This is a genomic window from Prevotella sp. P5-50 (assembly GCF_002251295.1).
In the GTDB taxonomy this organism is placed as follows: domain Bacteria; phylum Bacteroidota; class Bacteroidia; order Bacteroidales; family Bacteroidaceae; genus Prevotella.
Window position 1 is genome coordinate 115344 of the sequence record NZ_NPJA01000033.1, and the last position, 183945, is coordinate 299288.

The window sequence follows — 183945 nt, forward strand, 5'->3', positions numbered from 1 at the left end:
GTTCATCGAGTGGTTGGAAGTCGTAATACGCTTTCTGCCGATTCAGATACTCGGTATATTTCATCAGATCATTATAGCGAAAGTCGTAGTGACTGTCAAAATAGGCAATCATACGCTTAATCTCCGAAAGCGGATTTTCCGTTGCATCATCGACTTTCACAGGCGATGGCATATCCAACATATCAGATTGACAATCTACCTCATAGCGATTCACGCAAAGCGGTATCGCCTGAGGATTGTAATATGGATGGGCATCGAGAGTGTTGAGGAAATTATCATACAAAGTAGATACTTCCTTCGTCCCTTTTCCTTCAATCAGCGTGAGATAGAGCGGTCGGATGCGTGCTGCTGCCTGACGGTAGAGGTGTTTTGCCACTTCTTCATCAGTAGGCAACATGCCATTTTCATCGGCATAGCGCACCAACACCACGATGCCCTTAGCATCGGCAGCGGTCACCACAAGGTAGGTAGAGGGCAGAAAAGCGGCATTTGTCTTGGCTTTTTCGAGTGATTCTTTCCCTATAATGTCATCAAAATACAACATAAGAATACCATTGTTACGGGTCATCATAAGGTTGCCGTTGCTGTCTTTTGTAAATTCAGCAGCAGGGAACACATGGCGCCAAGTGGGGATGGCATGATGAAAGTCGTAGCCCAAAATACTGTCGGCAACCTCTTCTCGAAATTTTCCCACAGTCTGTTGCGCATCATCATGTGCAATTTGCTCCATCCATTTCACGATGTCAACGGTTCTCAAGGTCTGTCTGTTTTTTGTGTTTCGTCTTGTAATTGTGAATTTCATAGTGTTTATATTTATTTGTTGTTCAATAACTTATGTTTATTTCCCCATACAGGTGCCCGTATCTTTCATGGCTATCCAACATTTTCAGCCCATTGCCACATACCTGACAAAAGTATTATCAAACGTTGGATAAAGGTATTATCAAACGTTAGATAAAAGTATTGTCAAACGTTGGATAAAGGTATTGTCAAACGTTGGATAAAAGTATTGTCAAACGTTAGAAAGATGTTCTTTCAACGTTGGAAAGATGTTTTTTCAACGTTGGAAACGACTCATATCAAACGTTGGGCAAAGACTTATACGCCTGCATGGTTGACACTTATTCAATAGGCTGATCTGTCAGCATGTATTCATCTTCATAATGGTCGAATGTCACATAAGTACACCCATTGTCTTTAAGCATACCAGCAATCGCTTGCTGTTGTTCGGAAGACAAATGTTTTTCTCCTCGGTTATAACGATAGAAGGTGGTAATACTGCCCAAATAATTGATCAACTGTTGACGCACTTCGCCAATTTTGCCATACTCCACTTGCTTCAACATATTGTTCATTCCCCATGCTGTTTTCACCATTTTCAATTGCACGAAATAATGACAATCTCCATTATTGATGGCATCGGGATAGATGGCAAGTCCTTGGTGGAGATCAGCATCTTTGTACTGCATAGAGATTTGTCGAAAACATTGTGAGGCAAGCGGGCATTGGGTATTGAAACAAAAAGCCCATTGGTCAGTAATCAATCGTTTGACAGTCTGTGTTTCGATAGGTTGTGTTTTCATAAGCTGTTAATTATTAAGTTATTAAATTTAAAAATGTGTTTCTCTTTATCTGGTTCATGCCCGTTATGCTGATAGGGCGTGGTGTGTTTTTCCGCCTACAAAGATAATAAATTTGATAAGCGAATGCAAGAGTTTTCCAATATTTTTTTTCGGCTTTGTTTTTTCGCCATCGTCCGAATCCATCATTTTTTTCAAACAAAACAGGACGTCGAGGATCTCTCCCTAAATCTGATTTTGGTGGTCGATGTGTGGTCGAAAATCACAGTTTCCGCCATTCGACCACACAGGGCATTTCATTCTCCTTCAATGTTTTAGCCCTGTCTGGTGGTCGAGTGGTAACAAAAGTGCGACATCGCGTGTGCGCATGCACGCGATGTCTCCTATTTCATAGAAAACGCATCCTTTGCTTTTTTTCTCCAAATATATAGCTTTTGCAGCATACTAAGAAAACAAGCAGCTATTACGCATCAGGCTGTATGGCAGAAACATGCCGAATAGCATGTTGTCAACGCTTAGGAATTTTGTGATTTTACAGTCTAAAAACTATGGAATTTTGTGACTTTACAGCCTAAAAGCCAAGGAATTTTGTGATTTTATAGCCTAAAAACCATGGAATTTTGTGAGAAATAAACCAAAAAACTATGGAATTTTGTGATTTTATAGCCAAAACGCTTGGGAATTTTGTGAAAAACAAGTATCTTTGCAAACAAAATAGAACCAAAAAGTATTGATTATGAAGCTTTTGCAAAGAAAGATTGACAGCATTCTAAAAGAATGGAAGAAAAACGAGAACAGACTTCCTCTTATCGTCAAAGGTGCACGACAAGTGGGAAAGACAGCTTCTATCTTGCAATTTGCCCATAGCAACTACAAAAATGTGGTAGCCATCAACTTCGTATTGCAACCCAAATACAAAGCAATATTCGAAGAAGGTTACGAGGTGGATGACATCATCAGAAATCTAACACTTATCGATCCTTCTCTGAAGATTGAACCTACAAACACTCTTATCTTCTTTGATGAAATGCAAGACTGCCCAGCCTGCGCCACCAGTCTGAAAGCCTTTAAGATAGACGGCAGATATGATGTTATCTGCTCTGGCTCGCTGATGGGCATCAACTATCAGGAAATAGAATCAAATAGTGTAGGATATAAAGAAGATTACACCATGCATTCCATGGATTTCGAAGAGTTTTTGTGGGCAAAAGGTTATGACTCCTCTTTTATAAATAGTCTATACGACAAAATGACTACCGTCACTCCACTTACTCGTATAGAGATGGATATTCTGGAGAAGATATTCCGTGAATACATGACCATTGGCGGCATGCCTGCTGTGGTCAACCAGTTTGTCTCTAACAAAAACTTCAGTGGTACACTCAAAATGCAGCAACAACTTCTGCTCGACTACGAAGAAGACATTACCAAATATGCACACGGACTCGACAAAGGCAGAATCAAGAATGTCTATGACCACATCACCGTATTCCTTGGACAAGACAATAAGAAATTCCAAATAAGTAAAATTGCCCGTGGAGCGAGAAACAGAGAATATGTGGGAACCATTGAATGGTTGCGCAATGCCGGTATCATCAACGTATGCTATTGTTTGTCACAACTTACCCTTCCACTAAAAGGCAATTATGATCCCAAAACCTATAAACTCTATTATAAAGACACAGGATTGTTGGTTGCCTCACTCGACGAAGAATCACAAGAAGACCTAAGGACAAACAAAAACTATGGCACATACAAAGGTGCTATTTATGAAAACATCGTGAGCGATATGCTTGTCAAACAAGGATACAACCTGTATTTCTATCGCAATGAGAAATCCACTATTGAGATGGACTTCTTTATCCGCGATGCCAAATCACTCATCCCCGTAGAGGTTAAAGCCACTGACAATGCTACTAAATCACTGTCAAAACTAACAGCGCAAGATGGAAAATATCCCGACATCCGTTACGGCATCAAGCTCTGCAACAAGAACATAGGATTCAATGGGAAATTCTATACGTTTCCATACTTTCTCACCTTCTTGCTCAAAAGATTGCTGAGCACGAACTCCCTCACACGCTGAGTATATTCCTGATGATGGTCACGATAGGCGTGCGCATGGTCTGACCCTGTTGCCACATAGATGGCTTTGCGACCGTGTGTCTTTGCCTCGTAAAGGGGTTTCAGCATGCGATAAGGCACGAAGTCATCGCAGTCGCCATGGATAAAGAGCATCGGTTTCACACTCTTGCTCACCTGGTCGATCTGTCGGGCTTCGTCAAACGACCAGCCATAACGTGCCTCGCAGAGCCACGACGTGGTAGTCATCAACGGAAAGGCGGGCAGTCCAAACTGGTCTTTCAGCTGTGCAGCAAACTCATCCTTCACCGAGCTGTAGCCACAGTCTTCCACGAAACACTCCACTCTATCGGGTGTTTGCTCTCCAGATAGCGCCATCACCGTGGCGGCACCCATCGAAATGCCATGAATCACCTGACGCGTTGACTGCCCGTCAGCAAAGATGCCATCAGCCACTTCCGACCATCGCAACACATCCCAACGGTCGTTCCACCCCATCTGTATATGGTCGCCCTCACTTTCGCCGTGGGCATAGAGGTCGGGCAATAGCACATTGAATCCCAGATCGTGATTGTAGAGATAGGCAATATGGAGCATACCCTCTGCCCTCACCTTATAGCCATGCACCACCACCGCCGTGCGGTTGGTGCGTTTCGGCGCATAGAGGTAGATGGCATGGGCACGATAGCCCGATGGCATCGTGACAAAGGTATCTTTCACACAGTGGTTCTGATAGACAGAGTCCATCCAGTGTGTCGTCCACGGACATTCGTCTTTGATGCGGTCTTGCCAATGTTCGGCACTGTTACGCTCTTGTTGTGGATAGCCCAACGAATAGTCGATCATATAACTGCTGGCTCCTGCCAGTATCAATGCCACCAGTATCAAAACAATGGCAACCGAGGCTTGGAAGCGTCTTTTCTTTCTCTTTATCATTGCGTTACAATCTTTATTATCTTTGCTTTTTCATTGGCGAAGATACAACATTTCATGCAAACCTGTATCATCCTCACTCATATTTTATAATATCTTCACAACCGCAAGAGTCTTTCCACCATCTCTTGTCATCGGAATTATTCGTTTCTTATCATCAATAACCAAAAACACCTAAACGATAAAGAAACAAACACGAATGCTTGGTATTCACAGACAAATAGTGTAACTTTGCATAAGACTATTACTATTCCCAACAATAACATACCACACTAACATGAAAAAAGTATTATTCCTATTGTTTCTAATTGGAACAACTTTCACTGTATCTATATCAGCTTCTGTCAATATACCATTAAACGATGGATGGCTTTTCAACCGTGGCTTTCAAGCTTCTTCTGGAATGACAAAAGTAAACCTGCCACATACATGGAATGCAGAGGACGGAATGTTTGGCAACACCGATTACTATCGCGGACTGTGTAACTACACCCGTAAACTGCAACTTCCTATCCAATACCAAGGGAAACGCATATTTCTGAAAGTCGGTGCTGCACAAACAGTGGCTGATGTCTTTGTGGATCATCATTTTGTAACACAACACAAAGGCGGATATACGGCATTTGTGGCTGAGTTGACCGACTTGATCAAACCAGGAAAGGAGAGTACATTGGAGATTCGTGTCAATAATGCGCCAACTATGGATATTGCACCTATATGTGGTGACTTCAATATCTTTGGCGGTCTATACCGTGGTGTAGAACTGATAGTGACCGATGATGTTTGTATTGCACCTGACTATTATGCAAGTTCTGGTGTGTTTTTCACTCAAACAGAGGTAACAGAAAAGAAAGCCGCATTGAAGATAGAAACGCTACTTTCTTCAAAAGAAACATCACTGGATGGTTGCGAAGTGGAATTTCAGTTATACGACAGGGGGAAACAACTTCGTCGCTTGGTCTGCAACGAAATATCGGAAGGGAACAAGGTGGTAATGACCACTACAATAGACAATCCTCACTTGTGGAATGGAGTGAAAGATCCGTTTCTGTATCAGGCTGTTGTCATATTGCGAAAGAATGGACGAGAAATAGACAGGAGGCAGGAGGCAATAGGATTCCGCTATTATCACGCAGATGCAGATAAAGGATTCTTTCTGAATGGAAAGCCATATCGACTCAATGGGGTTAACATGCATCAAGACAGGGCAGAAATTGCCACAGCACTCCGTCAGTACAACCATGACGAGGACTTGGATATCGTTCAGGAGATGGGATGCAATGCTATCAGACTCAGTCATTACCCCCAATCCAAATACCTACACCAACAAATGGATCGTCGCGGACTGGTAGCATGGGCTGAAATTCCTTTCGTCAATGTATATGTCACAAACCCCAACTATGACGAGAACCTACGTCAGCAGTTAAAAGAACTGATACTACAAAACTACAATCACCCCTGTATCTTGTTTTGGGGACTCTTCAACGAAATCAACTCTGGATGGTTAGACCGCCCTTCTAAAATGGCAAAAGACCTCCATGACTTGGCACATCAATTAGACCCTTCACGCCCAACAATGGGGGCAAGCAATCAAGATGATGATTTCAACGGCACACCCGATTTGATTGCATTCAACAAATATTTCGGATGGTATGACGACAAAATGGGAGAAATTGGCAACTGGGCTGACAACGAGCACCGCAAACACCCAGAAAGGAAAATGGGTATCAGCGAATATGGAGCAGGCGCATGCGTATTCCAACAAACAGATTCATTAATTCACCCAGACCCATTAGGACAATGGCATCCTGAAAACTGGCAAACCTATTACCACATCAGGAATTGGACTGAACTACAGAAACGCCCATACCTCTGGTGCAACTTTATTTGGTGTATGTTCGACTTTGCTTCTGCTGGTCGTAGAGAAGGCACCATTCCTGGTCGCAACGACAAGGGACTGGTAACTTACGACAGGCGCACAAAGAAGGACGCTTATTATTTCTACAAAGCCAACTGGAACAAAGACGATCAATTTGTGTACATTGCAGGAAAGAGAAATACACTAAGAAGCTGTAAAACCACTATTATACTGGCATTTAGCAATAGCGGCCCTGCCAGCTTGTATATCAATGGAAAGTCTTACGGACAGGCATTTCCTGACAACGTTAATGTGTTACAATGGAAGAATGTTACACTGGACACTGGTGTAAACACTATCGAAGTTAAAAACAAACACAGTAAAGACACATGTACATGGGTATTGTCTGACACCATTGACTAATATCACTTCACAACGAAAACGATGAAACACCTACTGATTACTACAGTGGCACTGATGACATTGGGAACTAACGCAATGGCACAAACTGAAAACGAATGCCTTGACTTCCTCTATCAGCACATGCCCACACCCGACAGCGTGGATTACCCCAAATCTTATTGGCGCAACCAAGTGCGACTCGCACTGAAAGCCAGAAAGACCATGCCATGGGGACACACCGTACCCCTATGGGAATTTCAAAACTTCGTACTGCCCGTGCGTGTCAACAACGAAGCACTCGATGAAGCACGTGCCACCATTTATAAAGAACTGATGCCACGACTGAAAGGAATGACTATGGAGGAGGCGGCACTCGAAGTCAACCACTGGTGTCACGAGAAAGTAAGCTACCGACCAAGCGACGGCAGAACCGCTGCACCACTGGCTACCATGCGCAACAGCATAGGGCGCTGTGGCGAAGAGAGCACCTTCACTGTGTCTGCCATGCGTAGCGTGGGCATCCCTGCACGACAAGTATATTGCCCACGATGGGCACACACCGACGACAACCATGCATGGGTTGAGGTGTGGATTGACGGTAAATGGCGATTCTTGGGAGCATGCGAACCTGAAGCCACGCTCGACAAAGGATGGTTCAACTGGGCTGCAAGTCGGGCCATGCTGGTAAGGGCATTCGACTATGAAGGCAACAGCATCTCTACCACCACGACATACGCTCCAGTCAAGACTCTCAACGTGAAAGTGGTGGACGAGAACGGAACGCCCATCAAGAATGCCACCGTAGATTTCAGACTCTACAACTATTCGGAGTTTTATCCCTTGCATACTGCAAAAACAGATGCAGAAGGATGCGCTGCGTTTCTAACCGGATACGGCGATCTGCAGGTATGGGTGAGCACTGGCGATAGATACGGAGCTATGAAGGCTGATGCCTACACCACAACCATGACCATCACCCCCAATCGCAAAACAGGATGCGAATGGACTGAGCAATACGACTGGCATGTGCCGACAACTGTACTTCAAGAACCTGACCGCAGCATTGTAGATACAGTCAGCGCAAATGGAAGACGACTGATGCGCGAAGACAGCATACGCGCTGCCTATCAGCAACATACTTTCTACAAAGGACAAGACGAGACGCTTCGCAAAGCGCGTAGCAACTGGAAGGTAATAGAACGATTCATCAAGGAGAACCACCCCCATACGGCTCTCGTGCTGAAAGGCCTCAACGAGAAAGATCTAAGCGACGTGACGATTGATGTGTTGCACGATGCCTGCCTCATGAACGAAGAGGCTCTAAAATGTGGCGGTGTGCGCATCTCTACCGAACACCTCCGTCCCTTTGTGGCTTTCCTGCAAAAACAACTGCCGAAGATGACCGCTAAGGAATGGATCAACTGGGTGGAACAAAACATTGCTGTAGATAACAGCAAAAATCCAAAACAGCTCTATACCTCAGTGGTGGGTATCTATAACAGCAGACGATGCAACGACCGAAGCCGCGAACTCTTTACCGTTGCAGGCGCTCGGGCATTGGGCATGAAAGCGGAACTCGACCCACTGGGCAAAGCAATGGTGGCTGACAACAACGCTACAGCAACAAGCGGATGGCTCAGACTTGCTAACAAAGAAGAGAAAGTGGAACAGGTTGCAATGGGCACACTTCAACTGGATGTGCCGAAAGACATCATGTACTACCATGGCTACACCATTTCGAAAATGGTCAACGGACGACCCACACCACTCGACTATGCAGACGATGACCCTACCGTAACAGGCAAATTCCACGAAGGATTGATGTTGCCTGAAGGCGACTATCTACTCACCACGGGCACTCGACTGAAAGGCGGCGATGTGCTTACCCATAGCACCATGTTCTCGTTGAAGGCAGGAGAGACCAAGAAGGTGAACGTACTCTTCCGCACCAGTCAACACAGTGTGAAGGGCGACTTACAACTCGACGACAGCGAAATCAACTCAAATGCCACTTCCCATCAGAGTGCACAATAACGCTGGGGTCTATTCATGAGCATTCACTATTCATTCAATAAAAATATGATATTAGAACTTTGCTGTGAAAACATCGAGAGCGTAGAGGCTGCTGTCCTTGGCGGTGGCAATCGTATAGAACTGTGTCGCAATTTGGAAGTAGGCGGACTGACTCCCGATCGCGAACTGACCCGTCAGGCAGTAAAATGCTGTCATGAAGGCGGTTTGAGTGTGCAGGTATTGATTCGTTCACGTGGCGGTGATTTCGTCTATACCGATGACGAAGTGGAACAGATGGCAGAAGACATACGCATGGCTATCATCGACGAAAAGGCTGACGGTATCGTGATTGGAGCACTCACCAAAGAGGGTGACATCGACTTGGAGGCTTGTCGCAAATGGATGGACATGGTGCGCCAACCAGACGGCACCTTCTCTTGCGAAGTGACCTTCCATCGTGCTTTCGACAGATGCCGTAACCCGATGGAGGCTATCGAACAGATTGCTGCCATGGGATGCGTTCGTATGCTCACATCGGGTCAGCAACCCACAGCGGAAGAAGGTATTCCCCTACTCCGTCAACTCGTAGAGAAAGCCAAAGAACTGTCTGTGAAATATGGTCATCCGTTCAACATCCTATGTGGTTCAGGTGTTACAGAAGTGAGTGCACCCATCATCCTGCAAGCCACAGGAGCTACAGAGATTCATGGTTCACTGCGCACTGGACGTGCCACAGATGTGGAAAAGGTTAAAAAGGTGATGGCATATATGGCTGAGCAAGGCTAACCGCTCATCACTACCCATCATTCTGATAATAAATAGGAGGGAATCTCACATACCGAATTTATCATGACTTTATGGTTGTTTGTCAAATATATACACTATATTTGCAACATCTCTGTGGGTTCTGCATGGTAACCACAATCCTTCATTATCATACTATTATAGTGGCAGACCAACAGGGTCTGCCACTATTTGTCTAATCCTAATCGGTCAATAGAGTTTGGTACGCGTAATGGCGAAACATCATTCGACTTTACGCTATTCTTGTTCTAAAAGGATGTTTTTAGAAAAGAAAAGCAGAGGATTGTGACAGATATGAAAAGAAAACGCTATATTTGCAGTCAGCTTTCTGCCGATTGCACAAAGGATCTGCAATACGGCAAAATGATATAAGACATACTGATGAAAAGAACAAAAAGACATAGTTTCCAACAGCTATTTGTTTTCCTGTTGACGCTCTGCATGGCGATGACTACAATGCAAACGACAGCACAAAACACAGATACTGACGCTGCCACCGTCCTACAAAACGACAGCAACACAATACGGAAGAAAGGACTGGTGGACAAACTGATGCAATATCTGGCAGAGAGCGACAAACCAGACCCTAACAAGAAGATTGACTTCGGCATCATCGGCGGACCACACTACAATAACGAGACAGGACTGGGACTTGGCATTGTAGCTTCTGCCACCTATAGTGCCGACCGCAGCGACTCGCTGTTGGAACGGTCCAACGCTTCACTCTACGGCGACATCACTACCAAAGCCTTTATGATGGTGGGACTTTCCGGCAACCACTTCTTCCCCAAACGCCACTTCCGACTGGACTATACCTTATATGCCTATACCTTCCCGTCGTATCTCTGGGGATTGAGTTATCCACAGAGCGACAACGATGACAACAAAAGCAAATACAATCACGACAAACTGGAAGTGATGACACGACTGTTGGCACGCCTGAACCGATATTCGTATGTAGGTCCTATCGTGCGCTACCAATTGGTGCATGCCTATAAACTGAAAGACCGCGCACCACAACTGCTTGAAGGTCAACCCATGACGGTCAACGACATCGGTGTGGGATTGAGTTATACTTTAGACTCTCGAGACTTTATCCTCAACGCCTCCAAAGGTTGGTTCTTACAACTCGACCTCATGACATCGCCCACTATGTTGGGCAATAAGCACACCTACTATTCGGCAGAACTGCAACTTGCCACCTACCGCAAAGCATGGCGTGGCGCCATCATAGCAGCAGAAATACACACCCGACAGACAACAGGTGAGGTGCCTTGGTCATCGCTCTCTAAAGTAGGATCAAGCAGTAGAATGCGTGGCTACTACGAAGGACGCTACCGCGACAAAAACGTGATAGATGCACAGATAGAACTGCGACAACATGTATGGCATCGCAACGGCATCGTCGTATGGTTGGGTGCCGCAGAGGTATTCCCTCGTTACAGTGAGATGCGCCTGAACCGCATCTTACCCAATGCAGGTATAGGCTACCGCTGGCAGTTCAAGAAGGGAGTCAACGTGCGACTGGACTATGGCTTCAGTCGTAACGGCACAGGATTCATATTCAATATCAACGAGGCATTCTGATGATGAAACAAAAGACTATCAACAAACTGTTTTACTTCTTCCTCACAGTACTCATCCTGCCCAACATCATACAGATCTATACCGAAGGACTTGGACTGTGGGGCAACATGGTGAATATCATCGCACCAATAGCCTTCTATATACTGGCACTAACCGTGGGACGACGTATAGGTCGCACGGTCATACTCCTCTTTCCCATCCTATTCCTGGGTGCCTTCCAACTGGTACTGACCTATCTTTATGGTCGTGGTCCTATTGCTGTGGATATGTGGCTCAACCTCGTCACTACCAATGGAGACGAGGTGGGCGAACTTCTCTCACAACTTTTGCCTGCCATCGGTTGGGTGGTCATCATCTATGTACCTACCATCATCCTCGCCATCACGCTATGGACGAAGAAAAGGGATTTAGACCATACATTCGTGAAACACTGGAGAAAGAGTGGATTCATCATGGCTGTGGCGGCTATTCTACTGACCACAACGGTGACAATCTCCACAGACTTTATACCTACCAACAGCATTTTCCCACTGAATGCCTGCTACAATTGCACCTTAGCATTCGGTCGAGAGAAGGCATCGGCAGAATACCATAAGACTTCTGACCATTTCACTTTCAATGCCAAGAGTACGATAGACCCGACAGATACTACACGCCAAACGATTGTCTGTGTGGTGGGTGAAACAAGCAGATCCGACAACTGGCAACTCTATGGCTACCACCGCCCCACCAACCCATTGCTGACAAAACAGCAAGGACTGACGGTGTTTTCCAACTATATGAGTCAAAGCAACACGACCCATAAGAGTGTGCCGATACTGCTGTCGTTGGCATCGGCAGAGGATTTCAATATCCTGTTTCGTACCAAAGGCATCATGCAGGCTTTCCGAGAAGCAGGATGGCACACCGCATACATCTCCAACCAACAGCGCAACCACTCGTTTATTGACTTCCTCGGCGAACAGGCAGACGACTGCATCTTCCTGCACGATACAGCCAATGGAGGCAGTAAAGCCATGACAACAGATAGCGATGTGCTGACTCCACTCCGAAAACAACTGGCAAAAGACTATCACAAACTCTTTGTCGTGGTACATACTTATGGTTCACACTTCGACTATACCGACCGCTATCCGAAGTTGATGGCACACTTTCTGCCCGATTCTTACAATGGAGCAAAACCACAATACCGACAGATGATGGTAAACGCCTACGACAATTCCATACGTTTCACCGACTGGCTATTACACCGTATCATCAGATTGGCTCAACAGCGAGGAGGCGCTACTGCCATGCTCTTTACCTCAGACCACGGAGAAGACATCTTCGACGATAGCCGCAAACTATTTCTCCATGCCTCACCCTATCCGTCATTCTACCAACTGCATGTGCCGATGGTGATATGGACTTCTGAGGTTTACACCAAACAGTTTCCCGACGAGGCTGATGCGCTGCATCGCAACAGCCAGTTGCCAGCATCCAGCAACTGTGTGTTTCACACGCTGCTGACCTTGGGCCACGTGGCAACAACCTACCGCAACGATACGCTGTCGCTGGCAAGTCGGCGGTTTATGCCCCAACAGAAACGCTTCTTCCTCGACGACCACAACACGCCAAGAACCTACGAGGAATGTATGCAGGAAACGGATATAAGACTCTTGAAACTTAAACACATCATAAAATGACAAAGGCCATACTCATAAAAGCGGGCGCCATATTGGCGCTGACTTTGACCGCTACGACAGATGCTAACGGCCAGAACATTCAACCTATTAAATATGGTGATATGAACCAATGGGTGACACGCCATGTGAAAGAGAGTGCTATCATTGGTGGAAACACCAAAACCCTCTACGAGATAGCGCCTGCCAAAACGTGGAAACAGAATGCACCATACACCAACTGGGGCGGTTCGCCTTGGGGTACGTCAAACGTGATGGCGAAGGTGTCGGGCATTACCAAAACCAATGTATCGGTCTATAGAGACAGTCATCCGGGACATGGCTTTTGTGCCAAACTGGTGACACACATCGAGACGTGTAAGGTGTTGGGCATAGTCAACATCAAAGTATTAGCTGCTGGAAGCATCTTCCTCGGCGAAACTCTTGAGCCCATAACTTCGACCTCAAACCCTATGGCAAAACTCGATGCGGGTATGAAATTCACCGGAAAACCCAAAGCACTGGTGTTCGACTATCGGGTGCAACTATCGGGACACCCCAACCGCATCAAGGAAACGGGATTCAGCAAAGTGAAAACCGTGGCAGGCATCGACATGGCAGACTGCGTCTGTTTGCTACAAAAGCGATGGGAGGATGCCAAAGGCAACATCTGGGCTAAACGTGTAGGCACTATGGTGGTGCGCTTTGCCAAAACTACCAACGGATGGGTGGAGAATGCATCTTTTCCCATCCACTACGGTGACATCACCCGACAGCATTTCTACAAACCCTATATGGGACTATTGTCAGGAAATGACATAAAATGGGCAAAAAACTCAAAAGGCAAGATGATGCCTGTGAAGGAAATAGGATGGGCTACTGCCAACGAAGCACCTACCCACATGATTCTGCAGTTTGACTCCAGCCACGGTGGTGCCTATATCGGTTCGGTGGGCAATACCCTTTGGGTGGACAACGTAAGAGTGGAGTATTAAGAATACAGAAAGAAAACTTAATTTTCTTTTTGTATTCTGCTCACTTAATCGTACCTTTGACCTGTCGGTCTTAGGTACTCGCGTTCGATAATACAAAAAGAAAAAACAATTTTCTTTTTGTATTCTGCTCACTTAATCGTACCTTTGCAATAGAAAATAACTACTAAAAAGATTCAAGTTTCGCAACTGATGGAATTGATTGAAGTTAAAGAACGTTTTCGTTAAGCCAAATGAGCAGAATAAAGCTCGCTTTAATTCTGTCATGGCGAGAAAAGGTGCCATAAAATGGAAGTGATCACTCCCTACGGTCGTTCGGGAAGTTAAGAGACAATAGCCTTTTGCCGTAAGACGTAGGACATTTGTCCCTTAACTTCTCTCTAACTTCCCTAACTTCCCTTAACTTCCCCACATGCGAAAGTTCAGTAAAAAGACAAATCAACAACATGAAACAACAACTGACAAGGGTGGCAGTCTGCATCATCGCCATCCTCTTGGGATGCAACATTCAGGCTGCCAAGAAAGTATTCACACTGGGCGATTCCACTATGGCCCCCTACGACGTCAACACGACAAAAATGCGTGGATGGGGTATGTATTTCGGCAATTTCCTTACCCATGGATGGGTGAGCCTCAACTATGCAAAAGGCGGAAGAGACTCGCGTGTCGGATATAACGAGCTATGGCAGAATGCCAAGGATAGCGTGGGCTCTGGCGACTATGTGCTCATACAGTTTGGACACAACGATGAGAAGTTCAACGGCATGGACAACCAAGAACTTCAGACCTTCTATGCTGCACAGGGAAACGAGGCACAGTTGGCTACTGTAAGAAAGGACAAACGAGGCACCATCCCCCACTCCACCTATAAAGAATGGTTGAGAAAAATCATCAGAGAGGTAAAGGCAAAAGGTGCAACTCCTGTGCTTATCTCACCCGTATGCAGATGTTATTTCGGTGCTGACCACAAGATAACACGTGCCGGACAACACGATTTGGGCGATAAGTTTGATGCTTTGCACCAAGATACTATCATGGCCCAGCAACACATTGATAGCGACAACCATGATATGGACTATCCCTACCACATGAGACAGTTGGCTAAAGAGGAACATATCAGTTTTGTGGATATGACCACAGCCACCAAAAACCTCTACGAGCAATACGGCAGTTTTGACGCATGCTATGCGGCACTCTTCGACAAAGGTACTACCACCGACAAAACGCACTATAACAAAAAAGGTGCTATGGCTGCTGCACAACTCTGCGCACAACTGCTGAAAGAGCAGGGTATTTTGGCTAAACACATCACGATTCCTACAGAAGCCAAACATGCCTATGATGCTGTGGTGTCAACAACTGCCGAACTCTGCCATGCTATTGCTGTTGCCAACAGCCGCAAAGACCAACAGACGCGTTACCGCATCTTGGTAAAAAAAGGCATTTACAAAATGCCGACAGGAGCAATGAAACACTATAAGCATACGGGAAAAGACCGCACTACCGTATTGTGGGAAGGCGATCTGCCCGACCCTATCACCTATATCACCGCTGCCAACCTCTCGCTGATTGGTGAAGACCGCGACGCCACCATCATCACACAAGACATCTCCAACGATTCGAGCATGCTCTTCGAAGGTCCGTTTGGCACAGCCCACAAATACGAAACCATACGCTATAGTCCTGTTTTCCAACTGACAGACGCTGCCGTTGGCACCTATTTCCAAGACATCACCATCAAAAGTGGCATCGACGACAGACTCGGACGCAACCTCGCTGTCTATGACTGTGCCACCAACACCATCTATAAGAACACCCTGCTCTATGGCTACCAGGACACATGGACCAGTAGCAACGAGCAGGGACTCTACTACTTTGAGGGCGGTCAGGTGCGTGGACGTACCGACTATCTCTGCGGTAAAGGAGATGCCTATTTCAACCAGTTGGAACTGCTACAGATTGCCGGTGGATATACTGCAGTACCGTCGAAACCGAGAAACGTAGGTTGGGTGTTCAAAAACTGCACCATCAGCGCATCAGGCAACGACGTCGATGGCACCTACACCTTGGGGCGCCCATGGGGCAAGGCAACACCTGTTGCCGTGTTTATCGACACACGAATGAATGTGAAACCTACCACTCTGGGATGGAACGAGATGCATGACGGATGGCCTGCACGCTTTGCAGAATGGAACTCAAGAGACTGCAACGGAGTGACCATCGAAACCGCTGGACGCAAGACCATCTTTGCCAATAGCCATGAAAACAATCCCACACTGACAGAAAAAGAAGCTGATACCTACAGCAACATGAACCGTATGTTTGGCGACTGGCAACCTACCGATGATACCAAACAGGCTGCTATTCCTGTTGACATCCGCGTCAACGCCGGTGTACTGACATGGAGCAAGAGTTACGACACATGGTTGTGGGCAATCTGTAAAGATGGCAACGTGATCGATTTCACCGAACAACCCACCTATACTGCAAAGCAAGCTGGAATCTACAGCGTGCGCGCAGCCAACCCTATGGGCGGACTGAGTGCACCTTCGGCAACAGTGACCGTCACCTTGTAAGCCACAGAAAAGTCACACAGGCTGGTACCTTCATCATGCGTGGACTAACAAACGAGCAACCATTAAACAGTATAAACAATTCGTTAGGATTGGCTTTATACTGCTGACCTATGGCAACCTTCTTCAATCCCTTGCAGTTTTGGTAACAAATAAATCTCAATATGCAAAATTTCCGTGGATTTATTCTGCTGATTTCATATAAAAGTTTTATCTTTGCAGTCAATTATATGCAGATGAGAAATGAATGACACAAAGTGGACATTGATACGGCTGATGAGAATGGCTGTGGGCTGCGAACCTTATGAGCCAATGACACTCCCGGAAAGGGAGTGGAAGGAGGTTTATATACAGATATGCCAACAAACGCTCACTGGGGTGATATATTGTGTGGTAAATCGGATGAGTGGCGACGTTGGCATACCCAAACCGCTACTGATGGAATGGACCCTGAAAGCCGAAGCTATACGCAGATTCAACGCTAAGATGAACGCAGAAGCTGCAAGGCTAACGCGATGGTTTGGCGAAAGAGGACGGAAGACGGCAATACTGAAAGGACAAGCCAACGCACGACTGTATCCTCACCCCGACGAACGGCAACCCGGAGACATCGATATATGGGTGGAAGGCGGCAGGGACAGCGTCGTGAAACTGCTGGGCGACGAGGGCGTTCTGGACACAAAGGACACCGTGTCGTATCATCATGTGCACCTGAATAAAAACGCAAGCGGTATCGCGGTGGAGGTGCACTTCCGACCGTCGTCGGGTAATTACAACCCCATCACCAACCGCCGACTGCAACGGTTTCTCGAAAAGGAAATCCTGCTGTCGGAGAGTTGTCCCGAAGGCTTTGACGTGCCCACCTGCAGATTCGCCCTGATCATGCAGATGGCGCATATACAAAGGCATTTCCTCTCGGGAGGCATCGGACTGAGGCATATCGTGGATTACTATATGCTGATGAAGATTTCATCTGAGGAAGACCGGCGATTTGTAGCCTCCCAACTGTCAAGGTTCGGACTGCGGAAAACGGCAGGAGCGGTGATGTGGATGATGAGCGAACTGTTCTCAATGGAGAGCGACAGGATGATATGCCCGAAGGATGAAAGGCGTGGCAGATGTATGCTCGACGAGGCATTTAAGAGCGGAAACTTTGGGTGGTATCACGAAAACCGCCGAAAGGGATACTGGCAAACCGTAATCAGTGGCATACTGATACCGATAAGGCTGATGGGATTCTCATTCCAGGAATGTCTGTGGATTAATGTCAAGTTTGTGATCTATATCATACGCACAATACCCAAGAGGATTAAGTACAGAAGTTTATCACTAAGATATGTTCACGAAGAATGACAACAAGATATTATAGTGTGGCACGACATGTGATGGCATTGACTGCCGGGGACGACATCTTCGCATTGCTCGACAACTGCCGTCCGTTTGAGGTGACTCCGTCGGAGCCGCTGATAAGTGTCGTGATACGCGAGAATGCTCTCCTACCCGAGGCTTGGACAGAGGAATGGCGACAGGAGGAAGAGGGCGACGAGATAGCATGCGGACATTCGGGAGGAAATCCGTTGTTTGTGTTCCGCTCGCACGGGAAGATGGCCGGCTGGATGGAATGTGGCAGCGACTATCGCAGGGCGACGGTATATACGGGCGAACTGCCCAAGTTGGCTATCGACAACGCGATGATGATTGCATTTGCCCTTGCCACGGCGGAAATGGACACATTGCTGTTTCATGCGTCAGTGGTATGTCGCGGGGGAAAGGCGTATATGTTCCTCGGACCGAGCGGAACGGGCAAGAGCACTCACACCCGCTTGTGGCTCAAATATATAGAAGGCAGCCGACTGCTAAACGACGATAATCCCGTAGTGAGGATAGAGGCTGACGGGGAAGCGGAGGTGTATGGATCGCCATGGAGCGGAAAGACTCCGTGTTATGTCAACGAGCATTATCCCTTGGGTGCAATAGTGAGGCTACGTCAGGCACCTCATAACGCCATCCGACGGATGTCGCCCATCGAGGCATACGCCACCATGGCATCAAGTGTGTCGGGAAAGAGGTGGGAGAAGAACATCGCCGACGGACTGCATCGTGCACTCAACTCACTGACTGCAACGGCAAGGATGTGGCACATGGACTGTCTGCCCGACGAGGCGGCAGCGAAAATGACAAGCTCAACGATATGAACGACAACAAGATAATTGACGAGGCTGTGGCACTGATGAACGAAGGATATAGTGTGACTCTGCCTGTTTCGGGGCGCAGCATGCTGCCGTTTATCATCGGCGGCAAGGAGAGTGTCATACTCGCTCCTCCTGCAGGGCTCAAGCGCGGCATCGTGGCATTGGCATGGGTGGAGAACAGGCGATATGTGCTCCACCGCATAGAGAGGATTGAGGGCGAGAGTGTGACGCTGATGGGCGACGGAAATCTTGTCGGACGCGAACACTGCTCCATAGGCGACGTCAAGGCTATTGCCACTCATGTGGTGGACAGAAATCAAAAGCGTCATTATCTATACACCCGATGGCGCAAGACGGCATCCGAAATATGGTGGGCGCTATTGCCCTTAAGACGATATATATTGAAATTAAACATTTAGAAGATATGAAGAAGAAAGACGGAATGGTGCTCCGCGAAGTATGCGGAGAGAAAGTGCTGGTGGGCGAAGGACTTGGAGCCGTGGATTTCGGCAGGTTGATAAGTCTCAACGACACTGCGGCATACCTTTGGGAACAGCTCGAAGAGGATTCGGACATCGACTCCTTGACACAGGCATTGTGCAAGGAATACGACGTGGAACAAGAGGTGGCACGACATGACGTGGAGGCCATCCTGGAAGAATGGATAAAGACCGGAGTGGTGGATAGATGAAGTATGCAAGGTGGTTTATAGACAACTCGCGCGGCATAAGACTGAATATCATTGTGCGCATAATGGCAGGACTGCTGCAGACGGTGCTTGCATTGTGCGTAGTATGGCTGAGCAAGAGGCTTATCGACGACGTTGCCATGACGGGCACTATTGGCGAGATGGCTATGCAGGCATTGCTGATAGCTGCTGCCGTAGTGGCGGGGGGGGGCATACGCCAACTAAACCAATACCTTGCCAATAAGGCATTTATCAAGAAGGTGGCGGAACTGCGCCTCGCTATCTTCTCGCAACTCTTCAACCGACGATTGTTTGAGGCCAATGATATACACTCGGGGGACGTCACCTCGAGGATGGCCAAGGACATAGATGCAGTGAGCGAGACATTGGCTGTGCAACTGCCGCAGGTGGTGGTGATGACTATACAACTGGTTGGAGCGTTCCTCCTGATGAGATGGTTTGACAGCCGACTGGCATGGGCGCTCATTCTCATCACTCCACTCGCTATAATCATCGGCAAGTATATCTCCCACCGACTGAAACGCATCACTCTCTCGATACGCGAGGATGAGAGCAGAATAATGGCGAGGATACAGGAGAGTGTGGAATTGAATGTAGTGCTGAGGGCATTACAGGGCGAGAGATGGATGCAGGACAGGGTGGAAGAACTGCAGGACAGGCAAACCGCCAACTATATCCGTCGTTCACGGTTTATGGTGTTCAGCCGGTTTGCACTTGGTTGCACATTCGGCTTGGGATATATGCTCGCCTTTGTGTGGGGAGCCTACGGACTGCGCACGGGGGCAATCACCTTCGGAGTGATGACATCCTTCCTTCAACTCGTAGGACAGATACAACAACCTATCCTGTCATTGCTCGGCGCATTTCCGTCAATCATATACAGCACTGCCAGTATCGACCGGCTGAAGGAGATGGAACATGGCGAGGAGAAGCAATCATGCGACGGTGAAGACATCACTACCCGCACATTGCTTGGCATACGCATGGACAACGTGACATTCCGATATGCCAAGGGCGACAGGGAGGTGATGAGTAATTTCTCGCATGACTTCCGTCCGGGCACCAAGACCGCAATACTCGGAACAACAGGCGCAGGAAAGACAACGCTCTTCCGACTCATACTCAATTTCATACAACCCGACAGTGGAGAGGTGACATTCTATGGGAATGGATTCACTCATGCTGCCGACAAGAGCATGAGGAAGAATGTGGTGTTTGTGCCACAGGGAAACACTCTGATAAGTGGCACGATACGCAATAACCTGCTGATGGCAAAACCGGATGCATCCGACGAGGAACTGCATACTGCACTTCACACATCGTGTGCCGACTTCGTCTTCGACTTGCCGCAAGGTATCGACACGGTATTGTCGGAACATGGCGGAGGATTGAGTGAGGGACAGGCGCAACGCATAGCCATAGCACGCGGACTTCTCCGACCCGGTGCCGTCTTTTTGCTCGACGAGATCAGTTCGGCTCTCGACGAAGACACGGAGCGAGAATTGTTCAGTCGCCTTTTCGCCGCCCGTCCATCCACCACCATCCTACTTATCACCCACAGAAAGAAAGTGGCGTCACTATGTGATGAGCGTCTTGAGATTTAAATCATCGGAAGAATCATCGGGAACAGGTTCACAGTGATTAACCCGTCCAACTTTTTGGGGTCACATCAAAATAAAACGACCCCCGATTTGAGCATTGTTAAGAGGCTTGGGGGTTCTAGCGCTGCAAAGGTAAGACATGTATTTGGATTGTGCAAGGCTTTTGGAAGAAAAGTGCGGAATTGGAGGTGATTTTTAACAGTTGTTGGGTGTTGGAAATACAAAATGAGGTATCTGCAAACCAAATAGGGTCATCTACAAACCATATTGGGCGGTTCGTTTCGGGAATCATCGGGGACAGGTACTTGAACCATCTATATACAATTGAGAAATGGCACGTACAGCAAGAAAGCATTCAGATAGTGGAGTCTATCACGTTATATTGAGAGGGGTTAAAAGAATCATCGGGGACAGGTTCATCGACCCTAAAGAGTGAACCAATGTACCTGTCCCCAAGACCCTTGCTGAAGTTTCAATCCACTGCAACCAAGCGCACCGGGCGCACCGAGTACCCGAAGTGGCGATAACTGTAGTCCTGCGCAATGACACTGCCGTTCCAGAAGATCAGGTTATATGCGTTCGGGGTAGAGTTGGCTGTGCCTGACCAGTAGTAGAATTTAGAGCCGACATTTTCGAACTTAGTCCCATTGACGTAGCCAGCTGCAGGCAAGAAGATATAAGTTTTAGAATCGTCTATCTTGGTTATCTTCATTCCTTGGATTCCACTTATTGTTTCCAAAGCCTGATTTCCATTAGGTCCCCAATTCACCGTTTTTGTATTGGCACCGTACAAAGCCACCCATATCTCTTTTGTGGGCAACTGCCAGTTACCACCGAGAATCACGTATGCGGCATCGTCAGCTGGTTCAAGGATTTCTCCATCGGTGGTGTATTCGGTATATTTCCCTGTTGAACTATCGTAATATGGGGCATTTTTTAGATAGTATCCATATTGTTTTTTGTCTTCTTTCCACGTTTGTGTCGCTGAAGAATACCAAGGCTCAGTAGCTCCCCAAGCAAAATAATCACCGTAATCTGTTTCTTTTTCTGCAAGACCTGTGGTTGTCAGGTTGGATTTGGCGAAGATAACTCTATATTTCTTACCATCTTGTTCGATTGTCACTCCCATATCAACCTGTTGAGAAGCCTTAACATTACCATTACTCTCTATTGTTGAAGTCCATGTTTCGTCTGATTCGTTGAATGTGCCTAAATTCCTTATACCACTACGATTAAATATATTGTTTTTGGTGCTTGTTCGTGTATATGCCTTGGTATCAGCAGAATTTATAAAACTAATGCTGAAACCATTTGTCAAGGTCGTAGGAGGAACTACAATATAATACGTACCTGCATCAAAAGATTCTCCTGTAGCAGGTTTCAAAGTAATGGTCTTTGAGCTTCCAGAATTAAATGTGAATGAAGATGTATAGGTATCGTTATCAAACGTCATTGTTAATGTTCCAGTACCAGCAATATCCTCGTTTGCACTCAGCACTATCTTCTTGCAAGCAAATTGTGTAGTAACTTTCACAAGACTTACAGCATTCTTGAAATCCAACTTACTCTTATCAGTGGAATATGCCATCATCAATGCAGCCTTTGGGTCGAAACTATTAGGAGTAGCAGTTTGTTCTGCAGGGAGAGTTATACCACTTACACTACCATCTTCTCCAAGTGTAGCTCCTTCTGTATATGGATAAACAGCAGTGAAAGATGTTGCTTCTGACGAAGCTATGCCAGAAAATTTTCCTAATGAAGCATCGCCTGTTAATGAAAATTGATGGTTGACTTTTTCACCATTTCCGTCAAATACACTTATCTCATCACCTGCCTGCCAATCGACACCATTGCTATTATTAAGAGCCGAACGAGTTTCCGCGTTGCTTTCTTGTGTGGCAGTGAAAGTCATTGGAACTAACTTACTTTCTTCTTTGATTTCTGCCACTTCATCGTCTGACGATGAGCAACTTGCCATTGCCATCAGCATGGCAATGGACATAAAAGGTAGAATATATTTCTTCATTGTTCTTTTAATTTAATAATTACCATTCAAAATCCTTCTCTTCATTATATCCCTCTGTATTAGCATTAGCAGATACCGCAACCAAGCGCACCGGGCGCACCGGGAACCCGCAGAAGCGATCGGAGGCTAGCTGCGCACTGACATTGCCGCTGTCGTATAATTGCAGGTAATATGCGCTCGTTCTCGATTTGGCTGTGCCTGACCAGTAGTAGCCGGCAAAGCCGACAGCGTCGAACAAAGTCCCATTGACGTAGCCAGCTTCAGGCAAGAAGAGAGTTCGATCATTATTTGTAAATTTAAATCCACCATCCCTAACTCTTGTGGAATTATTCACTAACGCCTCCCATATCGCTTGGGTCGGTATCCACCAGTCACCACCGAGAATCACGTTTGCGGCATCGTCAGCTGCTTTAAGGATTTCTCCATCGCTGGTGTATTTGGTATAAGAGTCATTATTGTAATATGGAGCATTGGCTTCCGTGTATCCACCTGATTTTTCCCATGTGGCTGTCCAAGGAGATTTCGATTTATCTATTGAAGAATACCAAGGCTTAATAGCTCCCCAAGCAAAGTAATCACCGTAGTCGGATTCATTTTCTGCAAGACCTGTGGTTGTCAGGTTGGATTTGGCGAAGATAACTCTATATTTCTTACCACCTTGTTCGATTGTCAATCCCAAATCAACCTGTTTGACTGCGCCAACGATACCATTTGAACCAACCCAATAATTTCCACCTGTAGTAAACTCTCCAAGATTCAATGCTATGCTACGAGCAAACGTAATAGGTTTTGTTACTTGACGCATATAATTTTTGTTTTCAGTAACAAATGTCAGTGTCCAATATGCAGATAATGTTACTGCAGGAACTGCTATGTAATAAGCTTTTCCGCTTGTGATTGTGCCAGAAAGAGTTATGGAATAAGACAGTTCTTTAGAACCGGTGAAATCGATATAAGGATTGTCAGAATCATCAAACTTTATTGTTCCCTTACCTGCAAGAGGTTTTTTCTTGTCGGCTGCACGAAGAATAATCTTTTTGCAATCGAACTGTGGAGTTACCTTAATGAAGCCAACGGCATTCTTAAACGTCAAAGTCGTTGTTTCGCTTTTCGCAATCATAAGAGCTGCCTTTGGGTCAAAACCACCAGCTACGGCTTCTTGTTCATCAGGGAGCACTATATTGCTGACAGATTTTCTATCATCGCTAAGTGTAGCTCCTGCTGTATATGGATAAACAGCAACGTATGGACCTGTCACTGCACCTGTTCCAGAAAAAGTGCCTGTTGACTTTCCATTGCTTTCTGAACCTAAACTATACTTATAATTCGCTTTATTACCATCAAATATGCTTATGGCATCTCCAGACTCCCATAAAATCTTGCCTTCCGAGCCCAACGCCGCCTTAGTAGTAGTTCCATCATTTTCTTGCGTACAAGTAAATGTTGTAACTACGGAAGAATTGTCATTTACGTCTTGTACTGTTTCGTCATCGGAAGTACAAGAATATATTGACATCATAATTAATACCAACGGTAATGTTTTGAATAACTTTTTCATCTGAATCCTATAATTCTGAATTAATACTGATAATCTTGTTCGGTGATTCCTTCTGTTTCTCCATTAGGACTTCCCGCCAAAATCTGTGTCCTGCTGATTTCATAAACCGTCATAATAGGAGATTGATAGATTTTCTTTTCTTTCTTTTTCATTTTTGTGTTTCTTGATTCTCGGTTGCCTATAGGTTCTCGGAGTCGGCTGGTTGTTATAATATGGATAAGGTTAACCTATAAATGAAAGAGCGTGGAACCTGACACTTGCCTGTTCCACTTCTCGAGGTTCTGGAATACCTGATTTCGAGAAGTCAGAAACAAAGCGCATGAAGACGCTTTCCCATAAATAGAGACAAATGCGGAGCCAAACTCTATTGGCTCAGAAGCCCAAGCGAGTTGGGCAACTTGCAAATGTCGGTGCAAAATTGATAAATAAAAATGAAACTGCCAAACTTTTCGGCAACTTTTTATCGTTTAACAACTTTTTTGCTTGGTTTGAAGGGTGTTCACAGAATCATCGGGGACAGGTTCTCTCTTTAGGAGCGATGAACCTGTCCCCGATGATTCCTGACCCTAACAGCCACCCTCGCCATTATCTTTTCCCTTTGTTTGTAAATATCATCTGGCTATATTGATGAGCTTGCAGCCTAATGCCGTTTCAATCTTCGCAATGGTCTGCATGGTGAAGTTGTGTCTGCCAGTCAACCATTTGGATATTTCTGACTCCCTCTTGTGGAGTTTCTGGGCAAAATCCTTTTGGGTGAGGTTCTTTGCTTTTAGAACTTCACTGATGCGCTCGGCTATCTCAAACGAAAGCTCAAACTCGGCTTTCTGCTCTTCTGGTATAGCGGCAAGGCACTGTCTGAACAAAGCATTCTGTATCATAGGCATTTCTTTTAGATTTCAAATGTTGCACTCTGAATATCAGTAATCATATTCTTCTCTATGGTTACTTTCCCAGATTTCTGTGCTTTGAGCAGTACTTTGTCAAAGCTCTGCAAATCCATCACATAACCACTCAACTTGCTATCTTCTTGATAAGTACGAGTAGCCTTCACGCCACCGTTCCCGAGAATGAGAATCTGGTCTGATATTCGCAAGCAATATGCCAAACTTTTCGGCAACTTTTTATCGTTTAACAACTTTATATACTTTTTCATAGGGGTTATACCCCATTTATCATTCGGTCAGTTCTATCGCAGCGTCAGGCATTGTCTATCTGCCATACACATCATCCATCAGTCCATCGGGTAATGCACGCCCCACTCTTTCCTCAGCGCGTCCATCTGTCGCATAATGGCAAGTGTCTCTGCGTGAGGCATCATAGGTGATTCAAGGAGTCCTGCCTCCAAACAGCGTTGACATTCGATGACTTGATACTCATAGCCATTAACCATATCTGCTGGTTTATGGTAAGAGGCGACAAGTTGATAGTTGCGATAAACCTCTATCAGTTCTGGACAGTTGATATTATCCACACGAATGTAACCCTCCGTGCCACTGATAATGCCTTGGCGGTCGTTCATACACAGAGCTCCCGACTGGAGATTGGCCATACGACCATCACGGTATGAGAGCGAGATACTCTCGTGCATGTCAACTCCTGTGTCACTCTTATGCACATTGCTTACCATGCGACAAATATCTGTACCGAAATACATACGTGCAAAATTCAAGCAATAGACTCCGAGGTCGAGCAACGCACCGCCACACAGTTCAGGGCGCACGATACGCTCTTTCTGTTCCATCATATAACATAAGGTGGCTGTCAGAACACGCGGTTCACCTATCACGCCAGAATCCATAATCTCCTTCACCCGATGCGACAATGGCATATAACGAGTCCATATCGCCTCAGTAATGAAGAGTCCCTTCTCATGAGCCAAAGCCAACAGCTGTTCTGCCTCGCGGGCATTGGCAGTAAAGGCTTTCTCCACCAAACAGGGTTTTCCGTGTTCAAGAGCCAAACGGGCATGAGGATAATGATGAGAGTGAGGGGTGGCGATATAAACGATATCCACCGCAGGATCGCTGACCAGTTCTTCGTAAGATCCATACACCTTATTTATATAGAACTGTTTGGCAAAAGCTTCAGCCTTTTCCAGTGAGCGTGAAGCCACAGCATAACACTCACATCCATGTGGTTTGTTGGCAAGTGCCTCTGCCATCTTTTGAGCTATCCACCCTGCTCCAATGATTCCTAATCGCATAGTAACTTTTAAAGTTTTAATCCAAATGGGGAGTTTCCCTCACCTCATTTCTCATGCAAATATACTCAATCTTTTCGTAATACCATCTTTTTCCCTTCTAAAAAAAGCATAATTCTCCCTAATGACAGATTGGTGTCATGCACAAACCAAGCCATGAATCTCGCAAGACAGTATCAGCTCATCAGTTCAACGATGGTGGGTGTCAGTATGGCGGTCAGTATGCCATTGAGCGTGAGGCCAAGGCTGGCATAAGCCCCCACAAACTCGTCGCGTTCCATAGCTACCGAGGTGCCCACAGCATGCGATGCCGCACCCATAGACAGTCCCTTAGCCATAGGATTGTATATATGTCCTACCGCCATGAGTTTAAATCCCACCACACCGCCTATCAGACCGGTTATCACGACGATGGCTGCCGTGAGCGATGGTATTCCGCCCAACGCCTGCGTCACCTCCATCGCTATCGGCGTGGTCACCGACTTACTGGCGAGCGATGCCACTACTTCACGTGAGGCGCCAAGCATTCGTGCGGTCACTACTACACTGATAATACCGACTACACAGCCCATCATCTGCGAGGCCAGTATTGGCACAATCTGCTTTTTGATCTGCGAGAGTTGCAGATACAGCGGCACACCAAGTGCCACCACTGCGGGTTTGAGCCAGAAGTCTATCATCTTGGCGCTTTCGTGATAGGTGTCATAAGGAATGTCGCAGACTTTGAGAAACACAATTACTAAACCGATCGTTATGAGTATCGGGTTGAGCAGGATGGATTGCGTGCGGTGTTGCACCATTTTTGCACCTTGGTAGATGCCGAAAGTCAGCGCCAGAAGAAAATACTGGTTGGTTACTATCTGTTCAATCATGTTTGCTCCTTTCCTCCATTTTGTCCTTGATCACGTTAGTTATCTTCTTCTCGCCCTTGGCCACCATCTGATGTGTGTGTCCCGTAACGAGTAGTACCAAAGCTGTGCTTACCAGTGTTGCTCCGATGATGGGCACAAGCTCAGCCCTAATCAGATCGAAGTGTAACATCAGCGCGACGCCAGGTGGCACAAAGAAGAATCCCAGATTGGCAATGAGAAAGTCGGTAAGCCCTCTTACCCATTCCAGTTTAATCACTTTTACCTTCAACAGCAGCGTGAGCAACAGCATACCGATGATGCTGGAAGGTAGTTTCACTCCAGTGAGCGTAGTTATCAACTCACCCAAAGCCATACATCCAAAGAGGATGAAGCATTGTCTAACCATAAATTTACTTAGCGAAAAGTTATCCTAAAACATTCTAAAACTGTAATCGAGTGCAAAGGTATATAAAATTTCTGATATGACACACATCCATCCCCACTAATTTTCAAACCATCTCCTGACCATCTGCTGGTGTAAAATGACAAGGACAGATTATTGGCATCAAATGAAAGCAAAGACAATAATGTCGATCTCCTTTGTTGAGAACGTCAATCGCCGGCCGAGAGAACGCCAATCGCCGGCGGAGAGAACGCCAATCGCCAGCCGAGATAACGCCAATCGCCGGCCGAGATAACGCCACTCTCTACAAGTATGGGGTTATACTCCTATTTTACATAGGACATTTTATTTACATAATACATTTAATTTTCTATCATATCCCATCCTATTATCCTTGGAATACTCGACTTCATTTATAAGACTTTTTATCTCTTCTTAAAATCATGGAGTTGTTCTTAAGGCACATGTTTATGTGAATATATCTATATTTTAGTTAAACTAAATTAAAAATTAACTAAAAGAGTGACAAAGAGTGACAAAGATGGACATCTGGGTTTTGTGATGTTGTATCTTTGCAGCCCTACCTGAGGATGATTTTCAAAACAAGAAGGCACCTTAGCACCAAACCAAACATCGCACAACTAAAAATACTACAATTATGTTTACAGACATCACGCTCAACAATCCAAACTGGTCGCAACAGAAGAACCACGGCTTTTTGATTGACACCCGACATGTTCTCGATAGCTTCTCGTTCGGTTCTCGATCACTTCTCGTTAGTTCCTCGTTCGTCTCTCGTTCGTCTCTCGTTGCTTATTCGTTAGTCTATCGAAGACCGAACGAGGACCGAACGAGGAACAAGCAAAAAACGAACGAAAGAGCAACGAGACTGGGACGAGAAAGCAACGAGAAACTATCGAAAACTCGACGACAAACGATTAGTTTGGCGACGAGGAATCCCCAAACTGGCCTGACGCCAGATGGCACAACGATGCACCTACTGCATGTTGAAGTCGGGGGTGAAGTTTGCATCTGAGTATTTGCTCCACACAATCTCTGTGCATTTCACTTGAAGAATGGATACTCACTTACGAAAGTTCAGTGATTATAAAGGGGCTACTGCGATATTGTTGTTACCCTCCTGCGTCTTCACGGCTTGTATAGAACTGGAGCTTGATCACTTAGTTGAAAGTTGCCCTAAATCAATTTCTTGTTTGTTTAGACATGATTACAGACCTTTAACAGGCATTTTGCGTAATATAAACTTTGCTGTCTTAGAAAAAATGAGTAGTTTTGCATCCTGATTTCACATAAACATTTATGACTCAACAGAAAGATAAATATACCAAATGGGTGGCATGCTGGGGTAATGCCACGTCCATCACAGACAGAAAAGAGTGTGTTTACGCCAAAGATATCACCCTGAGATACCCCGTAAGAGTTGTTTTCTCAGGATCTAAGATGCGCTTCCGTTTCTCAAATCTTACGGGTACGGAAGACGTTGCAATGACTAAAGCATACGTAGCAAAGCAAAATGAGAACTACGGTGCTGTACCTATAACATTCGAAGGAAATGCTTCGGTGGTAATAAAACCAGGAAAAGAGGTGGAGAGCGATGAAATAGCTTTCGACATCGAGGCTGGAGAGACGGTCGATGTGAGCATGTATTTCGCAGGCTTCACACAGATGAATGCAGGCACTCTAATTACCGGACCGCTCTCCAAGGGGAAGTATTCCTATGGAGATTTCGCCTCAGAGAAGGAACTTCCTATCGACTTGACGCGTAATACCAACTGGTTTTATTTCCTCAATACGATAGATGTGCTGACGGAAGAGAATAATCATGCTCTCGTTTGCTTCGGTGATTCCATCACGGCACAGAGCTGGCCCGACTGGCTTGCTATCCGTGCATGGGAAAATGGTTTCCATAATGTGGCTATCATACGTCGTGCTGTAAGCGGAACAAGAATCCTCCGACAGTATGACTGCATCACATATCAGGCTTACGGACTGAAAGGTGAGACGCGTTTTCCTATTGAGATGAATGTAGCAGGTGCCAGTGCAGTAATCATTCAGCACGGTATCAATGACATCATACACCCTGTTGGTGTGGAGGTTAATCCATTCCGACCTTGGAGCGATATGCCTACTTGCGAAGAATTGGAATGTGGAATGGAGAACATCTATGTGAAACATGCCCGCAAACTGGGACTGAAAGTATGGAGTGGAACGCTGCTTCCTATCTTCGGATGGCGCACTTACAATGAGAAGCGTGATGAGATGAGGACTCGATTGAATGATTGGCTTCGCTCTTCCGACCTCTTTGACGGTTGTGTAGATTTCGATTTAGCTGTCCGCGACCGCAGTAATCCTGCATCTTTCGCTCCTGGCTTCGATTCTGGAGACCATCTGCATCCAAGCGAAACTGCTTACGCTGCTATGGCAGACTGTGTGCCTGAGGAGCTATTGTAAAATGGCAAAAAACGTGTACTGATGCAGTCACACGAATCTCGCAGATGATTTTTTATTTTTATTGTGAACTGAATTTAGTATTCTATCTGGACATAGCCCTCTTATCAACAAAACTGATAATAACAACAAAAGAATGACTATAACTTTGTAAATAGTGTATGTCACTCTTACGGAGTGCAGATGTAAAAATCAATGTCCTGTCCATATTCCTTTCTGGGCAGTATGCATATTGTATTTCATCTTCAATTTGATCTTCCCTCTTCATTTTTTCTCCTCCTATGTCAGTTTTTGACGCATCCTGATTGTACTTTTGCCACAGAATTGACAATCATTCTATCTATAATAAGGTATGGATGCAGGAAGAAGGAGGGAGTGGAGTCCCTGAGATGTGAAATATAAGAGGAATCCATAAGATTTCTTGTTAAAAATTTGGTGGCTCATCAGATTTTTAATACATTTGCCATTGGTTAGTGACAGGGCAGGTGAAAGTCCTTGCTTGAAGTCGCTACGATGCAGAGAAACAAGATAATCTTGTGGACACGAGCAAGCTATTCAGTTCTGTAGGTTGAAATCTGGCAAATTGAAACGTAGAAAGAACGAGAAATTGTTTGAGCGAGTTTACGCCGTTTTTTTTCATTATGGACCATTATGGACTTGTTTAGTTCGCAGATTTTCCTTATCTTTGCCCCTAAAAGTAAATGATTCGCTGTTTAGGCAGAAAAGCAGGAACAGTTATATATAATGAACCTAAAACTGAATGCTTATGAGTAAGGTATTTCAAGTAAAGCCTAAGCGCCTCAAACGCTCTAACGGTACCGTCCTCACTCCCGATATGGTAGTGACAGTAACAACCATGCAGCACACCGCCACCCCTTTTTACAATGGAGCCAAGGAGGTGCAAGAAGCCTACATGCGCATCTATGCTTTCGACTACAAGAAAGCATGCTGCAATCCGAATGATTTTGAATTTAAAAAGTTGGACTAAAAAATACAATAATTTTATGGAAAAAATTAATCAGTACGTTTCTTTAGTTAATCAGGCTTTTACTGTAGCTAAAAACAATTTTAATAATCCTGAGTCTTTGAAGAAAGCAGAGGCTGAAAAGGAAACATTGGTCAATAGTATAGAAAAGGATTCTTTTATTAAGGTTCCTTTTGTTGGTGATTTCAATGCTGGTAAGAGTTCTTTGATAAACAGTATGTTGGGAGTTGATATACTGCCTACTAATATACTGCCAGAGACTGCAGTATCTTATGAGTTGTATTTTTCTGCAAATGAGAAGCTTGAAGTTTGGCTTGATGATAAGTTGGTAGAGACAGCTCCTATTTCGCAGCTTAAGTCATTGCAGTTGACCCCGAGAAATTTTGTTAAGTTGTATCTCAACAATCCTATCGTAAAGGAGTGGAACGACAGAAACATTGTTGTTGTTGATATGCCTGGTATCGATTCGGGTGTTGAGGCTCATAACAATGCCATTCTGCATTACGTGCAGGACGGAACATTCTTCGTGTTGGTAAGTGAAGTTGAAGGTGGTACATTAAGATTGAGCACTCTTAGCTTCATAGAAGAAATCAAGAAGTATGGTGCACAGTTGGCTGTAGTTGTTTCTAAAATAGACAAGAAACCAGAGCAAGAGGTGCTGGATGTTAAGGCTAATGTAGAATCGGTAGCTAAGAGATTGTTGGGTGACTCAACAATGGTTGTATCTGCTTCTGCTGTAAACAAGGACTTCAACGGTGTTCTTGATATTTTGAGTTCTATTGATGCCGAGGAATTGATAGTGAACAAGTATAAGGGACAGGTTGTTAACTTCATTGATTCATTCATTATAGAATTGCAACTACAGATGAAACTTATGCTTTCTGACAAGTCTGATTTCTCTGAAAAGATAGAGAGTCTAAGAAATGCCCAGGCTAAGGCTGTGGAAGACTTGAAGAGAAAGGCTGAGTCTGCTCAGTCTGTAGAGGGTTCTGCTGATGATATCCTTGATGATATCTCAGAGGCTTTGAGAGAAAAGGCTGGTTATATTGCCACTCTTCTGTATGGCCAGACAGATGGTAATGCCTTGAATCAGGAGATTCTTACCATTATACGCCCGGTTATTGTTAACTCACTGAAACGTGAGATTACAGAATATTCCGATGTTGTAGGAGGTGCCCTTCAGGAGTTTATGGTAAATGTGGACACAATCATCAACGATAAGGACAACAAGATGCTGTCTGGAGCTGAGGAGATTATTGGCAACATGCTTGGTAAGGACATTCTTGAGGGTCTGTTAAAGAAGGGGCTTGATCAGTTGGCTAAGAAACTTGTTGCTTACAAGGGTTTGGGCGAATTGGTTAAGATGTTGAGCAAGATTCTTGGTCCGCTTGTTACTATCCTCATCAATATCATTCCTGATATTATCCGTATGATCTTTGGAAAGAGCAAGGAGCAGAAGATAGAGGAGATCAAGATGAAGTTTACTTCTGAGATTGTTTCAAAGATTATCGAAGCATTGCGTCAGCCTATCGAGGATATGATCAAGGAACAGCGTTCTGAGGTTTACAATAATATTTCTGCACTTATTGATTCTGAGACACAAAAGTACAACGAGAACATCAATGCTATAAAGAACCAGCAGCAGGAAGAAGAGAAGATCGTGGCTCAGAAGGTCGCTGCCCTAAATGCTGTAGTGGAGAAGTTGAATGCTTTAAAAACTCAAATTTAATATGGGGTTTGATAAAATAAAAAACAAAAGTGCAAGCATGGGCAAAAAGTCCATGTCTGCATTTTTGAAGGTCAATAAATATGAGAATCCACAGACTGTGTTGGATTTGATTTCGCATATCTGTACCTCTGGTATGGATTTGTCTGTGCAAAATGAATTTATTCCATATCGTGATAAATATAGTAAACTTGAGGAGGATTATTCTAAAGTAAATACAAGAGAAGCCGAAAATTCATTTGTCAATGCCTCTATAAGTGATTTAATTAAAGGTTGCAATGATCCTTTTGCAATGATGCCGGTTTATCTTGACCATTCAGGCTTTAGTGATGCTATAAATGTCGCTGTTGGTGGAGGTTATAGTTCGGGTAAATCTTCTTTCCTTAATAATATTACGGGAATTGGTGCTGTTCTTCCAACTGGAATTGAACCGGTGTCAATGATTAATACCTATATATCTTTTTCCAATAAGATAACAAAGTTGATAGTGTCTGGCAAGAATTGTAAAGGGCATGTCGTAAAACTTAATCGTGAGGTATTGGATTGTATTCAACACTCCTCTAAGTCGAAGATCTATGTCTCTTCCGTCTTAGACGAACTCTATATCAATGTTCCCGTTTCTAAAGAACGTGAGCATTTAAAGGGCTTGGTGTTCATTGATACTCCTGGATATAATAATTCAGACAATGCCAATAAAGAAAATGGCAAGAAGGACATTGATACCGCTTTTGAAGCTTTGACATATTCTGACGCTTTGTTTTGGTGTATAGATGCTGAAGCTGGAACTATTTCACAACGTGATATAGAAATGCTAAATCAGCTAATAGATTACAATGATGGTAATTATCCTTTTGTTATCGTATTTAATAAAATGGATAAAAAACCAGATAATGAGATTGTTAAAATCTTGCAGTCAGCAGAGACGGTATGTAAATCCAAATTGAAGATACAACCAATAGACATTATCGGTTTTTCTTCAATAGGAGAAAGTGCCATATATTCATTGAAGAATAAGCAAAAGGCAACGACAAATGCTGGTGTAATGAAGATTCTTGCTTCTATTTTCAATAAAATGAAGAATGGTGTCTCCGATTATCGTTCTGTTTCTTATTGGACAAATCAGCTTGCATCTTATTTTGATCAGGAGATTAAAGAATGTGACGAATCGCTTGCTGATCTGGAAAAAGAAAGAAAAAAATTGGCAAAGAAAAAGGCTGATGCTTTCTCTAAATCAGCAACTTCAAGTGAAGAGCAATTTTCTTTTGTTAACGATCATTTGCCAGTGGTTGAAGATATAATCATTAAATCCTATGATGATATTCTTGATTCAAGAGATGGATTGATAGATCTTCTCGATAGAGCAATGAAGGGATGGTCAAAAGCTTTAGACCGAGAAGACCAATGGGCTGAAAAAACCGGCTTCTTTAGTGATGCTTCAAATTTGCAAAGACAATCAAATAACGCCGTAAACGAGTATAATAGAATAATGACGGCTGCTGGGGAGAACTGTGATGAATTTCAATGCTGGAACACAGAATCACGCAAAGAAAATTTGGAGATTATAAGACAAGTTTACGAATATTATGATTTAGACAATGATGATACTCAAGATTCTTTGAAAGAAGATTATGACAATACAGTTTCCTACAAAGAGACGATTTCTATCTATAAAAGTTTTCTTCAAAAGAAGAAACAAGAGATTGTTCATGTATTTACCACGTGTTGCGAGAATGCAATAAAGAAGAACGAAAAGCGTTTGCGTGCATTGCAGAACATAAAGGAAGAAGAAGAAACTGATGTGTTCTCTGCTATTGCCAACGACAATATGAACAGATTCCTTGATTGCTTCTCAAATGGAGTTGATTTGACAAAATGTAATAGTCAGGGATATTCTCCATTGACATACGTTGCTAAAAATAGCAATAATGCAATGATGAAATTCTTGATTGACCACGAGGTTGACCTCTCTCTAAAGGACAAAAATGGTTATAACGCTTTGGAAACTGCTGCTATCTATCATTGTCAAGACATATGCGAACTTCTTATTAATGCAGATAAGGGTTTGTTGATGGAGTCGCAGTCGCTGACGAAGTTGGCTGCTAATGATCGATTTGAAAATTGGATCTCTAATTTTTAATAAGTATGGCTATAAATATAAACAATTATAATGATGTATTTGGAAAGTTAACCAAAGCGGTTGACATTGCAAGTACGTCAGATAATGAAGAGATAAAGAAGATTTTCTCAAAGATAAAAGAGAAAGTTTGCGACATAAAGGAAGGTGGTGACCGCTTGAAACGTGACAACGAGATATTAAAAATAGGTGTAGTTGGTCAGGTGAAGGCAGGTAAGTCATCATTCCTCAACTCGCTGTTGTTTGAAGGTGAGAATGTGTTGCCAAGGGCATCTACGCCAATGACAGCCGGCTTGACAGTGTTGGAATATGGTGAAAAGAATGTGTTCTCCGTTGAGTACTACACGGCTAAGGAGTGGGAAAAGTTTGAGGACAAAGCCAAAGAATATGACGACTTCGTGAATAACGTGAAGTCAATGAATCCTGCGTTGACAGATGAAGAGGCTGCAAAGATGGCGAATATTCCAGATGAGCTGTCTACTGCTAAAGAACTTATATCACGATGTACTCGTGTTGCCAAAGGCAAGGTTGGAAAAGCTCCAGAAGAAAATGAATTCACTGATATCAAGGATTTGCAGGATATTCTTGAGAACTTTGTCGGCGCAGACGGACAATTCACATCTGTAGTGAAGAGTCTTTCTATTCGTCTGAATGATGAGCGACTTAAAGGAATGAGAATCGTGGATACTCCGGGTGTAAACGACCCAGTGGTGTCTCGCGAGCATCGCACTCGTGAGTTCTTGCGTGAATGTCATGGTGTGTTCTTTTTGAGTTTTGCTTCTCGCTTTTTTGACAGCACAGACGTTAACTTCCTTACAAATCGTATTGGTTCGCAGGGCATAGGCACTGTGGTGCTTATTGCAAGTAAATTTGACTCTGTGCTGCAGGATTCTGGCTCAAAGTTTGAAGACGATTTGAAGAATGCGATAAAAGATTGCCAAAGACAGTTGGAAGCTCAGTTCAGACGCAACCTTTCTGGTTCAGACTATAGGGGTGAAGAACCTCGTTTTACGATGAGTTCCGGTATCGGTTATTCTATTGCTAATAAAAAACCGTCAGACTGGGACAGTATGGAGAGCCATGTCGTAAAACAGATGAAGAGATTCTATCCAAGTTTCTTCGCTTCTGACAGTGACATAAAGGATACGTTCAATGTGCTTTCAAATATTGATGATATCAGAAAGGATTATCTTGATGGTGAGTTCGTGAAGAATCGTGATAAGATTATCTCAAGTAAGGTAAACAGCTATTTTGGCAATGCAACAAGCGAAATCAAAGCAATCTTGAGTGATGGCAAGGCCAATCTAAATGAACGTAACAATGCTCTTTGTAAGAAAGATATTTCTCAGATAGAATCAGTTCGTGATGCTACTAAAAAGGTAGTTGATAAGATTGTGAAAGATATAGACTCTTTGGCAAGCAAGGCTGATGATATGGCAGAACAGGCAATGAAGGAGTGTTGGAATCGTTATCAGACACCTTCTGTTAGAGTCCCCACTAAAGTGGAGAGTATCACATTCGTACGACAATCTACTTTTTGGGGTAGGGATAAGGATGTATCCTGCTCTTACAAGAAAATCGATGAGCAAAAACTTGTTTCCGAGGCAGAAAGTCAGGTTCAAGCTGCGGCTGAAAATTTGTCAACTGATTGGAATAATAAGTCGAGTGAACTTATGAATTCAATAAAAGATACTATCGGAAGCCTTATTGCGGAAGCTGAGCAAAAGGATTCTGAAGCTAAGTTCGATGCTGATGGTTTGCGACGTATTCTTGGCGAGGTTCTTGCCTCAATGAGCAATTCTACTGTTATGAATGTCAAGGATCTGACAAATAATGTCGTTGGACGTATTATGGATGTTGCTCAAGACTGCGATGTGTCTCTTTATGATGTAGGTTCTGTTGATGAGGCTACAGCAAAGAATAAAATATCTGAAAGAGCAAGGGATGCGCGTCGTAAGGTTGAAAACGGTTTACGTAATCTGTTTGATCAGTTCAATACGGATATAAAGAAAGAACTTGATAAATCGAAGAATGAAGTTATAAATATTTTTACAAGTCGCAAGGACGAGTTAATCACAAAGGCAAATGGTTCTGTTCAGGGTTATCTTGACTCTCTTGAAAAAGAATTAAAGGACAAGAAAGCTCAGCTCGTGAATTATACGAGAGCGATTGCAAGTATTAACGAAATAGAGAAAATATTATGAGCGTAAGAGAAAAATATATAGCAGCTCTGAATGACGAGCAAGCTAAGATGGTTTCGTATGTTAAGCAGATGACGGCGAAAGTCGCTTTTCCTGAGGCTGCTATAACTACAACTTATACAAAGCCAGCTAAGCATACTGTAGCCTCTGTTGCATGCTTGCTAGGTGGTGCTGTTGCCATAGTAGCAGGTTTGTGCTTAGAGAAAAATGGCATCTCTACAGCCGGTGGAGTCGCTGTTGCTTGTGGTGTTGGCTTGTGGGCTATAGATAAAAACAAGAAGCCGATTGTACAGCGTGATGTTGCTTTTTATAAGGTCACAAGTCATTACTATAAGTCTCTTTCTGACATTTTTAAGTATGTGACAAATAGCTGGACTGATTCATTGGTGGAAATGAAGAGCAAGTTGAAAGCTGAAATCATGCAGCAAAACATTTCTGAGGAAGAGAAGAACTCTGCAATTCAGAGTGTGTTGACTACTTCCGTTGTTGATTTGTCTATGGCTGATTTGTCTTCAAAGCTTAGCAAGATAGAGCGTGATCATGATGAAGAAGGCTATAAGCGATTTGTTTCTATCTTTGAGAAGAAGTGCATAGAGGCAATAAATAATGCTTTTGAAGAGCAGAAGGCTGTTTACGAACGACTGCAGTTTTAGTTGATATAAACTAAAATGCAGAATATAAGTATGTTTCTTTCATGCCCATTCACATGAAAAAAAATACACTATTTAGGATAAGAGGGTTGGACGGAAACGTCTTTACTCTCTTATTGATATTTTAAAACGTTATAGCAATCATGACTGCTATAATAAATATGAAGTTAGCAATTGAAGATCGATCTTGAAAAACTGAAACTGAAAGGTTGCAACTACTGGTGGTATAACAACTTAAAAAATAAGCAATATGGCAAAGAATGAAAGTAAATTATTAGAGGAGTTGAGACGAAGAGGCGGGATTTATGAAGATCCAGCTCCTGAAGTCGGAGGCTTTACTGCTGGTTGATAAGCTTGTTTACCAAGAAAAAGTAAGCCTTATATACTATTTTCATGAACCTCTGTCACCATTTGACATATCTATATAGTTATTTTGCAGCCGAAATCGAATATATAACTATATAAGGTAATGTAACAATGAAAAAGAATAATCGTAGGTTGTGATAAAGAATAAATAAAAATAAATACGATGAACAGTATGGCTGATAAAAAAGCAGCAAAGCGTGAGAAGATGATGAATATGCCATCATATCGTCTGATGGTAGGTACGGCGAAGTATATGGACAAGTGGTTCCTGGATCCTATACTTGGCTTCATTCTTCCTGCCGGTATCGGTGATGCTTTGCTGGTTGATTTATCTGATTATATCATGGGCCATTCGCTTGGGAAATTGGATTGTTTCATTATTCTAAAAAAGGATTGCTTATGTTTAGAGGAATGACAAAGTTTACCTGTGATAATTGTGGAAACAAATTCATGGGATGGGACTGTGAGTGGCGGTGTACAGTATATACCGCTCCTGTAAAATGCCCAAAGTGTGACAGTATGCACACTTATCCATCAAGTTATAATATAGCTTTTCCACTTGGCGGATTGTTTGGCTTGAAAAAGACTTTTTATCGAAAGATATGGAAAAGCATCGATGAGAGGAATAAAACTGACAAATAGCTTATGAATAGCAACATTTTCTTTCAGCCTTTCGTTGGCAAGGATTATGCCAACGGAGGCATCTTTGGCAAGCGAATCATGATATTGGGCGAGAGTCATTATTGTGAAGAGGAATGTGCGGATTGTGGCGACTGCCGTCTGCATCGGGAGTGTATGGACTTTACGCAGCACGTGCTTGATGATTATCTCAATGAGAATAAGGAACGACAGAACTGGATGCGGACTTTCTTGAAGTTTGAGCGTTCGTTAGTGGGAGAGGAGACCAATCAAGCGATGAGGCTGAAGATTTGGAACTCGGTGGTATTCTTCAACTATCTGCAAGTGGCGATGGGTGGTCCTCGCGAGGCTGGTACTGCCGAACAATATCAACAGGCAGGCAAGGAATTCTTTGAGGTCATCGAAAAGTATCAGCCTGAGTACATCATCGTATGGGGCAAGAGGCTTTGGAACAATCTTCCTAATGTGCGCTGGCACGATGGTGACGACATCGTAGTGGATGGTTATCCTGTTGCTACAGGTGCTTATCTTCTGAGTAATGGCAAGCAGGTGAAAGTGATGGCGGTGAATCATCCTTCCGTAGGTTACTCCTGGGACTATTGGTATCGGGTGATACAAAGATTTTTGGAGTAATAAGCAAAGAACGTGCTATGGACAATCGTGTGAAATTCTATAGTTGGCTGATAGGCCTCTTGGATAGTGCGCATCTTACCTTTGAGGAGATTGCTGATGAATGGAAGGAAGCCCATGCTAATCAGGATAACAATGTGCTGGACAAGCGTACCTTTCATCGTTATCGTGAAAATATCCAGTCGCAGTTTGGCATTACTGTGGAATGTAACAAGAGCGACGGCTATCGGTATTATCTGAAGCGTGACCCCGTGGATGACGATGATGTAACGGAATGGATGCTGAGTTCCCTGCGGCTGGCTTCGTTAGGTGATATGCTGAAGTATCACAATAAGGTGATGCTCGATACGCCGCCATACAACACGGAATATCTGGATGATATTCTTTCTGCGATAGATAAGCAATATCTGCTGAAGTTTAAATACGTTTCGGGTTTCGGAGCAGAGAGCGATATCGTGCTACAACCGGCTTTCGTGAGATACTTCAAACGACGGTGGTACGTTGTGGGAGTTAAGAAACAACGTTCGGCGTCCGAAGGGAAAGCCAATTCAAGTGCAGAGGTAGATGTGAGAAAACTCGTTCGCTGTCTTCCTTTCGACCGCATCAGTTTCCTGAAGCTTATTTGCGAGAAGCATCCGTTGCCGGCAAAGTTGAAGAAGTTCCTGACTCCAGAGAATTATTATGAAGATTGCTTTGGCATCTATCGGATGGAAAATGTGCCCGTGGAGAAAATCCGTATCCGTGCCTTCTATCCGGAATACAACTACATCGAGGAGGTTCCGCTGCACGAGAGCCAGCAGAAAGTAAAGGAGTCGAAAGATGGAATGTATCGGGAATATACCCTCACCCTTCGTCCCAGCCGTGATTTCCTTCAGGAACTGTTGTGGCATGGCAGAAATATCATCGTACAGGAACCCGAGAGTCTGAGGCAGGAGATGATTGGTATCTTAAAGGATATGACGAAGAGTTATGAGACGGGCGAATGCCTGAATGGGGAGGAATAAGGGCTTAATGTTTCTCTCCTGGAAAATGGAAAATTCAAGGGGCTAAGCTATATTACTAACCTATATAAGGTAAAGGGTGTCCCAAAACTCAAGGCCCCCCTTAAAATTATCATAAATTAAGAATCCTGTGGTTATTGGTAACTACTCATCACCTCTAGACATGAGTAGTTACCGGATTCCAGGAACAAGTTAAAGATATATAAAAACAGCACAGTTTGTTCCTGTCCTTGCCAAGAAATGCATAATTTTGAATGAAATAAAGAAAAGGAACGAAGACTTTTTTGTATAAGAAAAGCTACCGTTTGATAAACCCATCACTCATAATCATCATTTAGAAATGAAGCGAACTATATTCCCACAAGATTTTTCTCAATACTATCCTATTGGGATTCAGCCATGTCGTATGTATGTGGATGTTGCCCATTTTCTAAAAGATGTAGCATTTTTGCTATTCACTCGATAACCTACCGATATAACCATGTCAAGGTTATAGAATGGTATATCGCGAACTATCTTTCTGCTACCCTCAAAACGAACCTGTGCATTTTTTGCACAGGTTGAGATCTCATCCAACTCCTCTACCTTATATATGTTTCTGATATGACGAACAATAGACGTTCTGTCTACCCCAAACAACTCAGCCATTTGGTTTTGAGTCAGCCATACAGTATCTTTTTCAAGCTTTACATTCAGTTCGACCTTTCCGTCTGCAGAACGATATATCTCTATTTTGTTTTCTTCCATATCAATAGTTGTCAGTCTTGTTTGTATAACTCCCATAGGCTTTTTGCCCATTCTTTCATTGTTTGTCGCAATGATTTTGGTTCCATCACTTCTATCATATTTCCTGTATGAAGTAACTCCATGACAAAATCATAAGTTGGACGAAGCCTCAATTATCCCTCATATTCTTCCATTTCTTTTGGAATGGTCATGTTATATTTACGATTAAATGTACCATTGGTAGCAGTTTGGATTTTCCCAGTCCCGACATCTATCTTTTCGGGATGCAGTTCTTCGAACCAAAAATGACCTGCCTTTTCAGCCAAGTCATGTATTTGCAACTTGCTGTGTACCAATATATTTTGATTAAAACGGTAGAAAAGTGATGATGGAGATTCTGTAGATGGTGAAAAAGGCAAAGATTTAACATTTTTAACTTCTTGTAACTTACCGCATGTTGTATAAGCATGTTAACTTCTCCTTCGAGAATTGTGTTAAGATGGTGGCCCAAGAGGCAAAATGATTGGTTTTCAACAATTACAATAAATGTTAAATAATAAATTTAGTTTGCAAATAATTTGGAAATTCTCAAAACAAAACATTAACTTTGTAGCGAAATAAAATTCAAACAAGCACTCTTTATGGGTAGAATACTCAAATTCATAGAAGAAAAAGGTGAGGGAAAGTACCTCTGTTACAAGACCAATAAGATTACTATTGAGTCTTCTGAAGCTGACGTACTTGACTATGACGATAAGCCTGCTTCTACACGAAATACCAGCCTTATTGCTGAAAGCAATCTGACAAGGGTACACACTGTTCGTGTGCCCCAGATGCTTATTGACTACTCACGTCCCATATTTACTTATTTTCTTGACGGTTCGCGCCATGTTTATAAGGTAGATGATATTGCAATTGGCAAGAAAATCTTCCCGGTACTTGCTGGCCAAATAGTTGTAGGTTGTTGCGAGCGTAAAGACCGTGATACGTTCAAACCCTACGACAACATACGTCCAAAAGTTGTGATTGCTATGCCAGACGACTTCGATGTTGATGACGAAGGAGATGATTTCTGCCGTTTGTATTGTGAAGATATCAATGAAGATTTGCAGCAGTTGCCTTTCATCAAACAGTCAGGCATCAAGGTTGACAAGATTCTGCTCTATAAAACCGACAAGAAAGACAAGCTGAATAGCGACAAAGATAACTACAAAAATCGTGGTACGGCAAAGATTCAAGCAGAGATGACTGACGAAGAACAGCGACTCGTAGCCAAACTCTGCGAGGAGAACCGACTTGACGATGAACATTATTTAATAAAAGATGGTTCGTTAGAGTACAATCCCAGTTTCTCAAACAAGAGCGCAGATGACAAGACAATGGCACGTGAAAACTACCGTTATGTAGTTGGGGTTTCCAAGAGTTTTGACCCAGAGCTACTTCCCGATTTCGAAGGCCAACGACTCTCCAGAACCATAGCAAGCCTCAAACCATTCGAGCGCACCAAAGCCTACAGATACACCTCAGACGCAAATGGCGTTCAGTATGCTGTTTGGTATCTTCGCCTTAGAGCTTCCGATTTCAGAGAAACACACTTCTCTGATGTGGTGAAATGCGAGATGGTTATCATAAATGAAGACGATCAGGTGGAAACCGATTTGATTAACACTATCAGCGCAAATCTTATCAAGGAAGCTTACCCAGTTTGTTTTGGCAATGACACCCGATGGGCAAATCACCTTTACCCAGTTTATCTGACAGAGACTTTCTGCAAATCAAAGTATTTCAATAGTAACATCATATTAAACTTATTCTAAATATGGCAAAAGTAATCGGCAAAGTATCTGCTACGGAGAAATACCCATCAACCATTGATGAGTTTTACTTTTGGACAGACAAGAAACAAATCCTCAGCCCCTTTGATGTGGTAAAGGTAAACCACGAATCGGGTTCTATCACGTTTGGAGTTGTAGAAGAAATAAACCACATTACTGATGCTCCAAGCCATTTCACAAGTTACATTTCAAGCGATTTCGGTGACACAAATGATGGCATTGGAAACATGAACCGTCTTGGCATGAACTACGTTAAGGCACGAGTTTCTGGCAACACCGAGAACATTTACACTCCTGTACTCAACGGACAGCAAGTTTCTCTATGTGAACCGGAAGAAATTCGCCAGGCGTTAGGTCTGACGGAAAAGGACGTAAAGAATCCTCTCGTATGTGGTTACCTTGAAATGTATCAGGGAGAAGACAAGGTGAAAATCAAAGTAACTCTCGATTCCCATTTCCTTGTTGGCCCTGATGGTGCTCACATTAATATCTCGGGTATTTCAGGTCTTGCAGCCAAGACTTCATACTCAATGTTCCTTCTGAGAGCCATCCAGAATAAGTTTAAGTTGGAGAACGGAGAAACTTGCGCCTTTGTATTCTTCAATGTGAAGGGACGCGACCTTATGGCAATTGACGAGCCAAATGAAGAACTTGGTGAGCGTGACAGGAAAATCTATGAAGAGTTGAACTTGCCAACCACCCCATTTGAGAACGTTCGCTATTATTACCCCTACAGCAAAAGTGATTCGGCTAAGGTACAGTCATACGCATCTCCTTCCGATATTGAACGTCAGAAGAAGGCAAAGAAAGCCTTTACCTATAAGTTCACATTTGGTGACAATAAAGACAGATTGGATTTGCTGCTTGCCAATGAAGACGATAGCACGAATACACTCGAAGCATGCGTAAACTTCATCCTTAACGGCGAAGGACAATTCTCTGGTGTTGAACAATGGAAGACACTAAAGGAAACCATTGATGAATACACAAAGGCTGGCAATACAAACAGTAATAAAGAAATACAGGTTGTCAGTTGGCGTAAGTTTAAGCGTTGTATCAGCAAAGCAATTTCAAATGACGTGTTCGGAAAGAGCCTTGTCAACGAGGTTGATTTGAATGGCGAGATACAGAACCATCTGCGTGCCAATAACGTGATGGTCATCGATATTGCCCGTCTTGACGAGAATACCCAAAGCTTTGTATTTGGTAGTGTGGCTCGCGCCATTTATGACCTTAAGCTCGGTGCTGAACGTGATGACATTCCCGATAAGGTAATTCTATTTGTGGACGAGTTGAATAAGTATGCTTCAAATGATGTTCCAAAGAACTCTCCAATCTTGAAGCAACTGCTTGATATCGCAGAGCGTGGTCGATCACTTGGCATTATCCTTTTCTCTGTCGAGCAGTTCCGAAGTGCAATCCACGATCGTGTCAAAGGCAACTGCGCTACTCAGGCATACGGACGAACCAATGCTATTGAGGTGTCAAAACCTGACTATCGCTACATCCCACAGGTTTACAAGAACATGATGACCCGACTTGACCAAGGCGAGTACATCATTTCAAATCCTGCATTACGTTCATTGATTAACGTGAAATTCCCACGTCCAACCTACAAACAATTCCCTAACGGCTAAAATTACAGACAATGGATAATAGTTTGTCATACAATTCTGAGATTAAGAAGGGACTTATCAACCTTCTGATGTTTACTCTCTATTCAGATGAGAAAACCATTTATCGTGAGTACGTACAGAATGCTCTTGACTCGATAAACAAGGCGATTGACGAGCGTGTACTTGCTCAGGCAAAAGATGGCGTAGTAAACATTGATATTGACGCACGCAAAAAGGTTATCGTTATCAAAGACAATGGTACAGGTATCAATGCCAACGATGCCGTACGAACACTTCTTGACATTTCGGCATCCACAAAAGATGGCGTTAATCAGGCAGGTCAGTTCGGTATTGGCCGACTCGTTGGTGGCGGTTACTGTCATGAGTTGATTTTCCGTACTACAGCCAGAGGCGAATCCATAGGCACACAGATTACGTTTGATGTTGATAAAATCTGGCAGATGGTTAAGGAAGATCCAACAGAATACCTTGCTACATACGTCATTGATGTTTGCACAAAAAAAGAACGCTTTGACGTAACAGAAGATGAGCATTTCTTCGAGGTTACGCTCAATGGTGTAAAGAGTGATTCTGCGCCTGCTCTTCTTAACAGAGAGGAAGTCATCGAATACTTGAACATGGTTGCCCCTGTAGGGTACAAGCCGCACTTTAATAATGTTCTTATCTATAAGAGTACAGTAGATAATCCTGAGTTCAAGGCATTGCACGAAGGCTTGGAGAAGGTTCAGTTGTTCGTAGGTAAGACACCTATCCAGAAGCAGTATGAGTTATCCATCAAGGGCACAAAGGATGAAATCAACAACCTCGAATATTTCAAGATTGAGGATGATAAGTTTGGTATGCTTGGCTGGGGATGGTTTGCTCTCACTAAGTTTACAATCCAGATACCTAAGGACGATACACTTTCATGCATACGTTTAAGAAAGCATAACATTCAGATTGGCGATCAAAATCTTCTCTCCGGTGGTTCGTTATGGAAGGAAGAGCGCGGAAACTCTTATTTCTATGGCGAGTTCTTTGTTACCCATGCAAGTATTGTGCCTAATGGTGCACGTGACGGTCTTGTTCCTACCCCAGAGACAAATGCCCTTTATACCAAGTTACGTGAGTACTTCGAATCCTTAAAGAACCTTTATACTAAGGCGAACGAAGCGAAGAAGAGTATTGACAAGATTAAGGAAGGCGTTGATCGTTGGAACAAGCAGAAGAATTTGAATGACTACAATGCAAAAGATCTAATTGAGAACAAAGGTATTGGCAAATTCGACAAGTTGGTCAAGAATGCTACATTTGGTCCGACCCAAAGAATGCTGATGCTCTATCAACCTGCATACGAAGAGGCAAAGAAAAATGCTGAGGAAACAAAGAAGGCGCTTACCCCAAAGCCTGTAACTCCACAGTCACCTGTTATCAAGCAAGACGAACCAGAGGAAACACCGACATTCGTCTCTGAGGATCCCGTTGATGTGACTCCTATCACAAATGAACCAACAGGAGTTGACAATCCTCAGAAAGTTCCTCCTACATCACCAGAGCCACTTCATCCTGATGTAATTGAAACTACCCCCGCAACGCAAACTGTTGAAACGCCAGCACCTATTCCAACTACCACACCTTTGCTTGGACAGCAGGACATTATCGCGCCTCTGCAAGCGTTACTTGACCCAAGTGAAGTATGGACAATTCGTAGGGTGTTCAGAGTTTTGAATACTTATTGCCCTCAAAATGAGCATGACCAGAAGTTGATTTCTGAAATGGAAAGATTAATTGTGAAGGAGTTCTCAAATGGCAACTAAAAAGATTAAGAAAGTCCTCTTGATAGAACCTAATTATTCCAATAAGTATCCTCCTATTGGATTAATGAAGCTCTCCACCTATTATAAAAATTTAGGTGGATGGGAGGTTACGTTCTTTAAGGGCGACTTGAAGATGTTTGTCATTGAGCGAATTGCTGACCGTTGTATCGAGGAATTCAACTACATTGACTCTACTATTGATTGGTTCTTGAAGAGAGACGAGTTCATCGAATACATCAAGACGCGCAAGAAAGAGGTAATTGAGCGACTCGCTATAGAGCGTTCAGACATGGAACTGATTCTTCTTGCAAAACTTGACGATTGGAAGAACTACTATTGGAAAGGTACGTGGAAAGACAACCCGGAATGGGATCGTGTAGGTGTGACGACACTATTTACGTTCTATTGGGACATAACTGTAGAAACCATCAACTTTGCAAAACTACTTGTAAAGAAGAAAAAGGATTTGATGGTAGGCGGTGTGCTTGCATCCATTCAACCTAAGGAACTTGAAGAGGCAACCGGAATAAAGCCTTGGGTTGGTATTCTTGGCAAACCTGGAGTTCTTGACAAGGGCGACACTCAGATTATAGACAATCTTCCATTGGATTACTCCATTCTTGACGAGATTGAGTACAAATATCCAATGTCAAATGCTTTCTACGGCTACATGACTCGTGGTTGCATCCGTCATTGTGCCTTCTGCGCTGTACCGACTCTTGAAGATAAATACATTCCGTACATTCCTCTTAAAGACCGATTGGATGCTGTTCGCGAAGTGTATGGCGACCAGAAGGACTTGCTGCTTATGGATAATAACGTATTGGCATCAGAAAACCTCAAGGATATTATCGATGACATTGTTGCTTCAGGCTTCGGGAAAGGAGCAAAGTTTGTTCAGCCTGATATGCTGGAGATTTCCATTCGTAACCTGCAGAATGGTGTGAATGACAGAGCTTACATACGTAAGAGTCAGGCGTTGATAGCAGAGTTCTATCAAAAGTTGAAGCCCATGAAGGGTGATGAGTCATACGAAGTGTATAAAGTAATGGCTCGCTACCACATCAACAAACTTTCCACAACGAAGAAGGAGAACCTGATTGCTGCATACGAAGAGATAAAGGACATTTACAAGCGTCACCAACATCCTGTGCCAAGAGCGAGGTACGTAGATTTCAACCAAGGCGTGGATGCACGTTTGTTCACAGAAGAGATTGTTGAACTGTTGTCGCGCATTGCCATTCGTCCGTTGCGTATTGCGTTTGACGACATCAAGACGTTCCCTTCGTACAACAAGGCTATCCGCATGAGTGCAGCAGCGGGATTGAAGGATTTCAGCAACTATCTGCTCTACAACTTCGTGGATAAGCCATTGGATTTGTATCAGCGACTGAGAATAAATGTGGAACTTTGCGACGAGCTGAATGTAAACATCTATTCGTTCCCGATGAAGTATCACCCTATTCGCAAAGGCAAGGATGATGCAGAGGATTTATCGCACAATCGTGACTACATCGGCAAGCATTGGAACCGCAAGTACATACGCGCCATACAAGCCATTCTGAACAGCACCAAGGGTAAGGTGGGTAAAGGCATAACGTTCTTCCTTGAAGCCTTCGGCAATGATGAGACAGAATACATGGAACTGTTGGAGATGCCCGAGACATTCATCTTGTATCGTTTCTTCTTTAAGTGGTTGGACGAGAAGGGCAGCATGGGTACAGATCATTGGCGTCAATGCTGGAGCCATTGTATGAACACACTGGCAGAAGATGAAAAGCAGTTGGTACTGGACATTATCCACACAAACACGTTCTACAAGGAAGAACTGGAAGCGGTTACATCGGCTGATGCGCTGAAACTGCTGAATTTCTACACCAACTACCGTAAGGACATCATCACCCCCGGCACGGAGCTCTACCGCTTGAAACAGGAGTATGATGAGAATCCAACGATACAGTTGAGACGTAAAAAATAGTTAAAAACATCGTTTTAATCGTCGCGAGAGGGTCAAAAACAAGGGGCTGGCGACAAATAAAACGCATATTTTTAAGAAAGAATACAATAAAAAAATAAATCCATACATGAGTAACTGGAAAGAATGCGCATTAGACGCATTACATAAAAGTCTCTACCCCGTGCCACAGGAGTTAAACGAGATTGATTGGAAGGGCGGTTTGTCGAATAAGACAGAGCGTTTGGCTCAGCATCTCTGTGCCTTTGCCAATCTGAAAGGTGGTGGTGTGCTGGTATTTGGTGTGAACGATGATGCCACCTTTGAGGAACTCACAAAGAAAACGATTGAAGATACGACAAAGACGCTCGGCAACATCGCTAAGAACAACCTTGCATGGTCAATTCAGTTGGAACATGCCGTATTGGATTTTGAAGGACATCCGCTTCTCTTCATTCGCATCCCAGAACAGCAGAACAAACCAGTTTATCTGCGCGGACGTGACATCTACGAGGCTTACATCCGTTCAGCGGGTCATACCGTGAAAATGTCACGCGAACAGGTGCATGAGATGCTGGCTCAGTCGCATGGTTTGACCTTTGAGAAGCGTGTGGCGTGTGGGGGCATTTCGGCAGAGCGAGTACTTGAGCTGCTTGACTACAGGAAAATGTACGAACTCATCGACCGTAAGATTCCGCAGGATTCGGAGCGCATTATCGAGCAGATGCTGGAGTTTAGCATGATTGAGCAACAGGAAGATCTCTACAACATTCTCAACCTGGGAGCTATCCTCTTTGCTCATAAGTTGAAGGACTTTGAGGCATTGAAAATGAAGGAAATTCTGGTACGAAAGTATGCAGGTGCGAATAACCTCATCATGGAGTTGGAGTACAAGATGGACAGAGGGTATGCAGTTGGATTCTTTGATCTGCTCGACACGGTGATGGCAATGACCAGCAAGGAGCGTATTATTGCGAAACGAGAAGCCGTTCCTACCTATCCGAAGGTGGCTGTACGTGAGTTCATGGCAAACCTCATGGTGCATCAGGACTTCGCCATTACGGGTATGCCTATCACAATAGAAATCTTCACCAACCGCATCGTGATGACCAATCCTGGCTCATGCCTCAATGATGTAAACCGACTCATTGACCTTCCTCCACATTCCCGCAACGAAGGTTTAGCACAGATGATGTTACAACTCGACCTTTGTGAACGACGAGGTAGTGGTTACGACCGAGCTGTCACAGCCATCGAGGAAATGCGATTGCCAGCGTATAAGGTGCAGAGTGGCGACGATTATACCCGAGTGATGATGTTCCCCGAGAAGGCTTTGAATGAAATGACCAAGGAAGAAAAGACCGTAGCTTGCTACCAGCACGCTTGTATTCTCTATGAACGAAATGAGATGCTGACAAATCAAGCGGTACGTGAAAGATTTGGATTGGACAAGAACAAGAACAGCGTTGCATCACGCATCATTGCAGAATGCGTAGAACGTGGTTTTTTGAAACCATACGACGATGAGAACACGTCCCGCAAATTTACGTCATACCTACCATTCTATGGGTAGTCGAATAATTGATCTTTAATTGCAGAGAAAATCCTCATGTGATGTAAATAGTTGAAATTCAATGTGTTTTTAATTGCAAAGAAAATCCGCTTAGAGCTTAGGCTCATTTTTCAAACTAATTCACGTAACTAGAAAATACAAGAAGACAAATGACCACAACAAATAAGCAAACAGCTGCCATCTGGGTAGAGAAACTGGGCGATGCCTACGTGGGATGCTACGGCTTGCTGGACGACCTTGACCGTGAGAAAGACGGCACGGAAGAGGAACAGAATGCCATTGGTCAGGCAGCAGAACTGATAGCCGAGGCACAGGCATTGCTTGAGAAGGTAGCAGGATTAGAAACCGAATAAAAAAAGGAAAACGATAGTATGCGAATCTATTTGGACACCACAATACAGGAACTGTTTGACGGTAAGCAGATTTCAGCGAGAACCTATAACTGCCTGCGCTATGCGGGTATGGTGACACTGGAGGATGTGCTGAACTATGCAGAGTCGCCCGAGGAATTGCTGAAGTTGAAGAACTTTGGCAGAAAGTCCTATACAGAGATAGTGCCATTGCTCCGAGAGGTGAACCCCGAGAATGCACCTCAGAAGTCCGAAACCCCAGAGGATGTGTTTGCCATGGTAGGCGACACCATCGGGGAGATGCTGAGTGAGGCATACGAGGCTCTCTTCGTGGAGGACAATGACGTGACAAGATTCTTCAAGGCATGTTACCCTTCGGTGAAGGAATTGCACAGTATGGTGATGGGCAACGAGAACAACCTGCTGGAAATACACGGTGAGTTCTCGATGGCAGAGAACGTCGAGATTCGCAGAATGTATGCACGCTATCTCGAAGACGCCATGAACAGGATGCTGGACGGACAGCGTGCTGACAACGACACGTATTCGGAATACAAATCGACGTTCACAGAATTGCAACCAAGGTTAGAAGAGTTCAGCTATCGGGACAAGGCAGAATTCTTCATCACGGCAGGTGTTCGTGAGTACCTGCAGAGTGTCTATGAGCGGATGCGCGAGAAGCAGCTGAGCGTACGAGCAAAGAATTTTGTTGAACACGCAGCACCGAGGTTTGAGGATTTGGCTCAGTATTTTGACTCTCCTCTGCTGGATTACCGTAAGCTTTGCCCTGGTCAGAGCATGATGAAGACGCTGACGGAGGTGTTCAACTTCAACAAATTGCTGAAGGAAGAGTTTGACCGCTACTGGCAGATGAGTGACGATGAGGTGCAATCGGCTCTGCTCAAACGCGACTATCCATACCTGAGTAGTGTGGAGAGGAGGTTTGTGATGGAGCATGGTCGTGACTGCGGAGTGCATCCGATGTTCTTCCTGCTGTACAACTATATGCGTATTTCCGAGGTACGTAACAATAAGATATTCAGTTTGCTGTATGGTATCTTCGATGGCAAGGAACGTACGCTGAATGAGTTGGCAGAAGTGATGGGGCTTACACGCGAAAGAATACGTCAGATTACATCGAAAAAACTCGAGGTTCATGACACGGAACTGATTATGACAGACGCATGGAAGAGCTATGACGAGTTGTTGTCGATGCCATTCGTTACGGCAGAGTCGGTCGAATACAAGCAACTGAAGGAACGTGAACACCTGAACTTTGACTTCCGTGTATTCGCACGACTGATGCAGCTGTTGGGAGAGCGTGACTTTGAGGTAGCCGTAAGGAATCAGAGCGGTGAGACAGAACTGCTCAGATTCAGCAATCAGTATGAAACAGAAATAGTGGGCGATGTGGCTGTGGTGATCAACCGCAAGATGATGCCGTCCGTAAAGATTCGTGACTGTGTTGACTCGCTGCAGGCTATGGTGTCCTCGCGCTATACTAATGATACGCGCATAGAAGTGGAAGCTTCGCTCAACACGATGCCTACCGAGGAAAAGGCAGAAGCTGTCAAACTGATGAGCTACATTGCAAGGGAAGGGTTAGAACTGGAAGTGGACGATGAAGGTCGTGTACTTGTGCAGAAAAACCATATTGATGTAGCAGAGGACTTGTACACCATATTGGCAAGGAAAGGTGAGCCAATGTCGGTGGATGAACTCTTTGTTGCATTCAAGGAAATGTATCCTGACCATAAATATACGGAGTCGGCTCAGATACGCTCATGGCTGTTCCGTCATCCCAACATCAAACCCATTGGCAATACGTCGCGCTACGGTTTGGACAGTTGGGAGAATGTGTTCTTTGGAACCATTCGTGACCTTCTGGCAAAGTTGCTTGAGGAGTCGGACGAACCTATGCACATTGAGCAGTTGTTTGAAGCTGTAGTAGAGCACTATCCGAACACGAAGCCTCAAAGCCTGGAGTGGTCGATGGGGGATGATACACTTGGCCGCTTTGTACACTTCAACGATGGATTTTATGGATTAAAGTCAAAGTCGTATGATGCAAAGTGGATAGAGTATGATGCAACAGCCAGACAGCGTCAAAGCTTTGAAGAACGTTTAGCAGATTTCTGTGCATTCGTAGAATCATACAATCGTTACCCTGTCTCTGGCAATGGCGAGGGCGAGGCGTCTCTCTATCGTTGGTTGTATAATGTACAGAACGAGGTGTACGAGATAAAAGAAGAGTACAAAGTGATGCTGACGGAGACTTTAGCGAGGTATGAACAGGACTTTATCCCACGAAATGGCACGGAGAATGAATTCCGTAACAACTGCCAACGCTACAAGGATTACATCAACAGTCATTATGCCTTGCCTTCGGTTTCTGCTGAACCAGAACTGTACAGTTGGATGGTGCGCTCGAAGGCTAACTACAACAGCTTTGTTGACCACAGAAGAAAGTACCTGACAGACTTGTTCAACTACATTCTGTCGCTTGGATTCAGTATTTAGATATTTATATGTTGAACATAATCATATTATTGCAAATATGAAAAAGAATCCAATATATGAAAGCCTTATAGACAAATCTATAGGAAGTATGTTATCTGCAATTGAAATATACAATAAACCAGATTTCAAATATAGAGAGGAAACCTTTGCTATATTAGCAATAAATTCATGGGAGTTGTTGTTAAAGGCGAGATTGCTTAAGTTGAATAACTATCGAATTAACTCTATATATTGCTACAAACCATATTTTAACAAAAATGGTGAGAAATCTAAGAAAAAGAAAGTTCTTGACAGAAATCGAACCAATAATCCAAAGTCCATCTCTATTTATGAAGCCCTAAACCGATTGAATTCACAACATGAGCTTCCTAGTAAGCTAAAAGACAATATTGATTCTCTGATAGAGTTTAGAGATAATGCTATCCATTTTATTAACATGAAGGATCTCTCAAAGCCATTGCAAGAATTAGGTTTTGCTTGTATAAAGAATTACGTACAGGTACTAAAAGACTGGCAAACAAAGCGTTCCTTATCAAAATATAATTTATATTTGATGCCACTGGCATATGTGGATAACAAAATTGATGTAGACTCTGCATCATCTCCAGAAGCACAAAATTTTATCCAACTGATAAAGCATAAACTCGAAAACGAAAATAAAGGAGAAGAATACGACATCGCGATAAAAATTGAGCTTAAGTTTCAAAAAGGCAATTCGTTTACTTCCACCAATGTTAAATACGACGAAAATGGAATCCCTGTCACTTTGTCAGAGGAGGATATAAGAAAGAGGTACCCATTTACTTATAAAGAAGTCATTGACAAAGCGAAGAATAGGTATTCAGATTTTAAATGCGGAACTAAGTTCAACACCATAATGAAAAGTGTAAAGCAAAACGTCAAATTATACTATGAACGAAAATTGGATTCAAAAAATCCAAAATCTCAAAAGCAAGGTTTCTATTCACCCAATATTTGGCAGGTTTTAGACAATAACTATACTAGAGACAGAATTTGAATAGCTGTACATGTATAAGTATGTATATTGCCTCATAATAGAATATTTATGAGACAAATCTTAGTAAAAGATTGGAAGATATGCTCACTGTGGATGCTATTCAAACATGAGAGTTTCCAAGAATACTCCACAAGAATCGGCACAAACCTGTCGAGGATTCAAACGTAAGTTTTAATCACACCTTTATAATATGCAACAGGAGCAACAGAAATACGACTCCCTTCTTTTAGAATTGGGACAATTGAGGACGGAGAATGCTCGTTTGAAGGAGATACTTCAAGCGAATGGGATTGCGTATGAAGTTGCTACTGCCAATACAGACGAAGAGAAGGTTTACTCTGTTATTTCGTTCCCTGATGTTCATCTGGGAAAAGATGAGAGAGTCGAGTTGTTCCGTAGTTTGTTCCGTGGGCGAGAAGATGTGTTCGCCCGTAGATGGTATAGCAAGGCAACGAATAAAGGTGGCTATCAACCTGTTTGTGTAAATGAATGGAGAAGAAGTGTCTGTGACAAAAAGGCTGTCAAGTGTGCGGATTGTCCAAACCGTAATTTTCTGCCACTTGGGTATGATGAGATTTGCAGGCACCTTATCGGCAATGACGAAAACGGATGCGATGTGGTTGGAATCTATGCCATCATGCTGGACAACAATTGTGCTTTCCTATGTACTGACTTTGACGATAAGAGCTGCAAGCATGGGTACAAGGATGATGTGCTGGCATTTGTTGGCGTTTGTCGTGATTGGAACATACCTTACTCTATAGAACGTTCTCGTTCTGGTAATGGAGCGCATGTTTGGATATTCTTCGACGCTGTTGTTCCTGCTTACAAGGCACGAAGACTTGGCAATGCGATTCTGACAGAAGCGATGAGCCGTGACGGAAGAATGGCATTCGATTCTTATGACAGATTCTTTCCAAACCAAGACAGAATGCCAGAAGGAGGCTTCGGCAATCTCGTTGCTTTGCCATTACAAGGAAAGGCACGTAAGGAATTGAATAGTGTGTTCGTTGATGATGAATTCCTTGCGTACAAAGACCAATGGGCTTATCTTGCGCAAGTTCAGAAGATTGAAGAACAAAAAGTTGATGTTATTCTACAGCAACATATCCATGAAGACTTGGGCGTCTTGTCAACCTCAAGCGAGAGTAAGCCATGGGTGACTCCTGTACCTCAAAATATCAATAGCGCAGATTTTAACAAAGCGATAACCATAACAGTAGCTGATAAAATCTACATTCCCCTCAATTCTGTTTCTGCCAAAGTACTTAACCATATCAAGCGCATTGCAGCATTCCGCAATCCGGAATTCTACAAGAAGCAGGCAATGCGCATGTCCACATACGGAATACCTCGCATCATATCGTGCTTTGACATTACAGATGATTATCTTGCAATGCCGAGAGGGTGCAAAGAGGCTATCATGAAGTTACTTGACTCAAATGGCGCAAAATACACTATCGTTGACGAAACGAATCATGGTAAGGCTGTAGCTGTCACTTTTCTTGGAACAGAACGAGAGGAACAACTTGACGCAATTGAATCATTGCTTCCCTTTGATAATGGAATACTCCATGCTACCACAGCTTTCGGAAAGACAGTTACTGCTGCATCTTTGATTGCAAGACGTAAGGTAAACACACTTATTCTCGTTCACTCCAAAGCATTGCTAACGCAGTGGCATGAACGATTGAGTGAGTTCCTGGATATTGATTACAAGGAGCCAGAACCTGTCAAAAAAAGAGGACGTAGGAAAGCGTTCTCGCCAATAGGTTGTCTTGATTCCACAACAGATACCATCCATGGAGTTGTTGACATTGCTTTAATACAGTCATGCTTTGAGGATGGAGAAGTAAAGTCGTTCGTTCAAGACTATGGTATGGTCATTGTCGATGAATGCCATCATGTTTCTTCTATTACCTTCGAAAAGGTTCTTAAGTCCGTGAAGGCTCAATATGTGCATGGTTTAACGGCAACTCCAATCCGCAAGGATGGTCAGCAGCCGATTATCTTCATGCAATGTGGCCCCATACGATTTTCTGCTGACTCCAAGAGTCAAATTCAGAAACAGTCGTTCCGCAGATACCTCATTCCACGATTCACATCTTATCGCAGCATAACCGACGACAAACAGTCGTTTCCTGCTTTACAAAAGAGTCTTGCGGCAGACGAGGTTCGTAATTCTCTCATTGTAGATGATATACATAAAGCTGTGGAGAGTGGCAGAACGCCAATTGTGCTTACAGGCATCAAGCAACACGTGGATCTTTTGGCAGAGAAACTAAAACCTTATGCAAAAAATGTCATTCAGCTGACAGGAGCTAGTACAGCCAAGGAAAAGCGTGATGCACTACAAAGGCTCCAAGAAATTCCCGCGGGCGAGCCTCTGGTAATTGTTGCAACCGGACAATATGTTGGTGAAGGCTTTGATTATCCTCGCCTTGATACATTATTTCTTGCTTTGCCAATCTCATGGAAGGGACGATTGGAGCAGTATGCAGGTCGTCTTCATCGTGAAAATGACGGAAAGAAAGACGTTCGTATCTATGACTACATTGATATTCACGAACCATTATGTGATAGCATGTATCACAATCGCCTAAGAGCGTATGCTGCCATAGGATATCAGATGATTCAGTTAGGACAGCCAACATTGTTTGGTGAAATTAGTGATTTGCCTGCAACTTCTGAGGATAGTCAGATTTTCAACGGTAGATCCTTTATCAAGTCTTTGGCAAAAGATATTGCCATGGCAAAACGCTCTATTGTCATCTCTTCACCAAGATTATATCGTGTTACAAACAACAAACTTGTTTCTCTGCTGAAAGAACAAAGTGCCAATGGAGTTGAAGTTGCAATCGTTACCGCAATAAATGATGAGCAGTATGATTTCCTTCAATCGTCAGGGCTACATGCCACAACTAATCCAAATTTGAAACTTTGTACAATAGTAATAGACAAGTCACTTGTTTGGTATGGGAATGTGAATGCTTTGGGCTTCTACTCGGATAAAGACAATATAATAAAGTTGAAGGACGATAGAATTGCTGCAGAGATGTTGAATGTTTTATTTGGATAAAGTCTTTATGCTTTTATGTACTGCAAAGCAATCACACACACAAATCTGATATTTTTTATTTTTGGGTGTAGATTTCCTTAAAATTGGGTGTAGATAAAAAATGGCTGTAACCTTGCAAAGTCGAGTTTACAGCCATTTTTCGCGCTAAACTCCTATAAATGATACTTTATAAGGCTTGATGATACCCTAATTTTTGGGTGTTTAATTGGGTGTAAAAAAAAACTCGCTGAAAATCAGCGAGTTTTGCGGAGAGAGAGGGATTCGAACCCCCGGTACCTCTCAGTACGCCGGTTTTCAAGACCGGTGCATTCGACCACTCTGCCATCTCTCCTTGGTCGAAAAGCGAGTGCAAAGGTACGGGTAATTTTTGAATTATGCAAATTTTTCAAGAACTTTTTTGCAAAATAGGGCAAAAATGAGTAATTTTGTGGCATGATTTACCCGAAGAACTTTGAAACCAAGATAGGTTTCGACGAAATACGCACACTGTTGAAAGGCCATTGTCTGAGTACTCTGGGCAAGGAGAAAGCCGATGAAATCGACTTCACTGATGATGCTGACACCATTAATGAATGGATGGAACAGGTGAGAGAATTCCGCCGATTGCAGCAGGAAACGGATTCGTTTCCCCTGAACTATTTCTTTGATGTCAGACAGTCGATAACCCGCATCCGATTGGAAAATACCCATCTGGAGGAGAACGAACTGTTTGATCTGCGCCGGTCATTGGAAACCATCTCGCTGATTGTGACATTCCTCAACAAGAATGAAGGTGACGAAGATAATCCGGAATATCCCTACCCTGCCCTTCATCGATTGGCAGAAGACGTGCTGACTTTCCCCGCTATGATTCGTCGCATAGACTCTATCCTCGACAAATTCGGGAAAATCAAAGATTCTGCTTCTATGACATTGGCAGGAATACGCCATGAGTTGGCTCAGACCGAAGGTGGAATATCGCGTACCTTATATACTATATTACATGCAGCACAACGCGATGGCCTGGTAGATAAGGACGTGGCTCCTACCATGCGCGACGGACGATTGGTGATTCCCGTAGCACCGGGACTGAAGCGTCGCATCAAAGGTATCGTGCACGATGAGAGTGCTACTGGTAAGACGGTGTTTATAGAACCGACAGAGGTGGTGGAAGCCAATAACAAGGTGCGCGAACTGGAAGCAGCCGAACGACGTGAGATTATCCGCATCCTTACGGTATTTACTGCTGAGGTAAGACCTCACGTGCAGGAGATTCTCGACTCATACCAATTCCTGGCGCAGATAGACCTGATACGTGCGAAAGCCGAACTCGCCCAAGAGATGAATGCCTTTGAACCTCAGGTACAGTCGGAGCCTCATCTCGACTGGATCCGTGCCGTTCATCCGTTGTTACAACGCTCTTTAGCCCGACAAGACAAGAAGGTTGTTCCGCTCGACATCATTCTGACACGCGACAAGCGACTGTTGATCATCTCCGGTCCTAATGCCGGTGGTAAGTCTGTATGTCTGAAAACTGTAGGACTGTTGCAGTATATGCTGCAATGCGGTCTGTCAGTTCCGTTGAGTGAACGTTCCACGGTGGGTGTATTCCAAGACATCATGATTGATATTGGTGACGAACAAAGCATTGCCGACGACCTCTCAACCTACTCCAGCCATTTGCTCAATATGAAGAATATGATGCGTCAATCAAACGAACGCACCCTATTGCTCATTGACGAGTTTGGCGGTGGAACCGAACCAGCCATCGGTGGAGCCATTGCCGAAGCCGTACTGAAACAGTTCTGGAAGAAGCAGGCATTCGGTGTGATTACCACTCACTATCAGAACTTGAAGCATTTTGATGAAGACCATGAAGGAGTGATCAATGGCGCCATGCTCTACGATCGCCATCAGATGCAGGCGCTGTTTCAGTTGTCAATCGGTCAGCCCGGTTCTTCGTTTGCCATCGAGATTGCTCGCAAAACGGGTATTCCAGAAGAAGTTATCAGCGATGCCAGCGATATCGTTGGTTCGGAATACATCCAGAGCGATAAATACCTACAGGATATTGTGCGCGACAAACGCTATTGGGAGGGCAAGCGCCAGACCATCCACCAGCATGAGAAATCGTTGGAAGGTCGCATTGCCAAATACGAAAGCCACATTGAAGAGATTGAACAAGAGCGCAAAGCCATTCTGCGTCGCGCCAAGGAGCAAGCCGAAGAACTATTGCGCGAAAGCAATAAGAAAATAGAGAATGCTATCCGAGAAATCAAGGAGGCACAAGCTGAAAAGGAGCGCACCAGACTGGTTCGTGAGGAGTTGAACGACTTCAAGCAACAGGTATTGGAGATTGACACTCGCGAGAAGGATGAGTTGATAGAGCGCAAAATGCGACAGATTCTGGAACGTCGCGAACGCAAGGCTAAGCGCAAACAGGAAAAGAAAGAACAGGCCGCCAATCCCACAGCAACGCCATCGCCTGTATTTACATCAGCAGGAAAACCGAAACAGGAAGTTCCCATCACCGTGGGAAGCAATGTCCGCATCAAAGGACTGAATACGGTAGGTAAGGTGGAGAGCCTGTCAGGCAAGAATGCCGTTGTCATCTTTGGCGACATGAAGACCAAGATGAAGCTGGAACAATTGGAACTTACTGGCAAACTGAAAGAAGCGCCCAAGGCCGAAACTCCCCACGCTGCCTTAGTTGTGCAAACCTCAAAGATGACTCGTAGCACCATAGAAGACCGCAAACACAATTTCCATCAAGATATTGACGTAAGAGGTATGCGTGGTGACGAAGCCGTTGATGCCGTAATGCACTTCATCGACGATGCCATACTGGTGGGAATGTCGCGTGTGAGAATCCTACATGGTACAGGAACGGGAGTTCTTCGCCAACTGATTCGTCAGTATCTAAATACCGTGCCCAACGTGAAGAGTGCGAAAGACGAGCATGTGCAGTTTGGCGGTTCAGGCATTACTGTTGTGGATATAGATTAGACAAGCTATTTTTCCGCTTTTTCTCTTTAACGGTAATGACAATCGCGACAACTTAAACGGCAAAAATATAGTTTTCAAAAAAAATCGACCACTCGACCACCGCTATAGCATAATACACTATCATTCAATGTGTTGAGTGGTGGTCGATGACTTTTTATTTACGTGTTTCGACCACACTTCGACCACCATCGACCACCAGAGAATATCTTGCCCATGTTTATCAGGACTATTGCCGATACCTGATAAAATTTTTATCCAACGTTTGATAAAGGTATTATCCAATATTTGATAAAAGTATTATCCAACGTTTGATAAAGGTATTATCCAACGTTTGATAAAAGTATTATCCAACGTTGACAAGGGCGTTTTCAAACGTTTAGAAAGGATGTTTTCAAACGTTTAGAAAGGATGTTTTCAAACGTTTGGCAATAAATCTTTGGAACATTGCAGAGAATTGCCGCAAAACGCCACGTACATTCTTAGCCAAATACATACGACAAAAGTCTCGTTGTTACTTGGATTTCCCACAGAGATTGCACCATGTGCAACGAGTATTTAACAGATGTTCGATGCACGTAAAGATATAGTCATCTAACACCACTTAAGTCCGTGATCGTATGTCAATTACGACATCATGGTGTTCGATGTTAGCATTTGCAGACTCTCGCGTGTGCGCGTAAAAATATGGTAATCATAAAACGAGAACCCGTTGTGGCTTGAACACTTCAATATAAGAAAAGCAAAACGGACCTCCTTGCATGGAAGTCCGTTCATCATTTGAGCCTCTTGTCGGATTCGAACCAACGACCCCGAGATTACAAATCACGTGCTCTGGCCAACTGAGCTAAAGAGGCGGGTGGGCAAGCTGTCTGTATCGCGCCGCTACAACCAAGTACCTTTGCTACGTTCCCGTCCTGGAGGATTCCGAGGGAGCTGGCCGTACAGGACTTGCCCATTTTTATTGTTTGATTTTTGCCCTAATGGGCGAAATCGGGTGCAAAGGTACTAAAAAGTTTCCAAATAACAGGCATTAGTCGTGATGTTTTTTCGTTTTTAACACTTTTCTAAGCGTTTTTCTAAGTTTCTCCCCCACTTATCTTCAACTTACGACTCTATAGTTGCCCGTATAGCAGAAATAAACAGAGACCGGTTGCCCCTCCTGTATTTCGCATGATTCACACGACCACAAACCTACAGTCTTAGACTAACGGCACCTAACCTAAAGGTTTTCTTCCTCCTTGAAAGGCAGAGTTCAAGAGAACTTGACGCTGCTCTTTCTTCGTTCGTCAGTTCGGAAATAAAAGAAAAACGGGCTTTTTCTTTGTATTTCGCTCGGTTTGCACTACTCTGGGCTTGACAGCCCCAAGGTAGGCGGCACCTCGGAAATAAAAGAAAAACGAGCTTTTTCTTTGTATTTCGCTCGGTTTGCACTACTCTGGGCTTGACAGCCCCAAGGTAGTCGGCACCTCGGAAATAAAAGAAAAACGAGGTTTTTCTTTGTATTTCGCTCGGTTTGCACTACCTTTGCAAACGATATTCGAATATTGATGACACCACAGGAATACGTACAACTGAAAGCGTTTGCTCGCCAAGATGGCGCATTGCTTTCGCTCGTTATGATTGGGGCGTTCGCTTGCTATATAATAGGAATGACGCAACCGCTCCTCTCGTTTGTCGCTTTGATGACCATTGCGGCTACACCTTTTTTCGTAGCCAGCCGTCTGCGCCACTATCGCGACTACGGCCGTCAAGGAAGGCTATCGTTTGGACTGGGCTACGCCTATAGCATCCTCACCTTTTTCTATGGCGGTTTGCTACTGACGGCTGCTACTTTCATATACTTTGCCTATCTTGACAATGGCTATCTGATAAGCCAGTTTACAGACATCCTGCAATCTCCTGAAAGCCAACAAGCCATGAAGCTCTACGGCGTTGACCAAGAAATGAACGACAGTTTGCGCATATTGAGCGAACTGCGACCTATCGATTATGCCCTCAACGTGCTGTCGTCGGTCATTCTCTCAGGTTTCTTCTGGGGACTGCCCATTGCTCTGTTTATGCGCAAAAAACAATAGAACACTATATACATACCAACATAAAAGAATAGAAAAAATGGATATTTCCGTAGTTATACCCTTATATAATGAAGACGAGTCGCTACCTGAACTCCACGCATGGATAGACCGCGTGATGGTGGCCAACAATTTCAGTTACGAGATTATCTTCGTCAACGACGGTTCTACAGACCGCAGTTGGGACGTAATCTGCGAACTGGCTTCTAAATCACAACACGTGAAAGGCATCAAATTCCGCCGCAACTACGGTAAGAGTCCCGCACTCTATTGCGGTTTCAAGGCTGCCCAAGGCGATGTTGTCATTACGATGGACGCTGACTTGCAAGACTCGCCCGACGAGATTCCAGGACTCTACCATATGATAATGGACGAGCACTATGACCTGGTGAGCGGTTACAAACAGAAGCGCCACGACCCACTTTCAAAAACTATCCCCACCAAACTCTTCAATGCCACGGCACGCAAGGTGAGCGGCATTAAGAACCTTCACGATTTCAACTGTGGGCTGAAAGCCTACCGCCGTGATGTGGTAAAGAACATAGAGGTGTTCGGCGAGATGCACCGTTTCATTCCCTATCTGGCAAAAAATGCCGGTTTCGACAAGATAGGTGAGAAAGTAGTACACCACCAGAAACGCCAGTACGGCAAATCGAAGTTTATGGGATGGAATCGTTTCGTCAACGGTTACCTTGACTTGATGACCCTTTGGTTTCTTGGAACATTCGGCAAAAAGCCGATGCACGTATTCGGTTTCTTGGGCACACTCGTCTTCATGATAGGATTCATATCAGCCTTCATTATCGGAGCCGAGAAACTCTGGGCACTCTATTGCCACATTCCCATGCGATTGGTTACCGACTCACCATTCTTCTACATCGCTCTGACGATGATGATGATTGGTACACAACTGTTCTTGGCTGGATTCCTGGGCGACCTCATCAGCCGTAACAGTGCAGGAAGAAACGACTATCAGATAGAAGAAGAAATAAAAATTGAGCAAGCGTAAAACCATGCAACAGAAGCAACACAATATTCTGAAATACTGTAAGCAAGGCAGCCTCTACTGGCTACCCTGTCTGCTGGTCGCTACTCTACTGGCTATCGCAGGTTGCTCGTCTATCGACTGTCCGGTACAGAACCGTGTATATACGGTCTATAGTCTGAAGAAAGCCAACGGAACAGCCGACACTCTGAAGGTAGATACCCTATCCATCTGCAGCAGACGCGCCGACGGACGCGACACAATACTACAGAACCGCATCACCGGAGTAACTACGTTCGACCTCGACATCAGTTACATCAACCCCGTCGATACACTCCACATGACACTCCTCGACACGATGGGCAATACCTATCGCGACACGATCTGGGTGGAAAAGAGCAACCAACCACATTTCGAATCGGTAGATTGCCAGATTTCCTACTTTCATACTATCCTGTCGGTGAAGTCAACACACCACATCATCGACTCGTTATCCATCAACAATTCCCAAGTCAACTATGACGCATCGAAAGAACATTTCCACTTATATCTCAAGGATCGCTATTAGTCTTCTGCTGATTGTGGCAGCCACCGGCAACGGTAGGGCTCAACAGAAAAACATCATCATACCGGAAGACTCGATACCGATGTTCAGGGGATTTGCCGTTTCCTTCGACCTCGTTGGCCCTGCCATGTTGGCACTCAGCGACCATGGCGAATACGAAGGAGCATTCCGACTGAATCTCCACGACCAATGGTTTCCCATCGTAGAGGTGGGTTACGGTAAAGCCAACCACGAGAACGATGAGGTGACGGGCATTACCTACAAAACCGGAGCACCCTACTTCCGCATCGGTATGGACTGGAATCTGCTGAAGAAAAAACATGGTCCCAATCGTCTGTATGGCGGTTTCCGCTATGCTTTCACCTCTTATAAAGTAGATATAATGCGAGGCGAAATGGACGACCCCGTATGGCAAGGAAGTAATATCGTTGACATCCAAGACATGCAATGTTCGCAACATTGGCTGGAAGCAGTATTCGGCATTGATGCTAAAATCAGCGGTCCCATCCATCTGGGATGGAATGTGCGCTACAAACGACGCATAGCCCACAACGACGGAACAGCAGGACAAACCTGGTATATTCCTGGTTTCGGTACCTATGGCGACACACGTATTGCCGCTAATTTCAACGTGATTATCGACATTTAAAACAACACAAACTATCCCTGAAACCATGTCTGCAAAAAACAAGAAACGCCTGATTTGGCAAATACCATTCCTCGCCGTACTCATCATCGGCACCGTGCTGATTATTCGGCAACAGCAAAACGTGCCCTACCTCACCAACAAAGGTTTTATATTCGGCACTACTTACAGCATCACCTACCAGTCGGATCAAGACTACGAAAAGGAAATACTTGCAGAACTCAACAAAGTTGACGCAGCCCTGTCGATGTTCAACAAAAGCTCCATCATTTCCAATGTCAACAACAACAAGGACATGAAGGTCAACAACATGTTTCTTGAAGTATTCAATCTGGCACAAACCATATCAGAAAACACCGAAGGAGCATTCGACATCACCGTAGCGCCACTGGTCAACGCATGGGGGTTCGGCTTCAAAAGTGGAAACATGCCCACCCGCCATCAAGTAGATTCCATCCTGCAGTTCATAGGCTACAGAAAGGTTTCTATCGACCACATGAAAGTGAAAAAAGCCGACCCTCGACTGATGCTCGACTGCTCTGCCATTGCCAAAGGCTACGGAGTGGATGCCGTGGCAAGACTGTTGAAGAAAAAAGGCGTGAACAACTTCACGGTAGAGATAGGTGGCGAGATTGCCACACGTGGTGTCAGCGCACGAAGAGCACCATGGCGCATCGGGGTGGTAAAACCAACGGAAGACTCTTTGCTCTACAACAACGAATACCAAACAATCCTCAACTTGAGCGATATTGCCATGGCCACCAGCGGCAACTACCGCAACTTCTATTACAAAGGCGGCAGAAAATATGCACACACCATCGACCCAAAGACGGGATATCCCGTACAGCATAGTCTGTTGTCGGCTACCGTCCTTGCCAACACCTGTGCTGAAGCGGATGCCTATGCCACAGCATTTATGGTGATGGGGATGGAAGGGGCCAAGCAGATACTGGAAAAGGAAAAACAGCTGATGGCCTACTTCATCTATACAGACGAAAAGGGAAAAATTGCTGTATGGTACTCACCTGAGATGAAAAACAAAATAGAGCAACTACCCTAAGCAACATGCCCGCCATACACCTCTACGATAAACTGTTACAATTTCCCCTGTTCCAAGGCATGAGCCATTCGGAACTCATGGAGGTTGTGGCACACACACGTATCGGATTCCATAAATATCCCGCAGAGAAAACACTATGGACTGCTGGAAGCCGATGCGAACAATTGGTGTTTCTCATCAACGGGCAATTGCAGTCAGAACACTTTTCCGGTCCACGCCCCTGTCGGGTTATCGAACAACTATCTGCCCCCTATGTGCTTGAACCCGAACGACTCTATGGTGTGGAACAACACTACCAACACACCTACTCCACGCTGACCGACACCAATATCCTTACCATCGACAAAGCAGAAGTGCGTCTGCTGATGGAAACACAACTGGTGTTCCGCCTCAACTATGTCAATCTGCTTGCCACCACCTGCCAGAGGTACGACAACCGAACACGTCAATCGGCGCCAAAAGATCTTCGCGAACGACTCATTCGCTATTTCTTCTCACAATGTCAATACCCCGCAGGCCCCAAAACGTTCCATATCCTCATGCGACAGTTGGCAGAAATGATTGACGCCAGAGTGCGCGACATCTCACAAACGCTCAACCAAATGCAAACGGAAAACCTACTCTCCCTTCATCGAGGGCGCATCGTCATTCCCTTGATAGAAAGACTTCTGATGTGGAACACGACCGCTACAGAAGGGAATGACCTTTGAAACAAAAATACATCATCATAACGACAGTTTACAACAGAAGGTTGGTAAGAAGCCTAACGGCATCATGATAACATAAAAACGTTTTATCAAGGAAATGTCTCCCAACAAGCTCCCATAATCAAGCAAAATATTGGGACTTACATGGGACTCACATGGGACTCACATGGGAAATACTATATAGGCAGAAAGCTGATTATAAACAGAAAGCATCCCGAACACATCCCGAACACATCCCGAAGGAAAAATACTGTATTTGATATTGGAAAAACGCCAATAGATTTCTACATGGATAAGTCTTGTGAAGGGCATTTTGAAGCGTATGATACTCCCGCTTATCAACCACAAAAAATTGTCAAGACAGCCAGACACGATAATTTGTAGTATATTTTAATTTCAATTAACGCGTTTTCTTTCGTTGTATGCTACATATTTCGTATCTTTGCACCTTGATAAATTAACGTTAGTATGAGTGAACATCAGAATCCATTTTTAGTACCCTACAATACTCCACACGACACTGTGCCCTTCGATAAAATCAGACTTGAAGACTACGAAGAGGCATTCATGGAAGGAATACGCCGTGACAACGAGCAGATTGACAAAATCATCAATAATCCAGAGAAGCCCACTTTCGACAACACCATCGTCACCAGCGATGAAGACAAAGAGGGCTACTACGACCTGTTGGGACGTGTCTCTGCTGTATTTTTCAATCTGATGTCGGCTGAAACCAACGACGAGATGGATGCGTTGGCACAAAAGTTGCAACCTATTCTGACACAACACTCCAACGACGTGCGACTCAACCCACGCCTCTTTGAGCGCATCCGTCAAGTGCATCTGCACCACAGACGTCTCACCGATGAGGAGCAGCGTTTGCTTGACGACTGTTATGACGGGTTTGTACGGAGTGGTGCACTACTCGACGAACAAGGCAAGGAACGTCTGCGCAAACTCACAGAAGAGGCTTCTATGCTCTCTTTGCAGTTTTCACAAAACCTGCTGAAAGAGAATAAAGCCTTCACACTCCATATCACCGATGAGCAACAGCTCGACGGACTACCCGATACCGCACGGGAGGCTGCCGCACAAACGGCCAAGGAAATGGGAAAAGAGGGATGGGTATTTACCCTCGACTTTCCATCCTACTCACCGTTCATGACCTATTCCACACAACGCGACCTGCGCAAACAGATGTATATGGAGCGTAATACCGTGTGCACCCACAACAACAGCGAAAACAATATAGACATTTGCAAACGCCTTGTTAACCTGCGTCGCGAAATAGCCCAACTGCTGGGATTCAAAACCTATGCAGACTATGTATTGAAACACCGCATGGCATCCAACGTGAGAAACGTATATCGACTGCTTGACGACTTGATTGATGCTTACCGCCCGACAGCCATCAAAGAGCGCGACGAACTCATCAAAATGGCACATAAGGATGTAGAAAAAATGATGCCATGGGATTCCGGATTCTATTCACATAAGTTGCAGATGAAGCGCTACAACCTCGACGCCGAGATGTTGCGCCCCTATTTTGAACTCTCAAAAGTGATAGAAGGTGTATTCGGACTCGCTAATAAACTCTACGGCATCACTTTCCGCGAAAACAAAGACATTCCCGTCTATCATCCAGACGTAAAAGCCTACGAGGTGTTTGATAACGACGGAAGCTATCTCGCCGTATTCTATGCAGATTTCCATCCCCGCAAAGGCAAGCAGGGTGGCGCATGGATGACCGAATACCAAGGACAATGGATCACACGAAAGGGCGAGAACGTACGTCCACATGTCAGTGTGGTGATGAACCTCACCAAGCCCACAGATGAGAAACCTGCCTTGCTCACCCTGGGCGAGGTAGAAACCTTCCTCCACGAATTTGGGCACTCGCTCCACGGCATGTTTGCCAACACTCGCTTCGAAAGCCTGTCTGGTACCAATGTGTGGTGGGACTTTGTAGAACTGCCTTCACAGTTCATGGAGAATTATGCAGTAGAGAAAGACTTCCTCAGCACCTTCGCATTCCACTACAAGACCGGCGAACCAATGCCCGACGAACTCATCCGACGCATCAAGAAAAGCCGGAACTTCATGGCAGCATCGGGATGTCTGCGACAAGTATCGTTCGGATTGCTCGACATGGCATACTACACACAGCGCAAGCCCTTTGACGACGATATTCTGTCGTTCGAGAAAAAAGCATGGAAGAAAGCCATTATCGGCACCCAACTGCCAGACACCTGCATGACAGTACAGTTCTCACACATCATGGCAGGAGGTTACGCCGCCGGATACTATAGTTATAAATGGGCAGAAGTACTCGATGCAGACGCCTTCGCCGTATTCAAAAAGCATGGCATTTTCGATAAGCAGACCGCACAAAGCTTCCGAGATAATATTCTGTCAAAAGGTGGAACAGAACACCCCATGACACTCTATAAACGCTTCCGTAAGGGAGAACCCACCATCGACGCATTACTGAAAAGAAATGGAATCAAACGAGAAACAAAGAAAGCTTGACCTCCGCTATCTGAGGATGGCAGGCATCTGGGCCGAGAACTCCTACTGCCAACGCAGGCAGGTAGGCGCACTCGTGGTGAAAGAAGGTATGATCATCAGCGACGGCTATAATGGAACGCCAAGCGGATTTGAGAATGTCTGCGAAGATGACAACAACGTCACCAAGCCTTATGTGCTCCATGCCGAAGCCAATGCCATTACCAAACTGGCACGGTCGTCAAACAATTCCGACGGTGCCACCATCTATATCACAGCCTCACCATGTATCGAGTGTGCTAAACTCATCATCCAGGCAGGCATACGCCGCGTGGTCTATGGTGAAAAATACCGCCTGACAGACGGTATAGACCTATTGGAACGCGCCGGAATAGAAACAACATACCTCAATCCCAACGAATAAGATGAAAGAGAAAAAGACTAACCGATTCCTACCGCTTCTCATGGCGCTCAGCGTCATTGTCGGTATTCTCATAGGCACATTCTATGCCAACCACTTCTCAGGCAACCGTCTGAGCATCATCAACTCCAGCAGCAACAAGCTCAACAACCTGTTGCGAATCATCGACGCACAATATGTAGATTCCGTTGACGTCAACGATTTGGTGGAGAAAGCCTTGCCTCAGATTCTGGCAGAACTCGACCCCCACTCCATCTATATCTCAGCAAAAGACATGCAGATAACCAACGATGACCTAAAAGGCTCATTCTCTGGTATCGGTGTAGAGTTCACCATCCGACAGGACACCCTGCATGTTCAACAAGTCATTGGCAACGGACCGGCAGAAAGAGCTGGCGTCATTGCAGGCGACAAGATTGTGATGGTAGATGGCAAACCCTTCACAGGGAAAACCCTGACCAACGAAGAAGCCATGCACAGACTGAAAGGCCCAAAAGATACGAAAGTAAAACTCGGTATCCTGCGCTATGGCGAAAAGAAGATACGCAACATCGTTGTCACACGAGGAGAGATTCCTACCAAGAGCGTGACTGCCACCTATATGCTCAACGATAAGACAGGCTACATACGTATCAAGAACTTCGGCGAGAACACCTATGCAGAACTGCTCATCGCACTGGCACAGCTCTCCCAACAGGGATTTGAGAACCTGACCATTGACCTGCGTGGAAATACTGGCGGCTATCTGGAATCTGCCGTACAGATTGCCAACGAATTTATGCCCAAGGGCCGACTCATCACCTATATGGAAGGACGCAAATCACCACGCAAGGAGTTCAGAAGCGATGGCCGCGGTAGTTATCAGCACATTCCACTCGTAATACTCATCGACGAAGGATCGGCCTCTGCCAGCGAGATTCTTGCCGGTGCCATACAAGATAATGACCGTGGTACAATCATAGGCAGACGCTCATTCGGTAAGGGACTGGTACAACAACCTATCCCATTCTCAGACGGTTCCATGGTCCGACTTACCATTGCTCGCTATTACACCCCGTCAGGTCGTTGCATCCAGAAGCCATACGTGGCAGGCGACAATAGCGACTACGAAGATGACATGCTGGCAAGATACAAACACGGTGAGTTCTTCTCACAAGACAGCATCAAACATTCAGGACGTGCCTATACTACACGCATCGGTCGAGTGGTTTACGGTGGTGGTGGAATCACGCCCGACATCTTTATTGCAGAAGATACTACCGCATACACCTCTTATTATAAGGCAGCATCCATGACAGGACTCATCCTGCAGTTTGCCTATAACTACACAGACAACAACCGCCAAAAGCTCAACGAGTTTACCACATCAGAAGAATTGGCAAAATATCTCGTCAAGCAGAATACCGTAGAACAGTTTGCTGCCTTTGCAGACAAGAGCGGACTGAAACGTCGCAACCTGATGATTAAACGCTCTCACAAACTTCTGGAACGCTATATCAATAGCCGCATCATCTATAACATGATGAACGAAGAAGCATGGCTGAAATATCTCAATGCAGACGACCCTGCCATCATCGAGACGCTACGGGTGTTCCATGCCAACAAGGCTTTCCCCAAAGCTCCCGCAAAGGCTGCCAAGAAGAAGACAGCAGTACTGCTGGGTAGAGGATATGGCTTAGCACGAGGAAAACGTCTATTGGCATAGTACTTATGATGACCAAACACGACATACGGAAAATGCTTCGTCGCGGTGGACAACATGGTTCACCCGACGAAGCATTTGCTTTACAGCAAGCATTAGACGGTAATAAACTCCTCCGCAATGCGCAAATTGTAATGGCCTATTGTGCGCTCCCCGACGAAGTGCCCTTAGAACCACTCTTCCAGAAATGGATTGACGAAGGAAAAAGTATCCTATTGCCTCGTGTAGTCAGCGACACTACAATGCAGATACACCACTACACAGCCCCCAATCAACTGGAAGTCGGGGCATTCGGCATTATGGAACCAACTGGTGAAATTTTCACGGACTATGCTAAAATTGACGTCGTAATAGTACCAGGAATGGCATTCGACAAACAAGGGCATCGGTTAGGACGCGGTAAAGGCTACTACGACCGATTCCTTTCACTTTGTCCACAAACTTATAAAATAGGAATCTGCTATCCACATCGACTTCTTGACCAAGTGCCAGTGGATGCCCACGACATCCTGATGGATGCAATTATGACAATATAGTCAACTAAAACGAATATCAATTATCACACGCTCGCCTACTGCATCATTCAATCGTTGCACCAACACCTGCCGTTGCATCGACAAATCTGCACGCAAGGCAGGATTTGACAAACGAACAAACAACGTCTGGTTGTATATATATGTTTCAGTAGTATAACGCGCAATAACAGGTCCTGCCACCGTAGGCCAAGCCTCTACCAAGCGTTTCTGAAGGATGGGAGTCTCTAATCCTTGTTTGTGCAACACCTTCAGCAATACATCATGCAAAGTTTCTGTCTGTCTTCTAAACATGGGCTGTCAATAGTTTGATATTACCATTATCCACTTCAAACATACGGTAGTCACTTGCTGTTGATCCAACGATGGCATCCAAATGTGTGCGGTTTGTATCTGTTACAAATATCTGACCGAAAGCATCCCCAGACACCAATCGCACAATCTGTTCCACACGTCCTGCATCTAATTTATCAAAGATATCATCAAGCAAGAGTAAGGGTGTTGTATGAGATGCTGTACGCTTGAGCAGTTCAAACTGAGCCAGCTTTAGGGCAATGACATACGTTTTGTGTTGCCCTTGCGACCCCTCACGTTTCATGGGTCTGCCTCCAAGCGTAAAGATCAAATCATCACGATGCACACCATGCAAAGAATAGCCCACGGCAAGATCTTTTGCACGATCACGAGAGATGACATCCAACAAGGGACCACGCTGTCCATGTGAGAGATATTCCAATCCAACATTTTCACAACCTGAGGAAATCTGTGTATAAAACTGTTGAAACAGCGGTTGTATCTCTGTCACAAAAGCCGACCTTCGGCGATAAATCTCTTCTCCTGCTTCAGCCATCTGTTCCTCCCAGATTTGCAATAACGTCGCATCCGGCCCTGGATTTTCCTGTTTCAACAATATGTTACGTTGCTGTAATGCATTATTGTAGTTTGTCAATAGTGTCATATACTGCCGGTCATACTGCGAAATAACAAGATCCATCAACTTACGTCGTTCCTCCCCTCCTCCATCAATCAACAAGGTATCGGAAGGCGAAACGACAACAATGGGAATCAATCCAATATGTTCAGAGAGTCTCTTATATTCCTTTTTATTGCGTTTGAAATGTTTCTTCACACCACGTTTCAAACCGCAGTAAATATGTTCTTCGTTTTCATGTTCATCATCATACGTACCCTCAACAACACAAAAAGGTTCGTCGTGACAGATGACCTGCGAGTCAATAGGGTTATTAAGTGAACGGCAAAAAGAAAGATAATATACCGCATCGAGCACATTCGTCTTACCAGCGCCATTGTGTCCGATGAAGCAATTCATCTTCGGAGAGAGATCAATAGAAGTCTCCCGAATGTTCTTATAATTGATGATGGAAAGTTTTCTGAGTATCATTTATGGTGCAAAGTTACACCTTTTATCAGTCAAAAACGAAAAAAGTCTATAAGAAATTTCAGTATCTGCAATAAAATGAGTAATTTTGCCACGCAAAACTTGGCTCTATGGAGTTATACAGAAACGCAAATAAAAAACTAACAACAATAATGGCAAACAAAAACCAAACAGTTGCTGTCGAGACCGAGCAGCAGTTAAACAAGACAGAGGCATTCTTTGATAAGTACAAGAAAGCCATCATCATCGGTGTAGTAGCAGTTGTCGTTCTCATCGTAGGCGGCATCCTCATCAACAACTATTATCTTGCTCCACGTGAAGACGCTGCCAGCACAGAATTGGCAAAGAGTCAGGAGCTCTTCAACAACGAACAATTCGAACAGGCTCTGACTGGTTTCAAAAAAGTAGCCAGCGACTATTCTTCGACAAAGGCAGGTAATTTGGCTCAGCTGTACATCGGTCTCTGCCAAGCTAACCTCGGTAAATGGCAGGAAGCTGCCGATGCCCTCGAAAATTTCAGCACCAAGGGTGACCAAATGATCAGTCCCGCTGCTGAAGGCGCTCTAGGCAATGCTTATGCAAACCTCAAGCAGTATGACAAGGCCGTTGACCACTTGAAGAAGGCTGCCAAGATGGCTGACAACAACTCACTCTCTCCCACCTTCCTCATTCAGGCCGGTGAGATTCTGGAGAGCCAGGGCAAGAAAGACGAGGCTTTGAAACTCTACCAAGAGATCAAGAAGAAGTATTTCCAGTCAATGCAGTACCAGAACATCGACGCTTATATCGAACGTGCTTCTGCTAAATAAATAAAGATGGCAACAGCACTTCATAACCTGAGCGACTACGATTTTGATGCAGTCCCTGACGCATCGAACATGATATTCGGCATTGTTGTAGCCGAGTGGAATCCAGAAATAACAGGAGCACTGTTGCAGGGATGTGTTAGCACACTGGAGAAACACGGAGCATTGCCCGAAAACATCCATGTAAAAACCGTTCCCGGTTCGTTCGAACTCATCTACGGTGCACACCAGATGACTCTCAACGACGGCTATGATGCCATCATCATCCTCGGTAGTGTAATACGTGGTGAGACACCACATTTTGATTATATCTGCCAAGGTGTGACCCAAGGCATTGCACGCCTTAACGCCACCAACAACATTCCCGTCATTTACGGACTGCTCACCACCAATGACCTACAGCAGGCCAAGGATCGAGCAGGCGGACGATTGGGCAACAAAGGTGACGAATGTGCAGTAGTAGCCATCAAGATGGCAAAATTCTAACCGATAGACTCACCTATCAAATAACTACATGGCGGACTTCTCACAACGAGAAGTCCGTCTTGTTTACAAAATGCTTATGAAACTTATTTCATGGAATGTCAATGGTCTGAGGGCTTGCGAGGGCAAGGGCTTCAGCGATGTTTTCAAACAGTTGGATGCAGATTTCTTCTGTTTACAAGAGACAAAAATGCAAGCAGGCCAACTCGATTTGCAGTATGACGGATACCAGTCATACTGGAACTATGCCGACAAGAAGGGATATTCTGGTACTGCCATCTTCACTCGCCATCAACCCATTGTCGTAAGTTATGGTATCGGCATTGATGAACACGATCATGAAGGACGTGTTATCACCTTGGAGATGGACCGCTATTTTGTAGTGACATGCTACACTCCAAATTCACAAGACGGACTCCGCCGATTGGACTACCGCATGAGATGGGAGGATGACTTTCGGCAGTATCTATTAGAACTGGATAGTCGGAAGCCCGTCATCCTCTGCGGTGACCTTAATGTGGCACACGAAGAGATTGACCTCAAAAATCCCAAGACTAACCGTCGCAATGCTGGTTTTACCGATGAGGAACGCGAGAAGATGACAACGCTCCTTGAATCAGGCTTTACAGATACATTCCGTACACTACATCCCGACGATTCCACCTATTCATGGTGGTCGTATCGTTTCCAAGCTCGCCAAAAGAACGCAGGATGGCGTATTGATTATTTCCTTGTCAGCAAACGACTGATGGAAGATGTGAAAGGCGCTGCCATCCACACCGAAATCTATGGTTCAGACCATTGTCCAGTAGAACTTACTTTGAAATGACATAACTATGAAAAGACTTTTCCTTATTATTATAGGTATGATCTGCCTTGTGTCTGCACAAGCCCAACTGGCCGATCCTGTACACGTTTACACACAATTGAAAGAAACCGGCAACCAAGAAGCCGATATCATCTTTACCCTCAAGATTGACAACGGATGGCATGTGTATTCCACTAATCTCGGCAATGGAGGTCCTATCTCCGCTACTTTCAATACTGTAAAAATTCAGGGAGCCACACTTGTAGGAAAACTTAAGGCCAAGGGTAAGGAACTTAGCAAGTTTGATCACCTCTTTGACCAACAGGTTCGCTATTTCGAACATACCGCCACCTTTGTGCAGAAGATTCGCTTCACCCAAGCCAACTACAGCATCGACTGTTATCTTGAATACGGAGCATGCAACGATGAAATGTGTATGCCGCCGTCAAGTGCAAACTTCAAGACAAGTGGTAAAGCCACAATCGTTGACAACGCGAATAAAGAAGAACAGACACAAAAGTCCATTGACAATGCCAGTACGCTGAGCGATCAAAGCACAGCTAAGGACGACAGTATAGCCATTGACAGTACTGCTAATACATCCGCAGCAACAGACACTGCAGCAGTAGCAGGCAATGCCCTTTGGACTCCTATCACCCAAGAATTACAATCGTTCGACAATACCACTCCCGATGATTCACTGCTATACATCTTCCTGGCAGGACTGCTTGGAGGGTTCCTCGCACTACTTACACCTTGTGTATGGCCCATCATCCCAATGACAGTGTCCTTCTTCCTCAAACGCAATAAAGAACGTACGAAAGCCATCCGCGAAGCATTGACTTATGCACTGAGCATCATCATCATCTATGTAGCATTGGGACTGCTCGTCACCGCCCTCTTCGGTGCTAATGCCCTCAATGCCTTAAGCACCAATGCATGGTTCAATATCTTCTTCGCCCTATTGCTCATCGTCTTTGCAGCATCTTTCTTTGGCGCTTTCGAATTGACCTTGCCCTCGTCATGGTCCACCAAGATTGACGAAAAAGCCGACCAACTTTCCATGCGCAAATCATTCTTCACAGCGCATCTCTCCATCTTCCTGATGGCATTCACCCTGGTACTGGTATCATTTTCTTGCACTGGTCCTATCATAGGTTTCCTATTGGTAGCTGTTTCTACCCAAGGCAATATACTTGGTCCCACGCTCGGTATGTTGGGATTTAGCATCGGACTCGCCATTCCCTTTGGTGTGTTCGCCCTATTCCCCTCATTGCTTAAATCAGTACCTAAGTCAGGCGGATGGATGACCACCATTAAGGTTGTATTGGGATTCATCGAATTGGCATTTGCTATGAAGTTTCTCAGTGTAGCCGATCTGGCATACGGTTGGCGCTTGCTCGACCGTGAGGTATTCCTATCAATATGGATTGCCCTCTTCGCTCTGCTTGGTGCTTATCTTATGGGATGGCTCCATTTTTCCGGTCATGGCCCTGCCGACAAGTCAGAAGGAACTCCCATCCCACAATTCTTCCTTGGTCTGATCAGTTTTGCCTTCACCATCTATATGATACCTGGATTGTGGGGAGCTCCACTGAAAGCCATTAGCGCCTTTGCGCCACCCATGTTCACACAAGACTTCAATATGCAATCAGGCAAAACCGTTGAAGCTGTTTATAAGGACTACGAACAAGGAATGGAAGCAGCACGGGCACAAGGTAAGCCTGTCATTATCGACTTCACAGGTTTCGGTTGTGTCAACTGCCGTAAGATGGAAGCGGCAGTATGGAGCGATGCCAATGTAGCAAAACGATTAACAGACGACTACATTCTCATCTCGCTGTATGTTGACGACAAGACACCATTGGCACGACCCATTGAAGTGAACGACGGCAAACGCATGCGTACATTACGTACTGTAGGCGACAAATGGAGTTTCCTACAAGCAAGCAAGTTCGGTGCCAATACCCAGCCGTTCTATGTTTTGCTGACCCCCGACGGTCATGCACTTGCTCCAAGTCGCTCCTATAACGAAGATGTGAAACAATACACCGATTGGCTCGACAACGGATTGTCACGCTTTCGTGCGGAATAATTGTCCTCTTTAGGATATATTAGGAAAATACCTAAGCTTTTTAGGACTTTCCCCCTCCGTAATCCAATAAATATATGTATCTTTGCATCACATAACAGACAAAAACAACAACGACTATGAGAAAATTTATCCTAATATTGTTGGCTACCGTCATGGCTATGCCGACATTTGCACAGTACCAATCCAATCGCAGCCGCAGCCGCTATAACCACAACGACACCGAGAGTTACTACGGTATTCGTTTGGGACTGAACTCAGCCAGCACGAGTTGTGACGATGCACCCTTTGACCTTGACGCTCGCACCGGTTTAAACATTGGTGCCGTCTATGGTTTGCAGCTCGCCAACAATACTCCAATATGGCTCGAAGCCGGCGCTTACTATGCAGAAAAGGGTGGTAAGAGTCTGTCAGATGGAATCAAAAAAACCTATCGTCTGCGTTATATAGAAATTCCCTGTGTAGTAAAATACAACATCAATGCTGACGATGACTTCTTCCTCCAACCTTTCTTAGGTGGTTATATCGCACTCGGTGTGGGCGGAAAGATAAAAAACTATGCAGACCGCACAACATCAAGTGCATTCGACAGCGACCGTTTCCAACGTTTCGATGGTGGTCTCCGCTTAGGTTGCGGTGCCGAATACAACATGATCTATGCTGAAATCGGTTTCGATTTGGGTATTGCCAATGTGCGCCACGATGATTTTGAGGCAGCTCACACCCGTAGCCTCTTTGTCAACTTTGGAGTAAACTTCTAATTTTCACGGTGATGACATACCGATATAGCAGTGTTACCATCAGCTTTTTTATATATTACAAACAATTAAAATGACACTATATCCCCAAATGATTATGGATGCACTGCAGACTGTGACGTATGCAGGCACCAAGAAAAACCTTATTGAAAGCGGTATGGTGGCCGATCAACCTGCCGTTGCCGCACCGTCTGCAGACAATGAACCCTGGCGCGTTCATGTAGTGCTTGAATTTCCACGTGACACCGACCCATTTCTTAAATCAACTGTCAAGGCAGCCGAGGCAGCCATTAAATACCATTGTGGCAAAGACGTTGTGGTAGAGATTACCACCGAATTCAAATCAAAGCCACGTCCTGAGGTTGGCAAACTATTACCACAAGTTAAGAATGTGGTAGCAGTAAGTAGCGGTAAAGGCGGTGTGGGTAAAAGTACTGTTTCAGCAAACCTCGCTATCGCCTTGGCACGTCTGGGATATAAGGTAGGTCTGCTCGATGCAGATATTTTCGGACCTTCTATGCCAAAGATGTTTAATGTAGAGGATGCACGTCCATATGCAGTAAATGTGGATGGTCGCGACCTCATTGAACCTATTGAAGCCTACGGTGTAAAACTTCTGTCTATCGGATTCTTTGTTTCACCCGAAACAGCCACATTGTGGCGTGGTGGCATGGCAAGCAATGCCCTGAAGCAACTTATTGCCGATGCCGATTGGGGAGAGCTCGACTATCTCATTCTCGATACGCCACCGGGTACAAGCGATATCCATCTTACTCTATTGCAGACACTCGCTATCACTGGTGCTGTAATCGTTTCGACCCCCCAGCAGGTAGCTTTAGCAGATGCTCGTAAGGGAATCGACATGTATCGCAACGAGAAAGTCAATGTCCCCATTCTTGGTCTGGTAGAGAACATGGCATGGTTTACTCCTGCAGAATTGCCCACTAACCGATATTATATTTTCGGTAAAGAAGGTTGCAAACAGTTGGCAGAAGAGATGCAGGTTCCGCTCTTGGCACAGATACCCCTTGTACAAGGCATCTGCGACAGTGGCGACCAAGGCACTCCGGCAGCTCTCAATAGTGACAGCGCAACAGGCATTGCATTCATCAATCTAGCACAGGCTGTTGTAACTGTAGTGAACCGCCGCAACAAGGAACTACCCAAAACCGAAATCGTTGGTGTCAAAAAATCATAATCTACACGCTTATACCGACGTAATCTATCATTAGATACAGCTAAATCTATAACAATCTCCCCATCATACCCCACATTAACGTGGAAGATGATGGGGATTTTGCATAATAATTATAAAAATATGTATGATTTACTTGTTTTCAATCTTCTTTTGGGTCACCAGTAAAAGTGTGTGGATTAGGCATAGATCTTCATTAGTCTGAAGAGAAAGAACTTACGGTCAATAATACCTCTGAGTTGTGCTCTGAAATGCTTGATCTTTGTATTGAGGGATTCTGCTGATGCATTGGTAGAGCGATTGACAAAATAGTTAAGGATATCATCCTCAAACGAACGGGCCGTTATAGGGTGCGTCTCCAAACGCTTCTTTTAAAAAATCCGCCAACTCGGTTGAGCAGCGGGTGGACTCCTGAATGAGATTGCATTCGGTCATCACGTTGTGACCATCTGCATCAAGCCATCTGAGACGGAGCACGTGAAGCAGTACTTACTGACCTCTAATCGGAATGTCGTGAAACACACTTTCGCGTGTAAATCCATTGGGGCGCAGGTCTTCTCCGTCGTCAGCTTTCTGCTCGTTCTCATCGAGATAAAGGTGAATCACCTGTGTGTCACCTTTCTGCTCGACACGTTCAGTCTTCAAGTCAAACCAGTCAAGCATGCGGGCTGGCAACAGGCATTCCGCTATGAGTCTATCCTGTTCCATTTGTTCTAACGTTTACTCTATAAACGCACACCTGCTTGCTTTTATTGTGCTATGCTATCCACACGCTTTTGCAAGTGACCCATAATATATGGAAAAACTGCATCCGTTGATCAACGGATGCAGTATTTGGTAGATCATATATGCAGGACATTTGATTCGTAAATCTGCTACCACACTATGATTATCCTTTTATCTCAAATCAGCTATTTTCCATTTTTCTCTTCCTCATATCTTGTAGTCTGTCAAAGATATGGCGACGCATCAAGAGTATCTGATAGCGATAGACAAGGCATGCCAACACAAAATATACCAGTACTTGCAGCCACAGCACACGGTATTCGGTCAATACATCGCTGAGGGTAGCCCCCATTGAGTTCATGCGAACATAGGCACGGATACCAAAGGTAGAGGGGAATATCCATGAAATACCCTGCAAAAAGCCAGGAATATTAGACTGAGGCCACGAAACTCCACTGAGGAACAGAAGGGGAACACTGGCAAATACCACCAAGAGCATAACATTCTCACGATAACGCACTATGCATGATATGGTGATGCCAAAGAAAATACAAGCTAAAATATAGGGTATCAGCATGGCAAGAAGGTCTTGCCAATGGGCCAGACATGGGAAATCAAATATTCTCGGCACTACAACGGTGAGGTATGTGCCCATAATGGCATAAATCATGAAATAAGCCAATCCTTTGCCCATAACAATACGGAAAATGCCATGATAGTGTTTCTGTATAGGTACTAAGTCTTCAAAACGGTTTGTTTCGCGTGCAGAACCGGCAGACAAGCCAATACCCAATGCCAATGTCTGCTGTAGTATGAGGATCAGCACTGCTGGTAATATAAAGGATCCGTAACCTCCCGATGGATTATAAATCGGTTGGGCATCATAGTCAAGCGGTTGGGTCAGTATTTCTTCTTCCCGTTGGGTATATTTACCCGACAATCTGACTTGAATTTCACCATTCATCTGTTGGGTCACACTGATAGCTGTCATATATGCAGCCTTATAGGTCAACATTGTACTCATATCGCAGAATACAGCCACGGCTGTCTGTTCCATGCGATTCAAACGCGACTGGAAATCTGCAGGTATATGATAGATGGCACGTGCAACTTGTCGCCCCACAAGATTCTTGGCCTCATCCATATTTGAGGCATAGCACACCACCTTTACATCCGGTGTAGCATTGCAGGAACGTATAAATTGACGGCTGGCAGAAGAATGTGAATCATCTACAACTACAACAGGCACTTCACGTACTACCTCATTGTTATAGATCCAAGAATAGAGCAGCGGATAGCCTAAGGGCACAAGGATAAAGAAAATGAGCACACCCTCGTCTTTAAAGGTCTGGCGCATCTCATCCTTCCATATGAGACAAGCGTCGTATATACCACTGATTATGGTTTTGAATAGTTTTTTCATCATAGCACGTCAGGGAATATAGACATAGTTCAACATGGCATTGCGAATCTTTGGTGCCACCAATATGGGCAACAAGGCGAAAGCAACGAGAACTGCAATATGCGACCATGCATCTGCCAACGGATAGTCGTTGAAGATACATGTCTGATAAATCATAAAATAATGGCGCAATGGAAAGAGCCATGCCAGCGACTGCAAAGCACCATCCATAGCCATGGCAGGAAATGCAGATCCTACCATTGAGAAACTTAGCACTGCCCACAGCGAACAGGTACTCATCGACATACGCAGAGATGGCATAAGGCCGAACATAAAGATACCGAAACCTAAAGAAGAAAATACTTGCAACAGTGTGAGCATGATAATGCGCAGTGTTCCACCCGGATGTGGGAAACCAAGTATGCCATAGACATAGTAGGCATAAGTCATGGTGAGTATCAGAAATACAAGGGCATGTGGTGTGAATTTACCAATAAGAGCCACCCATGCCTTATTGTCAGCCATCTCCATCCATTGTTTGGAGCGTCCAAACTTGAGTTCCGTGCCAATAGAATATGGAGTGATAAGAAACATGAAGAGCATCATCAATCCTGGCACAAGCATAGTGGAGAGATAGACATTATAGTCTGTTGTCGGATTGTTGAGCGGATGCAAATCGACCTTTATGGGTTGCAGAAAGGTTTGTGCTTGTTCGTCAGTAAATCCCTTGGCAAGCAGTGTGGCCTGACCGACAGCAGCCGATGCCAATGTGGAAATAGTTTTGAGATCACTGAACAACAGCGAGCCTGCCACCAAAGAAGTCTGCGTATAATAGAACGACATCTTCGGCTGTCGGCTTGCCATCAGATCATCTGTTGTGCCTTCGGGTATATAAAGAAAGGCATAGATTTGATTTTCCTGTATTGCTTTTCGTGCCTCAGCCACACTGGGATAACGCGCCACAACATGTGATGTCTGGAAGGCATCGAGCCGACGAATAATGCTACGCGTAGTAGAAGAATTATCGAGATCTACCACTCCAACAGGCATTTTGAGCGGTTTCCCCTCATACAGCATTGCTGTGAAAAAAAACATCACCAGCAGAGGAAATACCACCATACAGAGCCAATAGATGTGGTTGTGGCAGATAATGCCACACTCACGCACCGCAATTCCGTATATTTGTCGAAGCTGTTTCAAAATATCATTTAAAAAGTATGTTATTTTCCGTTAGTCCTGAATGACAAGCGACATGCCCGGACGTAATCCTTCAAGTGGCTGTGTGGGACGTGCCTTTACCTCAAAGGTTTTCAAGTCATACTGACCGTTGGCTTTAGTTGCCTTCCATACAGCATAGGACCCCTGGTCTTTCATATAATAAACCTTCATAGGAATAGTTTTGTTGAAAGCTGGTACATAGGCATTGAAGGTCTTGCCAACAGCAAGTCCACCCAACTGGTCCTCACGCACGTTGAAGGTGCCCCATAGATCGCTCATAATAGAAATGGTCATGATGGGGGATCCTGTGCCAACGAGTTCGCCGACTTTTGGATAAATATTGCTGACCTCACCCTCCATTTGGGCAATCTGAACAGTTTCATTAATATAAGAGGTAACTTCCTGAACAGCACCCTTGGCTCTGCCAACAAGTGCTTGTGCTGCCTGTTTTTCTTCACGACGTGCACCATTTCGAGCCATATTATACTGACTCTCTGCAGCTTTAGCCTGAGCCTCCATGGCTTTATAGTTGGCAAATGCTTCATCGCGCTTTTGGGCGCTCATCACACCTTCATCAAAAAGGCGTTGCACACGTTGATATGACTTCTGTGCAATATCAAGTCCTGCCTTGGCCTGTTGCCATACTTGGTAGGCACCTTGTATCTGTTCCTGTCGCGCCCCGTTACGTGCCATTTCCTCTTGGGCGGCAGCAGCATTCTCTGCACTCTGGGCCTGTTCCATCTTGGCACGTACTTCTGGGGCATCTAAAATAGCGAGTGTATCACCCACTTTGACATAATCCCCCTCTTTGACACGAATTTCAAGAATACGTCCAGGAACCTTGCTTGACACTCGGTATTCACTAACTTCCACCTGTCCTTGGATATTTTCCTTTTCATGGCTGAAAGCGAAGAAGCCGATAATTCCCACAACCACCACAACTGTAGTGAATCCCAGGATGGCTAATAGTACGTTGTTATGTTGTGATTTTGCTGACATAATATCTTTCTCCTATTTTCTATCTTTATTGTATCGTTTATTCTCTCTTAATTTTCCAATGTACCAAGTGCTTTCTGCATATTGGTTTGACTGAGGCGCACATCAATCTCTGCATCAATCTTCTGAGACTGCGCCTGAAGCCAAGCAGTCTGTGCCTCCATCACTGTAGTGGATTGGATGACACCTTCACGAAATCCGAGATTTGCAGTACGAAGGTTTTCCTCCGCCTTGCGCGTACTTGCCATAGCCAGTTGAAGTTTCTTGCTTGCCTCATTGAGTCGGAATGAACTTTGGCTAACCTGCAGTTCGATTTTCTCTTTCACTTCTTCGAGTTCGAGCGAGGCAATAGCAGATGCGCCCTTAGCAGCACGCACCTTATAGGTCACATCTCCCCAATTCCATACAGGAACTCGTACCAACACACCAACATTCCACACTCCCCCAAATTTGCGTTCGAAACCATTGAAGAGATTAGGGTTGCTAACAGCATATCCACCAACTATAGCCACCTGAGGCAGGTTGCCAGCCTTTAGGAGTTTGACAGATTGTTGTGTCATATCAAGGGTATTGCGCAACATGCGAATTTCCGGACGCTGTTCAAAAGCGACAGCAACATCGGCTTTTGCACAAGAGGTGTTCTGAGCAATATTCTCACTTTCCTCATCAGCGAGTGTAACACTTCCATTCATCGGCAGTCCACACAACTGGGAAAGATACATCTTTGCCAGTGTCAATCCGTCATTGACTTTCGAAAGGGTCATCTCTGCTTCATTGACTTTCACACTAACGCTAAGTCCTTCGGAGCGAGTAGCCACACCTTCTTCTATCATCTTCTGTACATCACCATCAAGCTTTTTGACGAGGTCGAGATAGCTCTGGGCCAATTTCTGCTTATGGCGGAGCGAAACAACCTGCCAGTAGGCTTGATCAATGCTATAGAGTGTGAGTTGTCGTTGAGCATGCGCACTATTGGCAGCCAACTGCTCACCAATATCAGCCATACGGTTCATAGCGGTAATAGCACCACCCATATAAACAGGTTGTGTCACCATGATGGCTCCAGCCCACATGCTCCGAGTATCGGTATGGAAAGCATCTACAATACCAGCGCCCACTTGGTTGAGCGATCCTGCCAAACTTCCTATACCTGCAGTAAGTTGTTGTTGGATTCCCTCAGGAGTGAATCCCAACTGTCCAAGTTGTTGCCATACACCTTGTGGTACAGCCTGCAACAACTCGTTAGCCTTTCCGCCAATTCCTGCTGTCGCATTGGTACCCATATTACCAAGAGTTTTCTTCTGATCATCACTGAGAAGTGATATTTCGCGGCTTGTGTATTCATAACCTGCCAAGGCACTGACACGTGGCAGATATTTCGTACGGGCAGACTTGCGCATATTGGCAGCTATGTCTTGTTTGACATGTGCCACAGCCAACTGTTTATTGTTGCTGAGTGCCAAAGCTCTGCAACTGTCTAAGGTGAGCGTCGTTTGTGCTCCGACAGGCAAAGCCACGCAAGTAGCTAATAGATATCCTGTAATACGTTTCATAAATAATATAAAAAGGTCTATCTTCTATTATTTCTCAAGTTCGATGGTACGTGTACCAATCTCATGTCCATCAGCAATAACCTGCACACGATAAGAACCAGGTGTGAGTGTAGTTTTCGGAGCATATACTTCTATAAGCTTTTCTTCACCAGTATATTCCACATCTTTTCTTGCAGTGCATGCAATCTGCTGTCCTTCAAAGTTGCAGCGTTCACCAGCTCCCAATACATTACCCGCAGGTGTCAGTACTCTGACATAAATAGTACGCATACCATTCTGAGCGGTCACATTGCGTGTCAAGACAAAACGCACCTTCATTTGGGTAGATCCACCAATTTTATGAGGATGTTTAACACGATCCCGAGAACTTGATGAAAATGCTTTCTTATAAAGCATCACAATATCTATATTAGCTGCATTCAGTTGGGCAGCAACGGCAACCTTTTCAGAGAGCGACATATTATCAGAAGCCAATGCCATATTCTGCTGATTAGACTGTGCAAGTTCTCCACGCACGCGATTATTTTCATTCATCAGCTCTGCATTGAGTTGGTTGAGTGAGTCAATCTGTAGCACATAGCTACGCAAAATGCTACGCACCTGCGCGAGTTCCTTTTTCAAGCGTGTAATCTCTGCGGCATCATCAGATTTTGTCTTCTTCAGTTCAGCAAGAAGTTGTTGGGTGCGTTCCTGTTCGCGAGTCAATTGTTCTACGATAGAGTCATTATTGATACGCGTTTTCATTTCATTATATTGGTCGGCGAACTGCTGATATTCGTTTTCCATTTCCTTTTTGTCGAGAGCCGCCAATTCCTGCATATCCTTGTTGGCTTGTTTCTCTTGATTCAAACTGATGGCGAGATATGCCACGCCACCGATAAGCAATAAGATGACGATGACCACCACAGTATTTACAACTTTCTTGTTCATGTTATGCTATTTAAATGATAAAATTCTTCTGTATGACATGCAAAATTAAGGATTTTCTACGAAACGACAAAGGAAAATCGGCCTATCCACAATGCAATCCGTTTATTTTTAATAATATTACGGAAAAAAAGAACAATTTTAGCATTTCTTTGAACTCTGTATCGTCAATCTATTAAATTCAAGTATATAGTCAGAAGAAAAATCGGGATTTCTTTTGTTTTCCGACTAGTTAATTGTAACTTTGTCGCCGAAAAAGAGAAACAAGAAAGATGTATCAACGTAACATAAGACGTAAATGGACGATAGTGCTGGCTGTATTTGCCTTCACTTTCGTCATGCAACAGGCATTTGCCCAGCATACTACCCACAACGATTCTGTTGCCACTACCGTGAGCGACACCATCGATAACGATTCTGCAATGGCTGTCATCGATGCCGACTTAAACGCTATGGACCCTACCGCTCAAGGAGGTGGTGGTCTCCACAAGATGCTAAAACAGAAATTTATTGAGGGCTCAGCAGGTTTCATGTCTCTCGTAGCATTAGCGCTCATTGCAGGACTGGCTTTCTGCATCGAGCGCATACTCTACCTCACCCTATCAGAAATCAATGCGAAAAAGCTATTGAAAGACATTGACGAGCGGTTAACAGCCAATGATATAGAAGGTGCCAAGACTCTCTGTCGCGAGACACGTGGTCCTGTGGCAAGCATCTGCTATCAAGGATTACTCCATCAGAAAGAACCACTCGACCAGATAGACCGTCAGCTCACCAATTACGGTTCTGTACAGATTAGCAATATGGAAAAGGGGTGTTCGTGGATTAAGTTCTTTATCGCCGCCGCACCGTCTTTGGGATTTCTCGGAACCGTAATAGGCATGGTAATAGCATTCGACCGCATCCAAACGGCAGGCGACATCAGTCCAACCATTGTTGCAGAAGGCATGAAAGTGGCACTTATCACCACCATCTTCGGTATTATAGTAGCACTCATTCTGCAATTCTTCTACAACTATATACTCTCCAAGATAGAACATCTCACTTCGCAGATGGAGGAAAGTGCCATCAGCTTGATAGATGCTTTATCTAAATACAAGCAGCAGCATGACTAATATTGGTGATTACCTACTGGCAGAAGTCATATTGTGGTTCATTTATGCCACAATAATCATCGTGGCAATAGTCATGGTATTGTCAGTAGTGCGCTCGTTGCGCAACCGCACAGATAGCATTGCTGAAAGCAACCGAATACCCAGACGAAAAATTGCTTATGGAGTTGCTATCACCACCCTGCTCTTTCTGACCATTGCCTGTCTTGCTGGATCTTCTACTCCCATAATCATCAACGGCATTAGCTACACAGACCGTTTTTGGCTAAAGACCACCGATGGTCTCATCACAGTATCCTTGATCATGATGGTTGTGGCAGCATGTTTCGTTGCCTATGGTCTGTCTGGCATAAACCGTCGTATCCATCAGAAAAAATAATTTGCCGTCTATGTTCATCCGTCGTCATCACCATGAAGTTCCACTACTGAACACCACGTCCACCGCCGATATTTCTTTTATGTTGCTGGTGTTCTTTCTCATGACATCATCGATGAACAGCGACAAAGGTCTCTCGCGCCAACTGCCACCAACTAAGTCAGAGCAATCAGCCACCACCGACATCAATCGCAGTAATGTACTCCAAATTCATCTTGATGCAAACGATGCACTGTGGATTGACGGACAAACAGTAGCTGACGAACAACTGCAACACGAAGTAGAATCCTTTTTGGCAAGCAGACAGAGCCAACGTTTCATGATAGAGGTAACCACAGATCGTCGCACATCATACGATGCCTATTTCAACATGCAGAACACCATTGTGGCAGCATTCCATACCTTACGTGAAACAATGGCACAAAAGCAATTCGGCATACATTTCACTCAGTGCAACGACCAACAGCGTAATATCATCACCCAGCGTTATCCCCTGCGCATCAGTGAAGCAGTAACCGATAATATCACGATACCTACTTCACCAAAAGCAACGTCAGCAACAGAGAAAGGAGGTCGCCCATGAGTCGTTTCCGCCGTCATAAACGCGAGATGCCAGGTCTCAACCTTGCATCCATGCCCGATTTGGTTTTCACCGTATTGTTCTTTTTCATGATAGTCACCCACATGCGTGAGGACAATATCAGAGTTCGCTTCACTGTGCCTCAAGGCACCGAACTGGAAAAAACTGAGCATCGAGGCAGTGTCATCCACGTATATATCGGCCATCCCACCGATAGTCAAGGAAACAGCAACAATAATGAGACCCGCATACAGGTTAATAGCAAGAGTGTAACCATAGATCAACTGCCGAAAGCCATTGCCACAGAGCGCGACCACATGTCGTCAGAGGACCGCCAACACATGGTGGTCAGTATTCTTGCAGATAGCCAAACCGACATGGGACTTATCAGCGATGTTAAGCAAGCATTGCGCCAAGCTGGTGCACTCAGAATCAACTATGCAGCCACAAATCGCACCGACGAAACAGGCAATGAGTAATAATCTAAAGGAAAAACGCACAAAAATACTATAAATTATTGCAACTGTCGCTATTTTTTCATAACTTTGCATACAAATAGTAAAAAGTAGAAAAATGGCAATACAAAAACTCGACAATTTGGATAAACAGATATTGCGAATGATCGCAGAAGACGCACGTGTACCATTCCTTGAAGTGGCCCGAGCCTGTGATGTGAGTGGCGCTGCCATTCACCAGCGCATTCAGAAGCTCACCAGCATGGGGGTACTCAAAGGTTCACAGTTTATCATCAATCCAGAAAAGATAGGATATGAAACTTGCGCCTATATCGGACTCAACCTGAGAAATCCTGAGAAATTTGACGATGTAATGGTCGAACTTCAGAAGATTCCAGAAGTAACAGAATGTCACTACACCACGGGTAATTTTGATATGTTCATCAAGATTTACGCCAAGAACAACCATCATCTGCTCAACATCATCCATGACAAACTGCAGCCGTTGGGATTGGCCTCATCAGAAACTCTGATTTCTTTCAACACAGTCTTTGACAGACAACTTCCTGTAGTTGATTTCACCGAGGAGCAAGATTAAAAACAAATCATTCCGATAGTAGCCGATACATTCGGTCTATCGGAACGATATATCAATAAACTCGGATTACGACCGAACATAATCCACAAAAGCGTACGCAAAGGCATGTTTATCATCCTTTGCGTGCGCTTCTTTCTTTTCTACTTTCCAATCACTATAGTCAGGAAAGAAGGCATCGGCTTGTTGTGGCGTGTCATCAATCTCTGTCAGACACAACCGGTCAGCTTTGTCAAGTGCCTGCTCATAAACACTTGCACCACCAAGAATATAAACCTGTTCATCTGGTTGACAACTGGCCAGTGCCTCATCAAGCGTTGCATAAACATCACAACCAGGAATCTCCTTAACCGTACGACTCAACACAACATTGCGGCGATTAGGCAGTGCCCCTTTCGGCAAACTAAGGAATGTGTTACGTCCCATGATAATGGTATGTCCTGTTGTCAATGCCTTAAAACGTTTCAAGTCATTGGGCAACCAATAGAGCAATTTGTTTTCAAGACCTATGGCCCGATTACGCGCCACAGCAGCTATAATATGCAATGTCATACGCTAACCTCCGCTTTAATATGTGGATATGGATCGTAGCCTTCCAGTTGAAAATCCTCATACTGGAAATCGAATATACTCTTCACATCAGGGTTTATCTTCATCACAGGCAATGGGCGCGGTGTACGTGTCAGTTGCAAACGCGCCTGATCCAAATGATTAAGATATAGATGTGTATCACCTGTGGTATGGATGAAATCACCAGGTTTGAGTCCTGTCACCTGTGCCATCATCTGCAACAGCAGGGCATACGATGCGATATTGAAAGGTACACCGAGGAAAGTATCTGCCGAACGCTGATATAATTGAAGTGACAAACGACCATCTGCCACATAAAATTGGAATATCGTATGACAAGGAGGCAATGCCATCTCATTAACTTCCGCCACATTCCATGCCGATACTATCATTCTACGAGAATCCGGATTGTGTTTGAGTTGATCTACCACTTGACTGATTTGGTCAATCACTCCACCATTATAATCGGGCCATGAGCGCCACTGATGTCCATAAACAGGTCCGAGTTCACCGTTTTCGTCAGCCCACTCGTTCCAAATGCGCACACCATTATCTTGTAGATATTTCACATTGGTATCCCCTTTAAGAAACCAAAGCAGTTCGTAGATGATACTCTTCAGATGTAGTTTTTTTGTTGTCAGCAGTGGGAATCCATCCTCCAGATTATAGCGCGATTGTGTTCCAAAGATGCTGATAGTACCCGTTCCTGTGCGGTCTCCTTTTTGGGTTCCTTCGCGCAGTATGCGGTCAAGTATGTCTAAGTATTGTTTCATATTCTTTAGGTATGTAGGTTGTTCTTATTTTCCATTCTTTAGGATATAGATTGTTGGCACGATTACCTATATTTTTGGCGAGTCCGAGCAGATGTCCCTCAAAGCAGATACCAACCATACCGCGTGGTACATCTGCACCGAGGGTAATGGCCTCGTGGCGCAGATAAGCCATAGCCTGTTGATAGTTCACCTCCACCTTTACCATATCAGGTTGTGCTTTGGGGCAATAGATGATATTGAGATTCTGTTGCGACTTGCGCAAAGACTTCAACGAGTGTCCTTGTTGCCATGCCCCGCCCTTACGCAACACACAAAGGAACAGTCCTTCGCCTTTGCTGATTCCGGGAATGAAGCGATATACAGGCTGTGAGAATCCATCAAGTAGCGAACCGGTGATATTCCATGCAGCATCCACCTTTACGGGTAGCACCTCAGCTCCCAGTTCATCCATCATCCATTGTATATTCTCCTCATCTTCATGAGTATTAAATGTACAGGTACTATATATAAACAGTCCACCATCTGCCAGACAACACCAAGCATCTGCAACTATTTCACGTTGCAAACGGGCACACTTCTCAACATTCTGCATACTCCATTCGCGTATGGTGGCCTCATCCTTACGAAACATGCCTTCGCCAGAACAGGGCACATCACACAATACCACATCTGCTATCATCTTCGCCCGACGGTAGTCGCGTGGAAAATTGTTGGTCACGAAATGGTCAGCATATCCCCATTTCTCCACATTCTCAGCTAAGATATTGGCGCGATTGCGCATCGGTTCATTGGAAAACATCACACTGCCTGCAGCCAATGCAGTACGTGCCAACAACGACTTTCCACCAGGAGCAGCACAGAAATCTATCATCACTACGGGTGCGTCAGGCACCCATTGCTGCATGACAGTATCGAGAAACATCGATCCTGCCTCCTGCACATAGTAGCACCCTGCATGCAGCAAAGGATCGTAAGTAAAGTTGGGGCGTTGTGGCAAATAATAGGCATTGCGACACCACGGCACCCGTTCACCATCTGCGGTAAGTTCTTTTGCCTTTTCCGGATTCAGTCTGATACTCACAGGAGCATCCGTTTCAAAAGCCTTAAGATAGCAATCGAAGCGTTCTTCGCCCATCGTACGACGGGCCATATCGGTAAAATCTATGGGTAACTGTGTCATTTGCTTGCAAAATTAAAAAAAATATTGCACCTTTGCAACTTATTGCGTAGCTATCACGTCAAACAATCGAAAATAAAACAAAAACAATAGAAAATAAACAAAAACAAAAGGAATACAGCTATGAGAAAGTTACTATTCACCCTGGCATTTATCGCCACACTCACCACATCAGTGCCAACTATGGCGCAGAAGCATCGCCACACGCCCCGTACGCAAGAGTTGGTAGATACCACATCTTCCGCTGCAACAGCTATTGAAGCCTACTCCGACACTACGGCAACAGCGACAGATACCATCACCAGTTACAACAACAATAGTAGCAATGCCCCCTTTGCCAGTTTCGACTACGATGGAGGCGATGAAGGATTCGGTGCAAAATTTGTCATTACCGTCTGTTTCATACTCTTTGTCTTAGCCCCCTTATCAATCATCGGCCTCATCTTCTATTTCATCCGTCAAAGCCGAAAAGACAAAATACGCTTGGCAGAACTGGCTGCGCAAAACGGACAACCCATTCCCACCGACCTGTTGCGTTCTGCCAAAAACAGCAATGCCAACTATGCTCCCGGTGTACGCCAATGCTGTCTGGGCATCGGACTGGCCATATTCCTCGGCATCATCATGGACGAATTAGGATTCGGCATCGGTGCCCTCGTATTCTTCATCGGACTCGGCAAGATTATCAGTGTGTATCTCACCAAAGACAAATCGTTGCCCAATGCGCCCGAAACAAACGCCAGTGCACTTGACCCTGCACAAGATAACAATCATGCGCAGCACTAAGATCTATAGGATTAGGCATACGAAACAATACATCCAAGTAGAGAAACCATATATCCAAGTGGAACAAGAAAGCAGATAAAGCAATGCAGTCACTCACCGATTTTGCACTCGTCACACAGGTCACTATGATGGGCAACCGCCGGGCATTCGACCAGCTCGTGGTGCGCTATCAGTCACCTGTGCGGCGATTCTTCCTCCATCAGACGCTTGGCGACGAACCGTTGAGCGATGATTTGGCACAAGACACCTTTATCAAGGCGTGGCGCAACATCGGTTCGTTTCGCGCCATGTCGTCCTTTCAAACTTGGCTGATGCGCATTGCTTATAATGTATTCTACGATTATGTGCGCAGCAGAAAAACCACTTCCGACATTGACAACGTGGCAGAGCCAATGACCAACGGCAACAGCAATCCATCGCTACAGATGGATCTCTATCATGCCCTATCACTGCTCAAGCCCGACGAACGCACCTGCATTACCCTCCAATTGGTCGATGGCTACAAGATAGACCAAATAGCCAAGATCACCGACATGAAGGAGGGAACTGTAAAATCCATCCTCTTCCGAGGAAAAGAAAAACTAACCAAATATCTGAAACAAAATGGCTATGGATAGAAAAGACGAACAACTCTTGCAACAATTTTTCATAGAAGCTTCACAACAGACTATTGCAGACAATGGTTTTAGCGAACGTGTCATGCGCCGGTTGCCCAATCGTGCCAATTGGTTCAATCGTGTGTGGACATTGGGTTGTATCCTTATAGCTATAGCATTGCTTCTCATGAGCGATGCCATCACTATCGCCAAGACCAACATAGAAGTATTCACGCAGTCACTACTGAACGGAGGTCTCATAGAAATGTTGCCCACCATCAGCATGTTGATATTTGGACTCGCCATCGCTGGCGCCTACGAACTGTATGTTTGCGTGAAAGAGAATCTATAATCCTTGAAGCTCTCCTTAAATATCTCGCGCATACGCATACGCATGTGCGCGAGTCATTCATTTTGTTACCACCGACCACCCACTACCACAACCTACTATCTTTCAGTATTTTGTATAATGTTAACAACTTTTCCATCGACCACCGACCGACCACCAAATCCCCCATTACCCCCCCCCCACTTCATTCGTATAAATCACTTCCGAATGAGTTGTCCATTGGCATCAAACATGCCATAGGTGGTATTGGTCACACGAAATTCCGTGCGGCGATTCAATTGGTTGCATATCTCCTGTTGTTCAGGAGTAAGTGTCTTAATGAAGTCTTCCGTCAATACAGTATTCTCTTGTAAGAAGGGATAACACACCGCCAAACGGTGCTTAATAGTCTTTGGTTGTTCCTTTCCATAACCCACAGCCGTCAGTCTGTCGGCACTGATTCCGTGTGCTGTCAAATAGTGCGCCACAGCTTCAGCCCGCCTTTGCGACAGTCGTTTGTTATAATCGCCCTTGCCTTTATAGTCGCAATGGGCACTCAGTTCGATAGCCACATGCGGGTTGGTATTCAGCAGCGTTACCAGCGAGTCGAGTGCAGCCATTGACTCTGGTCGCAGTGTGGCACGATCGAAATCATAATGTATATTGTCTATCAGTACAGGAGCAGTGATACTTGCCAACGGAAACTGCAAGACATGTTCTTGCGACTCATCGGTTTCCACCACATGCAGTTCGGTCTGATGATTGAGATATCCTGGACATGATGCCATCAATACATAATCCACTCCAGGACGCACCGTTTGTGTAAACGAGCCGTTGTTCATCACGCTAAGTCGGAGGTTAGTGCCATCGTTTCCCACCATATAGACCACAGCTTGGGGAAGTTCATAACCTTCTCGCTCATAGACCCATCCCCTGACCGTCTGTATGATTTCAGGATTTTCAAAACTGTAGATATGATCCCATCCATGGGCATCACCACGGTTAGAAGAGAAGAATCCACGGTTTTTATTGCCTTCAAAAGTCATTCCAAAATCATCGCCCATGGAATTTAGCGGGTAGCCCGGATGTACTATAGTCCATCCTGATGCTGTCGGATGAGCTATATAGATATCGAGTCCTCCCATTCCCTCATGTCCATCGCTTGAGAAATAGAGGTCGCCATTGGGTCGAAACGTAGGAAACATCTCGTCGCCAGGGGTATTGACAGGTGTTCCAAGATTCTCTACCCCACCCAGTCCAGCTTCGGTCAGTCGCACTCTCCACAAGTCTTTACCGCCCATTCCGCCCGGCATGTCACTCACAAAATAGAGCCATTGTCCATCGGGACTGACTGCCGGATGGGCATAGAGCGACAGTGTATCGCGAGTGATAGGAAGCGGTTGCGGTTTGTTCCATGTGGCATCGCTACGGCGTGAGGTGACAATAGTAGCGAAACGCGGATAGCGCTCATCGCTCTGACAACTGGTGAGATACATGGTGCATCCGTCTGGCGATAGGCAACAAGCCCCTTCGTCAGCATTGGAATTGAGTTCGGTATCTATCACTTGCGGCCTCAACCATCGTCCCTGCTCGTCTTTCTGAGCCATGAAGATGTCGGCATTCTTAGTGCCAGTGATGCCACTGATATCATCGCCAGTAGCTTCGTTGCGAGTAGAAGTAAGATAAAGACGATCGTGTTCTGCTCCAGCCAATACCGGCGAATAGTCAGAACGTCGCGAATTGAACACATCTTCGCGTTTCACTTTATAGCGCGATCCCTCCTTTTTCCATTGCGGAGCCTTACGGGCAGACGCCAGGAGCGTTTGCGCCATACTGTTTTGCGGACACGAATCGAGCATTTCAGTCATCACCTTGGCAGCCTCTTTGTATTGTCCTACTTTGAGCAACTGTTGTCCCAAAGCCATACGTGTGGCAGAATCGCCCTGTTTATAACGCAGTGCATTGCGGTATGCGGTAATGGCTCTTGCGGTATAGTTGATGCGCCGGTAACATTCCGCCTGTCGCAAGGCTATCTGTCCACGTTGCGTGCGCTCTTTGGGCGATGTCTGCGAATAAGCCTTGCGGTACTGTGCTGCAGCATCGAAATAGTCACCTGTGGCATACAACTGGTCTCCTTGTTTGAGCGCCCGATCGGCACCACATGCCATGAGAAGCATGCAGAGCATCAACAGGGGTAGGTAGCGCGCAGTTGTATTCATCGCTTTGTTTTATGCTTTGAAGGGCAGTCGCCACTGGCAATGCAGATAGTCAGAACATCCGTATGCGGTCTTACCTTTGACGATATGACCTTTTCCACAGAGCGGACACGGCTGTCCGATGATGCTGTCATCGGGAGTTAGCGCCTGTTGCTTCGCTTTGGCCTTGGTGGTTTTGGCTTTGGCAGCCTTGGGTTTTGATGCTGTTTCAGCCTTTGGCGACTTCACCTTTTTCAGTTCAGCATCTGTCAATACGGTCACACGGCGGTTGGTAGTGTCGTGCATCACCTCATTGACAATGTCAGTCACCTGCTGTTTCAGTTCGTCTATAAACTGAGTGGCATCATATTTCTGATGTTCTATATCGCGCAGTTTCTTCTCCCAAATGCCCGTAAGTTCCGGACTTTTCAGCAGTTCTTCGTGTATCAGGTCTATCAGTTCGATACCCGTAGGCGTAGCCACGAGGCGCTTTCTGTCGCGTTTGATATAGTGTCGCTTGAAGAGTGTCTCGATGATACTGGCACGACTCGACGGTCTGCCAATGCCATTCTCCTTCATGGCAGCACGGAGTGTTTCGTCTTCAACAAATTTTCCGGCAGTTTCCATGGCACGCAAGAGCGATGCCTCGTTATACCAGTTGGGTGGTGTAGTCCATTTTTCGGTGAGTGTTGGCTGATGTTCGCCCGTTTCACCTTTGACAAAAGTAGGCAGTGTGCGCTCTTCGTCGTCGGGCTTTTTCTCTTCATCATCCACCACTTCCTTCTTCGTATCCCTTACCACACGCCATCCCGGATCGAGTATTTCCTTTCCCGTAGCCTTGAAGTCGATGTCATCTACCTGTCCGGTGACTGTTGTAGTAGAGAATTTACAGTCGGGCAGGAACACCCCGATGAAGCGTCTGGCTATGAGGTCAAACACCTTTCGTTCTGCGTCAGAGAGGTTTTGTGGCACCACTCCTGTTGGTATGATGGCATGGTGGTCGGTCACTTTGGAGCTGTCGAACACCCTTTTCGACTTTTTCAACGTCTTTCCGCCAATGGGTTTGATAAAATCGGTGTATGGTGCCACACCGGCGAACTGTGTCTGATAGAGTCCGTTGAGCGTAGCAGGACACTTGGGATAGATATCGTCTGACAGATACTGCGTATCTACACGCGGGTAAGTGGTGTATTTCCGCTCGTAGAGTGCCTGTATGAGATTGAGCGTCATCTCGGCAGAGAATCCGAATTTTCTATTGCAATCCACCTGCAACGAAGTGAGGTCGTAGAGTTGGGGTGGCTGTTCGGTACCGTTTTTCTTCTGCACACTGGTCACCGTGAAGGTTTTTCCTTCGATGGTAGAGAATGCCTGTTTGCCCTCTTCCTCATTGGTAAACTTTCCCTTGGTAGCCGTGAAAGTGGTGTCGCGATAGATGGTGGCGAGCACCCAATAGGGTTCTGGTTTGAAGTTTTCTATTTCCTTTTGTCGGTTCACAATGAGTGCCAGCGTCGGAGTCTGTACGCGTCCGATGGAGAGCACCTGTCTGTTTTGACCGTATTTCAAGGTGTAGAGTCTCGTGGCATTCATTCCCAACAGCCAGTCGCCTATAGCTCTCGACAGTCCAGCCATATAGAGAGGCTGATAGTCTGCTTGGTCTTTCAGATTGGCAAATCCCTCTCTGATGGCATCATCGGTCATCGACGATATCCACAATCTGCTGACCGGACAGGTAGCACCGGCCTTCTGCATCACCCATCGCTGTATCAGTTCTCCCTCTTGTCCGGCATCACCGCAGTTGACGATGCGTTCGGCTTGCTTCATCAGTTTCTCGATAACGGCAAATTGACGCTTGATACTGTCCTGTTCTATCAGTTTGATACCGAAGCGTGGCGGTATCATGGGCAGTGATGAGAGATTCCATGACTTCCACATGGACGTATAGTCGTTGGGTTCTTTCAACGTACAGAGGTGACCATAGGTCCATGTCACCTGGTATCCGTTGCCTTCTATATATCCGTCATGGGTTGTGTTGGCACCTATGATGCGTGCGATGTCGCGTGCAACACTGGGTTTCTCTGCTATACAGACTATCATGCTGTCGTTGTTGTTTTCTACATTAATAATAATATGGGCGATGGCCTGTTTCGAGCGATACCTGTATCCATGTCGATGGATTGAAGTGGTAGCGAACGGCTGCCCCTATTCTATCGCCGAGTTCATGGTCATAGACGGGCACAGGAATCTTATTGCCCATCAAGGTTTTCTGTCCGTAGAGGAATCCTTCCCAACGTTGTGAGAAACGATAATCGAGCACGGCATTGAATCCTGCCTGATGGAGATTATAGCCTGCCCAATCGGCATTATGGAAGTAGCCACCTACGGCGAGCGACAGTTTCTCGGTCACTGGCAGTGCATACATGCCGCTGACCTGCTGGCTGAAGCCTGCACCTTTCCATCCTTTGCCAAACGAAGTAAAGACGCTTGCACCGAGCATGAGGTTCATGCCCTTATGCAGTTTCCAGTTGTCCATCCCGACATAGCCCACAGGCCAATGACTCACAGCGGGCTGCATCTGTCCGTAAGCGTTGAGTTCAGGCAGATGTAGCGTAGAATCGGGCAATGCTCTTTGGTCCTCTTGCGCCATGATGGGCGGTGTAACAGCCAGCATCAGCAGCATCACCGTCATAGCCATCATGTGCCACATCTGATGTATTGGGCGATTGTATTTTGTTGATTGAATCTTCATCAGGTTTTTGTTTTATCTCTACGAAACACTATTGTTTCAAAGTGCGAAGTTACGATTTCTTATGGAGACCACCAAACATTTCTCTCTTTCTTTATGCTTTTTTCAGAAACGCCCTATCCTGATCTTTCGATATGACATGGGTTCCACTGCAGATAATTGCCAGCCTGTCAGTCTGTCTTTGTCCATAATCGTCCGGCTGTGTTTACCATTGTCCGCTTGTGGCCATTAAGGTCTGTCTTTGTCCGGCTCTGTCAGCTCTAAAACCGCTATTATCTGTGATTTATTTCGTTTTGCAAACTCTACCCATCAAAACGACTATTTTCTTTATTAAAAAATGCTATTTTTTTCATCTGTGAAATACAAGTTATTCGATTTTTTCATAAATTTACGGCGTAAAAAATATGTTTAACTTAAAACCCTACTATTATGAAAATCGGTATTCCTAAAGAAATCAAGAACAACGAGAGCAGAGTTGGCATGACACCCGCCGGAGTAGCAGAACTTATTCGCCATGGGCACCAAGTGTTTGTACAACACACAGCAGGCATCAACAGCGGGTTCAGTGATGAAAAATATGAAACTGTGGGGGCTAAAATTCTCCCCGACATAGCGTCTGTCTATAACGAGGCAGAGATGATTATCAAGGTGAAAGAACCTATAGAACAGGAATACAAGTTGATTAAACAGGACCAACTCGTTTTCACATACTTTCATTTTGCATGCGACAGACAACTTACCGAGGCTATGATAAAAACCGGAGCGGTCTGTCTGGCTTACGAAACAGTGGAAACTGACGACCATAAACTGCCGTTGCTCATCCCTATGAGCGAAGTGGCTGGTCGTATGGCTACACTCAACGGTGCCTATTATCTGCAAAAAAACAAAGGCGGAAAGGGTAAACTCATCAGTGGTGTGCCCGGTGTTGACCGCGTCAAGGTGCTGATATTAGGTGGTGGAACCGTTGGTGAAGCTGCAGCACGAATGGCTTGCGGACTCGGAGCTGACGTATGGATTACAGATATCTCGCTGCCACGCCTTCGCCAACTCGAAATGGAACTGCCGGTAAATGCGCACACCCTATACTCTACTGCACACAATATCAAGATGATGCTGCCCGACATTGATATCGTTGTTGGCAGCGTATTGATTCCGGGCGACAAAGCGCCCCACCTCATCACCAGAGAAATGCTGAAGATGATGCAGCCGGGTACCGTACTTGTAGATGTTGCTATTGATCAGGGCGGTTGCTTCGAAACGTCGCATCCCACTACCCACTCCGATCCTGTATATATTGTGGATGATATTGTTCACTATGCTGTTGCCAACATTCCAGGTTCTGTGCCCAATACTTCTACAATGGCGCTTACCAATGCCACACTGAGTTATGCCCTTGCCCTGGCAGACAAAGGATGGCGGAAGGCTTGCAAAGACGACCCTGCACTCTACAAAGGGCTCAATGTGGTTAATGGCAAAGTGACCTACCATGCTGTGGCAGATGTATTCGATTTGCCATACGAGCCTATTTCACTTTAAATCAACGAATAGTTGATGACTGAGCAAATTCAATGAATTTGCTCAGTAAACTCAATGAAATTGCTGACCAAATTCAATGTATTTGCTGAGGAAATTCAATGAAATTGCTGAGAAGATACGATGAAATTGGTCAGCAAAACAATTTGATTTGCCTACAAATAGATATTTCACACCATGCTTACTGGCGTCTGTTTTCACACCTATCACAGTTGTACTGAATGGCTTCAAACGTCATTTGCTCCTTTTCATATCTACTTGACAACAGTATAGGAGTCAGCTTATAACAAACAAAAGACATGCCGCACGGCTTCTGAAAACCATACGGCATGTCATAACTATGTTTGTGTGTTATCCTAAAAGTTCTTGGGGTATTTCCGGCATAGCACCTTGTTGGGTGCAGACATAAGCACTCACTTCAACAGCACGCTTATGGGCTTCGGGCACACTCATGCCCTTGAGAATACATGCACAGAACGTGCCTGTAAACGAGTCGCCAGCACCAACAGTATCAGCGACCTCCACCTTTGGAGTTTCTTGGAAAGACAGATTGCCAGGAGTAAACACATAACTGCCGTTCACGCCACACGTCAATACCAACATATCGAGATCGTATTTGCCGAGTATCAACCAGCATTTGTTTTCGATATCAAGACCGGGATAACCAAACATGCGACCTATTGTGACAAGTTCTTCATCGTTGATCTTCAAAATATTGCAACGCTTCAAACTCTCACAAATCACCTCTTTCGAATAGAAATTCTGACGGAGATTGATATCAAAAATCTTCAAGCAATCCATTGGAGTATAGTCAAGAAAGCGGTAAATGGTATCGCGACTGACCGTATTGCGCTGTGCCAACGATCCCCAACAAACGGCACCACAACCTATTGCCACCTCACGAATGTCGTGGGTAAAGGGAATATTGTCCCATGCCACATTTTGCTTGATGTCATAAGTGGGGACGCCGTCCTTGTCAAGTTCCACCTGTACCGTACCTGTGGGATAATCTACCACAGGCAATACATGTTTGAGCTGTTTCTCATCCAACAAGCGGAGAGCCTGAGTGCCTAAAACATCGTTGCCAATAGCACTAACGGCTACCGATGGCAAGCCATGCTGACCAGCATGATAAGCAAAGTTGGCAGGAGCACCGCCCAATTGTGATCCGGTAGGAAGCACATCGAAAAGGATTTCACCCAATCCTACACAGTATTTTTTCTTCAAATTAGTATTCATAATTTATGTTCTATTGTTTAAAGTTCAACAAAGCTATTACATTTCCACCTTATTGATATAAGAGAACAGATAGATAACACCCACTGCCATGACAGCAACGGCACCCACCTGACCTACGGCATCGCTGGCAAAACCCATGATGAGTGGGAATACAGTACCGCCGAAAAGGCCCATAATCATCAAACCGCTCACTTCGTTTTTCTTCTCTGGAACTGACAAAAGGGCCTGGGAGAATACGATGGAGAAGACATTGGAGTTGCCATAACCTACCAAAGCGATAGCGATATAAAGGATGATTTTGCTCTCGCCGACGAACAAGCCTATCATGCTCAGCGCCATCATCACGATGCTAATGGCGAAAAACAAACGTGGTTTCAATATGCGAAGGAAGAATGAACCGGTGAAACAACCAATGGTGCGGAAAATGAAATAAAGGCTGGTGGCAATGGCTGCTTCATTCAATGTCCATTGCAGACGCTCTATCAGAATCTTTGGTGCGGTGGTATTGGTGCCCACATCGATGCCCACATGACACATGATGGCGATGAACGACAGCAGAACAATGGGTTTGCCCAACAATCGAAAACATTCACCAAAACCAGAAACTCCACCATTCATCTCTTCTTCCTCAATAGGTGTTCCTGCCAAAAATACCGTGGCAGCAATGCCGATGACGAGATAAATGGGGAAGAGCACACGCCAACCTAAACCGAATGTGGGGATGGTGGCAATGGCACCCCACATGGCAATGTATGGGGCAAGGAATGACGCAATGGCTTTGACAAACTGGCCAAAAGTCAGAGTGGATGCCAGATGTTTGCCGGTGGCAACCACCGAAACCAATGGGTTGAGCGATGTTTGCATCAGTGCATTACCAATGCCCAACAGCGAAAACGATACCAACATCAGTTCGAACGATTCGCCAAGGATAGGCAACAGTAGCGACACAGCAGTCACGATGAGCGACAACAGCACAGTGCGCTTGCGTCCAATCTTATTCATCAACATGCCTGTAGGCACGGAGAATATTAGAAACCAGAAGAATACCAGCGATGGGAACAGATTGGCTGTTGCATCATTGAGGTTGAGATCTTCCTTTACGTAGTTGGAGGCAATACCTACCAAATCTACAAATCCCATGGCGAAGAAACAGAGCATCACCGGGATAAGGGTCAACTTAGATGATTTATTCATTGTTTATTTTTCTATAGCAATGGTCTGCCAGTTAGGGAAGACCATTGCTTTTTGATGTTTATAGTGCTACAATCATTATAATGCAATCTTGTGGAGCTTTACATTCTTGTATTCTGCCTTACCGCCTTTGCTATAGAGTTTCACATTCTCGTATGGTTCAACAGGGAACACAAGGTTGGTCATGGCAATGCGACCGCCATCTACAAAAAGTTCGATAGATGACTTATCTACGAAGATATCAACATGATAAGTGGTCTTGCCATCCTCGCATAGCGTCAGTGGTGCCCATGTGGCAAGGGAGAAATCGTTCTTATAGTTGATAGAATTGGTGATGCGGGCTGGTTGTTTGCCTTCTGCAACAAGTTGCTTGTCCCATGCTAATTCGATATCATGGGGACTTGCCTGCTTGCCAAAGTCGGTCAAGCCACTCTCGGTTCGATCCATCACTACCTTGCCCTGCTTCATATCGAAATAGATCAGGGTACGCTCACGTTTGTTATTTGAGATCTCAATACCTGCAATACCGTTGGCATCAGGAGTAACATCAGCCTCAATCTCGAAGGCGCCTTCCATATTGGCAACAGCACTCTTCAATTCTTTGGCATCTGCTACAGTAGCATCAGCGATATCCTTAGTATCCTTTCTCAAGGCATAAACCTCAGGGGCAACATCTTCTGAAACATAGTATTTGCCGTTCTTCTCATAGAGTTTCAACTCTCTTGGCAAACCGTTGGCACCACGATTCTGCTTGAACGGAGTGAGATTGGCATACTGCCAGTTGCTCATCCAGGTCATCGCCAATACTCTATCACCCGTGTTTGAGAAGGTAACAGTTGCATAATGATCCTTACCCCAATCGAGCCATTTTACATCGTTAGCATCGGGACAAATAAAGTTTTTACCATCGAAATCGCCAACAAAATACTCAGTAGCACTACCGCCAAACCAGCAACCGGGGTTGATATTCATAATCATCACCCATTTCTTGTTCTTCTTATCGCCATTGACAGGCAACTGGAAGAAGTCGGGACACTCATACTGACAAGGTTGCTGACCCATACTTTTGCCGAAGGCCCTGACGTAATCCCACTTCTTGAGATTCTTTGATTTATAGAAACGCGTCTCTTTATCGGCAGAAACGATCATGTACCAACACTTTCCTTTCTCATACCAGAACACTTTCGGATCACGGAAATCCTTCAAGCCATCGAATGGTGTCAACACAGGATTGCCTTCATACTTGGTGAAAGTACGACCGTTGTCGGTGCTGTATGCCATGCACTGAATCTGACCGTTTTTATCACTTGCTGAAGTATAAAGCGCTATGATGGCATCCTTGCCATAGCCTGCGGTATTGCGCTTGTCAACGACAGAACTTCCTGAGAAAATATGGCCCATATTGTCGCGGGCGATAGCTGGGGCGAGATGTTCCCAATGTACGAGATCTTTGCTGACTGCGTGTCCCCAGTGCATATTGCCCCACTTGCTTCCATAGGGGTTATACTGGAAGTAGAGATGATATTCACCGTCTTTATAGACCATGCCGTTGGGGTCGTTCATCCAGCCATAGAGCGGAGTGAAATGATAAGAAGGACGATAGTAATCGGTGTTGGTGGTATCGAATGTATCGTTGAGTTTCATCAGATTGACAGCCAAAGCATCTTTCTTCAAACCAAGAATCTTAACCGTTGCAGTTTTTCCCTTACCCAAGGCGAATGGCACGTAATAGTCAGCACCGTTCTGTGCCAGGCGCACATCCATCCAAGTATCATCCTTGCTACCTGTATCGAGTAACACTTGTGCTTCATCCTTTTCTTCCTGGACGGGGAGCAGCAGATACTTAGTGGGGTTTTCAACCTTGATGACAGTGGTGTCACCTTTATGTTCGATACTCATTTTCTGTGCGAAAGCAGAAGAAGCAGATGCCATCAGTAGCAGGCAAGATGCTTTGATGAAATTGTTTGTTCTCATTGTGTTAGTATTTTAGGATTGTACTATATAAACGTTGGATTTCTGTTTTTCTTGTGTTATCAACAGTTCTGTATATGTAACATCCCGAATCAGTCACCCGTATGAAAGGTGTATTATATATGAATATTCTTTTATTTGTGTTTATGCATTACAACCATATCCTGTTTAACGTAATTGATATCAATATCTGTGTTATCCTGAATCTGTGTTATCCTAATTAGGGCCTGACAACTAATGGGGTGATACTATACAGAGGCTGTCGATAATGTTATAAAGATTGAAGCGATTAGAATTTCAGCGATGCTGAGAATTCTACAGTAAATGGACGGAGATAACTACCTGTCATGATTTGATTCTTAATACCCTTGGCTTCATCCTTGGTAATAAGTTCGGCACCGGCAATACTGCCTTTAGCACCAGTCTGATTGAGGAAGTTTACTACTGTACAGCCAAGTGCGAGGCGCTTGGTGGCCTGCCAGTTGATACCGCCAAAGGTTTCCCAGTGACCGTTGAAGTAATATGCCTCGTTGATATTGGCATAGGTCTTGCTAAAGTAACGGAAACTGGTCCAGAGCTTGATATTCTTGGTTATCATATAGCTAGGATCCAATTCTATAAGTACCTGAGGAATCTCAGCAACAATATTGCCTGTGGCATTGATTGTACCAATATAGCCATCGTTGAAAGTTACAGAGGTTTCAAACTTCTTGTAGGTAGGTTTCTGATAAGTGAAGAGGAAGTGGAAATCAAATCCTTTGAAAGGATGAGCCACTGCATCAGTTGTCCAGCCCCAAGTCTGGATATCGTATGCCAAAGGTGCTGCCTTGATTTCACTGCCATGTTGCAAATTGAGCGTTGAGTTATTGTTCGTCTTTGAAATGTATGAGAACAACGAGGTCAGACTTAACCATGAATTGTTATAATAGATTCCTGCACGTCCCAGTGGCACTGAGATCTTATCGGTATTAGGCAATGTTGCTGGTGCGAATGCCTCAAACTTAGGATGCTGCACGATATAAGTAAAATCGCCAGTGAATCCAAACTTATTGGTCAACTTATAAGTTGCTGCCAGCGAGAAATCGTAGTTCACCCAGTTGTAGTTCAAATCTACAGGAGCTATCTTGGTTCCATCAGCGGCTGTAGCACCGAGATGATAGTCAGCAAAACGACCGACAAACTCACCCTGAGCATTCTTCACTGCTGCATTCTCACCCTTCAGTTTCTGCCATTCCAAGCGAGCACCATAGTAGAGATTCAATTTCTTGGTCACATCCCAATCGTGGGTAAAATAGAGTGCCAATTTATTTTCACTTCCCTTATAATATTCTGAAGCGTTCTTGTTGAAGTCATAGAAATAACTGTTGCGCTGGTTGGCATCCCATACACGAACGGCATAACTGCCATCTGCTGGCACGCTCTGATCGTACATGGTTGTGTTTGAGCAATAGTCGATATGATAAAACCACTCGTTGATGCCCAATCGAAGGGTTGAATTGCGGAACTTCTTAGAAAGTTCAGAAGTAAAGAGAGCCTCGTCGATGGTTCCGGCATTGAGACATGACATGCGGGTCTGGACATACTGTCCGTCGTAGGCCTGAGTCTTGTCGTCAATATCGCGATACATATATTGATATCTGCCTTGGTTGTCATCGCTCTTCAAGTCGATAATAGCCATAGGAGTCTGAAACACCATGGCACCACGAGAGTGGTCATATTTCAAAGTAGCCTTCCAATTCAAGCCATTGTCAAACCGATAAGTGTTCATCAGTGTCACCTCACTGGCTTTATTCAAGCAAGCATCGTAGAGTGTGGTCTGTTCCAACTCTCCTGTACGCATATTGCGATAGGTCATATTGTTATCTGTGGGAAGATAAGAAGTAGTACCGAGTTTGAATTTGCCATACTCTTTCACGCTGCCATCACCCACATAGACAAAGGGAGCACTCTGAGTGGCATAGTTATATACATTATGGCTGTTGGCATATTTGTACATAGCGGTAAATTCACCACGGTTGCCGTTATAGCGTTTAGTAAGGAGTGCCTTATAGATTTGAGTGCGGTCTTGATAAGGAGTGGATTTGATTTTGAAGGTTCCCGGATCGAAATCCTGATACATATTCATACTATAGTACCAGTCTTTACCCAAGTCGCCATTCATATTCAAAGAGAATTCTTGCAGTCCGAAATGGTTGCTCTTATAGTTCAACGTACCATTGAATCCCTTTTGTCCCTTCTGGGTAAATGAATTGACTGCATAACCGATATTACCGGTGGTGATGGCTGTTTCGGCTATTTTGAGCAATCCTTGGTGACTCAAACTGGCATCACCGCGCCAAATAGTGTTAACTGAATGGGGATTGGTGGCATAGGTGACAGGCAAACCGTTCTCCAACACATTGACATCGGCAGAGGGAAGTCCGATTTGAATCTCACGTGGACCATTAGCACTGGCAGCATTGAGCATTACATTGCGGTTGCCTTCCTCTTTGGCATTGGCATTGTCGTCTTGCGCAAAAACTGCCGCTACATTTAATAATGAAATTGTAAGCACTGTGACGGTTGCAAATTTACCATTGAATAAGGTGTTCATAATCGTTACGTTTTTTATTGTTAGCATTGTTGTTTGATTTCTGCTGCAAATTTACGATACGAATAGAACACCGTACATAAAAATCATTTCATCGGATACAAAAAATCGTTCATGGTAACATTTTTATTAGTCCATGAACGATTTTTATCATTAAATACCAACTTTAATGCATGGTTTTCATATAGTTACAACCAACCCTACCCTACTTCACCAGGTAACATACCATATTCATCTTTGAAACATTTGGTGAAATAAGACGGTGCTGAGAAACCTACTTCATAGGCAACTTCTGCTATACTCATGCTACGACTCTCCAAGAGGCGCTTGGCCTTATAGAGCCTTGCCTTGCGCATCAGGTCAACAACCGAAGAACCTGTCATGGCCTTCACCTTGCGATAAAGTTGTACACGGCTCAAACCGATTTCCCTACCAATATCTTCAACACCAAACTCACTGCGCGAGAGATTTGACTGAATAATATGGTGCAACTGTTTCATAAACTGTTTATCGCGATCATCCATGGACGATTGGTCTATCGTCTGTTCATCGGCCTGCGTAATATCCTTGAACAGCGACTTCAACAATCGGCGTTGCTTCAACAGATTGTTGATACGAGCAAGAAGCACCTTACTATGGAATGGCTTGGTGATATAGGAGTCTGCCCCATGCTCATAACCCTCTGCTCGCTGTTCTTCCAGATTCTTTGCTGTCAGCATGATGACGGGAATATGCGATGTAGCAGTATTGGTCTTCAAACGTTCGGTAAATTCGAGACCGTCCATAACGGGCATCATCACATCGCATACTACTAAATCGGGTACTTCCTTTATTGCCACATCAAGACCTTCCTTGCCATCAGCTGCTTCCAATACAAAGTAATCGTCCTGCAACAAAGTACGTTCATACTGACGGATGTCATTATTGTCGTCTATAATTAATAATGTGGGACGGTCGGTATCGGGATTTACCAATTGCTGAACCTTGCCCTGCAGTTTGTCTCCGTCATCAATATACTGCATGCTACTCTCATCAACAGCTATGTTACCTTCTGACTCTTCTGGTTCCACTTCACCTTCTTGGGTAAGAGGCAGAACCACAATAAAGTCGGCACCCTTGCCACTTTCACTCTCCACCCATACTTCACCATGATGCAATTCCACAAAGGATTTGACCAATGCCAATCCTATGCCTGTACCGCTGGCGGCACCCTGGGCTTGGAAGAAACGTTCAAATACCTGCGTTACCTCTTCACGTGCAATGCCCTTTCCTGTATCTTTCACATCGATGCGCAATGCATCAGGAGTTTCTGCATCACAAAGCGAAACAAATATGTTGCCACCAGACGGGGTATATTTCAAGGCATTACTCAGGAGATTGAATACTATACGTGCCACTTTCTCTTTATCGGCAATGATGGTCGGTGAAGCTTTAAAGCCTTCGGTGTTGAAGTGGAGTTGGATATTCTTGCGCTCTGCCGTCAGTCGGAAGTCATCAACCCATAAGGTCATAGCCTCTACAATATTGAAACGATTGAGCGTCAATGTCATTTTTCCATTTTGTATCTTTCGGAAATCGAGAATAGAACCTACGAGTTGCTGTAATGCCAATGCGTTGCGCTTCACCATACCAAGTAGTTCCCTACTACGTCCCTTGATATTGTGATCATCAAGCAACATTTCCACCGGATCAGCTATCAAAGTCAATGGTGTACGGAGTTCATGACTGATATTGGTAAAGAATACCAAGCGCGAATGGGTCAACTCCATCACCTCATCGTTGAGTCGTTTCAGTTCATCGTTCTTATCTTCCAATTCCCCATTCATGCGCTTCAATTCATCATTGGCATTGGCAAGTTTCTCATTGAGTCGAGTCTTGACAATATAACTTCTGAATATCAACGTAGAAGCAATAATACATACCAGTAGGAAAAGTCCCAAGCTCATCAACAGAACCTTTTGGGCATTATAATCCGATAGATATTTATCTACTTGATGGTGGAGCGTTCTTAGTTTGTGCGTTTGCCGTTCGGCATCTCTTGCCTCCATAAGGGTGAGTTCGGCATTTGCTTTAGTAATGATGGAAGAGCTTAGGTAATTATCACGCTGATAAGGTTGATGGTTTAGTATCGTCAAAGCCAATGCAATGACCTCATCGCCTTTGGTGGGATAGAGATAGGATGCTTCAAACACACCATCGCGCACCAATTCCAAGCCTCCGCCTTCGGTAGCCATGCCATCCACACCAGTATATTTATAATTGCGGTTAACGCCCATTTGTCTGGCTGCCACATAGGCCCCCCATGCCAATCGGTCGTTATGAGCAAACACATAATCGAAATTCTGTGTCTGTTGGAGAATACGTTTCATGGCCTTTATACCACTTTCTTCCTTCCAATCACCACCTTCTGAGGCTACAAGATGAATATCAGGATAGTGTTTGACAGCATCCATAAAACCACGATGACGCTCTATGGCAGGTGAAGAACCCTCCGATCCTCGGATTTCCACGATGCGCCCCTTGCCATGAAGCTGTTGTGCGATGAAAGTACCCATCGACTTGCCAATAACATAATTGTCACACCCGATGAATGCGGTATATTTGTCGGAATTGGTTTTGCGGTCATATAGAATAACAGGAATACCTCTGTCATAGGCACGTTCTACAGCCTTTGATATGGCACTCAACTGATTTGGTGAAACAATCAACAAATCCACGCCTTCATCAACAAACTGGTTGATTTGCTTATTCTGCAATACATTGTCATCGTTGGATGAAGCAAGTTTCACCATAATGGAATCATTGAGATACTCTCCCGTTTTCAATTCTTCGTTGAGTTTGTCGCGCCAAACATCTTCTGAACATTGAGATACAGCTATTACAAACTTTTTATCAGGTTTTCCACAACCCACAACTATAGCGACAAGCAGTAAGAGTGCCAGTCTGAATGTACGGGCAACAGGATACATCAGAAATTTATAAGCTGGTATAAGTTTCATATAATGAATATCTATAGAGAGGTCTAACCGCTTGCAAATATACACTATTCTCGTGTTATTGCCAAAAAAAAAGCATACATTTTAATCTATAAAAATCAAAACACGTCATATCTTTACGTCACAATACCCTATTCATATACGCATATAAAGAAAGCAACAAAGCAGGAAAACAATGCAATAATAGCTTGCAGACAGCTTGGCGTATGATTTATTATATATATAATGTACGCGCACGTGCGAACTGTAAATCAACATGTTTATATATTTCCAAACAGTATCAGCCCGATTGGGTTACAACCAAATAATCGATTCTGATTAAATAGCCGGAGCCCCATCATTGATATAATGACAGGGCTTCGACAGGATGGCTATTCAGAGGATTAACTCCATATGGGTGTTGCCGGTTGATTACAGCAAGGCCGATGTACGAACACGACTCAAGGTCTCTGGAGTCATCTGCAAATAACTCGCGATATAGACCAATGGAGCGCGTAGTACCAATTGCGGACTTTCCTTCACCAACTTGGCATAACGGTCCTGTGCAGTCTCGAAGCGCAGCATATCTGCATGCTTCTGAGAGATGATGAGCGACTCTTCCAATATCTTACGATAGAGCATCTGAATATTGACATTCTTAATAGCCTCTTGCTCAAGCGCAGCCTTTGGCAATGCATAGATGATAGTGGGTTCAAGAGCAACAATCTGCTGTTTCGACGGTTCCTCATGAAACAAACTTTCGATAGCCATACAGATTGTGTTTTCTGTTGCCATATATTCGGTCAACTCTTTACCATTTTTATGATAGAACTGTCGCACCAGTCCCTTGACAATCCAGAAGATATTTTTGCATACCTCCCCTTCGCGCAGAATGTATTCACCCTTCTGAAATTTCATTGGAACCAATATACCTTCCAGCATATCGAGTTCGTCATGTGTCATCGTACTGTATCGACGTGCCAGTTCACGAGCCACATCACGTGGCGTCAGTCCAATATTAGTCATCGTTTTTGGCTTTTATTATATGAGTTAAGATTTTTATTTGTTCGTTAGTTAGTCTAACTTCAGCACAGCAAGGAAAGCTTTCTGTGGCACTTCCACATTGCCAATTTGTTTCATGCGTTTCTTTCCTTTCTTCTGTTTTTCAAGCAGTTTGCGTTTTCGGCTCACGTCGCCTCCGTAACATTTAGCTGTCACATCCTTGCGCACACACTTAATGGTTTCGCGGGCAACAATCTTGGCTCCGATGGCTGCCTGAATGGCAATATCAAACTGTTGACGAGGAATAAGTTCCTTAAGTTTCTCACACATACGTCGTCCAAAGGATACGGCATTATCCTGATGGGTCAGCGTTGAGAGTGCATCGACTGGTTCACCATTGAGCAAGATGTCAAGTTTCGCCAGTTTGGAAGGTCGGAAACAATCTACATGATAGTCGAATGAGGCATAACCCTTAGAGATAGACTTGAGTTTGTCGTAGAAGTCGATAACGATTTCTCCCAATGGCAACATGAAATGCAGTTCCACACGATTACCACTGACATACTGCTGGTCTATCAGTTCACCACGTTTATCGAGACAAAGCGTCATGATAGGGCCGATATAGTCGGCAGCAGTGATGATTGAAGCACGGATATAGGGTTCTTCGATATGGTCGATGAGCGTAGGTTCAGGCAATCCCGAAGGGTTGTGCACCTCTTTCACTCCACCCTGCTTATCGTAGCACATATAGGTTACGTTGGGCACTGTGGTGATAACATCCATATTGAACTCGCGGTCGAGACGCTCCTGTACAATCTCCATGTGCAACAAACCGAGGAATCCGCAACGGAATCCAAAGCCAAGGGCAATGGAGGTCTCAGGCATAAAGGTAAGTGAGGCATCGTTCAACTGCAGTTTCTCAAGAGAGGCACGCAAGTTCTCATAGTCAGTTGGATCAATGGGATAGACACCCGCAAACACCATGGGTTTCACTTCCTGGAATCCGGCAATAGCCTTTTCGCAAGGACGTGCCACATGAGTAATGGTATCGCCGACCTTCACCTCTTTAGAGTCTTTAATGCCACTGATGATATAGCCCACATCACCGGTACGCAATTCGTTGCGTGGTATCATGTCCATTTTGAGCACACCTACCTCATCGGCTTCATATTCCATACCAGTATTAAAAAATTTCACTTTATCACCTTGACGGATAACACCGTTTTCAATCTTGAAATAGGCAATAATGCCACGGAAGGAATTAAACACCGAATCGAAGATCAAAGCCTGTAATGGTGCATCGGCATCGCCTTGCGGATGGGGAATACGTTCCACTACAGCGTCGAGAATCTGCTGTACTCCTTCACCTGTTTTTCCGCTTGCACGGATAATATCTTCTGGGTCACAACCAATGAGATCAACAATTTCGTCTTCCACCTCATCGGGCATAGCCGAAGGCATATCTATTTTATTGATGACGGGAATAATCTCCAAATTATGGTCAATAGCCATATAGAGGTTTGAAATGGTCTGTGCCTGCACACCCTGTGTGGCATCTACCACAAGCAGAGCGCCCTCGCACGCGGCAATAGATCGCGATACCTCATAAGAGAAATCGACGTGTCCTGGAGTATCAATCAAATTGAGCACATATTGCTCTCCGCCATGCGAATATTCCATTTGGATTGCATGGCTCTTGATCGTTATACCACGCTCTCGCTCCAAATCCATATCATCAAGCATCTGACCACCAGTAATCTGAATGGTCTTTGTATATTCAAGCATTCTGTCAGCCAGTGTTGACTTGCCATGATCAATATGGGCAATAATGCAGAAGTTTCTTATATGTTTCATTGTTTCGTTTACGTACAATTTTGTGCAAAGTTACGAAAAAAATATGAATAACACCCGAACATTATACATTTTTATAGAGAATATTCTATGTTTCTTTACTATGTTCTTATTATTTCCGCCACACACAAACTGTTAATATATCATAATTCTTCGCATCATCATAGTACTTTGTATTGCAAGGTACTAATATTTTGCCTAACTTTGCATTCGAAATCATATAAACGCAATATAGTATGAACATAGAGAATGCGAAATCACAGATGCGAAAAGGTATGTTGGAGTACTGCGTACTGCTACTTCTGAAGCGCCGTCCATCGTACGCCAGCGATATTATTCAGCAACTGAAACAGGCAGAATTGCTTGTGGTGGAAGGGACGCTCTACCCTTTGCTGACTCGTTTGAAGAATGATAGACTCCTGCAATATCAATGGCAGGAATCGACCCAGGGACCTCCACGCAAATACTATGCTCTCAGTCCTGAGGGTGAAAAATTTCTCGAAGGCCTCGATCTCGCTTGGGCAGAACTCTCAGGCACTATCAATTATCTTAAAAACAATCACCCCAATCTTTTAGAAGCAAAATGAAAAAGAACATTACCATCAATCTTTGTGGGCGTCTCTTTCAGATAGATGAAGATGCCTACGAGCTGTTACAACACTACATAGAGTCGTTACGCCATTCTTTCGGTAAGTCGGAAGGTGGCGACGAGATTGTCGATGACATCGAAGCACGTATTGCAGAATTGTTTACTGAACTTCGCGAACAGGGCAACGAGGCTATCACTATCGACCACGTGAAAGCCATCATCAGCCGTATTGGCGAACCAGAACAGCTGACAGAGAACGAAGAAAGCGACAAAAGCGATAAAGCACACAAGTTTGATTCTTTCAACTCAGCTGCACAAGGTGTGTATGACAATGTACGCAAAAGAACTTCCGGAAAGAAGCTATTCCGCAACCCCAACGATAAAATGGTTGCTGGCGTCCTCTCTGGATTGGCTAAATATACCGACACCGACCCTGTCATCTGGCGGCTGCTGACGGTCTTATTCTCGGCTTTTTATGGCGTTGGTATTATTATTTACATCGTTTTGGCCATCATATTGCCTGAAGCAAGAACGCCTGAACAATTATTGCAGATGGAAGGAAAGGCTGTCACACCACAACATTTGGCAGACATTGTGGTAGATAAAGATCAGAGTACTACCCAGCAGCCGAATCTGTTTCGCAGTCTTTTCGCCATTATTTTAAAGATTCTGTTCGGATTCTTCGTGGGCATCGCCTCCATCGTAGCCATCATTCTGTTCTGCGGTTTTCTGTTTGCTTTAGTTGTCTTGGTATCGGCCCTGACATTCCCCGTCAACAGTTATATGCCATTCAATTTGCAAGCCATGGGACTGGCAGAACTGTATGAGACTAATCCGATGATACTCATCATTTTCGTATTCTCTCTGTTTATGATGTTGCTCATACCCATATATGCTATCGTCCACATGCTTCTCTCGCTATCGAAAAAGGTTCAGCCAATGGGCATAGCACAGCGCATCGCATGGATTTTGCTATGGATTGTTGCCCTCTGCAGTATAATACCCTGTAGCATTTCGATGGCGAAATTCCGCCATGAACAACGAACCAAAGAGTATTTCCATACCCATATCTATCAAGACGTACTGATGGACGATAACGATATGGACTTTATGCGCCATGGCGAATGGAATCTGATTAAGGCAGAAGACTGTGCCCACTATACTGCACATGGTGAGTATTTCGACGGTAATAAAAGTGTGAGATACCTTGACACCTATAATGATGAGTGTCGCGCAATATACCAAGTGGAACGCAAACAGGCAGTAGAGCCCGGCATCTACCGCCTCGACTGTATTGCTCGCGCCGAGGGCCCCGGTTCGTTTGTCTATGCCATTGGCGACAATAAGATGCTGGCAACCATTCCTGCCTATGGCAACAGAGGGGGTGAACTGGCTGCACAAATAAAGAAAGAGTTGAGCCACATGCTGGCAAGCGACTCTCTCAATGACGTGGGCATCGACGAAAGCACTAAAGAAGTTGATATTAAGGGCATGAAGTTTGTCTTGACAGATTTACATCAAGATAACAAAAAGAAGCTGAAACGTATCTGCAAAGGTTATGGTTGGTCTATCGTCAGCATAGACAACATCGTGGTAACTGGCGACTCTATTACCTATGGAGTTTCTACCGACGAGGGCTTCACGGGCCACCCCTATCGTGCTAAGTGGTTCTCTGCCACCGACTTCAAACTGACACGCACAGGCGATCTGCCTCATATGAAAAATGACAAGACACGCCATCCCCGTATAAAGAGGAACAAAAGGCGATAACCGTCTCATTATCCTAAGACTATTTGCATATATTATTTGTGCCAACTTCTATATTGTTGCCTTTAGTTTTCAAGAAAATTTCGACCACTCGACCACACTTATTGCCATCGTTTATCAACATGAAACTGCTAAGCAAATAATCCTTATCGATGCCTAAGCGGAGGGCATGATGATTATTACGCTTTTATCCAACGCAGGATAATACTTTTATCAAACGTTGGATAACACTTTTGTCAAACGTTGGATAACACCTTTATCAAACGTTGGATAATACTTTTATCAAACGTTGGATAATACCTTTGTCAAACGTTGAAAAGACCTTTTTCAAACGTTAGACAACATCCTTGCCAAACGTTAAACAATACTTTTGCCAAACGTTGACAATACTTTTGCCAAACATTTGGCAACAAGTGGCAAAACGTTATCTAAAAAATAGCACACTCTTTTATTTCTGAGTAACAATTGTTATTGTTGACGGACATATACAAACATCGCGGATACGCTTACCAATAAGTGTGGTCGAAGTGTGGTCGTAAATTCTGAATTACAGGAATCGACCACGCCTGTAAGAGAGTGATTGACAACGAGATGCAGACGCCTGTGGTCGAGTGGTCGAATATTTCATGAAAACTAAATTTCTGGAGCAATTATCACCCCACCCTTTCGCCTTACAAGCGTTTGGCATATATCTGTCGCCCATCACATAGTGGTCGCGATGCTCATGCTCTCGCGCAAGTCAACTATGATTTATACACCAATCTATCAATCATCAACTCAAATTTATCCACAACCTTTTTGATATTTTGGAAGTGTGAGCGTACAAAACGAATACGATAAATATGGCTCATCGGTCTGCATATAGTCAGGAAGAAAAGCAGCATAATGGGGCGCTTGAGAGTCTTGGCTGTTGCAAATAGTTGCTTTTCAACATCACGCATGGCTTGTTTTGCATCTTCAGGACATGCCACCTGATAAATCAGATGCTTGTCTTTCAACAAAGCTGGGAACACATAAAGCAACATTCCAGTTGGCCGAACCTGTTTCAAATTCATAACATGGTCAATGATAATCTGAAAACTGCGTAGTCGCTTTACAAGATTCGCCACCTTGTCTTGGGTAATAGAAGTGGTTACATGGCGATAATAATAAGTAACCTGGGGCAGTACCACCACGGTAGAAACCTCAGACAAAAGTTGATAAGTCCATGGATTGTCTTCATGGATAATGCCTTCTATGAAATACAGCTGATGAGACAAGATAAACTGGCGGTTGACGAGTTTGTTCCATGCCATGATGGGAATGCGATCAAACAATATTGCCTCCACACATGCTTGTCCACCAGTCAACACATAGGGACGAGAGGTATGATACCACAATGATTTCAGTCCTACGCCCCACAGATTGTTGGCTTGAACCACATCTGCCCCAGGACAAAGATCGAAGCCCGACACCAAAGTTGAAAGACAGTCGGCAGAGAGATAATCGTCGGAATCGACAAAAAGCAGATAATCGCCCGTTGCGGCATCAATACCCGTATTGCGTGCAGCAGACAATCCGCGGTTCACTTCGTGACGAAGTAAACGAAACTGAACAGCTCCCTGATAGTTATCCACAAAGCGCCGAACGATATCCATACTCCCATCGGGCGAACAGTCGTCAACGATGATACACTCGATATTAGCCTTTGCATCTGATTGGGCTACTACCGAAGCCAGACATTCTTCGATATATGCCTCTACTTTATAGACGGGTATGATAATGGATATGGTTAACATGTATTCCTTTATTCGTAGTTTTGGGTTGTAAGTTATTATCGGTCGAAGCACAGGTCTTGATAATATTTATCAGTATAAGCGCTACGACAAGGCAAAGTTAAGAAAAATAAATAAGAAAAGAGAATAATAGCCAAACTTTTTTCAAACACATCCCGAACACATCCCGAACACATCCCGAACACATCCCGAAGGCTGCAAATATTACAAAAGCAGCAGTTTCAGACCAATCAAATCTTCCATCCCGAAAGGTTCAGCAACTTATCATAGTCTCACCCCACTACCATTTCAACCGGTCAATCATCAGTTCCAATGCAAGCATTATGCGCTCCAATATATGATAATTTCTGCGAACGAAATGGAATGAATAGATGTGGTAGAACGGTTTGAAAATAGTCAGCGAGAACAGTAACAATAATGGGCGTCCGTGGCTAATGATATTCTTAAGCAACCGACTGCGCAGACAGCGGAAAGCTTGTAACTCTTCCTCAGAGCAACCATGCTGATCTATCATATTTTGTATCTCCAACAATCTGGAGAAGACATTGAACAACAGACATCCCCGAATATTGCGCTCCTGCTTGAGCATGGTTGTCAAAATAACATCCCAGCAATAAATTGTTTTGCCTATTTTCAATTGTCTTGTATGCATGATAGAATTAGCATTAGGGCGATAGTAATAGGTAACTTGTGGCAACACCAACACTTTTTGGGCTACATCCATCAGTTGATAACTCCAAAGATAGTCTTCAAAAATGATACCCTCAACAAAATAAATATGATTATTGATAAGCACATTCCGCCTTATCAGTCGGTTCCATGGGGTGACAGGAAAAATAAAATTTACCAAAGCGCCAAGTCGTTCTTTTTTAGATAACAATACTATAGGCTCTTGTCTCTTGCTATATACTTTCTTGTCTAAAAACAAACTATTACCCTGTACAACGTCTGCGTCAGGATTTGCCAACAACCCATCAACCAACGTTTTCAGACCATGTTCCATCAAATAGTCGTCGGAATCGATAAAAAACACATAATCGCCCGTTGCCGCTTCTACACCCGTATTGCGCGCAGCAGATATTCCGCGGTTCACTTCGTGACGAAGCATACGAAACTGAACAGCACCCTGATAGTTCTCCACAAAGCGCCGAACGATATCCATACTGCCATCGGGCGAACAATCATCAACGATGATGCACTCGATATTAGCCTTTGCATCTGATTGGGCTACTACCGAAGCCAGACATTCTTCGATGTAGGCCTCAACATTATAAACGGGTATGATGATGGATAGGTCAAGCATGTGTTTCTAATTTCGTAGTTTTGGGTTGGAAGTCATTATCGGTCAAAGCACAGGTCTTAATAGTATTTATTAGCATAAGCGCTACGACGAGGCAAAGTTAAGAAAAATAAATGAGAAAAGAAAACAATAGTCAACTATTTTCTATAAGCCTCAGTTAAATCTTATATGATTGTACATGAATATAACGATAGATCTAATCAGCATTATACTGTTTTTAGACCCTAAAAAACAATGGCTTTTCTTTATAAGAACAAAAAAAATAGTAGCAAATACATATATTCTTAGAAGAAAAACTTGCGATTATCATCAATATCCATTATCTTTGTGGAACAAAAACCTAAAAACAACACTCCAATGGCATGGTATTCGAAATATCTATCAATATACGGAAAGAACTTCAACGAAGTATCTAACGACATCATCAGCGAAACAAGAGAAAGGTTGGCTGCATTGCAAAGCGAGAAACCACTTGCTTCGATTGTGGTCATTGCCTATAACGAAGAACAACACCTACAGGCTTGTCTTTGGGCTCTTAGCGAGATAAAATGCAAGTATCCTGTAGAAATCATTGGCGTTGACAACGATTCGAAAGACCGTACTGCAGAAATTTTCGAGGCATCAGGCATACCATATTACACCGAATATCAGCATAGCTGTGGCTATGCACGCCGCTGCGGTCTGCAACACTCAAAAGGCAAATACTATTTCGATATAGATTCTGACACCATCTATCCACCACACTATTTTGACATCATGTTGGAGGAGCTATTAAAACCTGATGTATCCTGTGTCAGTTCGTTGTGGAGTTATTTTCCTGATGAAAACCATTCATGGATTGGTCTTAAACTCTTTGAGACATGTCGCGACCTCTTTTTATATATACAGCACTTCAAACGACCAGAGCTAAGCGTCCGCGGCCTTGTATTTGCCTATAATGCCGATTACGCTCGCCAAGAGGAATATCGTGTAGATATCATCAGAGGAGAAGACGGTTCGATGGCATTATGTCTGAAGAAATACGGCCGTATCGCCTTTATCTACAACCGCAAAGCACGTGCAATTACCGGCTATGGTACACTATCATCAGAATCGCTTTTTAAAAGTTTCATCAAGCGCATCAAGATTCAAACAAAAGGCATTACTCGCATTTTCTTCACAAAAGACCATTACGAAGATGCTGATGACAATTTGGTGAAATAGATACAAGCAACAACAATTGAATGATTGGATTATAATTGACCAGTACTTTCTCTTAGAACAGCAAAGCTTCCACTACATCACTTCTCGGTTGTGCCGAGAAGTGCCTTTACTAAACTGTTGATGAGTACTTGGTTCTTGCTGCTCATCTTGCGTGCAAAGAGATATTCGGAACTGAGCAATTCTGCTTCGTCACCATCCTGCCAAGTATAAGGTTCACCACATCGTTGCTGTTCGATGTTGGCACGTTTGAAATCGATAAAACGCATACAACTATGAACACCATCGTTCATATCAAAGATATTCTTCTTCAATTCGGGATTGGAGATAATCAACGAATGTTTATACATCTCATCGCCACACGATGTATGGGCAAAGCGTTTGTTGATAAAAGCCTCCTGGTCTATCAGATATTTCACGGCTTTCTCCGTCAGCGAAACCCAGTTGTGACCTGTACGGAAAGTCAGTTCGTTGCCTCGTGAAAAATGGATAATATCCTGCAATTTCAAGAGAATATGCCGGATAATCTGTGCGGGCACAACCTTCCAACGCGGTTCAAAGGGACAACGGAAGTTCCAACGCATCAAGACATAATATCTGCGGCGCTTGCGCTCAGTATCGGCTTTGATATAATCGGTACGGTCGAAGAAGCCGATAAACTCCTTGCCTTCGTGTTCATCGAAGAACCGATGGATGTAGTCTTGAGTCTTGATAGGCAGATCCACACCCGATAGTTTGTGGTAGTACTGATAGGGGCCATGCTGGAAAGCTGTCTTGAAAAGCTCCATCTCACTATGTATCTGGCTGACATCTCCCCATCTCACATCGTAGCGTTTGGGCGTATAGTAGAGCGTAGAATGTTTGGGCTGATACAGCTCTGGCATTTGCTTCACCTTCTTATCGATATGCAGATAAATATCGTTGCGATCATCGTCAAGCAACGAGAGCAACACATTGAGCAGGCTCCATTCATTATGAGCCATGATCAAATAGGCGTGTCTGTGGTTTGTCATTATCTGTTAGTTGTTGGTTTAATGATTATCATTTTGAACTATCGTTTCAAACAGTTTCGTCCATTGTGGCATAATATTGTCTGAGGTAAATCTTGCAGCATTCAATCTTGCTCGTACTCCCAACCGTTCGCGCAACTCTTTGTTGTTGATGAGCAGTTCCATCTTTTCAGCCAACTGTTGGATATTGCCATTCTCTACCAAAAAGCCATCTTCACCATCGCGAATAATATCACTCGGCCCATAAGGACAATCGAAAGAGACACAAGGTAAGCCACACGACATAGCTTCGACAAGCACGAGCCCCCACCCTTCATAGCGCGAACTCATCACATAGAAGGCGCTATTCTGATATTCTTTATAGATGTTGTCGGTCGTACCAGCGAAAGTCATAGACGATGTAAGACCAGCTTTCTCCAACTGCTGTTGTAACTTCTGTAGGTCTCCACCATGTCCATAGACGACAAGTTGCCAATCAGGATGTCTTGCGGCTATAAGTTGCCAAGACTGAATCAATAGGTCGAAGCCCTTCTGTTCGTGAAGTCTGCCTACGGCAATTATCCTTTTCGGTCTATCTGCAACATCGGTTATTTTTTCTGGATAATTAGTCACTACGTTATGAATAACCTCGATATTGTCATAGCCTTTCCAGCATGCCGCATCCTTATGAGTAAGAACAACAACCTTTTCACATCGTTTCAGCATCTTCAACAGATGCTGCGAAATCTTTCGGTCTAACCATGGAATATGAGTAAAAATGTACTGTAACAAGCGTCCATAATAGACATGCGACTCTACTACGTGCCGATAGGGCATGGATAAGATTTCGCGGAAAAGGAAAAGTGAATTAGTCGTGGATATGACCAGATTAGGCTGAATCTCGTCCAACAACTGTCGTAAGCGATGTTTAAACAATCGTGGCATAGTGAATTTGAAACGGATTCTCTTCAGCAATGGCATCGTGCCCGTTGTAAAAAACCTTGTGTTTAAATCGACATACCTGATTTTTTTAGACAAAGGATATGCGAAAGGATGGTTACCTTGTTCGTAAGTTACAAATACTATCTCATATCCTGCAACTTCTGCCAGCCAGTTCATCTTGTCACAGAAAATACGCTCTGTGCCACCTTTTGCTGCAAATGAACTGAATATATAGACTAACTTCATATCTGAAATTGTTTGTTCGTGCAAATATATAAAATATTTCTTTATATCCATATACATTTCGTGTTTTTTTAGTAATTTTGGCGGAAAAATCATTGGTATGGCAAAAAAGGTATGCTTTTTGGTTGATTCCATCTTCAGTATAGGAGGGGTGCAGCGCGTTACTGCAGTCATTGCCAAAGCGTTAAGCAACACCTATGAGGTGACTATTGTCACATTGGATGCTCCATCGGCTTACGATACAACCCTCTACGGACTGGATGAATGTCAGATCAACTTCCGTTTCTTCCAATACCCTCCTGTAGGAAAATGGAAGAACCTGATGTGTAAGGCATATAGCTACCTCTATCGGAAAGTGTTGCCACAAACACACTTCACCTCTGACCTCTATGCGCATAGTTCTTTTCCATCAGAACTTCGGAATGCTTTGGTTGCTGAATTAGACCGACAGTATGACGTCATCATTGGCGACCACGCACCATTGGCAGTCAGACTGGCAACATGCAAAAAACAGCTGAAAGGATCGAAATTGATGGGGTGGATACACAATTCATACGATGCACTCTATGGCAAAGGGTCATTATATATAGGTGAGGAGTTGCAACAACACTATGAATACCAACTGTCGAAACTACAACATACCATCGTTTTGTGTCATTGCGATGCCATCAAATATCATATCCCAACCGACGTGATCAATAATCCCCTAACCCTCAAACCGGGTCAGCCTTCTGACGGAACATCCAAGCGATTTCTTGCTATTGGACGTTTCTCGCCACTCCACAAGGGATTCGACATACTGATAGATGCCTTCTGTCTGTTTGCCCAACATAATAGCGAATGGCATCTGGATATAGTGGGTGAAGGTCAGGAAGGCGATCGCATCCAACGAATGATAGACAAATACAAGCTCAACGACAGAATCACTATCCATCCATTTACCAACAATATCCAAGCGTATTATTCACGTGCTCAAGTCTATATATTGAGTTCGCGGTGGGAAGGGTGGGGGCTCGTGCTTGTTGAAGCAATGTCACATGGCCTTCCTGTGGTTTCTTCCGATCTCCCCGTGTGTCAAGAGATTATGGGCGATTTCGGCATGTACTTCAGAAATGGAGATGTTGAAGATCTGTCGCGCAGAATGGGCGTTGCCACCATGATCAATTGGAAAGAGAAGTCTGCTGAAGCCATGGACATTGCCAAAAACTTCAGTACCGACAGTATTATCAAACAATGGAAAGCACTAATTGAAGAATGAAACACAGTAAGGGATTGGGAGAAATCATCCGTTTCGGCATTGTCGGAGTGATTGCCACCGGCATCCAATATGGCATATATTACTTGCTATTGGGGCAGCTCAACGAAACTGCTGCCAATACGGTGGGCTATCTGGTTAGCTTTGTCTGCAACTTCATCATGACAACCTACTTTACATTTCAGGTAAAACCCAATAGAAAGAAAGCAGGCGGCTTTGCCTTGAGTCATTTGGTCAACCTGATATTGCAAAACATATTCCTCAATTTATTCCTATGGCTGGGTGTTGCAAAAGAATGGGCGCCGTTGCCTATGTTTGCCATCTGCGTACCCATCAACTTCCTCTTGGTGCGGTTTTTCGTCAAACGTTAGTCAGAATCAGTCTTTCAACTGATGGGTTGGAAACACAGATTCAACCACTTTCTGCATCTGCACCTTCCACGACAGATGATCCACACTATGACGTATGACCATAGGATTCCATGATTGACTATCTACAAAGTCGATGATATCACAGATATTGATGGGCGATTCATCTGCTGGAGCCTTTAAGACATAAAACTGATGATCGAAATCTTCATCTTGTTCGCTATATATAAAAGGTATGCCGCGAGTGGCATACTCACGGTTCTTCAAGGTCTTGATACGAGTTATACCACTACGATGGCGTCCTAAAGAACCGATGGCAAACTGGCATTGGTTGAAGACATCATCCAATTCTGCACCAAACAAAGCTCCATGGAATATGACTTTATCCTTCAAACTATAATGGTCTATCAAAGTTTGAAAGCCTATCTGCTTGGAATTGCCTGTCATATACGTTTCATCCACTCCGCCCACAATATGGAAGATGACGTCACGCTTTACCTTGCTCGGCTGTTGGTAATAGACACCCAAACCAGCTATCAATCGGTCGAAGCCGTGCCAATAATGCACCTCTGCCACACCGATCAGGTGAAGGGGATTGGATAATTGCGGAAACGCAGGATGCAAAGGTGTGCTATCCATATCCACACCATTGCTAATGCGGATGGTTTGCTGACCAAATATCTCCTGTTCGTCAGAGAAAGTGACGATGGCTGACATGGTTTGCGCCAATTGTTGGCGGTATTGTTTATTGATAAAGACACCCAACCGCACATTCCATCCATAGTCGTGAGTATATTCCGAATCATAGGGATAGGTGGGGATTTCGGTAACTGCCACTATTCCCTTTGATCGCAATCTACGGAAGAAACGAATTAGGAAGGGATTGGCATTATGAAAGCTACGGGCATAGACGAACGCTATTCCCTCACGAAGACAGTAGTCATACACACAGCGATAGTCAACACGCTGACGCACAGCAGCCAAGCGTCCCTTGCCATAATCCTGTATAACCTGACCATCAATATATCGACAACGATGGCCTTCGGGAGAGAAAGCATAGTAGCAGAGGCGGACATCGTGTCCGTTTTCACGCAGTCCCTTCACTTGATAGTGAATCTTCTTGCTGATACCGCTATAGTCGGAAAATCCGTGGTAAACGAGGAAGAGTATCTTCATCCTTATAGTATTTATCTTTGCAAAAGTATAGATTATTTTCGAAAAATCACCATAAAATTTGCATTTTTACACTTTTAGTAGTACCTTTACCGCCATGAAAGACAAAGAAACGATGCGAGAACGGCTGAAAGCAAGTCCACGATTGAAACATCTGTTGGACTGTATCATCATGAACCAACGAGATGCACGCCCCCGATGGTACATCAGAATACTGGCGCCTCTCTATCAACATCGTGGTCGCAGTTCGAAGATATACAGTAGTGTGAGGATGGACACCCCACCCTACCGAAAGTTTTCGCTTGGCAAGAATAGTGTGATAGAATCGTTCTGCTGTATCAACAATGCTGTAGGCGACGTCAGTATTGGTAATCACACGCGCATCGGGCTTCATTGCACAGTAATCGGCCCTGTAGCAATCGGCAATCATGTCAATCTGGCACAAGGCATCACCGTAACTGCGCTCAACCATAATTTCGCAGACACCAATCTACGTATTGATGCGCAAGGTATCAGCACACAACCTATTATTATCGGCGATGACGTATGGATTGGCGCCAATGCCGTCATCCTCCCTGGTGTTTCCATCGGTTGCCATTCGGTTGTTGCAGCAGGTGCTGTGGTCAGCAAAGATGTGCCCGACCATTGCGTCGTGGCTGGTGTTCCAGCAAGAATTATCAAGAGACTGGACTAAATAATTTTTGAGAACAATTTCCCCATATAAGGACTGTGAGATGATGAGAATTGGTATTGAAGCGCAACGCATATTCCGCAAGAACAAACACGGCATGGATTTCGTGGTTCTTCAAGAGATTAAAGAACTGCAAAAGATGGATACCCCACATGAGTATTTTGTCTTTGTCAAACCTGGTGTTGATCGCTGTATAGAGAGTTCTGAACATGTTCACATCATCGAAGTCAATTGTCCGTCCTATCCGCTTTGGGAACAATGGGCTTTACCACGTGCCGCAAGAAAAGCAGGTGTAGATATTTTGCATTGCACAAGCAATACGGCACCTATCTGGTGCGACATTCCATTGGTGCTGACGCTGCACGACATCATCTTTCTGGAGCCACGCGACAAAAAGAATAAATCGCTCTATCAAAACCTGGGTTATTTCTACCGCCGATGGAATGTGCCTCGCATTCTGAAGAAATGTCGCCGCATCATTACGGTATCTGATTTTGAATTAGGCAATATCAAACAGAAACTTCAACTGCCCGACAGCCAGTTGAAGATGATTTATAACGGTTACAACGAGTGGTTTCGTCCTATAGAAAGTGACAAACAACAATACAGAAAATATATTGCCGATGCTGGCTATTTCTTCTTCCTTGGCAATACCGATCCGAAAAAGAATACGGAACGCACGCTTGTGGCTTATGCCAAATATCTGGAACTATCAGAAGTGAAACGTCCTTTGCTTATGGCTGATCTTGACCAAGAATATCTCAATGGCATCATCGAGCGCAACGGCATAGAGGCTATCCGTGACCACATCGTGATACCTGGATACATTATCAATAGCGATTTACCTTATATCTACAATAATGCCTTTGCATTTCTCTACACATCATTGCGTGAGAGTTTCGGCATTCCTTTGCTTGAAGCCATGGCTTGTGGCACACCTGTTATCACATCAAACAAATCTTCCATGCCTGAAATAGCTGGTCATGACGCCATTCTTATTAACCCTGAAAGTAGTGATGAGATTGCGTTGAAGATGTTGCAACTGGAACGTGATACAGACTTCTACCAACGACAGAAGGCTGTAGGACTGGAGAGAGCCAAACTCTTCTCATGGCGCAAGACGACAGAAAACCTGCTTCGTCTTTATGAAGAGGTGTATAAGGAAATAAAATAAGTATGTTTGATTGGTCGCTAATCAAATAGACTAAGCGAAAGATCTTGCTGTTGAGGTTTCTCATCTTCGGCTTCCTCGATGTTTTCATGCTCTTGAAATTCGAGCATGAGTTGTCGGGCATCTGCCGAACCTTTGGTATTGAGACGATAATAACCTCTGCGTTCTGTTCTCTCTATGAGCGACAAAGACGATCGTGAATTGCGTAAGAGATACTGTTGTACATAGGTGCGTATTTCCTCAAAGTCGGGAGATACAAAAAACGACACATTCATATTAAAGACGTGTCTTGCTATGGTTTGAACCGAAATGCCGCGCTCGCCAGCTTCAGTCAATATATGTAGAATCTGTTGGTCGTATGTCATTTGTTAGGAAAGAAAAGGCCGATAAGCGAAAAACTTACCGGCCTCTTCTATAGTTTCATATTGGATTATGCCAATGTGATTTTGTCTTCAGCCGAAACGAGCTTACCCTCTTTGAAGAGCCATCCCAGACCGAGGAGAGTTTCCTCTTCGCTGATTTTAGCAGCTTTGGCAATTTCCTTAACGGTCAGTGCCTTTTCTGCAGCAGCGAGTGCCTGATATACATCACCAGCCTTGAAGCCGATATTCTCTGCATTGACTACTACTTCAGCAACCTTCTTGGCTGCGGGTTTCTTTACGGTTGCCTTTTTAGGCTCAGCAACTTTAGCAGTTGCAGTTGCCTTCTTTGTTGTTTTTTTCTCTGTCATAGTTACGTTAAATAATACACTATTCAATATCTTTCCCTAACATTCCGTTGCAAATTTAGGTAAAATCTTATAATATATTAACGTATTAACATGAAATTTACACTTTTACCGCTTTATTCTTGACGTAGGTCAATAGACAGGTTAAGTTCTTCTAACTGTTTGGCATCAAGCTCACCCGGTGCGTCGAGCATCACATCGCGTCCGCTATTATTCTTTGGGAAAGCGATGCAGTCGCGGATGGAATCGAGTCCTGCCATAATGCTTACGAAGCGGTCGAGACCGAAGGCAAGTCCTGCATGAGGGGGTGCGCCATACTTGAAGGCATTGATGAGGAAGCCAAACTGTGCCATTGCCTTTTCGGGTGTGAAGCCCAAAATCTGGAACATTTTCTCCTGAAGTTTACCATCATGGATACGGAGTGAACCTCCACCGACTTCGATGCCGTTGCAGACAAAGTCGTAGGCCACCGCACGCACACGTTCTGGATGTTCATCAAGCAAGGGGATGTCGTCTGGATTAGGCAATGTGAATGGGTGGTGAGTTGCCATGAGGCGCTGTTCTTCATCGCTCCATTCAAAGAGTGGGAAATCGACAATCCACAGACACTCAAACTTGTTTTTATCGCGCAGTCCGAGGCGGTCGCCCATCTCCAAGCGTAGTGTACAGAGTTGTACGCGAGTCTTATTGGCATTGTCACCACTGAGGATGAGTACGAGGTCGCCATCTTTTGCACCTGTCTTTTCTTTGAGCTGTGCCCATACTTCAGGAGTATAGAACTTGTCTATGCTGCTCTTGACAGTACCGTCGGCATTGTATTTCACATAAACCAATCCCTTGGCGCCTACCTGTGGACGTTTCACAAATTCGGTCAGTTGGTCGAGTTGTTTGCGGGTATAGTCAGCGCAACCTGGCACAACAATACCGCCGATATATTCTGCCTCGTTGAATACTGAGAATGAACCAGTTCCTTTGAGCACATCCATCATTTCGACAAATTCCATGCCGAAGCGCAAATCGGGTTTATCGGAACCGAAACGACGCATAGCATCATGCCATGTCATACGTTGCATCTTAGGAATCTCTACGCCGCGAATTTCTTTAAAGAGATGGCGTGCGAGATCTTCGAATATCTGAAGTACGTCTTCCTGGTCGGCAAACGACATTTCGCAGTCTATCTGTGTGAACTCTGGCTGACGGTCAGCGCGCAAGTCTTCATCGCGGAAACACTTGGCAATCTGAAAATAGCGATCGAATCCACTCACCATCAAGAGCTGTTTCAAGGTCTGTGGACTCTGTGGCAAAGCATAGAACTGACCGGGATTCATACGGCTGGGCACCACGAAGTCACGTGCGCCTTCAGGAGTACTTCCAATAAGTATTGGAGTCTCAACCTCTATAAAGTTCTGATTGTCGAGGAAGTTACGAATCAAGATGGTCATACGGTGACGCAGTTCAAGATTCTTTCTCACAACAGCACGGCGCAGGTCGAGATATCTGTATTTCATGCGGATATCATCTCCACCGTCAGTATTATCTTCAATAGTGAATGGCGGTGTAAGGCTCTCGCTCAACACGTTGAGTTGTTTGGCAAGAATTTCAATATCGCCAGTAGGCATTTTAGCATTCTTCGATTGGCGCTCGCTGACTTTACCCGTCACCTGTATGCACCATTCGCGTCCCATGCGGTTGGCCTGTTCGCAGAGTGCGGCATCAGCCGACTCATCGAATACCAACTGTGTGATTCCGTAGCGGTCGCGCAGGTCAACGAATGTCATACCGCCCATCTTACGTGTTCTTTGTACCCATCCGGCAAGTGTCACTTCGCTGCCGGCATCAGTGAGTCTAAGCTCACCGCAAGTTTTTGTTCTGTACATTATCTTACGTTTTTTATTCTTTCTTTTAGTTTGCAAAGGTACGAATAAGTGAGCGAAATGCAAAAGGAAAACCCGTTTTTCTTTTCATTTCCGAACGAGAGTACCTAAGATGCGTAGCATCAAAGGTACGAATAAGTGAGCAGAATACAAAAAGAAAAAAGCAATTTTCTTTTTTTATTCTCGAACGCAAGTACCTTGGACTATAAGTCAAAGGTACGAATAAGTGAGCAGAATACAAAAAGAAAAAAGCAATTTACTTTTTTATTCTCGAACGCAAGTACCTAAGCGACTATGGCGCAGAGGTACGAATTTTTCTCTTTCAAACTACCTATTGGCTACTACAAAGGCCATTTATACCTTATTCTTTCGGGATGTGTTCGGGATGTGTTCGGGATGCAATCATCAGTACAAACAGATAGAATTTGATAGTTACTCACCTGAAAGACATCAGTTAAAAATACAAAAAAACTATCTGTTTTTTGCATATGTATCAAGAAAAAGCCATACTTTTGTATCGTTTTTAAGAACAAAGAAAGGAAAGAACATGAAAAAAATGATACTTATGGCCTTGATGCTCGTATGCGGAATGGCCACGATGATGGCTCAGAAACCTGCTGAAATCAAGTTTGAGAAACTCACCCACAACTTTGGCACTTTCTCTGAAAAGAATCCAAAAGTGACTTGCACCTTCTCCTACACCAACGTAGGCGAGAAACCACTTGTCATCAATCAGGCCATTGCCTCATGTGGCTGTACCGTTCCTGAATACACCAAGACTCCCATTCAGCCCGGTGGAAAAGGTACGATCAAGGTGACATACAATGGCGAAGGAAAATTCCCTGGACACTTCAAAAAGACCATCACTATCCGCACAAATGGTGCTATAGAGATGACTCGTCTTTATATTGAAGGTGACATGACAGAATAATACCTATTAAGAAATTATAATATGAAACCGGTCTGTTTACTTGATGCAAACAGACCGGTTTTTTATTTGAGACATAGCTGAGACCCAACACCTCATAAATCCATCTCTCAAACGCTACATTATTTCAATCACGACGCTACCTTATCTTGAGAGCATCATTCCAATATCCGTCACACCACGAAACAGACTTCGAAAGACAAAGCAAAAGACATACCGAAGTAATGGTCTGCATACAAAGACTCCCCGACAAATTACTGTCGAGGAGTCTTTGTATGGGTATCGAATGCAGAATCAGAACGAATAGTTCAGACCCAACGAGCAATATTCCTGGAATTGAAAATAGCCAAGTTTGTCGTCGCGCTTGCCAGAATCGTCGAAGCGAGGATAAAGGAAAAGGTTGGCTGAGATATACTTGCTCACCTGAAACCGGAATTGGTTTTCCCATTCCATCAATCCACGATGGTAAGAGGTATAATAGTAAAGACGACTCTTCCACGTCACTTGGTCGGTAATCGTCCACATCACATCACCAGTAAACTGCGAACCGAAGTCCTCCTTAGTATGGTGACCACCAAGTTTATAACGGTCCAACAAGGTATTGCGTGCTACATAGCGGAAGTTGAACGAGAGGGGCGAGAAGTTGAGCGAACCTGTCAATTTTCCATTAAGCGCCTTCAGCTTATATTCCATACCGACACCAAGGTTGAGATCGAAAGGCGACATGAAGTCGGAATAGGTAAACTCATCGTTGGATTTCAGTCCTCTAGCAAACTGCGTATAAGCCAGCAACTGCAAGGTATAATACCATTTTTTCGATGCTTGCAGTCCGAGTTTACTGGTCAGACGAAGCAGGTCGTTGTTGGCTTTAAACTTATGCAACGTATCAGAGCGAGAGGTTTGGAAACCTAATTTCATCTCCAACTTGTTTGAAAAAGTTATCTTATCCTTGTCGTTATAGTTCATCTCAAGGGTAACAGCTCCTACTGCCGAGTAGTTGCTCTCACCACCTTTATGCCAGTTGTCCGACACATAGTTTTGCAGGAATTGCAGATAGCCTTCGCCTTTAAACTTCCAGAAGTTAGGCTTCGTAACTACCAGTCCGATGGGCACAGCCTCTGGTTCTTCTGGCTGCAACTCAACTTTTCGTGTAAGATCTACCTTCTGCTTCACTTCCTTGTTGACATCCTCTCGTAGCGTTCCAGCTTTCTTCAAACGTGTCTCGTTATTCTTCACCAAGTCTGGACGCTTCATATAGAGTTGGAGCATAGCTTTGTCAACAGCCTCTGCTACTTCGTCACCTTTCTCTCCATCAAGCGAAAACTGACGCTTCACACCTGAGTGATAGAATGTTGTAGGAGCAAAAAGGCGATAATAGCGCCCATCGGTCGATTCGCTATGCAGGCTATCGTTCACTCGCCGCACTTCTTCAAGCTGTTGCTTGAGTAATGCCAACGAGTCGGCATATTGCTTCACAATCAAAGCGGTATCGGCACTTGCCCTACCACTTTTAGTCAATCTGCGCTGGGCCATAGACTGTGTGGCAGTCAGCAGAGTAAACAATAGAAGTAACAGATACTTGTATTTCATCATTATCAAATATTTCGGATGCAAAGATACGAAATAAATCTCAAATCATATCCTAATACCCATATTTATTTCGCCATACCGATGTTGCACACCCATAGATAGCGTTATAGATGTATCGGGAATAAGCATGGATAGTTTGACACTTGCGTTCAAAAATGAAAGAAAAACAAAATATCCTTTAGCATTTCGCTCACTTATTCGTACCTCTGCGACGTTGTCGCTTAGGTACTAGCGTTCGAGAATACAAAAGAAAAGAAAAGTTTTCTTTTGTATTCTGCTCACTTATTCGTACCTTTGCACCTTGTATTAATAATTATACTTATATTATTACATATGACACACACAAAATACATTTTCGTCACGGGTGGCGTAGTATCGTCACTGGGAAAGGGCATTATCTCTTCATCAATAGGAAAGCTTTTACAAGCCCGTGGCTACAACATCACTATTCAAAAGTTTGACCCATACATCAACATCGATCCGGGCACGCTGAATCCCTATGAACACGGAGAATGCTATGTTACGGTAGATGGTATGGAAACCGACCTCGACCTCGGACACTACGAACGGTTCACAGGCATTCAGACTACCAAGGCCAACTCGCTGACAACAGGACGAATCTACAAAGCTGTCATCGACAAAGAGCGCCACGGAGACTATCTGGGAAAAACCATTCAGGTGGTACCACACATCACCGACGAGATTAAGAGAAACGTCAAACTGCTGGGAGAAAAGTACCACTACGATTTCGTCATCACAGAAATTGGCGGAACCATCGGCGACATCGAGAGTGCTCCATTCATGGAAGCCATCCGACAGCTGAGGTGGGAATTGGGAAAGAATGCCATCAACGTGCACCTGACCTACGTACCCTATCTGAGAGCAGCAGGGGAACTCAAAACCAAGCCAACCCAGCATTCAGTAAAAGAACTACAGAGCGTGGGCATACAGCCCGACATCCTCGTGCTCCGCACAGAGAAACATCTGAGCGATGAGATACGCCATAAAGTGGCTGCCTTCTGTAACGTCGATTACGACTGCGTCATACAGAGCGAAGACCTACCCAGCATCTATGAAGTGCCGGTCAACATGCAAAACCAAGGCATCGACACCGCCATTCTTCGCAAGATGAACATGGAGGTCGGTCCCACTCCAGAACTCGGACCATGGAAAAGTTTCCTCGACCGACGCAACAAAGCCACAAAAGAAGTACACATCGGACTGGTGGGAAAATACGACTTGCAGGATGCATACAAGAGCATTCGCGAAAGTCTCTCGCAAGCAGGAGTATATAACGACCACAAGACTGTGCTGACATTCATCAACTCGGAAGACATTACAGAAGATAATGTGGCACAAAAACTGGCAGGTCAAGACGGTATCGTCATCTGTCCGGGATTCGGCCACCGCGGCATAGAGGGCAAAATCATAGCCGCCCACTACACCCGCACACACGATATCCCCACCTTCGGCATCTGCCTCGGCATGCAGATGATGGTCATCGAATTTGCACGCAACGTGTTAGGCTATACTGATGCCAACAGCAAGGAAATGAACGAAAAGACACCACACAACGTGATTGACATCATGGAAGAACAGAAAGACATCACCAACATGGGCGGAACCATGCGACTCGGTGCATTCGACTGCATCCTGCGTCAAGGATCACACGTCTTCAACATCTATCAGAAAGAACACATACAGGAGCGCCACCGCCACCGCTATGAGTTCAATAGTGACTATATCAAGGAATATGAGCAAAAAGGCATGCAATGTGTAGGCCGAAACCCAGAAAGCAATCTCGTGGAGATAGTAGAAATACCAGAGCTCAAATGGTACATCGGAACACAGTTCCACCCAGAATACCAATCGACCGTGCTCCATCCACATCCGCTCTTCCTTGATTTCATAAAAACAGCAATAATAAATAAATAAAAAATAATCAGAAAGAACAAAACAACAAGAAATGAACAAGAACACCATCATCGGTTTCATCCTCATCGCAGTCGTGCTGATAGGGTTCAGTTGGTACAACAGTCCCTCGCAAGAGCAGATCGAAGCCGCACGTCAACAAGACTCCATCGCCAAAGCACTCCAGGACAAGGCTAAAAAGGCCGCTGCCCAAGAAACTATCAACAAAAAGCAACAGGAGAAGGCGCTGGCTGCCGACACTACGGCACTCTTCTACCCTGCCCTTAACGGCAAATCAAAACAGGTTACTCTGAAAAACAACAAACTCGAACTGACACTCGACACCAAAGGTGGCGTAGTGCGCAAGGCTCGTATTCTCGGTTTCAAAGACCTCAATGGCGCTAAAGACCTCACACTCTTCGATGCCAAGGACCAAAACCTCAACTTCCTGTTTGCAGGCAAAGAGGACAACATCGTAACTGCCGACCTCTACTTCGTTCCATCAGAACAAACTGACTCGACCGTTACCATGACAGCCACAGCCAGCAATGGCGGACAGCTCATCATGAAATACAGACTCGGCAACGACTACATGCTCCACTTCTCACTTCAAGCTCAAGGACTGGCAAAAGCCTTCGCACCTACCTATAAGGAGATGGAGATTGAATGGACTGACCATTGCCGCCAGCACGAGAAGGGACACTCCTTTGAGAATCGCTACACCTCTATCTTCTATAAAGAGAGCAAAGGTAGCACCGACAATCTCTCCGAGTCGGGTGATAAGTCAAAAACCATTGAGGAAGAACTCGACTGGGTGGCTTTCCGCAACCAGTTCTTCAGCGTTGCTTTCATTTCTAAAGACAACTTCTCGGCTAATGCTGCACTCTCCAGCATCTCACAGGAGAAAGGCACCAACTATCTGAAACAGTTTGATGCAAAACTCAAGACTGCATTCGATCCAACAGGTGTCAAGGTCTCTGAGTTTGAAATGTATATTGGTCCCAACAATTTCCGCCTCATACAGAGTGTAGAAGCACAAAGCCAGTTTGGCAAAGACCTCGACCTCGAACAGCTCGTCAACCTCGGATGGACACTCTTCCGCTGGATCAACCGTTGGTTCACGCTCTATGTCTTCGACTTCCTGGCAAGCCTCGGCTTCAGTATGGGTGTCGTGCTGATTCTCATCACCATCATCCTCAAGGTTATTACCTATCCTATGGTGAAGAAGAGCTACATGTCATCTGCCAAGATGCGCGTGCTCAAACCCAAACTCGAAGAGGCTACCAAGCAGTATGACAAGCCGGAAGACCAGATGAAGAAACAACAGGAGATGATGTCGCTCTACTCCAAATATGGTGTAAGCCCAATGGGTGGATGTCTCCCCATGATTATCCAAATGCCAATCTGGATTGCCATGTTCTGGTTTGTTCCAAATGCCATTCAACTGCGTGGACAGAGCTTCCTCTGGATGGACGATCTCTCTACCTACGACCCCATTTTTGAATGGGGCACCAATATCTGGGGTATCGGCGACCACCTCTCACTCACCTGTATTCTCTTCTGTGCCGCACAGCTCATCTACACATGGATTTCTATGCGCCAACAGCGTGACCAGATGGTTGGACAGCAGGCAGAGCAGATGAAGATGATGCAATGGATGATGTACATCATGCCGCTCATGTTCTTCTTTATCTTCAACGACTACTCCAGCGGTCTTAACTTCTATTACTTCATCTCGCTGTTCTTCTCTGCCAGCATCATGTGGCTGCTCCGCAAAACCACTAACGACGAGAAACTCCTCGCCATACTGGAAGCCAACTATCAGGCCAACAAGAACAATCCTAAGAAACAAAGTGGACTGGCTGCACGTCTGGAAGCACTACAAAAGCAACAGGAAGAACTGCAACGCCAGCGCAACAATCTCCACAAGAAATAACAAGATCGCTAATATCATGACAATAGGTTTCGACAACGATAAATACCTCAAAATACAGTCAGAACACATTCGCGAGCGTATCGCCAAGTTCGATGGTAAACTCTACCTCGAACTCGGCGGTAAGCTGTTCGACGACCACCATGCCTCACGAGTTTTACCAGGCTTCAAGCCCGACAGCAAACTCCGCATGTTTGGACAACTGCGCGATAGTTTGGAAATAGTCATCGTCATCAGCGCTGATGACATTGAGAAAAACAAGGTGCGTGCCGACCTCGGCATTACCTATGATGAAGATGTGCTCAGACTGCGCGACGAATTTATGAGCCGCGACTTCATGGTCGGCTCAGTAGTTATCACCCACTACGACGGACAGCGTGCTGCAGATGCCTTCCGCCACCGCTTGGAACGTCTCGGCATCAAATCCTACGTACACTATCTCATCGATGGTTATCCACATGATGTGGCACTCATCGCCTCGGACGAAGGATTCGGCAAAAACGATTTCGTAGAGACTGAACGCCCACTCGTCATCGTAACAGCTCCTGGACCCGGAAGCGGTAAGATGGCTGTATGCCTCAGCCAACTCTATGGCGAAAACAAACGTGGTGTTCATGCCGGATATGCTAAGTTTGAAACATTCCCTGTATGGAATCTGCCGCTGAAACATCCTGTCAACATCGCCTACGAGGCTGCTACCGCCGACCTCAACGATGTCAACATGATCGACCCCTTCCACATGGAAGCCTACGGCAAAGTGGCTATCAACTACAATCGCGACATAGAAATATTCCCTGTGCTCAATGCGCTCTTCGAAGGAATCTATGGCGAGAACCCCTACAAATCGCCCACAGACATGGGTGTCAATATGGTAGGCTTCTGCATTTCCGACGACGAAATGTGCTGTCAAGCATCAAAGGATGAAATCATACGTCGCTACTATGCTGCTACCAACAAACTGGCTGATGGTGCCGACAATGAAAACGAGGTAAACAAAATCCTGATGCTCTTCAATCAGGCTAAGATTACCACAGCCACCCGCAAAACTACCGTGGCTGCTGCTAAATACAAAGCAGAAACAGGACACACCTCAGCAGCCATCGAACTCCATGACGGTACGATCATCACCGCCAAGTCGAGTCCGTTGCTCGGATGTTGCGCCGCACTAATCCTCAATGCCACTAAATATCTGGCTGGCATCAACCACGAGGTGAAACTCATCCCACAAAGCATGATAGAACCCATTCAAAAGACTAAGACCGAATTCCTCGGAGCAAGAAACCCACGTCTGCACACCGATGAGGTACTCGTGGCGCTCTCCGTACTTTCGGAAAACGATGAGAACTGTCGCCGCGCATTAGAGCAATTGCCACAGTTGCGCGACTGTCAAGTTCACAGCACCGTCATGCTCAGCGAAGTAGATCGAAAGATTTTCAAGAAACTGGGATGCGGACTGACATGCGATCCTATCAAGAAAAAATAGCTAAGAATTGTAATCTATGAACAAACTAATTACACTTGTCGCCACCGCTCTGCTCATCATAGGCGCTGGGACAGCAAAAGCACAAGACAACGTGAACATTGGAAAAAGCAACATCAAGCTCAACAGCCGGATGATGACTCCCGAAGCTCTTTGGGCCATGGGACGCATTGGCGGTGTGGCTGCATCACCCAACGGCAGTCAGGTGGTCTATCAAGTAGGCTACTACAGCGTGAAGCAAAACAAAGGCCATCAGGTCATCTGCATCATGAATGCCGACGGTAGCCAGCAACGCCAGCTCACCACCAGCTGCAAGAGCGAGACAGATCCCGTATGGCTTAATGCCGAAACCATTGCGTTCAACTGTGGCGGAGAAATCTGGACCATGAAAGCCGACGGTAGCGATCGCCAACAACTGACTAAGACTGGGGGCAAGGTAGAAGGCTTTAAATTCTCACCCGACGGAACGAAAGTCATCCTCATACAGTCGATTCCTTTCCACGAAATCATCAAGAAGAACCCCGACGACCTGCCTTTGGCTACAGGACGCCGCGTTACCGACTTGATGTACCGCCATTGGGATCATTACGTAGAGAGCATCCAGCATCCTTTCTTAGCAGAAGTGACTGCTGAAGGAGTTGGACAGGGTATAGATATTCTTGAAGGCGAACCTTTCGAATGTCCTATGGAACCATTCGGTGGTATTGAACAGTTGGCATGGAGTCCCGATTCGAAGACCATTGCCTATACTTGCCGCAAGAAAATCGGCATGGAATATGCTACTTCGACCGACTCTGATATCTTCCTTTATAATATAGGTACGCGCGAGACACGCAACCTCTGCAAACCTGCCGACTGGAAACAGCCTGCAACCGACATGACCCACACCCGTACGGATCAAGCTGTCAATGCAGACCCTAATGCCAATACTGGCTACGACCAGAATCCTATGTTCTCGCCAGACGGTAAATATATTGCTTGGCAGTCGATGCCTCGCGATGGCTATGAGTCTGACCTTAACCGCATCTGTGTCTATTCGCTCGAAACCGGCACCAAGCAGTACGTTGCCCACAACTCAGATATCGATGCCTTCTGCTGGGCTCCTGCAAAAGACAAAACTGCCATGCTCTATTTCATCAGCGTATGGCATGGTTGCAAGAACATGTATCGTGTAGATCGCAAAGGCGTGGTAAGTCAGCTGACTGACCACTGGTCTGACTGGACTTCGCTCCAACTGGCCAATGACGGTAAGCGCATCCTCGCTACTCGCCAGAGCATTTCCGCTCCAACAGATATCTATATGGTTACTCCTGGCAAGAACATCGAGAAGACTCAGGTTACCCAGATCAGTCAGGAGAATAAGCAGATTCTCGACCAACTCACCTTCGGTAAGGTGCAACAGCGTTGGGTAAAGACCACCGATAATAAAGAGATGCTCGTATGGGTTATCTTGCCTGCCAACTATGAGGAAGGTAAGAAATATCCCACCCTGCTATTCTGCGAAGGCGGTCCACAGAGTCCCGTATCACAGTTCTGGAGCTACCGCTGGAATTTCCAGATCATGGCTGCCAACGGCTATGTAGTCATCGCACCCAACCGTCGTGGTCTCCCCGGCTTTGGTCAGGAGTGGAAAGAAGAGATTTCTGGCGACTGGACCGGCCAATGCATGGATGACTATCTGTCTGCCATCGATGATGCCGCAAAGAATCTGCCTTTCGTTGACAAAGACCGCTTGGGTTGCGTTGGTGCTTCATTTGGCGGTTTCAGCGTATATTATCTCGCTGGTCACCACAACAAGCGCTTCAAGGCGTTCATCTCACACGATGGTGCTTTCAACCTCGAATCCATGTACACCGACACCGAAGAAGTATTCTTCAGCAATCAGGAGTACGACGATGCTTATTGGAAGAAAGACCGTACCGCTCGTGCCGACAAGACTTATAAGAACTCTCCCCACTTGTTTGTAGATCAATGGGATACCCCCATCCTCTGCATCCACGGCGAGAAAGACTACCGCATTGTTTATAACCAAGGTATGGGTGCCTTCAATGCCGCACGTCTGCGTGGCGTTCCTGCCGAACTGCTCATCTTCCCCGATGAGAACCACTGGGTATTGAAACCCCAGAACGGCATTCTGTGGCAGCGCACCTTCTTTGGCTGGCTCGACCGTTGGTTGAAGAAATAATCCGTAGTACACTCACTCTGCAACAAACAATTATCTAATAAACAAATGACACAAGAAATTCAAAAAACTCTGAGAGATTCTGCCGCCATGCGCTGGACAGCCCTTCTGTTGCTTGCCCTCGCCATGTTCTGCAGCTATATCTTTATGGATATTCTCTCGCCCATCAAAGACCTCATGCAGGAGTATCGCGGATGGGACTCTACCGCCTTCGGTACCATGCAGGGTTCGGAGGTATTCCTCAACGTATTCGTATTTTTCCTCATCTTTGCAGGTATCATCCTCGACAAGATGGGTGTGCGCTTCACCGCTGTACTTTCAGCAGCCGTTATGTTGACTGGTGCTATTGTCAAGTGGTACGCTGTGACCGACTATTTCACAGGCAGCAGTCTGGAAGTATGGTTTAATAACAACCTCAACTACATTCCTGTATTCGACGAATTGGGCGTTTCGCCTTTCTATGAGGGAATGCCCGCCTCAGCCAAGTTTGCCGCCTGCGGCTTTATGATCTTCGGCTGTGGTTGCGAAATGGCAGGAATCACCGTGAGCCGCGGTATTGTGAAATGGTTTAAGGGACGCGAAATGGCACTGGCTATGGGTTCTGAGATGGCATTGGCACGTTTGGGTGTTGCCACCTGTATGATTTTCTCTCCCTTCTTTGCCAAGCTCGGTGGTAATATCAGCGTTAGCCGTAGCGTTGCCTTCGGCGTAGTACTGATGTGTATTGCCCTCATCATGACCATCGTTTATTTCTTCATGGATAAGAAACTCGACAGTCAGACTGGTGAGGCTGAAGAGAAAGACGATCCATTCAAGATTAGCGATCTGGGACAGATTCTCACGTCAAGCGGTTTCTGGCTCGTTGCCCTGCTGTGTGTGCTCTACTATTCGGCTATCTTCCCATTCCAGAAGTATGCGGTAAACATGCTGCAGTGTAACCTCACCCTCGTTGAACCTTCACAGGATTCGTTTTGGGCAAGTTCTTCTGTAACCATCGTACAGTATGTTATCATGCTCGTCGTAGCTGCTGCAGGTTTTGCCAGCAATTTCCAAAAGGTAAAGAGAAACCAGCTTATCCTGCTCGCCTTTTCAATTATCTCGCTCATAACCTATTGTTACATGGGTTACATGCGTCAGTCGGCAGAGAGTATCTTCGCTGTATTCCCACTGTTGGCAGTACTCATCACCCCAATCCTCGGCAGTTATGTTGACCACAAGGGTAAGGCAGCTTCTATGTTGATACTCGGTTCGGTATTGCTTATCGCTTGCCACCTGACCTTTGCCTTCATTCTGCCTTTGTTCAAGGATAGCGCTGTGGGTGGTATCATCATTGCCTACGCTACTATTCTGGTATTGGGAAGTTCGTTCTCGCTGGTTCCTGCTTCATTGTGGCCCAGTGTGCCCAAACTGGTTGATGCTAAGGTTATCGGTTCTGCCTATGCGTTGATCTTCTGGATTCAGAACATCGGTTTGTGGCTGTTCCCCTTGCTCATCGGTAAGGTGCTCGACAAGTCTAATCCGGGTGTTACCGATCCTACAAAGTTCGACTACACCGCCCCCCTCATCATGTTGGCAAGTCTTGGCGTTGCAGCCCTGTTGCTCGGTTTCGTGCTGAAGGCTGTTGACAAGAAGAAAGGTCTGGGACTGGAAGAACCCAACATCAAGTAATTGCAATTGATAACTCAATGCAACATACCCATTCGGGGACTCACCATGAGGTTGAGTCCCCGAATTTCGTTTATCTCAATGTGATATTATTCCATTTCATAGTAATCATTACAAAAGAGCATGAACTTCGCTTTATGACGCAATTATATTTACACGCGTAAAGCGTTACAATATTACAGTATTACAGATTTCAAAAAGCTAAAACAATGGTTTTAGAGTGTATTTTTTCGATTTTTGGCCTATAAACAGCAGAAAAATTCGTTTTCAAATATTGTTGTCCGCTAAAACTTCGTCACTTGCGTATGCGTATATGCATGCACATGTAAGTCTCGAAAAATAAAAAATTGGGCTGATTCCTATTTGCGGAGTCAGCCCTTTTTGGTAATTTTGCAGCTGCTAAACAAACACAATTACCAAATCATGAGCAAAGGTACACATTTTCTCGGACAGCCGATACTAAATCAGCTACTTAATTACTTCAACAAGCAAAAAATCCTTCAGACGAGCCGCGAAATGGGCGGTGAGCGTTATGTGAAGTCATTCAACGCATGGTGTCACCTCACAGTGATGCTGTATGCGGTCATCATGCGCTTCGACTCCCTGCGCGAAATCACCTCAGCCACAATGATGGAGTGGCGCAAGCTGGCTCATCTGGGCATTAAGGACCTTCCCAGACGCAGCACACTCTCTGATGCGAACGTCAGACGCTCGCACGAGATTTTCGGAAAGATATACCAGCAGCTTTACCTGACATACAAGGACAAACTTTCAGCGGACAGCCCCTCTGGCAAGGTGCCAAAGTGGATGAAGAAGCTCCGTATCATTGATTCTACGACTATCAGCCTCTTCTCCAACCTCATATTCAAGGGCGTGGGACGCAATCCAAAGACGGGAAAGAAGAAAGGCGGCATGAAGGTGCACGCATGCATCCAAGGCAACGAAGGCGTACCTTGCGATGTGGAGTTCACTTCTGCAGCCACACACGACCACTTCATGCTTTGCCCTGGGAAACTGAACAGAGGTGACTACTTGGCCATCGACAGAGCTTACATTGACTATGCCAAATTCGAAGAACTTACGCAGCGTGGCATCATTTATGTGACCAAGATGAAGCAAAACCTGACGTATGAGGTCACAAAGAGTACCTGGTATATGAATGAAAAGGGACTGATGCAGTGGAAAGAGGAATTTGTCATCTTCCGCAAAGACATTAAGAGCAAGAATGAGGAAACAGGCGATATGGAGAAGAAAACGATAGAGCATCATGCCCGTATCGTCACCTACATCGATGAAAAGAAGAAAGGCAGTGCCAAGGTCATACGATTGCTTACAAACGATCTTGAGACAGAATACGAGGAAATCGTGGCCATTTATAAGGCAAGATGGGCCATCGAGGCGCTTTTTAAACAGATAAAGCAGAATTTCCCACTCAGATACTTCTACGGAGAGAGTGCCAACGCCATCAAGATACAGGTTTGGGTGACGCTCATCGCCAATCTACTCATTACGCTGTTGCAAAAATGTGTCAGTCGCTCATGGAGCTTCTCAGGGCTTGCCACCATCGTCAGGATTATGCTTATGTACTACATTGACATGCAGGGATTCCTTGAGTATCCCGAAAAAGACTGGGAGGAGTCATTGTCTGCCATGATGGAAAGTCCGCCAGAGCCAGTTAAAACAGAAAAATAGCCCTTACACATATGAGCATGAGGGCTTGGAATAGGTATTTTTGTTTGAATTCATTGAACGACAATGGGTTCAAACTGACTTTTCATGTTTAGCGGACAACAATAGTTTTCAAAAACTATAATACTGTAACGCGACAGGGCTTCCAAGACAACACTCTTTCTTTACATTATCGCATTACTTCCCATTATTAGCGCCCCACACTTACCATTGCTAAATGTACGTATCACATCCCATGTAACTCCGTTAGAAGTCCCACGTAAGTCCCAATAATCATACAAGCAAGATAGGAGACTGATAGGAGCCACCACGGTCGTACAAATGGAACACTAATTACGTGGTCACATTTGCATGTTGAAATAGTAATCATCACCATAAAGATAAGCCTTTAGCCTTGTACCACACATTTTTTGAGTATAATGTTCTTTGTTTCAGAGAAAAACGTGTAAATTTGTAGGCATGAATTAATTAAAAAAACCTATCCTTATGAAACAAAGGTATCATAGATTTGGAATATTGACCTGTCTGCTGCTTTTCCTACTGACGGGCAATATAGTTGCGCAAACCAATGAAGAGAATCAACAGACCTACACCAAGCTGATGAAACAGAAAAATTATGGCGATGCTATCAGGCTGATGGATAAGGTTCTGAAGGACAAGGAAAGTAAAACTGCCGAGAACTACTACAAACGGACTGCCGCATACGCTGCCATAGATACCGACCACCAACACTACACCTTCAGCGAAATGCTCACAGACCTCGATTCCATCGCCAAACGCTATCCCGACTTTGTGAGTTACGAACTTGACAGCGCCACAACCCTACTGGGACATCGGTTGCCTGTGGTGACACTCGGCAACCGTTCGGCTCGTCACCACATCATGGTACAAGCCACCATGCACGCTCGCGAATATATGGCAACACAACTCACCATGGCACTCCTCGAACATTATGCCCAGATGTGCTATCAAGACATTTGTGAATATAAAGGCCAACGCATCAGCAATCTGCTGCAACAGGTGTGTTTCGTCATCATCCCGATGGTCAATCCCGACGGAGTGGAGATTGCACAAAACGGCAGCAACGGTCAACTGACCGATGAAGTGAAACAATGGGTAAGGCAAACTGAAGACAACGGCACCTCGCATACAAAAATCAAAGCCAATGCCAACGGGGTAGATATAAACCGCAATTTCGGCAATGGCTTCAACAATCCGTTTACTTCAAGCCGTAAGACCCATCGCAGTTTCAATTTCTATTCGGGCTTGTTGCCCTACTCCGAGCCAGAGAGCCAACTGATGCTCCGTGTGTCGCAGCGCTATGACTATGACCTTTTTCTCAACTATCACACATCGGGCAACATCATCTATTACGGATGCCAGAATGCAAAAAAATACGTCAACAAGTTAGCCCACGACTATGCCAAACTCATCCATTGCCACACCAATTATCCACTCTATGGTCCAGATAGTGCTCCTGCCGGCGGCACATGGGCTGACGACGTAGAGATTATCTACCAATGTCCCAGCGTTACCGTAGAATTAGGAAGTACCAATCCCGTACCCATCTCGGAGTTTCCTGCCATATTCGAAAAGCATAAAAATGTTTGGGCTGACCTCGCTATCGAAGTGCTGGACAACCCATAGCCTCTATACTTTTTAATGCATTTCCCGTCAAGAATGGGAAAGTGCAGTGTTGGTAGATTTTCTGTAAAGCAACATCAGACAGACAAAACCCAACAAACAGAAAGGAATACCGGCAAGTGCCGTATAACGCGGTGTGCAACCAAACGAGATGGGCAATCCGCCAACAAATGCACCAAGCGCATTACCAAGATTGAACGCCATCTGTACGCAGGCACCTCCCAGCATCTCACCACCTGGTGCATGACGCAGAATGAGGAATTGCTCAGGACCGCTTACGGCAAACAAACAGCCAGCCACTACCACCATAAGCACTACCGAGAGCCATCCATAATCGGCAAGGAAGAAAATCAATATCAGTCCGACAACGGCAAGAAGCTGTGTGGCTGGTGCAACACGATAGGCTGAATAGCGGTCGGAAAGCACTCCACTCAGTATGTTGCCGAGCACCATTCCTGCACCAGCGGCTATCATCAGCATCGGAACTTGAGTCAATGCAAATCCACTCTCTTGCGAGAGCAACGGAGAAATATAACTGTACCAACAGAACACGCCACCATTGCCAAGCAATGTTGCCGTAAGTATCAACCAAGGAGCACTGGTGCTAAGAAAGCGAAACTGCCCTTTGAAACCTGTCACTGGCAAGCGATCCATATTGGGCACCCAGCGCCAGATACTGCAAAGGACGAGCAAGGCACATATACTGGTAATGAGGAAAGGGAATCTCCAAGACCATGTGGAACAAAGCCAAGACGACACCGGAACACCCATCAGGTTTGCCACCGTCATTCCTGCTATCATGGTTGATACTGCCTTACCCTTCTTATCTTCGGGTGCAAGATGCACAGCCACGATAGACGCTACTCCGAAATAAGCACCATGGGGCAGTCCTGAAATGAATCTTGCCACCAGAAACAACCAGTAGTTGGGAGCAAGCACAGAGAGTACGGCACCCGCAAACATCACCAATGCCAAAAACAGCAAGACACTCTTGGGCTTGAATCTATAGCCCACAATGAGTAGCGGTGCACCAACTGCCACACCTAAAGCGTATGCAGAAATCAGGTGTCCTGCCTGCGGAATACTAATCGACAAACTTGATGCTACTTCCGACAAGATAGCCATCATGACATATTCAGTAATACCTAATGCAAAAGTGCCAAGAGATAAGGCAAAGAGAGCTTTCTTCATTGTGTTTTCAATTTTCGTGCAAAGATAGGGTAAGAAAATAAGGTATAATTGGTAGATATTATCAAATAATTGTCTAATTTTGCACCGACAAGCATTATACCTGATCGATTATGAGGAAATATTCAAAGTCAAAGGATATGGTTACCGACGAGAAACAACCTGCATATGAGGTGCTCGACTACGACACAGAGGGAAAGTCGTTTCGCTATCTGCATCATGAGGTGCCGATAAGCGAAGAGATTGCCATCCACTTCCATCCTGAATTGGAAATCAACTGGATAGTGCGTGGCTATGGTATGCGCATTGTTGGCACCTGCCATGAGTTTTTCTCACAAGGTGAAATGGTATTCATGCCAGGCAGCATGCCCCATTGTTGGATATACGATCCTGAGTCGTGTGGCGATACAGGTCGCAAGGAGTCGCATGTGTGTCAGTTGTCTGCCAACATGCTGTTGCATGCCTGCATCATATTTCCCGAACTGAAACCTGTAGTCAACTTTCTGCTTAGTCTGCGCCAAGCATATCTGATTACGGGCAGCAGCAAAGCCGTAGTCTGTCAGCAACTATTGGCGATGGAGCATGCTGATGATGCCATGAGGCTGTGTCATCTGTGGTCTGTCCTTACCTATATAAGTCATCACCCTGCCGATTTATTACCCATTGGTAAACCGGAAGACACCACGTTTGAAATGAATCAGAGTATTGAACAGATGCGCAAACTATTGGACTTTATATCGCTTCATTATAAAGAGGAAATCAGGCTCAATGATATTGCCCAGCATCTGAATCTCAGCACAGCGTCCTTCTGCCGATGTGTGAAGCAGGCCACTGGTCAAACATTCATTGCTTATCTCAACAGTTATCGGTTAAACAAGTTTTGCGAACTGTTACAATCTGACACAACACAGCGTATCAACGAATTGGCATGGGCATGTGGTTTTGGCGACATCCCCTATTTCAATCGGTTGTTTAAGAAAGTAAAAGGCATGACTCCGTCCGCATGGATTGCAGAGAGTCGGAAGTGTGTGGAAACAAAGTCGTAAGATTTGAGCGAGTCTGAGACATCAGAATGAGACAAAACTGGCTGCTTCCAAATACTGTATGAAATATCTGCAAATTCGTCAAGGCTGCCCTTTAATAACGATATTCTTCACTTCCACTGCCATATCAAGGTCGTTGCGTCGGCAACGGGCAAGCCATTTCCTAAAGTTTTCTACTGTGGTCTCTCTGGGCATGAGTTCTGTGGTTGAACGGTCGATGGTCTTGGTCAGAGGATTGGGTGAGAAAATGATGTAGAGCTGATTATACTCTTTGCTTTCTTGACTGTTGAGTATGTATTCATCTACTAACGAAGCGATGCTGCGGTCAGCATCCTTAGGTGAGAAAAGCACATAACGACGGTTTGCCTTTACTGGAAAATTGCCTGTCGTCTGTTGGCGATAAGGCAAGAGGCAATAGGCTTTCTGACTCTCATCGATGAGATAAACCAGACAATAACCATCAGTGGGCGACTGGAAAGAGAACACCGTGTACATGATACTGACAGCCTTCTGCATGAATTTCTTCGACTTAAAAGAGCGTTTTCGTTAAGCCAAATATGCTGAGTTAAGCTTGTTTTCACTATGCCATGGCGAGAATAGATGCACTTAAACAAATGCGCATTTAACATCATTTACAGAAAAAAACTTGGAAGCTATCCATATATTTTCCATATTTGCCAAATCTATCACTCGTTAAGCCGTAGAACATCATCCTTATAGATCATCAATTCGGCAAGCGACAGATAGTGAGAGTAATCAACCCTAAGAAATAACTTTTTAAAAACCAAGAAACATGAAAAAGTATGTATGTGATGTATGTGGATGGATTTACGACCCAGAAGTAGGTGATCCCGAAGGCGGTATTGCACCAGGAACAGCATTCGAAGACATTCCCGATGATTGGGTTTGCCCTCTTTGCGGAGTTGGCAAGGACGAGTTTAGTCCAGTAGGCTAATCTACGTTCTCAGACTCTATATTCATTTAACTTTTAATATTAGGAGGAACTATCATGACAAAAATAAAACAAGTATATCGCTGCCCCATCTGCAGCAACGTAGTAGAAGTATTGCACTCTGGAGCTGTTCTGAGTTGCTGTGGACAACCCATGCAACTGATGGAAGAAAACGCTACCGACGGAGCCTACGAGAAACATGTACCTGTTATCGAGCCCATAGAGGGAGGTTTTCGTGTCAAGGTAGGAAGCGTGGAACACCCCATGATTCCCGAGCACTATATCGAATGGATTGAACTCCTCACTCCTACCGATGTGCTTCGTCATGAATTGAAACCAGGCGAGAAACCTGAAGCTATCTTCATGACTAATGCCACAGAGGTGACAGCACGCGAATATTGCAACCTACACGGACTGTGGAAAGGCGAATAATACATTTCTCACTCATTTATACAAACAAGGACAACGAGTACTAATGCTCATTGCCCTTGTTTTTTATTTATTCTGTTGACGAATGGCATACGACTACAGATATAGAAGCTACTTAAAGAAACGATTCAGTTGCTTCACAGCCTTATCAAATTGCTTGACAGGCAAAGTATAGTTCTTCACAGGATTCATCTTGCTATCGTATACATCAAGCGACCCCTGTGGAGTCTTTTCCAAAATACTATCTTTGTCGATAATGAAAGCATAATTCAGATTGCTACCTACTATCTGCCACAGACGGGGTGAACTATCAGTCATAAGCCTGCCCATAGAATAGTCGTCTTCAGGATTCTTCACGCCTAAATATTCCTTCATCAACGTAGGGACCACATCATAATGAGTCGTACGATGTGCATACTGATGTGGCTGTTGTCCTGGCACATGCCATATCATTGGAACTCCTATCTGATGAATAGAGAAATTACTATTGTGTCCCCAGTAATTGCGATGATTCTCATTAAACTCCTGACTATGATCGCCAGTGATTATAACCAAAGTATTCTCCAACAATCCTTGCTTCTTCAAAGTCTCAAACACTCTGCCTAAGAGTAAATCATCTTGGTAGCAAGTATTGCGATAAAGATTCCAAAAAGGAGTGGGATCCATATTGTTGTTCAGTTTCGTGTAGTCGGCAAAGGCCCATGCTGGCTGAAAACGCGTATTCTTATCGGCAGGTAACTCAAAACTATGAGGAAGGTCAAAGAAGAGGAACGAGAAGAAAGGCTTTTTCTTGTCCTTTCTACCTTCCACATCGGAAATAAAGAGATTGGTAATACGAGTATCTCGGTCCAAGGCTGTCTTACCCTCGGTCTCTGTTCGTATACCAGGTACACCACCAAAGATAACCCTGCCGAAAGGAGGGTCTGCCCATGTAGCACTGGGATAAGTATGAATATCATAACCTAAAGCCTGCAACCTCTGTATCAAGAGTGGTTGCACATGAGCAGGTTCAAAACTTTCCCAATAATAGCAAGACAAACCGAAGAAAAGGCTAAACACACCACTCCTCGTACCATTGCTTCCACTCGTATGATTAGTATACCATTGATTCTGTTTAGCAAACTGATAGGTATGAGGCATGCACTCAGGAGTCAGCGCCCTGCGATTCCATGAATCAATAAGAATAACTACAATATTGGGTAAAGAATCGGGCTTTTCCGCTTCTAATGGGTGTATGGGATATTGCAAGTCAGTACTATGTCTGCCCTGGGTATTCCCCATTCCTCTTGGTTGTTTGAATCCCCACTTGAGCAGTAAACCATTAGAAGTAGTAGGAAAATAATAAGGTAATAAGGTGGCACTCTTCATAACCGACTGATGCTGATAGAAGGCTGCATATACATGCCAAAGATGCGCATAAAGCATACTGCCTACAAAGATGCCTACCATCAGCCAAGCATAGGCTTTTCTTCTCCATAACCAAAAACGATGAGACAGATACCACACTCCCACTACGACAGCTGCGACAACAGCAAAGAGTCCTACTTCCTTAAGATAGAGCAAGATATCAAAATTGAATATCTCGCCTGCACCCTTGCCAAAAACCATACTCAACACAAAACCATTGATATGGAAATGATAGATGGAAAAAACCTGCGAGTTGAGGTAATTGAGCACACTGAGCAACACCACTCCAATTATCTGCACCACCAAAGCCGTCTTTCTGTATCGACACAACAGGAACAATAGACTTAAGAGATAAGGCACCAATGCAAACTGCGAAGCATGACTCACGCAAGATGCAGCAAAGAAAACCCATCCCTCCAAATCCATATAGTCGAGAATGGAACTATCCACAATATAAAAGCCAAACTGAATGGCTATCAATATTGTAAAAATGCATAAAACAAAAAACCTTGTTTTATGCTCTTTATCAATTGATTTTTATAAGTCATATTTAGGTAAACCTTAATTCCGCAACACTATTATAAATTAAACTTTTTAAGTACCTGAACAACAAAAAGTTCTTAGACTAGCTATGCGGCAGAGCCGAGCGGCCCAGGATTTTGCCATGTCGAAGAATTCACTTATCTTAGTGTTGCAAAAAGAAAACAAGCAAAAACTCCTTCTTTTTCTTTATATCCGCTTTTCTATGCGGCAAAGTGGTTCGTTTATGCCACCCATTTCCTTTTTATATCTTTCGTCGCCACGACACATGTCGAAGTCTACTATACCTTCGTTCATCCAAAGCTTTGTAGCCTCCAAAATAAGCAATATACCTGGCGAATAGCGACTAAAAGAGGTGTCGATAGCAAGACGTGGCATAAGTAGATTTTTGTTATGACGATATACAATCATAAATGCTGCAGGCTTTTTGTCTATTTCCAAAACATAAAGTTGAGCATCTTTTAGCTTTTTCAAGCTTGCTGTAGCGCAACCGTTTTTCACCTCGTAGACAGCCTTTAAGTAGGTGGTGATATTGCTGAAAGCATTATAGCTCTTGTGTCGCCAAGCCATCTTACGTTTGAAATAGAAATGCCAAAGATAGCGCAAATAGCTGTCGGAAGCCATATTGTCGTGGTTAAACACTTTTAGCTCCATTTTCTTACCATCTGTGGTAAGATGATTATACGACTTGCGAATATTCTTATATATATTTTTAGGTAGCGACGACACATATTCTTCGTGAGAAGCAAATTGTGTTAATGGTACATGAAAGCTTGTACGCTCGATAGTATTATTGTCGATTAGCTTCATTATTTTAGCAAAAGGAGTTTGACACGGCACATCAGCAAGGCTTAGCGTCATTCCCTTACATGAGGCTACTATATGGTCGGCAATAGCCTTCATTATCTCCTCGTTGCCTTCGTATGTATATGGGCAAACCATATTCAGCACACCTCCTACTCGGCATGATGGTATTCGTGCCTTTTTTGATGAGCGTGTAACAGCAAAAGGAATAATGGCGAAAGGTTTACCATCTACTGTTATTAAATCGTAGCGCATAATGGTAGTAAGTATTCCTAAACCATCTGTAGAATGGTGAGCAATGAAGTAATTCCATTCGTATGTCTGATAGTAGGTATAGTTGATGTATGCAGATGTTTTGTTTTCTGCTATCTTGTCGAGCACAAGCCATTGATTCTTAATGCTTTCTATCTTGCTATGTTGACTAATAGATATATTATTTTTCATAAGTCTTATACAATAGTTCGTTAAAATTTGAGTATATGGCTACGCAGCCTTAGGCTGCCAGCCAATGAGTTCTTAGACTAGCTAAGCGGCAGGGCCGAGCGTCCCAGGATTTTGCCATGTCAGAGGAATTCACTTAATTTAGTGTTGCTGTAATAATCAAACAAAACCTCATCAGACATGACAAAAATACAAATAAAATCTGAGAAACTCACTCCTTTTGGAGAAATTTTTGCAATCATGGAGCAATTTAACCCAAATCGGTCTTTATAAAATTACAAGATGCTTGTTCTAATGATTTGGTTAAAACAAATGATATATATAACCACCAATAAGCCCAATTGGTATTGATTTTCTTCATTTTTCATGCCCTTTAATAACGATATTCTTCACTTCCACAGCCATATCAAGGTCGTTGCGTCGGCAACGGGCAAGCCATTTCCTAAAGTTTTCTACTGTGGTCTCTCTGGGCATGAGTTCTGTGGTTGAACGGTCGATGGTCTTGGTCAGAGGATTGGGTGAGAAAATGATGTAGAGCTGATTATACTCTTTGCTTTCTTGACTGTTGAGTGTGTATTCATCTACTAACGACGCGATACTGCGGTCGGCATCCTTAGGCGAGAAAAGCACATAACGACGGTTTGCCTTTATTGGGAAATTGCCTGTCGTCTGTTGGCGATAAGGCAAGAGGCAATAGGCTTTCTGACTCTCATCGATGAGATAAACCAGACAATAACCATCAGTGGGCGACCGGAAAGAGAGATAGAGTTGATCGTTGGTATTGAAGCGGTCGGTTTCAAACTTATCGTCGGTGCCATTACACAACACTTTTGCCATAAACTCTACCTTGGCTCTTTTTATTTCGCGCGCCTTTCCCTTTACTTTTGCTGTGATGAGAAAACCATCATCTTGTGGTATTACGGTTATATCCGGTTTACCGACGGTCTCTATCCATTCGCCATTCACCTCGTATTCTGCCACCTGTACAAACTTATCAATAGATTCACTACTGGTTTCTTTGGCAAACGACGAATTGGTCATCGATACGGTAGTTCCAAATTCGTCTGCCAATGCTTTGATTTTAGCTCTTTGCAAGGCATAGTCCTTGGCTTCGCGCAACGTGACATTTTGTGGTGCTGCGTATGTATATTCACCTGCTACGGTTTACACCTTCTGCGCCATCAGCATGATGGGACAAAATAACATGGCAAAAAGCATCGTAAACTTCATTCTATTCATCATCTTTATAGATATCAAATTTGTAATGGTTAGCATACTTATTGTTTCACGCTGCAAATATAAGGACTATTTCCGGTTTTACAAAGTCTATTTTCACATTTTTATTGTAGCAGTACGAGGATGGCTCATTCATACTCAACATGAAACCCAAGCTCTATATACTAATGTACGCACGCGCACATACGCGCACGCGACTCGTCAACTTTTCGACCACCGACCACCAATTACGTATAACAACCTACCATATAGCATCTTACAACGGTGGTCAAAAGATATTCAAATGAGTGATCGACCACCAATCGACCACCCATCAATATCCATGGCTGCCTATACAGTCTCCCCTTCAACACCATTCTTTATTACTTGATAACAATAGGGATAGTACCTTCTATGACAGGCCATATTGTTCATTGTGTTTGTACAACATTACACAACATTTGGCCAAGCGTTGGAAAACACCCTTGCCAAACGTTAGAAAATACTTTTATCAACGTTGGAAAACACTTTTGTCAACGTTGGATAATACTTTTATCAAACGTTGGATAATACTTTTATCAAACATTGGATAATACTTTTATCAAACATTGGATAATACTTTTATCAAACGTTGGATAATACTTTTATCAAACGTTGGATAATACTTGAAAATAATATAGTAGTTTACACAACTACTCGTTTTCCAGGTATTTGTGTCAACTGCAAGTGTTATTGCATCTATTTCTTTTATTTGTGCCAACAGCTATGTTCTGTTCATAGACCTAATAACACCGCACTGGTTTTGTAAATGTTTAAGCCATACAACAAACGCCACCATGTAAAATTATAATATATTTTTGCCCTAAAATCCGTTATCATTAGCAAAATCTTAACAGTACACATACATACTTGATAACTAAAGCGTTAGACGATATATAACGGCTTATAACGTGAGAGGGGTGTGGCATAGAATTCAGAAAGATCTGTTGACAGAAGTTAAAATTTGAGAGAGAGTAGAACTTGGTGGTGAGAGATTGGTATTGTGATGTGTTTTATGTATATTAATAGGTTCGCGCGCGAGCTGTGTTATGGTAGGCGCACGTCAAAAATACCCATTATGGCCATTTCTGCAACTTCAACTTGTCAGTGTACCACCCGACGGGTTGATTCGCCACAGACGCCTTGTAAATGCCTTAAAACGGGTATTATAATCACCAGATAGTATCGGCGATTTGACTATTGGCTGTTCGTCGCCACCTCGAACCATCTTCGTCGTGTTCTCGTCGTCATTTCGCTGTTTTTTCGTTGTTTTCTCGTTCGTTTTTCGATTGGTTCTTTATCGGCAAACGAATGACGAGCGAGAGACGAACGAAAGACGAACGAGAACCGAGCGAAAAGGGAACGAGAAGCGATCGAGAACGGAACGAAAATGGACAGAAAAAAGATTAAAATTCAGTGTGTTTTGTAAACAAGTATGCCTGCACATCGCATTCATCTTGTTAAAAATGTTAGCATACTATATATAGACATGATAGTATGTTGGCTATTGTTTAGTGAAGAGGTATCATACGATTTGCTAAAAACTGAATGAGATATATGTTTTCAGAGACGCAGAATGTAATAAATGTGAAAAGAAACAGAATAATCGCTATTTTTCTTTGTAATACGAAACAAAAAACGTAGATTTGCCAACGAATACTAATATTAAAACTATGATGAAACTCAACGACAAACAAACAGCTGCTGCCATTATCGCTGTAGGCATGGCATTCATGGGAATGGCCATCCGCAATGGCATTGTGACTTTTAAAGACCGCGACCGTACCGTGGCAGTCAAAGGATTGTGTGAACGCGAAGTGAAAGCTGATAAAGTGACATGGTCGCTAACCTATAAAGAGATTGGCAACGACCCTTCCGCCATGTACGACCTGCTGGAACAGAAGAACCGCAAGGTGGTGGCTTTCCTCAAATCGGCAGGCATCAAAGATGATGAGATAAGCATCAATCCTGCAGAGATTGCTGACCGGCAAGCCGACAACTATGGCAACGAAATCATGAACTACCGCTATAAGGCGAAAAGTGTGATTACCGTCACGTCAAACAATATCGACCAAGTGAGACAACTGATGCGCCGACAGGCTGAACTGATGAAGCAAGGCATTGCAATCGTCAGCGAAGAGTATAGCAACAACGTCACTTATGAGTTTACAGGGCTAAACCGCATCAAACCAGAAATGGTGCAGGAGGCTACCAAAAACGCTCGTGCCACTGCTCAGAAATTTGCAGACGACTCCGGCAGTAAGTTGGGAGATATACGTAGTGCACAACAAGGACAATTCTCGATTGAGAACCGCGACAACAACACACCGTATATCAAACGTATCCGCGTGGTCAACACCATGGAATATGCCTTAGACTGATACAGAAGCAGTATAAAGCAGAACGGTAAAAAAAGTATCGTGCCCCTTCTGACCTACAGGTCAAAAGGGGCACGACTGTTATAGTACGACTACTTTATGCTGCAAAAGCAAAGAGTCCGTCGAAGATGCATGAGCATACACCGAAGAGCACAATACCAGCAATGGTAAGTACCAAAGCTACACGAGTAGCGCAATCGGTGGTAAAGGTAGGCAATGGATTCTCTGACTTGTTGATATACATAGCCTTCACGATGAGCAGGTAGTAGTAGAGTGACACTACCGTGTTGATCAAGGCGATGAATACCACAAAGTAAGCCAGGAACGATCCCTGCTGAGCGGCAGCCATGAAGACGAAGAACTTCGAGAACATACCGGCAAATGGAGGAATACCTGCCAATGAGAACAAGGCGAGCGTCATGAGGAATGCCAAGCGTGGGTTGGTCTGATACAGACCATTGTATGCCGACATCATGGTAGAGCCGTTGCCACGCTGTTCAACAGTATTGATGACAGCGAATACAGCCATATTTGCCACCACATATACCAATACGTAATACATCAGCGAAGCCATGCCCATCTGAGAAGCACCAATCACTGCCAACATAATGTAGCCTGCCTGTGAGATAGAACTGAATGCCATGAAGCGCTTGAGTTCTGACTGGCGGATAGCGAAGAGGTTGGCAATAGTGATGCTGAGCACGATAACGATATAGAGCAGATACTCCCAATACTCAGTAAGAGGAGCAAATGCACGCGAAAGTACTACCAACAGAGCGAAGGCAGCTGCACCTTTTGACACGACGCTGAGATAACCAGTAACGGCAGTAGGAGCACCCTGATAGGTATCAGCAGTCCAGAAGTGGAATGGAACAAGCGAGAGCTTGAAACCGAGTCCGCTGAAGAAGAACACCAAACCCACAATAGCCAAAAGCAAAGAGGGCTGATAGTGTGCTACGCTGAAAAGCATCTGGAAGCGTCCTGCAACATCATTGAAATAGAGCGTGCCTACTGTGCCATAAATCAAAGAGATGCCATAGAGCATGACACCACTTGAGAATGTGGCAGTGAGTACAAACTTAGCAGCAGCCTCAGCTGAGCGATTCTTATACTTATCGAATGCCACGAGACAAGCCATGGGCACTGAAGCCATTTCAAGTCCAAGGAAGAACAGCAGGAAATTGCCGCTCGACATCATGACATACATACCAAGCAGTGTGGAAAGTACCAATACATGGAACTCACCTGCAAGTTTCTCTGCATCGCGCTCAAGCCATGACTGGGCTACAAGCACTACGAGAAGTGTACCGAGAGTGAGAATTATCTTCATCACCTGAGTAGCCTTGGTAGCTACATACAGTCCGCCAAAAGCTTCTGCAGGACCTACGAAAGCGCATGACACAATCTGTGCCACGAGCAATACGGTCATCAGCATGCCGAGCGTCTGCACCTTCTTCTTTCCCTTGCCAAGCATCAGGTCGGCAAAGAACATGATAACCAGAGCAAGCACGAGTGATGCTTCTGGTAGCATATGTAAGAATTGTCCGTAATTCATTGTTGTATCTTTTATTTAAGGGATTAAAGAATGTTTGCCAGAATAGGACCTACTGCATCGCTGATAACATTGCTGGCCCAGAGAGGGAACAGACCGAGACCTGCCACACAAGCAATGAGGCAGATAACAGCTACACGCTCGTCCCAAGAGGCATCGGTCAACTCCAGGAAGTGAGGATTCTTCACCTCGCCATACAGAATTTTGCCGACTACACGCAGAATATAAACTGCGGTGATAACAATACTGGTACAAGCGATGATGGTGCAGACACGATGGAACATGTCGCCATTCTCAAACGAACCGACGAAAATAGTCATTTCTGCAATGAAGCCTGAGAAGCCGGGAAGACCAAGGTTTGCCAAACCAGCAATCACATAACCCACTGCAAGGAAAGGCATAATCTTCATCAGACCGTCCAAATAACGAATGTCACGAGTATGGGTACGACCATAAATCATACCGATGAGGGCAAAGAAGAGAGCCGTCATCAAACCGTGTGACAGCATCTGCAGAATGGCACCAGTGCATGAAGTCTTGGTCATCATCAGCAGAGCGAAAAGCACCAGACCACAGTGGGATACCGACGAATAGGCGTTGATATACTTGAGGTCGGTCTGTACGCAAGCAGAGAATGCACCATATACCACAGAGATAGTGGTAAGAATCAAGAAGATCCAAGCCAATTCATTGGCAGCATCAGGCAGAAGGTACATAGCCACACGGAAGCAACCGTAGCCTCCCAGTTTCATCAGTACACCAGCGTGAAGCATTGATACTGCTGTAGGGGCAGAAGCATGACCGTCGGGTGACCATGTATGGAATGGGAACATAGCACCAAGCACACCGAAACCTATAAAAATGAAGGGGAAGAAAATATTCTGAATCTCTACCGGAATATTGTTCATGGCAGCAATGGCATTAACGTTCATCGTGGTATGACCACTGAAATAATAGATGCCAAGAATACCAATAATCAGCAGAGCAGATCCTCCCATCAGCATCAGAGTGAGCTTCATGGCTGCATACTCCTTGTTACCACTACCCCATACTCCAATCAACAGATACATGGGGATAAGAGCAACCTCATAGAACATGAACATAGTGAAGAGGTCGGTGCAGATGAAGAAACCATAGACACCAGTGGAAAGCAAGGTGAACCACAGGAAATACTCCTTTGTCAGTGGCTGCAAACGCCATGAGGCGAATGTTCCGGTGAAGACGATGATGCTCGAAAGCAACAACATCACAACAGAAATGCCATCGACACCTACAGAATAGGCAATATTGAGAGGCTTGAACCATGGAGTGCTTGCTGTAAGCAACATCACGTCGGTATTGCCGGCAGCACGCTGCTGAACAAAATAGATGGTCAGCCAAACAGACAGTGCCAGCAGACACGAAGCGCCAGCCACCATCACACCACGCACCTGATTGAGGCTCTTGCTCAGCCAAAGGCCAAGGAGCATCAGGGCGGGGATTACTACGAATAATGTCAATATACTCATTGTTTCGATTTTTCTTTATTCATAATGTTCAGAGAGCACATGCCAACAAGATGAGGGTCAATGCTACAGTGCCGGTGAGGAACCATACGGCATACTGGCGAACATCACCACTCTGCCAAGGACGAATAGACTCGCCAGCCTCGTTGGCGCCCCATGCCAAGAAGTTGAAAGTACCGTCAACAATGTGGCGGTCGAACCAGGCAACAGGTTTAGAAATGCAACGGAAGATGATACGGTGAGTAACATACTGCCAGATTTCGTCTTGATAGAAACGCTTATAGGCAGCACGATGCAAACGCGGGAACATCTTGTACAGACGATCGGCGACGGGCTGACTCTCACCCTTATATATATAGGTGGCGAGACAAATACTCAGAATGGCAATGACGGTAGAGGTCAATGCTATCTGTACGTCGAAATGGATGTTGTACTCCTGACCGCTGGCGGTTACAAACGAACCGAAGCTGCCTCCCCATCCTGCAAATCCTGCAATGGTGGTGTAAACACCAACACCAACAGTGATAACACAGAGAATAATAAGAGGAATGGTCATGGTAAGTGGAGCCTCATGTGGAGTATGGTGCTCGTGGGCAACCTTGTTTTCGGTTCCCCAGAATATACCATAGTACAAACGGAACATATAGAAGGCGGTCATAGCAGCAATACCTGTCATAATCCATCCTACCACAGGGCTATAGGCAAAGCAGGCACTGATAATTTCATCCTTGGAAGAGAATCCAGAGAAGAAGGGAATACCAGCAATAGCCAGACAGCTGATGAGGAAGGTAATATGAGTAATAGGCATATACTTACGGAGACCACCCATCATAGCCATCTCGTTAGAATGAACGGCATGAATGATACAACCAGCACCAAGGAACAAGCAAGCCTTGAACATGGCGTGGGTGAACAGGTGGAACATAGATGCCATGAAACCCAACTGTGCATGGTTATCGAGCATCGCCTCGTGACCTGGCAGACTCACACCAAGAGCAACCATCATGAAGGCAATCTGCGAAATGGTAGAGAATGCCAGTACACGCTTGATATCGCTCTGGGCACATGCCACTGCAGCTGCATAGAATGCGGTGAAGACTCCCACCCATACCACAATGCTCAACTGAGGCTGTGCATATTCTATCCACAGTGGGAACATACGGGCAATCTGGAACACACCAGCAACCACCATCGTGGCGGCGTGGATCAGCGCAGACACAGGTGTAGGACCTTCCATGGCATCGGGCAACCAGATGTGCAAGGGGAACATAGCACTCTTACCGGCACCACCGATGAACATCAGCACAAGAGCGGTAGGAAGAATAAATGTTCCTGCAATCACAGCTTTGGCGGTATTGCCGGCAATGAAAGGAGTGGTTCCCGCACCCATCTCGATAGTTCCTGCAAATGAGAAACTGAACGATTCGGTGTAGTAACCGAAGATCAGAATACCGATAAGGAAGAAAAGGTCGGCAAAACGAGTTACGATAAATGCCTTCTTAGATGCTGCAATAGCTGGCTTCAATGGATAGTAGAAACCAATCAACAAGTAAGATGATACACCCACGAGCTCCCAGAACAGATACATTTGGAAGATGTTGGTAGCTACCACAAGGCCAAGCATTGACATGGTGAAGAGACTCAGGAATGCGTAGTAACGCTGGAAGCCTTTTTCGCCGTGCATATAGCCAAACGAATAGATATGTACCATCAGACTGACTGTTGAAATAACGATGAGCATCATCACCGAGATGGGATCCAACAGAATACCCATATCAAAATGGAGATTGCCCAACGGCAGCCAGGTGAAGTTGTAAGGAACAATAGTAGCGAAAGTGCCATCAGCCAGACGAGGAGCAAAGAAATAGCTGAACGCCGTCATATAAGACAACACGGTCACAAGTCCCAACGAAGTGGTGCCGATAAGGCCTGCGACCTTATGCGACAGCTTCATGCCATAGAGTCCCAATACCAGGAACGAGAGAGCTGGCAGAAGCAGAATCAAAAATGTATAACTGTAATCCATCACTTCTTAATTACCATTTCATGTTTTTGATACTTTCAACGCTGTCGCTCTTGAAACGGCGATAGACATTGATGATGATTGCAATCGCAACGGCAGACTCGGCTGCACTTACACCGATAGAGAAGAGTGTCATAAACATACCCTCCATGCTATCAGGATAGAGCATACGGTTGAATGCTGCGAAATTGATATCGACCGCATTGAGCACCAACTCAATAGAGATGAGCATGGCAATCAGATTGCGACGGGTCACAAAACCAAATACACCGATAAAGAAAAGCAGTGCACTCAGGATGAAATAAAATTCTACTGGTACCATAGTCTTAGTCCTCCTTTCTTGATACTACCAATGCACCGATAATACATGCCAACAGGAACAGGGAGATGAACTCGAAGGGGAGTACATACTGATACTTGCCGGCACCTACCAGTGCATGACCGATTTCACGCATGGGAACTTCCTGATCGGGAGTTACCGTACCAATATAACGCGACATGCCGCGCAACATATCATTCTTAAGGAATACCAGCACTACAGTTGCCAAGCCCACAACGCTCAACAAGGCACCCATCACTACACGGCTGCCCTTGAGACGCTCTACCATACCCTGAAGGGTACGTTTGCTAACCAACTGGATGGCGAAGACATAAATCATCGTCACGCCACCAGCATAAACTGAAATCTGTGCTGCTCCCAGGAATGTATAGTCGAGCAGGAAATAAAGACCTGCTACGCCAAAGAGCACAAACAACATAAAGGTTGCGGCTCTCATGATTCGCTTCGTCGTCACACACATCACGGCAGAGCCGAGAATGACGACAGCGAGAATGCAAAACATTACTAAATTAGCCATTGTCTTTACTTCGTTTTAGTGTTAAACTTACCGATAGTCATGCTGGCACCACCTTCCAAGAGGTTGGGCAGAGAACCACCCTGATATACCTCCTTGTCAAGGTGGAGTACCAGACTCTTACGGTCGAATACGGCATTCTCGAAATCGTTGACAAACTCGATAGCATCGAAGTTACAAGCATTGGTACACAACTGGCAGAACATGCAGTCACCAAGGTCGTAGCGATAGTCATCGAGCACCTTTTTCTTCTTGCCGGTCTCGGGATCTTCCTGCATGTGAGAAGTGATCTTAATCGTGCCATTAGGGCAGGTTTTCTCACACAATGTGCAGGCCGTACATTTATAAGTTCCGTCTTCGTTACGCTTGAAGACGAGGCGTCCACGGTGGCGCTTTGCCACGTGGAGCGTAGTTTTACGGTTCTCGGGATACTGCTCCGTAGATTTGTTGGTAAAGAAGTCCTTGAAATATTCCTTCCAAGTAATCTTCATACCAGTCAGGAGCGTCTTTACTCCATGTCCGAGTTCTCCGAAATATGATTGGTTATTTTCCATTTCTATTCTTTACACCTTATTTAATATACCATCCGAGTGCCACCACGATAGTCATCAGCACAAGGTTGATGAGGGCCAGCGGCATGAGATATTTCCATTCAAGTTTCAGAATCTGGTCGATACGCAGACGTGGGAAGGTCCACTTAATCCACATCAGAATCCATACCAAGGCAAAAGCTTTACCCATGAACCATACGATACCAGGGATATAGTTCATCACCTGATCGAATGCTGCTACACCAATGTTAACAGGAGCCCATCCACCAAGGAATACGGTGGCGGCAATACCAGCAATGATAAACAGATTAAGGAACTCTGCCAGATAGAAGAAACCAAAGCCCATACCAGAATACTCAGTATGGTGACCAGCGGTCAGCTCACTCTCAGCCTCTGCCATATCGAACGGACCACGGTTGGCCTCAGCGTTACCGGCAATGAGGAATACGAAGAAAGCGATGAGCGCAGGAATGTGGCCCTGGAAAATCAACCAACGCCAAGGTCCTGTCTGAGCCTCAACGATACCAGAAATCTGCATCGTTCCTGTCAGGATGACAGCTGTAATCAGACAGAGGCACAATGACATCTCATAAGAAATCATCTGTACGGCACCACGCATAGCAGATACCACAGAATACTTATTGTTGGAACTCCATCCTGCAAGGAAGATACCTACCACACCGATAGAAGAAATGGCAGTCAACAGAAATACGCCCACATTGAAGTCGAGCACCGTTGCACCATTGTTCCATGGCAGGAACGAAAAAGCACCTACTGAACCGATAATAACCAGCAGCGGAGCCACGGCATAAAGCAGTTTGTCGGCTTTATCTACAAAGAAAATTTCTTTGATAAGCATCTTCAGTACGTCGGCAAACACCTGCATCAGTCCCCAATAGCCCACACGCATCGGACCAAGACGGCACTGGAAGTAGGCACACACCTTACGTTCCATGAAAATCAGCGCAATGGCAATCAGCGCATATCCTACAAGGATTCCCGCACCAATCAGCACGCACTCTATCAATATCGACCAGAAGTCGCCCAGTCCCAAAGTGACACGAAGCAACTGGTCTATCCAGTTTGTTATTATTGAAAAGTCAAACATGATATTTTACGTTCTTTTGTTGTTTAACGGTCAATGTCGGGAATCACAAAGTCGATGGCAGCACCAGTTGCCACAAGGTCGGCAATCTTCTGACCACGAAGCATAGGATCAAGCGCACCGGTAAGCGAAAGTCCCATAGGACGCATCTTCAAGCGGTAAGGACTCTTGTCGCCACGTGAATCGAGATAGACACCAAACTCACCGCTGGCTCCCTCAACAGAGAAATACCATTGTCCTTCGGGTACCTTGATAATGGGTTTCTGCTTCACATAGAAGTCACCGGCAGGAATATTGTCGATGAGTTGCTCAATAATGCGCAGACTCTGATACATTTCCTGAATGTGACAGGTATAGCGGTCCATTGTATCGCAACCAGTCATAATAATCTGATCCCATTCAACCTTATCGTACATATCATACGGGTGGTTCTTACGTACGTCGTTCTTCCAACCAGAAGCGCGACCAGCAGGACCAGTTACTGCATAGCTGATACAATTTTCGAGATCCATCGGACCAACTTTCTCAAAACGATTGTGAGTAATGATATTGTCACCAAACACATCAACATACTCCTGAATCATTGGCTTGAGATACTTCACGAGCGCCTTCACATTCTCCACGAAGTTGGGATCAATATCATCCTGCAGACCACCGATGCGGTAGTAGTTCTGGATGAGGCGTCCACCAGTGGTTTCCTCCATGCAGTTGAGCACATGCTCACGATCGCGCATAGAATAGAGGAAGGCAGTCAATGCACCCATGTCCTGTGCACAGCATCCCACATACAGCAAGTGTGAGTCAAGACGCTGCAACTCGTCCATGATGGTACGGATATACTTGATACGGTCGGTCAGTTCGACACCCATACCCTCTTCTATCACTCCTACCAGCGCATGACGATGCATCATTGCAGAAAGATAGTTCAGACGGTCAGTCAGTGCGAGCGACTGTGGATAAGTATAGCTTTCACACATCTTCTCAATACCGCGGTGGATATAACCCAAGTGGGGATATACACGCTTCACGGTCTCACCATCAACCACGGTCTGCAAGCGAAGCACACCATGGGTAGAAGGGTGCTGAGGACCGATGTTGATGACATAATCGTCGTCGGTAAAGAGTTTATTCTGCTTCGAACAGAGATGACCATCCTTGTCGAGCCAGTATTCCATACCATAGTCAGGCTCTTTATCGTCTTCAAGCACATAGTCATCATTAAACTTCCAATCCTTGCGGAAGGGATGTCCTTTGAAGTCATTGCGGAGGAAGAGACGACGCATATCGGGATGACCGAGGAAGAGGATACCGAAGAAGTCATAGACCTCGCGTTCCAACAGATCGGCAACGTGCCAGATATTGGTCACAGTAGGAATCACACTCTCACCGTCAACCACCTTAGCAAGCATTTTCACGCTGCAACGCTCATGGCTGTCGGTATTTTCGAGAATATAGACACAGCCAAGGCCTTCTTCAGCACCGAAGTCCTCACCAACAATAGTTACAAGATAATCAAAGTGTTTCTTGTCCTTCAAGTTCTGCATCTCTGAGGCGAACTTGTCGAAATCGAATACTAAATGCTCAAGTTTCATGCGTTCTCCTCCTTCTCTTTCTTCATTTGTTCTACAAACTCCTGAGGCACATCGGTCACCACAATAGGTTCACGGCGATGATCACCCAGACGGCGTGCAACGAGTTCCTCGTTTGAAACACCCAGTTCGCGCTCAGCCTCCGACTGTTTGTGGTTCGCACCACCGAAGAACTTCTCGATTTTCACCTTACGCTGCAACTGCATCATACCATACATGATAGCCTCTGGACGTGGAGGACAACCAGGAATAAACACATCCACTGGTACAATTTCCTCAATACCCTTCACCACATGATAGCTTGACTTGAAAGGACCACCGCTAATGGCACATCCTCCGACAGCTATCACATATTTTGGTTCAGCCATTTCATCGTACAGACGCTTCAAGGCAGGAGCCATCTTGTGGGTAATAGTACCGGCACACATGATCAAGTCGGCCTGACGGGGTGAGTTACGTGTCACCTCAAAGCCGAAGCGTGCAAAGTCGTAGCGTGAGCATCCACATGCCATAAACTCGATACCACAGCATGATGTAGCAAAAGTCAATGACCAGAGTGAGTTAGAGCGTCCCCAGTTGATCAACTGGTCGAGCGAACCTGTCACAACATTGACACCGCCTTCGTGCAGATCGTCAATAAGTTTCTCCAGTGTGGCATTGTCTTTGAATTCCTCGTAAGGAATACTCTTGATTTTCGGCTTTATTTCCATTCAAGAGCTCCTTTCTTCCAGGCATATGCCAGCCCGAACACTAATACAACCAAGAAGAAGCCGATGCTCAACAATGCTGCAACACCCATCTCCTTCACTACTACTGCCCATGGATAGAGGAAAACAGTTTCCACATCAAACATGAGGAAGAGGATGGCAAACAGATAGAAGCCTACACTAACCGGCAACCAAGAAGAACCATGAGTAGGAATACCACACTCATAGGGCTCGCCTTTTACCTTGTTGTAGCTTCGCGGACCAAGAAGTTTGGCCATCACATACGCTGCCACCACCAATGTAATAGCCGTCACGAGGACGGTAATTAACAAAGTAAAGTTCATAAAAGTTATAATATTATAATATCGATTTTGCTTAGCGCTTGCAAAGGTACTAACTTTAATCGAAACCACGAAACATTTTAGCATCGTTTTCTCGCTTTTTTCGTGCTTTTTCAAATAAGATACTGCCCGCACATTCACATTTCACATCACAAAGGATAAAATGCCACATTTACCGACCGTTAACTATCAAAGTGTAAAGCATCATATACAACACGCTACCACAGTTTCTATTATCTGCTTACATTTTGCTTTCTCGCATAATTCAAGGTGGCACTACTTTAATTTTAGTTAATTTATGGTAGAAAAATAGGCAACGTCTTTGTTTTTTGAATAATAATTTAGTAATTTCGCAGTCGAAAAACAAAAATTCCAAAAACAAAAGAAATATGAAAAGAATCCTAACTCTAATGCTGATGCTGGCAATGGTTATAACCATTTCAGCAGAGAAAAAAGCCAAGTACGTGTTCTATTTTATCACAGACGGAACAGGTGTAAATACTGTGCTCGGTGCCGAGATGTATAATGCCGAAATGCAAGGCCGTATCGGTCGTGTACCATTCTGCATGACCTCATTTCCCATCGTAGGTGTAGCCTCTACATATTCTAACAATAGTGGAGTAACCGACTCTGCCGCTTCCGGTTCAGCTCTCGCCACAGGCGTGAAGACCGAGAATGGTGCTCTTGGTATGCGTCCCGACCTCAAGACACCCGTTACCTCTCTTGCCGTATGGGCAAAAGAAGCAGGAATGAAGGTTGGTGTGGCATCAAGTGTTACCATAAACCATGCTACGCCCGCAGCATTCTATGCCCATCAGCCCAAGCGCTCATTGTCCTATGACATTGCCAAGGATATGATTGCTACCGACCTCGATTTCTATGGCGGTTCAGCTGTTGAAAAGGCAGAAGATCCCAAGAATCATCCTGGTGCTCCCTGCATTTATAAAGAGATGGAGAAAGCAGGATATGCTGTAGCTTTTGGTATGGCAGACTATCAGAAAAAAGCCAAGAAAGCCAAGAAGATGTTGCTTGTTCAGGATCCAAAGCACCTGAATCCTGCCTCAGACATATACTCTCTCCCCTACGCTATTGATGTTAAAGACGGCGAGATGACCATCGAAGACATTCTCCGCGCAGAAATTGAATTTCTGATGCGCGACAATAAGAACGGTTTCTTCTTGATGAATGAGATTGGCGGCAAGGTCGATTGGGCATGTCACGGACATGATGGCGCCACAGCATTTGCCGAGGTTGGTGCTGTAGATCGTTGCATCAAGATTGCCTATGAATTCTACAAGCAGCATCCCGACGAGACACTTATCGTGCTCACCGCAGACCACGAAACTGGCGGTTTAGTACTTGCCAACAACGGTCTCTATGCTTTGAACCTCAAAGCTCTGGGCAACCAAAAAGTAAGTATCGACGGATTCACACAGGTTCTCCGCGATCTCCGCAAGCAGACTTCCAATAAAGTTACATGGGAACAAGCCAAGCAAGCTCTGACCGACAACTTCGGTTTCTGGACTGCATTGGAACTCACTAAGGACGAAGAGGCATCTCTCCAAAAGGTATGGCATGAATCTTTCGAAGGCAAGGCAGAGGATGTGAAGAACGAATACACAGCCAATGAACCCCTTGCTGAAGAAGCCAGACACATCATCAACACCAAAGCTCTGATCTCATGGAGTACAAACGGTCACTCTGCAGGTCTCGTTCCTGTATATGCTATCGGTGTAGGTTCTGAGCAGTTCATGGGTCACAACGATAATGCCCAGATTCCTGTCAAGATTGCCAAGGCAGCTGGATACAATATTCCAGGATATCTGAAATAAGAGAAAATCACTTATCAGACTCCACCAATTGCAGAGTCGATAGATGATTGAAATACAATTCCCCAAACAACAATCCCAAGTGTCAAGCACTTGGGATTGTTAGTTAATGCAACCTAAATTAATATCAAACCGTGCGCTCGATGATTTCGAGACACATACGGCTATTGTGATAAGGACACTTCCAGAATCCGGCTTTGTCATCATCCAGATTCAAAGTACCATCTTTACGACGGCTCCAGTGCCACTCGCCATTTTCATTGTCTATAAGGTTCTCCTTAATATATGTCCAACAGTGTTGTGCTTTCTGCAAAGCAGACTCGTCACCGAAATACTGATAGATATTAAAGAAACCTACCACTGCTTCAGCCTGTACCCACCAATGGAGGTCGCTATCCACATAGCCAGTGTCGAGATTAGCTTCATGAACCATAGAACCATCGGCATTAAGTCCTTTCTCTGAAGCTTTCGCCACCATTTCAACGATGGGCTCCACCTTCTTCAATACTTCAGCATCACCCAATACAAGGGCTGCCTCATGAATAAGCCATGAGCATTCGATATCATGTCCATAACTCTCCAATGCTCCTGCACCTCGTTTCCAATCCATATCGAAGAAAAGATCGAGATGATGGGTTTCTGGATTGAGGATACGGTCTGTGAAGATATCTATCAGATTATGCAGAGAAGCCTTCAGTTCATCTGATTTCCATACGCGGTACAGATTGGTATAGGGTTCGATGATATGGAGATGGGTATTCTGCGACTTAGGATAGTTGGCATCAAGTTCCGACAAACGCATATCGGCAATCGGTTGCCAATCGCGTGTCATAGCCTCAATATAACCATTATATTCATGGTCGAGAGCATGTTCCTCAATGCATCGGTAGAGATCGATTGCCACTTTCAATGCCTCTGCATCACCTGTTGCACGTGCATACTCCGACATGCCGTAGATAGCAAACCCAATGGCATAAAACTGTTTCTTGGTATCAAGAGGTTTGCCGTTGCAGTCAAGACTCCAATATACGCCACCATATTCAGGATCAATAAAATAATCGATGATATAATGCTTAGCGCGACTGGCAGCCTCTAAATATGCTTTATCGCCCAACACACGATAGGCAGCAGAGAATGCCCATAGGATACGAGCATTAAGGATAGCCCCTTTCTCGGCATCGGCATGCAAATGTTCATGTCCGTCGATACGTCCATAGAATCCGCCATGCTCTTGGTCCACCATCTTGTCGAGCCAGAAGCGCAAGATGTTCTTCTGTAGAACATCCTGCATTTCTGTTTTCATTGTAGATACAATATTACTCATCGTTATTTCTTAATTGGGAATTTATACGCCAACAGCATCAGCAGCAAGGCGATTGCTGCGGGGAACAGAGAGAATAGCGACCATACCATTGTCAGCACCGAATCGGTAACAGAAGCTGGATCGATAATCGTATTGCCAAAATCGTCTGTAATCATATTGGCACCTGCCCAACCAAGCAACAGGGCAATCAGCGAACCAGAAATAGCCGTACCAAACTTCTGCGACATAGTACCTGACGAGAAGATCAGTCCTGTAGCCGAGGTTCCAAAGTGTTCTGTATGATAGTCCGCCACATCGGCATACATAGACCAAAGCAATGGTGAATAGATACCGATACCCATTGAAGTAAGGATCACCAGACCAACCATCACGCTGATATACGCAGGATCCATTGGTATGAAGAAGAATGCTACCGATGTAACCAGGCAGAATACCGCAGCCCAGAAGAATGCCATACGTTTTGATCCAACTTTCTTGGCAAACCAAGGAGCCACGCCACCGAATACCATACAGGTAACTTCACCGAATGCCATGAATACTGTGAAGTTGATAATCAGGTTATCGATGGTCACATTGCCATGCAGACAGTAGTCAAACATATATCCAGCTACTGCGTAACGGAATCCGTTGAAGAAGTTGGTACAAATAGCCATGGCAGTCATGTAGAGCCATGCCTTGTTGCGAACAAGGTCACCAAACTGTCCAAACGAGAATTTTTCAGCTCTTACTGGTTTCAGACGCTCTTTAGTAAGCAGTCCGCATGCCAGCGTCATGATGGCAGCAACTGCACCCAGTACAGCGCCAGTCACGGCATACTGATGTGCTACACTACCTCCAATCCATTTCTGGAGATAGGGAAACGAGAGCAGGGTGGCAAATCCCATGGCATACGCCCCAATCATGCGATAGGCAGAGAATTGGTTTTTCTCGTTGTCATCTTCTGTCATCACACCCAGCAACGATCCGTACGGTACATTGACCATGGTATAGATCGCCATCATCAGCAAATAGAGTGTATAAGCATAGATGCGCTTACCCATATCTCCGAAATCAGGTGTAAAGAGCAGCAAGGCGAACACCAGTCCGAACGGAATAGCTCCGAAGATGAGCCAAGGGCGATAGGTGCCCCATCGTGACTGTGTTCTGTCGGCAAGACTTCCCATCAAGGGGTCTGTTACGACATCGAACATACGCGCTACAAGCATCAGCACAGCGGCATCAGCAAACGACAAACCGAACACATTGGTAAAGAACAACGGAAAGGCGATAGACATCACTTTCCATACTATGCCGCCTGCAGCGGCATCGCCCAGTGCATATGCTATTTTTTCCTTAACACTTGCCATAAATAATAAGGTGTTTATTTGTTCAACGACTTGTTTTTAGCCACCAGTTTTTTGATGGTTTCCACACTAAACTGTGTGCGGTATCCGTCAGCAGGTGTGTTCATGCAGTAATCCACCAAGCGATCGATGGTAGAAGTAGCCACATGCATGCGAGTATCGGAAGAAGCATAGTAGATGAACACTTTGCCATCTTCGTCGGCTATCCAACCATTGGTAAACACAACGTTCATCACGTCGCCAATATATTCCTCACCCTGTGGTACGAGCAGATATCCGCCTGGTTCTGCAATGACCTTTGTAGGATCTTCCAACGAAGTCATATACATATAGAGCACATAGCGCAGGCCGCTTGCACATCCACGTACACCATGGGCAAGATGCAACCATCCTTTATCGGTTTTGATGGGATGAGGACCTTCACCGTTCTTCACCTCCTGAATGGTGTGATAGTGGCGTGCGTTGATAATCTTCTCTTCTTTGATTTCTGCATGGGTGATGTCATCAACAAGTGCCCAACCGATGCCACCGCCTGAACCGGTATCGATGAATCCATCCTGCGGACGGGTGTAGAAAGCGTATTTACCCTCTACAAATTCAGGATGAAGCACCACATTACGCTGCTGGCTCTTGGTTTTCAAGTCTGGCAGACGTTCCCAGTTGATCAGATCTTTGGTACGTGCGATGGCAGCCGTAGCAGTAGCAGCGCTAAGGTCGCCGGGCTGAGCATCGTCGTGACGCTCGGCACAGAATACGCCATATATCCATCCATCCTCATGGGCGGTAAGACGCATATCGTAGATATTGGTAGCGGGAATCACATCTTCAGGCATCGTGATAGGCTCATCCCAGAAGCGGAAGTTATCCACGCCATTGGGACTTTCTGCCACAGCGAAGAAGCTCTTGCGGTCTGCACCTTCCACGCGAACTACCAACAGATACTTGCCATTCCATTTGATGGCACCAGAATTGAGGGTAGCATTCATCATGATGCGCTGCATCAGATAGGGGTTATCCTTTTCGTTAAAGTCATAACGCCACTCCAACGGAGTATGTTCTGCAGTAAGAATAGGATTCTTCCAACGGTCATAGATACCGTTACCCCACTCTTCCATTTCATTTTTCTTGGTCAGCAGCGCCTCATGATGAGCACGCAGAACCTTTACTTTTTCGTCAAAATTGCTCATTTTGTTTTGATGATTTATTGTTTTATTATTATTTAATTTTCTTAATATCTTTCAGAAAGAGCGTATTCTCAGCCTCATAGAGTTTCTTAAAATCCTGTGCGCAAGGCAACGAGGGAGACGGTCCGAAATATTCTTCCTTATAGTTGCGCCAAAGCAAGAAGTAACTGATGGGATAGCGATCCATTACAGGTTTCAACACGCGCGTCCACCAAGTTGCATCAGGCATATTCTTCAGTCCACACTCAGTCATGGCAAGCAGTTTACCGTTGCGCTTAGCAAAGTCGCTGAGGAAATTGAGGTCGGCTGTAACCTGGCTTACGAAGTCGGCTTCTGTCCCCCACTGGTAAGCATCTTCACCAATCAGCGTCACTCTATCATTACCGGGATAACGCTGCAGGAATCGTTCTTCGGTCCATCCGCCATCAAGGTTTGGCGAATAGCTCCACAACAGATTGTCAAGTCCTCGACCGTTGAGATAGTCTTGCAACATATTCCAGAGTTGGCGATATTCGGTATCGGTACAGAGTTTCTGTCCCCACCAGAACCATGATCCGTTATTTTCATGCCATGGGCGGAAGATGATGGGTACGGGTTGTCCCTTCTTGGTCTTCAGGCTGACGAGGAAATCGCCTACGCGCTGCATCCATGTTTGGAATTTAGCATGACACTTCCCACCTGGCAATATGTTCTTTACTACCGTAGAGTCAGTAACATCCCATGCTGTTCCTCCCGTAAGTGGGTTGCGTGGGTGCCAACTGATGGTAACAATACCTCCACGTTCGTAGTGAGCAATGAGTTCATCGTGTATACGAGTAAAAGGCACACTATCGAGATTTTTCTTGTCGTCCATCTCTATGCCTCCGAGATCAAATCCCATCAAGGCAGGATAGTCGCCTACGGTTTCAAGCACATCACTTCGGTTTTGTTCCCATTCCCATGTCACTCCATAGAAGGGATCATCCTGATGTGCCATCATGTAACCTTTGGGTTGCAAGAGGCGCAACCGCTGTTCCAGTTGTTTGCCGCCATCAATTGTCTTCTTTGCCATGATTTGTAGTGGGCAACCTGCCAACATCAAGGCAGCCATGGCTATCATTGTCATCATCTTCATGGTTTGATATTCATTTGAGTGAGCAACCAGTTTTCCCATTCATCCCATTGTTCCTGATACCAGAAATGGGCTGTCTGCTGATAAGGCGTGATAGACTTCGGACCTTTCACTATATTATAGGTCGCCCATGCTGTAGTGGGTGGCACTACGTCATCATTATATCCAAAGGAGAACCATCCGGTTTGTGCATTGGTGATGCGGCGTGCGAAGTTCACTCCGTCGTAATAGCGTGAAGTCTCGATTTGTTTCTCCATTCCCTTGCCTTTGTTCCAATAGAAATAGTGGGGCCATCCGCAAGCCACGCCTTTCAGCGAAGCGGTATGGTCGCAAAGTGCTGCATGCACGGGAGCGTAGAATGTGATGCGGCGATCGAGTCCGGCTGTTGCCAGCGAGAGGAATCCGCCCTGACTTGAACCAGTCACACCCAGTTCTTTGCCGTTCCATGGTGTGTATTGTTCGATATAGTCGAGTGCACGAATACATCCCAACACCACATGTTTATAGTAGCTCTTATCGCGATTGTCCATGCCAAATTCCCAATATCCGTTGAGTGCACCCTGTCCGAGGTCGTCATAAACAGACTGCTGCATGGTAACGGGAATGCCATGAATACCTATTTCGAGCGTCACGGCACCTTTCGATGCGGTATAGATGTCGCCACCATAGGGGCGCACACCTGCACCAGGCACACGGAGCAAAGCGGGATACTTACCCGGCTTTACGGGTTCGCAGAGGATGCCATAAGTGCGTGATCCCCAGCGCACATTCTGGAAGCTCACTTCATAGACGTTAACGTCTTTGGTGCAACGTTCTGGCAAGAGGCGCTTGGTAGGATTGAGGTCTGTATGGCGTGCTTCGCTAATGGCATTCTGCCAGAACTGGTCGAAATCGGCAGGATTGACCGTTGTAGGTTTCAACTGTTCGGGTGAGAAGGCTGCAGCACATGCGCCTTTATATTCCTTACCTCCGATAGTGGTCTTCACATCCACGCGGTAGAATCCGGGTTTGGTCATCTTGCCCTTTACGGTCAAGGTACCGTCTTTAAGCACTACGGCGGTTTTCTTCACATCTTGATACATCTCCGGCCCTGCCTCATAGTCGATAACGGCTCCGGCAAGGGGTGTTGCCGATTTGGTAACAGAGATACGGAAAGTTGCGGTCTCTCCTACTTTGTAGGTCCAATCCTGATGATCGGGCACTACGTTGACCTGGATATTGTAGCCTCTGATTTGGGCTGCCACAGGCAGCACGCAGACAGTAGCCAGCAACAGCAGGAGTGTCTTCATAAAATGTTTCATGTTCTTAGTATTTGGATTTTTGTTGTTTTATCATCTTAATGGTTCGTGGGGAGTGTCACGACATTACTGTCGCTCATAGCGCTCTTCCACCAAGCATCGCTACACATGGTGTCTGTAGAACCTTGCTTGCCTTGGTACCACACCATGAAATGTCCCCATTTGGCACCAGCAGTCCAGCAGTTGCCGATATTTCCCTGCTCGCCATTATCACTCTTACCACATTCACCCAGCACAATCATCTTGGTAGGATAGGCAGCTTGCAGTTCTGTAAACTCCTGTTTGTTTTTCTCCACACTACAGCCATAGAGATCGCGTGCCACCATATCTACATATTGGTCACCGGGATACCAGTCGTTATCTTGGTTGTACTTTGTGGCGTCGCCGTTAAAGTTTTGTGAGGTCCATATCCAGATTAGGTTTTTCACCCCTTTCTGTTTGAAATAGTCGAACATAGCTATCCAGAGTTTTTTATAGTTGGCAGATCCTTCTGCACCCCACCAGAACCAGGCTTTGCCCCAGCTGGCACCAGATTTCAGGGTAGCATTTCCTGCACCTTCATGGAATGGGCGCCATGTCGCAGCAATTCCTGCATCTTGCAGTTTCAACAAGACAGCCGCCACTTTATCCATTTCTTGATAGAACCACTTGTTTTCCCACGTGCCTTCTTTCAGCGCATTAGAGGCATTGAACGTGGTTTTTGTAGGATCACAAGTCACACCAGAACCATCCATCTTGACTTCTGTATTCTCACTTGTAGGCACATTGAAATGCCACATCAACTGAACAATACCGCCTTTGTCTGCCCAATTCTTTACGGGAGTAATGTCGTTATAATTAATCCATCCGTTACTACCCTGATTAGGCACATAGATATGGATAAAGTCGAAACAGTTCATGGCGGGATATTTACCTGTCAGCGCCTTGACCTTATCGGCAATTTTTGTATTCCAGTTCACATCAGCCATCACACTACTAATCACCTTTTTGCCATACAGACCCAGGAAATAATCATAGAGATCTTTTACCTGTTGGGTTTGTCCTGCCACGAGAGTCTTTGTGATGTTGACTGCGGGAGTTTTGTAGGTTGTGAAACTGAAACTGTAGGCTGCGGTAGTATTTTTCACCAATCCGGCAGGAATGGTTATAGCTACAGTAGTGCCCTCATCGGGGCAATTAGCTTTGATAGTGAGTGTACGTGCAGAACTCTTCAGACTCTTTACCGTACCGCCGGCAATCTGTACTTTGGCAACATCAGTAGAAGTCAGCGTGATGTTCTGGTCATATTTCACATCGATAGTCACATCACCCACAGCAATATCTTTTGCACCATTTGCAGGTGTGACCGATACCACATTAGGAACTGTTGGTTGATTACCACCACCGACATCATTAGGATCGTCACCACCACATCCCACTGCCAATACGGCAGCAGCAACCATCATTAGAAGTTTTGAAATTTTCATGATTTATATATTTATATTCTCGTTTTATGTATTTCGTAATATTCGACTGCAAAGTTAGTGGTTTTTTCTGAAATAGACCGATACTTTAATGACTAACTCGCGTACTATTACTTTTATCTTTCAGATTACACAATTCAACCTTGTTATCAACTGAATTTAAGTCCCATTCTTCACATGCCTCATCCCGAATCCATCCCGAAAGCATCCCGAAGAAAAAAGTATCATTACACCTATTATTTTTCAGATTTATGAAGTGGTAAGCGTGATAAAGACTGAACTCAAAATCACATACAAGAAATTTAGTTTTTAAAAAATTTCGACCACACGACCACAGATCCGTTTATCACACTATCTATCAACACTTTAAAGTGTGGTCGATAGTATTTCTATCGACCACCCTTCGACCACCGCCAAAATTTGTCGAATTTTACATCTCAGCCCAATATGCGTATTGTCAGATATCTCCAAACCTTTGGCAAAAGTATTGTCCAACGTTAGGCAATGGTATTGCCCAACGTTAGGCAAAAATGTTTTCAAACGTTTGGCAAAAGTGTTTTCAAACGTTTGACAAAGGTCTTTTCAACGTTTGATAAAAGTGTTATCCAACGTTTGATAAAAGTATTATCCAACGTTTGATAAAGGTATTATCCAATATTTGATAAAGGTTTTTGCAATATTGCATAATAGTTCTTATCTGCTAACGTAAAACAAACGGGGAACAGTAGGAACTTTGGCTTACATCGTAAACAGGTGTTTGCAATCGATTTACGGTGGTCGATGGGTGGTCGATACAAACACCTTCGACCACCACTTAAAATACTGACCAACAGCGCGATGCACAGGTCTGTGGTCGAGTGGTCGAAATTTCACGAAAACTAAAATTTCTGTACGCGAATACCTCAAAATCAAGAAGAGGCGCAACCTCGTCGGATGCGCCTCAATTCTTTATAATCAATTACTTAGAGTTTACTCAATAGTAATCTTCGTAATCTTCACGTTGTCACCATTGGCAAGGAACGTACCGCCCCAATTCTGCTGATTGTATGCAGCATCAAGCATTGCCTGCGTGAGTGTGAACGAAACCTTACCGCCATTGGCTGCGAGATCCCATGCTGTGTACTTTCCATTATCGTCGTTGCCAGGATTAGAGAATCTTGCATAGTTACTTCCCCAGTGACCTTCAAAGATTTCAAGCTGCCATTTGGTATCGGTTGGAGTAATGTAGAAGTTGATGGTCTGACCAACAGAAGCATCAGCATCCTTCAACTCAGCACCTCCATCAGAGAGGAAATAAGGCTGGTTGCCCCAATCGTCGGCAGTGGCCTCACCTGTCCACAAAGTTGTTTCTACAGAGATATGCTCTACAAGAGCCACCTTGGTAACAATCCAGTTGGCACCGCAGATGATAAGACCACCTTCGTTAACCAACTCGTCAAGCATTTCCTGAGTGAGGGTCAAGCGATATTCTGTAGCGTCGAGTGGCATAGCAATGTTACCCTCTTTTTTATCAGCACCTTCCAAAGAAGTAGTACCTGCAAGAGCTACCCAGCCTTTACCCTTTGCGAAACGCATCTGGCAGGAGCTTGCACCTGGCTCAACGGTGAACGAAACAACGAGTTCGGTTCCTGCAGAAACCTGACTCCAATCGTAGCCACCCCAAGAGAGGGCTTGCAAAGCATTTGCCCAACTACCACTTGCGACTGCACCAGTCCAGATGACAGTAGTGATCTCGGTATTGGGGATGAAGTCAATCTTATAAGTAATCTCGCCATTTGAAGAAATAAGGCGAACACTTGTACCCTTCTTAGCATTATCAGGAGCACCAACAGTCAACGTGTTACCGCTTACAATGAACTGGCAAGCTTTTCCTGCGATTTCCACACCTGTAAGCTTGTCGCCATTAGCAATAGGCAATACGAAGGTCTGACCTGCATGGAGCTCAGCGTCAGCACCAGGGAGTTCTGTTGCATAACAGAATACAGCCTCGTTTACAGTAAGTGCAGGAGCATTTACAGTAACACCATTGGCAAGTTTCATCACAGGAGTACCAGTCTTGGCTTCCATAGGAAGTTTGATGCTCAGAGTAGTACCATCAGCAGAAACAGCATCTTTCTCTACGGTTGCTACAGCACCACCGAAGTCAACGCTCTTCACGAGGTCAAGGTCGGTACCGGTAATCTGGATAGTAGAACCAGCACTTGCAGGATTAGCGTTGTAACCTGTTGCGGTTGGCTTAACAAGAGTGAATTCAACTTCTACTTTCTGACCATTTGCCATCACGAGGCGGAGCTTGCCTTCGGTAGCTGTTTCAGGAACGGCTGTCACAACAACCTTATCGGCAGCAACGCTGATAGCTTCGCCAGACAGAGCGTCAGCATTGTCAAACTCTACTGCTGTTACCAGATCCATATCCTTACCAGAGATGGTCAGCGCAGCACCAGCCTTCACAGGAGCAGGAGCAGCTACACAGTCAGAAGGCTTAACAGTTTCAACCATAGCAGCAGGTACCTCTACGTCTGATTTGCAGACGAGATCGATAGCGCCATCGGGAGCTTCAGCAGGCAGCACGAACGAGAGGCTCTTGCCATCTTCAGCAATAGTGAATTCTGTAATCTCGACACCACCAACCTTAACGGCTTTGATCAGCTGCATATAGTCACCAGTAACGGTTACGGTTTCACCAGCCTTGGCAGTAATAGTACCTTCAGCGTCAACCTCGTTGCGTCCCTTTACCTTAGCAACGGTAGGAGTACCAACGATGAGACGGTCGTCGCTCAATACAATCTGATAGTCGAGTTTTGCAGCATCGCCCACGGTAAGGTCGGCGGTGTAGAACTGCAGTTTACCGGTCTTGGCATCCTCAGGAACCTTCACCTTGATGGTGTAGCGGTCGTGCTGGAGGAAGTCTTTTTCGCTGACAACCACGTTGTCGGCAAAAGCCATAGAGTGGATGAGGTTGAGATAACCATCCTCGTCACCCTTGATTTCAATCACATCGCCAGGCATTGCCGATGGAGTGATGCTCTTGATAACGATACCCTCAGTATAGGTCAGTGTAGATTTGGTAGTAATCTCCTCGTCGTTGTTTGCCACAAGTACTACATTGCCTACCTCAGGACCATCGTGAGGAACGGTTACACGAATTTCACTGGGAACACCGGCCTTCACCACTTCGATAGTGGTAATAGCATCAACACCAGGAATGCGTACTTCGCGAATCTGGTCGAGGTTGCTACCGATGAAGCGCAACTGACCGCCACGCATCACAGGAGAAGGACCGAAAGCATTGAGCGACACACCACCTTGATACTGGTTGGTGTCTAAATCGTCGTTGCTGCACGCTGCCAGTGACAGCCCCATAAGGGCCATCACCAACAGGGTGAATATGTTATTGATCTTTTTCATAATATCCTTTTAGTTATTGATGTGTTATTTGTTAGGAACCACACGGAGGTTGTCGTAACGGAAGATCGGGGTACACTTCGTGCCCTTAACACCACCGTTGATAGGCCACATGATGAAGCTATCGAAACTTGAGATGCTCATTGGAGACGGAGCTTTGGTACCATCGTCGTTATAAACGAACTCGGTGAGAGGAATAGTTACTGTGATCCACTCATCGCCAGTATCGAACGAACCAGTTGACTTCCAAGGATTGTAGAGTGCACGAGGCAGGTCCTTACCACCATCAGCAGAAGTATGGATGTAAGTATTGTTCTGCCAAGAGTCGTTTGCACAAAGCTGATTATTCACAAAGAGAATCTGGAGTGCACCGGCAGACCAAGGATTGCTTGATGGGATGTAAAGTTCAAACTTGAACGACATATTCTCCCAGTCAGAGAAGTCGATGATGTTGCGCAGAGGCACACCGGCACCTTCCTTGATGCTCATAGGATCTCCGTTCCAGTTACCACACCAGAATGGGAGTTTCAATCCTTCAACCCATCCACCTTCTGTTTCAACAGGACCTAACTGACAGTAAGCACCGCTAATACCACCTTCGGTAGAGTATTTAGCATCAATGTTCCATCCCTGAGGTATAACACCCTTAGGACCTGCATTGTTAGGACCGTCAAAGTCGGTAATGATGTTACGGCTGTCAGCATAATAGAATGATGAATTTCCTTCACCGTAAATGGTAGAAACCTTGATGCGACCTTCTTTTGCTCCCTCTGGAACGATGAATGAGATAGAAGACTGAGTAATCTTCTTGATATTCTCACGAGGAACTTCAAGATTCATTGAGTTGTCGATACCTGTGAAGGTCAGAGTCAGTGGCTGGTTGGGGTCATCTACAAAGTACTGACCGTTGATCTGAGCCAATTCACCTACATGAACATATTCACACTTCATTGAAGTTACAGCAGGTTCTGGCACCATCACCTTGAAATCGTATGTAGTGGTATCCTGACTCTTGTTGACCATATAGATCTTACCAGTGTTGCTGGCAGGAATCTGGTTTGGAATAGTTACCAACATGGTATGGTCTGTGATATAACTGGTGTTGAGCACAGCCTTCACATCATTGAAATACATTTCCTTGATGCTGGTCAGGTTGTTACCGACAATACAGATACCCGAACCGGTGTATGCCGAAGTCAGCAAAGAGTCCTTTGCGGCAACATCCTGTGGGCGGATATAACTGATCGTAGGATTACCATCGGTCAGTTCGAATTTATCTGGCTCATCTTCACAAGCGGTGAAACCCAAACCCAGGGTCACAACGCCAATTGCAAGGAGAAACCGTTTCATATTTCTTTTCATAATATCTTTCTGTTTCTTAAATTACACATTAATAAGAATAGGTTGCACGGATGTCAACATGTACACTTGGAGATCCAGTAGCCAAATTCGGGTTCAGAGCAACGTCCTCTGATGGGAATGGCAGTGTGAAGCTGTTGGCTGTCACATTGGGAACTTCTGTATCATAGTCATATTCAACCTGTCCGTCGGTAGTGGTGAGGTTCCATGTACCAGACTTGTAGTATGCCTTATACAAAGGATCGCAGTTCCAGAGACGGTTACGGTGCTGAGCCTTAAGTTCGGCAATACAGCTGTTTACATCATAGTATGCACGACGTACGAAATCATACCAACGGTCGCCTTCACCAGCAAACTCCAGACGACGCTCCTTCCAGATCATGTCGAAGTTGAGCGAAGTAACGGCAACGGCAGTAGGAATAGCACGCTGATGAACAGCATTGAAAGCATCAAGAGCTGATTGCTCACTGCCACGACCCAGCAGCGTCATAGCCTCAGCGTGGATGAGATATACATCAGAGAGGCGGAGAATATGGGTTGCAAGAGCTGATGCCATACGTCCGTCGGCAATACCCATTTCAGCCTGGTGGTCTGCTGCATCACCGTAGAGATGCTTCACGTTGTTAGAACCGCAAGGACCTTCGAGCTGCTCTGTTGCAGAAGCATTGTATGACTTGTCATAGATGAATTTAAGATAGTCGAAACCACCCTTGTCGCGCCAGAAATAAGCGTACTTATCGCCAGCAATCATCATGGTAGCCTTACGACGGGTGTCGATATCGGCACGGCTTGCCGGGCTCTGCCACTCTACCAGACGAGAATCCTTGCCTGTGCCATCAATCTTGATGACACCGAAAGCTTCCATCAGGTCGGTAGAAGGACCACCCCAGCCTCCCCATACAGAACCAACCTCACACATGCCTTCGATACCAAGGTCAGATTGCAATGTGTTCTGGCTAGTCCAGTGTGCACCAACAGTCCAACGCCAAGCAATCAAGCTTTCAGGGCAAGTGTTGTTGGAACCACGGAAGATGTCTTCATAGTTGTCCATGAGTTTACGACCGGAGTTATCGATCACGTCTTTTGCATAGTCTGCAGCTTTCTGCAAGTCTTCGTTGTTGAGCGAACCACTCACACCAGCCTTGGTCAGATAAACCTTTGACAGAAGACCTTCTGCGCAGTAGTAGTCGATACGACCTGGATCAGATGATTTGGGCAACAGCTCCATAGCCTTCTCCAAAGTAAGGATGATATACTCATAGACGTCAGCTTTCTCCACTTTCGACAATTCATTGTATTTGCCAGATGCCAACATGGCAGAGTTGTCGTGAATGATGGGGACATCGCCGAAGGTACGAACGAGGTAGAAGTAAGCCATGGCTTTCCATGTCAGACACTCTCCCATGCACTGGTTCTTTACTTCCTGTGAAGCAGAGGCACCTTTCAGAGACTCATATACTGTTGAGCAGTGACCAATCTCAGCCCACAGTGAATATGACATATTGACGAGGTCCTGGTCAGTACCGTTTACTGAGAAGTTGAGGTAAGGAGAATTTCCCCAGTACATATTGCCTGAGAACACCTCACCCACCTTGATGAAACCACGTTGGAAGTCATACCAGGGAGAGTTGTAGAGATAGTTCACACCAGCAATACATGCTTTATCAGAACCATAGAAGTTCTCGGTGTTGTAGTTATCCTCCGTAGGACGATCGAGGAAGTCCTCACAAGAGGTTGTCAGGAACGATGCGGTGATCAAAGCACCGATTCCCAAAACATTTTTCAAAGATATATTAAAATTCATATTGTGTTCTGTTTAGGAGTTATCAGAATGAAACATTAAGACCAAAGGTCCATGATGTTGGTGAAGGATAACGACCATTATCAAGACCAAACACATTGGCACTGGTAGTAGAAGCACCAACTTCAGGATCGTAACCGTCGTAACCGGTGATAGTGAAGAGGTTGGTAGCAGAGATAGTGGCACGAACGTTTTCGAGTCCAATCTTACCTACGAGTTTCTTATCGAAGGTATAGCTGAGGCTGATGTTCTTCAGGCGAAGGTATGAACCGTCCTGAATGAAGCGTGAGCTCCAAGCGTCGTTGTCGTTCGGGTCGTTGATAGAAGCACGTGGGTAACCACCGTTTCCTGTAGCAACCACATTAGCAATGTTGTTGTACCAACCATCGGCATAAACGCCATCGGCAGGAGCCAGATGAACACGACCGTTGACGTCGGTCAGCTGGTTGGTCCATGCAGAGTTCATGTGAGTAAGCTTCATCTTGTTGTAGTTACCGACCTTGTTGCCTACAGAACCATTGATGAATACGGTCAGATCCCACTGCTTGTAGTGGAATGTGTTGTTCCAACCAAAGGTGAAGTCGGGCAGCGGAGAACCGATATTTGTCTTATCCTTTTCGTCGATAACACCGTCATGGTTCACATCTTTATATTTAATATCACCTACGAATGTGGTGTTGCGTGAGTTATACTTGGTAGGATCGGTGCTCCATTCAGCCTTGGTCACATTACCGTTTTCGTCACGTTCTACAGTAACAGGGTTGTTTGACTGCAGGGTGTTAACAGGTGAGTTGAGCAAATCTTCAAACGAAGTATAAACGCCTTCAACCTCATAACCATAGAAGTTGTAGAGTGATTCGCCAACTACTGAACGTGCAACGACGTCAGTCCACTGTCCATAACCAAGGAGAGCGGTTGAGTTAGAGAGGCTCTTCAGTTTGTTCTTGTTGAAAGAAATCTGGAAATCTGAACCCCAAGAGAAGTTCTTGGTTTCGATAGGACGGGTATTGAGGGCGATTTCAAGACCTTTGTTCTCGATGTCACCATAGTTTCCGTAAGGTGCAGCAAGTGCTGAAGAACCGTTACCTGATGTTCCCATGAATGAAGGAAGAATCAGCTGCATCAGCATGTCTGAAGACTTCTTGTTATAATAATCGACAACGAGGTTGACGCGGTTGTTGAAGAAACCGAGGTCAAGACCGATGTTCCACTGTTCCTGAGTTTCCCATTTGATGTCCAAGTTCTTGATGTTAGCAGGACGATAGCTGGTGCCGAGACCTGTTTCCATTACTGACATGGCAGATCCCCATTTGTAACCACCGATATTTGAGTTACCGGTCTGACCCCAACCGAGACGGAGCTTACCATTGGACAGCCATTTCACATCCTTCATAAACTTCTCGTTGGTGAAGCGCCATGCAGTAGCCAAAGAGTGGAAGCCTGCCCAACGCTTGTTAGGACCGAAGTTTGAAGAACCGTCGTAACGATAGGTGTAAGTAGCGAGGTAACGGTCATCGTAGTTATAGGTTTCACGAGTAAAGAATGAAGCCATGGCAGTAGAACCGAATCCGCTACCAATCTGAGGATCACCTGTACCAAGAGATGGATTGTGTACTACATCGCTGGGAAGAGCGGTGTTGAATACAGATAGGTAGTCATACTTCGACTCCCATGCTTCCTGACCGACCATGGCGGTGAAGCTATGTTTGCCGATAGAACCATTATAGGTCAGATAGTTCTTGAAGGTCCAGTAGGTGTTGGAGTTCTTCTGTGAACGTGCCTCGTTCTGCTCTACGTTGTAGTTTCCGAGATGCATAGTGGGGTTGAAAGTCTCACCATGAGTCCATCCGAGATCCCAACCAAATTCAGTATGCCAGGTCACGTTCTTAATAGGTGTTACATCGAAGAAGATGTTACCATTCAGTTTCTGACGTTTCAAAGTAATATCGTTGAGCAGCGCCATAGCGATTGGGTTGGGGCTGGTGAATCCCTCTTTGCTCACTGATGAGTATCCGCCATCGATATTATAAATCTGAATATCAGGAGGTGTGGTCAGCGAATACATGATAATACCCTCTTCACCGTCAGCTTTCAACAGATCTTCATCGGTCTGGCTGTAGGCAACGTTAACACCCATCTTCAACCATGTCTTCAGCTGGGCGTCGATATTGGCACGAAGTGAAATACGCTTAAAGTCAGAACCGATGATAGTTCCTTCCTGGTTCATGTAACCAGCGCTGACATAGTACTTCATCTTATCAGTACCACCCTGAGCACCAATCTGATGCTGGTGCTGGAAAGCAGTACGGAACACAGCATCCTGCCAGTTGGTACCCTTACCGAGTACTGAAGGATCAGAATATGCAGGGTCTGCCTTTGTGATTTCTCCCTGAGCAACAAGGTCGTTGTAATACTCTGCAAACTCGCGGAGGTTCATCATGTCAAGGCGTTTGGTCTGACGTGACCATGTGGTAGAACCATCATAGGTGAACTTAGCTTCACCGGCTTTACCACGCTTGGTTGTGATGAGCACAACACCGTTGGCACCTTGGGCACCATAGATGGCGGTTGCAGAAGCATCCTTCAACACTTCCATGCTTACGATATCGCTGGGGTTGATGGTTGACAATGGCGAAATGGTTGAAACCGAACCGTTACCGAGCTTATCGCCCAATCCGTAGTCGGCACCAGACTGACCTCCTGACTGGAAGATCACACCGTCAACAACATATAGAGGTTCTGCACCGGCGTTGATGGTAGCTTGACCACGCACGCGAATAGAAGAGGCAGAACCAGGAGCACCTGAAGTCTGTACGGCGGTCACACCAGTAACACGACCGGCAAAAGCCTGGTCGATATTGGTAACATTTGCATTCTTAAGTGCTTTTTCGTCCATGGTAAACGAAGCACCGGCAAGATCGCTTTTCTTCATCGTACCGTAACCAACGACTACGACTTCATCAAGCATTTTTTTGTCTTCCTCCAGCGTAATGCTATAAGAGGTTTTGCTGTCAACCTTCACTTCCTTGGTAATGTAACCGATGTAGGAAATGACGAGGGTCTGACCTGGGTTAACGTTGAGTGAGAATTTACCGTCGAAATCGGTAGCAACACCATTCGATGTGCCTTTCACCACTACACTTGCACCAATCACAGGACCCATAGCATCGCTAACAGTACCCGTGATCTTCTTGGACTGTTGAACTGCCTGTACCGATGCTTCGGCATGAGCAGCCATAACTGGCGAATACGCGCCCAACAGTGAGCACGCACCCATCAACAGCGCAGTCTTTCTGATTTTTTGATTCATACTTTTAGGTATTTTCTTTAATAAAAATGAATTAACATCGTGTTAGTAAATTGTTGAGAATCATATTCTCTTGTCGTAGCCAAGTCCACCGGACCCGCATACGCTGGAGTATCATTTTGGTCTTTCTGCTGTAATTATTTTAGGACATTTAATATTTATTTTTTATTTCTTTAAGTTTTCAATGTACGGTAGTGATATCAAATCACGTTGCAAAATTAGCATATAAAAACGAGATTCGATAATATTATAATGCTTAAATATAATACTATTTCA

Annotated in this window: 145 protein-coding genes, 2 tRNA genes and 1 pseudogene (1 of these 148 cut by a window edge); 77 read left to right on the forward strand and 71 right to left on the reverse strand. The window is 44.9% G+C overall.

The genetic code is table 11. The annotated features are described in order from the left end of the window. Both CIK88_RS07635 and CIK88_RS07640 read right to left on the reverse strand, forming a co-directional pair. Positions 1-802 carry the 5' portion of a VapE domain-containing protein gene (locus CIK88_RS07635; RefSeq protein WP_094435595.1) on the reverse strand. It extends 1013 nt beyond the left edge of the window, so only the first 802 of its 1815 coding nucleotides appear in the window; its start codon is at positions 800-802; its stop codon lies beyond the left edge, outside the window. Between the two features lie 319 nt (positions 803-1121). Next, positions 1122-1583: a DUF6078 family protein gene (locus tag CIK88_RS07640; protein WP_094435597.1), complete on the reverse strand. Its 462-nt coding sequence runs from the start codon at positions 1581-1583 to the stop codon at positions 1122-1124. A 733-nt stretch (positions 1584-2316) separates the two neighbouring features. Between CIK88_RS07640 and CIK88_RS07645 the strand changes: the two genes are divergently transcribed. Beyond that, entirely contained in the window at positions 2317-3666 is a 1350-nt protein-coding gene (locus CIK88_RS07645; RefSeq protein WP_094435599.1) for an ATP-binding protein, read from the forward strand. Here CIK88_RS07645 and CIK88_RS07650 read toward each other — a convergent pair. After that, positions 3597-4598, reverse strand: coding sequence for an alpha/beta hydrolase (locus CIK88_RS07650; RefSeq protein ID WP_094435601.1), 1002 nt, complete (start codon positions 4596-4598; stop codon positions 3597-3599). The genes CIK88_RS07645 and CIK88_RS07650 overlap by 70 nt on opposite strands. 274 nt (positions 4599-4872) lie before the next feature. On the opposite strand from CIK88_RS07650, the gene CIK88_RS07655 reads away from it, so the two are divergent. The 12 genes from CIK88_RS07655 (at position 4873) to CIK88_RS07710 (ending at position 20990) form a co-directional block, all read left to right on the forward strand. Further along, positions 4873-6876 (forward strand): glycoside hydrolase family 2 protein, encoded by a 2004-nt coding sequence (locus tag CIK88_RS07655; protein ID WP_094435603.1) that lies wholly within the window; start codon positions 4873-4875, stop codon positions 6874-6876. A gap of 21 nt (positions 6877-6897) precedes the next feature. After that, entirely contained in the window at positions 6898-8889 is a 1992-nt protein-coding gene (locus tag CIK88_RS07660) for a transglutaminase domain-containing protein (protein ID WP_094435605.1), read from the forward strand. Between the two features lie 45 nt (positions 8890-8934). Further along, positions 8935-9654, forward strand: a complete 720-nt coding sequence (locus tag CIK88_RS07665; RefSeq protein WP_158214662.1) for a copper homeostasis protein CutC — start codon at positions 8935-8937, stop codon at positions 9652-9654. Positions 9655-10053: 399 nt separating this feature from the next. Beyond that, entirely contained in the window at positions 10054-11259 is a 1206-nt protein-coding gene (locus CIK88_RS07670) for a BamA/TamA family outer membrane protein (protein ID WP_094435609.1), read from the forward strand. Next, positions 11259-12944 (forward strand): phosphoethanolamine transferase, encoded by a 1686-nt coding sequence (locus CIK88_RS07675; RefSeq protein ID WP_094435611.1) that lies wholly within the window; start codon positions 11259-11261, stop codon positions 12942-12944. Before CIK88_RS07670 ends, CIK88_RS07675 begins: the two co-directional genes overlap by 1 nt. Then, positions 12941-13915: a PCMD domain-containing protein gene (locus tag CIK88_RS07680; RefSeq protein WP_094435613.1), complete on the forward strand. Its 975-nt coding sequence runs from the start codon at positions 12941-12943 to the stop codon at positions 13913-13915. The genes CIK88_RS07675 and CIK88_RS07680 overlap by 4 nt, the downstream gene beginning before the upstream one ends. A 443-nt stretch (positions 13916-14358) precedes the next feature. Then, positions 14359-16488: a pectinesterase family protein gene (locus CIK88_RS07685; protein ID WP_094435615.1), complete on the forward strand. Its 2130-nt coding sequence runs from the start codon at positions 14359-14361 to the stop codon at positions 16486-16488. A gap of 240 nt (positions 16489-16728) precedes the next feature. Next, positions 16729-17838, forward strand: a complete 1110-nt coding sequence (locus tag CIK88_RS07690) for a nucleotidyltransferase family protein (RefSeq protein WP_094435617.1) — start codon at positions 16729-16731, stop codon at positions 17836-17838. Continuing rightward, a complete protein-coding gene (locus CIK88_RS07695) occupies positions 17835-18680 on the forward strand; it encodes a hypothetical protein (protein WP_094390602.1) in 846 nt (281 codons plus the stop codon). Before CIK88_RS07690 ends, CIK88_RS07695 begins: the two co-directional genes overlap by 4 nt. Continuing rightward, complete coding sequence (locus tag CIK88_RS07700; RefSeq protein ID WP_094435619.1) at positions 18677-19096, forward strand: S24/S26 family peptidase; 420 nt, start codon at positions 18677-18679, stop codon at positions 19094-19096. Before CIK88_RS07695 ends, CIK88_RS07700 begins: the two co-directional genes overlap by 4 nt. A 5-nt stretch (positions 19097-19101) precedes the next feature. Continuing rightward, positions 19102-19368, forward strand: a complete 267-nt coding sequence (locus tag CIK88_RS07705; protein WP_094435621.1) for a PqqD family protein — start codon at positions 19102-19104, stop codon at positions 19366-19368. Next, complete coding sequence (locus CIK88_RS07710; protein ID WP_094435623.1) at positions 19365-20990, forward strand: ABC transporter ATP-binding protein; 1626 nt, start codon at positions 19365-19367, stop codon at positions 20988-20990. Before CIK88_RS07705 ends, CIK88_RS07710 begins: the two co-directional genes overlap by 4 nt. 469 nt (positions 20991-21459) lie before the next feature. Here CIK88_RS07710 and CIK88_RS07715 read toward each other — a convergent pair whose 3' ends face one another. From CIK88_RS07715 to CIK88_RS07745, 8 genes are all read right to left on the reverse strand, one after another. Next, positions 21460-23013, reverse strand: a complete 1554-nt coding sequence (locus CIK88_RS07715) for a hypothetical protein (RefSeq protein ID WP_094435625.1) — start codon at positions 23011-23013, stop codon at positions 21460-21462. Positions 23014-23032: 19 nt separating this feature from the next. Continuing rightward, a complete protein-coding gene (locus tag CIK88_RS07720; protein ID WP_094435627.1) occupies positions 23033-24571 on the reverse strand; it encodes a hypothetical protein in 1539 nt (512 codons plus the stop codon). Positions 24572-24591: 20 nt separating this feature from the next. Then, positions 24592-24723, reverse strand: a complete 132-nt coding sequence (locus CIK88_RS12700) for a hypothetical protein (RefSeq protein ID WP_256387691.1) — start codon at positions 24721-24723, stop codon at positions 24592-24594. Positions 24724-25182: 459 nt separating this feature from the next. Then, complete coding sequence (locus tag CIK88_RS07725; protein ID WP_254046871.1) at positions 25183-25455, reverse strand: helix-turn-helix transcriptional regulator; 273 nt, start codon at positions 25453-25455, stop codon at positions 25183-25185. A 5-nt stretch (positions 25456-25460) separates the two neighbouring features. Further along, entirely contained in the window at positions 25461-25724 is a 264-nt protein-coding gene (locus CIK88_RS07730; protein WP_094435629.1) for a hypothetical protein, read from the reverse strand. A 78-nt stretch (positions 25725-25802) separates the two neighbouring features. Next, a complete protein-coding gene (locus CIK88_RS07735) occupies positions 25803-26774 on the reverse strand; it encodes a Gfo/Idh/MocA family protein (RefSeq protein ID WP_094435631.1) in 972 nt (323 codons plus the stop codon). A 173-nt stretch (positions 26775-26947) separates the two neighbouring features. Then, a complete protein-coding gene (locus tag CIK88_RS07740) occupies positions 26948-27643 on the reverse strand; it encodes an LrgB family protein (protein ID WP_094435634.1) in 696 nt (231 codons plus the stop codon). Then, positions 27636-28028: a CidA/LrgA family protein gene (locus tag CIK88_RS07745; protein ID WP_094390613.1), complete on the reverse strand. Its 393-nt coding sequence runs from the start codon at positions 28026-28028 to the stop codon at positions 27636-27638. Before CIK88_RS07745 ends, CIK88_RS07740 begins: the two co-directional genes overlap by 8 nt. 1317 nt (positions 28029-29345) lie before the next feature. Between CIK88_RS07745 and CIK88_RS07750 the strand changes: the two genes are divergently transcribed. From CIK88_RS07750 to CIK88_RS07790, 9 genes are all read left to right on the forward strand, one after another. Beyond that, entirely contained in the window at positions 29346-30497 is a 1152-nt protein-coding gene (locus CIK88_RS07750; protein ID WP_094435636.1) for an SGNH/GDSL hydrolase family protein, read from the forward strand. 763 nt (positions 30498-31260) lie between these two features. Beyond that, positions 31261-31482 carry a DUF6140 family protein gene (locus CIK88_RS07755; protein ID WP_040552952.1) on the forward strand — a complete coding sequence of 74 codons (222 nt, stop codon included), beginning with the start codon at positions 31261-31263 and terminating at the stop codon, positions 31480-31482. Between the two features lie 16 nt (positions 31483-31498). Further along, positions 31499-33208 (forward strand): dynamin family protein, encoded by a 1710-nt coding sequence (locus tag CIK88_RS07760; RefSeq protein WP_158214663.1) that lies wholly within the window; start codon positions 31499-31501, stop codon positions 33206-33208. Position 33209: 1 nt separating this feature from the next. Continuing rightward, on the forward strand, positions 33210-35342 hold the full coding sequence (locus tag CIK88_RS07765; RefSeq protein WP_094435640.1) for a dynamin family protein: 2133 nt from the start codon (positions 33210-33212) through the stop codon (positions 35340-35342). 5 nt (positions 35343-35347) lie between these two features. Beyond that, entirely contained in the window at positions 35348-37543 is a 2196-nt protein-coding gene (locus tag CIK88_RS07770) for a dynamin family protein (RefSeq protein WP_094435642.1), read from the forward strand. Beyond that, positions 37540-38193: a hypothetical protein gene (locus tag CIK88_RS07775; RefSeq protein ID WP_094435644.1), complete on the forward strand. Its 654-nt coding sequence runs from the start codon at positions 37540-37542 to the stop codon at positions 38191-38193. Before CIK88_RS07770 ends, CIK88_RS07775 begins: the two co-directional genes overlap by 4 nt. Positions 38194-38719: 526 nt before the next feature. Further along, a complete protein-coding gene (locus tag CIK88_RS07780) occupies positions 38720-38971 on the forward strand; it encodes a hypothetical protein (protein WP_094435646.1) in 252 nt (83 codons plus the stop codon). Positions 38972-39201: 230 nt separating this feature from the next. Continuing rightward, positions 39202-39828 (forward strand): hypothetical protein, encoded by a 627-nt coding sequence (locus CIK88_RS07785; protein ID WP_094435648.1) that lies wholly within the window; start codon positions 39202-39204, stop codon positions 39826-39828. 17 nt (positions 39829-39845) lie between these two features. Further along, the gene (locus tag CIK88_RS07790) at positions 39846-40829 is read left to right on the forward strand and encodes a WYL domain-containing protein (RefSeq protein WP_094435650.1); all 984 of its coding nucleotides are present in this window, start codon (positions 39846-39848) and stop codon (positions 40827-40829) included. A gap of 390 nt (positions 40830-41219) precedes the next feature. On the opposite strand, the gene CIK88_RS07795 is transcribed toward CIK88_RS07790, so the two are convergent. Then, the gene (locus tag CIK88_RS07795; RefSeq protein WP_254046872.1) at positions 41220-41609 is read right to left on the reverse strand and encodes a virulence RhuM family protein; all 390 of its coding nucleotides are present in this window, start codon (positions 41607-41609) and stop codon (positions 41220-41222) included. 116 nt (positions 41610-41725) lie between these two features. Continuing rightward, positions 41726-41971, reverse strand: coding sequence for a type IV toxin-antitoxin system AbiEi family antitoxin domain-containing protein (locus CIK88_RS07800; RefSeq protein WP_094435652.1), 246 nt, complete (start codon positions 41969-41971; stop codon positions 41726-41728). Between the two features lie 222 nt (positions 41972-42193). On the opposite strand from CIK88_RS07800, the gene CIK88_RS07805 reads away from it, so the two are divergent. The 9 genes from CIK88_RS07805 (at position 42194) to CIK88_RS07845 (ending at position 57314) form a co-directional block, all read left to right on the forward strand. Further along, on the forward strand, positions 42194-43369 hold the full coding sequence (locus CIK88_RS07805; RefSeq protein ID WP_094435654.1) for a hypothetical protein: 1176 nt from the start codon (positions 42194-42196) through the stop codon (positions 43367-43369). Positions 43370-43371: 2 nt separating this feature from the next. Further along, complete coding sequence (locus CIK88_RS07810; RefSeq protein ID WP_094435656.1) at positions 43372-45024, forward strand: ATP-binding protein; 1653 nt, start codon at positions 43372-43374, stop codon at positions 45022-45024. An 11-nt stretch (positions 45025-45035) separates the two neighbouring features. After that, positions 45036-46820: an ATP-binding protein gene (locus tag CIK88_RS07815; RefSeq protein WP_094435658.1), complete on the forward strand. Its 1785-nt coding sequence runs from the start codon at positions 45036-45038 to the stop codon at positions 46818-46820. Further along, the gene (locus CIK88_RS07820) at positions 46810-48798 is read left to right on the forward strand and encodes a hypothetical protein (RefSeq protein ID WP_094435660.1); all 1989 of its coding nucleotides are present in this window, start codon (positions 46810-46812) and stop codon (positions 48796-48798) included. Before CIK88_RS07815 ends, CIK88_RS07820 begins: the two co-directional genes overlap by 11 nt. 106 nt (positions 48799-48904) lie before the next feature. Next, positions 48905-50347 carry an ATP-binding protein gene (locus tag CIK88_RS07825; RefSeq protein ID WP_094435662.1) on the forward strand — a complete coding sequence of 481 codons (1443 nt, stop codon included), beginning with the start codon at positions 48905-48907 and terminating at the stop codon, positions 50345-50347. 149 nt (positions 50348-50496) lie between these two features. Further along, positions 50497-50700: a hypothetical protein gene (locus CIK88_RS07830; RefSeq protein WP_094435664.1), complete on the forward strand. Its 204-nt coding sequence runs from the start codon at positions 50497-50499 to the stop codon at positions 50698-50700. Between the two features lie 18 nt (positions 50701-50718). Beyond that, the gene (locus CIK88_RS12815) at positions 50719-53217 is read left to right on the forward strand and encodes a DNA-directed RNA polymerase subunit alpha C-terminal domain-containing protein (protein WP_094435666.1); all 2499 of its coding nucleotides are present in this window, start codon (positions 50719-50721) and stop codon (positions 53215-53217) included. 37 nt (positions 53218-53254) lie between these two features. Beyond that, positions 53255-54235, forward strand: coding sequence for a DUF3644 domain-containing protein (locus CIK88_RS07840; protein ID WP_094435668.1), 981 nt, complete (start codon positions 53255-53257; stop codon positions 54233-54235). Between the two features lie 190 nt (positions 54236-54425). Then, on the forward strand, positions 54426-57314 hold the full coding sequence (locus tag CIK88_RS07845; RefSeq protein WP_094435670.1) for a DEAD/DEAH box helicase family protein: 2889 nt from the start codon (positions 54426-54428) through the stop codon (positions 57312-57314). A gap of 246 nt (positions 57315-57560) precedes the next feature. Here CIK88_RS07845 and CIK88_RS07850 read toward each other — a convergent pair. Continuing rightward, positions 57561-57645, reverse strand: a tRNA-Ser gene (locus tag CIK88_RS07850). Between the two features lie 101 nt (positions 57646-57746). On the opposite strand from CIK88_RS07850, the gene CIK88_RS07855 reads away from it, so the two are divergent. Continuing rightward, the gene (locus CIK88_RS07855) at positions 57747-60299 is read left to right on the forward strand and encodes an endonuclease MutS2 (protein ID WP_094435672.1); all 2553 of its coding nucleotides are present in this window, start codon (positions 57747-57749) and stop codon (positions 60297-60299) included. Positions 60300-61079: 780 nt separating this feature from the next. Here CIK88_RS07855 and CIK88_RS07860 read toward each other — a convergent pair. Further along, positions 61080-61153, reverse strand: a tRNA-Thr gene (locus tag CIK88_RS07860). Positions 61154-61846: 693 nt separating this feature from the next. On the opposite strand from CIK88_RS07860, the gene CIK88_RS07870 reads away from it, so the two are divergent. The 10 genes from CIK88_RS07870 to CIK88_RS07915 all read left to right on the forward strand — a co-directional run bounded on the left by CIK88_RS07870 (position 61847) and on the right by CIK88_RS07915 (position 71498). Then, positions 61847-62374: a DUF4199 domain-containing protein gene (locus CIK88_RS07870; protein WP_094435675.1), complete on the forward strand. Its 528-nt coding sequence runs from the start codon at positions 61847-61849 to the stop codon at positions 62372-62374. A 37-nt stretch (positions 62375-62411) separates the two neighbouring features. Beyond that, positions 62412-63380 carry a glycosyltransferase family 2 protein gene (locus tag CIK88_RS07875; protein ID WP_094390623.1) on the forward strand — a complete coding sequence of 323 codons (969 nt, stop codon included), beginning with the start codon at positions 62412-62414 and terminating at the stop codon, positions 63378-63380. A 4-nt stretch (positions 63381-63384) separates the two neighbouring features. Then, the gene (locus CIK88_RS07880) at positions 63385-63924 is read left to right on the forward strand and encodes a DUF6452 family protein (RefSeq protein ID WP_254046793.1); all 540 of its coding nucleotides are present in this window, start codon (positions 63385-63387) and stop codon (positions 63922-63924) included. Beyond that, on the forward strand, positions 63875-64570 hold the full coding sequence (locus CIK88_RS07885; protein WP_094435677.1) for a DUF6048 family protein: 696 nt from the start codon (positions 63875-63877) through the stop codon (positions 64568-64570). Before CIK88_RS07880 ends, CIK88_RS07885 begins: the two co-directional genes overlap by 50 nt. A 25-nt stretch (positions 64571-64595) precedes the next feature. Next, positions 64596-65627: an FAD:protein FMN transferase gene (locus CIK88_RS07890; RefSeq protein ID WP_094390625.1), complete on the forward strand. Its 1032-nt coding sequence runs from the start codon at positions 64596-64598 to the stop codon at positions 65625-65627. 5 nt (positions 65628-65632) lie between these two features. Then, on the forward strand, positions 65633-66337 hold the full coding sequence (locus CIK88_RS07895) for a Crp/Fnr family transcriptional regulator (protein ID WP_094435679.1): 705 nt from the start codon (positions 65633-65635) through the stop codon (positions 66335-66337). Positions 66338-66802: 465 nt separating this feature from the next. After that, positions 66803-68863, forward strand: a complete 2061-nt coding sequence (locus CIK88_RS07900) for a M3 family metallopeptidase (protein WP_094435681.1) — start codon at positions 66803-66805, stop codon at positions 68861-68863. Continuing rightward, positions 68832-69263 (forward strand): dCMP deaminase family protein, encoded by a 432-nt coding sequence (locus tag CIK88_RS07905; protein ID WP_094390628.1) that lies wholly within the window; start codon positions 68832-68834, stop codon positions 69261-69263. Before CIK88_RS07900 ends, CIK88_RS07905 begins: the two co-directional genes overlap by 32 nt. Before the next feature lies 1 nt (position 69264). Next, the gene (locus CIK88_RS07910; protein WP_094390629.1) at positions 69265-70965 is read left to right on the forward strand and encodes a S41 family peptidase; all 1701 of its coding nucleotides are present in this window, start codon (positions 69265-69267) and stop codon (positions 70963-70965) included. 5 nt (positions 70966-70970) lie between these two features. Continuing rightward, positions 70971-71498, forward strand: coding sequence for a 5-formyltetrahydrofolate cyclo-ligase (locus CIK88_RS07915; protein ID WP_094435683.1), 528 nt, complete (start codon positions 70971-70973; stop codon positions 71496-71498). Here the strand turns inward: CIK88_RS07915 and CIK88_RS07920 are convergent, their stop codons facing one another. Beyond that, positions 71499-71789: a DciA family protein gene (locus CIK88_RS07920; protein ID WP_094390631.1), complete on the reverse strand. Its 291-nt coding sequence runs from the start codon at positions 71787-71789 to the stop codon at positions 71499-71501. Beyond that, entirely contained in the window at positions 71782-72897 is a 1116-nt protein-coding gene (locus CIK88_RS07925) for a DNA replication/repair protein RecF (RefSeq protein ID WP_094435685.1), read from the reverse strand. Before CIK88_RS07925 ends, CIK88_RS07920 begins: the two co-directional genes overlap by 8 nt. Before the next feature lie 149 nt (positions 72898-73046). Between CIK88_RS07925 and CIK88_RS07930 the strand changes: the two genes are divergently transcribed. The 6 genes from CIK88_RS07930 to CIK88_RS07955 all read left to right on the forward strand — a co-directional run bounded on the left by CIK88_RS07930 (position 73047) and on the right by CIK88_RS07955 (position 79039). Further along, positions 73047-73703, forward strand: coding sequence for a tol-pal system YbgF family protein (locus tag CIK88_RS07930; RefSeq protein WP_094390633.1), 657 nt, complete (start codon positions 73047-73049; stop codon positions 73701-73703). Positions 73704-73709: 6 nt separating this feature from the next. Then, positions 73710-74186 (forward strand): 6,7-dimethyl-8-ribityllumazine synthase, encoded by a 477-nt coding sequence (ribH, locus tag CIK88_RS07935; RefSeq protein ID WP_094390634.1) that lies wholly within the window; start codon positions 73710-73712, stop codon positions 74184-74186. Between the two features lie 76 nt (positions 74187-74262). After that, complete coding sequence (locus CIK88_RS07940) at positions 74263-75012, forward strand: exodeoxyribonuclease III (RefSeq protein WP_094390635.1); 750 nt, start codon at positions 74263-74265, stop codon at positions 75010-75012. A gap of 7 nt (positions 75013-75019) precedes the next feature. Next, on the forward strand, positions 75020-77086 hold the full coding sequence (locus tag CIK88_RS07945) for a protein-disulfide reductase DsbD (RefSeq protein WP_094435687.1): 2067 nt from the start codon (positions 75020-75022) through the stop codon (positions 77084-77086). Between the two features lie 116 nt (positions 77087-77202). Further along, on the forward strand, positions 77203-77844 hold the full coding sequence (locus tag CIK88_RS07950; RefSeq protein WP_094435689.1) for an outer membrane beta-barrel protein: 642 nt from the start codon (positions 77203-77205) through the stop codon (positions 77842-77844). Positions 77845-77914: 70 nt separating this feature from the next. Then, positions 77915-79039: an Mrp/NBP35 family ATP-binding protein gene (locus CIK88_RS07955; protein ID WP_094390638.1), complete on the forward strand. Its 1125-nt coding sequence runs from the start codon at positions 77915-77917 to the stop codon at positions 79037-79039. Positions 79040-79215: 176 nt separating this feature from the next. On the opposite strand, the pseudogene CIK88_RS07960 reads toward CIK88_RS07955, so the two are convergent. From CIK88_RS07960 to CIK88_RS07990, 7 genes and pseudogenes are all read right to left on the reverse strand, one after another. Next, positions 79216-79365 (reverse strand): annotated as a pseudogene (locus CIK88_RS07960) (transposase); the annotation flags it as partial. A gap of 160 nt (positions 79366-79525) precedes the next feature. Further along, the gene (locus tag CIK88_RS12605) at positions 79526-79744 is read right to left on the reverse strand and encodes a hypothetical protein (RefSeq protein ID WP_254046873.1); all 219 of its coding nucleotides are present in this window, start codon (positions 79742-79744) and stop codon (positions 79526-79528) included. 199 nt (positions 79745-79943) lie between these two features. Then, complete coding sequence (locus CIK88_RS07970; protein ID WP_371327159.1) at positions 79944-81185, reverse strand: ABC transporter permease; 1242 nt, start codon at positions 81183-81185, stop codon at positions 79944-79946. A 9-nt stretch (positions 81186-81194) separates the two neighbouring features. Continuing rightward, a complete protein-coding gene (locus CIK88_RS07975; protein ID WP_094435693.1) occupies positions 81195-82364 on the reverse strand; it encodes an ABC transporter permease in 1170 nt (389 codons plus the stop codon). A gap of 30 nt (positions 82365-82394) precedes the next feature. After that, positions 82395-83381 (reverse strand): HlyD family secretion protein, encoded by a 987-nt coding sequence (locus tag CIK88_RS07980; RefSeq protein WP_094390640.1) that lies wholly within the window; start codon positions 83379-83381, stop codon positions 82395-82397. A gap of 47 nt (positions 83382-83428) precedes the next feature. After that, positions 83429-84931, reverse strand: a complete 1503-nt coding sequence (locus CIK88_RS07985; RefSeq protein WP_094390641.1) for a TolC family protein — start codon at positions 84929-84931, stop codon at positions 83429-83431. Positions 84932-84958: 27 nt separating this feature from the next. Then, positions 84959-85861: a hypothetical protein gene (locus CIK88_RS07990; RefSeq protein WP_094435695.1), complete on the reverse strand. Its 903-nt coding sequence runs from the start codon at positions 85859-85861 to the stop codon at positions 84959-84961. A 335-nt stretch (positions 85862-86196) separates the two neighbouring features. Here CIK88_RS07990 and CIK88_RS07995 point away from each other — a divergent pair, with 335 nt between their 5' ends. The 5 genes from CIK88_RS07995 (at position 86197) to CIK88_RS08015 (ending at position 88979) form a co-directional block, all read left to right on the forward strand. Then, the gene (locus tag CIK88_RS07995) at positions 86197-86973 is read left to right on the forward strand and encodes a MotA/TolQ/ExbB proton channel family protein (protein ID WP_094435804.1); all 777 of its coding nucleotides are present in this window, start codon (positions 86197-86199) and stop codon (positions 86971-86973) included. Then, complete coding sequence (locus tag CIK88_RS08000; RefSeq protein WP_094435697.1) at positions 86966-87349, forward strand: hypothetical protein; 384 nt, start codon at positions 86966-86968, stop codon at positions 87347-87349. Before CIK88_RS07995 ends, CIK88_RS08000 begins: the two co-directional genes overlap by 8 nt. 10 nt (positions 87350-87359) lie before the next feature. After that, on the forward strand, positions 87360-87929 hold the full coding sequence (locus CIK88_RS08005) for a biopolymer transporter ExbD (protein WP_094435699.1): 570 nt from the start codon (positions 87360-87362) through the stop codon (positions 87927-87929). Further along, positions 87926-88405, forward strand: a complete 480-nt coding sequence (locus CIK88_RS08010) for a biopolymer transporter ExbD (RefSeq protein WP_094390645.1) — start codon at positions 87926-87928, stop codon at positions 88403-88405. Before CIK88_RS08005 ends, CIK88_RS08010 begins: the two co-directional genes overlap by 4 nt. A 94-nt stretch (positions 88406-88499) precedes the next feature. Beyond that, positions 88500-88979, forward strand: a complete 480-nt coding sequence (locus CIK88_RS08015) for an Lrp/AsnC family transcriptional regulator (protein WP_094390646.1) — start codon at positions 88500-88502, stop codon at positions 88977-88979. A 66-nt stretch (positions 88980-89045) separates the two neighbouring features. Here the strand turns inward: CIK88_RS08015 and CIK88_RS08020 are convergent, their stop codons facing one another. Genes CIK88_RS08020 through CIK88_RS08030 form a run of 3 tightly spaced genes read right to left on the reverse strand, consistent with a single transcriptional unit; the run spans position 89046 to position 91499 of the window. Then, the gene (locus CIK88_RS08020) at positions 89046-89528 is read right to left on the reverse strand and encodes a dihydrofolate reductase (RefSeq protein WP_094435701.1); all 483 of its coding nucleotides are present in this window, start codon (positions 89526-89528) and stop codon (positions 89046-89048) included. Beyond that, entirely contained in the window at positions 89525-90319 is a 795-nt protein-coding gene (locus tag CIK88_RS08025) for a thymidylate synthase (protein ID WP_094390648.1), read from the reverse strand. Before CIK88_RS08025 ends, CIK88_RS08020 begins: the two co-directional genes overlap by 4 nt. Next, a complete protein-coding gene (locus CIK88_RS08030; protein ID WP_094435703.1) occupies positions 90294-91499 on the reverse strand; it encodes a hypothetical protein in 1206 nt (401 codons plus the stop codon). Before CIK88_RS08030 ends, CIK88_RS08025 begins: the two co-directional genes overlap by 26 nt. 120 nt (positions 91500-91619) lie before the next feature. On the opposite strand from CIK88_RS08030, the gene CIK88_RS08035 reads away from it, so the two are divergent. The 3 genes from CIK88_RS08035 to CIK88_RS08045 all read left to right on the forward strand — a co-directional run bounded on the left by CIK88_RS08035 (position 91620) and on the right by CIK88_RS08045 (position 93230). After that, positions 91620-92282 (forward strand): DUF6249 domain-containing protein, encoded by a 663-nt coding sequence (locus tag CIK88_RS08035; protein WP_094435705.1) that lies wholly within the window; start codon positions 91620-91622, stop codon positions 92280-92282. An 83-nt stretch (positions 92283-92365) separates the two neighbouring features. Beyond that, positions 92366-92899: an RNA polymerase sigma factor gene (locus tag CIK88_RS08040; protein ID WP_094390651.1), complete on the forward strand. Its 534-nt coding sequence runs from the start codon at positions 92366-92368 to the stop codon at positions 92897-92899. Next, positions 92892-93230, forward strand: a complete 339-nt coding sequence (locus CIK88_RS08045; RefSeq protein ID WP_158214664.1) for a DUF5056 domain-containing protein — start codon at positions 92892-92894, stop codon at positions 93228-93230. The genes CIK88_RS08040 and CIK88_RS08045 overlap by 8 nt, the downstream gene beginning before the upstream one ends. A 194-nt stretch (positions 93231-93424) precedes the next feature. Here the strand turns inward: CIK88_RS08045 and CIK88_RS08050 are convergent, their stop codons facing one another. From CIK88_RS08050 to CIK88_RS08060, 3 genes are read right to left on the reverse strand one after another with little or no spacing between them, the layout of a single operon-like run. Continuing rightward, positions 93425-95425 carry an OmpA family protein gene (locus CIK88_RS08050; protein ID WP_094435707.1) on the reverse strand — a complete coding sequence of 667 codons (2001 nt, stop codon included), beginning with the start codon at positions 95423-95425 and terminating at the stop codon, positions 93425-93427. 9 nt (positions 95426-95434) lie between these two features. Continuing rightward, a complete protein-coding gene (locus CIK88_RS08055; protein WP_094435709.1) occupies positions 95435-97495 on the reverse strand; it encodes a DNA topoisomerase 3 in 2061 nt (686 codons plus the stop codon). Positions 97496-97517: 22 nt separating this feature from the next. Beyond that, complete coding sequence (locus CIK88_RS08060; RefSeq protein WP_254046874.1) at positions 97518-98147, reverse strand: hypothetical protein; 630 nt, start codon at positions 98145-98147, stop codon at positions 97518-97520. 426 nt (positions 98148-98573) lie between these two features. Here CIK88_RS08060 and ald point away from each other — a divergent pair, with 426 nt between their 5' ends. Then, complete coding sequence (gene ald / locus CIK88_RS08065) at positions 98574-99680, forward strand: alanine dehydrogenase (protein ID WP_094435711.1); 1107 nt, start codon at positions 98574-98576, stop codon at positions 99678-99680. A gap of 348 nt (positions 99681-100028) precedes the next feature. Here the strand turns inward: ald and CIK88_RS08070 are convergent, their stop codons facing one another. The 7 genes from CIK88_RS08070 to lepA all read right to left on the reverse strand — a co-directional run bounded on the left by CIK88_RS08070 (position 100029) and on the right by lepA (position 112499). Continuing rightward, positions 100029-100916, reverse strand: a complete 888-nt coding sequence (locus tag CIK88_RS08070) for a carbohydrate kinase (protein WP_094435713.1) — start codon at positions 100914-100916, stop codon at positions 100029-100031. Between the two features lie 36 nt (positions 100917-100952). Beyond that, entirely contained in the window at positions 100953-102110 is a 1158-nt protein-coding gene (locus CIK88_RS08075; RefSeq protein ID WP_094435715.1) for an MFS transporter, read from the reverse strand. Between the two features lie 75 nt (positions 102111-102185). Beyond that, positions 102186-104081: a GH32 C-terminal domain-containing protein gene (locus CIK88_RS08080; RefSeq protein ID WP_094435717.1), complete on the reverse strand. Its 1896-nt coding sequence runs from the start codon at positions 104079-104081 to the stop codon at positions 102186-102188. Positions 104082-104367: 286 nt separating this feature from the next. Continuing rightward, positions 104368-106671 carry a TonB-dependent receptor gene (locus CIK88_RS08085; protein ID WP_094435808.1) on the reverse strand — a complete coding sequence of 768 codons (2304 nt, stop codon included), beginning with the start codon at positions 106669-106671 and terminating at the stop codon, positions 104368-104370. 197 nt (positions 106672-106868) lie between these two features. Then, on the reverse strand, positions 106869-109667 hold the full coding sequence (locus tag CIK88_RS08090) for a substrate-binding domain-containing protein (RefSeq protein WP_094390659.1): 2799 nt from the start codon (positions 109665-109667) through the stop codon (positions 106869-106871). A gap of 408 nt (positions 109668-110075) precedes the next feature. Then, positions 110076-110669 carry a Crp/Fnr family transcriptional regulator gene (locus CIK88_RS08095; RefSeq protein WP_094390660.1) on the reverse strand — a complete coding sequence of 198 codons (594 nt, stop codon included), beginning with the start codon at positions 110667-110669 and terminating at the stop codon, positions 110076-110078. 48 nt (positions 110670-110717) lie between these two features. After that, positions 110718-112499 (reverse strand): translation elongation factor 4, encoded by a 1782-nt coding sequence (lepA, locus tag CIK88_RS08100; RefSeq protein WP_094390661.1) that lies wholly within the window; start codon positions 112497-112499, stop codon positions 110718-110720. A 233-nt stretch (positions 112500-112732) separates the two neighbouring features. Between lepA and CIK88_RS08105 the strand changes: the two genes are divergently transcribed. Next, entirely contained in the window at positions 112733-113083 is a 351-nt protein-coding gene (locus CIK88_RS08105) for a PadR family transcriptional regulator (RefSeq protein WP_094435719.1), read from the forward strand. Continuing rightward, on the forward strand, positions 113080-114855 hold the full coding sequence (locus CIK88_RS08110) for a PspC domain-containing protein (protein ID WP_094435721.1): 1776 nt from the start codon (positions 113080-113082) through the stop codon (positions 114853-114855). The genes CIK88_RS08105 and CIK88_RS08110 overlap by 4 nt, the downstream gene beginning before the upstream one ends. A 740-nt stretch (positions 114856-115595) precedes the next feature. Here the strand turns inward: CIK88_RS08110 and CIK88_RS08115 are convergent. Continuing rightward, on the reverse strand, positions 115596-116630 hold the full coding sequence (locus CIK88_RS08115) for a glycosyltransferase (RefSeq protein WP_094435723.1): 1035 nt from the start codon (positions 116628-116630) through the stop codon (positions 115596-115598). A gap of 277 nt (positions 116631-116907) precedes the next feature. Then, positions 116908-117930, reverse strand: a complete 1023-nt coding sequence (locus CIK88_RS08120; RefSeq protein WP_094435725.1) for a glycosyltransferase — start codon at positions 117928-117930, stop codon at positions 116908-116910. A 354-nt stretch (positions 117931-118284) separates the two neighbouring features. Between CIK88_RS08120 and CIK88_RS08125 the strand changes: the two genes are divergently transcribed. Continuing rightward, entirely contained in the window at positions 118285-119130 is an 846-nt protein-coding gene (locus tag CIK88_RS08125; RefSeq protein WP_094435727.1) for a glycosyltransferase family A protein, read from the forward strand. Positions 119131-119207: 77 nt separating this feature from the next. On the opposite strand, the gene CIK88_RS08130 is transcribed toward CIK88_RS08125, so the two are convergent. Next, the gene (locus CIK88_RS08130) at positions 119208-120140 is read right to left on the reverse strand and encodes a beta-1,6-N-acetylglucosaminyltransferase (protein WP_094435729.1); all 933 of its coding nucleotides are present in this window, start codon (positions 120138-120140) and stop codon (positions 119208-119210) included. A gap of 18 nt (positions 120141-120158) precedes the next feature. After that, the gene (locus tag CIK88_RS08135) at positions 120159-121304 is read right to left on the reverse strand and encodes a glycosyltransferase family 4 protein (protein ID WP_158214665.1); all 1146 of its coding nucleotides are present in this window, start codon (positions 121302-121304) and stop codon (positions 120159-120161) included. Between the two features lie 97 nt (positions 121305-121401). On the opposite strand from CIK88_RS08135, the gene CIK88_RS08140 reads away from it, so the two are divergent. Together CIK88_RS08140 and CIK88_RS08145 are read left to right on the forward strand one after the other, a co-directional pair. After that, entirely contained in the window at positions 121402-122559 is a 1158-nt protein-coding gene (locus CIK88_RS08140; RefSeq protein WP_094435733.1) for a glycosyltransferase, read from the forward strand. Further along, entirely contained in the window at positions 122556-122927 is a 372-nt protein-coding gene (locus CIK88_RS08145; protein WP_094435735.1) for a GtrA family protein, read from the forward strand. Before CIK88_RS08140 ends, CIK88_RS08145 begins: the two co-directional genes overlap by 4 nt. A gap of 6 nt (positions 122928-122933) precedes the next feature. Here the strand turns inward: CIK88_RS08145 and CIK88_RS08150 are convergent, their stop codons facing one another. Continuing rightward, on the reverse strand, positions 122934-124100 hold the full coding sequence (locus CIK88_RS08150; protein ID WP_094435737.1) for a glycosyltransferase: 1167 nt from the start codon (positions 124098-124100) through the stop codon (positions 122934-122936). 94 nt (positions 124101-124194) lie between these two features. Here CIK88_RS08150 and CIK88_RS08155 point away from each other — a divergent pair, with 94 nt between their 5' ends. Beyond that, a complete protein-coding gene (locus CIK88_RS08155) occupies positions 124195-124791 on the forward strand; it encodes a DapH/DapD/GlmU-related protein (RefSeq protein ID WP_094435739.1) in 597 nt (198 codons plus the stop codon). Between the two features lie 43 nt (positions 124792-124834). Then, positions 124835-125962: a glycosyltransferase family 1 protein gene (locus tag CIK88_RS08160; protein WP_094435810.1), complete on the forward strand. Its 1128-nt coding sequence runs from the start codon at positions 124835-124837 to the stop codon at positions 125960-125962. Between the two features lie 17 nt (positions 125963-125979). Here CIK88_RS08160 and CIK88_RS08165 read toward each other — a convergent pair whose 3' ends face one another. From CIK88_RS08165 to aspS, 3 genes are all read right to left on the reverse strand, one after another. Further along, complete coding sequence (locus CIK88_RS08165; RefSeq protein WP_094390673.1) at positions 125980-126324, reverse strand: hypothetical protein; 345 nt, start codon at positions 126322-126324, stop codon at positions 125980-125982. Positions 126325-126389: 65 nt separating this feature from the next. Next, positions 126390-126689: a winged helix-turn-helix domain-containing protein gene (locus CIK88_RS08170; protein ID WP_094390674.1), complete on the reverse strand. Its 300-nt coding sequence runs from the start codon at positions 126687-126689 to the stop codon at positions 126390-126392. A 113-nt stretch (positions 126690-126802) separates the two neighbouring features. Next, complete coding sequence (gene aspS, locus CIK88_RS08175; protein ID WP_094390675.1) at positions 126803-128563, reverse strand: aspartate--tRNA ligase; 1761 nt, start codon at positions 128561-128563, stop codon at positions 126803-126805. Positions 128564-129107: 544 nt separating this feature from the next. Here aspS and CIK88_RS08180 point away from each other — a divergent pair. Beyond that, the gene (locus CIK88_RS08180; RefSeq protein ID WP_094435741.1) at positions 129108-129491 is read left to right on the forward strand and encodes a DUF1573 domain-containing protein; all 384 of its coding nucleotides are present in this window, start codon (positions 129108-129110) and stop codon (positions 129489-129491) included. A 291-nt stretch (positions 129492-129782) separates the two neighbouring features. Here CIK88_RS08180 and CIK88_RS08185 read toward each other — a convergent pair whose 3' ends face one another. Further along, the gene (locus CIK88_RS08185) at positions 129783-131081 is read right to left on the reverse strand and encodes a DUF3078 domain-containing protein (protein ID WP_371591536.1); all 1299 of its coding nucleotides are present in this window, start codon (positions 131079-131081) and stop codon (positions 129783-129785) included. Between the two features lie 330 nt (positions 131082-131411). On the opposite strand from CIK88_RS08185, the gene CIK88_RS08190 reads away from it, so the two are divergent. The 7 genes from CIK88_RS08190 (at position 131412) to CIK88_RS08220 (ending at position 143585) form a co-directional block, all read left to right on the forward strand. Further along, positions 131412-133013, forward strand: coding sequence for a CTP synthase (locus CIK88_RS08190; protein ID WP_094435743.1), 1602 nt, complete (start codon positions 131412-131414; stop codon positions 133011-133013). A gap of 31 nt (positions 133014-133044) precedes the next feature. Then, positions 133045-134925, forward strand: a complete 1881-nt coding sequence (gene yidC, locus CIK88_RS08195) for a membrane protein insertase YidC (protein ID WP_094435745.1) — start codon at positions 133045-133047, stop codon at positions 134923-134925. Positions 134926-134941: 16 nt separating this feature from the next. After that, the gene (locus CIK88_RS08200) at positions 134942-136405 is read left to right on the forward strand and encodes a DUF1846 domain-containing protein (RefSeq protein ID WP_094435747.1); all 1464 of its coding nucleotides are present in this window, start codon (positions 134942-134944) and stop codon (positions 136403-136405) included. A gap of 16 nt (positions 136406-136421) precedes the next feature. After that, positions 136422-138587 (forward strand): S9 family peptidase, encoded by a 2166-nt coding sequence (locus CIK88_RS08205; protein ID WP_094435749.1) that lies wholly within the window; start codon positions 136422-136424, stop codon positions 138585-138587. Between the two features lie 45 nt (positions 138588-138632). Next, a complete protein-coding gene (locus CIK88_RS08210; protein ID WP_094435751.1) occupies positions 138633-140252 on the forward strand; it encodes an MFS transporter in 1620 nt (539 codons plus the stop codon). Positions 140253-140672: 420 nt separating this feature from the next. After that, positions 140673-141941 (forward strand): IS4 family transposase, encoded by a 1269-nt coding sequence (locus CIK88_RS08215; protein WP_094435753.1) that lies wholly within the window; start codon positions 140673-140675, stop codon positions 141939-141941. Between the two features lie 483 nt (positions 141942-142424). After that, positions 142425-143585, forward strand: coding sequence for a M14 family metallocarboxypeptidase (locus CIK88_RS08220; RefSeq protein ID WP_094435755.1), 1161 nt, complete (start codon positions 142425-142427; stop codon positions 143583-143585). Between the two features lie 27 nt (positions 143586-143612). Here CIK88_RS08220 and CIK88_RS08225 read toward each other — a convergent pair whose 3' ends face one another. Then, positions 143613-144773, reverse strand: a complete 1161-nt coding sequence (locus CIK88_RS08225; RefSeq protein WP_094435757.1) for an MFS transporter — start codon at positions 144771-144773, stop codon at positions 143613-143615. Between the two features lie 110 nt (positions 144774-144883). On the opposite strand from CIK88_RS08225, the gene CIK88_RS08230 reads away from it, so the two are divergent. After that, positions 144884-145816: an AraC family transcriptional regulator gene (locus CIK88_RS08230; RefSeq protein WP_094435759.1), complete on the forward strand. Its 933-nt coding sequence runs from the start codon at positions 144884-144886 to the stop codon at positions 145814-145816. Positions 145817-145894: 78 nt separating this feature from the next. On the opposite strand, the gene CIK88_RS08235 is transcribed toward CIK88_RS08230, so the two are convergent. Beyond that, positions 145895-146329, reverse strand: coding sequence for a DUF4384 domain-containing protein (locus CIK88_RS08235; protein ID WP_094435762.1), 435 nt, complete (start codon positions 146327-146329; stop codon positions 145895-145897). Between the two features lie 277 nt (positions 146330-146606). Between CIK88_RS08235 and rd the strand changes: the two genes are divergently transcribed. Both rd and CIK88_RS08245 read left to right on the forward strand, forming a co-directional pair. After that, positions 146607-146768: a rubredoxin gene (gene rd / locus CIK88_RS08240; RefSeq protein ID WP_094390698.1), complete on the forward strand. Its 162-nt coding sequence runs from the start codon at positions 146607-146609 to the stop codon at positions 146766-146768. Between the two features lie 54 nt (positions 146769-146822). Then, a complete protein-coding gene (locus CIK88_RS08245; protein WP_094435764.1) occupies positions 146823-147197 on the forward strand; it encodes a desulfoferrodoxin in 375 nt (124 codons plus the stop codon). Between the two features lie 108 nt (positions 147198-147305). Here CIK88_RS08245 and CIK88_RS08250 read toward each other — a convergent pair whose 3' ends face one another. From CIK88_RS08250 to CIK88_RS08260, 3 genes are all read right to left on the reverse strand, one after another. Continuing rightward, positions 147306-149081, reverse strand: coding sequence for a sulfatase-like hydrolase/transferase (locus CIK88_RS08250; protein ID WP_254046875.1), 1776 nt, complete (start codon positions 149079-149081; stop codon positions 147306-147308). Between the two features lie 249 nt (positions 149082-149330). Beyond that, positions 149331-150389 (reverse strand): GNAT family N-acetyltransferase, encoded by a 1059-nt coding sequence (locus tag CIK88_RS08255; protein WP_094390700.1) that lies wholly within the window; start codon positions 150387-150389, stop codon positions 149331-149333. Between the two features lie 354 nt (positions 150390-150743). Then, positions 150744-151505: a DUF4384 domain-containing protein gene (locus CIK88_RS08260; protein WP_094390701.1), complete on the reverse strand. Its 762-nt coding sequence runs from the start codon at positions 151503-151505 to the stop codon at positions 150744-150746. Between the two features lie 1808 nt (positions 151506-153313). On the opposite strand from CIK88_RS08260, the gene CIK88_RS08265 reads away from it, so the two are divergent. Continuing rightward, a complete protein-coding gene (locus CIK88_RS08265) occupies positions 153314-154021 on the forward strand; it encodes an SIMPL domain-containing protein (RefSeq protein WP_254046639.1) in 708 nt (235 codons plus the stop codon). Positions 154022-154115: 94 nt separating this feature from the next. Here the strand turns inward: CIK88_RS08265 and CIK88_RS08270 are convergent, their stop codons facing one another. Genes CIK88_RS08270 through CIK88_RS08315 form a run of 10 tightly spaced genes read right to left on the reverse strand, consistent with a single transcriptional unit; the run spans position 154116 to position 164248 of the window. Continuing rightward, positions 154116-155573 carry an NADH-quinone oxidoreductase subunit N gene (locus CIK88_RS08270; RefSeq protein WP_094435766.1) on the reverse strand — a complete coding sequence of 486 codons (1458 nt, stop codon included), beginning with the start codon at positions 155571-155573 and terminating at the stop codon, positions 154116-154118. 23 nt (positions 155574-155596) lie between these two features. Continuing rightward, complete coding sequence (locus CIK88_RS08275) at positions 155597-157078, reverse strand: NuoM family protein (protein ID WP_094435768.1); 1482 nt, start codon at positions 157076-157078, stop codon at positions 155597-155599. A gap of 28 nt (positions 157079-157106) precedes the next feature. Then, positions 157107-159101, reverse strand: a complete 1995-nt coding sequence (nuoL, locus tag CIK88_RS08280) for an NADH-quinone oxidoreductase subunit L (RefSeq protein WP_158214666.1) — start codon at positions 159099-159101, stop codon at positions 157107-157109. A gap of 10 nt (positions 159102-159111) precedes the next feature. Beyond that, a complete protein-coding gene (nuoK, locus tag CIK88_RS08285; protein ID WP_094390705.1) occupies positions 159112-159420 on the reverse strand; it encodes an NADH-quinone oxidoreductase subunit NuoK in 309 nt (102 codons plus the stop codon). 4 nt (positions 159421-159424) lie between these two features. Beyond that, positions 159425-159955, reverse strand: coding sequence for an NADH-quinone oxidoreductase subunit J (locus CIK88_RS08290; protein ID WP_094390706.1), 531 nt, complete (start codon positions 159953-159955; stop codon positions 159425-159427). 5 nt (positions 159956-159960) lie between these two features. Beyond that, complete coding sequence (locus CIK88_RS08295) at positions 159961-160506, reverse strand: 4Fe-4S dicluster domain-containing protein (RefSeq protein ID WP_094390707.1); 546 nt, start codon at positions 160504-160506, stop codon at positions 159961-159963. Positions 160507-160522: 16 nt separating this feature from the next. Continuing rightward, entirely contained in the window at positions 160523-161611 is a 1089-nt protein-coding gene (gene nuoH / locus CIK88_RS08300; RefSeq protein ID WP_094390708.1) for an NADH-quinone oxidoreductase subunit NuoH, read from the reverse strand. 23 nt (positions 161612-161634) lie between these two features. Beyond that, entirely contained in the window at positions 161635-163200 is a 1566-nt protein-coding gene (locus tag CIK88_RS08305) for an NADH-quinone oxidoreductase subunit C (RefSeq protein ID WP_094390709.1), read from the reverse strand. After that, positions 163197-163907 (reverse strand): NADH-quinone oxidoreductase subunit B, encoded by a 711-nt coding sequence (locus CIK88_RS08310; RefSeq protein ID WP_094435772.1) that lies wholly within the window; start codon positions 163905-163907, stop codon positions 163197-163199. Before CIK88_RS08310 ends, CIK88_RS08305 begins: the two co-directional genes overlap by 4 nt. Next, positions 163898-164248 carry an NADH-quinone oxidoreductase subunit A gene (locus tag CIK88_RS08315; RefSeq protein ID WP_094390711.1) on the reverse strand — a complete coding sequence of 117 codons (351 nt, stop codon included), beginning with the start codon at positions 164246-164248 and terminating at the stop codon, positions 163898-163900. Before CIK88_RS08315 ends, CIK88_RS08310 begins: the two co-directional genes overlap by 10 nt. Before the next feature lie 386 nt (positions 164249-164634). On the opposite strand from CIK88_RS08315, the gene CIK88_RS08320 reads away from it, so the two are divergent. Continuing rightward, on the forward strand, positions 164635-166077 hold the full coding sequence (locus tag CIK88_RS08320; RefSeq protein ID WP_094435774.1) for an alkaline phosphatase: 1443 nt from the start codon (positions 164635-164637) through the stop codon (positions 166075-166077). A 124-nt stretch (positions 166078-166201) separates the two neighbouring features. Here CIK88_RS08320 and CIK88_RS08325 read toward each other — a convergent pair whose 3' ends face one another. The 10 genes from CIK88_RS08325 to CIK88_RS08370 form a co-directional block, all read right to left on the reverse strand. Further along, a complete protein-coding gene (locus CIK88_RS08325; protein ID WP_094435776.1) occupies positions 166202-167398 on the reverse strand; it encodes an AGE family epimerase/isomerase in 1197 nt (398 codons plus the stop codon). A gap of 2 nt (positions 167399-167400) precedes the next feature. Further along, positions 167401-168744: an MFS transporter gene (locus CIK88_RS08330; RefSeq protein WP_094435778.1), complete on the reverse strand. Its 1344-nt coding sequence runs from the start codon at positions 168742-168744 to the stop codon at positions 167401-167403. A gap of 14 nt (positions 168745-168758) precedes the next feature. Continuing rightward, positions 168759-169928: a glycosidase gene (locus CIK88_RS08335; RefSeq protein ID WP_094390715.1), complete on the reverse strand. Its 1170-nt coding sequence runs from the start codon at positions 169926-169928 to the stop codon at positions 168759-168761. A 28-nt stretch (positions 169929-169956) separates the two neighbouring features. Beyond that, complete coding sequence (locus tag CIK88_RS08340; RefSeq protein WP_158214667.1) at positions 169957-171039, reverse strand: glycoside hydrolase family 26 protein; 1083 nt, start codon at positions 171037-171039, stop codon at positions 169957-169959. Further along, positions 171036-172325 (reverse strand): acetylxylan esterase, encoded by a 1290-nt coding sequence (locus CIK88_RS08345; RefSeq protein ID WP_094435814.1) that lies wholly within the window; start codon positions 172323-172325, stop codon positions 171036-171038. The genes CIK88_RS08340 and CIK88_RS08345 overlap by 4 nt, the downstream gene beginning before the upstream one ends. Positions 172326-172372: 47 nt before the next feature. Then, positions 172373-173800, reverse strand: coding sequence for a glycosyl hydrolase (locus CIK88_RS08350; RefSeq protein WP_254046876.1), 1428 nt, complete (start codon positions 173798-173800; stop codon positions 172373-172375). 966 nt (positions 173801-174766) lie between these two features. Continuing rightward, the gene (locus CIK88_RS08355) at positions 174767-177205 is read right to left on the reverse strand and encodes a hypothetical protein (protein ID WP_094435782.1); all 2439 of its coding nucleotides are present in this window, start codon (positions 177203-177205) and stop codon (positions 174767-174769) included. A gap of 24 nt (positions 177206-177229) precedes the next feature. After that, on the reverse strand, positions 177230-178552 hold the full coding sequence (locus tag CIK88_RS08360; protein ID WP_094435784.1) for a glycan-binding surface protein: 1323 nt from the start codon (positions 178550-178552) through the stop codon (positions 177230-177232). A 40-nt stretch (positions 178553-178592) separates the two neighbouring features. Further along, positions 178593-180365 (reverse strand): RagB/SusD family nutrient uptake outer membrane protein, encoded by a 1773-nt coding sequence (locus CIK88_RS08365; protein WP_094435786.1) that lies wholly within the window; start codon positions 180363-180365, stop codon positions 178593-178595. 22 nt (positions 180366-180387) lie between these two features. After that, positions 180388-183672 carry a TonB-dependent receptor gene (locus tag CIK88_RS08370; protein ID WP_094435788.1) on the reverse strand — a complete coding sequence of 1095 codons (3285 nt, stop codon included), beginning with the start codon at positions 183670-183672 and terminating at the stop codon, positions 180388-180390. Positions 183673-183945: the final 273 nt, after the last annotated feature.

Excerpts from the sequence above, each read along its gene's own strand:
- CIK88_RS07640 (WP_094435597.1), bottom strand. The coding sequence starts at position 1,583 with ATGAAAACACAACCTATCGAAACACAGACTGTCAAACGATTGATTACT.
- CIK88_RS07645 (WP_094435599.1), top strand. The coding sequence starts at position 2,317 with ATGAAGCTTTTGCAAAGAAAGATTGACAGCATTCTAAAAGAATGGAAG.
- CIK88_RS07650 (WP_094435601.1), bottom strand. The coding sequence starts at position 4,598 with ATGATAAAGAGAAAGAAAAGACGCTTCCAAGCCTCGGTTGCCATTGTT.
- CIK88_RS07655 (WP_094435603.1), top strand. The coding sequence starts at position 4,873 with ATGAAAAAAGTATTATTCCTATTGTTTCTAATTGGAACAACTTTCACT.
- CIK88_RS07660 (WP_094435605.1), top strand. The coding sequence starts at position 6,898 with ATGAAACACCTACTGATTACTACAGTGGCACTGATGACATTGGGAACT.
- CIK88_RS07665 (WP_158214662.1), top strand. The coding sequence starts at position 8,935 with ATGATATTAGAACTTTGCTGTGAAAACATCGAGAGCGTAGAGGCTGCT.
- CIK88_RS07670 (WP_094435609.1), top strand. The coding sequence starts at position 10,054 with ATGAAAAGAACAAAAAGACATAGTTTCCAACAGCTATTTGTTTTCCTG.
- CIK88_RS07675 (WP_094435611.1), top strand. The coding sequence starts at position 11,259 with ATGATGAAACAAAAGACTATCAACAAACTGTTTTACTTCTTCCTCACA.
- CIK88_RS07680 (WP_094435613.1), top strand. The coding sequence starts at position 12,941 with ATGACAAAGGCCATACTCATAAAAGCGGGCGCCATATTGGCGCTGACT.
- CIK88_RS07685 (WP_094435615.1), top strand. The coding sequence starts at position 14,359 with ATGAAACAACAACTGACAAGGGTGGCAGTCTGCATCATCGCCATCCTC.
- CIK88_RS07690 (WP_094435617.1), top strand. The coding sequence starts at position 16,729 with ATGAATGACACAAAGTGGACATTGATACGGCTGATGAGAATGGCTGTG.
- CIK88_RS07695 (WP_094390602.1), top strand. The coding sequence starts at position 17,835 with ATGACAACAAGATATTATAGTGTGGCACGACATGTGATGGCATTGACT.
- CIK88_RS07700 (WP_094435619.1), top strand. The coding sequence starts at position 18,677 with ATGAACGACAACAAGATAATTGACGAGGCTGTGGCACTGATGAACGAA.
- CIK88_RS07705 (WP_094435621.1), top strand. The coding sequence starts at position 19,102 with ATGAAGAAGAAAGACGGAATGGTGCTCCGCGAAGTATGCGGAGAGAAA.
- CIK88_RS07710 (WP_094435623.1), top strand. The coding sequence starts at position 19,365 with ATGAAGTATGCAAGGTGGTTTATAGACAACTCGCGCGGCATAAGACTG.
- CIK88_RS07715 (WP_094435625.1), bottom strand. The coding sequence starts at position 23,013 with ATGAAGAAATATATTCTACCTTTTATGTCCATTGCCATGCTGATGGCA.
- CIK88_RS07720 (WP_094435627.1), bottom strand. The coding sequence starts at position 24,571 with ATGAAAAAGTTATTCAAAACATTACCGTTGGTATTAATTATGATGTCA.
- CIK88_RS12700 (WP_256387691.1), bottom strand. The coding sequence starts at position 24,723 with ATGAAAAAGAAAGAAAAGAAAATCTATCAATCTCCTATTATGACGGTT.
- CIK88_RS07725 (WP_254046871.1), bottom strand. The coding sequence starts at position 25,455 with ATGCCTATGATACAGAATGCTTTGTTCAGACAGTGCCTTGCCGCTATA.
- CIK88_RS07730 (WP_094435629.1), bottom strand. The coding sequence starts at position 25,724 with ATGAAAAAGTATATAAAGTTGTTAAACGATAAAAAGTTGCCGAAAAGT.
- CIK88_RS07735 (WP_094435631.1), bottom strand. The coding sequence starts at position 26,774 with ATGCGATTAGGAATCATTGGAGCAGGGTGGATAGCTCAAAAGATGGCA.
- CIK88_RS07740 (WP_094435634.1), bottom strand. The coding sequence starts at position 27,643 with ATGATTGAACAGATAGTAACCAACCAGTATTTTCTTCTGGCGCTGACT.
- CIK88_RS07745 (WP_094390613.1), bottom strand. The coding sequence starts at position 28,028 with ATGGTTAGACAATGCTTCATCCTCTTTGGATGTATGGCTTTGGGTGAG.
- CIK88_RS07750 (WP_094435636.1), top strand. The coding sequence starts at position 29,346 with ATGACTCAACAGAAAGATAAATATACCAAATGGGTGGCATGCTGGGGT.
- CIK88_RS07755 (WP_040552952.1), top strand. The coding sequence starts at position 31,261 with ATGAGTAAGGTATTTCAAGTAAAGCCTAAGCGCCTCAAACGCTCTAAC.
- CIK88_RS07760 (WP_158214663.1), top strand. The coding sequence starts at position 31,499 with ATGGAAAAAATTAATCAGTACGTTTCTTTAGTTAATCAGGCTTTTACT.
- CIK88_RS07765 (WP_094435640.1), top strand. The coding sequence starts at position 33,210 with ATGGGGTTTGATAAAATAAAAAACAAAAGTGCAAGCATGGGCAAAAAG.
- CIK88_RS07770 (WP_094435642.1), top strand. The coding sequence starts at position 35,348 with ATGGCTATAAATATAAACAATTATAATGATGTATTTGGAAAGTTAACC.
- CIK88_RS07775 (WP_094435644.1), top strand. The coding sequence starts at position 37,540 with ATGAGCGTAAGAGAAAAATATATAGCAGCTCTGAATGACGAGCAAGCT.
- CIK88_RS07780 (WP_094435646.1), top strand. The coding sequence starts at position 38,720 with ATGAACAGTATGGCTGATAAAAAAGCAGCAAAGCGTGAGAAGATGATG.
- CIK88_RS07785 (WP_094435648.1), top strand. The coding sequence starts at position 39,202 with ATGAATAGCAACATTTTCTTTCAGCCTTTCGTTGGCAAGGATTATGCC.
- CIK88_RS07790 (WP_094435650.1), top strand. The coding sequence starts at position 39,846 with ATGGACAATCGTGTGAAATTCTATAGTTGGCTGATAGGCCTCTTGGAT.
- CIK88_RS07795 (WP_254046872.1), bottom strand. The coding sequence starts at position 41,609 with ATGGGAGTTATACAAACAAGACTGACAACTATTGATATGGAAGAAAAC.
- CIK88_RS07805 (WP_094435654.1), top strand. The coding sequence starts at position 42,194 with ATGGGTAGAATACTCAAATTCATAGAAGAAAAAGGTGAGGGAAAGTAC.
- CIK88_RS07810 (WP_094435656.1), top strand. The coding sequence starts at position 43,372 with ATGGCAAAAGTAATCGGCAAAGTATCTGCTACGGAGAAATACCCATCA.
- CIK88_RS07815 (WP_094435658.1), top strand. The coding sequence starts at position 45,036 with ATGGATAATAGTTTGTCATACAATTCTGAGATTAAGAAGGGACTTATC.
- CIK88_RS07820 (WP_094435660.1), top strand. The coding sequence starts at position 46,810 with ATGGCAACTAAAAAGATTAAGAAAGTCCTCTTGATAGAACCTAATTAT.
- CIK88_RS07825 (WP_094435662.1), top strand. The coding sequence starts at position 48,905 with ATGAGTAACTGGAAAGAATGCGCATTAGACGCATTACATAAAAGTCTC.
- CIK88_RS07830 (WP_094435664.1), top strand. The coding sequence starts at position 50,497 with ATGACCACAACAAATAAGCAAACAGCTGCCATCTGGGTAGAGAAACTG.
- CIK88_RS12815 (WP_094435666.1), top strand. The coding sequence starts at position 50,719 with ATGCGAATCTATTTGGACACCACAATACAGGAACTGTTTGACGGTAAG.
- CIK88_RS07840 (WP_094435668.1), top strand. The coding sequence starts at position 53,255 with ATGAAAAAGAATCCAATATATGAAAGCCTTATAGACAAATCTATAGGA.
- CIK88_RS07845 (WP_094435670.1), top strand. The coding sequence starts at position 54,426 with ATGCAACAGGAGCAACAGAAATACGACTCCCTTCTTTTAGAATTGGGA.
- CIK88_RS07855 (WP_094435672.1), top strand. The coding sequence starts at position 57,747 with ATGATTTACCCGAAGAACTTTGAAACCAAGATAGGTTTCGACGAAATA.
- CIK88_RS07870 (WP_094435675.1), top strand. The coding sequence starts at position 61,847 with ATGACACCACAGGAATACGTACAACTGAAAGCGTTTGCTCGCCAAGAT.
- CIK88_RS07875 (WP_094390623.1), top strand. The coding sequence starts at position 62,412 with ATGGATATTTCCGTAGTTATACCCTTATATAATGAAGACGAGTCGCTA.
- CIK88_RS07880 (WP_254046793.1), top strand. The coding sequence starts at position 63,385 with ATGCAACAGAAGCAACACAATATTCTGAAATACTGTAAGCAAGGCAGC.
- CIK88_RS07885 (WP_094435677.1), top strand. The coding sequence starts at position 63,875 with ATGACGCATCGAAAGAACATTTCCACTTATATCTCAAGGATCGCTATT.
- CIK88_RS07890 (WP_094390625.1), top strand. The coding sequence starts at position 64,596 with ATGTCTGCAAAAAACAAGAAACGCCTGATTTGGCAAATACCATTCCTC.
- CIK88_RS07895 (WP_094435679.1), top strand. The coding sequence starts at position 65,633 with ATGCCCGCCATACACCTCTACGATAAACTGTTACAATTTCCCCTGTTC.
- CIK88_RS07900 (WP_094435681.1), top strand. The coding sequence starts at position 66,803 with ATGAGTGAACATCAGAATCCATTTTTAGTACCCTACAATACTCCACAC.
- CIK88_RS07905 (WP_094390628.1), top strand. The coding sequence starts at position 68,832 with ATGGAATCAAACGAGAAACAAAGAAAGCTTGACCTCCGCTATCTGAGG.
- CIK88_RS07910 (WP_094390629.1), top strand. The coding sequence starts at position 69,265 with ATGAAAGAGAAAAAGACTAACCGATTCCTACCGCTTCTCATGGCGCTC.
- CIK88_RS07915 (WP_094435683.1), top strand. The coding sequence starts at position 70,971 with ATGATGACCAAACACGACATACGGAAAATGCTTCGTCGCGGTGGACAA.
- CIK88_RS07920 (WP_094390631.1), bottom strand. The coding sequence starts at position 71,789 with ATGTTTAGAAGACAGACAGAAACTTTGCATGATGTATTGCTGAAGGTG.
- CIK88_RS07925 (WP_094435685.1), bottom strand. The coding sequence starts at position 72,897 with ATGATACTCAGAAAACTTTCCATCATCAATTATAAGAACATTCGGGAG.
- CIK88_RS07930 (WP_094390633.1), top strand. The coding sequence starts at position 73,047 with ATGGCAAACAAAAACCAAACAGTTGCTGTCGAGACCGAGCAGCAGTTA.
- ribH (WP_094390634.1), top strand. The coding sequence starts at position 73,710 with ATGGCAACAGCACTTCATAACCTGAGCGACTACGATTTTGATGCAGTC.
- CIK88_RS07940 (WP_094390635.1), top strand. The coding sequence starts at position 74,263 with ATGAAACTTATTTCATGGAATGTCAATGGTCTGAGGGCTTGCGAGGGC.
- CIK88_RS07945 (WP_094435687.1), top strand. The coding sequence starts at position 75,020 with ATGAAAAGACTTTTCCTTATTATTATAGGTATGATCTGCCTTGTGTCT.
- CIK88_RS07950 (WP_094435689.1), top strand. The coding sequence starts at position 77,203 with ATGAGAAAATTTATCCTAATATTGTTGGCTACCGTCATGGCTATGCCG.
- CIK88_RS07955 (WP_094390638.1), top strand. The coding sequence starts at position 77,915 with ATGACACTATATCCCCAAATGATTATGGATGCACTGCAGACTGTGACG.
- CIK88_RS12605 (WP_254046873.1), bottom strand. The coding sequence starts at position 79,744 with ATGGAACAGGATAGACTCATAGCGGAATGCCTGTTGCCAGCCCGCATG.
- CIK88_RS07970 (WP_371327159.1), bottom strand. The coding sequence starts at position 81,185 with ATGAAAAAACTATTCAAAACCATAATCAGTGGTATATACGACGCTTGT.
- CIK88_RS07980 (WP_094390640.1), bottom strand. The coding sequence starts at position 83,381 with ATGTCAGCAAAATCACAACATAACAACGTACTATTAGCCATCCTGGGA.
- CIK88_RS07985 (WP_094390641.1), bottom strand. The coding sequence starts at position 84,931 with ATGAAACGTATTACAGGATATCTATTAGCTACTTGCGTGGCTTTGCCT.
- CIK88_RS07990 (WP_094435695.1), bottom strand. The coding sequence starts at position 85,861 with ATGAACAAGAAAGTTGTAAATACTGTGGTGGTCATCGTCATCTTATTG.
- CIK88_RS07995 (WP_094435804.1), top strand. The coding sequence starts at position 86,197 with ATGCAACAGGCATTTGCCCAGCATACTACCCACAACGATTCTGTTGCC.
- CIK88_RS08000 (WP_094435697.1), top strand. The coding sequence starts at position 86,966 with ATGACTAATATTGGTGATTACCTACTGGCAGAAGTCATATTGTGGTTC.
- CIK88_RS08005 (WP_094435699.1), top strand. The coding sequence starts at position 87,360 with ATGTTCATCCGTCGTCATCACCATGAAGTTCCACTACTGAACACCACG.
- CIK88_RS08010 (WP_094390645.1), top strand. The coding sequence starts at position 87,926 with ATGAGTCGTTTCCGCCGTCATAAACGCGAGATGCCAGGTCTCAACCTT.
- CIK88_RS08015 (WP_094390646.1), top strand. The coding sequence starts at position 88,500 with ATGGCAATACAAAAACTCGACAATTTGGATAAACAGATATTGCGAATG.
- CIK88_RS08020 (WP_094435701.1), bottom strand. The coding sequence starts at position 89,528 with ATGACATTGCATATTATAGCTGCTGTGGCGCGTAATCGGGCCATAGGT.
- CIK88_RS08025 (WP_094390648.1), bottom strand. The coding sequence starts at position 90,319 with ATGAAACAATACTTAGACATACTTGACCGCATACTGCGCGAAGGAACC.
- CIK88_RS08030 (WP_094435703.1), bottom strand. The coding sequence starts at position 91,499 with ATGACACAGTTACCCATAGATTTTACCGATATGGCCCGTCGTACGATG.
- CIK88_RS08035 (WP_094435705.1), top strand. The coding sequence starts at position 91,620 with ATGAGAAAGTTACTATTCACCCTGGCATTTATCGCCACACTCACCACA.
- CIK88_RS08040 (WP_094390651.1), top strand. The coding sequence starts at position 92,366 with ATGCAGTCACTCACCGATTTTGCACTCGTCACACAGGTCACTATGATG.
- CIK88_RS08045 (WP_158214664.1), top strand. The coding sequence starts at position 92,892 with ATGGATAGAAAAGACGAACAACTCTTGCAACAATTTTTCATAGAAGCT.
- CIK88_RS08050 (WP_094435707.1), bottom strand. The coding sequence starts at position 95,425 with ATGAATACAACTGCGCGCTACCTACCCCTGTTGATGCTCTGCATGCTT.
- CIK88_RS08055 (WP_094435709.1), bottom strand. The coding sequence starts at position 97,495 with ATGATAGTCTGTATAGCAGAGAAACCCAGTGTTGCACGCGACATCGCA.
- CIK88_RS08060 (WP_254046874.1), bottom strand. The coding sequence starts at position 98,147 with ATGAAGATTCAATCAACAAAATACAATCGCCCAATACATCAGATGTGG.
- ald (WP_094435711.1), top strand. The coding sequence starts at position 98,574 with ATGAAAATCGGTATTCCTAAAGAAATCAAGAACAACGAGAGCAGAGTT.
- CIK88_RS08070 (WP_094435713.1), bottom strand. The coding sequence starts at position 100,916 with ATGAATACTAATTTGAAGAAAAAATACTGTGTAGGATTGGGTGAAATC.
- CIK88_RS08075 (WP_094435715.1), bottom strand. The coding sequence starts at position 102,110 with ATGAATAAATCATCTAAGTTGACCCTTATCCCGGTGATGCTCTGTTTC.
- CIK88_RS08080 (WP_094435717.1), bottom strand. The coding sequence starts at position 104,081 with ATGAGAACAAACAATTTCATCAAAGCATCTTGCCTGCTACTGATGGCA.
- CIK88_RS08085 (WP_094435808.1), bottom strand. The coding sequence starts at position 106,671 with ATGAACACCTTATTCAATGGTAAATTTGCAACCGTCACAGTGCTTACA.
- CIK88_RS08090 (WP_094390659.1), bottom strand. The coding sequence starts at position 109,667 with ATGAAACTTATACCAGCTTATAAATTTCTGATGTATCCTGTTGCCCGT.
- CIK88_RS08095 (WP_094390660.1), bottom strand. The coding sequence starts at position 110,669 with ATGACTAATATTGGACTGACGCCACGTGATGTGGCTCGTGAACTGGCA.
- lepA (WP_094390661.1), bottom strand. The coding sequence starts at position 112,499 with ATGAAACATATAAGAAACTTCTGCATTATTGCCCATATTGATCATGGC.
- CIK88_RS08105 (WP_094435719.1), top strand. The coding sequence starts at position 112,733 with ATGAACATAGAGAATGCGAAATCACAGATGCGAAAAGGTATGTTGGAG.
- CIK88_RS08110 (WP_094435721.1), top strand. The coding sequence starts at position 113,080 with ATGAAAAAGAACATTACCATCAATCTTTGTGGGCGTCTCTTTCAGATA.
- CIK88_RS08115 (WP_094435723.1), bottom strand. The coding sequence starts at position 116,630 with ATGTTAACCATATCCATTATCATACCCGTCTATAAAGTAGAGGCATAT.
- CIK88_RS08120 (WP_094435725.1), bottom strand. The coding sequence starts at position 117,930 with ATGCTTGACCTATCCATCATCATACCCGTTTATAATGTTGAGGCCTAC.
- CIK88_RS08125 (WP_094435727.1), top strand. The coding sequence starts at position 118,285 with ATGGCATGGTATTCGAAATATCTATCAATATACGGAAAGAACTTCAAC.
- CIK88_RS08130 (WP_094435729.1), bottom strand. The coding sequence starts at position 120,140 with ATGACAAACCACAGACACGCCTATTTGATCATGGCTCATAATGAATGG.
- CIK88_RS08135 (WP_158214665.1), bottom strand. The coding sequence starts at position 121,304 with ATGAAGTTAGTCTATATATTCAGTTCATTTGCAGCAAAAGGTGGCACA.
- CIK88_RS08140 (WP_094435733.1), top strand. The coding sequence starts at position 121,402 with ATGGCAAAAAAGGTATGCTTTTTGGTTGATTCCATCTTCAGTATAGGA.
- CIK88_RS08145 (WP_094435735.1), top strand. The coding sequence starts at position 122,556 with ATGAAACACAGTAAGGGATTGGGAGAAATCATCCGTTTCGGCATTGTC.
- CIK88_RS08150 (WP_094435737.1), bottom strand. The coding sequence starts at position 124,100 with ATGAAGATACTCTTCCTCGTTTACCACGGATTTTCCGACTATAGCGGT.
- CIK88_RS08155 (WP_094435739.1), top strand. The coding sequence starts at position 124,195 with ATGAAAGACAAAGAAACGATGCGAGAACGGCTGAAAGCAAGTCCACGA.
- CIK88_RS08160 (WP_094435810.1), top strand. The coding sequence starts at position 124,835 with ATGAGAATTGGTATTGAAGCGCAACGCATATTCCGCAAGAACAAACAC.
- CIK88_RS08165 (WP_094390673.1), bottom strand. The coding sequence starts at position 126,324 with ATGACATACGACCAACAGATTCTACATATATTGACTGAAGCTGGCGAG.
- CIK88_RS08170 (WP_094390674.1), bottom strand. The coding sequence starts at position 126,689 with ATGACAGAGAAAAAAACAACAAAGAAGGCAACTGCAACTGCTAAAGTT.
- aspS (WP_094390675.1), bottom strand. The coding sequence starts at position 128,563 with ATGTACAGAACAAAAACTTGCGGTGAGCTTAGACTCACTGATGCCGGC.
- CIK88_RS08180 (WP_094435741.1), top strand. The coding sequence starts at position 129,108 with ATGAAAAAAATGATACTTATGGCCTTGATGCTCGTATGCGGAATGGCC.
- CIK88_RS08185 (WP_371591536.1), bottom strand. The coding sequence starts at position 131,081 with ATGATGAAATACAAGTATCTGTTACTTCTATTGTTTACTCTGCTGACT.
- CIK88_RS08190 (WP_094435743.1), top strand. The coding sequence starts at position 131,412 with ATGACACACACAAAATACATTTTCGTCACGGGTGGCGTAGTATCGTCA.
- yidC (WP_094435745.1), top strand. The coding sequence starts at position 133,045 with ATGAACAAGAACACCATCATCGGTTTCATCCTCATCGCAGTCGTGCTG.
- CIK88_RS08200 (WP_094435747.1), top strand. The coding sequence starts at position 134,942 with ATGACAATAGGTTTCGACAACGATAAATACCTCAAAATACAGTCAGAA.
- CIK88_RS08205 (WP_094435749.1), top strand. The coding sequence starts at position 136,422 with ATGAACAAACTAATTACACTTGTCGCCACCGCTCTGCTCATCATAGGC.
- CIK88_RS08210 (WP_094435751.1), top strand. The coding sequence starts at position 138,633 with ATGACACAAGAAATTCAAAAAACTCTGAGAGATTCTGCCGCCATGCGC.
- CIK88_RS08215 (WP_094435753.1), top strand. The coding sequence starts at position 140,673 with ATGAGCAAAGGTACACATTTTCTCGGACAGCCGATACTAAATCAGCTA.
- CIK88_RS08220 (WP_094435755.1), top strand. The coding sequence starts at position 142,425 with ATGAAACAAAGGTATCATAGATTTGGAATATTGACCTGTCTGCTGCTT.
- CIK88_RS08225 (WP_094435757.1), bottom strand. The coding sequence starts at position 144,773 with ATGAAGAAAGCTCTCTTTGCCTTATCTCTTGGCACTTTTGCATTAGGT.
- CIK88_RS08230 (WP_094435759.1), top strand. The coding sequence starts at position 144,884 with ATGAGGAAATATTCAAAGTCAAAGGATATGGTTACCGACGAGAAACAA.
- CIK88_RS08235 (WP_094435762.1), bottom strand. The coding sequence starts at position 146,329 with ATGCAGAAGGCTGTCAGTATCATGTACACGGTGTTCTCTTTCCAGTCG.
- rd (WP_094390698.1), top strand. The coding sequence starts at position 146,607 with ATGAAAAAGTATGTATGTGATGTATGTGGATGGATTTACGACCCAGAA.
- CIK88_RS08245 (WP_094435764.1), top strand. The coding sequence starts at position 146,823 with ATGACAAAAATAAAACAAGTATATCGCTGCCCCATCTGCAGCAACGTA.
- CIK88_RS08255 (WP_094390700.1), bottom strand. The coding sequence starts at position 150,389 with ATGAAAAATAATATATCTATTAGTCAACATAGCAAGATAGAAAGCATT.
- CIK88_RS08265 (WP_254046639.1), top strand. The coding sequence starts at position 153,314 with ATGATGAAACTCAACGACAAACAAACAGCTGCTGCCATTATCGCTGTA.
- CIK88_RS08270 (WP_094435766.1), bottom strand. The coding sequence starts at position 155,573 with ATGAATTACGGACAATTCTTACATATGCTACCAGAAGCATCACTCGTG.
- CIK88_RS08275 (WP_094435768.1), bottom strand. The coding sequence starts at position 157,078 with ATGAGTATATTGACATTATTCGTAGTAATCCCCGCCCTGATGCTCCTT.
- nuoL (WP_158214666.1), bottom strand. The coding sequence starts at position 159,101 with ATGGATTACAGTTATACATTTTTGATTCTGCTTCTGCCAGCTCTCTCG.
- nuoK (WP_094390705.1), bottom strand. The coding sequence starts at position 159,420 with ATGGTACCAGTAGAATTTTATTTCATCCTGAGTGCACTGCTTTTCTTT.
- CIK88_RS08290 (WP_094390706.1), bottom strand. The coding sequence starts at position 159,955 with ATGGCTAATTTAGTAATGTTTTGCATTCTCGCTGTCGTCATTCTCGGC.
- CIK88_RS08295 (WP_094390707.1), bottom strand. The coding sequence starts at position 160,506 with ATGGAAAATAACCAATCATATTTCGGAGAACTCGGACATGGAGTAAAG.
- nuoH (WP_094390708.1), bottom strand. The coding sequence starts at position 161,611 with ATGTTTGACTTTTCAATAATAACAAACTGGATAGACCAGTTGCTTCGT.
- CIK88_RS08305 (WP_094390709.1), bottom strand. The coding sequence starts at position 163,200 with ATGAAACTTGAGCATTTAGTATTCGATTTCGACAAGTTCGCCTCAGAG.
- CIK88_RS08310 (WP_094435772.1), bottom strand. The coding sequence starts at position 163,907 with ATGGAAATAAAGCCGAAAATCAAGAGTATTCCTTACGAGGAATTCAAA.
- CIK88_RS08315 (WP_094390711.1), bottom strand. The coding sequence starts at position 164,248 with ATGAACTTTACTTTGTTAATTACCGTCCTCGTGACGGCTATTACATTG.
- CIK88_RS08320 (WP_094435774.1), top strand. The coding sequence starts at position 164,635 with ATGAAAAGAATCCTAACTCTAATGCTGATGCTGGCAATGGTTATAACC.
- CIK88_RS08325 (WP_094435776.1), bottom strand. The coding sequence starts at position 167,398 with ATGAGTAATATTGTATCTACAATGAAAACAGAAATGCAGGATGTTCTA.
- CIK88_RS08330 (WP_094435778.1), bottom strand. The coding sequence starts at position 168,744 with ATGGCAAGTGTTAAGGAAAAAATAGCATATGCACTGGGCGATGCCGCT.
- CIK88_RS08335 (WP_094390715.1), bottom strand. The coding sequence starts at position 169,928 with ATGAGCAATTTTGACGAAAAAGTAAAGGTTCTGCGTGCTCATCATGAG.
- CIK88_RS08340 (WP_158214667.1), bottom strand. The coding sequence starts at position 171,039 with ATGAAGATGATGACAATGATAGCCATGGCTGCCTTGATGTTGGCAGGT.
- CIK88_RS08345 (WP_094435814.1), bottom strand. The coding sequence starts at position 172,325 with ATGAAGACACTCCTGCTGTTGCTGGCTACTGTCTGCGTGCTGCCTGTG.
- CIK88_RS08350 (WP_254046876.1), bottom strand. The coding sequence starts at position 173,800 with ATGAAAATTTCAAAACTTCTAATGATGGTTGCTGCTGCCGTATTGGCA.
- CIK88_RS08355 (WP_094435782.1), bottom strand. The coding sequence starts at position 177,205 with ATGAAAAAGATCAATAACATATTCACCCTGTTGGTGATGGCCCTTATG.
- CIK88_RS08360 (WP_094435784.1), bottom strand. The coding sequence starts at position 178,552 with ATGAAACGGTTTCTCCTTGCAATTGGCGTTGTGACCCTGGGTTTGGGT.
- CIK88_RS08365 (WP_094435786.1), bottom strand. The coding sequence starts at position 180,365 with ATGAATTTTAATATATCTTTGAAAAATGTTTTGGGAATCGGTGCTTTG.
- CIK88_RS08370 (WP_094435788.1), bottom strand. The coding sequence starts at position 183,672 with ATGAATCAAAAAATCAGAAAGACTGCGCTGTTGATGGGTGCGTGCTCA.